This window comes from Merdimonas faecis (assembly GCF_001754075.1).
Taxonomy (GTDB): Bacteria; Bacillota; Clostridia; order Lachnospirales; family Lachnospiraceae; genus Merdimonas; species Merdimonas faecis.
Window position 1 is genome coordinate 1 of sequence record NZ_MIEH01000018.1, and the last position, 230,686, is coordinate 230,686.

The window sequence follows — 230,686 nt, forward strand, 5'->3', positions numbered from 1 at the left end:
AATAAACTTTTCACTTCAGGTTTTTCAGAGAATCTAAAAAAAATGAAAAAAAGTGTTGACATTTGGAGTTTTTTAATAGTATAATAGCAAAGCGGGTTCGAGGTACGGACCCGCAGGAATATGGGGTCTTAGCTCAGCTGGGAGAGCATCTGCCTTACAAGCAGAGGGTCATAGGTTCGAGCCCTATAGGCCCCATATCAAATGTGGCGGGATAGCTCAGTTGGCTAGAGCACACGGTTCATACCCGTGGTGTCGCTGGTTCAAATCCAGTTCCCGCTATTTTTTATGCACAGACTGAGGAAGAGGGAAATGATGAAACGGACGGCAGGTCAGTTAAGACTGCCGTCCGTTTCATTTTACAAAGAAAGATAAATCATGTATAATACAAACAAAATTGACTCAATATGAGAAAAGGATGGAGGAAAATCTATGCTGGATAAAAAGACATTGACTTTTCGGGTGATTGCGGGCCTGGCGCTTTTATATGTAGGCGGGAACCTGATCAGGTCATCACTGGCTGATCAGCCGGAACACTATGTGATCTATGCGCTGGCCGGAGCGGCCTTTGCGCTTCTTGGCGTTGTGTGGGGAGGTCTTGCGATTAAAAAGCTGGCCACCCATGATTATAAAGAAATGATGGATGATGATGCAGAAGAGATGGAACGGGCGCTAGAGGATGCAGAAAAAGAAGAGGAGAAGTAGAGATGCGGATCGGGATGGGATATGACGTTCACCGTTTGGTGGAAGACAGGGATCTGATCCTTGGAGGGGTCAGGATTCCATATGAGAAGGGACTGCTGGGACATTCGGATGCAGACGTGCTCCTTCATGCGATTATGGATGCACTCCTGGGGGCGGCGGCATTAGGCGATATCGGGAAGCATTTCCCGGATACGGATCCGGCGTATAAAGGGGCGTCCAGTCTGAAGCTGCTGGAGCATGTGGGTGATCTGATCGGGCAGGAGCTTTATGTGATCAGTAATATTGATGCCACCATCATCGCACAGAGGCCCAAGATGGCACCGCATATTGAAGAGATGCGGGAAAATGTGGCAAAAGTACTGCACCTGGAGGTTTCCCAGGTGAATATCAAGGCAACGACGGAGGAAGGGCTTGGATTTACCGGAAGCGGGGAAGGAATCTCGGCACAGGCTGTAGCAGCCCTGGAAACAGTGGCGAACTACAGTTATACGGCGGCCTCCACCGAGGCGGGCTGTGCCGGCTGCGGCGGCTGTCCGCGGATGCAGGGAGGCGAAGAGTCATGAACGTCAGAAAATTAGAGACGGAAGAACACGGGATGACCAGGTTCCTCTATGAAGAGGCATTTCCGGAGGACAGCCAGGCTTTCACCGATTATTACTATACAGAAAAGACAAAGAACAATCAGATATATGTGCTGGAGGAAGAGGGAAAGATCTGTTCCATGGCTCATCTGAATCCTTATACCTTATCTGTAAATGGAAGCCGGAAGGAAACCCATTATATTGTGGCAGTGGCTACGAAAAAGGAGTGCCGCGGACGGGGATATATGGGAGCCGTCCTGAGGCGGGCGCTTGAGGATATGTACCGGGAGGGGGAGATATTTACTTTCCTGATGCCGGCGGCAAAGGGAATCTATGAGCCCTATGATTTCCGTACGGTATTTGAACAGACAAGGCCCTATGTAAAGGATCTGGAAGGATGGATACAGGCAGGAGGGAAAGACTGCCAGGAACTATCGGAGTGGGCCAGCGACAACCTTAAGAAGAGCTGCCAGGTCTATGCTGTCCGGGATGAAGACTATTATCTCAGGATGCTGCGGGAATATGAAAGTGACGGCGGGAAGCTCCTTTTAAAGAGAGATGCGCAAGGGAAGATCACGGATTTTGGCATCTGGGTGCCGGAAGAACATCCGGAGCAGGGCAGGATCATGGTGCGGATCCTGGACGTAAGAAGGATGCTGATGTCTCTTGAGCTTTCTGAACTAACAGGTGTGTGCTTTACGGTGACAGATCCCATCATCGAGGAAAATAACCGGTGCCTGACCCTTATGGGGACTGAGTTCTCAGGAGTCATGCTGATGGATGCAAAGCCGGAGAACAGCGAGGGCGTGATAAGCGTCCGGGCGCTTGCCGACCTGGTGTTTGGCGTGAAATCCATAGAAGAATTAAGAAAGGAAGAGGGCGTCAGTATGTCAGACCGGATGGCCGGGGAATTAGAAAAGCTCCTTCCGCTTTCTGAAATCTATCTGAATGAAATGGTATAAGGGATAAAGGATAAAGAGCTCGGAAGGGCTCTTTTCTTTTTGCACTTGTTTTCTGCACTTGTTTTCTTCAGAATATCTTTAGAAATTTGTCCGGATGCTCTTAAGAAATATGGGCTATGCTGTTAGATAGAAAGGAGGAAGGTCTTTACGATATTTGCATAAAATCGTATCATTAAGACAGGAAAGAAAACGAGGGGAGAAAGATACTATGGAAATGAACCATGTGCTGATCGTAGAAGATGACAAGGAAATCCGGGAAGGGATCGAGATATATTTAAAAAGCCAGGGATATGAAGTGTTCCAGGCTGCGGATGGTATCGAGGGCCTGGATGTGATCCGGAAAGAAGAAATCCACCTGGCCATTGTGGATGTTATGATGCCAAGGATGGACGGGATCCAGATGACGATGAAACTGCGGGAAAGCTATGATTTCCCGGTGATATTTTTATCGGCGAAGTCAGAGGAAGTGGATAAGATCCTGGGGCTTAACATGGGGGCGGATGATTATGTGACCAAACCATTTACACCTATGGAACTTCTGGCAAGGGTAAATTCCCAGCTCCGCAGATACCGGCGGTTTATGGAAAAGCTGGATCAGAATACCAAAGAGGAGCATATACATATCGTTGGCGGACTGGAACTCAATGAGGACAGAGTAGAAGTGACGGTGGACGGGGAGCTGGTGAAGGTGACGCCGACAGAATACAAGATCCTGCTGCTTTTGATGACACATCCGGGGCGGGTGTTTTCAGCGGAAGAGATCTATGAATGGGTATGGCATGAGCGGGCCGTCAACACAGATACGATCATGGTGCATGTAAGAAATATCCGGGAGAAGATTGAGATCAATCCCAGAGAACCAAAATATTTGAAGGTGGTGTGGGGAGTTGGATACAAAATTGAAAAACAGGCATAAGCTGGCGGTAGTGCTGATCATACTGACTCTTTTGATGGCAACGGCAAATATAACATCGTACTATGGCCTTTATGAAAACCAGATGAAGGAGGAACAGGAAAATTCAAGGCAGGCAATGCTTCGTTCCGAGGATTTCTTAAGGCAGTTTGTCCAGGCCTCCTGGGTCATTTATCTTGAAGAAGACAGGGACGTTTCGTGGGGGGAAGAAGGAACCGGATATGCGGGCATGAGTCTGGAAGACGTCATCCCCAGCACCCTGCAGGAATATGACGAATTCTATCCTTACCTGGAGTATGTGATGGCAGATGGGGACGGCGACGTTATTTCGCAGAGTGTGGCGCCTACAGGGGAGGATCTGACAGAGGGAGACTTCTCGAATTATGCCATTGCACTGAACTTAAGCTATGACGGAAATGGGGAGGCGGATATCCGGGTCCGGAAAGGGCCGGACCGTGCGGAAATTGCCCGGGAATTCCGGAGGGTCCTGAATGGACTGGAGGCAGGGGATTACTGGGGGGAAATGCCTTCGGAGTATGATATTCCGATGCCTGCGAACAGAGAATTTACCTTTGCGATGACAGAGGGAAACCTCTGGACATATCTGGAAGAGCATTTTTACTATGCAGACGATCTGCTGCCGGGCGACGGACAGACGCATATCTTCGGGCTGAGCTTATTGGTGGCTGCTGCGGCGCTTTTATATCCGCTGGTCAAATCTTTCAACACCGGAGACGAAAAGGTGTTCCGGGCGCCGCTGGAAGTGGTGTGCATTGCAGCTGTCCTGGTCATTACAGCAGTGTGTGTAAATGCAGGATGGATGATCCGCCGAAGTGATGGCGTGGCAGGGCCTTTGGATCTTGCAGTATGGTTTCTGTATTTTGCGGTTGTCTACTGGGCGGCAGGAAACCTGAGGCGGATCTTTGTCCTTGGACCTATACCGTATTTCAAGGAATATTCTCTTTTGGTGTCCCAGAAGTGCGGCATCCGAAAAGGCGTAAAAGAAGCCTGGGAAACCATGGGAAGATGGCGGAAACGGGCGATGGACACCCTGCTGGACCTGAAACTATCTGACGTAAATAACCGGATGATCCTGAAGGTGGTGGGACTTAATTTTGTGATCCTGGCAGTAATTACCTGCTTTTGGTACTATGGCCTGATCCTGCTGGTGATTTATTCCGCAGTATTATTCTACTTCCTGAGAGGGTACTTCCGGGATATCCGTGAGAAATATGACCGCCTCAATATAGCGGCGGCGGCCATCGCAAACGGGGATCTAAAGACCGAGATTCCCGCTGACACGGGGCTTTTTGAACCGGTGGCGGAAAGCCTTCAAAAGATCCAGGAGGGATTCGGAAAAGCGGTGGAGGAAGAGGTGAAAAGCCAGCGGATGAAAACAGAACTTATCACCAACGTGTCTCATGACCTGAAGACTCCGCTGACGGCAATCATTACTTATGTGGATCTTCTAAAAAAGGAAGAGGATCCGGGAAAGCAGAAGGAATACGTGGAGGTGCTGGAGAAGAAGTCCCAGCGGCTGAAAGTCTTGATCGAGGATCTGTTTGAGATCAGCAAGGCGGGCTCTGGAAATGTGAAGCTGGAGCTAATGGATGTGGATGTGGTTAACCTGTTCAAGCAGGTAAAGCTGGAGCTGGAGGACAAGATCAAAAAGGCTGACCTGGATTTCAGATGCAGCTATCCGGAAGAAAAGCTGACCGTCCGTCTGGACAGTCAGAAGACCTATCGGATTTTTGAAAACCTGCTGGTGAACATCGTAAAGTATGCCATGCCTCATACCAGGGTGTTTATTGAGATCCTGCGGGAAGATGACCAGGCGGTGATCCGGATGAAGAATATTTCCGAACAAGAGTTGAACATTCAGGGGCAGGAGCTGACAGAGCGGTTTGTCAGAGGAGATGCCTCCAGAAATACAGAAGGTGCAGGGCTTGGACTTGCCATCGTGAAAAGCTTTGTAGAACTTCAGGGAGGGGAGTTTGGCATAGAAATTGACGGAGATCTGTTTAAAACACAGGTGAGATTCCGGGATTTGTGTTGACAAAACCCAGATTTTCACATATGATATAACCTATACGAAAAAGACGTAGAACGGAAAGAGTAACAGATAACATAGGCTGCCAGAGAGAAACTGTCACCGGCTGAGAGCAGTTTTAAGCGGAAGTGTCTGTGAAGTGCATCCGGGAGTCGATCCGGCGAGCGAAAAGTGCGGCATGAAAGGCCAGACAGAGCATCGGGTAGCCGGGTACGTCAGACGCGCGTTAGGCGTCCGAAAGAGGAGAGGACTTTTCTGCCCTGAGTAACGGGAACTAAGAAAAGGAATCTCTAAAAGAGTGGAACCGCGGATATACTTCGTCTCTTGCATGCAGGAGACGAAGTTTTTTATTCTATAAGAGACCCTATTCTGAAAATCATAAAAGGAGCGTGTGTATGGGAATTATATCTTATGTAAAAGAAGAGATACAGGTAATCCGTGAACGAGACCCGGCGATCAAGTCTAACATGGAGGTGTTTTTATACCCCAGCTTTCAGGCAATCCTGCGTTACCGCGTTGCTCATAAGCTGTATCAGAAAAAACATTATTTTCTGGCAAGATGGGTATCTCAGCGGGCTGCAAGGAAAACAGGGATCGAGATCCATCCGGGTGCGACGATCGGGAAGGGCCTGTTCATCGACCATGGCAGTGGAGTGATCATCGGGGAGACGGCAGAGCTTGGAAATAATGTGACTCTGTACCAGGGCGTTACCCTTGGCGGTACCGGTAAGGAACATGGCAAGCGTCACCCTACCCTGAAGGATAACGTGATGGTAAGCGCCGGAGCCAAGGTGCTGGGCTCATTTACCATCGGAGAAAATTCGAAGATTGGTGCCGGCAGCGTAGTTCTGAAAGAGGTTCCGCCGAACTGTACAGTAGTAGGAGTGCCGGGGCGGATCGTAAAAAGAGAAAATCAGCGGATTCCGCGGATGGATCTGGATCAGGTACATCTGCCGGATCCTATTAGCAGTGATATTCTTAAGCTTCAGAATGATAATCTGTGGATGCGCCGGAAGATCGAAGAGCTGGAGGAGATTATCTGCAAGTTTCATCAGGAAGAGAAAATCGGTTAAAAATAAAGAAGATTCAGGAGGAAAATAAGATGATAGAATTATATAATACTTTATCCAGGAAAAAGGAGGAGTTTGTCCCTATGGAAGAAGGAAAAGTAAGGATGTATGTCTGCGGACCTACCGTCTATAACCTTATCCATATTGGAAATGCGCGCCCTATGATCGTGTTCGACACAGTCCGCCGGTATTTCGAGTATAAAGGCTATGATGTGAATTTTGTTTCCAACTTTACAGACGTGGATGACAAGATTATTAAAAAGGCCATTGAAGAGGGAGTGTCTGCTGACGAGATATCGAAGCGCTATATTGCAGAGTGCAAAAAAGACATGGAAGGCATGAACATCAAGCCGGCCACGAAAAATCCGCTGGCTACGGAGGAGATCTGCGGGATGGTTGATATGATCCAGACACTGATCGACAAGGGTTATGCTTACGAAAAGAACGGCACCGTTTACTATCGTACCCGGAAGTTCGAGGATTACGGCAAATTGTCTCATAAGAATCTGGATGACCTGCGTTCCGGAGAGCGTGCCCTTCTTGTAACCGGAGAGGATGAAAAGGAAGACCCGCTGGACTTCGTGCTCTGGAAGCCGAAAAAAGAAGGAGAGCCTTTCTGGGAGTCGCCCTGGTCCGAGGGCCGTCCGGGATGGCATATCGAGTGCTCCGAGATGTCCAAGAAGTATTTGGGTGAGCAGATCGACATCCATGCAGGCGGCGAGGATCTGGTATTCCCGCACCATGAAAACGAGATCGCTCAGAGTGAAGCGGCCAACGGCAAAGAATTCGCAAAATACTGGATGCACAATGCGTTCCTGAATATTGACAATAAGAAGATGAGCAAGTCCCTCGGAAACTTCCGGACGGTCCGGGAGATCAGCGAGCAGTATGATCTGCAGGTGCTGCGTTTCTTCATGCTCAGCGCTCACTACAGGAGCCCCTTAAACTTCAGCGCGGATCTGATGGAAGCTTCGAAAAACGGACTGGAGCGTATCGTAAATGCAGCGGAAAATCTGAAATTCCGGATGAAGAATGCAAAAGAAGAGGCTATCACAGAGGCAGAACAGGAAGCTTACGCAAAGACAGAGGAATTTGTGGGTAAATTCGAAGCTGCCATGGATGATGATTTCAATACGGCAGACGCGGTGGCAGCCGTCTTTGATCTGGTAAAATATATTAATACCAATACCTCGGAGGAAAGCTCCGCGGAATATCTGAAGAAGCTCCTGGAGCGTCTTACGAAGCTGTGCGACGTGCTGGGGCTGATCGTGGATAAGGAAGAAGAAATGCTTGCCGAGGATATCGAGAAAATGATCGAAGAGAGACAGGCGGCAAGAAAGGCAAAGGATTTTGCGAAGGCAGATGCTATCCGGGACGAACTGCTGGCAAAAGGGATCATTCTGGAAGATACGAGAGAAGGCGTAAAATGGAAAAAAGCGTAGAGTGGCAGTTTGAGGCCGCCATGCAGGAAATCTTTCAGTTGAGAGAGGTGGAGATACAGGAGTATTCCCCTCTTACACTGGCCTATATCGGGGACGGGATCTATGAGCTTCTGATCCGGACACTGGTAGTCAATGAGGGTAATAAGCCGGTACAGAAACTCCATAAAGAGACCAGTGCCCTGGTGCAGGCGTCTGCCCAGTCGAAGATGATGAGGCGTCTCCAGGAGGAACTGACAGAGGAGGAGCATGCGGTATATAAAAGGGGAAGGAATTCAAAGAGCGTGTCCCCGGCCAAAAACCAGTCGGTAACGGATTATCGCAGAGCAACCGGCTTTGAGGCTCTGATGGGATACCTGTATCTGAAAAAGGACTGGGAGCGGATGCTTAAGCTGGTAAAGACCGGGCTTGAGAGCCTGGAAGAGTCGTAAATAGCGGACAGGCGGCAGAATGGAGAAGTTCATGAGAGAAGAAAAGAGAACCAATGAAAATATGATCGAGGGCAGAAATGCCGTACTGGAGGCCTTTCGGTCCGGAAAAACGGTAGATAAGCTCTATGTCCAGGACGGCTGTAAGGACGGCCCGGTACAGACAATCTTAAGAGAAGCAAGGAAACAGGATACCATTGTCCAGTTTGTAGGGAAGGAACGTTTGTCCCAGCTCTCAGAGACAGGAAAGCATCAGGGAGTGATCGCAAGTGTTGCATCCTATGCGTATTCCACGGTGGAAGAAATGCTGGCGCTGGCAAAGGAGCGTGGTGAGGATCCGTTTCTGATCCTTCTGGATAATATTGAAGACCCCCATAATCTGGGAGCTATCATCCGTACGGCAAACCTGGCGGGAGCCCACGGCGTAATCATTCCGAAGCGCAGGGCGGCAGGCCTTACAGCGGTGGTGGCAAAGACGTCGGCGGGAGCGCTTCATTATACCCCGGTGGCGAAGGTGACCAATCTGGTGAAGACCATGGAGGAATTAAAGGAACAGGGACTCTGGTTCGTGTGTGCGGATATGGACGGCGAACGTATGTATGACCTGAATCTGAAGGGCCCTATCGGTCTGGTGATCGGCAGCGAAGGCGAAGGCGTGGGACGCCTGGTCAAGGAAACCTGTGATTTTGTGGCGTCGATCCCCATGAAAGGACAGATCAGTTCCCTGAATGCATCGGTGGCGGCGGGCGTTCTGGCCTATGAGATCGTCAGACAGCGCCTTGGCTAATGCAGGAGACAAAAACGGAAAACAGATGAGGAATCAGTGGGAGGGAGGCATAAGGATGCCAAATTACGGGCAGATGGCGGATGAAGAACTGATCCGCAGATACCGGGAAGGCGACAGGGATGCGCTGGACCATATCATGGAAAAATACAAGGATCAGGTCCGCAAAGAAGCCAATGCCATGTATCTTCTGGGCGGAGAGAATGAAGATCTGATCCAGGAGGGGATGATCGGCCTCTTTAAGGCGGTGCAGGATTATGATGGACAGCAGGGAGCCTCCTTTTTCAGCTTTTCCAGACTGTGTATCAACCGGCAGATGTATTCGGCGATTGCCGCATCCCGGAGAAAGAAACACAGTCCTTTGAATACCTATGTGTCTTTTTATGAAGATCACGAAGAGAGCGCTCCACTGATCGAGACCATGCCCGCCGGACAGGAGTCGAGTCCGGAGGAGCTCTTTGTCAGCCGGGAGTATGCGGAGTTGATCGAGAGCAGGCTGGAAGAGAGTTTAAGTGATCTGGAAAAACGGGTGCTTTATCTCCATCTGAGGGGGACGGACTACAAGACAATAGCAAGACTTCTGGATAAGAGCCCCAAAACGGTGGACAATGCTCTCCAGAGGATCAAGGCCAAGACGGCAAAAATCCTGGAAAGAGAAAAAGAGTAAAAAATGTAAAAAAGGATATTGACAAACAGGTCCTGTGTATTGTATATTACTACTGTTGCATATGACAGATATGCGTGCTGCCGTGGCTCAGTCGGTAGAGCGTCGCCTTGGTAAGGCGGAGGTCGGCGGTTCGATTCCGCTCGGCAGCTTGGACTCCCTTTTCGGGAGTCTTTTTTTCTATCAAAATCCAGAATGGATAAACGCCTTGTTTCAAAAAAATATTTATGATAATATAAGGTACAGTTACGTAGAATGAGGAGGAACAACATGGGAGAAGAAGTGGTTTCCAAGAATTTTATCGAGCAGGAAATAGATAAGGATCTGGCAGAGGGTGTCTACACCGAGGTCTGCACCAGATTCCCGCCGGAGCCGAATGGATATCTGCATATCGGGCATGCAAAATCCATACTGTTGAATTATGGCCTGGCAGAAAAATATAACGGCACGTTCCATCTGCGATTCGATGATACCAATCCGACCAAAGAGGATCTGGAGTTTGTAGAGTCCATCAAGGAAGATGTGAAATGGCTGGGAGCAGACTGGAAGGAGCATCTTTACTTTGCGTCGGATTATTTCGACGTGATGTATGAATGTGCGGTCAAGCTGATCAAAAAGGGAAAGGCTTTCGTCTGTGACCTGACAGCAGAGGAAATGCGCGAATACCGGGGGACTCTGACCGAGCCGGGGAAAAACAGCCCGTACAGAGACCGCTCTGTGGAAGAAAATCTCCGCCTGTTTGAGGAGATGCGGGATGGCAAATACCAGGATGGAGAGAAGGTCTTAAGGGCGAAGATCGATATGGCTTCTCCGAATATCAACATGCGGGATCCGGTCATCTACCGGGTGGCCCATATGAACCATCACAATACCGGGGATAAATGGTGCATCTATCCGATGTATGACTTTGCACACCCCATCGAGGACGCAGTGGAGAAGATCACTCATTCCATCTGTACGCTGGAGTTTGAAGATCACCGTCCGCTGTATGACTGGGTAGTGCGTGAGTGTGAGTTTGATCCGGCGCCGAGACAGATCGAGTTTTCCAAGCTGTATCTGACCAATGTGGTGACCGGAAAGCGCTATATCAAAAAGCTGGTCATGGACGGTATTGTAGATGGTTGGGACGACCCAAGGCTTGTATCCATCGCGGCGCTGCGGCGCAGAGGATTTACGCCGGAGTCTATCAAGATGTTTGTGGAAATGTGCGGCGTGTCCAAGAGCCAGAGCTCCGTGGACTACGCTATGCTGGAATACTGCATCCGCGAGGATCTGAAAATGAAGCGGCCGCGGATGATGGCAGTCTTGGATCCGATCCGTCTGGTGATTGATAATTATCCGGAAGGACAGATCGAGTACCTGGATGTGGATAATAATATGGAAAATCCTGAGCTTGGCATGAGAAAGCTTCCTTTTGGACGGGAACTGTATATTGAGAGAGAGGACTTCATGATCGAGCCTCCGAAGAAGTATTTCCGTCTCTTTCCGGGAAATGAGGTGCGGCTGATGCATGCATATTTTGTGAAATGCGAAAGCTACGAAACGGATGAAAACGGCAATGTGACCACCGTTCATTGTACCTATGATCCGGAGACCAAGTGTGGCACCGGATTTACCGGACGGAAGGTAAAAGGAACCATCCACTGGGTGGAGGCATCCCATGCAAAACAGGCTGAAGTCCGGCTGTATGAAAACCTGATCGATGAGGAAAAGGGCGTATATAATAAAGAAGACGGATCTTTGAACCTGAATCCGAATTCGCTGGAAGTACGTACCTGCTGTTATGTAGAAGACAGCTTTGCAGAGGCGGGGGCACACGACAGCTTCCAGTTTGTGCGGAATGGCTATTTTTGCATCGACTCCAGGGATTCCTCACCGGAGCATCTGGTGTTTAACCGGATCGTATCTTTGAAGAGTTCCTTTAAGCTGCCGAAAAAATAGGAAAGAAGCTTACGATGAATGAATTGACGATCAACCTGAAGACTGATGTAAAAACGCCGCTGTATGAGCAGATTTATGCGTATATCAAGACGGATATCCAGAATGGAAAGATTCCGTATGGGGAGAAGCTCCCGTCTACCAGAGCGCTGTCCAGGCATCTGGAGGTAAGCCGCAGTACGGTAGAGCTTGCCTATGAGCAGCTGTTATCGGAAGGATATGTGGAGTCAGAGCCGTGCCGCGGATACTTTGTGGCGCAGATTGAAGAACTGTATCGGCTGAAGCGCTCCAGAAATCCTGCACAGAGCCCGGAAATGCCCCGGAAGACATACCGCTTTGATTTCACGCCCAATGGCGTGGACTTAAACAGTTTTCCCTACAATGTCTGGAGGAAGCTTTCAAGGGAGACTTTGCTGGACGGACAGACCGAGCTTTTCAGGACCGGAGATTCAAAAGGAGAGTATGGGTTCCGCAATGCAATCTGCAACTATCTTTATCAGGCGAGAGGGGTGGAGTGTACCCCGGATCAGGTGATCATCGGAGCCGGAAATGATTATATGCTGATGCTTCTTAGCTCGGTTCTCGGAAGAAAACATACGCTTGCTTTTGAGGACCCTACTTATATGCAGGCCTATCGGCTTTTTTGCTGTCTCTCCTATGAAACGGTGCCGGTTCCCATGGACAAAAGCGGGATGGAAGTAAAGGCGCTTGCGGATACGGATGCGGACATCGCCTACGTGACGCCCTCCCATCAGTATCCGACAGGGATCGTAATGCCGATCCGGCGCCGTCAGGAACTGCTTCGATGGGCCGACGGGGCAGAGGGGCGCTATATTATCGAAGATGACTATGACAGTGAATTCCGCTATAAAGGCAAACCGATTCCGGCGCTGCAGGGAATGGACGCCCACGGAAAGGTGATCTATTTGGGGACTTTTTCCAAGTCCATTGCACCGGCCATCAGATTAAGCTATATGGTCCTTCCGGAGCCGCTGCTTGCAGCATACGAAAAGAAGAACCGTTTTATCCATTCTACAGTCTCTAAGGTGGATCAGAGAATCGTGCAGAGATTCATCGAAGAGGGATATTATGAACGACATTTGAATAAGACCCGCGCTCTTTACAAAGGCAGGCATGACGCGTTGATCGAGGAGCTGAAGCCTCTCCTTGGAACCTGCAGGATCTCGGGAGAGCATGCGGGGGTACATCTGCTTTTGCACTTTCAGAATAACGAGACGGAAGAAGAACTGATCCGTCTTGCGGAGGAGGAAGGGATCCGGGTTTACGGGATGAAGGATTACCGGATCCGGCAGGAGGCAAAAGGAGAGGCCACGATACTTCTTGGCTATGCAAACCTGACGGAGACGCAGATCAGAGAAGCTGCCCGGCTTCTGATCCGCTGCTGGAAAGAAAAAAAATAAGAAAACAGCTATAAAAAACCTGCTTCACGAGAGAGTGACTCCTGTGAGGCAGGTTCCTTTTTTCTTATGATGCATCTGTGGCGTCCTTGTCTTCTTTGCCTTCTTCGCCGTTATCTGCTGTTTTGGCATCGTCTGCCGTATCAGCTTCGGCGTCGTCTGCACTGTCTGTTTCTTCCGGCTTTGGATTCAGCGGAACATATTCCCGGTCTGAAACAGGCTTCAGATCGCTGTCGAGATCAAAGTCTTCATCTTCGAAATCGTCTGCAAATTCATCGTCCTGATCCGAAGACTGCTTTTTGAAATAATAGACAACACCGGCAACGGCACCGCATACGGCAGCCAGACTTAAGAAACGTTTTACCCACTTGGCCATAGTGATTAACTCCTTTCGTTATTCTGTGCTTTCTATATCATAACACATATTGTATCATTTTTCCGCAAAAAACAAAAGAAAATACCTGTACAAAAGAAAATAGCTGTAAGTTGAGAAGAACCGCAAAGTATGTTACACTGTAGCGTGTATCAGGAGAGCTGGATAAAAAGGAGAGAATTATTATTATGAGCAGTCAGCAGGAACCAAGTACAGCAAAAAAAGGATTATTCCGTATTGTATTCAGCAGAACCGGGATCATTCTCCTGCTTTTGGTGGTGCAGATCGCCATGATGGCAGGGACAGTGTTTTATCTGCATGAATACATTCATTATGTATATGGAGCCACGATAATACTTCAGGTAGTGACGCTGATCTATCTGATCAATGCGGAGGGGAATCCGGCCTTTAAGATGACCTGGATCCTCTGTATCCTGGCCGTGCCTGTTTTTGGCGTTGTATTTTATATTTTTGTAAAAATGCAGGTGGGGACCAGATATATGCAGAACCGCCTGGCCGCGTTAAAGATCGAGACAGATCCGTACATGCAGCAGGATACGGACGTGATCGACGCCATCTGGGCCAGCAAATCAGCCAATGCAAATCTGGCCTACTATCTGTCGAATCAGCTGGGATTCCCCACATACCGCAATACGGATGTGAAGTATTTTCCGCTGGGGGAATATAAGTTTAAAGCAATGATCCAGGAGCTCAGGAAAGCAAAAAAATATATCTTTATGGAATATTTTATTGTGGAAAAAGGCTATATGTGGGGATCGATCCTTCAGATCCTAAGGGAAAAGGTCAAGGAAGGAGTAGAGGTCCGTTTTATGTATGACGGCATGTGCGCCATCTCTATGCTCCCGTACAGGTATCCGGCGCGGCTCCGGAAGTACGGGATCAAATGCAAGATGTCCAACAAGGTACGCCCTTTTCTTTCTACAACCCAGAATAACCGTGACCACCGCAAGATCTGTGTGATTGACGGAAAAGTGGGGTTTGCCGGGGGGATCAACCTGGGAGATGAATATATTAACCGCAAGGTCAGGTTCGGGCACTGGAAGGATACAGCGGTAATGCTCAAAGGAGACGCGGTGCAGAGTCTGACTATGATCTTTCTGCAGATGTGGAATGCGGATGAGCGGAAAGCGGAGAATTATAAGCGGTATCTGACTCCGAAGAGAAAGGAGCTGCGCCGGGAGCTTGGCTATGTGATCCCTTATGCGGACAGCCCTTTTGACAATGAGAACGTGGGAGAAGAGGTTTATTTTCATATTCTGAACCACGCAAAAAAATATGTACATATCATGACGCCATATCTGATCCTGGACAATGAGATGCTTACCACCCTAAAGCGAGCGGCTAAGAGCGGGATAGAGGTGATTATCATCATGCCTCATATCCCGGATAAATGGTATGCTTTTGCAGTTGCAAAGACTTATTACAGAGAGCTGATAGAAGGCGGCGTGCAGATTTATGAATATCAGCCGGGGTTTGTCCATGCAAAGGTGTTTGTTTCAGATGATGATACGGCTACGGTGGGAACGATCAACCTGGATTACCGGAGTTTGTATCTGCATTTTGAGAACGGAGTATTCATCTACAATAATTCGGAGATTGACCGGATTGAGCGGGATTTCCAGCAGACACTGGCGAAATGCCATAAGGTCACTCTGATCGAGGTCCGTAAGCGTACCATGCTTACAAAGATCATCGGGCAGGTATTGCGTTTGTTCGCACCGTTGATGTAGACAGAAAAAGCTTTTTGTAGTATAATGCTAAAGTGGCTTTGCAAGTCAGTTTATTCGCACAGGAGGAATGGATAATGGTAAAAGCGGTAGTAGGCGCTAACTGGGGAGATGAAGGAAAAGGAAAGATCACGGACATGCTGGCCGAGAAGGCGGATATTATCATCCGGTTTCAGGGAGGGGCAAATGCCGGACATACAATTGTCAATGATTACGGGAAATTTGCGCTCCATACACTGCCTTCCGGTGTTTTTTACGGGCATACGACGAACATCATCGGAAATGGTGTGGCGTTGGATATCCCGGTATTGTTCAAAGAGATCCAGTCCATCGTCGACAGAGGCGTGCCGGCGCCGAAAATCCTGGTGTCAGACCGGGCACAGATCGTGATGTCCTATCACAAAAATTTTGATGCATACGAAGAAGAGAGGCTGGGAGGAAAATCCTTTGGATCTACAAAGTCGGGGATTGCGCCGTTTTATTCAGATAAGTATGCAAAGATCGGATTCCAGGTCAGCGAGCTGTTTGATGATGAGTTGTTAAAAGAAAAGGTAGTAAGAGTGGCAGAGCAGAAGAATGTACTTCTTGAACATCTCTATCACAAGCCAGCCATTTCCCCGGAGGATTTATATAAAGAGCTTCAGGAATATAAAGAAATGGTCGCACCTTATGTGTGTGATACAGCATTGTTCCTTCATAATGCCTTGAAGGAAGGAAAAGAGGTGCTGCTGGAAGGCCAGCTTGGAACATTAAAGGATCCGGATCACGGAATTTATCCGATGGTAACGTCTTCATCTACACTGGCGGCTTATGGAGCAATCGGGGCAGGGATTCCGCCTTATGAGATCCAGAAGGTGATCACAGTGTGCAAGGCATATTCCAGTGCCGTGGGGGCAGGAGCTTTCGTCAGCGAGATCTTTGGAGAAGAGGCTGATGAGCTGCGAAAACGCGGCGGTGACGGCGGTGAGTTCGGTGCAACCACGGGGCGTCCAAGAAGAATGGGATGGTTTGACTGCGTGGCATCCAAATATGGCTGCCGGATGCAGGGAACCACTGATGTGGCGTTTACAGTTCTGGACGTGCTGGGATATCTGGATGAGATCCCGGTATGTGTCGGCTATGAGATAGACGGAGAGGTAACGACAGACTTCCCGACAACGCATCTATTGGAAAAGGCAAAACCGGTGCTGAAAAAGCTGCCGGGATGGAAATGTGATATCCGAGGCATCCGGAAATACGAAGAACTTCCGGAAAACTGCAGGAAATATATCGAGTTCGTAGAAAGTGAGATTGGCTATCCGATCACCATGGTTTCCAACGGACCGGGCAGAAATGATATTATTTACCGTTAGAAAATAAAAGGCAGACGCAAAGAAAGCGTCTGCTTTTTTTGTTATATTTCTTAGGCTTTTGTTAAGAAATGTCTTAGGATTATTTTATAATATTGACATAACATGGTCACATCTTATGCATATAATAAAAAGCACGACAATATAATAATAATGTCGGAGCTTAAAAAGGGGAATCAAGTATAAATAAAAAGAAAAGGAGGAATCCATATGTACCAGAAAAAACGGGAGCTGACGGAAAATAATGTTCTGTCGATCGAAGAATATCTGAACAAAAGAAAAGCAAGGAGAGACAAACAGGAAACGGACATGCCGGAAGAACTGATACCGTTTGAGGTCTATCTCTCCTCCTCGTTGTCCTGGTCGTGAGAGAGCAGCCTGTATACCAGCAGAAAACCATAGAGAAGAACCGGGATGAGGATCGTACACCCGATAGAGGCCCGCAGAAGGTCTGCGGCGGCCGGATGGTCCATAAGCGCAAAGACCAGGGTACAAAGATACATTAAGATCAGGACTGACGCGCCAAGCAGCGCCAGTATACGTTTTGCTTTTTTCATTCGAATCATCCTTTACATCTGAATTAGACTTTAGTATATTATATAGAGTACAGAACAAAAATGCAAATAAATACAAAGGAGTATCAAGATATGAGTCGTACGTTATTACAGCAGTGGAGAGATATCGCATATGACGAGACTGCAGACAAAGGAAGACTTCAGAGATTCTGGGGGACATATTTCCAGATCGAGAAGGAGATTTATGAACAGCTTCTTACCAATCCGGACGAGGAAGTAAAAGGCACTGTCAAAGAGCTGGCAGAAAAATATGGACAGGAAGTCCTGACCATGGTGGGATTCCTGGATGGGATCAATGAAAGCCTGAAAGAGGAAAACCCCATTGAGACCATGGATGAGGATACTGTAGTAAGCCTTGCGTTCGACAAGGAAAAGCTGTATAAAAATATGGTGGATGCCAGGGCCGAGTGGCTGTATGAGCTTCCGCAGTGGAAGGAGATCTTTTCCGAAGAGGAATTAAAGAGGCTGTATAAGGAGCAGAGGGAATCCAGGACTGTCCGGAAAGAGAAAAAGGTTGGCCGTAATGACCCGTGTCCCTGCGGCTCCGGGAAAAAGTATAAAAAATGCTGTGGCAAATAGGACTTCTCATCTGTGCAGCTTTCTGTTTCCTTTACTATGCAGTGATCTGCATAAGTCTTCGTAAATGGGATTCTACGTTTGCCAGATTCTGGCCGGCAGCGGGAGCTGCTTTTGTGGTCTGCGGGATTTTGCTCCGGATCACAGAGCTTGATCCGGTGATATACATACTGCTGGCACTGGCAGCAGGAATTTTCCTCTATACAGAGGGAAAGATTCTTTCCTGTATGAATAGCAGGAAGGAGGCAGACTGTGCCTGGCTGATCGTGCTGGGAGCACACGTGGAAGGAGACCGGGTCACGGATTCTCTGAAGCGGAGGCTGGACAGAGCCTTTCGGTATCTGGAGACTCATCCGTATGCCCGGGCAGTGTTGTCCGGCGGACAGGGAGAAGGCGAAGCAGTTAGCGAGGCGGAAGCAATGGCCGGTTACCTGAAGGCGAAGGGCATTGATCCGAAGAGACTGGTTCTGGAGGACCGATCCACGACCACAGAAGAAAACCTAAGATTTTCAAAGGCGCTGATCGGAAGTGTGGAGGAGCCTGTAGGGATCGTTTCCAACAACTTTCATCTGTACCGGGCCTGCCTGCTGGCAGAAAGCCTTGGATACCGCAAAGCCTGTCCTATGGCGGCGGGCTGCCATCCGGTGCTCCTTATCAACTATATGGTCCGGGAGTTTTTTGCAGTGTGGAAGGCGTGGATCAAAAAGAAGTGTTGACAAAGAAAAATCCGGTGTTTATAATGGTAGCATATATGAGAAAGCGTTGAAGAGAAGAGTAAGATGGGAAAAAGATGACAGAGAGAGGAGCCGCCGGCTGAAAGCTCCTTACCTTGGAACCGTCCGAAGACCACCTTGGAGCGGCTGTAAAACAGCACGGTGATTCCGTTATCATCATGAAATGAAGTGGTTCCGGCGTGAAAAAGCCGGTTCAAACAGGGTGGAACCGCGAGCAGACTCGTCCCTTACAGTATGGATTGCTGTAAGGGACTTTTATATTTTCTTCGACAGCCTGTTTCGATAAAGTTTGTTTGAAAGGAAGGCGAAAGAGGATGGGTGAGCAGAAAGCTTATCAGCATAAGGTACAGTACTACGAGACGGATCAGATGGGAATCGTCCATCATTCCAACTACATCCGCTGGTTTGAAGAAGCCAGGACGGACTATATGGAACGGCTTGGTATAGGCTATGAGAAGATGGAGGAGAAGGGGATCCTAAGCCCCGTATTGTCAGTGACCGCAGACTACCTGCGGATGGTGCATTTTGGAGATACAGTCAGTATTGAATGTCAGATCAGGGAATATAACGGGATCAAGCTGACGCTTGTATATGATGTGGTCCTTGATAAGACAGGGATGGTGCACTGCCGGGGCACATCGAAACACTGCTTTATCAACCGGGAAGGAAGACCATTATCCCTGAAACATTCCGCACCGGAGTTCCACGAAATGTTCATGAAGGACATGCAGGAAAGAAAAAAACCGGAAGAGAAGACAAAAAAGGAAGATAAACAGAAAAAAGAATAGAGACCAAAAAAGAAAGGAAGAGAAGACTATGAAAATCACATTGAAAGACGGAACGGTCAAAGAGTATGAAAGCAAGATGTCCGTGCTTGATATTGCAAAGGATATCAGCGAAGGGCTGGCAAGAGCAGCGACTTCTGCCAAGGTAAACGGCGAGATCACGGATCTCCGGACAGAGGTAGGCGAGGACTGTGAACTGGAAATCCTGACCTTTGATTCTGAGGATGGGAAGGGAGCATTCTGGCATACCACTTCTCATATCATGGCTCAGGCTGTCAAACGGCTGTATCCGGAGACAAAGCTGGCTATCGGACCGTCCATCGATCATGGATTCTACTATGACCTGGACCGCGAGACGCCGTTCGTGGCAGAGGATCTGGAAAAGATCGAGGCTGAGATGAAGAAGATCGTAAAAGAGGCACTGCCGATCGAGCGGTTTACGAAAACAAGAGAAGAAGCGGTTCGCTATTTTGAGGAACAGGGCGAATCATATAAAGTAGAGCTGGTAGAGGATCTGCCGGAAGGCGAAGAGATCAGCTTCTACCGCCAGGGAGAGTTTGTGGACTTATGTGCAGGACCGCATCTTATGTCCACAAAAGGCGTTAAGGCCGTCAAGCTGACAAGCCTTGCCGGAGCATACTGGAGAGGAAGCGAAAAGAACAAGATGCTTACCCGTATCTACGGAATTTCTTATCCGAAGAAGTCACAGCTGGACGAGTATCTCCACATGATGGAAGAGGCAAAGAAGAGGGATCACAGAAAGCTGGGAAGAGAACTCGGCATCTTCATGATGTGCGATGAAGGACCGGGATTCCCATTCTTCCTTCCAAAGGGAATGGTTCTGAAAAATACACTGCTTGATTACTGGAGAGAGCTGCATAAGAAAAACGGATATGTGGAGATTTCCACACCGCTGATCTTAAGCCGCCATCTGTGGGAAAATTCCGGTCACTGGGATCATTATAAGGATAATATGTATACGACACAGATCGACGGGGAAGACTTTGCGGTAAAACCGATGAACTGTCCTGGAGGTATGCTGGTCTACAAATCAGAGCCCCGCTCCTATAAGGATCTGCCGCTGCGCGCCGGTGAGCTTGGAATCGTGCACAGACATGAAAAATCCGGAGCGCTCCACGGACTGTTCCGTGTAAGATGCTTCACACAGGATGACGCACACATTTTCATGACACCGGATCAGATCCGGGACGAGATCAAAGGCGTGGCAAGACTGATCGATGAGATCTACAGCCTGTTTGGCTTTAAGTATCATGTAGAGCTTTCCACCCGTCCGGAGGACAGCATGGGAAGCGACGAGGACTGGGAGATGGCGACAGAGGGCTTAAGAGGCGCGCTGGACGATCTGGGTCTGGACTATGTGATCAACGAAGGAGACGGCGCTTTCTATGGACCGAAGATCGACTTCCATCTGGAAGATTCTATCGGAAGAACCTGGCAGTGCGGTACGATCCAGCTGGATATGCAGATGCCGCAGCGCTTTGATCTGGAGTATACGGGAGCGGATGGAGAGAAGCACCGTCCGATCATGATCCACAGAGTGGCCTTTGGTTCTATCGAGCGTTTTATTGGTATCCTGATCGAGCATTTTGCCGGTGCTTTCCCGACCTGGCTTGCACCGGTACAGGTGAAGGTCCTGCCGATCTCCGATAAATATATGGATTACGGAAAAGAAGTGCTGGCAAAGCTGGATGCTGCAGGAATCAGAGCTGAGATCGATACCAGAGCGGAAAAGATCGGCTACAAGATCCGTGAAGCTCAGATGAATAAGATCCCATACATGCTGGTAGTCGGAGCGAAGGAAGAAGAAGCCGGGGCGGTATCTGTCAGAAGCCGTTTCGCAGGAGACGAAGGGCAGAAGAGCCTGGATGTATTCATTCAGGATGTGAAGGAAGAGATCGCGGGCAAGGTACAGCGCGAGGTAGAGAGAGAAGAAGAATAAGCTTCTGATCTGTTTAAAATTTTGAAAAAATGGGCATTATATACCTTGATATTCAAAAAGAACAGGAGGGAATATGATGCCGGAACTGAAATGTACGGTACAGACATGTACGCATAATGTAGATTACTACTGCAGCCTTGACCACATTACGGTGGGAGGAAATTCGGCAAAGCAGGCGGAGGATACCTGCTGTGACAGCTTTGAGAAGCGTAAAAGCAACACCACCAGCAATACGATGGCGGACGCTTCTTCCTTCAGCAGCATCGACTGCAAAGCGCAGAACTGCATGTATAATGAAGGGTGCCAGTGCCATGCCGGAAAGATCAGTGTAGAGGGCGGAGGCGCCTGTCGGTGCCAGGAAACAGCCTGTGCCACGTTCCAGAAAGAGTGTTAATGCAAATGGGGACGGGGGATTTTTGAAAATCCCCCGTCCCCATTTGAGTGTTGACGGTATTTTGCCGGAAGGGTATAATAAATTTAATGCTCTAATGAAAAGAAGGAGAATCGATTATGCCGATCAGAGTACAGAATGATCTTCCGGTCAAGGAAATACTGGAAAAAGAAAATATATTTGTGATGGACGAGCACCGGGCGACGCATCAGGATATCCGGCCCATTAAGATCGGGCTTCTGAACCTGATGCCGTTAAAGGAGGATACGGAACTTCAGATCCTGCGCTCTTTGTCCAACACGCCGCTGCAGGTGGACGTGACGTTTGTGATGGTCTCTTCACACACATCGAAAAATACGCCCACCAGCCATCTGAATAAATTTTACTATAAGTTTAGTGAGATCAGAGAGAGAAAATTTGACGGATTCATTATTACCGGTGCCCCGGTGGAACAGATCCCTTTTGAAGAGGTGGATTACTGGGAAGAGCTTAAGGAGATCATGGAATGGAGCAAGACGCATGTGACATCTACCCTGCATCTTTGCTGGGGAGCCCAGGCCGGTATGTATTATCATTACGGAATAAATAAAGCGCCGCTGGAGGAGAAGGTGTTCGGTGTCTTCTGGCACAAGGTGCTGAACAGGAAGATCCCACTGGTAAGAGGCTTTGACGATGTGTTTCTGGCGCCTCATTCCCGGCATACCGAAACACCGATTGAAAAGGTGCGTGCCGATGACCGTCTGACGATCCTGGCGGAATCAGAAGAAGCGGGGCTTTTCCTTGCCATGGCAGGAGGAGGCCGTCAGATCTTCGTGATGGGGCATCCGGAATATGACCGGGTGACGCTGGATCAGGAATATAAAAGAGACCTCTCCAAAGGCCTTAAGATCCGGATGCCGGAAAATTATTATCCCGAAGACGATCCAAAGATCCGCCCCCTGCTTACCTGGCGGGCCACAGCCAACAACCTTTATACCAACTGGCTGAACTATTACGTGTATCAGGTGACCCCTTACGACCTGTACGGGACGCCGTTTTAAACTAAAGATCAATATCCTCGGCATCAGACATATGGGCCTGGGTATAAATGATAACCACATCCCCTTCGCGAAGGATCATCTTCCCGTTGGGGATCAGTACTTTTTTCTGGCGTTTTACGAGGACCACGATGGAGTGGCGGGAAATGTTAAGATCACGGATCCTTTCACCGATCCAGGGATGACTGCGCTGAAGGACCAGTTCTTTTAATTTGATCCGTTCCTTGGGATCATGGAAGGATTCGGCGCCAAGGATCAGGACATCGCCGGCGCGCAGCATCATATTTCCCCGGGGGACCAGGATCTTATACTCCCGCTGGATGGCGGCGACAATGATCCGGTCCGGGAGATGGAGCTGATGGATAGTGTGGTCTATCCATTCGTCCTGCTCGGAGAGCGGAAGACGGATGAAATGAATATCGCTTTCCTGGCCATATTCGCTGATACGCTTGATCCGGGAATACTGGTCGACGAATCCGGCGGATATAATACCGGTAGGGATAGCGACCATGCCCACACCCAGAAAAGTAATAAAGATGCCAAACATTTTCCCGAGAGTGGTTACAGGATAAATGTCCCCGTATCCTACGGTCAGCAGGGTAGAGGCGGCCCACCAGATTCCGGAAAAGGCATTCTGGAATACTTCGGGCTGTGCTTCGTGTTCCAGGCTGTACATGCAGAGACTGGAGCCGAGCATCAGCATCAGGATGATAAAGACGGAGGACATCAGCTGCTGTTTCTTCCCTGCAATGACTTCTCCGATCACGTTCAGCGAATCATAATAGGAGTTGATCCGGAACAGGCGGAAGATCCGGATGATCCGGAGCATCCGGAATGCAACGGCACCTGAAGGGAAAAATATTGGCAGGTAGTGAGGAAGGAAACATAAAAGGTCTACCACACCGGTAAAGGACAAGACGTATTTCCGGATGGCGAGAGGCTGGGACAGTTGTGGATAGAGATATTTGGCGGTCCAGACTCTTAAGATATAATCGACGAAAAAGAGAGCGACGGTCGCTTCGTCAAGAGTGACCAGGAGCTCTCCATATTTATATTTCAGATCATGAAAGGTATACATGATGCTGGTTGTCAGGTTTAAAAGAATACAAAATGCGTTGAACAGATCATAGGCTCTGCTGGGATAATCGTACTTTGTACCTACCTCGATAATTTCAAACACACGTTTTCTGCGCTTTTCCCACTGCGGACTCATAACTGCTTCCTCCCGAAATCTGTCAAGTCTTTTTCCCATTGTACTATAGCCATGGCAGATTTTCTATTCTTATTGTTTTGGCTCTATTCTTGAATAGACAGAATTTTGAAGAAACAAGATATGCCAGGATATGAATAAAGACTTAGAGAACGTCATAGAATGTATCAGGAAAATTGTTCGTAAAAAAGTACTTGCGTAAATAAGCTATATATGTTAGTATGCACCTGTAGAAAAACAAGATATTGTGCAATATAGATAAAACTCCGAAGAAGGAAAACTTCCGGAGTTTTTTTGTTTTCTATTCAATATGCAGAAAATTCAAAACAAAGCAATAGTTATATAATTAACAATCTTGAAATGTAAAGAAAAATCTTAATATTTTAGTGAAAATGACGAATAACATGTCATTTTTGTAACGAATATTGAAATTTTCAATACATTCATGTAGAATAGAACCTAGGTAAATGGAAGTCAGGAAAACCATGGAAGGAGGTATCGTTTTCCTGCTGAATGTGTAACGAAATTCCAACAAAGATGCATGTGAAGACCAAGGAAAAAAAGAAGAGAAAAAGGGGGAATTGATTTTATGATGGACGCAATTAACAATGTTGTTACGACTGTGAATGGTGTCGTTTGGGGCTGGCCAATGATCATCCTGCTTTTGGGAACACATATTTTCATGACGTTCCGTACAGGATTTATTCAGAGATATTCCATCTCCAGAGGTATCAAGCTTTCTGTTACACGAGATCCTGAGGCGGAAGGAGAAGTTTCCCAGTTCGGTGCACTGACAACGGCTCTGGCGGCTACCATCGGTACCGGTAACATCATCGGTGTAGGTACAGCTATTGCAATGGGCGGACCCGGAGCGGTTCTGTGGATCTGGCTCAGTGGTGTATTTGGAATCGCTACCAAATATTCAGAGTCACTGATCGCTGTAAAATACAGAGTAAAAACAGAAGACGGCCGTATGCAGGGCGGTGCCTTCTATGCACTGGAAAGAGGACTGAACATGAAATGGCTCGGTATGCTGTTTGCGATCCTGGCAGGTCTTGCATCCTTCGGTATCGGATGTGCAACTCAGGTAAACGCGATCGCAACAGTTGCCAATGAGAACTTTAATATTCCGCCGGCAGCAGTTGGAGTTGTAATCGCAGTTCTGACCGCGATCGTTATCTTTGGCGGTATTAAATCTATCGCAAGCGTATGTGAAAAGCTGGTGCCGTTCATGGCAATCTTTTATGTACTGGGATGTATCGTTATCCTGTGCATGAACTATGATTTTATTATCCCGGCGATCGTAACGATCTGCAAGCTGGCCTTCACACCTGGCGCGGCAGCAGGCGGTCTGGTTGGTACCGGTATCCTGATGGCAATGCGTTTCGGTATTGCGAGAGGTCTGTTCTCCAATGAATCTGGTATGGGTTCCGCTCCTATCGCAGCGGCAGCCGCACAGACCAGAAACCCGGTACGTCAGGCACTTGTTTCCTCCACAGGTACTTTCTGGGATACAGTAGTTGTATGTCTGATGACAGGCCTTGTACTCGTAACCACTATTATGAAGAACCCGAATATCAATGCAGATGAAGTATCTGACGGCGGTGTTCTTACTTCTCTGGCATTCGGACAGATTCCGGTACTCGGACCGGTGATCCTGACGCTTGGTATTATCACCTTTGCATATTCCACCATTCTCGGATGGGCATATTACGGAGAGCGTTGTGTGGAATACTTTGCAGGAAGATTTGGAAAGGGTATTCTGATTGGTTACCGCTGTCTGTATATTGCAGTTGCAGTGATCGCACCGGTAATCGCACTGGATCTGGTATGGCTGATCGCGGATACGCTGAATGCATTTATGGCGATACCGAACCTGATAGCAGTCCTGCTGCTTTCCAATGATATTGTGCGTGAGACGAAGAAATACATTAATAATCTGGATATGAAGGACGAGACACCTGTCCCGGTTATTAAGAAATAGGAAGTCGGAAAAGATCATATTTCAAAACTTTGTCTTGACAAATGTACTTTGTTGAATTAAAGTAGTAAGCGTAGATAATCAAAAATTAAAAACCGTTGAGAAAGAAGAGTAGCTTATCCGGAGAAATCAAAGAGAGCGGCAGGCGGTGGGATTGCCGTATGGATCTGATGAGTGAATGGGCTTTTGAGGGCGGCCTGAAATCATAGGAGAGTATGGCTTGTCGGGAACCGAACCCGTTATCAATCAGGAGTGTATGTTAGTACATGAGAAAAGTGGACGATTCGTCAATTTGAGTGGTACCGCGATGATATGTAAATATTACCGCCTCAAACCTGGAGTTTGAGGCGGTTTTTTATTACATAATATCTTGAGGACGCGGACATTCAAAATATTTTCTCTCCTAACAATGTACGGCTGATGGCAGAGTGCAGACCGTACCTAAAAAAGAGAAAAGGAGACAAAATCATGAAAAAGAAATTAGTAGCAGGACTTTTAGTAACGGCAATGGCAACAGTAATGGCAGCAGGGTGCGGCAGTGATTCCGGCTCTTCAGGCGACGGACAGGCAAGCTATACCATTGGTATCGAGCAGTTTGCGGAGCACGGGTCTTTGGATAACTGCCGGGAAGGCTTTCTGAAGGGACTGGAGGCAGAAGGAATCGTAGAGGGCGAGAATCTGACGGTGGATTATCAGAACGCAGCGTCTGATATGGGAACAGCGGGACAGATTTCAGACAGCTTTGTGTCAGACGGTGTAGACATGATCTGTGCGATTGCGACACCGAGCGCTCAGAGTGCATACAATGCGGCAATGGATTCTGATATTCCGGTAGTCTATACAGCGGTTACGGATCCGGTGGAAGCGGAACTGACAGATGAAGATAATATGCCGGTAGGGAACGTGACAGGGACTTCCGACAAGCTGCCGATCGAAGAACAGCTTAAAATGATCCGGGAAATCCTGCCGGATGCAAAGACGCTGGGGATCATGTACACTACCAGCGAGGCCAACTCTATTTCTGCCATTGAAGAATATGAAGAGCTGGCAGGCGACTATGGATTTGAACTGGTGACCACGGGCATCTCTACTACGGCGGATGTGTCTCTGGCCGCGGATGATCTTTTAAGCCAGGTAGACTGTATCACAAATCTGACGGATAATACAGTTGTTGCGTCTCTTCCGACCATCCTGGAAAAAGCAAATGAAAAGAATATTCCGGTGTTTGGAAGTGAGATCGAGCAGGTAAGGATCGGCTGTCTGGCGGCAGAAGGCATTGACTATATCGCACTGGGAGAACAGACAGGCAAGATGGCGGCGCAGATCCTGAAGGGCGAGAAAGAGGCTTCTGAGATGGAATGTGAAGTCATTACTGAGCCGGGATTCTATGTGAATACCAAGGTGGCGGAAAATCTTGGCATCACCGTTCCGGAAGAGTTAGCATCATCTGCTGTAGAAAGCTTTGATGAGATTACGGCAGAATAGAATTTAGGGAGGCATTTTCATGAGCTTTTTCATCACGATACTTGAACAGGGACTGATCTATGGAATCCTGGCGCTGGGCGTGTATATCACATATAAGATCCTGGATTTTCCGGATCTGACCGTAGACGGAAGTTTTCCGCTGGGGGCGGCTGTGACGGCTGCTTTGATCACCCGGGGAGTGAATCCGTATCTTACTCTTCCGGCCGCCTTTCTGATCGGCGTGCTGGCTGGAGTGTGCACGGGTCTGATCCATGTAAAAGGGAAGGTAAGGGACCTGCTATCCGGAATCATTATGATGACGGCGCTGTGGTCCATTAACCTTTATATTGCCGGAACCTCCAATGTTCCGCTTTTTTCCCAGGAGACAATCTTTAAGAATGATTTTATTGAGAGTGTCATTCCGGATGGGATGTCCGGGTATACAACGCTTCTGCTGATTCTGATCCTTACGGTGATCTGTAAGGTAGTGCTGGATCTGTATCTGAAGACAAAATCCGGATTTCTCCTGCGCGCGGTGGGAGACAATCCTGTGCTGGTTACGTCTCTGGCCAAGGATCAGGGAAATGTGAAGATCCTGGGGCTTGCGATCGCTAACGGGCTGGTGTCCCTGGCAGGCTGCGTGTTTGCCCAGGAGGAGAGAGTGTTTGAGATCTCCAGCGGTACCGGAGCCATTGTCATTGGCCTGGCGAGTGTGATCATCGGAACCAGCCTCTTCCGGAAGGTAACCGTGCTGAAGGCAACAACAGCGGTGCTGATCGGATCCATCATCTATAAGGCCTGTGTGGCAGTAGCGCTCAGGAGCTTTGAACCGCAGGCGATGAAGCTGATCACGGCAGTACTGTTCCTGATCATTCTGCTTATCAGTATGGAAAGAAAGAAGAAGGTGAATGGAAATGCTTGAATTAAAGGGAATCCATAAATATTATAATCCCGGTACGGTCAATGAGATGTGTCTGTTCCGGGGATTTGACCTGAAAATCGAACAAGGAGAATTCCTTTCTGTTGTGGGAAGCAACGGTTCGGGCAAAACCTCCATGCTGAATATTATCTGTGGGAGCATCCCGGCGGAATCAGGGCAGATCCTGATGGGAGGAAAGGACATTACGAAGGAGAAAGAATTCCAGAGAAATGCAAGGATCGGCCGGGTATATCAGAATCCGGCTATGGGAACCTGTCCTACAATGACGATCCTGGAAAATATGTCTCTGGCGGACAATAAAGGAAAGATCTACGGCCTGGGAAGAGGAACCAACAAGGCCAGGATCGAGTTTTACAGGGAGCAGCTTAAGCAGCTGAATCTGGGGCTTGAAGATAAGCTGGATGTAAAAGTGGGCGCCCTTTCCGGAGGACAGCGCCAGGCAATGGCGCTTCTGATGTCTACCATGACGCCCATCGAATTCCTGATCCTGGATGAACATACAGCCGCTCTCGATCCGAAGACGGCGGAGCTGATCATGGAGCTGACAGATAAGATCGTAAAGGAAAAGAACCTGACAACGATCATGGTTACCCACAATCTGCGGTATGCGGTGGAATATGGAAACCGCCTGATCATGATGCATGAAGGGAATGTGATCCTGGATAAAAAGGACGAAGAGAAAAAGCAGATCTCGGTAGAGGATATCCTGACACTCTTTAATGAGATCAGTATTGAATGTGGAAATTAGAGGAGAGGCAGATCTATGGCTAAAAGAATCGCACAGTTTGAAAAAGTCAGCTTCGGACAGTTTAAGGAGGGCTTTTTTGATACCTTCGGGCAGACAGAGGAGGAGAAGCTGCAGGAGATATACGAAGAGATCAGACTGCCAAAGCGGGCAACCGCCGGCTCTGCAGGGTATGATTTCTATACACCGGTACCGCTGACGGTCCGTCCTGGTGAGACGGTAAAGATTCCGACTGGGATCCGGGTGAAAATGGACCCGGACTGGGTGCTGAAGTGTTACCCGAGAAGCGGACTTGGTTTTAAATACCGGCTCCAGCTTAATAATACAGTGGGGATCATTGACAGTGATTACTATGGATCTGACAACGAAGGCCACATTTTTGCGAAGCTTACCAATGACAGTAAGGAAGGAAAAGTGGTGGAGCTAAAGGCCGGTGCAGGCTTTATGCAGGGAATTTTCGTAGAGTACGGGATTACGGTAGATGACGATGTGACTGAAGTCCGCAATGGAGGTTTTGGAAGTACGTCAGACAGATAAGTACAGCAAGAGAAATTGAATGAAGAGGGAAAACTCCGGCAGGTATAATTTCCACGTGTCTGGACACCCTATCCGATAGGAGTACAGGGTGAAGGAGGATGGAATGATGTCGGAGAACAAAGCAGAGCAGAGAAAAGTATCTGCTTCCAGGGAAGACAATGCCGCGTATATGAACAAGGTCCTGCCGGTGCAGGAAAGTTTTGACGTGATCCAGAGGGATATGCTGATAGGCGGCAGAATGTCTTCCTTTTATTTTATAGACGGATTTACCAAGGATGAGGTAATGCTAAAGATCATGGACTCCATGATGAAGGTGAAGGAGGAGGAAATGCCTGCCGATGCAGCGCAGTTTACCAGAACCTGTGTGCCCTATGTGGAGGTAGAAGTGCTGGAGGACTATGATGCGGTGCTCCGGGGCGTACTCTCCGGCGTGACCTGCCTGTTTATCGACGGGTATGAGGGCTGTATCGCCATCGACTGCCGGACCTATCCGGCGAGGAGCGTGGATGAGCCGTCTAAGGACAAGTCTCTTCGGGGATCAAGAGACGGATTTGTGGAGACCATTGTATTTAATACGGCACTGATGCGCCGCAGGATCAGGGATCCGCGGCTGGTCATGGAAATGCTGGAGGTGGGAGACAGCTCCCGTACGGACGTGGCTGTATGCTATATGAAAGACAGGGCGGATCAGGAGCTCCTTCATAACGTGATCAGCCGTATCAGGAAGATAAAGGTGGGAGATCTGCGGATGAACCAGCAAAGCCTGGCGGAGTGTCTGTTCCGGCGCAAGTGGTACAATCCTTTCCCGAAGTTTAAATATACAGAGCGGCCGGATACAGCGGCAGCCTGTCTCCTGGAGGGAAAGGTGGTGATCCTGGTGGACAACTCGCCGTCTGCTATGATCCTTCCTACTTCCATTTTTGACATTATTGAGGAGGCGAATGACTACTATTTCCCAACCCTGACTAATGTATATCTTAAATTTGCCAGAGGACTGATCACACTGATGACGGTTTTCCTGACGCCGGTATTCCTGTTGTTTATGCAGAATATACAGTGGCTTCCGGAAAGCTTTGCGTTCGTGGCTGTGAAAGAAAGTGTTCATGTGCCTCTGATCTTTCAGCTCCTGATGCTGGAAATTGCCATTGATGGTCTCCGGCTTGCGGCTATGAGTACTCCCAGCATGCTGAGCACGCCTTTGAGCGTGATCGCGGGTCTTGTGATGGGAGAGTTCTCAGTGCAGTCCGGATGGTTCAATTCCGAGGTGATGCTGTATATGGCTTTTGTGGCTGTGGCGAATTACACTCAGCCGAATTTTGAGCTAGGGTATGCCCTGAAATTTATGCGGCTGGAACTTCTGGTCCTGACTGCGGCCTTTAACTGGATCGGCTTTATCATCGGCTGTGCGATCATTATTTACAGTATTTGTTTTAACAAGACTTTGTCCGGTCGGAATTATCTCAATGTAAAATTGAATTGACAGAAAAAGAATGGTATAATAGGAAGGAAAAATGGATGCAATACGAGGAGGAGAACCATATGGGAGAATATATCATTACCGTAAACAGTACTGTTGATTTGCCGAAGGAGTGGCTGGAGGAAAGAAATGTGCCGGTTATTCCTCTGAAATATACCATTGATGACCAGACCTATGACGACATGAACGGATTGTCTGCAAAGGAATTTTTCCAGAAGCTGAGAGATGGAAAGATGGCGACTACAACTCAGGTGAATCCGGAGCAGGCAAAAGAGGCGTTTGAACCGTTTTTGAAGGAGGGGAAGGATATCCTGCACCTGGGATTCTCTTCCGGATTAAGCGGTACATATAACAGTATGCGGATTGCCGCAGAGGATCTGATGGAAGAGTATCCGGACCGGACGATTATCGTGATCGATACTCTGTGTGCGTGTCTGGGTGAAGCCCTGCTTTTGTACTATGCCCTGAAGAAGAAGGAAGAGGGAATGGATATCCGGGAGCTGGCTGCATGGGTGGAGGAGCATAAGCTTCATATCTGCCATGACGTGACCGTGGACGACTTAAATCATCTGCACAGAGGAGGCAGAGTTTCAAAGGCGACTGCCGTTGTGGGAACGATGGTCAAGATCAAACCTATCATCCACATGGATAATAACGGAAAGCTCCAGGTGGTCGGCAAGGAAAGAGGCCGGAAGAAGTCTTTGAATAAGATTGTAGATATGGCAGCAGAACAGGCAAAGGGCTGGGAGAATGATATTATCATGATTACGCACGGAGACTGCCTGGAGGATGCGGAGTATGTGGCGAAGCTGGTGCGTGAAAAGATGGGAATTGACAATATCCTGATCAATAATATCGGTACGGTAATCGGAAGCCATACCGGCCCTGGCGTGGTGGCAGTGTTCTGTATGGGCAGCGAGCGCTAACAAAGGAGAAAACGGTGAGAAAAGAGTTAAGAATTGATGAAGAAATGAAAAAGCTCTGGCCGGCTACCAGAGTGGGATGCCTGCAGTATAGAGTGAAGGTGGAAAAGAAAAATGAAGAATTGTGGAAGTATCTGAAAAAGGATATTTTCCGGAAAACAAAGGATGAGATCTTTGACTATGGTGTAAACGAAATCCCCAATATTAAAGAGTCCCGGGCGGCGTATAAAGCGTTTGGAAAGGATCCCAGCCGTTACCGCGTGTCTTCAGAAGCGCTGATCCGCCGGATCGGCCAGGGGAAAGGGCTTTATGAGGTCAATACGGTGGTAGATGTAAACAATCTGATCTCCATCGAGTCTGGTTTTTCGGCCGGCTCTTATGACGTGGAAAAGCTTGGCGACAGACTGGTATTCCGCATTGGAAAAAAAGGAGAGACCTATCAGGGAATCGGAAAAGATGAGGTAAATATCGAAGCGCTGCCGGTCCTCTCTGACGAGGAAGGAGCGATAGGCAGTTCTACCAGCGATTCCAGACGGGCAATGATCACGGAAGACGCAAGGGAGGTTCTGACGCTGATCTATTCGTTTTCGGATAACCAGGATCTTGAGAAGGCAATGGAATCGGGCAAAAAGTACCTGGAAGCCTATGCCAAAGCGGAAGATATCCAGGGATGGATTGTGGAATAAAAGAGAAAATATGTAAAAGGATGGGAAATTTTTGGAGATTTTCCATCCTTATTTTTGCTGTTTTTGGGGATAAAAATCTCCGAAAAAGGAGTTGACAATCGGTGGAAAGAAGCATAGTATAATATTGTTAGTTTCCGAACTGTTAGAGATCGAATGAATATGACAGGGGTGATAAAAATATGGGAAAACATGCGGGAAAGTGGATCAATCGCGTATCCCATCAATTGAAAAGGCAGATGCTCTGGCCGGATGAGCCGGGAGATCTAACGATTTTGCAGAAGAGTATTCTGCATTTTATTTTGTTTGAAACTATGCAAAGGGATCTGTATCAGAAAGATCTGGAGAAGGAATTTAAAGTCCGCCGGTCGACGGCCTCGGAAAATCTCCGCCTCCTGGAAAAGAAAGGATATCTTTACCGGGAATGTGCCAAGGAAGATGCCAGGCTGAAAAAGATCATTCCCACAGAAAAGGCAGTGTGCTTAAGAGGACAGCTTCTTAAGTCCATTGAACGGACGGAGGAACGGATCCGGCAAGGGATCCCGGAGGAGGATCTTAAGGTCTTTTTTCGGGTGCTGAAGCAGATTTCCGCTAATTTGAGCTCCTGGGAGGAAGAAAATAAAATGGGAAAGGAAGAGATAGAGCGATGAATCGGAAGTTATTACAGTCTGTAAGAGAATATAAAAAGCAGGCATTTATCGCACCGGTCCTGGTGGCCCTGGAGGTGCTGATGGAAGTGCTGATCCCGCTTCTCATGGCGAATATCATTGACGTAGGGATCATGAACGGCGATATGGGGTATATCGTCAAAATGGGAGTTTTGCTGGTTATTATGGCGATGGTCGCATTGTTCTTCGGAGCTAAGGCAGGGCAGGTAGCCGCGGTGGCGGCTGCCGGATATGCCAAGAATCTGCGGCATGATATTTTTTATAAGATCCAGGATTTTTCTTTTGGAAATATTGACCATTTTTCAACATCCAGTCTGGTGACCAGGCTGACCACGGATATCACAAACGTGCAGATGGCATTTATGTTTTCTATCAGAATGCTGGCCAGAGCGCCGATCATGGTCGTGCTGGCATGGATCATGACCGCTACGATCAATCTGGAGATCGCGTTTCTTTTGCTGGTGACAATCCCGATCCTGGGAGGAGCCCTGATCTTTATCGCAAAGAAAGCGCATCCTCATTTTATTGCGGTATTTGACGAATATGACGTACTGAACAATACCGTACAGGAAAACGTGAATGCGGCGAGAGTGGTAAAGGCCTATGTAAGGGAAGACCATGAAAACGAAAAATTCAACAAAATATCTCTTAAAGTATTTGAGCTTTTTACAAAGGCGGAAAAGATCGTGGCATGGAACGCACCTATTATGCAGTTTGTCATGTATGCGGTGGTCCTGTGCCTGGTGCTGATCGGCGGGGAAAGTATCATTACCGGAGATATGCAGACGGGAGAACTTACCAGTATCATGGTATATGCCATGCAGATCCTGATGTCTCTTATGATCGTTACCTTCGTTTTTGTGCAGATCATGATCGCGGAGGCCTCGTCTGACCGTATCCGCGAAGTGCTGGAAGAGGTGCCGGAGATGGAAGACGAGCCGGGAGCTCTGACTGAGGTGGCGAATGGAGATATTGACTTTGAACACGTAGATTTCAGCTATGCAGGTGAGGGAGGAAATCTTTCGCTGAAAGATGTCAGCCTTCACATTAAAAGCGGACAGATCGTGGGGATCATTGGCGGTACGGGAAGTGCCAAGTCTACACTGGTGCAGCTGATCCCGAGGCTTTATGACGTGGTCGGCGGAAGTGTGAAGGTCGGAGGAGTGGATGTGCGCAGGTACAATCTGGAAGCGCTTCGGGACCAGGTGTCTATGGTGCTGCAGAAGAATGTGCTGTTTACCGGAAGCATCTATGAAAATATCCGCTGGGGAGATGAAAACGCCAGCAATGAAGAGGTGCAGAGAGTCTGCAGACTTGCGCAGGCGGATGGATTTATCCAGGAATTTCCGGCAGGATACAATACGATGATCGTAGAAGGCGGCAACAACGTGTCCGGTGGACAGAAGCAGAGGCTGTGTATTGCCAGGGCACTTCTGAAAAAGCCGAAAATACTGATCCTGGATGACTCAACCAGTGCGGTGGACACCAGAACAGACGCACTGATCCGCCAGGCGTTCCGGGAGGAGATTCCGGATACGACAAAAATCATCATCGCACAGAGAATTTCTTCTGTGGAAGATGCAGATATGATCATTGTTATGGAAAACGGAGAAATCAATGGTATCGGCACTTCGGAGGAGCTGCTGAAGACCAATGCGATCTACCGGGAAGTGTATGAATCACAGCTGAAAGGAGGAGAGGACGATGAGTAATCAGGGAAAACCAAAGGTTACCAGGGGCACGATCGAGACGGCAAAACGGCTGCTTGGATATGTGACTAGTACTTATAAAGTGCAGTTTATCCTTGTGCTGATCTGTATTCTGATTAGTTCGGTTGCCAGTATATCTGTATCCTTATCACTGCGTTTTCTGTTGGATGACTTTATCATCCCTCTGATCGGGAAAAAGAACCCGGACTATTCGGAACTTTATATGGCGCTTACCGTGCTGGCATGTATTTTCATGGCGGGAGTGCTGGCTTCGTTCCTGTATACCCGTCTGATGGTTGTGATCGGCCAGGGTGTTTTGAAGAGAGTCAGAGATGAAATGTTTGAGCATATGCAAAAGCTGCCGATCCGGTATTTTGACCAGAATACCAACGGATCCATCATGAGTTTGTATACTAACGATACGGATACGCTGCGACAGATGATCAATCAGTCGATTCCGCAGGTACTGATGTCTGCATTTACGATCGTGGTTACTTTTATCGCAATGGTGGCATTGAGTCCGATCCTGACGCTCCTTGCGGTGCTGGTGATCGGAGTGATGATCCTGGTGGCGAAATTTATCGGAGGAAACAGCGGAAAATATTTTATCCGGCAGCAGCTGGATCTGGCAAATATTACTGGTTTTGTGGAAGAGCGGATGAACGGACAGAGAGTCGTGAAAGTATTCAACCATGAAAGAAAGTCGGAGCAGGAGTTTGACGTACTTAATGAAAAGCTGTATGAGAGTGCGGCGAATGCCCATACGTTTGCCAGTATCATGGGGCCGGTCATCGGAAACATCGGGAATCTTCAGTTCGTGCTGACGGCAGTGCTGGGAGGGTTCCTGTCCGTCATGGGAATCGGCAATATTACGCTGGGTGTTATGGCGTCCTACCTGCAGTTTACCAAGAGCTTTACGCAGCCTTTCATGCAGGTGGCTCAGCAGTTTAATGCGATTGTTATGGCACTGGCGGGAGCGGAACGGATCTTTGCTCTTATGGACGAAGAGCCGGAGAAAGATGAGGGTTATGTGACGCTTGTGAATGCCAGAAGGGATGAAAACGGGGAAATTGTCGAGTGCAGGGAACGTACCGGCATGTGGGCCTGGAAGCATCCGCACCAGGCAGACGGCACGGTGACATACACAGAGCTGAAGGGCGATGTAAGATTTTATGATATGTCCTTTGGCTATGAGCCGGACCACATGGTCCTTCATGACCTGACATTGTATGCGAAGCCGGGACAGAAGCTGGCCTTTGTAGGTTCTACGGGGGCAGGAAAGACCACCATTACCAACCTGATCAACCGTTTCTATGATGTACAGGACGGAAAGATCCGCTATGACGGTATTAATATCAATAAGATCAAAAAGGCAGATCTGCGCCATTCTCTGGGCATTGTGCTGCAGGATACCCATCTGTTTACCGGAACGATCATGGAAAATATCCGGTACGGCAAGCTGGACGCGACAGACGAAGAAGTCTACAGCGCGGCAAAGCTGGCCCATGCAGATCAGTTCATTAAGATGCTGCCAAATGGCTATGATACCATGCTGACCGGGGACGGAGAGGAGCTTTCCCAGGGACAAAGACAGCTTCTGGCTATAGCAAGGGCTGCTATTGCAGACCCGCCGGTATTGATCCTGGATGAGGCAACATCCAGTATTGACACCAGGACAGAGAGCATTGTCCAGCAGGGAATGGATAACCTGATGAAGGGGCGTACAGTCTTTGTCATCGCCCACAGGCTTTCTACCATCCGGAACAGTGATGCGATCATGGTGCTGGAGCATGGACGGATCATCGAAAGAGGCGATCATGAGGATCTGATCGCACAGAAAGGAACGTATTACCAGCTGTATACCGGAAAACTGGAACTGTCCTAGAGAAGTGAAAGGGGACAGGGGCAAACGCAAATGGGGACGTACACTTTTGCAAAAAGTGTACGTCCCCATTGTACATTTACAGTTTAAACCATCCCATGGCATTTGCCACGGAGCTTACCAGGATCAGGATCAGGAACACGGGTGTGATCCATTTGATCATGACGGTAAACAGTTTCTCGCCGACGAATTTGCCATTGCTTCTTCGAACTTCCTCGGAGATCGTTTTTGGACCGACGAAGAAGCCGACGAAGATGCAGGTGAAGAAAGCTACGATCGGCATCATGACGCTGTTGCTTATGAAATCCATGATATCCAGGATGGTCATGCCTGCCCAGGTAATGAAGGAAAGCGGGCCGAATCCCAGAGAGGACGGAATTCCCATTACAAGAGCCAGGACTGCAACAAAGATGCAGGCGGATCTCCGGCTCCAGTGGAATTTATCCCGGAAAATGGATACAATGGTTTCCATCAGGGAGATGGAAGAAGTCAGCGCCGCAAAAATGACCAGCAGGAAGAAGGCTGCACCTACAGCGTTTCCAAACTGCATGCTGTCAAACACTTTCGGCAGTATGACGAACATCAGGCTTGGACCGCTCTGCAGGATCTTAGGATCTCCGCCGGAAAAGACGAAGACCGCCGGGATAACCATAAGGCCGGCCAGAAAAGCGATCGCGGTATCAAAAATCTCGATCTGCCGGACAGAGCTTTCCAGATTTGTGTCCTTTCGCATATAAGAACCATAAGTTACCATGATACCCATGGCCAGAGACATAGAGTAGAAGAGCTGTCCCATGGCAGCCAGGATTGTTTTGACAGAAACATCCGCCATCTGCGGTTTTACATAATAAGCAAGACCGTCCATAGCGCCATTAAGTGTCAGGCAGTAGACAGAGATGCCGATTGCAAGAAGGACAAGGATCGGCATCATGAATTTGCTGACCTTCTCAATACCCTTCTCTACGCCAAGAAGGACGATGACAGCAGTTACGCCAAGGAAGATCAGAAACCATCCAAGAGGCTCGAATGTGCCGCCGACGAAACCTGTAAAATAGTCGTCTCCGGCTGCGGCAGATGCTCCGCCGGAAAGGAATACGAAAAAGTATTTGATGACCCATCCGCCGATGACAGAATAATAGGGAAAGATAATAATCGGAACAAGTGCGGCCAGGATCCCCAGGAAGCCGAAACGAGAGTCCAGGGATTTAAAGGCGCCGATAGCGCTAAGACCTGTTTTGCGTCCGATGGCAATTTCTGCGATCATCAGAGAAAAGCCGAAGGTGACTGCCAGGATCAGATAAACCAAAAGGAATGTGCCGCCTCCGTACTGCGCCGCCAGATATGGAAAACGCCAGATATTTCCAAGGCCGACGGCAGAACCGGCTGCCGCGAGGACAAAGCCAAGCTTGCCGGAAAAACTGCTTCTGTTATTCATTTGTAAAACCCTCCTCAATGTACTTGTAATACGTTTCTCTTTGTAGTATGATAACAACGCATGTTCTTCTTATTATATAGAAAGAGAGCCCGATGTACAAGAGATAAAATTAACAGAATTTTAGCAAAAAAATCTTATTGACAGAAGGGGAAATGTATGATAAGATAACATACGTATGAAAAAGAAAGTAGAGTATCCACTCTCACCATAGCACAAGCGGGTGACTATTGGTTGATATTGTGTAGAAAAATGTATCTTTTATGATAGCGTTTTTTGTGCTGATATGCAAGTGGATAGTCTCGAACTGTTCACTTATTTTTTTGTGATGGAGGTACAGGACAATTAGCGAGTTAATGATCAACGGGCAGATCCGTGACAAAGAGGTCCGGGTAATTGGAGAAAACGGAGAACAGATAGGGATTATGTCGCCCAGGGAAGCTATGAAGATTGCACAGGAAGCGGAACTGGACTTGGTGAAGATCGCCCCGAAGGCACAGCCTCCGGTATGCAAGATCATCGATTATGGAAAATATAAGTATGAACTTGCAAGAAAAGAAAAAGAGGCGAGAAAGAAACAGAAAACGGTGGAGATCAAAGAAGTGCGCCTTTCACCGAATATCGACACCAATGACCTGAACACCAAGGTCAACAATGCAAAGAAATTTATCAGCAAAGGCAATAAGGTAAAAGTCACACTGCGTTTCCGCGGACGTGAAATGGCCCATGTACAGCAGAGCAGACATATCCTGGACGATTTTGCAAAAATGCTGGAAGACATGGCGGTCGTTGAAAAGGCACCGAAGCTGGAAGGCAGGAACATGAGCATGGTTTTAACTGAAAAACGTTAAAAATACATTTCATTTTAAGGAGGAGCTTATTATGCCAAAAATCAAAACAAATAGAGCAGCTGCAAAGCGCTTCAAAAAGACAGGTACAGGAAAGTTAGTTAGAAATAAAGCTTACAAGAGCCATATCTTAACTAAGAAATCTACCAAGAGAAAAAGAAATCTTAGGAAACCTACAGTTACAGATGCAACAAATGTAAAGAACATGAAAAAGGTATTACCGTATCTGTAAGATATCAGTGAGGATAGAAGGAGGAAAATAAGAGATGGCAAGAATTAAAGGCGGATTAAACGCAAAGAAGAAACATAACAGAACTTTAAAACTGGCAAAAGGATATAGAGGAGCACGCTCCAAACAGTACAGAGTAGCTAAGCAGTCTGTCATGAGAGCACTGGCTTCTTCCTACGCAGGAAGAAAACAGCGCAAGCGTCAGATGCGTCAGCTGTGGATCGCACGTATCAATGCGGCTGCAAGAATGAACGGTCTGTCCTACAGCAAGTTCATGCACGGCCTGAAGCTGGCTAATGTAGACATGAACAGAAAAATGCTGGCTGAGATGGCTGTTAATGATAAAGAAGGCTTTACCGCACTGGCAGAGGCTGCAAAGGCAAAGCTTGCTTAAGTTTAAAAGATAGAGTAAACCAGAGGAACCGGGACAAATATGTTCCGGTTCTTTTTATATGTCAATTGGGGACGGGGGATTTCTGAAAATCCCCCGTCCCCAATTGACATATCTGAACTCACGGCTGGAAAATATGGAGGAGCTCGTGTTGATTTTTCAGTCTCAGCTTTTTAAAGATTGCTGTTTTTTGATTAGCGATCGTTTTTTCTGATGACAGTATCTCCACATCTCTTCCAAGCATCATATCAAAAACAGTCCTTTCGGCGCTGGAAAGCTCCTGAAGAATCAGTTCCTGGATAAAACGTTCCTGAACGGTGGTTCCCGCTGCGGTTTCACGGATGATCTCACAGAGATTCCGGCACTGGCTTTTAAAGATATACCCGGATGCAAAAGACTCCTTACTGGCGGAAATGACGATCGACGGTTCCTCAAAGGATGTCAGAAGAAGTACCTTTGCATTGGTGGAAAGCCGGATTTTTCTGGAAACGCCGATTCCGTCCAGCTGGTTTCCGGAGAGGTTGAGATCGGTCAGCACGATATCCGGATTTAGGGACCGTGCCAGTTCCAGACCGGCCAGAGCTGTTTCTGCGTAGGTGCAGAAGTGGATATCCTCTGTGTGTTCAATGGTATTCCGGATCAGATATACAAAATCAATATCATTCTCAATCAATAAAATACGTATTTTATTACAGATTTTCATCAGATACAGCCTCCCTCTTCCGGATTCTTTTTGCAGGAAAAGAAAGAGTGAAACTGCTCCCGGCATGGGGAGTACTTTTCACTTCTATAGATCCGGCGTGTTTTTCCATGATTTTCATACAGTAAGGAAGCCCCAGACCGAAATTGGTTTCTGTGGCCTTGGTCGTATAATAGGGCTCAAAAATGTGCCGGAGGTGTTCTTTCTCCATACCGATTCCTGTGTCGCAGATCGTGATCAGATATTTTTTCCTTCTGCTGTCGATATAGTCGGTAATATAGATCTCCCCTTTGTTTCCGGAAATGCGAAGAGCGTCTACAGCATTTGCGATTAAATTATGAAAGATTTCATGCAGAAGCAAAGGGTCGCAGTACAGCAGTATTTCCTGGTTCAGGTGACAGGTCAGGGTGTTTCCGTCCAGGACTGAATCGGAAGAGTAAAAGGGATATAGAGAATCGGGGGAGACCCAGGACTCTACAAGTGTGAGCTGCTGGGAGTATTTTTTAACCCTGTCACAGTAGTTCTGGATACCAAGCAAAGAACGTTCCATAATCTCAAACTCCGGAGGAAGATCACCGCTGTCTTTTAAAACATGCTGTTTCAGATTTGAAATACACCAATTCAGCTTTACAGTATAATTCTTTAACATATGTACAGTCAGTTCAGCGTTTCTGTTGACAAATTCATTCCCGGAATCCCAGGTGAAATTTTCAATATTCAGCTTTAGACCCATAAGCCCCTCTTTGCTTGCAATATACAGGTAAAGAATTACGCAGATAAACAGGATCAATACATTTCCCTGCCAAAGCTTGAAGTATCTTGTGAGCATCAGCGGATGGACAATGAAGATTGTAGCCAGCCAATACATCAACGGTGGAAGGATGATAATGGAAACAAGGATCTTTTGCTTTTTAGCAGTATGATCCTGTTCCTTTAGGATAGCGCCAATGAACAGGAACGTAGAGACTGCTCCCAGTATCAGATTGTAGGTGCTTAGAAAATACCAAAAAGAGGGATCTTCTGTCTGATGGATGCGGAATTCCAGCGGGGGAAATCGTAAAGACAGCAGAAGAATGCAAAAGGCAGAACCAATCTGAAATCCGTAATAGACACGGGGGCGATGCTGCGGCAGTCCGGCAAAATTCATGGCAAACACTACGCAGGCGGCCATGGCAAAGTCATACAGCATCCAGGTCATCACAGAATAGATATCATCAGCGGCACGGGCGGAAATCAGATCCTGTGCCTGCAGATATGGAACTATGTTATAGTAAAATAATTCCTTCAGGATACCGAGAGACAGGAGCAGACCTGCGCAGACACACCACAGATTTGTCCGGTTGTTTTTCCCGGAAATATATACCAGAAAGATAAAAAAAGCCAATATTATGATATAGATCAGATTAATCATGTTCCCACCTCATATCCATTATCATTTATTATAGCATGCATCGCTGCCGGATGAATCCCAAAAAGTTTGGGAACGCAAAAACAATAGAATATAATACACTGATATTAAATTTACGAAATCTTTTATACAGCAATGGAAAAAGGAATAGGAGGAAGAAGGTTATGGCAGTAGTTCAATGCCCGAACGGGCATAGTTATGACAACAGCAGGCACGCAAGATGTCCTTACTGTACGGGTAGCCAGACCATCGGCGTAACGGTGCCTTTAGGAGTACAGGAGACAGACGGGACAGGAGGAGGCCCGCAGAATGGGGGAGTGAACGGAGGGTTCCCAAGGACAATGCCCGTGCAGGGGCAGATGCCGGCACCTGGAGGTGTCGGAGTGACGGAACCTTATCAGAATGTGACGAAGGCGCTGGAAATCAACGAAGAAGGCGTATCGGCCGTCGTGGGTTGGCTGGTGTGTATTGAGGGAAAGAAAAAGGGAAAAGATTTCCGGATCCATGGACAGAGGAATTTTCTGGGAAGGGCCGGCTCGAATGATATCTGTATTGATTTTGACGATAGTGTATCGGCAGTGGATAATGTGATCATATCCTACAACGATAAGAACAATAAATTTTACATACAGATCGGAGAGCATCAGAAAAACAACGTGTATCTGAATGACGAAATGCTGCTGGCACCAATGGAGCTAAAGGAAAACGATGTGATAGAAATGGGAGAGACAAAGCTGATGTTCCGCCCATTCTGCAATGACACCTTCCGCTGGGAGTGATGAGAGATGTTCTGGAAAAAGAAGAAAAAGAAAAAAGAACAGCAGGCCGTACAGGCTGCAATCGGAAAGACAGAAGAATTTCCGGAGGAGTCCGGCATTACCGTATCATTTACCGGTATGGGGGCGAAGGTCAGGATCGGCAATGCACAGCATATCGGAGACCGGGGAGGGCAGGAGGATTCCTTTGGTTTTTCTGACCTGAGCAGTCAGGAGATCATAGACAGCAAAGGCATCTGCGCCGTCCTTTCCGACGGCATGGGAGGACTGACCGACGGCAGGAAAGTCAGCGAGTATGTGACCGCAAGGGCCCTTTCCTTTTTTGAGGAATGGGATATAGAGCAGCCGGCCTGGCCGCAGATGGAAACATTCATAAAAGATACAAACCGTGAGATCTGTGAGGCGTACAGCAGGGACGGAAAGCCCGGTGCCGGAGCAACGCTGATATTCCTGGCGGTCCTTAATGACCGGGCGTTCTGGTGTTCTGCCGGAGACAGCAGGCTGTATCTTCTGAGGCGCGGAAAGCTGTACCAGATGAATGAAGACCATGACTACAAAAACCAGCTGCTTGGAAGATATATAGAGAGAGATGGAACGACACTGGAACAGGCATTCGGAGACGCACAGGGATCTGCACTGGCTTCCTACATGGGATGCCCCGGAATGACGACTTATGAGTGCAGTGTCCGGGGATTGCCGCTGCAGAACCGGGACCGCTTTCTCCTGATGTCGGACGGGGTCTATCGGGCTTTGACGGAACAGGAGCTGCTGAAGAGAGAGGGCGAGTCACCGCAGAAGATGTGCGAGCATCTGATCGGAGACGCTGAGGCAAAGCAGATGCCGGGACAGGACAATATGACTCTTCTTGCGGTGGAATACCAGTGGGAGGAGCCCTCTGCACCAGAAACAGAGGAGAGGGAGGAAGAAAAATGAGGAAAAACATAAAAAAATTGTTTGCATTGATAACGGCGCTTTTCCTGGCGGTCGGGACACTTCTGTGGAGCGAAACGGCGAAAGCCGCCTCGCCTACAGAAGCAAAAGACAGTGTTGTATGCATTGGAGTCGGGGATGCCTACGGCAATCTGATCGGCTGGGGGACAGGATTTGCGGTGGGTGAACCAGGAGAGCCGATCCAGTACATTGTGACCAATGCCCATGTGGCAGAGCCCACAGACGAGGACGGAAACTATATTCCCTGTTCGCTGACCGTATATTTTTCGGCGGCGGCTAACCGTTCCATGATGGCAGAGGTCTACTGGTGCGATCAGACGGCGGATCTTGCGATCCTGAAGCTGCCGGAGGAGACGACGGAAAGAGAAGCGCTGGTACTCTGCCCCATGGAGGACGTGGATATGGATGATGAGTTTGCGGCTCTGGGCTATCCGGCGACCTCTATGGCATCGGATTTTGTTAAATTTGACACAACGGATATCTCCATTACCCGGGGCGGGATTTCGAAGCAGGTCCGGGTCAGCGGAAGAGACTGCTATCTTCTGGATATCCAGATCAGCCAGGGCAACTCCGGAGGACCGCTGGTCAATTCCGAAGGAGAAGTAGTAGGAGTGAATACCTTTATGCTGAACGATGAGGCCAGATATGCGGTAGCGATTGATGAGCTGATCCGGGATGTAAGCCAGGATGAAGTACCCTATGTGCTGGCGGGAGAGCAGATCCCTGTCTTGTATTTTGTGATCGGGGGCGCTGCTCTTCTGGTTGTAGTGCTGGTGGTCGTGATCGTGGCGGTCAGGAGCAGCAGGGCAAAGACGGGAGAAGCGAAGGCCGCATCGGTATCCGCAGCCCCACCGACACCGTCGCCTGGTCCATGGCCGGAGACCATTCCGACGCCTCCCGCCGATCCGGTGCAGAAGCAGGCACCTCCGGCGCCGGATGCCCGGTTTGTTATCGTGGCGGGATCAGCCAGCCCCCTGGCAGGGAAGAGTTATCCGGCGGGCAGGGAACAGACCATCGGAAGGGACGGTTCCCGGTGTGACATCGTATTCCCGGTGGAGACCAAAGGTGTGAGCGCAAAACATTGTAAGATATCTCCTGCCGAAGAAGGGATCGTGCTCAGTGATCTGGGATCTACTTATGGGACGTTTCTGGCAAATGGCACAAAAGTGGAGCCGGGACAAAAGAGGCTGCTCCGCTTGGGAGACGCCTTTTATCTAGGCGGAGAAGACAATCGTTTTGAGGTGAGATAGATGGCAGAGATACAGGTTGCAGTATTTACGGATGCCGGAACCAGAGACCATAATGAGGACGCCTGCGGATACGGCGCGCAGGACGGGAGAGCCTGCTTCGTGGTGGCAGACGGCCTGGGTGGCCATGATAAGGGAGAAGTGGCGTCACACGCTGCAGTGGATTACATCATGGAACATTTTCAGGAAATAGAATGTTGTTCAGAAGAAAGCCTTCTTGCGCTTCTTGAAGGGGCGGATCAGGCAGTGCGGGAACGTCAGGAAGAGTGTCCGGATATGCGGACGACAGTGGCGGCCGCATTCGTTGAAAATGGCAGATTCTGGTACTTTCATGCGGGAGATACCCGGTGCTATTATCTGAAGAACGGCTGTATCTATACAAGGAGCAAAGATCACTCGATCCCGCAGATAGAGGTCAGCATGGGAGAAATACGGACAGAGGATATCCGGTTCCATGAAGACCGGAACAAGCTGCTGAAAGTGCTGGGCGATGCGGAGAAGATCAGGATCGGCCGTCTCGACGAACCGGTGGAGATTGAGCCGGGAGATGCCTTTTTACTCTGCTCGGACGGGTTCTGGGAGTATGTCTATGAAACAGAGATGGAGATAGACCTGGTGAAGTCAAGAACGGCAAAGGAATGGATGGAATATATGGTAAAGCGGCTGCTGCTGCGGCCGGCGGTGGAACGGGATAACTATTCGGTTCTGGTATGCTGGCTCTGAAAAGGAGGGAAGAAGGATGAATTATGCTGGATTCGGGAAACGGCTCCTCGCCTATCTGATAGACGGGGTCATCATAGGTCTTGCAGGAGGGATCCTGGCAGTATTTTTCGGATATTATTTTTATCTGATTTTTGGATGGCTTCTGGGAGCATTATATTTTATTTTGATGGAAGGAGGAACCTGGCAGGCAACGCTGGGGAAAAGAGCTATGGGACTAATCGTTACGGACATGAATGGAGATCCGATATCTTATGGAACAGCGACTCTCAGGTATCTTGGGAAGTTTGTCTCTTCTCTGATCTTAGGGATCGGTTATCTGATGGCAGCATTTACGGAGAATCATCAGGCGCTTCATGATAAGATTGCATCCACACTGGTGTTGTGTGCGGCGCCGGCCGGGAATACCAGATACAGCTCTCAGGGAGCAGGCAGTCCTGCACCGCCGTCTATGGCTTCGCCGGGGACCGGCAGGTGTATTGTCGGGATTAGCGGAGAGTTTGCCGGCAGATCGGTGCAGCTGCTGCCGGGGGGAACCATGATCGGCAGGGACAGCGTAGCGTGTCAGATTGCACTGTCGGCATCAGCACCGGGAATATCCAGGCATCACTGCCAGGTGAACTTTAATCCCCAGACCGGAATGTTTATTATTAATGATCTGGGGTCTACCTATGGGACATATCTGATGAACGGCATGCGAATCCCCAGCGGACAGCCGGCGGCCCTGCGCCCGGGAGAACGATTTTATGCAGGAAGTCAGGCGAATGTATTTGAAGTACGTTAGGAGGAAGAACGATGCAGCAGGTAAATGGGAAGAATCTCTGTGAATATTGTTTTTCCGATATGCAGGAGAGTGACCAGTTCTGCTCTTCATGCGGCCTGGGAAAGGAAAATTATTCTGTAGATCCCGGCTCGCTTGCGGTGGGAGAGATCCTGGCGGGAAAATATCTGATCGGAAAAACACTGGGCAGGGGCGGATTTGGGATCACCTATCTTGGGTTCGACATTCCCGGAAACAGGAAGGTGGCCATCAAGGAGTATCTGCCGGACGGCCTGGCGGCGAGACAGCCGGGACAGAATACGCTGACAGTATACAGCGGGGAGAAGGAAAATCTGTTCCAGAAAGGTGCGGAGAAATTCTTTGAAGAAGCAAAAACAGTGTCCCGGTTTAACGGCAATCCCAATATTGTATCCGTCTATGAATTTTTCTACGAGAACAACACTGCTTATTTTGTGATGGAATATCTGGAGGGAATGGATCTTAAGAAATATGTGGCATCCCATGGGGGAAGGATCAGCCAGGAAGAAATGGTTTCCTTGTTCCTGCCGATCGCAGACGCCCTGACAGTGGTGCACAGTGCCGGGATCCTGCACCGAGATATATCACCGGACAATATTTTTGTGATGAAGGATCAGGTAACCAAGCTTCTGGACTTTGGAGCGGCCAGACAGGTGATCGGTGAACAGAGCAAGAGCCTTTCCGTGGTTCTCAAGCAGGGCTTTGCGCCGATTGAACAGTACCAGACCAGGGGGAATTTCGGCCCCTGGTCCGACATCTACTCCCTGTGTGCCAGCATGTACTTTGCCCTGACCGGGCAGGTGCCCATCCCTGCCATGGACCGGATGGATATGGATCAGCTAAAGCCGCCGTCGGCCCTGGGAGCTTACGTATCGCCGCGGCTGGAGCAGGTGATCATGAAAGGCCTTTCTTATCGTATGAATCTGCGGCAGCAGTCGATGATTGAATTTAAAAGTGAATTTCTGGCAGCGCTCCCTCAGACGGCATATGCAGGATCAGACGATAGTCAGCAGACAGGATACAGCCAGCAGACAGGGTATAGCCAGCAGACGGGATATAGCCAGCAGACGGGATACGGCCAGCAGACAGGGTATAGCCAGCAGACGGGATATGGCCAGCAGACAGGGTACGGTCAACAGACAGGATACGGCCAGCCCGCTCCGGATCAGACAGAGGCTTTTGTCCAGAAGAATGCAGGCTATTATCAGAGAGAATTTGCAAAGCTAAGGGACGGGAAACGGGCAGGTTTCCATGTGCCCGCATTCCTTGTCCCGGCATACTGGGCTGTGTACCGGAAACTGTACCGGGAGGGTGCGGTCATCTGGGGAGGGCAGGCGCTTTTAATGCTGGCCGGGGCGTTTCTGATCGCTAATATCGTGAATGCTTCGGCAGTTACAATTGTCTATTCCGTTTATGCCTTTTTGCTGGGAGCCGTGATTGCTGTCATTTCCGGTCTTTTTGCGAACAGGATCTATTACGGTTATTGCCAGAAAGTGATGAAAGAAGCGGAGCAGGCCGGGGAAAACGGCGGCATCATCCTGCAGAAAAAGGGTGGAGTGACCAAGACAGGGCCTTTTGTCGGTATGCTGGCCGGAATGCTGGTGATATCAGGAGTTTGCGGTATGCTGGCCGGAATGCTCATCAGCGACGCACAGGACAGCGGCAGCAGCTCTTCCTATGACTACAGTTATCCGTCTTCCGGAGGGGCTTCCGCACCGAATCCGGCCTATGCCATGGACGATTCCGGCACGACGATGGATCAGGAGGCTCTCACGGAGGAGGAAGCTCTGGCAGCAGTACAGGAATCTTATTTTGACAACGGGGAAGTGGAAACAGAGGCCTTTGAAGAATTGTTCCCGGCCATATATCCGGATGGAGAGTGGGAGACAGATGAGGACGACGAGGGCATCCTGGTGAGCTACAGCGGCACCGGCTACAGCCCGGACTCTTATCAGCAGGAGACCTACCGGTATGTATTCCTGGTGGCGGGAGATTCCGTAGATTTTTTTGAAGTCAGCATCGGGGACAGATCCCTGTATGATGAGGATATCGACGCAGCGCTTGCCTATGCGGATGTCTGCTATGATACGATCCAGGATGGGAAACCCGGGGTTATGGATATCCTGTCCACAGACGACGGGAATCCGTCCACGCTGGATGAGACGGAGTATTTTCTCCAGGCGGCAGGTATCGGATATTCGGTAGAGATGAATGTCAGCGGGGAAAAGGCAAATGTGGTGCTGGAGGATGATACCAGGATGATCTTTTTTGCAAACCGGAGCGACTATCTGGAGGGGGCCGAGGCTTACATCCTGACCATCAAGGATGAAGAGATGAATGTCAGCACTTTCCAGAAATATTTTTACAATACGGAACCTCAGCCAGATTATTCCTATTACGGTATGGACAGTGCAGGAGCCATCAATGCCTCAGATCTGGCGGATATGACTCAGACGGATCTCTATATCATGCGAAACGAAGTGTTCGCGCTGCATGGACGCAAGTTTGACGATCCATTCTTGCGGGCAGTCTTTTCTTTTACAAACTGGTACAGTCCCACATATGAGCCGGAGGAATTTCCGGATGTGTTAAGCTCTGTGGAAAAAGCCAATGTCAGTACGATACAGTCCGTGGAAGAAGAAAAGGGTTACTGGGGAGACTGGGAGTTCTGGTAAAAAGAAGAGAGGAAGAGGTTTAATGAAATATGTGAGCGGCGCAAAAGTATTTGGCTGCTGGACAGTGGAACGCGTTATCCGGGAAGACCGGTGTGTTACAATCTGTGAAATCCGCAGAATGAAGGGACGAAAGCGAGAGAAAAGAGTGATGAAGGTGGTGCATGTTCCCGGATATCTGCTAAAGGATGCAGTCCGGGCAGCGTATCTGCTCACGACACTGAAGGGTCAGACAGGGATCGCGGAATATGAAGCGTATCAGACAGAAAAGCTTGGAGACGAGGGGTATGACCTGCGGATACGGATGAAGAAATATCAATCGTTCCATGAATACCAGAAGGAACATCCCATCCGGAAAGGAGAGGTCTGGCAGATTGCGCTGGAACTTGGAGAAGGGCTTGAAACGGCCCGCCACCGGGGAATCTCTCATGGGATGATCGGACCGGAATACATCCTGGCAGACCAGAAGGGACATTTCTTACTGTCGGATTTTGGCATGGCACCGTTTCTACGAGAAACCACATGGACCGGAGATGCATGGGATGATCCGGCAAAAGACGTTTATGACTTGGGATGTTTTTTGAAGACATTTCTGAATGAGAAAGAGGAAAAGAGTCAGGATGCTTTTGAAAGGGTAATCACGAAAGCTTCTTCGAACAGTCAAGAAGAGAGGTATCCCCATGCGGGGGCCATGCTGTATGATCTGAAGCAGATTCCAAAACGGGATTATCAGGAGGCCTGGAAGCAGACGCAAAGAGGCCGGCAGCGGATGCCGCGCCGGCTGGCAGCAACGGCAGCAGGAGGAGTGGCTGTTCTTCTCATTGGCACATGGGCTGTCTTTCAGTATGTACTTCCGGAGGCTGAGAAGAAAGAAAAGGTAATGGAATTATCATTGGAGGCGGAGCAGCTTCCGGTATACTCCGAGGAAGACATCCGTCCGGCGGCGGAACTTCTGGATCAGGAAGAGACAGAGCTGCTGGCAATGATCGAGGACGGGATCGATCAGTTTAATGAAAATGCGCTGAGAGAGATCAGGACGGAAGATACGGCCAAAACAGCAATGGGAGAGGAATCATACTCTCTTAATACAATCCTGACTATAGACGAAGGAAAACAAATGGTCCGGGAAGAAGACAGTTATTCGGATTTTTCGGCAGATATTGTGTTTTATACTGTGGAAGACGGAAAAGACTATATGTATGATACTTACTACGGATATGATGAGGAACGCAAGGATTACAGAGATCTGGATGAAAGGATCCTGCTGGATGAAACGGCGCCGGATGGGATCCGCTACGGTGCGCTGACGGCAGATCAGAGATTATGTAACGGTATGTTGTCCCGCGAAGACGAAGCAGGCCTTATCGACTGCCAGGTAAAAGAAAGATCAAGAGAGAATGGAGTTGTACATATAGAAATAGAACTTCAGTATCTTTGGCTGGATGAATATACGATAAACAGCGTCCTGGAAACCTATGGGATTAAGGAAGAGGATCTGCAGCTTTATGATCAGGGGAGAGAAATTATAGAAAGATATACAAAGCTGCAGGAACATGACCGAAAACAGGGCAACCGGGTGACATGGCACTATTGGATCGAAGAAGAAGGACATGGACTTGTGCAGAGCCGAAGAGTGGAACGGATGCCGGAGACAGAGGAATTGTACGAATGTCGTACGGAACTTTACCGGATGCAGACTTATATCCGGTCATACAATAATTTTCTGGAGCAGGGAAGCTCAGAACTGGAAGCAAGAAGAGGAACTGATGAAGATATAAAAAATTTTGATGAGAACCAGGAAGCTTATGAAGACAGGATATACAGCACCCGGGTGACAAAGGCGTATCTGACAGGAGATGCATGTGGCGAAATGACAGGATTTCCGGCAGATTACAGAGACATTACCTATCAGGAGGTACAGGAACGGTTAAAACGGGATCTGTATGGAGACAGTCAGTGGGAGTAAATTGTAAAAAAAGTATTGACGTCTGCATATAATAGTGGTAAAGTATCTGTAAATATTTCAAAACCATTGAAGAAGAGTGAGTATTTGTCAGATTCCCCTTACAGAGAGCCGCAGGCGGTGGGATTGCGGCAGAAAGGAATGGCAGAGAATGGACTTCCAAGGGCGAACCAAACGGCATGAGCCAAGTAGGGGAGCCGGAGAGGATTCTCCGTTATCAAAACCGGCGTATGCCAGTACGCACTAAGCGGGTGTATGAAGATGCACCAAGCCGGGTGGCACCGCAGGAGTTGTAATTCGTGCTCTTGTCCCAGCAGATGTAACTGTATGGGATAAGGGCATTTTTTATTGAGTTTCCTTATCTCATGCATATTTCAGAACAGGGGTTGTCAGAAAGAACCCCGGAATGATTCAGGAAAGGAGACCCAAAACTATGAAAGATGCAAGAGACCAGAAGATTCCCTACAAGATTTATCTCTCAGAGAGCGAGATGCCAAAGACCTGGTATAATGTGCGTGCAGATATGAAAAACAAACCGGCGCCGCTTCTGAATCCGGGGACGTTAAAGCCCATGACGGCGGAGGAGCTGTCAGGAGTATTCTGTGAAGAGCTGGTACAGCAGGAGCTGGACAACGACAGCCGTTATATTGATATCCCGCAGGAGATCCAGGATTTCTATAAGATGTACCGCCCGTCTCCGCTGGTGCGGGCCTACTGCCTGGAAGAAAAGCTTCAGACTCCGGCGAAGATTTATTATAAATTCGAGGGCAACAATACCAGCGGGAGCCATAAGCTGAATTCCGCCATCGCCCAGGCCTACTATGCGAAGAAGCAGGGGCTTAAGGGAGTCACCACAGAGACGGGAGCGGGACAGTGGGGGACGGCACTTTCCATGGCCTGCTCTTATCTGGGACTGGACTGTAAGGTCTACATGGTAAAATGTTCCTATGAACAGAAGCCCTTCCGCCGCGAGGTGATGCGGACCTACGGAGCAAGCGTGACGCCGTCACCGTCTATGGAGACGGAGATCGGCAGGAAGATCCTGGCAGAGCATCCGGGCACCACCGGAAGTCTGGGGTGTGCGATTTCCGAAGCCGTGGAGACAGCCACGCAGAACGAAGGATACCGTTATGTGCTGGGAAGTGTGTTAAACCAGGTGCTGCTGCATCAGTCCATCATCGGCATGGAGACGAAGGCGGCGCTTGACCAGTACGGGATCGTGCCGGATATGATCATCGGCTGTGCCGGGGGCGGATCCAACCTGGGCGGACTGATCTCTCCGTTTATGGGAGAAAAGCTGAGAGGAGAGAAGGATTACCAGTTTATCGCCGTAGAACCAGCCTCCTGCCCGAGCATGACCAGAGGCGTCTACGCCTATGATTTCTGTGACACCGGCATGGTGTGCCCGCTGGCGAAGATGTATACTCTGGGAAGCGGTTTCATTCCTTCTGCGAATCATGCCGGAGGACTCAGGTACCATGGCATGAGCTCCATCCTGTCTCAGTTGTATGCAGACGGCTATATGGAGGCCAGGTCAGTGGAGCAGACCGCTGTCTTTCAGGCGGCGGAAGCATTTGCCAGAGTGGAGGGTATTCTGCCGGCGCCGGAGAGCAGCCATGCCATCAAGGTGGCCATAGATGAAGCGATGAAGTGCAAAGAAACCGGGGAAGAGAAAACCATCGTCTTTGGCTTGACCGGCACCGGATATTTCGATATGATGGCTTATGAGAAGTTCCATAATGGAGAAATGACAGATTACATCCCGATGGATGAGGATCTGCAGGCCGGATTTGAAGGGATCCCCAGATTTCCGGGGAATATGGAGTAAAGAATAGGAGAGATGACGGATGAAGATATTGGTGGTAGTGGATATGCAGAATGATTTTATCGACGGCGCCCTTGGGACGAAAGAGGCCGTAGGAATCGTGCCAAAGGTGGCGGAGAAGATCAGAGGCTTTGACGGAAGGGTTCTCTACACCAGAGACACCCATGAGAAAGATTATCTTGAGACCCAGGAAGGGAAAAACCTGCCGGTAGAGCACTGCATCCGGGGAACCAAAGGCTGGGAGCTGGCGCCGGAGATCGAAAAGCTCAGAGTGGAGGAGCCTATTGATAAGCCTTCCTTTGGAAGCACGGCGCTCGGAGCACTTCTGAAGGCGCAGGATGAGGATCTGAAAAAGCAGGGGAAGCCGGGGATAGAATCCATTACGCTGATCGGCCTTTGCACCGATATCTGCGTGATCTCAAACGCCATGATCCTGAAGGCGTATCTTCCGGAGGTGCCTGTGATCGTAGAGGCTGACTGCTGTGCGGGAGTTACGCCGGAAAGCCATAAAAATGCATTGGAAGCTATGAAAGTATGTCAGATTAAGATTGAACATGGTATAATATAAACAGTACAAGATAAATGGCCATCAGGCAATGGAGGGAGAATTATGAAACTGGGAAGCATTCGGCATGAGCTTGCCTTACAATCCGCAAAACAAAAAATTCTGCAGTCAAAACTTTCTCTCTATGCAAAGGAATTGTATTTATATGGAAGTGCGGCCAGAGGGCAGGTCAGATGGGATAGTGACATTGACTTACTTTTAGTACTTGACCCGGCGCAAAAGAACAGTAAAAAAATAAAGAAAGAAATTGTATATCTGAAAGGAACTATTTCGGATGAAGAACTGGACGCCCCGGAGGTGGACTTGAAAATTGTTTTTGGAGATGGATGGAGAACCAGTACGCAGACATATTATAAAAATATTGTGCAGGAGGGAAAAAAAATATGGCAGAAGAGTTAAAAACATATTATGATTTTGCTGATAATAATTATGATTTCCTGATGGCTGCATATAAAAATGGTCTGGTAGGAAATGCGATGGGGGCCATGGCGCAGGAGACATGTGAAAAATATCTGAAGCATTTGATTGACGAGTATGTGATACTAGGAGATTCTGCAGATAATGCTAAGAAAACGGAGATTTTAAGGACACATAACCTGACAAAACTTTCAAAATATATATCATCTCATCTTCCGGAGGTGAATTTGGACCGACCATCATTAAACTTGGTAAATGGGCTGTATTTCACAACAAGATATCCTGGTGATGAAAGTATCATGGTTGAAAAGGATGACTTGGATGAGTATATTGATGCTGTAAAAAAGTGTAAAAATGCTGTAGATGAATTTATTCGGAGCAAAAAGGAATGATGGACAATTGGGGACGGGGGATTTTCAGAAATCCCCCGTCCCTAACTAAAATTATTCCGGATAAATAAGCTGTCTGTCAGAGATGTTTTCCAGCACTTCTTTCAGATATTTCCGGGCAAGATAATTTGCCATGGGACGGTTCATGTCCAGATAGTTTCCGCAGTCCTTTGGAGCGGCACCTGGAACCTCCCCTTCAAAATCTGCGATAAAGGTGAACATTTCAGTCATCAGGGGCACGATATCCCGGGATGTATATTCGCCGGAAAGGATCAGATAGAAACCGGTGCGGCATCCCATGGGACCGAAATAGATCGTTTTGTCCGCCCAGGTTTCGTGATTGCGAAGAAATGTAGCGCCCAGATGTTCGATCGTATGTACCTCGGCAGTATTCATTACCGGCTCGTCATTCGGGCTTGTCATGCGGATGTCAAAGGTGGTAACCGGATTTTGGTTCACATAATCAATGCGGGATACATAGAGTCCGGGGACCAGCCGGATGTGGTCTACTGTAAAGCTCTTTATTTTTTCCATGGTTAAACAACTCCTCTTTTATATATTATTACTATTCACAGCCAACCCTACTCGCATGCGCACTCGTCGCGCTTGCGCACTCCAGTTTCGCCCCTTGCGGGGCTAAGACTGCTTATGTGGATAGTAACTGTTTGTTACCAGTATACCAGCTTTCTTTTGATTTTACTAATGTAAAATGTAAGGAGATGTGGTATACTTACTTCGTGTGTATAGGAGGCAGAAGATGAAGTTATATTTGGTTAGACATGGAATCACAGACTGGAATGCGAGAAAAAAGATACAGGGACAGGTAGATATTCCCCTAAATGAGGAGGGAAAGCGCCTGGCGAGGGAGACGGCAGAGGGGCTTTCGGACGTGCCGTTTGACCTTTGTATTTCAAGCCCTTTATGCAGGGCGAAGGAGACGGCGAGGATTATCCTGCGGAATCGGAAAACACTGATCCTGGAGGACCCCAGGATCATGGAGATGGCCTTTGGAGAGTATGAGGGAAAGTGCTGCTCCAAAGAAGGATGGGATGTGCCGGAGAGCTTTCACCGTTTCTTTGACGATCCGGCAGGATATCAGCCTCCGGAGGGCGGAGAGTCCTTTGAAGATGTGAAAAAGAGAACCGGCGAATTTCTGGAGTCTCTTTATAAAAAGGATGCATATCAGGAACTGGATATTCTGATTACGACCCACGGGGCAGCATTGGCAGGGCTTCTCAATAATATTAAGAACGAGCCTTTGTCCTGTTACTGGGGAAGCGGTGTGCACCGGAACTGTGCGGTGACCGAAGTAGAGGTCATAAACGGAGTACCAAAGATTCTTTCGGAAAATGTAGTATACTATCAGAATGTAAAAGATCCCTGGGCGGAAGACGCTTAGAGGGGAAGATGATCATATAGATAAATGGAGGAAAAAAGATGATTGGCGATAAGAAAGTATTATTCAGCGGTATGCAGGCGACCGGAAACCTGACACTTGGAAATTACCTGGGGGCATTAAAGAACTGGGTTTCTTTAAGTGATGAGTATGAGTGCTTTTACAGTGTGGTGGATATGCACTCAATTACGGTAAGGCAGGATCCGGCGACTTTAAGAAAGCGGGCGAGAGCGCTTCTGACTTTGTATATTGCAGCCGGGCTTGATCCGGAAAAGAACTGCATTTATTATCAGTCCCATGTGTCCGGACATGCAGAGCTGGCATGGATCTTAAACTGCTTTACCTACATGGGTGAGCTGAACCGTATGACCCAGTTTAAGGATAAGGCAGCAAAGCATGCAGATAATATCAACGCCGGACTTTTCACCTATCCGGTACTGATGGCGGCGGATATCCTGCTTTATCAGGCAGACGTGGTGCCGGTAGGGATAGACCAGATGCAGCACCTGGAGCTGACAAGAGACATTGCAGAGCGATTTAATAATATTTACGGGGATGTATTTACAATTCCGGAGGCGTATATCGGAAAGGTGGGCGCAAAGATCATGAGCCTGCAGGATCCGGCGAAAAAGATGTCCAAATCCGATGAGAATCCTAACGCCAGTATCTACCTGATGGATGATCCGGACACGATCATGCGCAAATGCAAGCGTGCAGTGACAGACTCTGAGGCTCAGATCCTGTACCGGGACGAGCAGCCCGGCGTAAAGAACCTGATCAACATTTACAGTGCATGTACCGGAAAAACACCGGAAGAGACCGTGAAAGAGTTTGACGGAAAAGGCTACGGAGACTTTAAGGTGGCAGTGGGAGAGGCTGTATGTGCTGTATTGAAACCGCTGCAGGAGGAAGTGGCGCGTCTGGAAAAGGATAAGGCTTATATCGACGGGATCATCAAAGCAAATGCGGAAAAAGCAGGATATTATGCGAATAAGACGCTGCGCAAGGTTCAGAAAAAGGTTGGATTTCCGGAAAAGATCCGGTAGTCGTGGTACAAAGAGGAAGGGAATATGAAGATACAATCGGCGGGACAGCAGAAGTACCAGGATTTGATCCGAAAACCGGCAGAGCGGGTAAGGACTGCTATGATCGTGTGGATCAGCCTGGCGTGTCTGGCCTTTATCAGCTTTTTTTCTAATGTGTGGGTCGCGTTGATCCTGGCGGCAGCAGCGGCTGTGCTCGCCGCCAGAAATATAGGGGCGCGCAGAGTCCTGGAAGGGGCGCTTGACGGCATAGAGGACCGGGAAGATTTTTTCTGTCAGCTTATGGAAGGTAATACCATGGAATTTCCGGGGTATCCGGTCGTGGTCACCAGAGAATATCTTGTGACCGCATATCAGACCGTTTTGGTTTACCGGCTGGAAGAGGTCAAGAAGACTGGAAGGGAAGAACTGAAAAAGATATTGTTTCCCGGAAAGGTAAAAGTAAACGAAGAAATCCTTAATAAAGTGTCCGCATATATCGGCTGAAGCATATGCCGGCAGATCAGAAATGGTCTGCCGGTTTTTTATTGCCTTTTCCATACTCAAAAGGTATTTTTAGCGATGTTTTAGAAGTATTAGACATGTAAAAATGCATTAAATATAATAATTATGTAAAAAGCCGGTGCCTGCTATCTGCGAAAAATGTGCCGGACTGGCAAAAACTGAGGTGTAAGGAATGAACAAATCTATAAAATCAACGATAAAGCCTGTGGGCGACATCTTCATGACTGTACTGCTTTTATTTTTAATGGGCTATCAGTTCTGGGGCGAGACGGCTCATGAATGGGCCGGGACGCTGATGCTTTTGCTGTTTATCGCCCATCACATACTGAACGCAGGCTGGTATAAAAATATTTTTCGTGGCAGGTATACGCCGATACGGATTATTATGACCGTGATTAATCTTGCCCTGCTGGTTACCATGCTCTGTCTGATGGGCAGCGGGATCATGATGTCCCGCCATGTATTCTCTTTTCTTTCTGTCAGCAGCGGGATGGGAACAGCCAGGCTGGTGCATATGGCGGCGTGCTACTGGGGATTTGTCCTGATGTCCCTGCATCTGGGGCTGCACTGGGGAATGATGATGACAAAAATGAGGCAATCTCTGCCTAGCACCGGTCCATCCAGGATCAGAACTGTCATACTCCGCATAGTGGCTGCGGTCATTGCAGTGCATGGGGCGTATGTATTCATCAGCCGGAATCTCATCACATATATGCTTTTGCAGACACAGTTTGTTTTCCTGGATTTTGGCGAATCTCCGATATCCTTTTATATAGATTATCTGGCAATGGCAGGGCTGTTTGTCTGGATCGTCTATTATCTGACCATGATATTCAGAAGGAAGAAAAAGGAATATAGAAAAGCAGATTAGAAGAGGGAGTGATAGAAACGATGATCAATGAACGACTGGCAGAGATACTTATCGATTCTTTCTGGGAGATACTGATACCGGGACTGACTATGACCATTCCACTGACTATACTGGCGTTTTCACTGGCCATGGTGATAGCAGTTATCACGGCCATGGTACAGTTTGCAGAGATAAAAATACTGAGGAAGGTGGCGCGGTTTTACATATGGGTGATCCGCGGGACCCCTCTTTTGGTTCAGCTGTTTGTTGTTTTTTATGGTCTGCCAAACATAGGCATACTGATCGAACCATTTCCGGCGGCTGTACTTGTCTTTTCCATCAACGAAGGAGCATCCGGATGCAGACGTGAAGATCGCAGCGCTGACGGACGACGCCTCGGAAGTAGCGATCCCGTTCAGAAAAGGGGATGAGACAGCCAGTCTGCGGGAGGCGGTCAACCAGGCCATCAGTGAATTGAGAGAATCCGGTCAGCTCTCTGAATTATCGGAGAAATATTTTGGAACAGATATTTCTCAGGAATAAATGAGAAGCAGAATGAAAAAAGGAGGAGGTTGCAAATGAAGATTGTAATTTTACAGGGAAGTCCGAATAAAAAGGGATCCACCAATATTTTAGTTGAGAATTTCAGCAAAGGAGCGGAAGCGGCAGGGCACAGTGTCATAAGGTTTGATCTTGACGAGATGAATATCCGTCCATGTACCGGATGCGTGACATGCGGATATGAAGGACCCTGTATCCTGCATGATGACAATCAGAAAATAAGAGAGGCCGTCCTGGACGCTGATATGATTGTTTTTGCAACACCGCTTTACTACTATGGTATGTCGGCACAGCTTAAAATTGTGACCGACCGGTTCTGTGCATATAACAGCAGTATTACCAGAAAGCATCTGAAGGCAGCTCTTCTTGCGGTCGCATGGAACAGCGACACCTGGACATTTGATGCGCTGGAAAGTCATTATCGTACACTGGTCAGATATCTGGATCTGCAGGATCAGGGCATGGTACTTGGAAGGGGCTGCGGGACTCCTGCGATGACAAGACACAGCCAGTATCCGGAAATGGCGTATGAGCTTGGAAACCGGCTGTAGAGGCTGTAGTATTAGAAGCAAGTAGAAAGAGGAGAATGAATATGCGGTATGAAAAATTAGGAATGTCGGAGTTGAATGTCTCAAGGATCTGTATGGGCTGTATGGGGTTTGGAGATGCTTCCAATGGACAGCATTCATGGACCATTGACGAGAAACATTCGCGCGAGATTATCCGGCGCGGACTGGAACTTGGAGTTAACTTTTTTGACACGGCCATTGGTTATCAAGATGGTACCAGTGAACAGTATCTTGGACGGGCACTGAAAGATTTTACCAGTCGGGATAAGGTTGTGGTCGCAACAAAATTTTTGCCCCGTACCAACGAGGAGATAGAAGCAGGCATCACCGGTCAGCAGCACATTGAGCGGATGCTGAATAAAAGCCTGGAAAATCTGGGAATGGATTATGTAGACCTATATATTTATCATATGTGGGATCACCGGACTCCGATCTATGATATCCTTGATGGTTTAAACCGGATGGTCAAAGCCGGGAAAGTCCGCTACGTCGGCATCTCAAACTGTTTTGCCTATCAGCTGGCAAAAGCCAATGCTTTGGCAGAAAAAGAAGGATTTGCAAAATTTGTGTCCGTTCAGAGTCATTATAATCTGATCTTCCGGGAGGAAGAGAGGGAAATGGCAAAGCTGTGCGCAGAGGATCATATTGCAATGACACCTTACAGCTCTCTGGCAGGAGGAAGGCTTTCCAAACATCCGGGAGAAACATCCAAGAGACTTGAGGAAGACGATTATGCAAGGCTCAAATATGATGCGACAGCAGGGCAGGACAATGTGATCATTCAGCGGGCAGCCGAACTGGCGGAGCGCCGCGGTGTGAGCATGACCGAGATCTCTCTTGCATGGCTGCTTACAAAGGTGACGGCTCCTGTAGTGGGTGCAACAAAGCTTTCTCATATTGAAGGAGCGGCGAAGGCAGTAGAGTTAGAATTAAGCGAAGATGAAATTCACTATTTGGAAGAGCCGTATATTCCGCACCGTCTGGTTGGCGTGATGGCTCAAAATACAGCTGCATCTTCGGGGGAGTCCCATGTCTGGACGACAGGAAAACAAAAAATCTAAACCAGAAACCATGCAGATATTCTGCAGAAGAAAGGAGACGAGTATGAAGAAAAGAGGAACAGCTTTATTACTAGCCTTGACACTTGGTATTTGTATGGCAGGCTGTGGCGCACAGTCAGAAGAGACAGATGACAGCAGCCAGACCGCACAGACCCAGGATGACACGGATACTGGAAATTCACAGGAAGAAGAGCAGGGCAGCGCAGGCGGACAGGGAAATGTTCTTGTGGCATATTTCTCCTGGGCAGACAATGCCGTTCTCGAAGACGATGTGGATGCCGTGTCTTCGCCAAGCGTGATCCCACCCGGAAATGTTCAGCAGCTTGCAGGCTGGGTACAGGAAGAGACTGGCGGAGATCTGTTCTCTATAAAGGTGACAGATCCCTATCCAAGTGACTGGGATGAATGTCTGGATCGTGCAAATGAAGAAGTTTCGGAAGACACAAGGCCGGAGCTTACAGAAAACGTAGAAAACCTGGATCAGTACGATACGGTCTTTCTGGGCTATCCTAACTGGTGGTACGGCGTCCCCATGGCGCTGCTGTCTTTCCTGGAGAATAATGATCTGTCCGGCAAAGACGTATATCTCTTCTGTTCCCACGGCACGGGAGGACTTGCTGACAGCGTGGACATCATAACAGAAGCGGTGCCGGATGCAGAGATTTCAGATAATATCTTTGACTGCTACGAGGAAGATGCATCGTCCTCCGAGGAAGTGATCCGTGAGTGGGTGCAGGAACTTGGATACAGCGGCGCCCAGAGTGAAGATGCGGTTCAGGGAAATACTCTGAACCTGCAGATAGGCGATACTGTCCTGACGGCTGAGCTTGCCGACAATTCTTCAGTGGATGCACTTCGGGAGATGCTCTCGGCCGGACCTTTAGAAATTGATATGCAGGATTATGGTGATATGGAAAAGGTGGGAAGTCTCGGACAGGATCTGCCTGTCAATGACGAACAGATTACGACCGAGGCCGGAGATCTGATCCTGTATCAGGGAAATTCCTTTGTCATCTATTATGCACCCAATACATGGAATTTTACACGGCTTGGAAAGATCAACGGTGTGAGTGCGGAAGAACTGCAGGATATTCTGGGTGAGGGAGATGTAACAGTCACCTTGTCCCTGGCAGAATAAGGTCTTTGAACAACAGGAAAGACGGGAGAATTAAATAAGTGGCAGGAAACAGACAGGGAGCGAAATTGGTGATTACCGATTTCGCTCCCTGAATTCGTGGCTATTTACTGTAATTTAGCGTAGGTATCATCATCTACCGCTTCCAGCCACTCATTGCTGGTTTCTGTTCCCGGAGCCTCAAAAGCGATGTGAGAGAACCAGCTGTCTGCCTTGGCTCCATGCCAGTGCTTTACTTCCGGTGGAATTACGATGACAGTTCCCGGCTCCAGGCTTACAGGATCTTTTCCTTCTTCCTGATACCAGCCGCTTCCGGCAGTACAGATCAGAATCTGTCCGCCTCCTGTCTTTGCGTGGTGGATATGCCAGTTATTGCGGCATCCCGGCTCGAAGGTGACGTTTGCGAGTGCGATGGATCCTTCCCCCGGTTTTGTCAGCGGATTTAAATAGGAATCACCGATAAAGTACTGGGCAAATGCAGAGTTTTCTTGTCCCATACCAAATACGTTTACTTTGTCAAATGTTTCTTTGTCTTGAATCTTCATAATAAAAACCTCCTGCTAAATTGTTTTTTAAGTTTCTTGATTTTTACGGATATTGTGGCGGAGATAATCCAGGTTACTCAGCTGTTTTTCATGGAAATGAATCTCATCCAGCAGACTTCGCCGCTTTAACTCCAGCATCTTAAGACGCTGACTTTCGCTGCATTCCTGCTCCAGAAGAAGTTTCATGTAAGTTTCAATTTCCGTATTTTCAAATCCGATATCACGCAGTGTCATGATCATGCTAAGGCGTTCCAAATCGGTATCGTCATACTGCCAGGAGCCCATTACTTTTTTGACTGCTCCGCACAATCCCCAGCGCTCATACTCATGAAGTATTTCAAGAGGTATATGATAGCGCTCGCTTGCCTCATCAATTGTCATTTGTTCCCTCCTCTCGGAATAACATTTCGTTCACAATGGAAGAGATACTATATAAAGTATGATCGTTCTTTTGGAACAATTTCATTATAGCTTTCACAAAGACATACGTCTAATGCTTATATTAAATCTTAATAAATGCCCGTACTGCATTTTTGGGGTTCGACAGTCTATGCCCGTGTAGCTTTTTAAGAAACACGCTGTAAGTCCAAACCTGATGGTATCTACAGAAAAACAAATCGGTTCTTCTGCAGACCTCAAAAGTATTTTATAATGACTCATATAAAGGAGAAATATGTATGAGTGGATTGTTGAAGCAATTAGAGAAAAAACGGAGCATAGTATTGATTCTTATGTCCCTGGCCGTTGTGCTGATGCTCTCAGGGTGCAGCGGCACGGAAGAAGAATCCCAGCCCGCCTCTTCCGGTGAAGAGGAGGCGTATACACTGGAAACAAAGGTAGAAGACGTGATCAATGATCCGGCCTTTGGAGATTATGGGAGACTGATCTTTCCGGCGGACCGGACAATAGACGACGATCTCACGCTGCAGGACGTGGGAGAGATCCTGACCTGGTATAACAATGTGAATCCTGAGCGGACAGTAGCCATTGCGAATGAGCTGAGAAAGCAGGCGGCATCCGGAGAACAGATTTTTTATGATATCTATACAGATGAGGAAAAAAGGGAAGATCCGGACAAAGAAAATACAGGTCTTTTTTTCTTCCGGGGAGATCCGGGGGCTAAGACAGCCATTGTAAATGCGGGAGGAGGATTCGTCTATGTGGCGGCTATGCATGACAGCTTCCCGCATGCCATGGAGTTATCAGAAATGGGATATAATGCCTTTGCGCTGATCTACCGGCCGGGAGCCGATACTGCCTGCGAGGATCTGGCAAGAGCCATCGCCTTCCTTCATGAACATGCGGAGGAGCTTCAGATTGATATGGAAGACTATTGATTGAACGGGCGGCCAGCTTCTGGGAAAGTAATATGGGAGAATAGAGAAGAATAGAATATAGGATTTAAAACCCCGGCAGGATGAGAACTTTCCTGCCGGGATTTTTTATGCAGCGCCCTTGACTTTAGTCCGAAGTCGTACTATAATCATGGTACGATTTCGGACTAAGGAGGTTCCAGATGAAAATATTTCAAGAAGAAGTGCTGCAGCAGTTTAATCATTTTTATAAAGAACTGGATGATCTTTATCATGAGATTTCCACTGCGACAGGATTATCAGACAGTGCGTTTGACGTTATGTATGTAGTTGCCACTTTAGGGGATGGGTGTCTGCAGAGAGATATCTGCCGGGAAGCGTTCGTAAGCAAGCAGACGGTAAACTCTTCAGTGCGGAATCTTGAAAAGAAAGGGTTTCTCCTTCTTGAGCAGCATGGGAGAGATAAGCAGATATACCTTACGGACCAGGGAAAAGAATTTTCAGAGCAGAAAATACGTCCTGTGATCCAGATGGAAAACGAAATATTTATGGATCTGGAACCGGAGGAGAGAAAAGAATTTGTCCGTCTTTTCCGAAAATATGTAGATATATTTGAAAGACATGAGAAGATATTGCTGGAGGATCTGAAATGAAACTGGTATTACGCTTTTTAAAGCCATATCGGCGGTTATGCGGACTTACCATACTCGCTATGCTCCTTGACGTGGCGGGAGGGCTGATCGTTCCCCGTCTGACCGCGGATATGATCAACATCGGTATAGAAAGCGGCAGCCTGTCCTTTATCATCCAAAAAGGGCTTGCAATGCTGGCGGCCACTCTTGCGGCAGGCGCAGGAGCGCTGCTGGGAAGCTGGCTGTGTGCGGATCTGTCGGCAAAAATAGGAAAAGATATGAGAAATGCTGTCTATGAGAAGTCGCTTACCTTTTCAGACCATGATTTTGACCAGTTTGGGACAGGCTCCATGATTACCCGTACACTCAATGACATTAATATCATACAGCAGTCAGTGGTCTGGTGTATCCAGATGGTGCTGCCGGTTCCGGCTGTTTGCGTGATGGGGATTGCCATGGCATTTGCGGTGGATCAGGTGATGGGATTTCTGCTGATTGGAGTGACGCTTCTGATCGTTATCCTGGCAGTGATCGTTACCCGGAGAGCATCAGAAATTTTCGGACGCCTGCAAAGGTTGCTGGACCGGATGAACGTAGTGCTGCGGGAGAATCTGACAGGGGTCAGGGTGATCCGTGCTTTCCGGAAGGAAAGAGATGAAGAGGAGAGGATGAGAAAATCCTTTGAGGATTATGCAGAGACGTCGATCAGGGCAAATCTCTTGTTTGCAGGACTGGAAAGTACCGCCTTTTTTGTGATCAATATCTGTATTGTGGCGATCCTGTGGTTTGGAGGAAACCGGATTGGAGCCGGATACATGCAGATCGGTGATATTACTGCACTGACGGAGTATTCGATTCTGATCTTATTCTATATCATCATGGCCCAGATGGTGATCATCCTGCTCCCAAGAGCCAGAGTGTGTATCCGGAGAGTCAGCGAAGTGCTGGAAAAGGAGCCTGGAATCCTGGATGGTCAGGTAAACAGAGGGGAAAAGGAATACGGACTGGCAGAAGGCCTTCATGGAGAAGACGTGGTGGCCGCCAGATTCCTCGATGTGTCGTTCCGCTTTCCGGATGCAGATGAATATGCATTGAAAAATCTTAGTTTTTCCTGTAAGAGAGGGGAGACGACAGCGGTAATAGGAGGAACCGGAAGCGGAAAATCTACTATTGCAAAGCTTTTGCTCCGTTTCCATGATGTGTCGGAGGGTCAGGTGCTGGCAGGCGGGAAGGATGTCAGGGAAATCCCGCAGGAAGAGCTGCGCAGGCATATTGCCTATGTACCTCAGAAGGCATGGCTGTTTTCGGGAACAGTTGCGGAGAATCTGAGGCAGGGAAATGAAAAGGCTACGGAGGAGGAAATGCGGCATATCCTTTCGGTTGCCCAGGCTGATTTTGTAAACGGGCTGCCGATGGGATTGCATGCCCGGGTATCCCAGGGCGGCACCAATTTCTCCGGCGGACAGAGGCAGCGCCTCGCTATCGCCAGGGCTTTGATGAAAAAGGCGGATCTCTATATTTTTGATGACAGTTTTTCAGCGCTGGATTTCAAAACAGACGCTGCGCTCCGCCATGCCCTCAAAACAGAGGTGGCGGATGCTGCCGTACTGATCGTGGCCCAGCGTATTAACACGATCCTGAACGCAGATCAGATCATCGTACTGGATGAGGGGAAGATCGCCGGTATCGGGAAGCACAGCGAATTGATGCAAAGCTGCCTGGTATATCAGGATATTGCAAGATCGCAGATGAAAGGAGAGGCATAGATATGGCTGAGTATGAAAATACCCAGTATACAGACGAGATGGAGTTTGAGGTGCCCAAAAAGTCCAGAGAAACGGTAAAACGTTTGTGGAAGTCTATGGGGAGGCAGCGTATCCGTCTTATGATCGTGGCTGTTTCTGTAGTTTTTTATACAGTGCTTTCTGTGGCGGCCCCGGTTTACAGTGCGAAGATCGTAGACCTTCTCTTTAAGGAGATTAAGGCGGCCATTGAGACAGGAGATATTTTCCGTGTATCCTGGGAGCATGTGGGACGGGAAATCATGATCCTTCTTCTTATCTATACAGTGACAGGGATTCTGTACATGTTTCAGAGCTTTCTCATGGCCAGCTTTGCCGAGCGCCTGAGCCTGGAGCTTCGGACAAAGATCAGCAGGAAACTTTCAAGGCTGCCTCTTTCTTATTATGACGGGCATCAGCCCGGAGAAGTGTTAAGCCGTGCCACCAATGACCTGGATAAAATGGCTGAAGTCATGCAGACAGGGCTTTTGAAGTTATTTACGGCGGTAGGTATGGTAGCCGGATCCCTGATTATGATGTTTTACTTTCATGTGGGACTGACGTTGGTGTTTTTACTTTTTACTGTGCTTGCGATGCTGTCCACCAGCTTTTTCTCTGCAAAGACACTCCACTGTGCTGCAAAGAGGCAGCAGGCGGTAAGCCTGGTGACCCGCAGGGTGGAGGAAGCTTACAGCGGGCGGACTGTGATCAAGGCATTTACCCAGGAAAAAAACAGCCGGAAAGACATGGAGGAGGCTGTAGAAGAGCTGGCCAGGACCTCAAGGAAAGCAGACTTTATGATGAATGTGGTCAACCCTTTTATCCGTATGGTCAACCGTCTGGGGCAGGCGGTGATTGCCGTGTTTGCCGGAAAGCTTTTGCTGGACGGCGTGCTGAGCGTGGGCGTGTTCCAGGCCTTTTTCCAGTACGTGTACCAGGCATCGGAGCCTCTGACAGAGGCGGCATATATGATCAATTCGCTGCAGTCTTCCATAGCGTCCGTGGAGCGGATCTTTCAGCTGCTGGACGAAGAGGAGATCCGGAAGGATCCATCACATCCGGCGGAAGTTCTGAATGCAGAAGGATATGTGGAGTTTTGCCATGTGAAATTTGGGTATACGAAAGAGCATATTCTGATGGATGATATCAGTTTTGCGGTAAAGCCGGGACAGAAGATCGCAGTGGTGGGAAGTACCGGATCCGGAAAGACAACACTGATCAATCTCCTGATGAGGTTCTATGAGGTGAATGGCGGGCAGATTCTGTTAGACGGCAGAGATACTGCAGATATGACCTATGCAGGACTTCGGGGAAATTTCGGAATGGTACTTCAGGATACATGGCTGTTTGACGGGACCATTGCGGAGAATATTGCTTACGGGAGACCTGGGGCGTCAAGAGAGGAGATCATAGTGGCAGCAAAGGCGGCCAGGGCGGATTTCTTCATCCGGACGCTGCCAAAAGGGTATGATACGGTAATCCATGGAGACGCCGAGACGATATCCGCAGGACAGAGACAGCTCCTGACCATAGCACGGGTGATGCTGACAGATCCGGCGGTCCTGATTCTGGACGAGGCTACCTCCAGTGTGGACACGAGAACAGAGATGGAGATTGGAAGGGCAATGAGTGAACTGATGCAGGGGCGGACCAGCTTTGTGATCGCCCATCGTCTTTCTACCATTGTAGATGCGGATCTGATCCTTGTGATGCAAAACGGAAATATCATTGAGAAGGGGAACCATCATACCCTGCTTGACGCCGGAGGTGCATACGCGGAACTTTATAACAGTCAGTTTGCATAAAATGAGGCTCCCACGCAGAGCGGTTATTGTTTTCTCTGCGTGGGGAGCCTTTTTAAATGAAATAAAATGATTAATCCTCGTCTTCGGTCTGTACCGAGTAGGTCTGGCGTTTTCTTGCCATCTCGTCGCTTTCCAGATATTCGTCGTAGGTGGTGATCTTGTCGATCAGCTTTCCGCCGGGCACGATCTCCATGATGCGGTTGGCGGTAGTCTGAACGATCTGGTGGTCACGGGAAGTGAAGAGGATCACGCCCGGGAATTTGATCATACCGTTGTTGAGAGCGGTGATGGATTCCATGTCCAGGTGGTTGGTAGGCTCGTCCAGGATCAGCACATTGGCTCCGGAGATCATCATCTTGGACAGCATACAGCGGACTTTTTCGCCTCCAGACAGAACGCTGACTCTCTTTACGCCGTCGTCGCCGGAGAAGAGCATACGGCCTAAGAAGCCGCGCACATAGGTGACGTCTTTTTCATCGGAATACTGGGTCAGCCATTCTACGATGGTATAGTCGTTCTCGAATTCTGCGCCGTGATCCAGCGGGAAGTAAGCCTGGGAGGTGGTGATTCCCCACTTGTAAGTTCCTTCGTCCGGTTCCATTTCGCCCATCAGGATCTGGAAGAGAGTGGTCTTTGCCAGCTCGTTGCCTCCCACGAAAGCCACCTTATCGTCATGGTTTAAGGTAAAGGAAATGTTATCCAGTACCTTTTCGCCGTCAATGGTCTTGGACAGGCCTTCTACGGTGAGAACCTCATTTCCGATCTCGCGGTTTGGACGGAAGTCAATGTAAGGATACTTCCGGCTGGAGGGCTGGATGTCGTCCAGCTGGATCTTCTCCAGGGCACGCTTTCTGGAAGTCGCCTGTTTGGATTTGGAAGCGTTGGCGCTGAACCGGGAGATAAATTCCTGGAGCTCTTTGATCTTTTCTTCCTTTTTCTTGTTGGCTTCCTTCATCTGACGGATCAGAAGCTGGCTGGACTCATACCAGAAATCATAGTTTCCGGCATAGAGCTTGATCTTGCCGTAGTCGATGTCTGCGATCTGGGTGCAGACTTTATTTAAGAAATAACGGTCGTGGGATACCACGATCACTGTGTTTTCAAAGCCGATAAGGAACTCCTCCAGCCAGGCGATGGCGTCCAGGTCCAGGTGGTTGGTAGGCTCGTCCAGGAGCAGGATGTCCGGATTGCCAAAGAGGGCCTGTGCCAGAAGGACCTTTACCTTTTCCGGTCCGTTTAAGTTTTTCATCATCTCATAGTGAAGTTCGGTGCCGATGCCAAGACCGTTCAGAAGAGAAGCGGCGTCGGATTCAGCTTCCCAGCCGTTCATGGCGGCAAACTCGGCTTCCAGCTCGCTGGCCTTGATGCCGTCCTCATCTGTGAAATCTTCTTTTGCATAGATCTCTTCTTTTTCTTTCATGATCTCATAGAGGCGGGCGTTTCCCATGATGACTGTGTCCAGAACCGGGTAGTCATCGTATTTAAAATGATCCTGCTGCAGGAAGGAAAGCCGTTCTCCAGGAGTGATGATGACCTCTCCCTTGGAAGGCTCCAGCTGTCCGGAAAGGATCTTTAAGAAGGTGGATTTTCCGGCGCCGTTGGCTCCGATCAGGCCGTAGCAGTTGCCTTCGGTAAATTTGATATTCACATCCTCAAACAAAGCTTTTTTTCCGACGCGCAGCGTCACATTGCTTGTACTGATCATAAGATTCATTCTCCTTACTTAAAAAATGTCCGGCGTGTCTGCCGGAGCGCGTATCAGTTGGTTACATACATTGCCTATCTTAGCAAATATATCCGGAAATGGCAAGGATAGAAAGCGCCTGTGTGAAAAAATTTGTCATCCGGGAAAGTTATGGTTTTCCAAACCGGGAATCCGGTATATAATATCCGGTAGAAAGTGGGGTAGAATTTATGCAGAAAGCAACAATGGTACTGGAAGGCGGAGCAACCAGAGGCGTTTTTAGCTCGGGAGCTCTGGATTATCTGATGGAACAAGACTTTTATACGTCCCATGTGGTCGGCGTATCCGCCGGTTCCTGCAACGGTGTGGACTATGTGTCAAAGCAGATCGGCAGGACCAGGGACTGTATGATCCATAAAGAAAAAGAGTATGATTATCATGTGGGATTCAGGAAGTTTGTAAAAGAAAAGAGTATCCTGGATATGGATATGGTGTTTGACAAATATCCGAAAGAAATTTTTCCATTTGATTTTGACACCTATTTCGCTTCGGAAATGGAATGTGAAATTGTCACAACCAATTGTGTGACGGGGAAAGCGGAGTACATGACGGAAAGGAGCGACAGAGACCGGCTGATGAAGCTCTGCCGGGCATCCAGCAGTATGCCGCTGGTCTCGCCGATCGTTAATGTAGACGGCGTGCCGTACCTGGACGGGGGACTGGCGGATTCTATTCCCGTGAAGCGGGCACAGGCGCTTGGAAATGAAAAGATCATCGTGATCCTGACCCGCAATCCGGGCTATCGGAAGAAACCGACATCCAGAGGAGTTAAGAGTCTCTACAAAAGAGCTTACAAAAAGTATCCTAATCTGGTGCGCACAGCAATCAAAAGGAGCATGATCTATAATCAGCAGATGGAACTGGTGGAAAAGCTGGAGGATGAAGGAAAGATTTTTGTGATAAGGCCTTTGATTCCGACGGTGTCAAGGCTGGAGAAAAATTATGATGCTCTGATGCATTTCTATGAACACGGATACCGGCTGATGAAGCGGCAGTATCAGGCGCTCCAGGAGTATATGGAAAAGTAGGAAAAGACGGAAAAAGGAGAATCAGGATGCGTAAACCAAGGATAGCGGTTCCTATCGGGGATCCGGCAGGGATCGGGCCGGAGATCGTGGCAAAGGCGATGTCGTCAAATGAGATTTCCGATGTTGCGGAATGTATCGTGGTGGGAGACAAAAGGATCATGGATCGGGCTGTAAGATTTGCGGAAGTGGAGACGCTTAAGATCCGTTCTGTGACGAATCCGGAAGAGGGGGATTACCGTCCGGGCGTCATGAATCTGATCGATCCTTCCAACCTTGGCCCAAATGAATATGAGATGGGAGCCGTGAACGGAAAGTGCGGGAGAGCCGCCTATGAATACATTGAAAAAAGTGTGAAGCTTGCGCTGGACGGCCGGGTGGATGCGGTGGCAACAACGCCCATCAACAAAGAATCCCTAAAAGCCGGCGGGATCAATTACATCGGCCATACGGAGATTTTCGGCGTGCTGACAGAGACGAAGGATCCGCTGACTATGTTTGAGACAAGAGGGCTTCGGATCTTTTTCCTGACCAGGCATGTATCTTTAAGAGAGATGCTGGAAATGATAAAGAAAGAGCGGATCATAGAATATGTCAAGAGGTGCATGAAGGCTCTAAAGCAGCTGGGCGTAGAGAATGGGACTATGGCGGTGGCGGGGTTAAATCCCCACAGCGGAGAACATGGTCTGTTTGGATGGGAGGAAGAAGAGGAGATCGTTCCTGCCATTGAAGAACTGAAGGCAGAAGGGTATGATGTGGAAGGCCCTGTAGGGGCTGATTCGGTATTCCACCAGGCGGCGGAAGGAAAATACAACAGCGTACTGTCCCTGTATCATGACCAGGGACATATCGCCGCTAAAACGCTGGATTTCCATCGTACTATTGCCGTGACATGCGGGATGCCGATCCTTCGGACCTCTGTGGATCACGGAACCGCTTTTGATATTGCGGGTACCGGGAAGGCCTCAGAGGTTAGCATGATCGAAGCCATAAAAGTAGCGGCCAGGTACGCTTCAAATATTTACTGTCCGTAGGTGATCTCCTGCAGATACAGCCCCTTGGGGTCGCAGGGATCACTGGGATGCTGGATGCCGGAGAAGATATCCTCGATATCTTCTCTTTTTCTTGTGCCAAAGCCGATATCCAGAAGGATGCTGACGATGAATCTTGCCATGTTGTGAAGGAAATCGTCCGCATGGATCAGGATCTGCATCTCTTCAGTGTCTCCATAGATCTGGATATCATAAATCTCCCGCTCGGTATTCTTGCTCTTTTTGGCGGAAGAAAAGTTGCGGAAATCATGCTTCCCAAGGAGCAGAAGCGCTGCCTGCTGCATCAGCTTTTTGTCCGGGATCTGGAAGCAGTGGAAGGTGTATTTCCGGTCAAAGACGCTGGGAACGTCGTCGATGGTCATGCGGTAAATATAGGTCTTGGAAGTGGCATTGAGCTGTGCGTGAAAGCGCTCCGGCATTTCCTCCACCCCGGTGATGGCAATATCCATGGGGAGATAACGGTTCAGGTAATGTTTGATCTCCGCAAGAGGCATGTCACATTCTGTTTTAAAATTTGCCACCTGTGCATAGGCGTGGACGCCTACCTCTGTGCGGCAGCCACAGTTCAATTCGATCAGGTATTCACCTGTCATTTTCTTTAATACTTCAATGATTTTATTTGAAATCGTATTATTGGATTCATTTTTTCCAAGACGGGTCCAGCCCTGGTAGCGGCTGCCGTCGTATTCGATCGTGAGTTTAATATTTCTCATAGCAGACACCCTTTCCTAAAAATCAGTTTTAGTATATCAAATCTTGTGGTATAATGAAAGAGCGTGACGGCAAAACAGAAAAAAATCTTAGAAACGCAGGAAATGGAGCATATTTATGAGTACTACGACAAAAAAGGTATCAGACTCTGCAACAGAGACACTCCATATTGTACGGCCAAACCATCTGAATGCGGCAGGGCGTCTGTTCGGAGGCGTACTGATGCAGTGGATCGACGAGCTGGCGGGGCTTGTGGCAAAGCGCCATTCGCATATGAATGTGACCACGGCTTCGGTGGATAATTTGAGATTTTTAAAAGGAGCTTACCAGAGAGATGTAGTGGTAATCTCCGGGAAGATCACCTATGTGGGAAATACATCCATGGAGGTCCGGGTGGACAGTTATGTAGAAGATCTGGATGGCGTGAGGACGCCGATCAACAGAGCTTATTTTACAATGGTGGCTCTGGATGAGAATGATAAGCCATGTACCGTGCCGCGTCTTACTCTTACCACAGACGAAGAGCGGGAGGAATGGGAGAAGGCGAAGCTTCGCAAAGAGGTGCGCCTGATGAGGAAAGAAGTGGGAATTTAGTCAATCCCCACTTCTTTATTTTTTCAGCATTCCATGCATCATCTTTAGCATCTGATCAATCCGTGCCTGCTCTTCTTCGGATTTTCCCTCTTTGAGTATGGATATGATCATGGTCATTTCATCAGGGGTAAAACGGATCCCTTTTTTATTGGCGCTGGTGATGAGTGCCATCATTACAGGAGCCAGAGCCTTACCGCTTTTCCCTTTTGTCTTACTGGCTGCGCTGCGGATCAGCTCCAGCTTCACCGGATCCATATTCTTCAGCATCGGATGGTCCATCCATTCGTTCATCGTCTTCAAACCCTCCTTTCATAAAATCCTGCATAAAATCTGCGGCATCTGCGTGCTGCATCATTTCCATCATATTCATCATGGCCTCCATTTGTTCTAGATTTTCCCGCTCTTCCGGGCTCATATAGGCTTTCAGTTCGCTGAAGAGTTCCAGAGGGCGGGAAGCGGCAGGGAAGCCGCGGAAATGTTCCATAGTATAGGAAAGCTCCGCAAATTTAATATACACCGCCAGAAAATGCTGGGCGGAAGGCGGAGTGTATGGAAGCAGGAGTTTCAGCGTGTAGAGCCCCGGCGGAGTGATCAGGCTGTCAAAAGGCGTCATGAGCCTGGGAGGCTTTTGTTCCATAGGCACTCCTTTAGATAACGTTGTAAATATATATGAGCAAAGTATAAGAATTATGAAGAACGGGAACATATATTATGGTAGAAATCACTTCAAAAAGGAGGATTGGGAAATGGAACGGCGTCTGATCATTGACGGAAATGAGGTATATGAGATTGATGAAGCCTGCATGATAAAAAAGAAGGTAGAAGTCCGCGAGGAAGAAGACAGAAAAAAACATGAATCCCATCTGAACAGATATCAGCATGGATATCAGCAGGGGAAGAAATAAAAAACGGCGGGATGTATTACCCCGCCGTCAGTCTTAAAATTAGCAGTCACAGCCGCATCCGTTGCCGCCGCCGAAGCCGCCGCAGCAGCACAGGAGAAGGATGATCCACAGGCAGCTGTCGTTTCCGCATCCGTTACCGTTGCCAAAGCCGCCGCAGCAGCACAGAAGAAGGATGATCCACAGACAGCTGTTGTCGCCAAATCCACAGCCGCCTCTTCCCATTGCGGAATCACAGCCGCATCCACAGTTTGTAGCACTTAAATCACTCATGCTTAAATCCTCCGTTTAATGAAGTTTACAGTACATAATATGCGGAAGGATCTGATGTGTGAAATGCGGTGCCTAATATTTTACCAGCCGCTTGACAGAGTGCTGGAAGGAGTACGCTTTCTTCTGAAGCTTCAGCTTGTCAAGGGCGGAGACGCTTTTCTTTACATAGTCATCATACAGCGTCAGCAGATAGGAAATGGTAATGTTACGGTTTTTATACCAGGTAAACAAAAGCCAGTTCATGATATCCGGATGCCAGTACCGTTCCGGAATGTCTGCGCTGCGAAGCGTGAGCACATGCCTGATAGCTTCCATAGAAAGCTGGGTCAGTCTGGCGCTTCTTTGCTTTTCTTTAAAAAGCAGGTCGCTTTCTGTAATGATATCATAGAGGTCGTTGGCTGACTTCCAATAGATTACAAATCCGGCCTGTTCTTCGGCTTCTCCGGCAGACTTTTTCAGGTCATATGTCTGCATAACGGAACGCCGTCCGGTGATCTTACGGTCATATTCTGCTCTTTTTACACGGTCGGACAAAATAGCATATGCTTCCAGGATTTCCTGCATCTGCTGCGTGGTATCAATGCCGTCTTTAAGATTGGCGTCCGGATGAAACCGCTTAGCCAGAGTATTTTTGGCGGCAGTGATCTCCTCCGCGGTAGCTTTGACAGAAACTCCCAGTATGTCATAGTAGTTCTTATCTTCCATTTGATATCTCCCCTTATGATGATCCCCTTAAACATCATAACAATAGTACGACAAATCGGCCTGGAAATCAATAGCTGGTTACAGATGGTTTCTTTTCGGAATATTCTGATAAAAAAAGGAACTTTATAGTATGGACAGGGTGAAAAAGATCATCAATTACTGGTGTAAAGATACAGAGGGAAAGACATGTCTGGGACGCGGCATTACGGCTGCCGTGCTGGACACCGGCATTTCGCCGCACCCGGATCTGAAGGGAAGGATCCGCGGCTTTCAGGATCTGGTGCATCACAGGAGGGATTTATATGACGACAGCGGACATGGAACCCATGTGGCGGGCATCCTGCTGGGAGACGGGAGGATGTCGGGAGGAATCTTAAGCGGGGTCGCTCCGGAGGCAGCGGTGGTGGCGCTGAAGGTACTGGATGAAAAGGGAGATGGGAGCGTGGAGAATATTCTGGCAGGCCTTCGGTGGGTGCGGGAAAACCGGAGACGTTACGGGATCCGGATCGTGAATCTGTCTGTGGGAGCAAAGGCGGATCTGGATGCCGGAAAGGAGCAGGAATTTTTAAGGGGCGTGGAACAGCTGTGGGATGAGGGGCTGGTGGTGATCGTGTCAGCGGGCAACCAGGGACCGGCTAGGGGCACGGTGGCAGTTCCCGGGACCAGCCGTAAGGTCATCACTGTAGGAGCGCTGAAGACGAATGAAAGGATTCAGGATATAAGCGGGCGGGGACCCACGAAAGATTGTGTAGTGAAGCCGGACCTCCTGGCGCCGGGATATCAGATCCTGTCCTGCAGGAATCAGTTTGGCAGAAGAACGGGGTATTATACGGTCAAAAGCGGAACCTCTATGGCAGCGCCGGTGGCGACCGGAGCCGCGGCTTTATATCTGAGCAAATACCCCGGAGCCACGAATGCAGAAGTGAAGCTCAGGATGATGGAGACCTGCCGGAGGATAAAAGAAAGGGACGGAAGCCGGGCGGGAAGAGCCCTGGATGTAGCGCATTTTCTAAATGGCTAAGCCGGAAAGCGGCATGCGTCCAGAAGAAATTATGGCTGTCAAGAAAAAAACCTTGACACCCGTGCTTTTTTTCGGTATGATAGCACAGGTGATAGATGTGAATAAGATTTTAGAGCAGGCGCTGCTTTTCGATTTTTACGGAGAGCTTCTGACAGAGCACCAAAAAGAAATCTACGGACAGTTCATACAGGAGGATCTTTCCTTAGGAGAGATCGCAAAGGAAGCCGGGATCAGCCGGCAGGGCGTTCATGACCTGGTACGGCGCTGCAGCCAGACGCTTGCGGGCTATGAAGAGAAGCTGCATCTGGTGAGCCGATTTATGACTGTGAAGGAAAAGGTGCAGAGAATCAACGAACTGCTGGAAGGATATCAGGAGCAGGATACATCCGGAGTAATGCTGGAGATCCGCAGGATATCCGATGAGATCATAGAGGAGTTATAAGATGGCATTTGACAGTTTGACAGAAAAGCTTCAGAATATATTCAAAAACCTGCGGAGCAAGGGAAGGCTTACCGAGGATGACGTCAAGGAAGCCTTAAAGGAGATCAAGAGAGCCCTTCTGGCGGCTGACGTCAACTTTAAGGTGGTCAAGGATTTTATAGGGAGTGTCCAGGAGCGGGCCATCGGACAGGACGTGATGAACGGACTGAATCCAGGGCAGATGGTGATCAAGATCGTCAACGAAGAACTGGTTCGTCTGATGGGATCTGAGACGACAGAGATCGCACTGCAGCCGGGAAGCGCCATTACGGTGATCATGATGGCAGGTCTTCAGGGAGCAGGTAAGACCACGACCACGGCAAAGCTTGCCGGGAAATACAAGCTGAAGGGCAAAAAGCCGCTGCTGGTAGCCTGTGACGTGTACCGTCCGGCGGCCATCAAACAGCTGCAGGTCAACGGAGAGAAGCAGGGCGTGGAAGTGTTCTCGATGGGAGAGAACAACAAGCCGGCGAATATCGCAAAGGCTTCTCTGGAGCATGCAAAGAAAAATGGAAACAATCTGGTGATCCTGGATACGGCGGGACGTCTCCATATCGATGAGGATATGATGGCAGAGCTCCAGGAGATCAAGGACACGGTAACGGTACACCAGACCATCCTTGTGATCGACGCCATGACCGGACAGGATGCGGTCAATGTGGCCAAGGATTTCAACGATAAGATCGGAATCGACGGTGTGATCGTCACCAAGCTGGACGGCGACACCCGGGGCGGTGCGGCGCTGTCGGTAAAGGCGGTGACCGGAAAGCCTATCTTCTATGTGGGTATGGGTGAGAAGCTGTCAGATCTTGAGCAGTTTTATCCGGACCGGATGGCTTCCAGGATTCTGGGCATGGGTGATGTGCTGACACTTATTGAAAAGGCGGAAGCTCAGATCGATGAAGAAAAAGCAAAGCAGATGACCCAGAAGCTTAAGAAAGCCCAGTTTGACTTTGACGACTTTCTGGAAAGCATGAAGCAGATGCGAAATATGGGCGGCCTGGGGAGCATTATGAGCATGATGCCGGGGCTTGGGGCCATGGGCGGCAGAAAGGTGAAAAGTCCGGATGACGAACAGACGGCCCAGGCTGAAAAGAATCTGGCCAGGATGGAGGCTATGATCTACTCCATGACGCCGGCGGAGAGAAGCAACCCGGATCTTTTGAACCCGTCCAGAAAGCACAGGATCGCCAAAGGAGCCGGTGTGGATATCAGTGAAGTAAACCGGATGGTAAAGCAGTTCGGCGAGATGAGAAAGCTGATGAAGATGGTAGGAAAAAGCGGGAAAAAAGGCAGGTTCCGTCTGCCGTTCTAACGACGGTATAACCGCGCGGGAGCGCGTTATATATAAAATACCAGAGATGAAAAGTGGTATAAAACATATTAAAAATTTTAAGATTATGGAGGTAATGAAACATGGCAGTAAAAATCAGATTAAGAAGAATGGGACAGAAGAAGGCTCCTTTCTATAGAATCATCGTGGCTGATTCCAGATCACCAAGAGATGGAAAGTTCATCGATGAGATCGGAACCTATGATCCGAACTGTGATCCGAGCGCAATCAAGGTAGACGAGGAAGCAGCTAAGAAGTGGCTGGCAAACGGTGCACAGCCGACAGAGACCGTCAGCAAGATCTTTAAGGTGGCAGGTATCGAAAAATAAAGCATGCTTTGGAGGTGCACACGATGAAAGAATTAGTAGAAGTGATTGCAAAAGCGCTGGTCGATGATCCGGACAGCGTGGTGGTGACCGAACGAGAGGAAAGAAAAACGACAGTCCTGGAGGTCCGTGTGGCTGATTCAGATATGGGAAAGGTTATCGGAAAACAGGGACGTATCGCCAAAGCAATCCGCTCAGTCGTGAAAGCGGCCGCTGCGAAGGAAGATAAAAAAGTCATCGTTGACATTTTAGATTAGTAGGATTTATGGAATGGGAAGGCCCATTCGTAAAAGGGCAGACGCGTATCATATGGGTCTGCCTTATTTTTTACGAAATATTCCAGAAGTGCAGATCTGGTACCTTCCATAGAAAGGAAATGGAGAAAAGTATGGAACAGTTATTGCAGGTGGGAGTCATTACCCAGACCCACGGTATCCGCGGGGAGGTCAAGGTGTTTCCCACGACAGATGATCCTGCCCGGTTTGAAAGACTGAGGAAGGTGACGCTTGATACAGGCAGGGAGAGTCTGGAACTGGAGATCGAGAAAGTCCGGTTTTCCAAACAATTTGTCATCGTTAAGTTTAAAGGACTGGATGATATTAACCAGGTGGAACGTTATAAGAGATGTCCGCTTCTGGTCCGGCGGGAAGATGCAGTGCCTCTTGAGGAGGATGAGTATTATATTGCGGATATGATCGGGATTCGGGTAGAGACGGAGGATGGTGAAGCTTTTGGCACCCTGAAGGACGTGATCGAGACGGGAGCCAACGACGTCTATGTCGTAGAGACCAGTTCTCACGGAGAGGTGCTGATCCCTGCAATCAAAGAATGTATCCTTGAAGTGGATATTGAAGCGGGAAGGATGGTCGTCCATCTGCTGGACGGGCTTTTGTAGGAGTGTACAGAATGAATTTTTATATTATGACCTTGTTCCCGGAGATGGTGATGGACGGACTCCACACCAGCATTATCGGGAGAGCGGTAAATAACGGCCTTTTAAGTATTGAGGCTGTAAATATCCGGGATTATGCATTTAATAAGCACAACAGTGTGGACGATTACCCCTACGGGGGCGGAGCCGGGATGCTGATGCAGGCAGAGCCGGTTTATCAATGCTACCGGGCCCTGGAGGAGAGGATCGGCAAAAAGCCCCGGGTGGTTTATCTTTCTCCTCAGGGAAAGACCTTTCACCAGGAAATGGCGGAAGAATTTGCAAAAGAAGAAGAGCTGGTGTTTCTCTGCGGGCATTACGAAGGGATCGACGAGCGGGTGCTGGAGGAGATCGTGACGGATTATGTGTCCATCGGAGATTATGTGCTGACCGGAGGGGAGCTTCCGGCGATGATCATGGTGGACGCCATTTCCCGGCTGGTTCCGGGCGTGCTCCACAACGATGTGTCAGCCGAGTTTGAGAGCTTTCAGGATCATCTGCTGGAATATCCGCAGTATTCCAGGCCTGAGGTCTGGCATGACAAGCGGGTGCCGGAGGTGCTCATGAGCGGGCATCACGCCAACATTGAGAAGTGGCGGCGCGAGCAGTCGGTGATCCGCACGGCAAAGAACCGGCCGGATCTTCTTTTGAAGGCGGAGCTTACGGAGGAAGAGAAGAGGCTGGCGGAAGAGATTAGTGGTTGCAAAGCCGGAGATATGGGATTATAATGATAAAGTAATATGAAAAAAGGGGAGCTGGTGGAAAAGCCGGCTGAGAGGAAGCAATGAATTCCTGCTTCGACCCGAAAACCTGATTTGGATAATGCCAACGTAGGGAATCTATACCGAAGAACCGATGAGACAGAGGTGTGCCTTACGCATCTCTGTTTTCTTTATTATTTTAGAAGAATGCGGGAAGGACGGCTGGATTTTTTGATGGCGATTTTCTGATCGAGAGAAAGGAGCGATGTGTGAGAATGACACAGCAGGGAACAACGAGAAAACTTGCGCTGGCAGGCGTTCTGACAGCCCTGGCGGCTGCGGGCAGCCTGATAAGCTTTCCGGTGGCAGGCAGCCAGTGTGCGCCGGTGCAGCACATGGTCAACATTTTGGCGGCAGTGACTATGGGGCCCGGCTGGGGCGTGGGGATTGCTTTTTGTGCCAGCCTTCTTCGGAATCTTCTGGGGATCGGCAGCCTGATGGCATTCCCGGGCAGTATGATCGGGGCGTTTTGCTGCGGGCTGGTCTATGCGAAGTGGAGAAAGCTTGGCGTATGCTGTCTGGCTGAGGCTCTGGGGACCGGGATCCTGGGAGGGATTGCGGCTTACCCGGTGGCAGAATTTCTGATGGGAGCGGGACCTGCGGGACTCTTTGTGTACGTGGTGCCTTTCCTGATTTCCACAACGGCGGGAAGTATCCTGGCATACCTTTTGATCACTGTGCTGGAAAAGGGCGGAGTCATGAGGCAGCTGCTGGAATCATAAGAGAAAGATCATGTTTTGAAAGATGGAGGTTGAAGATGAGAAATTATACGACACAGATGGATGCGGCGAGAAAGGGGATCCTGACGCCGGAGATGAAGACGGTAGCAAAGAAGGAGAGGATGCCGGAGGAACGGCTGATGAAGCTTGTGGCAGAAGGAAAGGTGGCGATCTGCGCCAACAAAAACCATAAATGCCTGGATCCGGAAGGAATCGGCAGTATGCTGCGCACGAAGGTGAATGTGAATCTGGGAGTTTCCAGAGACTGCAAGGATTATGATATTGAGATGAAGAAGGTCATGAGTGCGGTGGAGCTGGGAGCGGAGGCTATCATGGATCTGTCCAGCCACGGTAATACGCAGCCTTTCCGCCAGAAGTTGACAAACGAGTGCCCGGTGATGATCGGGACTGTCCCGGTGTATGACAGTGTGATCCACTACCAGAGAGACCTGGCAACGTTGACGGCCCAGGATTTTATCGATGTGATCCGTCTTCATGCGGAAGACGGCGTGGATTTTGTAACACTGCACTGCGGGATTACCCGGAAGACCATCGAACAGATCCAGAAGCATAAAAGAAAAATGAACATTGTAAGCCGGGGAGGCAGCCTGGTATTTGCATGGATGAGCATGACAGGCGAGGAGAATCCGTTTTACGAATACTATGATCAGATCCTGGACATCTGCGAGGAGTATGACGTGACCATTTCCCTGGGAGACGCCTGCCGACCAGGATGTCTTGCAGATGCCACCGACGTATGTCAGATCGAGGAGCTGGTGCGCTTAGGAGAATTGACTAAGCGTGCGTGGGATCACAATGTTCAGGTCATGGTAGAGGGGCCGGGACATGTGCCGCTTAATCAGGTGGCGGCCAACATGGAAGTGCAGAAGAGCATCTGCATGGGCGCACCGTTCTATGTTCTGGGGCCTCTGGTGACAGATATCGCGCCGGGCTATGACCACATTACCGGAGCCATCGGCGGCGCCGTAGCAGCCATGAGCGGGGCAGCCTTCCTTTGCTACGTGACACCGGCAGAGCACCTGGCTCTGCCAAACGTAGACGATGTAAAGCAGGGGATCATCGCCTCCAAGATCGCGGCTCACGCGGCAGACATCGCCAAAGGCGTGCCGGGGGCCAGAGAGATTGACGACCGGATGGCTGACGCCAGAAGGAATCTGGACTGGGACGGACAGTTTGCCTGCGCACTGGATCCGGAGACTGCAAAGGCGATCCGTGACAGCAGAAAGCCGGAAGATGACCATAGCGACACCTGCAGCATGTGCGGCAAATTTTGTGCAGTCCGCAGTATGAATAAGGCACTTGCCGGAGAATATATAGACATATTGTAAGGTGGGGACACCCTAAGCGACAGATAGGGACAGGGAGAAATGCGTAAGGGGACGTACACTTTCGCAGAAAGTGTACGTCCCCTTACGAAAAGTACTTGCAATCCTCCCCGGGATATGCTAAACTATAACATGCTGTGAAGAAAAAAGGAGATGGTCCTCTGGTACGATTTGTATTTATGAACATCCGAGTAAATAAGGAGGTCACACAGTATGAACGATATTATTAAGAATATTGAAGCAGCTCAGTTAAAGGAAGCTGCACCGGAGTTTCATGTAGGAGACACCGTAAAGGTATATGGTAAGATCAAGGAAGGAAACCGTGAGAGAATCCAGGTATTCGAGGGTACTGTTCTGAAGAGACAGGGCGGCGGAGCAAGAGAGACTTTCACTGTAAGAAAGAATTCCAACGGAATCGGTGTTGAAAAGACATGGCCGCTGCATTCACCAAACGTAGAAAAGGTTGAGGTAGTCAGAAGAGGTAAAGTAAGAAGAGCAAAACTGAACTACTTAAGAGACCGCGTTGGTAAGAAGGCAAAGGTAAAAGAATTAGTAAAATAGTTGTGAATGAAAAAAGGACAAGTACATAGTGTATGTTGTCCTTTTTCTGATATATGGGGAGAAACGATGAAACAAACAACGAAACGCAGATACCGGCCGAAACGAAGAAAACCCAATAAGGCAGGACGCAGATGGTTTGGTCTTGGAAAAGCTGCAAGAAGAAGACGCGGCGAGGGACAGCTTGGATATGTCAGACCTAAAAAGAAGCTACGTCCCAAGTGGGAATATCTGCCGATCATCGGACGATGGGTTTTTGAAATAGCAATAGTCTGCCTGTTTGCCTATGTGGCTGTCTGGTATTTCGGCCAGAGAGTCAGCACTGTGGGTGATTCCATGAGTCCGATTCTCAGAAACGGGGACGTGGTACTGGTGAACAGGATTGTTTATAATGCCACAACACCGAAGCGGGGAGACATTATTGTGTTCAAACCCAAGGGGAACGAAAACGATCATTATTATATCAAGCGGATCGTCGGCCTGCCGGGCGAGACGATCGAGATCATTGAAAACCGTGTCTATATTGACGGCGAGCGGCTGGAGGAGGATTACGAGACAACTAACATTGATGATGTGGGAGTTGTGGACGGGGAGTTAAAGCTGGCCGGAGACGAGTATTTTGTGCTGGGAGACAACCGTGAAAACAGCGAGGACAGCCGTAATGCGGATGTGGGAAATGTAAAACGGGAATATATTTACGGAAAAGCATGGTTCGTTGTCTCACCCAGCGAGCATTTCGGATTTGTAAATTAAGCCTGTATGGCAAGATACAGTGATTCAGATAGAAGAGGAGAGTAGTATGCATTTTCAGTGGTACCCTGGTCATATGACGAAAGCAAAGCGTATGATGCAGGAAAATATCAAGCTGATCGATCTGGTGATCGAGCTTCTGGACGCAAGGATTCCGCTTGCCAGCCGGAACCCGGATATTGATCAGCTGGCGCAGAACAAGGCCAGGATGATCATTTTAAACAAAGCAGATCTGGCAGAGGATAAATGGAACGCTGCATGGGAGGAATATTTCAGAGAAAAGGGTTACGAGGTGGTCCGGATCAATTCCAGAAACGCAGGAAAGATGAAGAGTGTGCACAGTGTGATCCAGGCGGCCTGTAAGGAAAAAATAGAACGGGACAGAAAAAGAGGCATCCTGAACCGGCCGGTCCGCGCTATGGTAGTGGGAATCCCTAACGTGGGAAAATCCACATTTATCAATTCTCTGGCAGGAAAGGCCTGTGCAAAAACAGGCAATAAGCCGGGTGTCACGAAAGGAAAGCAGTGGATCCGCCTGAATAAGCAGGTGGAGCTTCTGGACACACCGGGAATCCTCTGGCCGAAGTTCGAGGATCAGAGTGTGGGGCAAAAGCTTGCATTTATCGGTTCCATCAAGGATGAGATCGTCAATACAGAGGATCTGGCCGCAGAGCTGATCCGGTTCATGAACAGCGCTTACAAAGGCGTGCTGGAGGAAAAATATCAGATCGAAGGAGCAGAAGATCCATATCAGCTGCTGGAGGGGATCGCCAGGAGCAGGAACTGTCTTCTGAAAGGTCAGGAGCTGGATACAGGAAAAGCTGCCCTTTTGCTCCTGGATGATTTCCGGAATGGGAAGCTGGGGAGACTGACTCTGGAATATCCACCGGAAGTGTGATAGAATCTAAACGTAACAGTCAGAAAGGGGTCTGCATTTTTATGGGACGACACAGAAGAGAACGAGGCATCTTCAGAGAGCTGCTGGGATGGCTTCTTTATATATTGATCATCATTGGGCTGACCTATGTGATCATTACCTATGTGGGGCAGAGGACAAGGGTCAGCGGACAATCAATGGAAACAACATTAAGTGACGGGGACAATCTGATCGTTGACAAGCTGACTTATCATTTTAAAGATCCGGAGAGATTTGACATTATCGTATTCCCTTATAAATATGAGGAAAACACTTACTATATTAAGAGGATCATCGGCATGCCGGGCGAGACGATCCAGATCATCGGCGGCTATGTATATATCAACGGGCAGCAGCTGACCTCGGATATTTACGGGACAGAGGTGATGGCGTCTGCGGGAATCGCCGCGGAACCGATCACGCTGGGGGCAGATGAATATTTTGTGCTGGGGGACAACCGGAACCACAGCACTGACAGCCGGGAGCCCAACGTAGGAGTACTGCACCGGGAGGATCTGCTGGGGAGAGCCTGGATACGGATCTATCCGTTTGACAAGATCGGGGTGATCCAGCATGAATAAACGGGAAGAGGAAAAGCTCCGCAGGCAGGAGGAAAAGCTGGAAAAGGAAAAAGCCCGTATCCAAGCCATGAGTGTATATGAAGAAGAATATGCATCCTGCGCATACATATGCGGGATCGATGAAGTTGGCAGGGGGCCGCTTGCAGGACCAGTGGTCGCGGGAGCGGTGATCCTGCCAAAAGACCATACGATCCTTTATCTGAATGATTCCAAGAAGCTGTCGGAAAAAAAGAGGGAGATGCTGTATGAGGAGATCATGGAACATGCAGTGGCGACCGGAATCGGCATGGTAAGCCCTGCGCGTATTGATGAGATCAACATTCTGCAGGCTACCTATGAGGCCATGCGCATGGCAATCAGTCAGCTGAAGGTAAAGCCGGATGTGCTTTTGAATGATGCGGTAACTATACCCGGGGTAGATATCCCTCAGGTTCCGATCATCAAGGGAGACGCCAAGAGCGTTTCCATTGCGGCGGCGAGTATTATCGCTAAAGTTACCAGAGACCGGCTGATGAAGGAGTATGATCAGGTCATTCCGGGATATGATTTTGCCAGCAACAAGGGGTATGGGACGAAGGCGCATCTTGCGGGTTTAAAGGAACTTGGTCCTTCACCGATCCATCGGATGACCTTTATCAGTAAGTATATTTAGCAGGTGATTATGGAAAAGAACCATCGGAAAACCGGAACCAGATATGAGCGGATTGCCGGTGAATACCTGAAGTCAAAGGGATATGAGATTCTGGAATATAATTACAGATCCCGTACAGGCGAGATCGATATCATCGCAAGAGACGGGGAATATCTGGTCTTCTGTGAGGTGAAATACCGCTCCGGAACAGGCTCCGGGGATCCTGCGGAAGCGGTGGATGAAAGAAAGCAGCAAAAAATCTCCAGGTGTGCGCTCCATTATCTGACTGCAAAAGGCAGAACAGACGCGGCTTGCAGGTTTGATGTAGTGAGCATTGCCGGAACGAAGGTCCGGCTGTACCAGAATGCATTTGATTATATAGGCGGTTAGGAGAAGAAGATGAGTCTTGGATTAAAATACAAAAATGATGAAAAGATAATAGAAGAGAGAATTGTAAACGGAGTGCCTTATCTCGTCTATCCGATGTTGGAGCAGACAGGAGTCGTAAAGCATGGGTTTACGACCAGGCTTGGCGGTGTCAGCAAAGGATACTGTGCTACGATGAATATCAGCACGACCAGAGGAGATGATCCGAGGGATGTGGAGGAAAATAAGCGAAGGCTTGCAGAAGCCATTGGCGTCCGGCCGGAGGATATGACATTTACCCATCAGACCCATACTGTCAATGTGGCGGTGGTCGAAGAAGAGGACAGGGGAAAACGGTTTATGGAAACCGACGGCATGGTGACCAATGTACCGGGGATCTGTCTGGTGACATTCTATGCGGACTGTGTGCCCTTGTATCTGGTGGATCCGGTGCGGAAGGTGATCGGGCTTTCCCATTCCGGCTGGAGGGGCACAGTGAACCGTATGGGCCGTGTCACGCTTGAAAAGATGCATGAGGTATACGGCACAGATCCAGGGGATGTGGTTGCGGCGATCGGGCCGTCCATCTGCCAGGACTGTTATGAGGTCAGTGAAGACGTGATCCTGGAATTCCAGAAGGATTTTCGCAAGGAAGACTGGGATGATCTGTACTACCGCAAGGAAAACGGAAAGTACCAGCTGAACCTGTGGCGGGCAAATGAGATCATTTTCCAGGAGGCGGGAGTAAAGAAGGAGCACATTGCAGTGACAAACGTATGCACCCATTGCAATCCGGAAATTCTGTTTTCACACCGGACTACCGGGGATAAAAGAGGAAACTTAAGTGCGCTGCTTGCGCTAAAATAGACAAATAGGAGGATGCGAATGATATATAAGATGGTACTTGCCGCTGCGGATACGACGTCGGCGGCGGAGGAAGTCGCAGAAGTGACGCAGGATACGGTAGAAGAGGTCAGCCGTATGACGCAGATCCTGCAGGACAATATCCCACAGATTATCAGCTTTGCTTTTCAGGTGGTGCTTGCCCTTGTCTTTTTCTTTATCGGCAGATGTCTGATCAAATGGGTACGTAAGGTTGTCCGGCGTTCTTTTGAACGCTCTAAAGCGGATACAGGAGTGGCTACATTTGTGGATTCCCTTCTGAAATACGGGTTATATTTTCTGCTGATCTTTAGCATTGCAGCCAGATTTGGCGTGGATACCGCATCTGTGGCGGCGCTGGTGGCGTCCAGCGGTGTGACTCTTGGTCTTGCGCTGCAGGGAAGCCTTTCCAATTTTGCCGGAGGCGTGCTGATCCTGCTTTTGAAGCCTTTTGAGGTGGGGGATTATATTGTAGAGGATACAAATATGAAGGAAGGTACGGTAAAGGAGATTCAGATCTTTTATACCAAGCTTTCCACGATCGATAACCAGACGATCGTGATCCCTAACGGAATGTTGACCAATAACAGTCTCACTAATGCTACAGCGAAGGATGAAAGGAGACTGGATCTGAAAATTTCCGTTTCCTATGAAGCAGATCTTCGGGAAGCCAAAAGCCTGATTGAAAAGATCGTAACGGAGGATCCCTGTGTCATGCAGGACAAGGAGATTCTTGTATTCGTGGATGATCTGGCAGAGAGCGCGGTAGTGATCGGCGCCAGAGCCTGGGTCAGAAATGAAGAGTTCTGGCCGACCAAATGGCGGATACTGGAAGAAATTAAGCTGAAGCTGGATGAAAATGGAATCGCAATTCCTTATCCGCAGGTGACGGTACACATGCAGGAGAAAAAGTAAGAGGATGGGAGAAAAGAAATGATGCTTACAATTATTTTAGTAGCGATTGTATTGGTTCTGGTTGTTGGTGCAGTGGTAACAGGTGACTGGGAGAAGATGGACAAGCTGTTTGGCGTCGTACTTCTGGTTATCATTCTTTACTGGTTGTATCAGGCTTTTATGTAAAAGCGGGAAGATCCTGCTTTTTTCAAAAAAGTTCTTGCAATAATCCAGAAATCCGGTATAATAATATTTGTGGCTGTCAGCAGGATGGCTGATATCCATAAATGCTGGAATAGCTCAGTCGGTAGAGCACTTCACTCGTAATGAAGGGGTCGTCGGTTCAAGTCCGATTTCCAGCTCTGATGAAAACCTTTGGAGACACGGCAGGCGTGTTTTCGAAGGTTTTTTTGTTATCTAAGAACCTGAAGATGTAGAATGGCCCGGCGTGTTTGTCACGGAACTGTCATTTTCATATGCTATACTTTTTAAGAAGGAACAGGTGGGAAAAAGGGATGATTGAACTATTTTATGTGGAGGATGATCCACAGATTGCGGATACCGTAAAGGGATATCTGGAGCAGAAAGGGATACGGGTAAGGATATGTTCCACGCTGGAGCAGGCCAGGAAGACACTGGAGACACAGATCCCGTCGCTGGTGCTTCTGGACTGGAATATGCCGGATGGGGCAGGTGATGCGCTCTGCCGGTGGATCCGGAACCGCTGGAAGGAATTGCCGGTTATTTTCCTTACTGTCCGGGGAGATACGCAGGATATCGTGGATGGATTCCAGGCCGGAGCCGATGATTATGTGGTGAAGCCTTTTGAACTGGAGGTGCTGTACTCCAGGATCCAGGCGCTGCTTCGAAGGAGCGGAAATAAGGAAGAGACTTACCTCTCCTGTAATGGGATCGTTATAGACCGGAAACGTCAGGTGGTGACCTGCCATTCGGAGGAGATTGCACTGAGCCCGTCAGAGTATCAGCTGCTCTTATATCTGATGCAGCATAAGGGACGGACAGTGACCAGAGAACAGATTCTGGAACAGGTCTGGGATCTCAATGGCAATTATGTCAATAACAATACGCTGACAGTTACGGTGAAGCGGCTGCGGGATAAGCTTCATCATCCGGCATGTCTGAAAACGGTCAGGAGCGTGGGGTATCGTATGGAGGATCTGATATGAGCGGACGAAAACATATAGCCATCATCTTAGCGGCTGTGGCGACAGCTGCCCTGCTTGCATCTTCTGTCACCGGCTTTTTGCTGTCCCGTCACTACAGCAGGCTCCAGTATGAAATGCTGGATACCATTTCCGGCCAGGTACTTGATCGGGAACCGGAGGCAGAAGAAAGCCTGATGGCTGTGTTGAAGGAATATGCAGACAAGGATACAGACCAGGCAGGGGAAAAGCCGGTTTTACCGGCTTGGGGATACCGTGCATCCGATTTTTCAGGCACCTCTTCCGGAAGAATGGCTGTCTGTGTAGCAGCCGGGCTTTTGCCGGGAATCGGTCTTTGGCTTGGCACCTTCTGGTACCGGAACCGAAAAGAAGCTTTGCGGATCCGGATGCTGGCGGAATATCTGGAGCAGATCCAGGCGGGAAAGGCAGGTCTTCTTCCGGATCGGAGAGAGGATGAATTCTCAAAGCTGGAAGATGAGATCTATAAGACGGTTACCTGCCTATATCAGACAAAAGAAGCGGCAGTCCAGGCGAAAGACTATTTTGCAGAAAACCTTTCTAATATCGCGCATCAGATCAAAACGCCGGTCACGGCAATCTCGCTGTCCCTGCAGACAATGGAGCAGGAAGGTGAAGACGGGCAGACGGAAAGGATAAGAAAGCAGCTTTTCAGACTTTCTCATCTTGAGGAATCTCTGCTCTTGCTGGCCCGCCTCGATGCAGGAACCCTGGCCCTTAAAAAGGAAGAAGTGGATGTGTTTACACTGCTTTCTCTGGCGGCAGATAATCTGGATGAGATGCTGCAAGAATCTGGTACGGCCATTGATATCCCGGAACAGGGAGAGATGGCTGTCACGGCTGATCTGGACTGGACAATGGAGGCGGTCATAAATCTGATGAAGAACTGTCTGGAGTATAATCCGGGCGGCACCATCCACTGCCTTTATGAGCAGAATCCTCTCTATACGCAGATCCAGATCCGGGATGACGGTAAAGGCTTTGCGAAGGAAGATATCCCCCATCTTTTTCAGAGATTTTATCGGGGGAAACATGCAGCAGAGGGAGGCATCGGGATTGGACTTTCTCTGGCTAAGGAGATCATCGAGAGACAGAACGGGACGATACGGGCGGAAAACAGGCCGGAAGGCGGAGCCTGTTTTGAGATTCGTTTTTACAAGAACTAAAAGGCAGGGGAGAAAAAAGGAGGAAACAGGGTATGGAGATTTTAGCATGCAGAGGAGTCCGTAAGATATACGGCGCAGGCGCCGGACAGGTGACAGCCTTAGACGGGATCAGCCTGACTGTAGAGCAGGGCGAGTTTGTGGCGGTTGTAGGGGCGTCTGGTTCCGGGAAATCCACGCTCCTGCACATTTTAGGAGGCGTCGATAGGCCGACAGAAGGAACCGTTACGGTAGATGGGACAGAGCTTTCGCATCTTACGCCCACCCAGGCGGCTATTTTCCGCCGAAGGAAGGTGGGGCTGATATACCAGTTTTATAATCTGATCCCAACGCTGAGTGTGAGGAAAAATATCCTGATGCCTCTTACGCTGGATAAGAAGAAACCAAATCAGGAATATTTTGACAGGATCGTAAACGCTCTTGGACTTTCCGACAAACTGGAGGCACTGCCGGGCCAGCTTTCCGGAGGGCAGCAGCAAAGGGCCGCGATCGCCCGCTCGCTGATCTATCGTCCGGCACTGCTTCTGGCAGATGAACCGACAGGCGACCTGGATCAGAAAAATTCCAAAGAGGTTCTGGATATGCTGAAACTGTCCAACCGCAATCTAAACCAGACGATCCTTCTGATCACTCATGATGAAAGGGCCGCACTGGAAGCAGACCGTATCATCACACTGGAGGATGGACGCATCATCGGAGATGAGAGGCGGAGGTGACGAGTATGTGGAAAGAATATTCATCAGGATATATCAAGAATAATCGTTCGTCAGGAATTACGGTCATTGCCGCCGCGTTCCTGTCGGCTCTTTTGCTGTCTCTGCTCTGCGGTGTGTTTTACAATCTCTGGAAATATGAAGTGGAAAGGATCGAGAGAGAAGAGGGAAGCTGGCAGAGCAGGATCACGGGCGAGTTTGACCCGGAAGAGATCCGGGCAGTTCAAAGCTTTGCAGGTGTAACGAAGGTGGAAGTCCGGGAAGAAGAATCTGGAGAAACTGTGCTGGATCTTTATTTTCAGAATATGAGCCAGGTCCTTGAGGATACGCCAAAAGCCGCCAGGCTGGCAGGTGCGTCTAAGGAGGACGTGACCTATCATCATGCGCTTCTTTCGATGTATCTGGTACGTGATCCGGAGGATCCTGCGCCCAGGCTTGTCTTCCCATTTTTTATCCTGGTGACGCTGCTGGCATCAGTTTCCTTGATCGTGATCATACATAATGCTTTTGCGGTCTCCATGAATGACAGGGTCTATCAGCTTGGCATCCTCTCAAGTGTGGGGGCCGCACCCGGTCAGATACGGGCGTGTCTCATGCAGGAGGCTGCAGTTTTATGTACACTTCCCGTTCTGGCCGGGAGTTTGCTGGGGATTGCGGGCAGTGCGGGAGTCATGGAGATTACCAATGTGATTGCCCGGGACATTCCGGGAAGGCAGCCGGCAGTCTTTGGCTATCATCCGCTGGTCTTTGCAGTGACAGTCCTGATATCCGCAGTCACAATCTGGATCTCAGCATGGATCCCGGCCAGAAAATTAAGTAGGATGACGCCGATGGAAGCATTGAAGCACACCGGGGAAGTTCAGCTAAAACGCAGGAAAAATTCCCGGATCCTTGCCGCTGTTTTTGGGATGGAGGGCGAGCTGGCCGGCAATGCCTTAAAGGCACAGCGAAGATCTTTAAGGACAGCTTCTTTATCTCTGATACTGTCGCTTCTGGCTTTTACGCTGATGCAGTGCTTCTTTACACTTTCAGCTATCAGTACGAGGGAAACCTATTTTGAAAAATATCAGGACGCCTGGGATATCATGGTATCGGTAAAGGATACGAAGGTGGATCGGATCGAAGAAGCAGAAGAAATCCGTTCTCTTCCCGGTGTGGAAAATGCTGTGGTGTATCAGAAAGTGACAGCAAAGACGCTGGTTGCAGAGGAAGAACTCAGTGCAGACATGAAGGCGAACGGCGGCTTTTCCAATGCCTCCAGGGAACAGGCGATACAGACAGAGGAGGGATGGCTGGTCCATGCGCCTCTTGTCATCATGGATGATAACAGTTTCCTGGCTTATTGTGAGCAGATCGGCGTAACGTCAGGACTTGACGGGGCGGTGATCCGAAACCAGATTTCAGATGTGATGGATCCCGATTTCCGGCATGCCCGTTCTCTGCCCTATCTCAAAGAGGAAAACAGCGAAAGAACCGTGAAAAATCCAGAAGAAGAGGGGAAATGGGCTCAGATACCGGTTCTTGCTTATACAGAAGAGGTTCCGGTGCTGCGGGAGGAATATGGAACAGAAGATCCCTATGAACTGGTTTATTTTCTCCCGGCTTCGCTGTGGACAGCCGTTAGAGATCAGATTGGAGTAAACGGGGAGGACAGTATCATCCGCATCCTTGCGAAAGAGCCGGTCACGCGGAAGGCGCTAAATGGCATAGAAAGTGATATCACCCAGCTGCTTGGTGAAAAATATACCATCGAAAGCGAGAACCGTATCCAGGAAAAGGAAACGAACGACAGAGAGATACAGGGAATGATGCTTATTCTGGGTGGCTTTTGTGTTCTGCTTGCTCTGATCGGTATCAGCAGTGTGTTTTCCAATACCTTGGGCTATGTACGTCAGAGAAGACGGGAATTTGCCAGATATCTGTCTGTGGGGATGACGCCGGCTGGGCTTAGGAAGATGTTCTGTATAGAAGCGCTGGTGATTGCAGGACGGCCGGTACTGATTACCCTTCCGGTATCTGCACTCATTGTATGGTATATGCTGCGGATGAGTTATATGGAGGCAGAAACCTTTTTTGATGAAGCGCCGGTACTTCCGGTTGCCGTTTTTATGCTGGCAATCCTGGGCGCTGTAGCGTTTGCCTATTACCTTGGCTGGCGCCGGGTACGGAAGATTGATCTGGCTGAGGCTTTGAGAGATGATACAATGTTTTAACTAATATTTATCTGTACACAATATGATGTCTAAGTTATAATAAAATTAGTCATATGTAATAAAGAAGTGGGCTGTTAAGGTGGAGGTATATGTATGCCGGAAATTGCGTTGTTTTACGGAATAAGGATTACTATGTATTATGATGACCATAACCCGCCACACTTTCACGTGGAGTATAATGGGAAAAAAGCTTTGATCGATATAAACGATGCTTGTGTTTTGCAAGGGGCATTGCCGTCAAGACAACTGAAACTTGTGTTGGCATGGTGTGTGATCCATCAGGATGAACTAATGCAGGACTGGGAACTTGCGAAGGATGGAAAACCATTAAACAAAATCAATCCTTTGGTTTAAATATGAAGGAGGCGCTGTAATGTTAGATTATATTCCGACTGTGGTCCAGGTAATACCGTATGAAGATTATACTGTGGATGTATATTTCGATGATGGGAAAATTGTGTGCTGCCATGCAGAAAAGGATCTGTCACCTGGCATTTTTGATCGGATAAAGGCGTATCACATTTTTATGAATAGATGTATGGTTTTAAATGGTACATTGGCATGGGATGTGGCTGGAGGAAGAAATGTAAACGAGTGCGTTGATATTGATCCATTATATTTACATGAGTTGGAAAAAAGTAAAGAAAGAATAGCATAGAATATTAAATGCATAAACCGCACTTGGGTGTGATATGGTGTGAAGTAATGAAACATGTAAAGTGTTTAGAAAAGGAGTGGATAGTTGATATTCCGCTCTTTTTGTGTAGGAGGAGAGTATCCATGGAAAATCTCTTTTTGTTCCTGCTCTATATTGCTTTTGCATTTATTTTAGGGATTTTATCAGTTGTATTAAAGAAAAAGCATACTCAATTATATAATAAATCTACCCCCATTACATGAAGCTTCGGTGGAAAATGGTGCGGAAAAATTGAGAAAGATTTATAGTATTTAAAAACGGTTTATGGAAGCAGACTCTGCCGGCCATAAACCGTTTTGCTCTATCATTTGAATTGCATTGGAAAGAAGGAGATAAAATCATGAGCGAAATTATACAAAATATTATGGATACTGTGGATAAAAAAGGGATTCAAAGCAACTGTAAGAAAATCCTGAAAAAATGCAGTATGAAATCTGCGAAGGATACAGGTCTGATTACTGAATTGGCAATATGGCTGTATGTTTATGACTATAAAAGAGAAGCTGTTTCGGTATGTGATCTATTTAAAAATGAAAGTTTTGATGGAAATTATACATTATGGGACAATATCGACCATGCCTGGTGTCTGAAAGCCAGAATTCTCAGAGAACAGGGAGATTTGAATGAAAGCAAACAGATCATAGAATTTGTTAATCAATATAGAAAACCTGAACTATATAAAAATGGTGTGGACTGGTTTTTAAATACTTTGGATATTAATATCCAGAGTAATTTGGAAGAAAACTGTAAAGCCGGAGCAAAAAGCTGGAGATTATTAAAATTTGAATTGGCGATTGCATATAGGGAAGCAGGCAAATACCCTGTATCGGATGATGAATTAGAAATGATTATAAAAGAGCTGAAGGAGCTATTATCGAAAGAAAAATAAACTTTACGTGAAAATGGATATATTTTACGATATGATAAAGTCACAAGATTAGAGGGAGGAACTCATCTATGGTTATTATTGATAAAACTGCATGGCAGATTGATGGAGGGATTCCGGAGGATTTAGAGGCGTGTTACGATGAATATTTAAGAGTTATTGCAAAGGATAAATACGGCATTGATTTTAACGGAGAAGAACTTGAGAAAATATATAAAAAATATAGAGAATTTGAAAATTTTATGGCGTGGGCAAAACAAGAATTTGGGTATCTGATCCCACAAGAATATCTGAATTTTTTGGAAAAGGGAGAGTTTGATTCAACGGTAAGAAAATATTATGTTATTGATGAAGAAAATGCGTTAGAAATATCAGAATGGTTTACTCCTGATAATATACCATCAATATATAAAAATTGTTGTGAGGAAAAGATGATTGAGAAATATCACCTGCCTATTCTAGATAGTTGTGGCTGTATAGCTGTGCTGAACTGCGGTTCCGGAGCGGATACATATGGGCAGATTTGTTTAAGGACGCCTACGGGATATTACGACGAGGATCTTCAGGAAAATGTTTATGATGAAATGGAATTTGTTGCGGAGAAATTTACGGATATTATCAGTAATTTAAAGAACGCAGAGCAACTGGAAAAAATGGGGATCTTCTAATTTGTGTATGGATTGATAAAAGGAGTGGGAAAATATGAGATTCGATGCAGTGCCGACAACTGGAGTTAATGAAGTTAAATTTGGAATGAATAGAGAAGAAGTTAGGAGGTTATTGGGATCAGCAACAGAATTTTATAAATTTGATGATGATGTCAACACGACAGATGACTTCGGATTTTGTCATGTATTTTATGATGACAATAATGAATGTGAAGCGATTGAAATTTTTGATGAAGCTGAAGTATATGTAAATGGATTACTCATTTTTCCAACTGACTTTGAGACAGCGAAAAAAGCGATTGGAGATTTTGAGCAAGATGATGAAGGATTAATTAGTATTTCAAAATCAATAGGAATTTATGCTCCCGATGGCGATATGGAGAGTATTTTATTTGCAAAAGAAGACTATTACAATGATGAGACATAATTGGAAGTGATGACTATGAAATTTGAAATGTTTAACGATTTTGTACATTCTGGTAAAGTTGACGAGAATTGCATCCGGAAATACAGCGGGAAAATCCCGCAAGTCTTGATGGATATCTGGCAGGAATATGGATTTGGGTCGTTTTTTGGCGGATATCTCAGGGTTATAAATCCTGATGATTATATGGATATTTTAAAGGACTCTTATTTCAGGGGTGATGTCTCCATTCCTATTTTGGTTACGGCGTTTGGGGATGTTATTACATGGGAGGAAGGCAAATATACAAGAATCGTCAGATATCGTTATAATGATTTTGAACTTATGATTGGCCGATTTGATCTATTTTTTAAATTGCTTGGCGATAAAGGCTTCCTTAGAAGATTTTTTACACTGGAAGATTATGCTCAGGCTGTTGAGAAATATGGGAAACTTGCAGATGATGAATGTTTCGGTTATGTCCCTCTTCTTGCGCTTGGAGGAAAAGAGGATGTGGAGCATCTGCAAAAAGTGAAAACGAAAGAACATATCGCTGTAATCGCTCAGCTGACCAGCGGTGTGTAATGTAGTTACTGTATTTTTGCGTTAAAATTTAAAAATTTGATTGAAAGGGAAAATGCTACGGGTATTTCGTTAACCGAGACCAGCGTAGTATAGTATTAAATGGATCATAAATATGAAAAGAACATTCAAAGTTTTCGCACCAAAATGGATTTATAAATTAGCGCTTACAGGATTTTTGATTTGTGTTTTAATTCCTGGACTGGTTTGTCTGATAGATGACGGCAGTATGGTAGGTACTATTGTATCTGCTGTATTATTCAGTCCGTTTCTCGTTGGTGCATTATGCGGGTATCGGTTCAGGATCATTGTGTGTCAGGATACTATAACAGTAAGACGGGGAATTGGAAAAGGATATAGCTTTCATGTCAATGAAATAACAAAAGTAGTACGCAGGGTTAATAGAAATACTAATTTAGGAACACTGGTCAAAGTAACCATATATACAAAGTCCAGACATGTCTCTGTGGAAACGCTTATGACGGGCTTTGAAAAGATGGAATCTTATATAGCAGAAAATGTTGATCCAAAGAAAATAGTGACAAAAGAAAGGATACAAAATGCAAATTAGCAAACGACACTGTCCGATATGAGTAAGAGGAGAATTTATGAATAAAAATGATTTTTATATGCAGATGAAGAATACTTACTTATATGTATTCGGAACAGGGAACGAGAATGATGTCATGGTCGATTGCACAAGAAAAGTATAACGATAAGCTTTACTTTAGAAAAAATCCTGTTTATAAGGTTGAGAATTCCTTATTAATAAAATGGATGTTAATAGAATCATGCGGTTTTTATTCAGAAACTGATCTTACTCATTACTGTATTGTTACTGAACAGGATGTTGTAGACATAATTTCTATGTGTGAACCAACGTATAGAATTATATCTACTGAAACTCAGTGGGCAACCAAAAGTTTTAACTATTGATCGGAAAGGGGTTTTTATGGGAATTATAGGAATTAAACTTTCAGAGTGTGCGTTCACTGCTTCTATTGCAAAGATAGTAAGAAGGTATAGAGATATTTCGATATCAGAGGTGAAAAGAATTGTTTTGAGTAATGATTATCTTATAAGTTGTGATTATATAGATGCGGTTGGAATAACAAAGATTCTTAATTTGCGGCATGATTTAGAAAGTAAAGGAGTTTCAAGTGTAATATATGAACATGATAGTGTTACGTCAGTTGAGTTTTTACTTAATTCATTAGCTTCTTATGAGGAGACTGCTAAACAGATTGAAACTGATATGAACAATGAAGCATTAGCAGCAGAGAGAAAATGATGGTAACTATTGCACTTTTATAGATTCTTTGACTCAAAGCGAATATCTTCAATCTACAAATGCTAAAGCCGTGAGAGAAGCTCCGAGGAATGAACGTGTTAATAATATGAAAGCGCAAGAGTACAATGTCCAAAGTGTAATCAAGGACATCAATTTGAAGGAATAAAAGGAGACTTTTCAAAATGAATAATATGGGTGAAATGATTTTGGATCATTACCAAAAATATTTAGGAGAATTCATTGGTGCAGAATCATATAGTGACAATGAACATCAAATTCAACTTTTAGGTTTTGACAAGGCAATAGAAAATTGCTTATTGTTTGCAACTATAGGATTATCTAAATATTCAGAAAGTATAAATAATTGTTGTGAAGTGATTATGGCAACGGATAGCGATTATAATCAATGCGCTGAGATCTTTATGAACGCAATTTTTTATGTGGTGTCAAATAAAATGAATTTTGGCAGAGGTGTTTTGATAGATGGTATTGACAATAATTTTGAGGGATTTTCAAAACAACATAATAAGGCAGCGGTATATTTTACAGAATCCTATGTCCTTCCGGAAAATTTTTCGATAATCGAGGGTAAGTGCAAAGTATATATGGGATTTTTAGTTTCTCAAAAAGAAGTAGGTTATGTAAAAAAATATGGATGTGAACAATTTGAAGAACTATTAGAAGAAAAAAATGTGGATGTCATTAATATAGACAGAAAATCCGTTATATAAAAAAGGGGTATTAAATTATCGATTTGCTAAGGCTATATCCAGTGCGCCGCTAAAATAAGTAGGAGACCAGCTATGAAAAGCAATGAAAGAGAGCTTATTATAAATCTTATAAAATTATTTAAAGAAATGTACGATATTATTGTTTCAAATCCTAACAATGATATCAATTATGGAAAGAGAACCATAAAGAATATAGTTCAATACCTTGAAATGGAATTGGCCAATGACACAATAGGATATGAAGAATTAGTTAGTGAGGTGACGGGGCAATATAAAAGTATGTTTCCACCGAGAGGAGGATTGAGTGAGTTTTATATATGGGATAATAGCTATGAGGTAAGATATCGGGCAAACCACGAATATGAACAAATTAAATTGCAAATTGAGGCGATTTTAAGTAAATGTAAGTAGCTTACTTTTTTTGTTCGCCTTAAGCACAGCACTGCACGCTGTGCTTAAGGCGAGTGTCGTTTTGCCTGTAATCCATTGTTGGCATATCAAAATCTTTTCCCGCATAATTTTTCTATTAACTCAATCACCGCATACAGCACCATTGCCATGATGCATAAAAGCACGATGGACATCAGAAGCCAATCCATCTTGAAGACCTGGCTGGAGTAAATGATCAGATACCCAAGGCCGTTTCTGGCCGCCAGGAACTCTCCGATGATCACGCCCACCAGGCAGAGGCCGATGTTGACCTTCATATTGCTGATGATAGCTGGGATGGAGCTTGGCAGGACGACTTTTGAAAGGGCATGGAAGCGGTTTCCGCCCAGGGTATAGACCAGCTTGATCTTTCCGGGATCTACGGTGGTAAAGCTGGTATACAGGTTCAGGATGCTGCCGAAAATAGCCACAGACATGCCGGCCACGATGATGGTCGTCTTCGTGGCGCCAAGCCACACGATCAGAAGCGGAGCCAGGGCGGATTTCGGCAGGCTGTTTAAGACCACCAGGTATGGGTCCAGGATTTCGGAAAGCTTGCTGCTGAACCATAGGGCGACCGACGCCAGGATACTGACAAAAGTCACCAGAAAAAAGCTGGCCAGCGTTTCATATAAGGTGACGCCCATGTGGAGGAAGATGCTGCCGTCTTTGACCATTCCCCAGAAGCAGAGGGCGATCTTTGATGGGCTGCTGAAGATGAATGAGTCGATGATACCCACGTTTGCGGTAAATTCCCAGATGAACAGGAAGCTTAAAAGGATCAGGATTCTGGAAATGCAGACGATACGCTGGTGTTTTTTATGCTGACGGAGATATTGCATTTGTCCGGCAGATAGATTATTCATTTGCATTCAGCTCCTTCCAGATTAATTGAAAATAGGTTTTGAATTCCGGAGCATTTCTCCGGTTTAAAGGAGTGTCCTCATCAAGGTCGAATACCAGAGGTATGGTCTGCAGGATAGACGCAGGACGCTTCGACAGGATGATGACCCGGTCGGCTAATGAGATGGCTTCTGACAGGTCGTGAGTCACAAGTACGGCGGACTTTTTCTCGCGTCTTAAGATCTGGCCGATGTCATCTCCTACGTTCAGACGCGTCTGATAGTCCAGAGCGGAGAAGGGTTCATCCAGCAGAAGAAGGTCTGGTTCCAGGACCAGCGTGCGGATGAGGGCAGCCCGCTGGCGCATGCCGCCGGACAGTTCCGAGGGCCTTGAGTTCTTGAACTGCTTCAGGCCGTAAAAATCCAAAAGTTCATGGGCCCTCTGCCTGGTCTTTGCCGTCATCATGTGCTGGATCTCCAGGCCCAGCACTACATTGTGGTAGATGGTGCGCCACTCAAAGAGCTCGTCGTGCTGCAGCATGTAGCCGACGTTGGTGGTGCTTTCATTCAGGTATTTCCCGTTGATCTTGATCAGTCCTTTTTCCGGGATAAGAAGCCCGGAGATCAGTGACAAAAGCGTGGTTTTCCCGCAGCCGGAGGGGCCGACGACGGCGATAAATTCTCCCTTTTCCACGGCAAAGGAAATGTCCTGAAGGGCCGGTGTTTCCCCGTCCAGTGTATGATAAGAGTAGTGGATATGTTTCAGCTCTAATACTTGTTCCATGAGAACCTCCCCGGATTGACTATATACCATTTTATGCAAATAACAGGAATTCGTGCCGGATTGTACTTGTCAGAACCTGTGGAAACGGGTATAATTCAATAGTAATGTCGCACCCTGCGGCAGGAAACAAAAGCGAATTACATCCGAAGGAGAATGGTTTGGATGAACTATCAAAAAGAGCTGGATAAGCTGCTGGCACAGCTTGAGAAGGAAGAGCGGGTACCGAGTCTTCTGCTCCACAGCTGCTGTGCTCCGTGCAGCAGTTATGTATTGGAGTATCTGGGCCAGTATTTTAATATCACGGTTTTTTATTATAATCCCAATATTTTTCCTGAAAGTGAATATACCAAAAGAATCTTAGAGCAGCAGACCCTGATCGGACAGATGCGGGTAAAATATCCGGTTTCCTTTATTGCCGGAAGTTACGATAAGGACCGTTTCTATGAGATGGCAAAGGGGCTGGAGCATGTGAAAGAAGGCGGAGAACGGTGTCTGAAATGCTATGAATTAAGGCTTCGGGAGTCGGCCTGGATTGCAAAAAGCGGCGGGTTTGACTATTTTACCACCACACTTTCGATAAGTCCGATGAAAAATGCGGCGCGGTTAAATGAGATTGGTCTAAGACTGCAGGAGGAATACGGGGTAAATTATCTTATTTCGGATTTTAAGAAAAAGAACGGTTATAAGCGCTCTATCGAATTGTCAAAGGAGTACGGCTTGTACCGGCAGGACTACTGCGGCTGTGAATTTTCAGTCCGCGGCGGCAAAAACGGATAGAAGAGAACAAAAAGAAAGGGAGAACATCTTTTATGGCACAATTATGGGGCGGACGTTTTACCAAAGAAACAGATCAGTTAGTTTATGACTTTAACGCATCCATCACGTTTGACAGGCGGATGTACGAAGAGGATATCGAGGGAAGCCTTGCACATGTGAAGATGCTTGCCCGTCAGGGAATCCTGACGGAGAAGGAAAAAGAAGAGATCGTCGCAGGACTGAACGGCATCCTTGAGGATGTAAAGGCGGGCAGACTTGAGATTTCAGAGCAGTATGAGGATATCCACAGCTTTGTGGAGGCAACACTGACAGACAGGATCGGAGAACCCGGGAAAAAGCTGCATACAGGAAGGAGCCGCAACGACCAGGTGGCGCTGGATATGAAGCTTTATGTCAGAAAGGAGACGAAGCAGCTTGACGCGCTTCTGAAGGAAATGCTTGAGGCACTGCTTTCCATCATGGAGGAGCATGTGGACACCTATATGCCGGGATTTACTCATTTGCAGAAGGCTCAGCCCATCACCCTGGCCCATCACATGGGAGCGTATTTTGAAATGTTCCGGAGAGATCATGAGAGGCTGGGAGATATTCTGAAACGGATGAACACCTGTCCGTTAGGATCAGGGGCCCTGGCCGGCACTACTTATCCTCTGGACCGGCAGTATACCGCTGAACTTCTGGGCTTTGAGGGCCCGACACTCAACAGCATGGATGGTGTTTCTGACAGGGACTACCTTTTGGAGCTTTTGTCGGCGCTTTCCATTACCATGATGCATTTGAGCCGCTTTTCTGAAGAGGTGATCATCTGGAATTCCAATGAGTACCAGTTTGTAGAAATTGATGACGCCTACAGCACCGGAAGCAGTATTATGCCTCAGAAGAAAAACCCGGATATTGCGGAGCTGGTAAGGGGAAAGACGGGACGTGTCTATGGTGCGCTGCAGGCGCTTCTGGTATCTATGAAAGGAATTCCTCTGGCATATAATAAGGATATGCAGGAGGATAAGGAATGGGCCTTTGACGCGATAGATACAGTGCAGCATTGTCTGGCTCTTTTTACCGGTATGCTAAAGACCATGCGGTTTAAAAAAGACCGGATGGAGAACAGTGCGAAGCACGGATTTACCAATGCTACGGATGCGGCGGATTATCTGGTAAATCACGGAGTAGCCTTCCGGGATGCCCATGGTATTGTGGGAAGACTGGTGCTTCTTTGTATCGAAAAGGGCATTGCGCTGGATGAGCTTCCTCTGGAGGAATATCAGAAAATTTCACCGGCATTTCAGGAAGACATCTATGAGGCTATCAGCCTTGGAACCTGCGTCAACAAGCGGGTGACTACGGGCGCTCCCGGAAGGGACGCTATGCTTAAGACATTAGAGCTGTATCATAAATACATGGAACAATACTAAGGGAGGAGAGATTTTATGGAACAGAAATTGAAAGTAGGAATCCTGGGAGCGACGGGAATGGTAGGACAGCGTTTTATTTCCCTGCTGGAAGATCATCCCTGGTTCGAAGTGGTGACGGTGGCGGCAAGTCCCCGTTCCGCAGGCAAAACTTATGAAGAAGCGGTGGGCGGACGCTGGAAAATGACGACGCCGATGCCGGAAGCCGTTAAGAAACTGATCGTACATAATGTCAATGAAGTAGAAGAGGTGGCATCTACGGTAGACTTTGTATTCAGTGCCGTAGATATGACAAAGGATGAGATCCGAGCCATCGAGGAAGCCTATGCAAAAACAGAGACTCCGGTAATGTCTAATAACAGCGCACACCGCTGGACGCCGGACGTGCCGATGGTGATCCCGGAGATCAACATCGATCATTTTGATGTGATCGAGGATCAGAAGAAGAGACTGGGGACCACACGTGGATTTATCGCGGTGAAACCGAACTGCTCGATCCAGAGTTATGCACCGTGCCTGGCTGCATGGAAGGAATTTGAACCGACAGAGGTGGTGGTAACTACTTATCAGGCAATCTCCGGCGCAGGGAAGACCTTTAAGGACTGGCCGGAGATGGTGGAGAATATCATCCCTTATATCGGCGGCGAAGAAGAAAAGAGTGAGCAGGAGCCTCTTAGAATCCTCGGCAGAGTAGAGGGCGGACAGATCGTGAAAGCCGAGACGCCGAAGATTACCTGCCAGTGCGTGCGCGTACCGGTGCTGAATGGGCATACGGCAGCAGTCTTCATCCGGTTTGCAGGGGAACCGACGAAGGAGCAGCTGATCGAAAAGATGGAAAGTTATCAGGGATTTCCGCAGGAGGCCGGGCTTCCCAGTGCTCCGAAACAGTTCATCCGCTATATGGAAGAGGCTGACCGTCCGCAGGTAAGCCTGGATGTGGACTATGAGAATGGAATGGGCATTTCCATCGGACGTCTCAGAGAAGACAGTATTTATGACTATAAATTCATTGGCCTTTCACACAATACGGTCCGCGGGGCAGCCGGCGGAGCGGTGCTGTGTGCGGAAGCACTGGCTGCAAAGGGCTATATTAAAGCAAAATAAGAAGGAACATAAAAGGGCTGCGTTTTCACAGCCCTTTTACTCACGTATTTGACGGCAGATGAGCAGTAGAAAACCTGCCTGGAGGGAAGCATATGGGAAATGAGAGACTAAACTATACACAGAACCGGGAACTTTCCTGGCTGAAGTTTAACCAGAGAGTCCTTGAAGAAGCACAGGATGAGAGTGTGCCGCTGCTGGAGCGGATGAAATTTGTAGCAATCTTTACCAGCAATCTGGATGAGTTTTTTATGATCCGGGTAGGAAGCCTGTTTGACATGGCTCATACGGATGCAAATGCCAGGGACAGCCGGTCCGGCATGACGCCGAAAGAACAGCTGGAACAGATATTTGCCGCGGTGGCGCCCCTTTATAAGGAGAGGGATAAGACCTATGCGGAGATCAAAAAGCAGCTGCATCCCTACGGAGTCTGTGGACTGGACTTTAAGGAGCTGGAGCAGCAGGAAAAGAAGTATGTGAAAAAGTATTTCAAAGAGCAGATCCTGCCGGTGCTCTCACCACAGATCGTGGATGCAAACCATCCGTTCCCTCATCTTCTGAACAAAGAAATCTATGTAACGGCAAATCTGACGCATAAGGAGAAAGGATCAAAGGCAGTGCATACATTAGGCATTGTCCCGGTGCCGCAGTTTATCTCAGAGGTGCTTTATCTGCCTGGGCATGATATCCGTTATATCCGTATGGAAAAGGTGATCCTGGAGTATCTGAATCTGGTCTTTGACCAGTATGAGGTGTCTGAAGGAAATTATATCTGTGTGACGAGAAATGCAGATATCGCACCGGATGATGAATCGCTGGATGTAACAGAAGATTTTCGGTTTCTGATGAAACAGACGCTCCATAAGCGGCGCCGGATGGCTGTAGTGCGCCTGGAGACAGCGGAAAAGCTGAAGCCGGAGATGGAGAAATATTTCTGCGAGAAGTTCAAGATTTCTCCAGAGCAGATTTTCCGCACTAAGATGCCCATGAAGCTTTCTTATGTGTTCTCCATAAGCGGTGATCTTCCGGATTCCATGAAAAGGTCGCTGATCTATCCGCCTTTTGTGCCGCAGGCGTCTGCCCACGTACAGGAGAGCAGTATGATGAAGCAGATCCGGAAGAAGGATATTCTGCTGTTCTATCCGTATGAGAGCATGAATCCGTTCCTCAGATTGATCAAGGAAGCCTCTACAGATCCGAATGTAATGACGATCAAGATCACCATCTACCGGCTGGCGAAGAAGGCGAGACTGGTGGAATATCTGTGCGCCGCTGCTGAGAATGGAAAGGAAGTCACTGTCCTGATCGAGCTTCGGGCAAGATTTGACGAGCAGAATAATATTGACTGGTCAGAGCGGATGGAGGAGGCAGGATGCCGGGTAATCTATGGAATGGAGGGCTATAAAGTTCATTCCAAGATCTGCCTGATCACATACCGGAACCGGAATGATATCCAGTATATCACGCAGATCGGTACGGGCAATTATAATGAAAAAACGGCGGGCATGTATACAGATCTGTCCCTGATGACGGCAGACCAGGCGATCGGGCGCGATGCCGCGGAATTTTTTAAGAATATGTCTATCGGAAACTTAAGCGGCACCTATGAGCATCTGATCGTATCGCCTACCAGCTTAAAGCAGAATGTTCTCCGTCTGATCGATGAGGAGATTGAAAAAGGAGAAAACGGCAGGATCGTCATGAAGATGAATTCCCTGACGGATGTGGACTTTATTGACAAGATCTCCCAGGCTTCCCGGGCGGGGGTAAAGGTTGATCTGATCGTCCGGGGAATCTGCTGTATCCTGCCGGGAGTTCCCGGATATACAGAGAATATCCGTGTCATGAGTATCGTGGGAAGATACCTGGAGCATCCAAGGATTTTCTGCTTCGGGACGGGAGTAGAGCAGAAAATATACATCGGATCAGCGGATATGATGACCCGGAATACAGAAAAGCGGGTGGAGGTAGCATGCCCGATCCTGGATAAGGATATTAAAAATCAGATCAACCATTATATGAGAGTAATGCTCAGTGATAATGTAAAAGCAAGGGTGCTGCAAAGTGACGGCACCTATAGAAAGAAAAGGGCGGCCCAGACGATGGTGGACTCCCAGGCTACATTTATGGAGGAAGCACTGCAGGCAAAGAAGGAAAGTCCGGAAGAAGGCACTTCCTTCTTTAAGCGCCTGGCAACCCTTTTTCGAGGATAAAGGAGTTTTTGGTTTTATATGGGGAAAGCAGTCTACATTGCCGAAAAGCCCAGTGTGGCGCAGGAATTTGCAAAGGCATTAAAGTTAAAGACCAGAAGACAGGACGGATATCTGGAAGGGGAAGACGCGATCGTTACCTGGTGTGTGGGGCACCTGGTGACGATGAGCTATCCGGAAAGCTACGATCCGAATCTGAAAAGGTGGAGCCTCGGGACTTTGCCTTTTATACCGGATACATTTAAATATGAGGTGATACCGGGAACGGCGAAGCAATTCCGGATCGTGGCGGGAATCCTGAACCGGCCGGATGTGGATACCATTTATGTCTGCACCGACTCGGGACGGGAAGGAGAGTATATATACCGGCTGGTGGAGCAGGAGGCAAAAGTAGAGGGAAAAGTAAGAAAAAGGGTCTGGATCGATTCCCAGACAGAGGAAGAAATCTTAAGGGGTATCCGGGAGGCAAAGGACTTAAAGGAATACGATAATCTGTCGGCGTCTGCTTATCTCAGAGCCAAGGAGGATTATCTGATGGGAATCAATTTTTCCAGGCTTCTTACCTTAAAGTATGGAAACGGGATCGCAAACTATCTGAAAACGAGATACTCCGTGATCTCTGTCGGCCGGGTCATGACCTGTGTGCTGGGAATGGTAGTGCGTAGAGAACGGCAGATCAGGGAATTTGTACAGACACCCTTTTACCGGGTGACGGGGCTTTTCGGGGAGGATGGAGCCGCTTTCGAAGGAGAATGGCGGGCGGTCAAGGGCTCCCGCTGGTTCGAGTCCTTCGATCTGTATAAGGATAATGGATTCAAAGAAAAGGAGAAGGCCGAAGAGCTGATCCGATATCTGAAAGAAACAGATCCTTATATCGGGAAGGTGGCGTCTGTTGAGAAGAAGAAGGAGAAGAAATATGCACCGCTGTTATTTAATCTGGCAGAGCTGCAGAATGAGTGCTCCAGAAGGTTTAAGATCAGTCCAGATGAAACCTTAAGGATCGTACAGGAGCTGTATGAGAAAAAGCTGGTCACCTACCCGAGGACCGATGCCAGGGTATTGTCCAGTGCGGTGGCAAAAGAGATCCATAAGAATTTAAACGGTCTTATGAAGTATGAGGCGGCGGTTCCTTTCCTTCAGGACATCCTGGCCATGGGATCCTATAAGGGGCTGGAAAAGACCCGGTATGTGAATGACAAGCAGATCACGGATCACTATGCCATCGTTCCGACCGGGCAGGGAATGGGATCACTAAAGAGCCTTCCGGGGCTCTCCGCGCAGGTGTATGACGTGATCGTGCATCGGTTCCTTGCCATTTTCTATCCGCCGGCTGTTTATCAGAAGGTGGCGCTTACCGTAAAGATCGGAGAAGAGTCCTTTTTTTCCAGCTTTAAGGTGCTGACGGAGGAAGGATATCTGAAGGTGTCGGGAACGCCGGCAAAGAATGATTCCTCAGAGGAAAATGAAAAAAGTGTTGACGATACATTTTGGGCCGCGATACAATCATTAAGGAAGGGCAGCACCCTTGCGGTACAGTCACTGGACATTAAAGAAGGGAAAACCTCCCCGCCGAAGCGTTACAGCTCCGGATCCCTGATTCTTGCCATGGAGAATGCCGGGCAGCTCATTGAAGATGAGGAGCTCCGCTCCCAGATTAAGGGAAGCGGGATCGGAACCAGTGCTACCAGGGGAGAGATCCTGAAAAAGCTGTTTCATAATAAGTATCTGGCATTAAATAAGAAAACACAGATTGTAACACCTACTTTGCAGGGGGAAATGATCTATGATGTGGTGGATCATTCTATACGGTCTTTGTTAAATCCGGAGCTGACGGCCAGCTGGGAGAAGGGCCTTACTTATGTGGCGGATGGAGAGATCACTTCAGAGGAATATATGAAGAAGCTGGATCAGTTTATCATAAGCCGGACAGAAGGTGTAAAAGGCCTTCATAATGAAGGGCAGCTTCGTGCCTGTTATGACAAGGCGGCAGCATTTTATAAGAAAACGGGACGAGAAGGAAAAATAAGTAAAAGGAGTGCGAAGAAATCATGAAAGCATTAACCATTGAAGCATTGTATACATTGGAAGAGACCATTGCGAAGGATCTGTTTCAGGGAGTGGTATATCCATGGGAGGTCCTGCCGAAGATCCATGATTTTATCCTGGAGCTTGGGAAGCACCTTCCGGAGGATGAATATGAAAAAGTGGGAGAGGACGTGTGGATCGCTAAATCTGCAAAGGTATTTCCTTCCGCTTATATCCATGGACCGGCTATTATCGGAAAAGAAGCCGAGGTACGCCACTGTGCCTTTATCCGGGGCAATGCCATCGTGGGAGAGGGCGCTGTGGTAGGAAATTCTACGGAGCTTAAAAATGTAGTATTATTCAATAAAGTACAGGTGCCCCATTATAATTACGTGGGGGATTCCATCCTGGGATACAAAGCACATATGGGCGCCGGTTCCATCACCTCCAACGTGAAATCTGATAAGAAGCTTGTGGTGGTAAAGACTCCTGAAGGAGGAATTGAGACCGGCATGAAGAAGTTCGGGGCAATGCTGGGAGATGAAGTAGAAGTGGGCTGCGGCACTGTATTAAACCCGGGAAGCGTAGTCGGAAAGCAGAGCAATATCTACCCGCTGTCCAGTGTGCGTGGATTTGTGCCGGCGCACAGCATCTATAAAAAGCAGGGTGAAGTAGTAGAAAAACACGAATAAAACTGCCAGAAGATCAAAGAAGAGAAGGGAGCGATGGAAATGGAAGACAGATTTGTAACATTTCGGATGGAAAAGGCTAAACATATTGCATTGGTAGCACACGACGGAAAAAAGAAAGAAATGGTTGACTGGTGTGACCGTAACAAGGAGATCCTGAAAAGCCATTTCCTCTGCGGAACTGGTACGACTGCCAGGCTGATTTCAGAGAAGACCGGACTGCCTGTAAAAGGTTACAACAGCGGCCCCTTAGGAGGCGACCAGCAGATCGGGGCAAAGATCGTGGAAGGCCAGATTGATTTCATGGTTTTTCTGTGGGATCCGTTGGAGGCGCAGCCTCATGACCCGGATGTAAAAGCTCTTCTCCGGATTGCAGTAGTCTATGACATTCCGGTAGCCAATAATCTGGCAACGGCAGATTTCATGCTCCATTCTGAATATATGTCCGGAACCTACGATAGACGTGTAGAGAATTTCAACAGAACTGTCCAGGAAAGAGTCGAAAAAATGAAGGAATAAAAAACAGAAAGAGACAATCCCAGAGAATTAGGATTTTTTAGTTCTGAATCCTCTGCCGGACTGTCTCTTCCCTTTTATCTTCGTATTTCCCGATGTCCCTCTTTTAGGAGAAAATCAGTTGACACAGGGCATACACCTGTGGTATATTTTTTTTGGAACAAAACTTTAATACTTTAAAGCGCAACGGTTTAAAGCGAGAAAAGAGAAAGAAGAGGGATTAGAATTATGATGATTAAAGTAATACTGCTGGTTATATTTTTTGCGGTGATGGTGGCCGTGGGAATTTATTCCAGAAAACATGCTATGAGTGTGGATGGCTTTGTGCTGGGCGGAAGATCCGTCGGGCCGTGGCTTACGGCGTTTGCGTACGGGACCTCTTATTTCTCTGCAGTAGTGTTTGTGGGATATGCCGGGCAGTTTGGATGGAAGTACGGCCTTGCCAGTACCTGGATTGGCATCGGCAACGCGGTGATCGGAAGTCTGATGGCCTGGGTGGTCTTAGGGAGACGAACCAAGGTCATGACCCAGTATCTGAACTCCAAGACTATGCCGGACTTTTTTGGAAGCCGCTATGGGAGCAAGCCGCTGAAGATCGCGGCGTCTGCAATCGTCTTTGTATTTCTGGTGCCTTATACGGCGTCTATTTATAACGGGCTGTCCAGGCTGTTTGAGATGGCTTTCCACATCCCCTATGCATGGTGCGTGATCGGGATGGCGGTATTTACAGGAATCTATGTGATCCTGGGCGGCTATATGGCCACGGCGATCAATGACTTTATCCAGGGAATCATTATGCTGGTGGGGATTATAGTTGTGATTGCCGCCGTGCTGAATGGTCAGGGAGGTTTTCTGGAAGCGGTGGGAAAGATGGCGGAGATCCCAAGCGATGTGGAGATTACCTTGGGACAGCCTGGAGCCTTCACCTCCTTTTTTGGACCGGACCCCGGAAATCTGCTTGGCGTGGTAATCCTGACCTCTCTTGGAACCTGGGGACTGCCGCAGATGATCGGAAAATTTTATGCGATCAAGGATGAGAAATCCATCAATACCGGGACGGTGATCTCCACGGTATTTGCTATCGTTGTTTCAGGAGGCTGCTACTTCCTGGGAGGCTTTGCCAGGCTCTTTGACGCCCCGGCGATTTATGATGAAGCGGGAGCGGTGGTCTATGACAGCATCATTCCTCATATGCTGTCGGCGCTGCCGGATATCCTGATCGGGATTGTAGTAGTCCTGGTGCTGTCCGCCTCTATGTCAACCCTGGCTTCTTTGGTGCTGACATCCAGTTCTACGCTGACGCTGGACTTCCTGAAGGATAACCTCTTAAAGGAGATGAGTGAAAAGAGGCAGGTCCGCACCATGCAGGCGCTGGTGATATTCTTTATTGCGGTATCTGTATTTATCGCATTGGATCCCCCTACCTTTATTGCACAACTGATGGGGATATCCTGGGGTGCGCTGGCAGGAGCTTTTCTGGCGCCGTTTCTCTACGGGCTGTACTGGAAGGGGACGACCAGAGCAGGTGTGTGGGCAAGCTTCATTGTAGGAGTGGGGATCACAGTAGTCAACATGTTTATGCCATTTATTGAATCCTCGATCAATGCGGGGGCGGCTGCCATGGTGGCAGGACTGATCGTGGTGCCGGTGGTGAGTCTGATCACGCCAAAGCTTTCCAGGGAAAAGACGGATGCCATTTTCTCCTGCTATGAAGAAAAGGTAACGATTACCAAAAAACGTTCACTGGAGCAGAACTAAAGGAATGATAAAAAAGATCAAGGAAAGTGATTAAAAACACCACTTTCCTTTTTCTTTTATATATGTTAGGATATAGAAGTGTTAAAAAAAGACAATAAAATTGATGATTATTACTGGTATGAAATAGAAAGAGAGGGAACTGTTATGGAAAACTATCAGAAGTATGAAAGATCTTATTTTATGCCCCCGGAGGTAACCTATGACTGGGTGAAGAAGGAATATATCGATCGGCCGCCGATCTGGTGCAGCGTGGATCTTAGAGACGGCAACCAGGCGTTGATCGAGCCGATGAGTCTGGAGGAAAAGCTGGAGTATTTCCAGATGCTGGTTGATATTGGGTTTAAAGAGATTGAAGTGGGATTCCCGGCTGCGTCGGAGACAGAGTATCAGTTTATGCGTACCCTGATCGACAAGAATATGATCCCGGACGATGTAACAGTACAGGTGCTGACTCAGGCAAGGGAGCATATTATTAAACGGACATTTGAAGCAGTGAAAGGTGCTCCCCATGCGGTAGTGCATCTTTACAATTCCACATCCGTGGCACAGAGAGAGCAGGTATTTAAAAGAAATAAGGAAGAGATTAAAAAGATCGCTGTGGATGGAGCAGAGCTTCTTCTTAAACTGGCGTCTGAGACAGATGGAAACTTTACATTTCAGTACAGCCCGGAGAGCTTTTCCGGAACAGAAGTAGACTATGCGGTGGAAGTCTGCAATGCAGTGCTGGACGTATGGAAGCCGACAGCCGATAATAAGGCTATCATCAACATTCCTACGACAGTGGAAAACGCTATGCCCCACGTATTTGCCTGTCAGCTGGAATATGTGAACAAACATTTGAAATACAGAGATAACGTAATCCTTTGTCTGCATCCGCACAATGACAGAGGATGCGGCGTGGCTACGGCAGAGCTTGGAATCCTGGCCGGTGCGGAGAGAATCGAGGGAACGCTGTTTGGAAACGGTGAACGTACCGGAAATGTAGACATTGTTACACTGGGAATGAATATGTATTCTCACGGTGTGGATCCGGGACTTGATTTTTCTGATATGAAGCATATCCGGGAGACTTATGAAAGACTGACCAGGATGCAGGTAGATCCCAGACAGCCGTATGCGGGAGATCTGGTATTTACGGCATTTTCCGGTTCCCACCAGGATGCCATCGCAAAAGGCATGGCATGGAGAGAAGAGAAGAACTGCGACAAATGGACGGTTCCCTATCTTCCGATCGATCCTCAGGATGTGGGAAGAAGATATGATTCTGACGTGATCCGTATCAACAGCCAGTCCGGCAAGGGCGGTGTCAATTATATCCTGAGGCAGAGCCACGGCATCAACCTTCCGCAGAAGATGCGGGAAGAGGTAGGATATCTGGTAAAGGATGTGTCGGATAAGGCGCATAAGGAGCTCACCCCTGACTGGGTATATCAGATCTTCTCCGATAATTACATCAACACAAAGCCGGTATTCCACATAGATGAATGTCATTTCAAACAGGTGGACGGAATCACTGCGGATGCCACCATCAATCATGGCGGGGAGAGCCGTACGATCACGGCTATGGGAAATGGACGTCTGGACGCGGTAAGCAATGCGATCAAACAGTATTTCAACATCAGTTATGAACTGACCTTCTATGAGGAACATTCTCTGACCAAGGGTTCATCTTCTAAGGCAGTAGCCTATGTGGGAGTGATCTGCAAAGGAAAAACCTTCTGGGGAGTGGGAATTGACGCGGATATTATCAAGGCTTCCATAGAGGCTTTGACAGTAGCGGTCAACAAGATTGAGGAGATCGGTCATGCGAAGACCTGCACAGATGAACGGATGCTGGAGATCCTGAATTATATCCAGGCAAACTATATTGACGTGACGCTGGATGACCTGGCTGAAAAGTTTTATCTTTCCAAGCCGTATATTTCGAAATACATCAAAGAGAAATCGGGAATGACCTTTGGCGAGCTGGTAAAAAAGATCCGGATGAAAAAGGCCAAGGCGCTTCTGAAAAGCAGCAATATGACGGTGGAAAATATTGCCCTGACAGTAGGATATCAGAATGTAGAGCATTTTAACCGTCTGTTTAAAAAAGCTTATCAAATGACTCCGATGCAGTTTCGGAATCAAAAATAAATAAAAGAAGAGAGGTTTTGAGCAATGATTATTTGTGCAAAGTATCTGATGACTGGTGACGGGGAAACGGTCCTTGAGGGCCAGGCGGTCCTGACAGGCGGGGACGGGAAGATCAAAAAGATTGCGCCGAAGGAAGAACTGGTCCAGGACTTTCCGGAGGAAGAGGTGAAGGATTACGGAGAGGCAACTCTCCTTCCGGGATTATGTGATATGCATGTCCATCTGGCCTACTGGTATTCACAGCCGGACAGTTTTAATTACAATGAGCAGATGATCACGCTTTATGCTTTGCAGCATGCCCAGGCGGCCTTTGAGAGAGGGATCACGTCTGTCCGGGATATGTCTTCCTATCACGGCGTATGCCGGTCGTTGAAGCTGGCGCAGGAAAAGGGATTCATCACGATCCCCAGGATCACGCACACGGACACCGGCATGTGCATGACCGGCGGCCATGCCTGCGATGAAGTGCCGGAAGTGGACGGTCCCTGGGAAGTCAGAAAAGAGATCCGCAAACAGGTGAGAGACGGAGCAGAATGGGTGAAGATCCTGACCACGCACCGCTCCCATATACCGGAGTTCACGCAGGAAGAGCTTAATGCGGCTGTGGATGAGTGCCACAGAAGAGGCATCAAGTGCGGCGTCCATGCAGGAACCAATCCGGGAATCCAGATGTGTATCGACGCAGGATTTGACACGATCGAGCATGCAACGTTTATGACGGTTGATCACGCAAAACAGATGGCGGAAAAAGGCATCGCCTGGACGCCTACCATCATGGCATACACGCTGCTGTACGATATCTGCAAAGAAAACCTGGAGAAAAATGCAGGGAAACCGGTGAATGATCCGGTCATGCAGAAAGAGATGAAGGATTATCAGTATTTTGAGCCGGCATATAAAGCCTACCGGGATCATTTCAAAGAATTTTATGATACAGGGGTGACGGTAATCGCAGGAACAGATATGGTGATGTATCAGTCGCCGCTGCTTCCGCTGCCGAGAGAACTGCAGTACATGGTAGAATACGGTATTACACCGGTGCAGGCAATTCAGACGGCCACCTCGAATCCGGCAAAGGTGCTGGGTGTGGAGAATGAAAGAGGCCTGGTAAAAGAAGGGCTGGATGCAGACCTTCTGGTAGTAGGTGGAGAATTAAGCAAGGACATTACCTGCTTAAACGATGTAAAGCTGGTTACCCTGGGCGGAAAAAGAGTCTTTGAAGATGGGATCCGTTATGTAGGAACCGGAAATATGTTTATGTAGAAAGAATCACTGATATAATATAAAGAAAGGACCCGTATTTTACAGGTCCTTTCTTTATTTGCCAAAAGATCCGGTTTAGATGGCTCTGGTATATTCTTTCAGCCATTCTCTTTCCTCATCAGTCAGATGCGGGCCGATCTTTTCGTATACGTCTTTATGGTAGTTATTCAGCCATTCACGCTCATCTTTGCTCATCTCTTCCGGATCAATGCCGTCCAGGTCGATGGGAGCGAAAGTAATCGTTTCGAAATGCATGAACTGTCCGTATTTATTCTGAACACCTTTTCTTACGATAAATTCATTTTCAATACGGATACCAAATTTGCCGTCTTCATAGATACCAGGCTCATCAGTGATGACCATGCCTTCCTCCAGCTGGTGATGCTCGTTTTTGCTTGGAACGATATACCAGCGGAAGCCTGTAGGCGGCTCATGGACGTTGCCCAGATATCCGACGCCGTGTCCGGTTCCGCACTGGAAGTCAAGATCCAGATCCCAGATCGGTCCTCTTGCCAGGATATCAAGATTATATCCATAGCATCCATAAAGGAATTTAGCGCGGGACAGACGCATCATCGCACGTACAACAGCGGTGAAATATTTTTTCATCTCCTGATCCACAGAGCCAAGGACAAAGGTCCTGGTAATGTCGGTAGATCCCTGGTAGTATCCGCCGCCGGTATCGTTCAGGAAGAAAGCGCCTTCCTTCAGCTGAACGTCGCTTTCCTCGGAAGGAGAGTAGTGCATCATGGCTGCGTGGTCTGCAAACGCACACAGAGGCTCAAAGCTGTCGCGGATATAACCTTCCTGCTCTGCACGCAGAGAGGTCAGCTTATCTACGGAGCTGAGCTCAGTGATTTTTTCCTTGTCATAGCGGGTCTTTACCCAGTACATGAACTTTGTGATCGCAATGCCGTCTTTGATGTGAGCCTCTTTGATGTTTTCCAGTTCGACCGGATTTTTCATGGCTTTCATCAGGATGGTCGGATTAGCCGCTTCTACAATTTTGCATGGAATATTTTTGTAGAGAGCATAGTTCATCTTCATCGGATCAATCATAGCGGTCAGAGAGGTGTCCAGCTTTTTGATATCTTCATAAATATCATTGTACGGATGAATGTGAACATTGTTTTTAGCCAGTTCCGCACGGATCTGATCATCCAGCTTGCGCTCGTCCACATAGAGCTCCATGCTGTCCATAGTCACGATGGAGTAGGAGAGCATCAGCGGGAAGAAATCGATATCATCTCCGCGTACGTTCAGAAGCCAGCAGGTATCGTCCAGGGATGCGATGATATGAACGTCAGCGCCGGACTCTTTCATTTTTTCACGCACACGCTTAAGCTTTGATTCAGTGCTCTCGCCGGAATATTTTTCCTCCAGGAAAAAGGCCGGCTTTTCGGAAAGCGGCGGACGGTCTTCCCAGATCTGATCGATCAGATCTTCAGAGTATTCGATCTTTATGTTCTTTGCAGACAGGACCTCTTCAAATTCCTGCCCCTCGCCCATGGCAAGGACACGGCCATCAAAGCCTACGGTACCGCCTTCCGGCACTGCGTCGGCAAGGAATTCTGTCACGGACGGAGTGTCGCCTACAAACATTTTCATCAGACGGATCCCGCTGCCGGCCATCTCGTTTGTAGCCTGGAAGAAATAGCGGCCATCGGTCCAAAGTCCCGCGTCGTCTCTTGTGATAACGGCGGTTCCGTAGGATCCGGTAAAGCCTGTGATAAACTGTCTGGCCTTAAAGTGTTCCCCGACATATTCACTCTGATGAAAATCAGCGGTGGGTACAACATAGGCGTCGATACCTTTCTCTGCCATTAACTTACGCAGAGCCTCAACTCTTTCTGATACTTTCATTGTGAAAACCTCCTTTGATATGAATAGTTAAAAACAATCAGGGCCTTTGATGCGATGACCAAAAGCCCTGATTCACTATACGTTATTATTTCTCGTCTTTTACAACCAGTTCATCCAGCTTGCCGGACAGTGCCCACAGGATCACACCACAACCGATGATGATCGCTGCAACAATACCGAATGCTGTAACGAAACGGAAGTTTCCAAGCCAGTTGTACAGAGGTCCATATGCAAGACCAGAGAAGAAGATGATCAGAGGCCATACACCAAGCAGAGTTCCCAGAAGTTTCTTCGGAGCGAACTTGTTGATGAAGGAGTTTCCAAGTGGGGAGAAGATCATCTCACCAACTGACATCAGTACAGCAACAACAACGATGATCCAGATACCAACGGCTCTTTCGCCCTCACCGCTCATCAGAGCAGCAACAACCATTGCCACGATACCTAAACCAAGCAGGATGATACCAAGAGCTGTTTTCTTGAACATGCTGATGTCACCCTGAGGTCTCTTCTGCATTTTAGCCCAGATGCCTGCGAATACAGGTCCAAGGACGATACAGCACAGACCGTTCATAGAGTCAAACCAAGCGGTAGGCATCTGGAAGCTTCCGATGTTCCAGTTTGCCCATCCGAGACCACCCTGTTCTACAGGACCGAACTCGTAGTAAACCGGCAGGTATACCAGGTACCATAACAGCCAGAAGATACCAGAGAACAGTGTACAAAGCAGGATAGCTGCAACACGCTTTTTCTCGATGGTTGTAAGAGGAGCGGAATCCTCTTTTGCAGTTTCTTTGTCAAGCTTTTCAGAAACTTTTTCTGTTCTGTTGTCAACCAGGAATGGAAGTTTTCCGGCATCGTTCTCAATGAAACGAAGTCCGAAGATCCACCAGAGTACGTCAACGAACATAGCGATCGCACAAAGCAGGAATGCAAAACGATAGCTTACTGCCAGAGCGATCATGCTGACGAAAGTTGTTCCTAAGAAGGAACCGATGTTTACGAAGGAGTACTGGATTGAGAAAATAGAATCCAGAGTATCCTCATCAGCCTTCGGGAACTGACGTCCGTTGATACCGGAAACAGTTCCTTTGAAGAATCCTGTACCGATAGATACCAGAACGATCATTGCCCACAGCATTGCTTCGGAATGTGCCTGCCATGCACATAAATAACCAAGCCCCATGAGGATCTCTCCCAACGGAACCAGGAGTCTCGGGCTGATCCAGCGGTCAGAGATGAAACCACCGATAACCGGCGTGATGTAAGTGAACGCTACGATGAAAGAGTTCATCAGCGCTCCATCAGCTTTAGTCAGTCCAAGACCTCCGTTCGCCACTTCAGCAACGACGAAGACGGAGATGAGCCATTTAGCGGAGTAGTATGCAAATCTTTCGAATGTGAAAGTCAGAGAGCACACATAGAAACCAAATGGCCATTTCTTCTTTGTGTTTTCCATTTTTTATCCCTCCAATTTAGTATAGTGAAAAAAGAAAACAAGAATTTGAACGCATATATGTATTTTCCCCCCTGCGTATCAAATTCACTTGGATATAATATCACAAAAGAGACTAAAGTACAATCTGATTTTAAGAAAAAGTTAATGATTTTTTTAGAATCTGCTCGGTTTTCTATTGCGGGTTCAGCAAGAAAAATATATAATATAATTGGCAGAAATTTTGGTTCTGTATTTCGTGTTTTCGGAAAAAGCACAGATCCAGATTAAAATATGAAAATGGAGGGCTAAACTATGGGCAATGTGTCAACAGAAAGTGCAGCGGGCAGACGGATAGACGGGCTGCTGGACGCAGGAAGCTTTGTTGAGATCGGCGGCGCCGTTAAGGCGAGAGCTACTGATTTTGGCATGCAGGAAAAAGAAACACCGGCAGATGGCGTGATCACCGGATACGGATTGATCGATGGCAATCTTGTGTATGTATACAGCCAGGATGCTTCTGTATTAAACGGAGCTGTGGGCGAAATGCATGCAAAGAAGATCGTCAGGATCTATGACCTGGCGATGAAGATGGGCGCTCCTGTCATCGGACTTTTGGACAGTGCAGGGTTTCGTCTGCAGGAGGCGTCAGATGCACTGGAAGCATTTGGAACGATCTATCAGAAGCAGTCGCTGGCGTCTGGTGTGATTCCGCAGATCACAGCTGTGTTTGGAGGCTGCGGCGGAGGGCTTGCAGTGATTCCGGGGCTTACGGACTTTACGTTTCTTGAGGCTTCCGGAGGAAAAGTTTTTGTCAATTCTCCCAATGCGATCCCGGGAAACGAGATCTCAAAATGTGATACATCGTCACCGGAGTTCCAGAGTGAATCTACAGGGCTGATTGATGAAACAGGGACAGAAGAGGAAATTCTTGCCCAGATCCGCACATTGATCTGTATGCTCCCATGTAATAATGAAGAAGACGTCTCTTATGAAGAGTGTACGGACGATCTGAACAGACCCTGCGCTCAGATTGAGAGCGGAACAGAAGACACCGCTATCGCTCTTATGGATCTTTCTGACAGCGGAATCTTTTTTGAGACGAAAAGACATTTTGCCAGAGACATGGTGACCGGATTTATCAAGCTTAACGGGATGACCGTAGGCGCTGTGGCGAACCGGTCGAAGGTGTATAACGACCAGGCGGAAGTGGAAGCGGAATTTGACGGATCTTTGTCGGCGGACGGGGCGTCAAAGGCGGCAGCGTTTGTTGAGTTTTGCGATGCCTTCAATATTCCGGTATTGACACTTACTAATGTGTCGGGGTTTGCGGCAAGCAAATATGATGAAATGCATCTGGCAAAAGCAGCGGCAAAGCTGACCTGTGCCTTTGCAAACGCCACGGTTCCGAAGGTAAACGTGATTATGGACAAAGCCTTTGGCACGCCCTATCTGGCGATGAACAGCAAATCCGTGGGTGCGGATATGGTCTATGCATGGCCGCAGGCCCGGATTGGAACAATGGATCCAATGATGGCGGCAAAGATCATGTATGCGGGAGAAGAGCTTGCAGTTATCAGGGAAAGAGCTGCTGAGTACAGTGGTCTTCAGGAAAGTGCAAAATCTTCGGCCGGAAGAGGATATGTGGATACGATCATTGAACCGGCAGATACCAGAAAGTATGTGATCGGAGCGTTTGAGATGCTGTTCACAAAAAGAGAAGAACGCCCGTTAAAAAAGCATGGAACGGTTTAGTGAGGTGAGGCAGAGTGAAAAGGAAGATAAGTATTTTACTCTGTGCAGTCCTGGCCGCGTTTTTGGTTACTGCCTGCAGTTCTGATAATCAGGCGGAATATGATACGGAAACGCTGGAGCAGGCGACAGAGGTTTTGATCGAATATTGTGCCAGTGCAGATGAGGCGACGACCGAACAGTGGAAGTCTCTGACGGACTTTGAACTGGAATATCAGCTGATGCAGTCCGGTCTTCCGTTTACGCCGGAAGGCTTTCTGGGAGCATTGGACGCATGGCCGGCAGCGGTAGAGGAATGTGGAGCTTATATAGGACATGGCGACTTTACCATCACGGCAGAAGGTGATGAGATCAATGTAACAACGACCGGGGAGTTTGAAGACCGGAATGCAGAGATTACCGTAGTGTATGACAGTGATTCAAGACTGGATTCCCTGTCCGTATCCGCAGAGTACGGAGTGGGAGAGATCTTGCAGAAATCCGGACTCAATACAATTCTTGGAATGGGTACCGTTTTTGTCGTGCTGATCTTCATTTCCATCGTGATATCATTGCTGAAGTATATTCCTGTACTGGGAGAAAAGCTTAAGAAAAAGAACCAGACAGGCATCAGTCACGTGGAGGCATCCGGACAGACAGGGGCATCTCCGTCAGCGCCTGCGAAGGAGGCAGAGGCGCCGGAAGATCAGGGAACAGAAGATGATTCGGAGCTGATCGCCGTAATAACGGCGGCAATTGCCGCGGCACAGGCGGAAAGCGGAAGCGAAGGCGGTATGGACGGATTCGTGGTGCGGAGCATCAGACGCAGGCCGTCCAATAAGTGGAAAGCATAAGATCAAGGAGGATTTGACCATGAAAAATTATACCATTACAGTAAACGGAAATGTATATGATGTAACAGTTGAGGAAAAAGGAGCAGGAACATCTCCGGCAGCGCCTGCGCCTGCGCCAAAGGCAGCACCGGCGGCACCTGCGAAAAGGCCGGCACCGGCACCTGCTCCGGCAGCGGCGGGCTCTATTGAGGTTAAGGCAGGAGCGGCCGGAAAGGTATTCAAGATCGAAGCCGGCGTAGGAACAAGTGTTAAGAGAGGAGATGCGGTGGTCATCATCGAGGCGATGAAAATGGAGATCCCGGTGGTTGCACCAGAGGACGGCACGGTGGCAAGTATCAACGTGGCAGTCGGAGATGCGATCGAGTCCGGAGCGGTTCTGGCTACATTAAATTAGGCCGGAGGGACGGACAAATCTGAATCGATTACGACTGGAGGTTAAGAAATGGAATATATCACAACGACGTTAGGAAACCTCGTGCATCAGACCGCTTTCTTCAGTCTTACCTGGGGCAATGTGATCATGATAGCGGTTGCATGTTTTTTCCTCTTTCTGGCAATCCGGCATGGGTTTGAACCGCTGCTTCTGGTACCCATCGCATTTGGAATGCTGCTTGTAAATATTTATCCGGATATCATGCTAAGCCCGGAAGAAGCCTCGAACGGCACGGGCGGGCTTTTGTATTATTTCTATGTGTTAGACGAATGGTCGATCTTTCCGTCTCTGATTTTCCTGGGAGTAGGGGCGATGACGGACTTCGGTCCGCTGATCGCGAATCCCAAAAGCTTCCTTCTGGGAGCGGCGGCTCAGTTCGGTATCTTTGCCGCATATCTGGGCGCCATGGTCCTTGGATTTTCGGACAAGGCGGCGGCCGCTATTTCCATTATCGGAGGAGCTGACGGACCGACGTCTATCTTCCTGGCAGGAAAGCTTTCGCAAACGGCGATCATGGGTCCGATCGCGGTGGCGGCATATTCGTACATGTCTCTTGTACCCATTATCCAGCCGCCGATCATGAAGCTTCTGACTACAGAAAAGGAGCGTAAGATCAAAATGGAGCAGCTCCGTCCGGTTTCAAGGCTGGAGCGTATTCTGTTCCCGATCATTGTAACGGTAGTTGTATGTGTGATCCTGCCGACAACCGCACCTTTGGTTGGTATGCTGATGCTGGGCAACCTGTTCCGGGAATCCGGCGTGGTAAGACAGCTGACAGAGACCGCGTCCAATGCGCTGATGTATATTGTTGTTATCCTGCTTGGAACGTCTGTAGGCGCAACCACCAGCGCAGAAGCATTCCTGAACCTGGATACCTTAAAGATTGTGTTCCTGGGACTGATCGCGTTTATGTTCGGAACGGCTGCAGGAGTTCTGCTCGGAAAAGTGATGTGCGTACTCTCCGGCGGAAAGGTCAATCCGCTGATCGGATCGGCCGGAGTCTCCGCGGTGCCGATGGCGGCCAGGGTTTCCCAGAAGGTAGGGGCGGAAGCAGATCCGACCAACTTCCTTTTGATGCATGCCATGGGGCCTAATGTAGCCGGTGTCATCGGTACGGCCGTAGTAGCCGGAACCTTTATGGCGATTTTTGGCGTTATGTAAATATATGGGTGGAATGTTAAATAAATGGAGGAATAGATAATGGCAGAGATAGAAAAGAAACCAATTAAAATAACGGAAACGATTCTGCGTGACGCACATCAGTCACTGATTGCCACTCGTATGACAACGGAACAGATGCTTCCTATCATCGACAAAATGGATCAGGTGGGATATCATTCTGTAGAGTGCTGGGGAGGAGCTACCTTTGATGCGTCCCTTCGTTTTTTAAAAGAGGATCCGTGGGAGCGGCTCCGGAAATTCAGGGACGGCTTTAAAAATACAAAACTCCAGATGCTGTTCCGCGGACAGAACATCTTGGGATACCGTCCGTATGCTGACGATGTGGTAGAATATTTCGTACAGAAATCCGTGGCCAACGGCATTGACATTATCCGCATTTTTGACTGTCTCAATGATCTTAGAAATCTGCAGACAGCAGTCAACGCGGCAAACAAGGAGAAGGCAGAGGCACAGGTGGCCCTTTCTTATACGCTGGGAGATGCCTATACTTTGGAATACTGGGTAGATGTTGCGAAGAAGATCGAGGATATGGGCGCTTCATCTATATGTATCAAGGACATGGCAGGGCTTCTGCTTCCATATGAAGCTACAGAGCTTGTCGGAGCGCTGAAGGAGGCAGTGGATCTGCCAATACAGCTCCACACACACTATACATCCGGCGTGGCATCCATGACATATCTGAAGGCAGTGGAAGCAGGTGTGGATGTGATTGATACAGCAATGTCTCCGTTCGCCCTTGGAACATCCCAGCCGGCTACGGAGGTTATGGTAGAGACTTTCCGGGGAACACCGTATGACACGGGCTTCGATCAGAAGCTGCTCTCAGAGATTGCGGACTACTTCCGTCCGATTCGTGACCAGGCCCTGGAAAGCGGCCTCTTAAATCCGAAGAACTTAGGCGTCAACATTAAGACCCTTCTTTATCAGGTGCCGGGCGGTATGCTGTCCAACCTGACCTCCCAGCTGGCAGAGCAGGGAGCGGAAGATAAGTTCTATGATGTGCTGGAGGAGGTTCCGAGAGTCCGTAAGGATCTGGGCGAGCCGCCGCTTGTCACACCGTCCTCTCAGATCGTGGGTACACAGGCAGTATTCAATGTTCTGATGGGTGAGCGTTACAAAATGGCTACAAAGGAGACGAAAGATATCCTGAGCGGAAAGTACGGTGCGACAGTAAAACCAGTCAACGAAGAAATCCGTAAGAAAGTCCTTGGAGATGATGCCGAGATCATCACCTGCCGGCCGGCGGATCTGATCCCGGATGAGCTTGATACTCTCAGGAAAGAGTGCGAGCAGTATATCCAGCAGGATGAGGATGTATTATCCTATGCACTGTTCCCGCAGGTAGCTACTGAGTTCTTCAAATACAGGGAGGCTCAGCAGACAAAGATTGATGCCGGAAAAGCGGATACTGAAAATGGAAGCTATCCGGTGTAAGGAGCCGGGGAACGCATTTATAAAAGTTTTATAAAAATGATCCACACAGCCGTGAGACGTCGGGGAGACCGAAGTTTCACGGCTGTGCCGGCTTATAAGATAGAGTCTTGAATATTCGGCCGACAGGCTTTATAATGAAACAGATGTCAAAAAGGAAAAGGTAGTCGTAATATGGGAAGCAAGAACGAATTATTGCAGAAAATCGATCAAGGTTATTCCGGATTCAGCAAAGGGCAGAAGAAGCTGGCTGATTTTATCCGGGAGGAGTATGACAAGGCAGCTTTTCTCACCGCTGCAAGGATGGGAGAAGAGGTGGGGGTCAGCGAATCTACCGTGGTCCGTTTTGCGACGGCCCTGGGATATCATGGCTACCCGGATTTTCAGAAGGCGCTGGGCGAGATGGTGCGGACCAAGCTGAACTCTATCCAGCGTATGGAAGTGACCTATGGAAGAATCAGCCAGGGTGAGATCCTGGAAACGGTGCTGCAGTCAGATATAGAAAAAATCAAGCTGACTATGGCGGCTATTGACCAGAATGCATTTGAGCTGGCCGTGGATACACTTCTGAAGGCGAGAAAAATTTATGTGATCGGCATCAGGAGCTGTGCGCCGCTGGCACATTTCTTAAGCTTTTATCTGAATCTGATCTGTGATGATGTGACGGCTGTCAGTACCAACAGTTCCAGTGAGATTTTTGAGCAGCTGATCAGGATCGGGGAAGAAGATGTGATCATCGGGATCAGTTTCCCCAGATATTCTATGAGGACGCTGAAAGCGCTGGAATTTGCCAGCAACCGGAAGGCAAAGGTAATCACGCTGACAGACAGCGTACATTCGCCGATGAATCTGTATTCTTCCTGCAATCTGATCGCCAGGAGTGATATGGCATCCATCGTCGATTCACTGGTGGCGCCATTGAGTGTAGTCAATGCACTGGTGGTCGCTCTTTGTATGAAGAAGCAGGACGATGTGATCACCCGGCTTGAGACGCTGGAGCAGATCTGGGATGAGTATCAGGTATACAGTAAGGATGAGATGAATCTGGTGGGGGACAAAGTGGAAATGTCCGGATTTCAGAAGGAAGAGGAAAAGCATGAGTAAAGTTTTGATCGCCGGCGGAGGTGCGGCTGGTATGATCGCGGCCTGTGCGGCGGCAGAGTGCGGGCACCAGGTGACAATCTGCGAAAAGAATGACCGCCTGGGAAGAAAATTATTTATTACAGGCAAAGGGCGCTGCAATATTACCAATGCCTGTGATATGGAAGGTCTGTTTGACGCGGTGCTTTCCAATCCGAAATTTTTATACAGCAGTTTTTACGGCTTCTCAAATCAGGATGTGATTGATTTTTTTGAGAGGATCGGCGTCCGGACGAAGATCGAGAGGGGCGGGCGCGTTTTCCCGGTTTCCGACCATTCTTCGGATGTGATACGCGGCCTGGAAAGAGAGCTGAAGAGGCTGGACGTGGAGATCCGTCTGAACTGTGCGGTAAAGCAGATCTTGACGGACCAGGAGAAGGGCTTCCTTGGTTTTCTTTTGGAGGATGGCAGCAGGCTTTGGGGTGATGCGGGTATCCTTGCGACGGGCGGTCTTTCGTACCCATCCACAGGCTCCACAGGAGACGGCCTTAGGTTTGCGGAGAAGCTGGGGCATCAGGTGACAGAATGCCTGCCGGGCCTGGTACCCATGGAATGTAAGGAGTCCTGGATCAAGGAGCTTCAGGGATTATCGCTCCGAAATGTACGGGCGGTGATCCGGGGAGGAAAGAAGATTTTATATGAAGATTTCGGCGAGATGCTGCTTACTCATTACGGGGTGAGCGGGCCGTTAATGCTGACGGCCAGCAGCCATGTGGGCCAGATGCTTAAAAACCAGGAGCTTTTGCTGGAGATCGACCTGAAGCCGGCGCTTTCCGACGAGCAGCTGGACCACAGAATACTCCGGGACTTTGAGGAAAACAGGAACCGTCAATTTAAAAATGCACTGGGGAAACTGTTTCCGGCAAAGCTGATCCCGGTCATGGTGGAGCTTGGAGGGATCGATCCGGAAAAAAGGGTCCACGAAATAACAAAAGAAGAGCGGGCCGGATTCGAACGTCTGATCCGCCGTTTTACACTGACACTTACAGGGCTTCGGGACTACAGGGAAGCGATCATCACCCGGGGCGGAGTAAAGACAAAAGAGATAGATCCCGGTACGATGGAATCGAAGCTGGTGGAAGGGCTTTATTTTGCCGGAGAGATCCTGGATACCGACGCCGTGACAGGCGGATTTAACCTGCAGATTGCCTGGTCTACAGGATGTGCCGCGGGACGGGGAATCCGGGATAAGCGATAAAGAGATGTAAAAGAGAGGATATAAGCATGGAACCAATCTATCATTTTGAATATACAGAAACAGAAAAAACGTTTCAGGATATGTACCTGATGTTTTATCAGAGCCGCAGCGGTTATGGATATAAGCTGACGATATTTTTCATGGGACTTCTGATCCTGTTTATGCAGGTGTCTCCGGATCCGTCGATCGTGACGCCAAAGTATATCATTCAGGTCGCGGTGATCTGGGCGCTCGCATTTTTGCTCGGTTTTCTTGGAAATAAATACATTTATGCCGGGTTCAACCGGAAAAATGCGGTCAAAAGCGGGGCAGAGGCCTATGCGCAGAGGGTTGAAAAGCGGGGCACCGAGCTGCATGTATCGATCGACTGTTATGAGGAGGAGTTTGTGGTTTCCTTTCAGGAGAAGCAGGAGCAGCATACATATCAGGAGATTACCCGGCTGATGGAGACAAGTTCTATGTTCGGAACGGTGGTCGGCGGTGTACGGGGACAGAAGAAAATGGTTTCTTTTCCCAAGGAGGCGCTTAAAGGGGCGGACGTGGATGGATTCCGCAGGTTTATGGCGGCAAAATGTACAAATGTAGCCGGCGGATTTAAGGAATTAAAGGTGTAAGAAAGAGGGAAGACAAGTGGGATATAACGTAGCGATCGATGGCCCGGCAGGAGCCGGAAAAAGTACTATCGCCAGAATGGTGGCGGAAGAAAAAGGGTTTGTTTATGTAGATACCGGCGCTATGTACCGCGGGCTGGCAGTTTATTTTCTGGACCGGGGAATAGGGCCGGAAGAGACAGAGCGCATGGAGAAGGCATGTGAAGCGGCAGATGTGACAATCCGGTATGAGGACGGCGCGCAGCAGGTTTATCTGAACGGGGAAAATATTACCGGAAGGCTCCGCGAAGAGGCTGTCGGGAATATGGCGTCCAGGTGCGCGGCGGTTCCGGCGGTCAGGGAAAAGCTTCTGGAGCTGCAAAGAAGGCTTGCAAAAGAGCAGGACGTGATCATGGATGGAAGAGATATCGGCACCTGTGTACTGCCGGATGCAGATGTGAAGGTGTTTTTGACGGCAAGCGTGAGGACACGGGCAGAGCGCAGATATAAGGAACTGAAAGAAAAGGGCGAAAACGTGAATCTTGCAGAGATTGAGGAAGATATCAGAGAGCGGGATGAGAGGGATTCCACCAGAGAAATTGCTCCGCTTAAAAAGGCGGAGGATGCGGTGCTGGTAGACAGTTCCCGGATGACGATCCAGGAGGTGGTCCGCACGATCGCCGCTTTATGCAGAAAATAAGTATCAGGAGAGGAGCAAAAGAAGGTTTGAAGGTAGAACTGGCAAAGACGGCCGGGTTTTGCTTTGGTGTGAAACGGGCCGTGGATACTGTTTACGAACAGGTAAAGCTCCACCCGGAGGAACCGATCTATACCTACGGACCGATCATTCACAATGAAGAGGTGGTCCGTGATCTGGAGCAGAAAGGTGTGCGGGTAATCTATTCCGAGGAGGAGCTTAAGGAGCTGGAAAGAGGGATTGTGATCATCCGTTCCCACGGCGTGGCAAAGAAAGTATATGACTGTCTGGAGAGACGGGGACTGACCTGTGTGGATGCCACATGTCCTTTTGTTAAGAAGATCCACAGGATCGCGCAGGAAGAGAGCCGGAAAGGCTCTCATGTAGTGATCATCGGCAATAGTGATCATCCGGAGGTCCAGGGAATCCGGGGCTGGGCGGGAGAAAATGTCACCGTGATCCAATCTGCGGAAGATGCGGAAGGATTTTCTCCGGGAGATAAAAACCAGCAGGTCTGCATTGTTTCGCAGACGACATTTAATTACAATAAATTTAAAGATTTGGTTGAAATCATTCGCAAAAAGGGGTATGATATAATTGTTTTAAATACGATCTGTAATGCTACAAAAGAGCGGCAGGAAGAGGCCGCCAGGATTGCAGAAAGGGTGGACGCAATGATCGTTATTGGAGACCGGCGAAGCTCCAATACCCAGAAGCTATTTGAAATCTGCAGGAATGCATGTATGAATACGTACTATATACAGACACTTGACGATTTGGATATGAATCAATTAAGGTCCGTGGAAACAGTAGGTATTACAGCAGGGGCATCCACGCCCAATAAAATAATTGAGGAGGTTCAAAGCCATGTCAGAATTAACTTTTGAACAAATGTTGGAGGAGTCTTTTAAGACAATCAGAAATGGAGAGGTTGTAGATGGTACTGTCATCGATGTAAAACCCGATGAGATCATTTTAAATATAGGCTACAAAGCAGATGGTATTATCACAAGAAATGAGTACACCAATGAACCGAACGCAGATCTGACCACCATGGTTTCCGTAGGAGACACCATGACGGCGAAAGTCTTAAAAGTCAACGACGGCGAGGGTCAGGTTCTGTTGACGTACAAACGCCTGCTTGCTGAGAAAGGAAATGAGAGACTGAAAGAAGCTTATGAAAATCACGAAGTCCTGAAGGCTCCGGTTACCCAGATCTTAGGCGGAGGCTTGAGCGTTGTGATTGATGAAGCAAGGGTATTCATCCCGGCAAGCCTGGTTTCTGACACTTATGAGAAGGATCTGAGCAAGTATCAGGATCAGGAGATTGAATTTGTGATCAGCGAGTTCAATCCAAGAAGAAACCGCGTGATCGGCGACAGAAGGCAGCTTCTGGTTGCTGAGAGGGCAGAAAAGCAAAGAGAGTTGTTTGCCAAACTTCAGGTTGGCGACAGGATTGAAGGAACAGTTAAGAATGTGACGGACTTCGGCGCATTTATCGATCTCGGAGGAGTAGACGGACTGCTTCATATTTCCGAAATGTCCTGGGGACGGATCGAAAATCCGAAGAAGGTATTCAAGGTCGGTGAGAAACTGGAAGTTCTGATCAAAGATATCAATGATACAAAAATCGCACTGTCTCTTAAATTCCCGGAGACAAATCCGTGGGCGGACGCGGCTGAGAAGTATGCGCCGGGAACCGTTATCGAAGGGAAAGTGGCAAGAATGACAGACTTTGGTGCGTTTGTTGAGCTGGCTCCCGGAGTGGACGCACTGCTCCATGTTTCACAGATCTCCAAAGCTCATGTGGACAAACCGTCAGATGTATTGAGCGTGGGACAGGAAATCACCGCGAAGATCGTAGATCTGAACGAAGAAGAGAAAAAAATCAGCCTGAGTATGAAAGCGCTGGAAACAAATACGGAAGAGTCAACAGATGAAGGTAAGGCAGAGGAAGAATAATTCTGGTTTAACTGAACAAAGTTTTCGTATGATTTATGACAGTGAGGAGGATAGAGGCAATGGTGTCTCTATCCTTTTTGTGTGTTAAAAAAGAGACAAGCTGTTCGTGGAAATATACAAAGAAATGATGCGATTTACTGGATAATTCGCCACATTTCTTGTATTATTAAATAGAGTATAAAGGAAGGAAGGAAAAAGGGATGGCATTGTTAACATTTAAAGGTGGAATTCATCCTGACGACGGCAAAGATTTGGCGAAAAATAAAGAGATTGTCGAATTGAAGCCGAAGGGAGATCTGATCTATCCGGTTTCCCAGCACATCGGTGCACCTGCAAAGCCGATCGTGGCGGCAGGGGACCATGTTTTAAAGGGACAGATGATCGCTGAGGCGGGAGGATTTGTCTCCGCGCCGGTCTATGCGTCTGTTTCAGGAACGGTCAAAGCGATAGCGCCTCATCTGAATCCCACAGGGGGAACGGTGAACAGTATCGTCGTGGAAAACGATGGGGAGTATGAAGAAGTAGAATATCCGGAGGTAAAGCCTTTGGAGGAAATGTCCAAGGAGGAGATCCTGGAGACAATCGGAAACGCGGGGATTGTCGGCATGGGCGGAGCGGGCTTCCCGACCAGAGTGAAGCTGTCTCCGAAGGAGCCGGAAAAGATCGACTATGTGATTGCCAACTGCGCAGAGTGTGAACCCTACATTACGGCAGACTACCGGGCTATGCTGGAGATGCCGGAGAAGCTGGTAGGCGGCATGAAGATCGTACTGAAGCTCTTCGACAATGCGAAGGGAATCTTCGGCGTGGAAGATAACAAACCGGATTGTATCGCCAGATTAAAGGAACTGACGAAAGATGAGCCCCGGATGGAGGTACTGGCGCTGAAGACAAAGTATCCGCAGGGCGGTGAGCGTCAGCTGATCTATGCAACTACCGGAAGGGCGATCAATTCAGCTATGCTGCCGGCGGATGCGGGATGCGTGGTGGATAATGTGGCAACCATGATCAGCATTTACCAGGCGGTAGCGGAAGGGAAACCGTCCATGGAGCGTATCGTAACGGTGAGCGGAGATGCGGTTAGTGAACCCGGAAACTTTAAGGTGCCGTTTGGAATCAGCCATGAAGAGCTGGTAGAGGCAGCCGGGGGATTTAAGTCAGAGCCGGAAAAACTGATCTCCGGCGGTCCGATGATGGGATTTGCAATGGTAGCGCTTGATGTGCCGGTGACTAAGACATCTTCTTCCATTCTGGCATTTACCAAAGATGAAGTGTCAAAATTTGAGCCTACGGCATGCATTAACTGCGGACGCTGCGTGGAGGCCTGTCCAAGCAGACTGATCCCGTCCAGGCTGGCGGATTATGCAGAGCATCATGACGAGGAAAAGTTTACTGCTCATGAAGGTCTTGAATGTATGGAGTGCGGCTCCTGCAGCTATGTCTGCCCGGCAAAACGTCAGCTGAAGCAGGCAATCGGATCTATGAGAAAGATTGCACTTGCAAACCGCAAGAAAAAATAAGGAAAGAATGAGAGGAAGAGGTGAACAAGCGTGAGTGAGAACAAATTAAAAGTATCGTCTTCACCACACATCCGTTCCAAAATGACCTCAGGCAATATTATGCTCATGGTGACCATTGCGCTGTTGCCGTCAGCCATTTTTGGGGTGTGGAACTTTGGACTGTCAGCGCTGATCATGCTGATCAGCACAGTTGTGGCGGCGGTCCTCACAGAGTACATATATGAGAAACTGATGCATAAGAAAGTGACAGTCGGAGATTTCAGTGCCGTTGTAACCGGCCTCCTGCTGGGGCTTAATATGCCTCCGACAGCTCCCTGGTGGATGGGCGCACTGGGAAGTGTGTTTGGCATCCTGGTAGTCAAGCAGCTGTTCGGCGGTCTGGGACAGAACTTCATGAACCCGGCGCTGGGAGCAAGATGCTTCCTGCTGCTTTCTTTTACCGGCCCGATGACCAGCTTTATCTATGATGGAGTTACAGGGCCTACGCCTCTTGCATATGTGAAGGAAGGGGCAATGGACCAGATTGATACGATGAATATGCTGATCGGAACGATTCCTGGAACCATCGGAGAGACATCCGTGATCGCCATCATCATCGGTGCGATCTTTCTGATCCTGATGGGAGTGATCGATCTTCGTATCCCGGGAACCTATATTGTGACATTCGTGATTTTTGTAGGAATCTTCGGCCATGTGGCACATCCGGAGATCGGATTCTTTGATCCGCAGTACATTACGGCACATCTCTGCGGCGGCGGACTGATGCTGGGTGCCTGGTTTATGGCAACTGATTATGTAACATCTCCGATCACACCGAAAGGCCAGTACGTTTATGGTATTGTTCTTGGTATCCTGACCGGTTTGTTCCGTATTTTCGGAGGTTCGGCAGAAGGAGTTTCCTATGCGATCATCATCAGTAACCTTCTGGTTCCGCTGATTGAGAAGGTTACTCTTCCAAAACCATTTGGTAAAGGAGGAGAGAAATAATGAACAAGATTATCAAAAATACGTTGATTCTTACGGTGATCACACTCGTTGCAGGACTTTTGCTGGGAGCAGCATATGAAATTACAAAGGAGCCGATCGCTCAGTCAGAAGAAAACGCAAAAAGAGAAGCATGGCAGGCTGTATTTCCGGATGCGGATGCAGATGCGTTCGAGTCAGTTGATGTAGATACGGATATTGCGAATCAGGTTATCAAAGATCTGGGCATTTCCGGAAGCATCGATGAAGTCTGTACCGTGGACGGAGGAGAGACCGGCTATGTGATTACCACTACAGACGGAGAAGGCTATGGCGGAGATATTCAGGTGACCGTGGGCATCACTGCGGACGGTACGGTAAGCGGAGTTTCCTTCCTGTCCATCAGCGAGACGGCCGGCCTTGGTATGAAGGCAACAGAAGCCTCCTTCTATGAACAGTATGTAGGTGTGCAGACAGATCAGTTTTATGTTTCCAAAGACGGCGGCGAAGGAGAGCCTATTGATGCCTTAAGCGGAGCCACCATCACAACCAGAGCAGTCACTGGTGCTGTCAACGCGGCACTTGCTTATTTCCAGAATGCATTTTAGGAGGTGCTTTGATGAATTCATGTGGTGAAAGATTAAAAAATGGTATCATAGATGAAAACCCGATTTTTGTCCTGCTGCTGGGAATGTGTCCGACACTGGCTGTTACCACTTCAGCAATGAACGGTATCGGTATGGGGCTGTCTACGACGGCAGTGCTGGTTATGTCAAACATGCTGATTTCCATGTTGCGTAAGATTATTCCAGATTCTGTCCGGATGCCGGCGTTTATCGTAGTTGTTGCTTCCTTTGTAACGATCGTGGACTTCCTGATGGAAGGATTTACACCGAGTCTTTATGACTCTCTGGGAATCTATATTCCTCTGATCGTTGTAAACTGTATTATCCTGGGCCGTGCGGAAAGCTATGCGTCCAAGAATCCGGTGCTGCCTTCTATCTTTGACGGACTTGGCATGGGACTTGGATTTACGGTGGCTCTGATTGCAATCGGTCTGGTTCGTGAGATCATCGGAGCAGGCCAGGCGTTTGGCTATCAGATCCTGCCGCTGGCAGATGAAGCGGCGGGAACAGGCGGATATGTTCCGGTAACTGTCTTTATTCTGGCTCCTGGAGCGTTCCTGGTACTTGCAGTGCTTGCGGCGATTCAGAACAAAGTAAAGATCAATATGGAAAAGAAGGGCAAAGATGCCTCCAAGATCCAGTCCGGATGCGGCTCAGACTGTGCAACATGCGGCGGATGCGGAGCATCTGCCGGCAAAGGAAAGGAATAGGAGGGGGAAAAGATGGGAGATTTGATTTTAATCGCAGTTGGTTCTGCGCTTGTAAGTAACGTCGTGCTCAGCCAGTTCCTCGGGATCTGTTCCTTCCTCGGTGTTTCGAAAAAGACAGAGACCGCGGTAGGTATGGGCGGAGCCGTTATTTTCGTTATCACACTGGCTTCCCTGGTTGCAAGTCTTTTGTATAAATTCATTCTGCAGCCGTTGGGATTTGACTATCTGAATACGATTGTATTTATCCTGGTTATTGCGGCACTGGTACAGATTGTGGAAATGTTCCTGAAGAAATTTGTGCCATCACTCTATAATGCGCTTGGAGTGTATCTTCCTCTGATCACGACCAACTGTGCAGTGCTGGGTGTTGCACTGAATAACGTACAGGATGAATACAATATCCTGGAGAGTGTGGTCAACGGCTTTGCAACAGGTGTGGGTTATCTGATCGCAATTGTGCTGCTTGCCGGAATCAGAGAGAAGATGGAATACAATGATATTCCGGAATCCTTTAAAGGAATTCCGATCGTGCTGTTGACATCAACGTTGATGGCGATCGCATTCTTCGGATTCTCGGGACTGATATAGGAGGAAGAGAAGTATGAGTATAACAGGTATTATTTTGGCTGCAGTCATTGTAGGCGGTACTGGGTTATTCATCGGTATCTTCCTCGGGCTGGCAGATAAAAAATTTGCAGTAGAAGTAGATGAAAAAGAAGAAGCGGTATTAGGCGTGCTTCCGGGAAATAACTGTGGCGGATGTGGATATCCGGGATGTTCCGGGCTTGCGGCTGCGATCGCTGCAGGTGAAGCGCCGGTGAATGCCTGCCCGGTAGGAGGAGCTCCTGTAGCTGCCAAGATCGGTGAGATCATGGGTGTGGATGCCGGAGAACAGGTGAGAGAGGTTGCCTTTGTCAAATGTGCAGGCACTTGTGAAGTGGCAAAGCAGAGCTATGATTACGAAGGGCTCCATGACTGTATTATGATCAATATGATGCAGAAAAACGGACCAAAGGCCTGTGCTTTCGGTTGTCTGGGAGAAGGGTCCTGTGTGCAGGCCTGTCAGTTTGATGCAATCCATGTTGTAGACGGGGTAGCTGTTGTAGACAAGGAAGCTTGTAAGGCCTGCGGCAAGTGTATTGATGTATGCCCGAGAAAACTGATCGAACTGGTGCCGTACGAGCACAAGCATATGGTACAGTGCAGTTCAAAGGACAAAGGAAAAGACGTGATGCAGGTTTGTTCCGTTGGATGTATCGGATGTAAGATGTGTGATAAGGTGTGCCAGTTTGACGCGGTTAAAGTAGTAGACAATATTGCACATATTGATCCGGAAAAATGTACGGGATGCGGCGCCTGTGCGGAAAAATGTCCGAAGAAGATCATCCTTTAATGGGATTCTTCTATCAAGAACTTTAGAACGGGGGAAATGATATGGATCAGAATTTTGACAATATTCCAGAAAATCAGGAGACACAGCCGGTTCCTGATACCGCGGATGAAAATCAGCAGAAAGGAACGGATCAGCAGTATACAGATCCCAATTCAGGTGCGGGACAGACATACCAGGGAAACTACTATTATGATACAGGCGCAGGACAGACATACCAGCAGCAACAGCAACAGCCGTATCAGCAGCAGTATCAGCCGTACCAGCAGCCTGGATATGATCCGGGGATGGATCAGACTCCTTTAAGTATGGGAGAATGGATCCTGACGATTTTGGTCATGATGATCCCCTGTGTGGGTCTGATCATCTATCTTGTGTGGGCGTTTGGAAAAAATGGAAACGTGAACCGCAGAAATTACTGTCGGGCCTATCTGATTATTTATGCAGTCATTTTGGTGATCAGTATTGCTTTTGTGACCCTGTTTGGCGCGGCGGTGTTTTCAACAGTCAGCTATTATTAAGATAGAACAGAATATCAGAAAAAATAGTAAAGCCAGGAGCCATGCCATTGCTCCTGGCTTTTCGCAAAAGGTAACATCCTGTCCACAGAGGAGGGTTTAAGAAAGTGTCTTTTATTTTTCTCCATGCCAGGATGTTTTGTCTTTTTTATTATAACAGATATTTTATTGTTTGTGCTGAAAATTTTTGGAATAATGGATCTGATTGTCATTAGTGATAAAAACGGCGTCCACATTATTCAGCTGATTGATCAGATTCATGCCCTTTTCATAGCCCAGAAGGAAGCAGGTGGTGCTAAGAGCATCTGCCGTCAGGGAGGAATCTGTGATAATCGTTACACTGTACAGATTATTTTCGCAGGGATAACCGGTAGCCGGATCTAAAATATGATGATAGATTTTGCCGTCCTGCTCAAAGTATCTCTGATAAACTCCGGATGTAACGATAGATTTATCTGAGAGCTTGACAGATGTGATCGGAGTGCCGTTTTCATCAAAAGGCTTCTGGATACCAATGTTATAATCAGAGCCGTCCAGCTTGGAACCCATGGCGATAATGTTGCCGCCAAGATCGATCATTGCATGATCAATGCCTTCTTCCTCCAGATAATCTCTGAGCCGGTCGGCAATATATCCCTTGGCTACAGCGCCTACATCCAGCTTGGCATAAGGATCCAGAAGACGGACGGTGTTGTCCTGGATCATGATATTTTTGTAGTTTACATGGCTTACGGCATCCGCAATGGCGGCGGCATCCGGAATTGACGGAGACTCGGCTTTAAAGTCCCAAAGGGAAGATATGCTTCCGATGGTGATGTCGAAAGCACCGTTTGACATTTCGCTGTAGTAGATGCCTTTTTCGATCAGAGTGATTGTTTCCTCAGAGACTTCTACAGGAGCGCCTCCAGCATTGTTGATTCTTGAAATCTCACTGTCTTCTGCCGTGCGGGAAAACATAGCGTCATATTTTTTGCAGAGCTCTTCGCAGCCCTTCAGTACAGAGTCATCAGCCGCGTCATAGATCCGGACATTGACAACTGTATCGAACAGTGTGTCTGTATAGGTCTGATTCCGCTTGCCCGAAAAGCCGGAGCATCCGGAAAGTATAAGGACAGAGGCGGCCAGAAGAGCGGTTATCCTTCGATATCTCATAATACACCTCGATTTATCAATTTATCATTGCTATTATAGCATGACATATAGTTGATGGCAAAGATTTGTTGTGTTAAAATAGGTGCTAGAGAAAAAAGGGGTATACTATTATGAAGATAAAATTGGAAAAAAGAGATAAGCTGCTGATCGTGATCGTTGTGTGCGTGGCTCTCTGTGCGTTTCTTGCACATCAGATCATCGGCGGAGACGGCGCCGGCAAGGTGACTGTTAAGGTGAACGGAGAGCTGAAGGGAACCTACAGCCTTGCTGAGGACCAGACGATCGAGATCAATGGAGGCACCAATATCCTGCAGATCAAAAATGGGAAAGCAGATATGACAGAGGCAGACTGTCCGGATCAGCTGTGTGTTAACCAAAGGGCGATTTCCAGACAGGGCGAGAGTATTATCTGTCTGCCGCACAAGGTGGTCGTAGAAGTAGAAAGCAGTGAGAGCAGTGAACTGGACGCCGTGACGAATTAGGAGGAAGAAGAGCTTGAGAAGCAGGGTGGCCTATTTTGGCGTATTTACAGCACTGGCATTGATCTTCAGTTATGTCGAGACACTGATCCCGTTTCAGATCGGAATCCCGGGGGTGAAGCTGGGCCTGGCAAATCTGGTCATTGTAGTGGCTCTATATAAATTAAGTCTAAAAGAGACATATCTATTATCGATAGTCCGGGTGTTGTTATCCGGATTCTTATTTGGAAATTATTTCAGTATTATTTACAGTCTGGCAGGAGGGCTTTTGAGCCTGACAGTTATGGCGGCCTTAAAGCGTTTTGGAGGCTTTAGTGTTATGGGAGTCAGCCTGGCGGGTGGCGTGTTTCATAATATAGGGCAGCTTTTGATAGCTATGGCCGTGGTGGAGACCTACAGCGTAATGTATTATCTGCCGGTACTTCTTGTCGCCGGAATGATCACAGGTTTTGTGATCGGTCTGGTCTCAAATGAAATGCTGAAAAGACTGGTAAATATTCAGATGTAGGAGGAAATATGATTTCATATATCAGAGGTACTCTGGCCTTTTTTGAAGAGGACAAGGTGGTCGTGGATGTAGGCGGCGTTGGATACGGCATTTATATGTCAGGACAGGATATGAGCCGTCTTGGACCTGCCGGTACCGAGGTCAGGATCCACACTTATTTAAATGTCAAGGAAGATGCGATGCAGCTGTATGGCTTCCTTACGAGGGATGCGCTTCAGGTTTTTCGGCTGCTGATCAGCGTCAGTGGTATCGGACCGAAAGGAGGACTTGGGATCCTTTCCGCCCTGACGCCGGATGATCTCCGGTTTGCAGTGATGGCAGGCGATGTGAAAGCGATCAGTGCCGCCCCCGGGATCGGGAAAAAGACGGCTGAAAAGCTGATCCTGGAGCTAAAGGACAAGCTTCATCTGGAGGATGCGCTGGAACATGCGGCAGGGGAGACGGAGAGTACCGGAGTGCCGGGACACATGGGAGATGTCCAGAATGATGCGGTGCAGGCTCTGGTGGCGCTCGGCTATGGAAGCACAGAGGCGTTAAAAGCCGTACGGCAGGTGGAATGGAATAATGAGATGGAAGCGGAAGACCTGCTGAAGCAGGCGCTGAAGTATATGACATTTTAGGATGGATATGAGGAACGAAGCATGAGCAGAAGAATTATCACGACAGAGAATCTGGAAGAAGATAAGAAGATAGAGAATCATCTCCGGCCTCAGCTTCTGGAGGATTATATCGGCCAGGAGAAAGCAAAAGAGACTCTGAAGATTTATATTGAGGCGGCAAAGGCCAGAAAGGAAGCGCTGGACCATGTGCTTTTCTATGGTCCGCCGGGGCTTGGCAAGACAACGCTGGCGGGGATCATAGCCAATGAGATGCAGGTGCACATGAAGATCACCTCCGGGCCGGCGATTGAGAAGCCGGGAGAAATGGCGGCAATCTTAAATAATCTCCAGGAGGGCGACGTACTGTTCGTAGATGAGATCCACCGCCTGAACCGCCAGGTAGAAGAAGTACTGTATCCGGCGATGGAGGACTATGCGATTGATATTATGATCGGAAAAGGAGCCAGTGCCCGTTCGATCCGTCTGGATCTGCCGAAATTCACACTGGTAGGAGCAACCACCCGGGCCGGGATGCTGACAGCTCCTCTAAGAGACCGGTTTGGCGTGGTAACCAGAATGGAATATTATACGGTAGAAGAGTTAAAGACTATCATTCTCAGATCTGCCAGGGTACTGGAAGTGGGAATTGATGAAAAAGGGGCGGAAGCCTTAGCGAAGCGCTCCAGAGGCACGCCAAGACTTGCAAACCGTCTTTTGAAGCGGGTACGGGATTTTGCCCAGGTTAAATATGACGGTTATATCACCCGGGAGGTAGCAGATTATGCACTGGATCTTCTGGATGTGGATAAGGAAGGACTGGATCAGACAGACCGGGATCTGCTTATTCTGATGATCGAGAAGTTTGGCGGAGGCCCGGTGGGACTTGATACGCTGGCGGCAGCGCTTGGCGAGGATGCGGGCACGATCGAGGATGTGCTGGAACCCTATCTTCTGAAGAATGGATTTATCCAGAGGACGCCAAGAGGCCGTATTGTTACGGACCAGGCATGGGCACATCTGGGAATTTCCCGGGAAAAAGAAGAAAAATAGTTGGTTTTTATACCGGTTTAGTTTATAATAGGTATCAAGATTATGAAAGTTCGAGGAGGCTTCTCATGGCATCATCAAAAAATTATACAGAAGTACTGATCGGGGGAAAGGTATTTACACTCAGTGGATTTGAGAGCGAAGAGTATCTGCAGAAAGTGTCTACATACCTGAACCACAAAATTGAGGAGTGCAGCAGCAGCGACGGATATCGGAAGCAGAGCTCGGAGACAAGGAGTATCTTACTGGCGCTGAATATTGCAGATGACTATTTTAAGGCAAAGAAGCAGGGCGGCACGCTGGAAAGTGATATTGAGACAAAAGATAAAGAGATGTATGATCTGAAGCATGAACTGATATCTGTTCAGATCAAGCTGGAAAATGCAGAAAAGGCGATGGACAAGTTAAAGGAAGAGAACAAGGAGCTGCAGATGAAGATTGTCCAGCTGGAAACAGAGATAAAGAATAATCGTAAAAAATAGGCTGTCCTTGGACAGCCTTTTTTCAAGAGGAAAGTGATGAAAGAACAGGTAGTAAAAATCTTGGCTCCTGCAGGAAATAAGGACGCGCTTCTTGCGGCAGTGAGGGCGGGGGCCGATGCGGTATATGTGGGCGGAAGCCGGTTTGGTGCAAGGGCCTACGCGGCAAATTTTACAGAGGAAGAGCTGCTTTTTGCTTTAGACTATGTGCATATGAAAGAGCGGAAGCTGTATCTGACAGTGAATACACTGGTGAAACAATCAGAGATTGACAGTGTGTACGATTTCCTCCTGCCGTTTTACAGACAGGGGCTTGACGGGGTGATCGTACAGGATTTTGGTGTGGGGACAGTGATCCGCCAGGCATTTCCGGACATGGAGCTTCACGCCAGCACCCAGATGGCGGTGACAGGAGCAGATGGCGCCGCTTTTCTGCAGGGAAATGGGTATGTGCGGGTTGTCCCTGCGCGGGAGATTTCGCTTCCGGAGATCCGGAAGATCAAAGAAAAAACGGGCCTTTCTGTGGAGTGTTTCGTTCACGGGGCCCTCTGTTACTGTTATTCCGGACAGTGTCTTTTAAGCAGCATGATCGGAGGCAGGAGCGGAAACCGTGGGCAGTGCGCCCAGCCCTGCCGCCTTCCCTACAGCGTAAAAGAGGGCAGACCCTCAGATCTTATGAGTCTGAAGGATCTGTGTACCATCGATCTTTTGCCGGAGCTTCTTGATGCCGGGATTGATTCTTTTAAGATCGAAGGCAGGATGAAGCAGCCGGACTATGTGGCGGGGGCAGTAGAGATTTACAGGAAGTATGCTGATCTTTGCCTTGCCGGAGAAAGACCGTACCAGGTGTCGGAGGAGGACAGAAGAAGGCTCCTTGGCGCATACCAGAGACGGGGCTATACAGAAGGATATTACCGGCAACATAATGGAAAACAGATGATTTCTCTAAAGCGCCCTAAGGCGCGGGAATATGCGGAAGGGACAAAGGATGCGGCCGGGGCGCTTCCGGAAATCAAAGAAAAAATTAATGGGAAGTTAATATTTTCTCCGGAAAAACATGTTAAACTGTTACTGGAAAGCAAAAGATGCAGTCTGGAATATGAAGGCCCCGTACCAGAGCCGGCGAAAAAGCAGCCGTTAGATCCACAGCGGGTAGAAAAGCAGATGCGTAAGACAGGAAATTCAGCTTTCCAGTTTGAACAACTGGATATTCAAATGGAAGGAGCGTTTTTCCTTCCTATGCAGGCGTTAAATGAACTCCGCAGAAAAGGGCTTGAAAAGCTGGAGTGGGAGATCCTGAAAGCGTATCACAGGGAGAGCCCTGGAATGTTGTTACGGAATCCGGAAAAAGTGGAAGAGACACCGGCACCTGAGAGCCGGAGCGCTGTGGAGAGAGAGCCGGTACTGGCTGTCTTGGTGCAGACAGTTCCACAGCTTCAGGCGGCGCTTTCGATTCCCGGGGTAGAGCGTATCTATGTGGACAGTATGACCGGGAACCGTCCGGCTGTCAGAAAAATCATGGAAGACAGCAGGAAAAATCCGGACAGAAGAGCACCGGGTTATTATCTGGCCATGCCTTATATTTTCCGGGAGGAAACGAAAACGAAGTTTGAAAGGGATTATCAGGAAGCACTTCGTGATTATGACGGCGTCCTGATCCGCAACCTGGAGAGCCTAAAGTGGCTTCAGGACCGGGAATATAAAAAGCCGGTCCGTTCCGATTACAATCTATATGCATGCAACAGACGAAGCAGAGACTTTTTAATAGGAGAGGGACTGGAAGCGGTGACAGCTTCGGTGGAACTGAATTTTAAAGAGCTTCGGGAGCTGGGGATCGAAGGGCAGACTCTCATCGCATATGGGTATCAGCCGGTGATGCTGACGGCAAATTGTATAAAGCGGACGACGGGGGGGTGTGAAAAAAGGCCGGGATATCTGTATATCACTGACCGGTACCGGAAAAAATTTGCTGTGAAAGCCTGCTGTGATTATTGTTATAATATTATATATAATTCAGCGCCGCTTTTTCTTGCCGATCAGGCAGAAAAGATCCTGGAACTGAGACCGGGAGAGGTGCGGCTGGACTTTTCAACAGAGAGGCCGGAAGAAGTGATAAAGATGGCCGGCGTTTATCAGAGAGCTTTTCTTAACGGGGAAAGAGTCGGCGTCCCGGAGATGGAATTTACCAGGGGACATACGAAACGGGGAGTAAAGTAGGTGAAATATTGGTCAATATTATAGTTGAAGTATCTAAATATCTGATGATCATACTGATGACGGTCTATACATATCTGTGCTTCAGTATTTTTGGCTTTTCGGATCCGGACCGGAAACAAAGGCTTCTCCGGAAGCAGAATGTATTAATGTTTGCGATTCAGCTGGTGGCATATATGGTGATGTATCTGCAGACGGAGGATATCCGCATGCTGGGATTTTATCTTATGCAGGTAGTACTGTTTGGGGCTACGATCCTTCTGTATACCAACATCTATCCAAAGGTATCGCGTCTGGTAGTCAATAACATGTGTATGCTGCTCTGCATAGGCATGATCATGCTGACGCGTCTTGATTATGAAAATGCGGTCAAGCAGTATGTGATCGCGGCCGGGGCCATCGCACTCAGCCTGGTGGTGCCGGTGATCATTCGGAAGTTTAAGCTTTTATCGGAATGGCGTACTTTTTATGGAGTGGCCGGCCTGTTTTCGCTGGCGATCGTGGTTGTCATCGGCCAGGTATCCTATGGCGCTATGCTGGGATTTTCCATCGGAGGCATCAGCGTGCAGCCCTCCGAGGTGGTAAAGATTATCTTTGTATTTTTTGTGGCCTCCAGCTTTAAGAAATCACTGGAATTCCGCAATATTGTAATCACTACGGCTGTAGCGGCCTTCCATGTACTGATTCTTGTGATTTCCAGGGATCTGGGAGCGGCGCTGATCATTTTCATCGTATATCTGGCCATGCTGTACGTGGCAACCAGGCAGCCGCTTTATGTACTGGCTGGCCTGGGGGCGGGAAGTGTGGCGTCGGTGGCGGCTTATTATCTATTCAGCCATGTCAGGACCCGTGTCATTGTCTGGCGGGATCCGTTTGCGGCTTATGACAACGGCGGGTACCAGGTGGCTCAGTCCCTGTTTGCGATCGGCACCGGAGGCTGGTTTGGAATGGGACTTTTTCAGGGAGAGCCGGATACGATCCCAGTGGCATCGGAGGACTTTATCTTCTCTGCCATTGCGGAAGAGATGGGGATCATTTTTGCACTCTGTCTCATACTGGTCTGCGTCAGTGTCTATATTATGTTTTTGAATATTGCCATGCAGCTGAGAAGCATGTTTTACAAGCTGGTGGCATTGGGGCTTGGAACCTGTTATATCTTCCAGGTATTTCTTACGATCGGCGGAGTGACAAAGTTTATCCCGTCTACCGGCGTGACGCTTCCGCTGGTCAGCTACGGCGGAAGTTCACTTGTCAGTACACTGATTATGTTTGCGATCATTCAGGGACTTTATATTTTAAGAGAGGACGAGGAAGAGACTATTGAAAGAAAGAAGAAGGAAAGGCTACGAGCAAAGAGAAGCGGACAGGAAGCTAAGGCGAGAGCAGGAAATGCGGGCAATGTCCCGGAAAGACCGAAAAGAAGCGGGCAGAAGGGACAAGAGAAAGGCCAAAGAAAAGCGCGAAAGGAACAAAGAATTCGCTAGGGTCACTTATTTTTTCGTGGCTCTGTTTCTAGTGATGATGGGATATATTGTATATTTCCAGGTAGTACAGAGTCGGGATATCATAAGGAGCTCTTATAATGCAAGACAGGATTCTTATGCGGACCGGGTGGTCCGGGGCGATATTGTGGACCGGAACGGGAATGTGCTGGCTCATTCAGAGGTACAGGCGGACGGCAGCGAGGTGCGGGAGTATCCCTACGGCAGTCTTTTTGCGCACGTGGTAGGATACAGCGATCAGGGGAAAGCAGGGCTGGAGTCGGAGATGAATTTTGAGCTTCTGACTTCCAATGCGTTTTTCCTGGAAAAGCTAAGGAATGAGTTCCAGGATCAGAAAAATACGGGGGATACAGTGGTAACCACACTGGATGTGGAACTTCAGCAGGCGGCTTCTGACGCACTGGGCGGCAATAAGGGGGCCGTGGTCGTGATGGAGCCGGATACGGGGAAGATTCTGGCTATGGTGTCGAAACCGGATTTTGATCCGGGAGCTGTCTCTGCGAACTGGGAGGCGCTCAATTCAGATCCGGACAGTGCGCTTTTGAACCGGGCGACTCAGGGACAGTATGCGCCGGGATCTGCGTTTAAGCTGGTGACGGCTTTAGAGTATATGCGGGAAAATCCGTCTTATGACAGTTACAGCTATACCTGTACCGGTGCGATTGAACAGGACGGCACCACGATCCGGTGCTATAACGGACATGTGCATGGCACGGTGAATTTCCGGGACAGTTTGGCTTATTCCTGCAATGCTTCTTTCTGTAATATTGGTCTGTCTCTTGACATCAGCAGTTTCCGGAATACGGCAGAGGATCTTCTCTTCAATTCCAGTCTGCCGTCAGTACTGCCATACAGCAAGAGCAGTTTTGCGCTGGATGAGTCGGGAAGCACCGCAGACCGGATGATGACTGCCATGGGGCAGGGGGAAACCCAGGTAAGCCCTTACCATATGGCGCTGATCACCAGTGCGATTGCTAACGGCGGTGTGCTGATGGAACCATATCTTGTGGATTCCGTTACAAATTATACCGGGACAGAGATTGATAAAAATACGCCGGAAGAATTTCAGACTCTGATGACGTCTCAGGAAGCGGCGGCGCTGAAGGATTATATGACAAGCGTGGTACAGTACGGAACCGCATCCGCTCTTTCCGGCCAGTCCTATACGGCTGCCGGGAAAACCGGAACGGCGGAGTACAGCTCGGATAAGGAAAAAGATCACTCCTGGTTTGTCGGGATGAGCAATGTGGATAATCCGGATCTGGTCATCAGTGTGATTATTGAGAGTGCTGATGGAGCTGCCAGGGCGGTGGATGTGGCAAAGCAGGTGTTTGATTCTTATTATTATTAGAGGAGCGGGAGGATATGCGGTATTACAGATATCTTTATCTTTCAGAAGGACTGAAAAAGAAGAAAGAGCGGATCATTGCAAAGCTGGAAAAAAAGAAGTTTCAGATGGATATCTATCTGATCACACTGTCATATAATGGAAATAACCAGCTGGAGATCTGGAATAGTGTACTGTTTCTTCAGCCTTCTTTTCCGCAGACGGACCATTTTGTGGTGGGAATTACAAAAGGTTATGAAGAAGCGTTGGAATTAGTGGAACAAATCACAAAGGAAGTGTATAATGAGACAAAGGGAGCAGATATCCGTTCCTACATATTAAATAAAGAACAGGAAAAGTAAGATGCTGCATATTCTATTGTTAGTCTTAAAGATTATCGGGATTATAATCGTAGTGATACTGGGGATACTGGTATTGCTGGTATGTATTGTTTTGTTTACGCCTGTCTGTTATCAGGGAGAGGCGGCGTGCGACGGCACGGTCAAAGGCATACGGGCGAAAGCGAAGATTACATGGCTTTTGCACCTGCTTTCGTTTTCTGCAGTCTACGAGGAGCAGGAATTCAGATGGAAGCTTCGTGTGGCGTGGAAACACATGAATCAGGAAAATAGTATAGAAGAGAGGGTGGACACGGATGAAAAAGATAAGAGGGATGAAAAAGATCAGAGAGTTCCAAAAACTCAAGAAGCTTCAAAAGCCAGGAGGGCTGAGGAGCCTCCGAAAAATGAAACTGTCAGGCTGGAAGAAAAGAAAGAAGCAGCTGAAAAGGTGGAGAAAGCTGTGGAAAAGTCTGAAAAAGAGCCTGAAAAAGCTGAAAAACAATCCGAAATACCGGGGAAGATTAAGAAGAGCGTCCAAAGAAGCGAAGAGATTCTGGAAGACAAGCCGTCGATCTTTGAAAAAGTAGCTGACAGGATCCGGAGATTTTATCAGAAGATCAAATATACATTTCAGAGGTTGTGTGGTAAAATAAAGACATTGTCAGAGAAAAAGGACAAGATCCAGAGCTTCCTTACCGACAAGGTGCACAAGGCGGCGTTTCAGAAGGTGAAAAAGGAGGTTCTGCGCCTGTTTGCAAAGCTCCGCCCGAAAAGGTTTTCCGGACGGGTGCATTATGGATTTGAAGATCCCTACCGAACAGGACAGGTTCTGGCGGGGGCAGCTCTTTTCTATCCGTGGACAGGGGAGGCGCTTGCAATAGAGCCGGATTTTGAGAAGCGTGTTCTGGAGGGGGATCTTTACATCAAAGGAAAGATCAGGCTGATCCACATAGTCCTGCTTCTCTTGCGGCTGATCTGGGCTAAGGATGTGCGGACAACTTATCGTCATATCAGAAGTTTTGAATTATAGAGGAGGATTTGAAGATGGCAGACAATAATTTTAAAGGAACAGTGGAGGCCTTGTTTCATGGAATGGATGGTGTGGTCTCTTCCAAAACGGTGGTAGGAGAAGCGATCCATATCAATGATACGATCATTCTTCCTCTGGTGGACGTTTCTTTTGCGGTAGGCGCAGGTGCGTTTAATGCAGAGAAGAAGGAGCGGGGAGCAGGAGGCATTGGAGGCAAGATGACACCCTGTGCGGTTCTGGTGATCCAGAATGGGCACACCAGGCTTGTCAATATTAAAAATCAGGATACGATCACCAAGATCCTGGATATGGTGCCGGATGTGATCGATAAGTTTACCGGAGACAAGGATGAGAAAATGACGGAAGAAGATGTGATGGATATCCTGGATGACGCCGACATATAATGTAAAAAAATGCCGGGGGCATGGAAATGAAGCGTGTCATAGGATTTGCGCTGTTCTGGGTGGCGGTGGGGATTATTCTCGCCCTGGTGCTGCCGAATACATTTGTGGAAGTGTTATGTATTCTACTGTGCGTGCTTGCGGGTTATAACCTGTTTTTTTGCTGAATGAAAAAGAATGTTTCGGTTAATTTAAAAATAGTACTTGCTTTTGCAGGTCATATCTGTTAGAATACTATTGTTGTGAGTCTGGAGAACAGATGATTACGGAGCGTTAGGAGGTGCAGTCATGGCTAAATGTGCTATTTGTGAAAAGGGTGCTCACTTTGGAAACAATGTCAGCCACTCTCATAGAAAAACACCAAAGATGTGGAAATCAAATGTAAAATCAGTTCGTGTAAAGACGGAGAACGGTGGTACAAAGAAGATGTATGTATGTACTTCTTGCCTGAAATCCGGAAAAGTAGAGCGTGCTTAGTTTAACGGAATAAAATCCAGGTTCTTTAAGGGCCTGGATTTTTTTGGCGTGAACGGGCCTCTTTTCAAGGGATCTGTATTGTAAAACCAGGGGAAAAAGAGTATAATAACTTAAATTATGTTTTGTGTGTATAGACATAGAAAACGGAGGTTTGAAATATGAAAGGATGCATGAGTACGGATTTGGGTATCATAACAGTTGACCAGGAAGTGATCGCAAAATATGCGGGAACTGTAGCGGTAGAATGTTTTGGCATCGTCGGGATGGCTGCTGTTAATATGAAGGACGGGCTGGTCCATCTCCTGAAAAAGGAGAGTCTGACAAAGGGAATCCAGGTTGGAATATCAGACGAAAATCATATCACCATTGACTTCCATATCATCGTTGCCTATGGCGTCAGCATTTCGGCAGTGACCGAGAATCTGATCAGCAATGTGAAATACCGGGTAGAAGAATTCTCAGGAATGCCGGTGGATAAGATCAATATCTACATTGAAGGCGTCAGAGTCATCGATTAGTTAAGGAGGAACATAAGAAGTGGCTACGAAAACTATAAATGCAGATATGCTCGCCAGAATGTTTCTGGCAGGCGCTCAGAATATAGAAGCAAAAAAGGAGATCATCAATGAGCTGAATGTTTTCCCGGTGCCGGACGGTGATACGGGGACGAATATGTCTCTGACCATTATGTCGGCCGCAAAAGAGGTAATGGCACTTGACGACCGGAACATGAAGGATCTTGCAAAGGCAATTTCATCCGGTTCCTTAAGGGGTGCCAGGGGAAATTCCGGCGTGATTCTCTCACAGCTTCTTAGGGGATTTACGAAAGCAATCCGGGATGAAGAAGAGATTGATGCGATGACGCTTGCGGCGGCATGCCAGAGAGCAAGAGATACGGCTTATAAAGCGGTTATGAAGCCGAAGGAAGGAACCATTCTTACCGTGGCCAGCGGGATTGCAGCCAGAGCTGCGGAACTGGCAGAGGAGACGGATGATCTGGAGGCCTTTCTTCCGGCAGTGATCGAGCATGCGGAAGAGGTGCTTGCAAAGACACCGGACATGCTCCCGGTTCTGAAAGAGGCCGGAGTAGTGGATTCCGGCGGTCAGGGCCTGATTGAGGTGATCAAAGGAGCTTACGCTGCTTTCCAGGGAAAAGAGATCGACTTAAGTGCTATCACCCCGGGCACGGGAAGTGCAGTGACAAAGATCGGCGCCCAGGAGACAGCAGATATTAAATTTGGATATTGTACAGAGTTTATTATTCTGACAGAGAGGGAATTTACCGAAGAAGAGGAGCGGGACTTTAAGGCTTATCTTTCTTCTATCGGTGATTCTATCGTCTGCGTGGCGGATGAGGATGTGGTAAAGGTCCACGTACACACCAACGATCCGGGACTGGCGATCCAGAGGGCATTGACCTATGGACAGCTGTCAAGGATGAAGATTGACAATATGAGGGAAGAACACCAGGAAAAGCTGATCCGCGATGCAGAGAAGATGGCGGCCAAACAGGCTGCGGAAGAGGCTGAAAAGGAAAAGGCACAAAAGGCGCAGGAGCCGAGAAAGGCTATGGGCTTCATCACGGTATCTATCGGCGAAGGATTGAATGAGATTTTCCGGGAGCTGGGCGCTGATTATATTATTGAAGGCGGGCAGACTATGAATCCAAGCACAGAGGATATGCTGAACGCCATTGATCAGGTCAATGCGAATACCGTGTTTATCCTTCCGAATAATAAAAACATTGTGCTTGCTGCAAACCAGGCAAAAGCGCTGGTCAAGGAAAAGGAGATTGTCGTGATCCCGACCAAGACAGTACCGCAGGGAATTACTGCGATCATCAGCTTCATGCCGGATGCGGATGCGAAAGCGAACGAAGAGGCAATGCTGGAGGGAATCCAGCAGGTGAAGACCGGACAGGTGACATATGCGGTCCGGGATACCCATGTGGATGATAAGGAAATCCATGAAGGAGATATCATGGGAATCGGCGACAAGGGAATTCTTGCGGTTGGAACTGAAGTAGAGGCAACCGCCAAAGAGATGCTGGCAGAGCTGGTGGATGAGGATTCCGAGCTGATCAGCCTGTACTATGGAGAAGAAGTGTCGGAAGAAGAGGCGGAGAAATTCGCTGCGGAGGTGGAAGAGCTTTATCCGGATGTAGATGTGGACTTCCACTTCGGCGGTCAGCCCATTTACTATTATGTGATGGCGGTAGAATAAGCAGTTTCCGAGTCTGGTCTGATGATAGAATAAGAAAGAGGAAAGGGCGGAGGATTCCGCCCTTTTGCTGTAGTTCGAGAAAAAGGATGAGGGCAGGACGAATATGATTGAACAGACAAATATAGCGGAATTAAAGGGAATCGGGGAGAAGACCCAGAGACTGTTTGCGAAGGTCGGCATCGAGACGGTCGGAGATCTGATCCGATATTATCCCAGAGGCTATGACGTATATGAAGAGGCAGTGCCCATCGGAGAGCTGGAGGAAGGAAAGGTCCAGACCGTGACAGGGATGATTTTTGGAAGGGTGCAGGTTTCCGGAAGCCGGAAGCTGCAGGTGACGACGCTGATGCTGAAGGATCTGACCGGGACTTTGAAGGTCATCTGGTTTCGGATGCCGTTTCTCCGGAATACGTTTGCAAAGGGAGGAGCAGTTACCTTAAGGGGACGGGTGGTCAGCAGGAAGCAGGTGCTGACCATGGAGCATCCGGAGATTTTTTACCCCAGTGAAAAATATGAAGAAAAAAAGGACACCCTGCAGCCAGTCTATGGCCTGACCACCGGGCTGACTAATCATATGGTGGCAAAGGCCGTACAGCAGGCGCTTTCGGGCCTGAACCCGTCGAAAGAGACGCTCCCTGAAAATGTACGTCTGAAGTACGGGCTGGCAGAATATAATTTTGCCATGCGGGGGATCCATTTTCCTGAAGATAAGCAGGTGTTTTATCAGGCCAGGGAGCGGCTGGTGTTTGAGGAGTTCCTGGAGTTCATCCTGGCGCTTCGGAAGCTGAGGGATAAAAATGAAAGGTTTGGCAATGACTATGTGATACCGGCCAGCCCGCGGGTGGAGGAATTTATAAAGGAACTGCCCTATGAACTGACCGGGGCGCAGAAGAAGGTCTGGAAGGAGATTTCCGCGGATATGGCGTCAGATACGGTGATGTCCAGGCTGGTTCAGGGAGACGTGGGTTCCGGAAAGACGATCGTGGCGTTTTTAGCGCTCCTGACGGTGGCTTTAAACGGGATGCAGGCGGCTATGATGGCGCCGACGGAGGTGCTGGCAAGACAGCATTATGCTACCATTACCCGGATGCTGGAGGAGCACCAGATCCCGGTAAAGGCAGAACTTCTGACCGGATCTATGACCACCAAAGAGAAACGAAGGGCCTATGACCGGATCGAGTGCGGCTATGCGAAGATCATCGTGGGAACCCATGCGCTGATCCAGGATGCGGTGAACTATGACAATCTGGCGCTGGTGGTGACAGACGAGCAGCATCGGTTCGGGGTGAAGCAGCGGGAGACCTTTGCGAAAAAGGGCGGAGTGCCTCACGTGCTGGTCATGAGTGCGACGCCGATCCCCCGGACTCTTGCCATTATTTTGTATGGGGACCTGGACATTTCCGTGATCGACGAGCTGCCGGCGAACCGTCTGCCTATCAAAAACTGTGTGGTGGATACCGGCTACCATGCCACGGCCTATACATTTATGAAAAAACAGATCGGAGAGGGCAGACAGTGCTATATCATCTGCCCTATGGTGGAAGAAAGCGAGAGCCTGGAAGCCGAGAATGTGCTGGATTATTCTTCCATGCTGCAGGAAGAGATGGGAGAGGGGATCGTGGTGTCCTGTCTGCACGGCAGGATGAAGCAGGCGGAAAAGGACGAGATCATGGAACGGTTTGCCAAAAATGAGATCCAGATTTTGGTGTCTACCACGGTGATCGAGGTGGGGATCGACGTGCCGAATGCCACCGTGATGATGATCGAAAATGCCGAGCGGTTCGGACTTGCCCAGCTTCATCAGCTCCGGGGCCGCGTGGGAAGAGGAAAGCATCAGTCTTATTGTATTTTTATGACTGCTTCCAAAGCAAAAGAGGCCAAGGAGCGGCTGGATATACTGAATCATTCCAACGACGGCTTCAAGATCGCAAGCGAGGATCTGAAGCTTCGGGGACCCGGCGACCTGTTTGGCATCCGCCAGAGCGGACTTATGAACTTCCGCTTAGGCGACGTGTACCAGGATGCAAAGATCCTGCAAAAAGCCAACGAAGCCGCGGATCTTCTGATCCGGGAAAACAGCGACTGGCTGAAAAAAATTCCAGAATATGAATCAACTGCCAGTGTAATAATTTAAATCCTCCATATACTATGGTTGTAACAAAACAGAAAGTTACAAAGTTACGAAAAGGAGGAGTATAGAAATGACAAATCGTTCTTCAAACAGAGCAGCAGTGCCTGAAGCAAAAGGCGCATTAGACAAGTTTAAATATGAGGTGGCAAACGAGCTGGGAGTACCGCTTACTGAAGGATACAACGGCGACCTGACATCCAGACAGAACGGTTCTGTTGGCGGTTATATGGTAAAGAAGATGATCGAGCAGCAGGAAAAGCAGATGGCTGGGAAATAACGTAGAAATGTGACGAAAATGTGAACGGGGACGTACACTTTTGCAAAAAGTGTACGTCCCCGTTCACATTTTCTTGATGAAATAATATACAAATGCTATACTGCAAGTAGTGGCATAGTTTTATGAATTTTTGAAAAAATACAGTTAAAGAGTGAATTTTTATGAAAGAAACTGATAAAAAGATTGGCTTTTTAATTAATCCCGTGGCTGGCCTGGGAGGACGGGCCGGAATGAAGGGGAGTGATGATGCTGCCAGGTGCAGGAAAGCGCTGCTGGCCGGTTATGAAAAGAGTGCTTCTTGCAGGGCGGAGGAATGTTTGAAAGAGCTCAAGGGATTGTCGATGGATGGATGGAGGATCTATGCGCCGGAAGGGTGCATGGGCGCAGACGTGCTTTTTAAGGTCGGGATTCCCTGTGAACCGCTGGAGAATAGCCGCATCGGGAGTCTGGATGAGGAGACGTCCAGAGAGGATACCCTGTATTTTGCCAGAAGGCTTTGCGGGATGGGGATGGATTTGATCCTGTTCTGCGGCGGCGATGGCACGGCTCGTGATATCTGTGAGGCGGCAGGAAGTAATGTTCCGGTGCTGGGAGTGCCGGCAGGTGTGAAGATGTACTCGGCCTGCTTTGCAACGACTCCTTGTAAAGCAGGTGAGATCCTGAAGCGTTTTATCCAGGGAAAGGAGACGTCGTTTTCTCACAGAGAGGTGATGGATCTGGACGAGAACAGTCTGGACGAGCTGGCAGTAAGTCCTACGCTCTATGGGTTTCTGACTGTGCCGGATGATAAGGTGCGGCTGCAGAGAGCTAAGGAAGCCGGAACGTCGGAAGAAGAGGAGGCGGAAGTCCTTGCGGCAGAAATCCGGGCGGAAATGAAGGAAGATACCCTCTATATCCTGGGGCCGGGCAGTACGACCTACCGGGTCAAACAGATGCTTCATGGAACCGGAACCGTACGGGGAGTAGATCTTGCAAAAAATGGAAGGATCCTGCGGGCAGATGCAGATGAAAGAACCATACTTTCCTTTTTAGATAGAGAACAGAAAGCGGAGATTATTGTAACCTGTATCGGCGGGAATGGATTTTTGTTTGGGCGGGGAAACCAGCAGATCAGTCCCCTGGTCCTTAAAAAAGTAGGGAAAAGCCATATCCGGCTGGCGGTGACAAGGGAAAAGCTTTCGGGTCTTGGGACCCGGCCGATGCTGGTAGATACCGGGGATCTGGAAACGGACCGGTACCTTGCAGGGTACTATAAAATCCGTCTGAACGCGAAAGAAGAGATCATTTACCGGGTACAGGCAGGAGCAGATGCGCTTCTGTCCTGATCCTGGCGATGATATACGAGCTTGTCTGTCCCACAGACAAAGACTGACAGAAGAGAAAGGAGCTGAAGAATTGTGGGAAAAGATTTCGTACATCCCTATATGCCAAACAGCGTGCCTGAAATCAAGCAGGAAATGCTGCAGGAATTAGGGGTGGAAAGCATTGAGGACATTTACAAAAGTGTGATCCCAGAGGAACTGCTGTACAAAGAAAGGCTGGATCTTCCGGAACCGATCCTGAGTGAGCATGCATTGAAGAAGCATGTGATGGGGATCCTGGAAAAGAATGTTTCTACAGAGGAATATACCAGTTTTCTGGGTGCAGGCTGCTACAAGCACCAGGTGCCGGCCCTGTGTGATGAGATCAACTCCAGAGGAGAGTTCCTGACAGGCTACTGTGGCGATACGTATTCCGATCATGGGAAAATGCAGGCGATCTTCGAGTATACCAGTATGATGGGAGAGCTTCTGGATGCGGATGTGGTAAGCTATACCAATTATGACGGCGGCCAGGCTGTTTCTTCCTCTCTCCGGATCGCACTGCGTGTGATGAGAAGCAGAAACACTCCCAAAAGCGTACTTCTGGTGCCGTCTACGATGAATCCGGAGATTTTTGCCCAGGCCAGGGAATACTGCCGCAGCGAAGGAAGGATTGATAAGGTGGCCTATGAGCGTGAAACCGGGCTTATGGATCTTAAGGATCTGGAGGAGCGGCTGAAGAGCGGAGATGTAGCTGCTGTTTTTTATGAAAATCCGTCTTACCTTGGATTTTTTGAGACCAGGGGAGAAAAAATTGCCGAGCTGGCCCACAAATATGGTGCGCTTTGCATTGCTCAGCCAGAGGTGGCAGCGCTTGGAGTCATGGAAAGTCCGATGAACCAGGGCGCCGATCTTGTGTGCGGAGATATCCAGCCTCTGGGGATGCATATCCAGTACGGCGGCGGCCAGGCGGGATTTATTGCCTGCCAACAGGATGTGGAGCTGATCCAGGAATTTCCTACATATATGTATGGCATTGCAAAGACAGGGGAGGAAGGGCGTTACGGCTGGGGCCGCGCCATGAATTACCGCTGTTCCCACGGAAGCAGGGAAAATGCCAACGAATATTTCGGTACGGAAACGGGCCTGTGGGGGATCACGGCGGGTGTTTACCTGGCCAGCATGGGACCTGTAGGGATGTACGAGCTGGGGGAGACCATCCTTCAGAATGTAAATTACGCCATCCAGAAGTTGTCGGAGGTTCCTGGAATCCGGGCGAATGTGTTCCGGAACAGTAATTTCCAGGAATTTGTGGTGGATTTTAACGAAACAGGGAAGACCGTAAAAGAGATCAATCAGGCGCTCTTGAAGGAGCAGATCTTCGGAGGAAAAGACCTGAGCCGTGATTTTAAGGAGCTGGGACAGAGCGCCCTTTACTGTGTTTCAGAACTGACCACTGCCGATGAGATCGAGCATCTGGCAGAAGCATTGGATCAGATCATAAGGGGGTGCTAGAGATGGGATATTATAAAACTGACCGGGATTTCCATGAGGCAAGATGGGATGAGCCCATTATAATGGAGCTTGGCAACCCAGGCGAGCGGGGCGTGATGGTTCCCAAAGCGGATAAACGTGTGGTGGAGTCTACGGGAAGCGTAGAAGAGCTGCTTCCGAAAGGGTTAAAAAGAAAGAAACCGCCAAAGCTTCCCGAAATGTCACAGATGCAGGTACTGCGTCATTATATGCGGCTGTCCCAGGAGACAATCGGGACGGATATTAATATCGACATCGGACTTGGGACATGTACGATGAAATATAGTCCTAAGATCCATGAACAGTTTATACGGTCCGACAAATTAAAAGAGCTGCATCCTTATCAGGATGAAAGTACTGTGCAGGGGATTCTGGAAATCATATATCAGCTGGAGCAGTATCTGAAGGCGATCTCCGGAATGTCGAAGGTAAGCCTGCAGCCCTCCGGAGGAACCCAGGCGATCTTTGCAAATGTGGAGACCATCCGGGCCTACCATGAAGCAAGGGGCGAGGGAGAAAAGAGAAATGAGATCATTACGACTATTCTTTCTCATCCCGGAAATCCGGGAGCGGCAGCGACGCTTGGCTATAAAGTGATCACACTGTATCCGGATGAAAACGGGATTCCGGATATTGAAGCCCTGAAGGCCGCAGTGTCGGAACACACGGCGGCGCTGATGATCACAAATCCGGAGGATACAGGGATTTACAATGAAAAGATCCGTCAGTTCGTGGACATCGTCCATGAGGCAGGCGGATTGTGCGTTTACGATCAGGCGAATCTGAACGGACTGTTCGGGATCACACGGGCCAGAGACGCAGGATTTGACATGTGCCATTACAATCTGCATAAATCATTTTCCTCGCCTCATGGGTGCCAGGGACCGGGAGCCGGCGCGCAGTGTGTGTCAGAGGAGCTGGCAAAATATGTGGCGGCGCCCACGGTGGAATTTGACGGGGAGAAATATTATCTGGACGACAATCGCCCTGACAGTATCGGAAAACTGCGGAAATACTACGGTGTTCCGGCAGTACTGGTGCGGGCGTATGCTTACATCCGGAGCCTGGGACCGGACGGGATCAAGCAGATTGCAGAGCTGTCAATATTAAATAACAACTATATGCTGAAAAAGCTGTTGGAGATCGACGGCCTGTCTATGCCGATGGCAGAAGGAAAATACCGTCTGGAGCAGGCAAGGCTGAGCTGGAAGGAGCTGACCGATGAAACAGGCGTTACCACCGACGATATCTGTCGGCGGATCGTAGATTACGGATTTCAGGACTATTTTGCAAGCCATCATCCGCGGATCATTCCGGAGCCATTCACTCCGGAACCGGTAGAAACCTATTCCAAAGATGATATCGACGAGTTTGTGGCGGCTTTCAAGGCGATCGCCGAGGAGGCACGCAACGATCCGGAGCTTGTAAAGACGGCGCCTCATAAAGCAGCATTGGGGAGCCAGATACAGGAAGAATACCTGACCGAATGGGAAAATTTCGCCACTACATGGCGGGCATTTCGGTAAGGGGATGCGAAAAAACGCAAACGGGGACGTACACTTTTGCAAAAAGTGTACGTCCCCGTTTGCGTTTGTCGGTGTCCCCATCTGCGTTTTAGGGTGTCCCCGAGTGCGGTCGGTTTCTGTAGGCCCCCACGACATAGAGGATGGGGAAGATCAGGAAAATTATACATATCATTCCGCTAAGTAAGATCAGGCTAAGAGGGAGCGAAGAGGTAGTTGCTGTTTCAATGAAAAATGAAAGATTTACTATAAAATCGAAAATGAAAACACCAATTCCCCAGTGGAGCGCAAATTTGGCTTTTGTGATATCATTTGCATACTGGTAGGCTCTTTTCCCGGCTGTATAGTGGAAGATAGCAATGGCAAGGGACCAAAAAACAGAAAGCAGATCCATTATCCGCAGATCTGGTTCCCCGGTGTTTAGTAGACTGCCAGCGGCAATTATCAGAAGAGCGAAAATGGAAATCAAATCGCATACAATAGACATAGCACCGATAATCTGATAATAACATCCGGCAATGTGAAGAAGCTTCCGTCCTCCGGGCGCTTTGATGCCGCCTATGGAATAAATGATCTCATCACAGAACTTCCGGGGATTTTCTCCCAGCATGGCCTGGAGAGATGTTCCACGCTGCTGTGCCTCGATTGCCATGCCGGTCAGATCCCTTCGGATCTGTTCAATTTCTATACTCTTAAGGGGAAATGTGCGTACATACTTCATCATTTTGTGAAGTGTTTTCCTGTTTTCTTTGTTCAGGATCTGTTCATCCTGGAAGTTCTGAGCTTCCAGGGTATTTTTGAGGTCTTGGGTATTTGCGGTCATGGATCATCCCTCCAATCGGAAAATTTGGTTTACGGAAGAGGAAATCTTAGTCCAGTTGGCAAGAAATTCTTCCAGATAAGCGGCTCCTTCGGTGGTGAGAGAATAATACTTTCTGCTGGGACCAAGAGGAGAAGGGCGGAACTGCGAGTCGATAATTCCTTTCTTTTCCAGACGCACCAGGAGCGGATAAATGGTTCCCTCCTTGATATCTTCGAACCCGTATTGTTCAAGCTTTTCTACGAGTTCATAACCATAAGTGGTTTCTTCGGAAAGAAATTTTAAAATGCATCCCTCCAGTGTCCCCCGCATTAATTGAGATTTGTCATACATAATATTCACATCCTCTACTATGCGTTGCCTAATAGTTGTTAACTATATTGTACCACATAGTAGATAGATGTCAATAAGCATTTCTGATATTTGGATGAAAAGAATGAGCATATTTGAAAGAGCCGCAGATTACAATAGTAATGATAGACAGGAAGCGGCAAGGAGCTGTGGGATGAAAGTATTTTTGTCAGTTGTGTTATGTGTGATGCTGTGTATACAGCCTGTTTTGGCGCAGGAGGATACGGAAGCAGGGGAGGCGGCAGAAAGTGAAATGCCGGGAAGCGCTGAAGAGCAGGAGGGCGTCAAAACACAGGAAGATGACCGGGTAGAAGAAACCAGTGAGACGCAGGAGAATAGTGAGGGACAGGAGAGCGCCGGCACAGAAGAGCCTTCGGAGCAGGCCGGGCCGCAGATCAGTGCACCGTCAGCGATTCTGATGGAGGCTTCCACAGGACAGGTAATTTATGAAAAGAATCCGGATGAGCAGCGGCCGCCGGCCAGTGTTACCAAGGTTATGACCCTGCTTTTGATCTTTGATGCCATAGAGTCCGGGCAGATCCGTCTGGAAGATATGGTCACCACGTCGGAATACGCAGCGTCCATGGGAGGCTCCCAGGTGTTTCTTGAGCCGGGAGAGGAACAGACGGTGGAGACGATGATCAAATGCATTGTGGTTGCCAGTGCAAATGATGCCTGTGTCGCCATGGCAGAGTATATTGCGGGAAGCGAAGAGGAATTTGTAAAACGGATGAATGAACGGGCCGCGGGGCTTGGCATGGCTAATACGCATTTCGTAAACTGCAACGGGCTGGACACGGACGGACATCTGACGACGGCAAGAGATATTGGACTGATGTCCCGGGAACTGATCACATCCTATCCGCAGATCCGGGATTATGCCATGATATGGATGGAAAATATCACCCATACGACCGAGAAAGGCACTGCAGAATTCGGACTGACAAACACCAACAAGCTGGTGCGGCACTACGAATATACGACGGGCTTAAAAACCGGATCTACCAGTCTGGCAAAATTCTGTATCTCCGCAACTGCCGAAAAAAACGGAATGGAGATGATCGCAGTGATCATGGCGGCCGAGACCAGTAAAGACCGGACAAAGGATACGATCGCACTGCTAAATTACGGATTCGGTAAATGCAGCGTATATCAGGAAGAGGAGGCAGAAAAAACGCCGGACCTTCCCGTCAAAGGAGGCGTAAAAGAAACGGCCCGGACGGCGCAGGAAGAGTTGTTTTCGTATGTAGACACTTCCGGAGCAAATCTTTCATCCATTGAAAGAAAAATCGAAATGAAAAAATCCTTAAAAGCTCCGGTAAAAGAAGGACAGGAGGCCGGAACAGTCCGGTATTATCTGGACGGAAAAGAAATCGGAAGCGTCAGGATTCTGACAACAGAGAAAGTAAAGAAAATGAGCTATCCCGATGCTGTGGAAAACACGGTGGAAAAATTCCTGCCATAACCAATGGGGACGGGGGTTTTCCGAAAAACCCCCGTCCCCATTGAAGGGTGATTTTCAGTTTTCCACAAATTTTCCACAGAGATTATCCACATTCGGGTGACAACCGGCGGGTTTACGCAAAAAGGGACGGGGGATTTCTGAAAATCCCCCGTCCCCAATGGATTAGATGGCGCGTGTGTATTCTTTCAGCCACTCGCGTTCTTCTTCATTTAGATGTGGAGCCACTATCTCGTATACCTTTGCATGGTAAGCGTTGAGCTGCTCTTTATCTTCAGCGCTCAGCATCTCCGGGATAACAGCATCCAGGTCGATGGGTACGTAAGTGATCGGCTCAAAGTAGAGGAACTGTCCGTATTCGTTCTTTTCCCCTTTGCGTACCACCAGCTCATTTTCGGTGCGGACACCGTGGGAACCTTCGATGTAGATACCAGGCTCATCGGTGATGACAAGGCCCGGCATCAGCGGCTGTTTCTCGCGGTCGCGGATAGCGCAGCGGAAACCGCAGGGAGCCTCATGGATGTTCATCAGATACCCTACACCGTGTCCGGTGCCATGGTTAAAGTTTTTACCCCGTTTCCATGCGGGCATTCTTGCCAGCACGTCCAGGTTGTAACCCGTAGTTCCTTCCAGGAACACGGCGCCTGCCAGGTGCATGTTGCACTGGAGAACGGTGGTAAAGTCTTCCTTCATTTCCTGAGTCAGGTTGCCGAAAGCAAAGGTACGGGTGATGTCTGTAGAGCCTTCGATATATCCGCCGCCGGTGTCAGTCAGGAAAAGACCGTCGGTCACAACAGGGATATTGGTCTCCGGAGTAGCGGCATAGTGTACGATAGCTCCGTGCTCGCCGGATCCGCAGATGGGCTCAAAGCTCTGCCACAGATATCCTTCCTGCTCCTTGCGGAACTCGTCCAGTTTTTCCGCTGCGCTGATCTCGGTGATCGGCGGCTCTGTCTTTCCTACATTTTTCTTCAGCCAGTACATAAATCTGGTGACAGCCACGCCGTCTTTTACGTGTGCGCTGATGATGTTCTTAAGTTCCACATCATTTTTTGTTGCTTTCATGACCACCGTGGGGTTCATCTCGTCGATGACCTTTGCGGTTTTCGGCAGATTGTTGTAAAGCGCATAATTCAGGCGTGCGGAATCTACCAGGATGGCAGCATCTCCGGGAAGTGCCTTGACATCCTCATAGATGGCATTGTACGGATGCAGGGAAATCTGATCCTTTGCCAGTTTTTCCTTCATCTCATCGGTCAGCTTGCGCTCGTCGATGTAGAGCCTCATATCATCCATTGTGATGACAGCATAGGACAGAAGCAGCGGGAAGAATTCAATATCATTTCCACGCAGGTTTGTAATCCAGCAGATGTCATCCAGAGCCGCGATCACATGGACATCGGCGCCAGCTTCCTTCATAGCCTCCCGTACTCTTGAAAGCTTGGAAGCAGTGCTCTCTCCGGTATAGGACTCATCCAGAGCAAAAGCAGGATCTTCGGAAAGAGCCGGACGGTCCTCCCAGATCTGGTCGATCAGATCCTCAGAATAGTTGATTTGTCCGTTTTTCCTGGAAACAATCGCTTCATATTCCAGGCCGTCGCCCATGGCGACTACACGTCCGTCAAAGCCAAGCGTGCATCCCTCCGGAAGGGTTTCCTCCAGATATTCCAGTGTGCCGGGCACGCCGGGTTCTCCCATTTTGAACAGCTTTACACCGCTTCCGCTAAGCTGCTGTTCCGCCTGGATAAAGTAACGTCCGTCGGTCCAAAGTCCGGCTTCATCCTTTGTGATGACAGCAGTACCGGCAGAACCGGTAAAACCGGTGATAAATGCTCTTGCCTTGAAATGTTCCCCGACATATTCACTCTGGTGATTATCGTCGGTAGGAACCACGTAGGCATCATAGCCTTTTTCAGCCATCAGGGCACGGAGTGCGCTGATTCTTTCAGGTATGTTCATGGTAAATTCTCCTCCTATATACATTTCATTACCGTAATAGATTTTAACATATCTGTTTACAAATGAACAGAAATAATTATATAATTAATCTGAAGAAAGAGGAGAAAGTCATTGCAGATGATCATCATAATTCTAGGCGTCCTGTGCCTGGTGTTTTTTATTGAAAACGCCCGGGAACTCCGGACATTCAGGATCAGGACCTATCGGATATTTTCCCATAAACTGAAAGGGATACAAAAGAAAAGAATTGTATTTTTAAGTGATCTCCATAACTGCTCTTATGGAAAAAATAACGGGAGGCTTCTGGCGGCAGTCCGCAGATCCCGGCCGGATCTGATCCTGATCGGCGGCGATATGCTGGTGCGGAAAAACGGAACTTCCTACGCAAAGACACTTAAGTTTCTTATCCGTCTTACAGCTATGTGTCCGGTATATTATGCCAACGGCAACCACGAGCAGAAGCTGAAAGAAGAACCGGAGCGTTATGAACAGTCCTATGCGGCATATAAAAAGCATCTGGAGGAGGCAGGGATCATTTTCCTGGAAAATGAGGCTGTGATCTGGAAGACAGGCAGGGCAAGGATCCGGATCAGCGGTCTGGAGATCCCACTTTCGGCATATGAAAAACTGGGAAAAAGAAAGCTAAGTGTCCGGCAGATCGAAGATCGGATCGGAAGATCAGATCCCTCCTATCAGATCCTGCTGGCGCATAATCCTGCATATGTGCAGCAGTATGAAGCCTGGGGGGCAGATCTTGTTTTGTCCGGCCACGTCCATGGCGGTCTGGTTGGCCTTCCATGGATCGGCGGAGTCATTTCCCCGGATTTCCGTCTGTTTCCCGCATATTCCGCAGGTATTTACAGGGATCCGAAAACAGATGTAGTAGTAAGCCGCGGCCTGGGCGTCCACTCTGTGCCCATCCGTTTCATGAACCCGGCGGAGCTGGTGGTGCTTGAACTTAGAGGAGATGATTGACAAACCATCCCGCTAAAACCCTAAGGATAGTGCTTGTGAAACCAGAGGAAATCCTGTATAATAATAAAGTTACGATAACGGACAAGAGTCTGGAAAGAGGAGCGTTATGGGAATTCCGGTAAAGCTGCAGGTGTTTGAAGGTCCGCTGGATCTTCTTTTACATCTCATTGATAAAAACAAGATAGACATTTACGATATTCCGATCGTAGAAATCACCAGCCAGTATATGGACTACATTAAAGCCATGGAAAGTGAAGACTTAAATGTTATGAGCGAATTCCTGGTTATGGCAGCAACCCTTCTGGATATCAAATGCCGGATGCTGCTTCCCAAGGAAGTGGAGGAAGAAGAGGAAGAGGATCCGAGACAGGAACTGGTCGAACAGCTGCTGGAGTATAAGATGTATAAATACATGTCCTATGAGCTGCGTGACCGTCAGGTAGAGGGCGAGCAGGTGCTCTATAAGGAACCAACGATTCCTGAGGAAGTGAAGGACTATGAGGAGCCGGTGGATCTTACAGAGCTGCTGGGAGATCTGACCCTGGCAAAACTGAACCGGATCTTTCAGGATGTGATGAAGCGGCAGGTAGATAAGATCGATCCGGTCCGCAGTAAATTTGGGAAGATTGAAAAGGAAGAAGTAACACTGCCGGAAAAGCTGGATTATGTCAGTGAATATGCAAAAAAGCACCGAAGGTTCAGTTTCCGGGAACTGTTAAAGAAGCAGACGTCAAAGACCCAGCTTGTGGTGACGTTTCTTGCGATTTTGCAGCTGATGAAGGAAGGGACGATCATGATCCGTCAGGAACAGCCTTTTGAGGACATCATGATCGATTCCAATGTAGAAGGACAAGCGTAGGAAAGGTAGTATGGATACAGTGGAAATTAAGAAATTGGAAGGAATCATAGAGGCGGTCCTGTTTGCCATGGGTGACTCGGTGGAGCTTGGACAGATAGCGCTTGCTATTGAGCATGACGAAGAGACCACCCGAAAGATCATACATCAGATGATGGACCGTTACGAAACCGAGGACAGAGGCATCCGCATTATTGAACTGGAGGATGCTTTTCAGATGTGTACCAAAAAGGAAATGTATGAATACCTGATCCGGGTGGCAAAACAGCCGAAGAAATATGTACTGACGGACGTGCTTCTGGAAACACTGTCGATCATAGCCTACAAGCAGCCGGTAACAAAGCTGGAGATTGAGAAGATCAGAGGCGTCAAGTCAGATCATGCGGTGAATAAGCTGGTAGAGTATGATCTGGTCTGTGAGGTGGGGCGCCTGGACGCACCGGGAAAGCCTATTTTATTCGGCACTACAGAGGAGTTCCTGCGAAGGTTCAGCATACAGTCTGCCGATGATCTGCCGACTCTGAATCCGGAGCAGGTGGAAAACTTTAAGGAAGAGGCAGAAGAAGAGATCCAGTTAAAGCTGGATATCTAAACGGGATTTACATACCGGATATCAAAAGAAAGGAATAGCTGTACCACAGGATGCATATAGTGAGATAAGGCAAAGGTTTGTGGTGCTGCTATGAAATGGAAAAAACAGATCATATATATGACAGGGACCATCCTGCTCCTTTTGGGAAATATCCGCCTGCCCGTGCAGGCAGAGGAGGCGCCGGAGGAACCCGAAGATTTATACGCCCGGTCAGCGGTTTTGATGGATGCTGACAGTGGGCGTGTTTTATTTGGAAAAGAAGAACATGTCATACGCCCCATGGCCAGCACCACCAAAATCATGACATGTATCCTGGCGCTGGAAGAGATGGAGAAAGGACAGACGGCCACGGTGTCTCAGAATGCCGCACGCCAGCCCAAGGTGCGGCTGGGAGTGCAGGAAGGAGAAGAATATTACCTGGAGGACCTTCTGTATGCGCTGATGCTGGAATCCTACAATGACAGTGCAGTGGTCATTGCCGAAGAAATCTCCGGGAGCGTGGAGGACTTCGCAGATCAGATGAATGAAAAGGCGGCGGCGCTTGGCTGTACGGATACGCATTTTGTGACTCCAAACGGGCTGGACGGAGAAGACGAAGAAGGGATTCATTCTACTACGGCGAAGGACCTGGCCAGGATCATGCGGTACTGTATCATGGAATCTCCCAAAAGGGAGGCCTTTCTTGAGGTTACCCGGACGAAGGAGTACAGCTTCACAGATGTAGAGGGGAAGCGCAGCTTTTCCTGCAGCAACCATAATGCATTTCTGGATATGATGGATGGGGCCTTAAGCGGGAAGACCGGGTTTACTGCCGATGCCGGCTATTGCTATGTAGGGGCGCTGAGACAGGGGGAGAGGACTTTTATCGTGGCCCTCTTAGCCTGCGGGTGGCCGAACAACAAGAATTATAAATGGACAGATACCAGGAAGCTTATGGAATACGGGCTTAATAATTATGAATACCACAAGATAGAGCCAGAAACTGACGTCCTGGAGATCCCGGTAGAAAAGGGAGTGGATGATAAGGATCCCTATCAAAAAACAACCACTGTCCGGGCAGCGGTAAAAGAGTCAGAGCCGCTGAGTCTTCTGATGCGTGGGGATGAGAAGATAGAGAAAAAGACAGAGCTTCCCAAGACGCTGGCAGCGCCGGTTAAGAAGGGGCAGAAGGTGGGAAAGATGATCTGTCTGATGGAGGGGGAAGAAGTAGGGCGGTTTGAAATATGGGCGCTGGAGGACGTGAGGAGATATGGTTTTGGGACTGCATTTCATAGTGCAGCCAGAAAGTTATTACTATAGAAGAGGTCATTTTGTTCACATTTTTCTTTCCCATCACTCTGTGGCGGTATATAATGAAGAGCAGGATTGAATACATATCGGGAGGATGAAAGGATGAAAAAGCTAAAGAAGCTGGTAGCTATCCAGCCGGTGTCTCTTTTGCCGGAGACAAGAGAGAAGATAAAGGAATACTGTGAGGAAGCGGTATTTTATGATACGGTTCCGGAAAGCGACGCCGAGATTACAGAGCGGATCGGGGATGCGGACGGCATCTTTGTCAGCTATACGCATAAGATCGGGGAAAACGTATTGAAGGACTGCAAGGATGTGCGCTATATCGGCATGTGCTGCAGCCTGTACTCAGAAGCGAGCTCCAATGTGGATCTTGCCTATGCCAGAGCCCGCGGAATTAAGGTGACAGGAATCCGGGATTATGGCGACGCCGGGGTAGCAGAGTATGTGACGGCAAATCTGATCCGCAGACTGGGCGGAGACGATGGATTCCCGCCTCTTTTCGGAGAGATTTCAGAAATTACCGGAGTCAGAGTGGGGATCCTTGGCATGGGAGCAAGCGCGAAAGCGGTGGCAGCAGGACTTGCGGCCTTCCATGCAGATATCCGCTATTACAGCAGGAGCAGAAAGCCGGAACTGGAAGAAGAGAAGGGATATCGCTATCAGGAGCTTCCTGATCTTCTGCGGGAGTGCGACGTGATCTGCAGCTGCTTAAGCAAGAATGTGGTGCTGCTTGGCGAAGAGGAGTTTCAGATCATGGGCCCGGGGAAGGTGTTGTTTAATACCGCCCTTAGTCCCTGTTTCGAGGAGGAGGCAATAAAGAAGTGGCTGGATCAGGAGAACACCTGGTATTTCTGCGATACGCTGATGGGGCTGGGAGACGAATCCCTTCTTAAGAATAACCATGCAGTATGCCTGAAGCGCTCCTCCGGAATGACACGCCAGGCGGTAGAGCGGCTGAACCAGAAGGTTCTTGACAATCTGGGAAACTATTGTATGGAGCAGAAAGCTTTGTAAAGAAAAGGAGAATATCTACGATGTCTATTGAAAAAGTGAAGGAATATTTCCGGCAGTACGGAATGGAAGACCGGGTCTGGGAAAAGGAACACTCCAGCGCAACGGTGGAAGAAGCGGCCGAAGCCCTTGGATGCGAGCCGCAGAGGATCGCAAAGACGCTGTCCTTCCAGGCAGGAGATCGTGTGGTGCTGGTGGTGACGGCAGGCGACCGAAAGATTGATAATAAAAAGTACCGGGAGCAGTTTGGCTGCAAGGCAAAAATGCTCAAATTTGAAGAAGTGGAAGACCTGGTGGGACATGCAGTGGGCGGTGTCTGCCCATTTGCTGTCAAGGAGGGGGTTGAAGTCTATCTGGATGAGTCCCTGAAGCGTTTTGAAACGGTATTCCCGGCAGCTGGCAGCAGCAACAGTATGATCGAGCTTAGCATTGAAGAGCTGGAGCGATACAGCCATAGCCTCCAGTGGGTGGATGTATGTAAAGAAAGTTAGGATTGTACAATCAAACCGCATAATAAGAGAAGAAATCCATCAAAAAGAGCAGTATAATCATCAAAGGGTTAAATGCAGCATCAGAAAACTGCGTAAGGGAAAAAGAAAAGATGGAGGAACGGGCAGTGAAAAAACAGTGGTGGAAAGAAAAGGTTGTCTATCAGATCTATCCAAAAAGCTTTAAGGACAGCAATGGAGACGGCATAGGTGATTTGAAGGGGATTTTGGAAAAGCTCCCATATCTGAAAAATCTCGGAATTGATATGGTATGGCTGTCACCGGTTTACCAGTCGCCTTTTATCGATCAGGGATATGATATTTCTGACTATTACAAGATCTCTGAGGTATTCGGTACCATGGAGGATTTTGACACTTTGCTTGCCGAGGCAAAGAAGCTGGGGATCGGTATAGTGATGGATCTGGTGATTAATCACTGCTCCAGTGAACACGAGTGGTTCCAGAAAGCGCTCAAGGATCCTTATGGAGAATATGCGGGATATTTTTATTTTGAAAAGGGAAAAGACGGGAATCCGCCCAGCAACTACCGGTCTTATTTTGGCGGAAGCGCCTGGGAGAAGGTACCGGGAACGGACCTTTATTATCTCCATATGTTTGCAAAAGAACAGCCGGATCTGAACTGGGAGAACCCAAAAGTAAAAAAAGAGCTGTTCGATATGATCAACTGGTGGCTGGACAAGGGGATTGCCGGATTCCGGATCGATGCGATCATCAACATCAAAAAAGACGTCAATTTCCCAAGCTACGAGCCGGACGGACCGGACGGCATGTGTGCCTGCACGGCCATGGTGGAACGGGTAGACGGTATCGGAGAGCTTCTGGGAGAATTGAAAAGGGAGACATTTGCAAAGAGAGATACATTTACCGTAGGAGAGGTCTTTAATCTGAAAGAGGGAGCTCTGGAGGAGTTTGTAGGAGAGAACGGCTATTTTTCCAGTATGTTTGACTTCGCACCCCATATGCTGACAGAAGGGCAGAATGGATGGTATGATACCAGGGAAGTAACATTTCTGGAGTGGAAAAAGACGATCATTCAGTCTCAGATGGAATGTCAGGGAAAGGCGTTTTTAAGTAATATTATCGAGAATCACGACGAGCCAAGAGGCGCAAGCCGCTATCTGCCAGAATACGCACAGAATCCGGACGGTATAAAGATGCTGGGCTGTGTCAGTGTCCTGCTCAGGGGGATACCCTTTATTTATCAGGGACAGGAAATTGGCATGACCAATTGCCAGATGGACAGTATTGAAGATTACGATGACATTGATACTTATCATCAGTACCGGGAGGCAAGGGAAGCAGGGCTGTCTGACAAAGAAGCGCTGGAGGCTTGTTACAGATTCAGCCGTGATAATGCAAGAACTCCCATGCAGTGGGATGCCGGTGAAAATGCCGGATTTACGAAAGGGACGCCCTGGCTTCGTGTTAATGAAAATTACCGAATGGTCAACGTGGCGGACCAGGAGAAGGATCCGGGATCTGTCCTTCATTTTTACCGGAAGCTGATCGCTCTTCGTAAGTCTGAAGAGTGGAAAAATGTTTTTGTGTATGGAGAGTTTCTTCCGCTTTTTGAAGAAGACGAGAGCCTGTTTGCATATGCAAGAACAGACGGAGAGAAAAAAGCAGTTATACTGGCAAACTTCGGAAAGGAAGAGATGACGGTAAAGTTTTCGGAAAATCTTGGCAAGGTCCTTCTGGCAAATATGTACCGTCCGCAACAGATTAACGCCCGGGAAGTGGTCCTGGAACCCTGTGAAGTGCTGGTATGCCAGGTGTGTGAATAGAAAGGAATGGAACGTATGACAGACAAGGAACTGATGCTGAAAGGAGAACTGTATATTCCCGCAAATGACCCGCAGCTGGCAAAGGACTGTGCCCGCTCCCGGAGGATCACCCGTCTTTTTAATGCAACGACGGAAGCGGATCTGGATACCCGCGAGGAATTGATCCGGGAGCTTTTTGGAGGGACCGGGGAACATTTTTACATTGAACCGCCGTTTCGGTGTGATTATGGCTCCAATATTTATATCGGTGAAAATTTTTATACAAATTTTGACTGCATCATACTGGATGTCTGTGAGGTCCATATCGGAGACAATGTGATGTTCGGCCCCAGAGTCTGTGTTTATACGGCGGGCCATCCCATCGATCCGGGAGTACGCGCAGAGGCTCTGGAGTTTGGAAAGCCGGTAACCATCGGAAATAATGTATGGGTCGGCGGAAATGTAGTCATCAACCCGGGTCTTACCATTGGAGATAACGTGGTGATCGGATCCGGATCCGTGGTGACGCGGGACATTCCGGATGGCGTGGTGGCAGCAGGAAATCCCTGCCGGGTACTCAGAAAAGTCACGGAGGAAGACCGGAAATATTGGGAGGCAGAACGGGAAAAATATGATCAGACCATGAATGGATAGAAAGCTCCGGCAGATGTTTTTGGATAGCATCTGCCGGAGCTTTTGGGCTGATTTCGTGAAATCTATTTACTTTTCAGCGCTGATGGGATATACTATCACATATCAAAAAGTTCAGTAAAAAAGTATACCAGAGGCCTCATCTTTGGCGGTATAAGCCGCCGGATCATTTCTGCCGTTCGGCAAAAGATTTCATGATTATTTATGCTTGACAAGAAATCATAAATATAATAGTATATTAACCAGGAAACGAACGTTTGTTCGCTGTATGAAGGAGAAGTGTGTTATGGCAAGTGAAGATAAGAAGAAGGCATTGGATGCCGCGATCGCAAAATTAGAGAAGGATTTTGGAAAGGGAACCGTGATGAAGCTGGGAGATCCGGCGGCGCAGGTGGCCGTAGAAACGATCCCGACAGGTTCCTTAAGTCTGGATATTGCATTGGGCTTAGGCGGTGTTCCGAGAGGGCGTGTGGTGGAGATCTACGGACCGGAGTCCAGTGGTAAGACGACCGTTGCGCTTCATATGATCGCAGAAGTACAGAAGCAGGGAGGAATTGCCGGGTTTATTGACGCAGAGCATGCGCTGGATCCGGTTTATGCAAAGAATATTGGTGTGGATATCGACGAGCTTTATATTTCCCAGCCGGACAGCGGAGACCAGGCTTTGGAGATCACGGAGACCATGGTGCGGTCCGGAGCGATGGATATCGTAGTCGTGGACTCTGTAGCGGCTCTGGTGCCGAAGCAGGAGATTGAAGGAGACATGGGAGACAGCCATGTGGGTCTGCAGGCGAGACTGATGTCCCAGGCGCTCCGGAAGCTGACACCGGTGATCAGTAAGTCCAACTGTGTGGTTATCTTTATCAATCAGCTCCGTGAGAAGGTTGGCGTGATGTTTGGCAATCCGGAGACCACGACCGGAGGACGGGCGCTGAAGTTCTATGCATCGATCCGTATGGATGTCCGCAGGATCGAGACATTGAAGCAGGGCGGAGAGATGGTTGGAAACCGGACCCGCGTCAAGGTAGTAAAAAATAAGATCGCACCGCCGTTTAAGGAGGCAGAATTTGACATTATGTTCGGAAAAGGAATCTCTAAAGAAGGAGATATCCTGGATCTGGCAGTGGGCCTGAATCTGGTAAACAAGAGCGGAGCCTGGTTTGCTTACAATGGCGAGAAGATCGGACAGGGACGTGAAAATGCCAAGAAGTATCTGGCCGAGCATCCGGAGATCATGGAGACATTAGACCACCAGATCCGCGAGCATTACCATTTCGGCCAGGAGGCAGATGAGAAAGAGGAAAAGAAAGCAGAAAAGAAGCAGGAAGGAAAAGCTGAATGATCATCACAGGGATTGCACCGGTGACAAAAACGAGATATCAGGTTTTCCTGGACGGACAGCCCGCCTTTTGTTTATACAAAGGCGAGCTGTCTCGCTATCACCTGACAGAGGGCGGCAGCCTGGATGAGGAGGTCTATCAGAGGATCTGCCAGGAGACACTTCTTCGCAGGGCGAAGTTGAGAGCGATGCACCTTTTGAACCAGATGGGACGTACGAAGGCCCAGCTTCGGAAAAAGCTGCTTGACGGTGGCTATCCGGAAGAGGTGGTTGATGATGCGATGGCTTACGTAAGCTCGTTTGGCTATGTCAATGACCTGGAGTATGCAAGAAGCTTTATCCTGGGACGGAAGCACCGGAAGAGCCGGAAAGAGATATTTGCCTCGCTTTCAGAGAAAGGAGTTCCGGCAGAGCAGATCGAAGAGGCCATGGCCGAATGTTATGAGACGGAGGATACGGAGCAGGCGATCCGTGAGCTGCTCCGGAAAAAGAAATATGATCCGGAGACGGCGGACTGGAAGGAGACACAGAAGGTGTCGGCCTATCTGGCAAGAAAAGGTTTCCGCTATGAAGATATCCGTCGAGTGATACAAGTTTCTGAGTGGAACGCTTGACATCTTTGTGAAAACAGTATAAAATTTAAGTGTTGTATTTGTACAATGAAAATTAAATAAGGAGGTGCTCCTGTGCCGAGTGGAATGATCATTGCTGTAGCAGTCGTGCTGATCATCGCGGCAGCAGTCATCAGCCATTTTGTAACCGTGTCCAATCTGAAGAAGAACGCTGAATCTAAGATAGGAAATGCGGAGACAAAAGCAAGAGAAATCATTGATGACGCTGTGAAAACCGCAGAGGCCAAGAAAAAGGAGTCTCTCTTGGAGATTAAAGAAGAGTCCATAAAGAATAAAAATGAACTTGAAAAAGAAACCAAGGAACGCAGAGCAGAGCTGCAGCGTTACGAAAAACGAGTGTTATCCAAGGAAGAGGCTTTAGACAAGAAGGCGGACGCGATTGAAAAGCGGGAAGCAGGATTTGCAGCAAAAGAAGAACAGCTGAAACAGCGCGAAGCGAAAGTGGAAGAGCTGAGCAGGCAAAGAGTACAGGAACTAGAAAGAATCTCAGGACTTACCTCCGAACAGGCAAAAGAATATTTGTTAAAAACTGTTGAAGAAGATGTGAAACATGATACCGCCAAGATGATCAAGGAACTGGAGACGCAGGCGAAGGAAGAAGCGGATAAGAAGGCAAAGGAATTTGTCGTTACCGCGATCCAGAGATGTGCGGCTGATCATGTGGCGGAAACTACGATTTCGGTCGTACAGCTTCCAAGCGATGAGATGAAGGGACGAATCATCGGACGTGAAGGACGGAATATCCGTACGCTTGAGACATTGACGGGTGTGGAATTGATCATCGATGACACCCCGGAAGCCGTTGTGCTTTCTGGATTTGACCCGATCAGAAGAGAAGTCGCAAGGATCGCGCTGGAAAAACTGATCGTCGACGGACGGATCCATCCGGCCAGAATCGAAGAAATGGTCGAGAAGGCTCAGAAAGAAGTCGACGTTATGATTCGCGAAGAAGGAGAGGCGGCAGCCCTGGAAGTAGGAGTTCACGGTATCCATCCGGAACTGATCAAGCTTCTGGGACGCATGAAGTTCCGCACCAGCTATGGACAGAATGCGTTAAAACATTCTATCGAAGTGGCTCAGCTTGCAGGACTTCTGGCTGGCGAGATCGGACTGGATGTCAGAGTTGCCAAGCGTGCCGGACTTTTGCATGATATTGGAAAATCCATCGACCATGATGTGGAAGGATCCCACATCCAGATAGGTGTAGATCTTTGCAGAAAATACAAAGAGTCAGCGACTGTGATTAATGCGGTGGAAGCTCATCACGGCGATGTAGAGCCGGAAACTCTGATCGCGTGCGTGGTTCAGGCGGCAGATACGATTTCTGCGGCAAGACCGGGTGCGAGAAGAGAAACATTGGAAACATATACAAACAGGTTAAAACAATTAGAAGATATCACCAACCAGTTCAAGGGTGTTGATAAGTCTTTTGCTATTCAGGCAGGTAGAGAGATTCGAGTTATGGTAGTTCCGGAGCAGGTATCTGATGCGGATATGGTATTGATGGCCAGAGATATTGCAAAACAGATTGAGTATGAATTGGAATATCCTGGACAGATCAAGGTCAATGTTATTCGTGAGTCACGAGTGACGGACTATGCCAAGTAGAAGATAAATGACGGCAGGGTCGGTATGATTACCGGCTCTGTTTTTATTACATAGGAAATTTTGGCGCCTGTACCGACGGGCGTTCATTTGAAAATGCAGGAGGGAGAAAGATGAGTGAAAATGTAAAAAGAACGGGACGCGATCTGGTATACCAGGGAGCGATCCTGAACGTATACAAAGATCATATGGAGTTTGCAAATGGCAATACCGCTGATTGGGATTTTATCCATCATGACGGGGCGGCGGCCGTGGTGCCGGTACTGCCGGATGGGAGGATTCTTATGGTATCCCAGTACCGCAACGCACTGGAACGGATGACACTGGAGATACCGGCCGGCAAGCTGGACGCTCCGGACGAGCCGGGAATTTCCTGTGCGTCCAGGGAACTGGAGGAAGAGACGGGATACCGCTGTGAGCATCTGGAGCATCTTTTGACGCTCCGGACCACGGTAGCCTTTTGCGATGAGAAGATCGAGATTTATCTGGCGAGGGATCTTAAAAAGACAGGGCAGCATCTGGACGAGGATGAATATGTAGATGTGAAGGCATATACGCTGGCGGAATTGAAGGAAAAAATATTTGAAGGAAAGATTCAGGATTCCAAGACCATTGCGGCAATCCTGGCATACGAGGTAAAATGCGGCATATAATGAAGTATCTGACGGACTAAGGAGGGGTTCTTTGAAGATACGGGAAAACAGAATGTATGTCGTGTGGATCTGCATGGCAGGATTTCTGGCGGGGATCCTATATGCCAATGTGCTGGCGGCAGATGAGATTGCCGGGATCGGGATTTTTCAGGAGTATTTTCTTGGACGGTTTTCCGGCGTGGAGATTCTGAGTGCTGATTATATCTGGTATATCGCAAGGATACGGGCAGTTCCGCTTTTTTTGCTGGCGGCTCTTGGTTCCACAAAGCTCCGGAAAGCTTCTGCGGCTGTATTTCTGGCCTGGACAGGCTTTTCCCTGGGGCTTATCATGACGGCGGCAGTGCTGAAGATGGGAGGAAAGGGACTGGTGCTTTGTCTGATTGCCTTGACTCCGCATCTTTTTTTCTATGCGGCCGGCTATCTGATTCTTCTATGGTATCTGTTCCGGTATCCGGAGGTACGGTGGAATCTGTCTAAGACTGTCTGCATGGCGTTTTTGATATTGACAGGTTTTTTGCTGGAGTGCTATGTGAATCCCGTGCTGATGCAAATGTTTGTGGAGACGCTTCAGTGACGCCCGGCGGCGAAAACAGGTCAGCTGTTCTTTTCCGGGAAACGATATCGGATTAGAACCAGGAGACAGCAGGAAAATACACAGAGCTGGCTTGCCAGCATACCCCAGAGATATCCCTGGATCCCGAAGGAGGGGATCAGCAGGAAAATGCTGGCTATCCTGAGGCCAAGGCTTGCAGCATTGATGAGAAAGGTGAGAGTTGTTTTTCCGATACCGTTAATGGTGCTGATCAGAGTGTTGTTGGTGTATAAAAAGGGACACATCCATGCCAGGATCTGTATCAGATTTCCGGCCAGGCTGCTGTGAAAAATATGACTGCCGATCCAGGGACCGGTTATCAAAAGAAAGGCGCAGCAAAAGCATCCCATAGCAATACAGGAAGAAGTGACCTTTATGACCAGGGTGCGGAAAGCTTTTTTATCACGCAGCGTCTGTATCCGGGCGACCTCCGGAAGCAGCATGGTGGAGATGGAGCCAGAGACTGCCGAAGGGAACAGGATGCATGGAAGAGCCATACCGGTCAGAACGCCATAGACGGAAAGAGCCTCTTTTTGGGTCATACCGGCTGTTTTAAGCTGCAGAGGGATAGAGACTGCCTCCGCACTCTGCAGGAGGTTTAGAAGGACCCGGTTCCCGGTAAGCGGGAGTGAAGGGAGCAAAAGCCGGGGAATCTGCCGGCAAAGGGAGAGAAAGGAGAGACGGTTTTTCGGCTCTCCTTTTTTGCCGGAGATCAAAATGTGCAGGCAGTAGAAGGAGGAAGCGAGCTCTCCGGCTGCCAGTCCGACAACGGCAAAGGAGACATCTGCGGTAATGCCTCGTTCTGCGGCTGCAAAATAAATAAGGAACACGCTGCCGATCCGTACGCTCTGTTCGATCAGCTGGGAAACGGCAGGGACGCCGGTTTCCTTTTGACCGAAATAGTAGCCGCAGATACAGCTGTGAATGGCGGCAAAAGGAAAGACATAAGATAAGATGACTAAAAGCCCGGCACAGCGAGGGTCGCGAAGAAATACCACGGCGATCCATCCTGCATAGTTTTGGAGGAATAGTGTTACAATACTGGAAAAAGAAACTGTAATTAAGAGGGCCGTGTACAACAACTGCCGGGCCTCTTTTTTTCGTCCGAGAGCCGTGTCTTTTGCTACCAGGCGGGCCAGTATCAGCTCGATTCCGGCACAGGTAAGAGAAAATCCCAGGGCGTAAACAGGAAAGATCAGCTGATAGAGACCAACGCCCTCCTCTCCAAATGCATGGCTTAAGAAAATGCGGTAGAAAAAGCCCATCATGCGGGTGGCAAGACCTGTCATGGTCAGGATCAGAGTTCCTTTAATCAATGTGTGTGCGCGGGACATAGCAGGACTCCTTAAGGATATTGTTATAAGATATTCAAAAGAGAGGCTTGACAGAACTACCAGTCAATGGTATCCTACAGAAAGATAACCCAGTAAAATAGTAGGAATTAAAAAGAAGGTGAGAAAATGAAGCTTTCTACCAAAGGAAGATACGGCCTGCGGGCCATGATCGATCTCGCCAGATATAGTGAAGATGAGCCGGTATCCATTAGCAGTATCGCCTCCAGACAGGCAATCTCGGAGCGTTATCTCGAACAGCTGGTAGCATTGTTGAAAAAAGCCGGGCTGGTGTCCAGCATCCGGGGAGCACAGGGGGGATATGTGCTGGCGAAAGAAGCTTCTGAAATTTCGGTGGGAGATGTTTTGCGGGCACTGGAAGGAAGTCTTGAACCGGTGAAATGTGCAGCGTTTTATTCGGAAGAAGGCTGTCTGGCCGCCGGAGGATGCGTGACGAAGTATGTCTGGCAGAAGATCAATGACAGTATTAATGATACGGTGGACCATATCATGCTGGACGAGCTGGTGGAGGAAAGTAAAAAGGTAAATCCTGCCGGGGGATGTGAAGAGCCCCAGTGCAGTCAGCCATAAATCAAAATGCGGAGCTGTCCCGGAAGCGGACGGCAGAGAGGAGAATAGGATGAGCAGATTTTTATATTTAGATAATGCAGCAACGACAAAAACGGCACCGGAAGTACTGGAAGCTATGCTTCCATATTTCACGGAGAAATTCGGAAATCCGTCCAGTGTATATCAGTTTGCGGCGGAGAATAAGACGGTGGTGGATGAGATGCGTAAGATCATCGCCGAATCCCTTGGAGCAAAGAGTAAGGAAATCTATTTTACTGCGGGAGGCTCTGAGGCGGATAACTGGGCGCTGAAAGCAACGGCAGAGGCTTATCAGGCAAAGGGAAGGCATATCATCACCACGAAGATCGAGCACCACGCGATTCTCCATACAGCAGAGTATCTGGAGCGGCAGGGCTATGAGGTGACATACCTTGATGTGGACGAGGATGGAAAGGTAGATCTTGAGGAATTAAAGGCTGCGATCCGGCCAGATACGATCCTGATCTCTGTTATGTATGCCAATAACGAGATCGGAACGGTAGAACCTATCCGCGAGATCGGAGAGATCGCCCATGAGCATGGCATCCTGTTCCATACAGATGCGGTGCAGGCTTACGGTCATCTTCCCATCAATGTAGATGAATGTTATATCGATATGCTGAGCGCCAGCGGACATAAGCTGAACGGACCAAAGGGCATCGGATTTCTGTATATCCGTACAGGCGTGAAGATCCGCTCTTTTATCCATGGAGGAGCGCAGGAGCGCAAGCGCCGCGCCGGAACAGAAAACGTGCCGGGAATCGTCGGGATGGGCGCTGCGGTAAAGCGGGCTTTTGACACGATGGAAGAACGGACAGCCAGAGAAAAAGAGGTAAGGGACTATCTTATCCGGAGGGTAGAGAACGAGATCCCGTACTGCCGGCTGAACGGACATCGGACAGACCGTCTGCCAAACAATGCAAATTTCAGTTTCCAGTTCATTGAAGGAGAATCGTTGCTGATCCGTCTGGATATGAAGGGAATCTGTGCATCCAGCGGATCTGCATGTACCTCGGGATCACTGGATCCGTCACATGTGCTTCTGGCCATCGGCCTTCCTCATGAGATCGCTCATGGGTCACTGCGCCTTACGATCAATGAGGAGATTTCAAAAGAAGATGTGGATTATGTAGTAGACAGTTTAAAAGAGATCGTAGAGGGACTTCGGAATATGTCGCCGCTTTACGAGGATTTTGTAAAGAAACAAGAGAAAAACGTATAGAGGAAGAACAGGAGGAATCAGTATGTATTCAGCAAAGGTTATGGACCACTTTGAACATCCAAGAAATGTGGGAGAAATAGAGAATGCCAGCGGCGTTGGAACGGTAGGGAACGCAAAGTGCGGAGATATTATGAGGATTTATCTGGATATTGATGAAAACCAGATCATCCGGGATGTAAAGTTTAAGACCTTCGGCTGCGGGGCGGCAGTAGCTACCAGCAGTATGGCTACGGAGCTGGTGAAGGGAAAATCAGTTAAGGAGGCTATGCAGGTGACGAATAAAGCTGTCATGGAGGCACTTGACGGGCTGCCGCCGGTTAAGGTACACTGTTCTTTGTTGGCGGAAGAAGCCATTCATGCGGCTTTGTGGGATTATGCCGAAAAACATGGTATTAAGATTGAGGGACTGACAAAACCGAAGTCGGATATCCACGAAGACGAGGAAGAAGAGGAAGAAGAATATTAAGACTGAGGATGTATCATGGAACGAAAGAAAGTGGTAGTCGGCATGTCCGGCGGTGTGGATTCTTCGGTGGCGGCCTGGCTTTTGAAGGAGCAGGGGTATGACGTCATCGGGGTGACCATGCAGATCTGGCAGGAAGAAGATGAGCAGGTGCAGGAGGAAAATGGCGGATGCTGCGGCCTAAGCGCTGTGGACGATGCCAGGAGGGTGGCCTCATCCCTGGGAATTCCCTATTATGTCATGAATTTCCGGAAAGAATTTAAGGAACATGTCATAGACTATTTTATCGATGAATATTTACACGGGCGGACGCCCAATCCCTGTATTGCCTGCAACCGGTATGTGAAATGGGAGTCCTTGCTTGAGAGAAGCCGCCGGATCGGAGCGGACTATATTGCGACGGGGCACTATGCCAGGATCGAAAAGCTGCCAAATGGCCGGTTTAGCTTAAGGGTTTCTGAGACGGGGGCCAAGGATCAGACCTATGCGCTGTATAATCTGACTCAGGAGCAGTTAAGCTCCACTTTGATGCCGGTAGGAAGCTATACCAAGGACGAGATCCGGAAGATGGCAAAGGAGCTGGGGCTTCTGGTTGCGGAGAAGCCGGACAGCCAGGACATCTGTTTTGTGCCGGACGGAGATTACGCATCGTTCATTGAAGAGACGACGGATGCGGGAAGCCGTCCTGGGAATTTTGTGCTGTCCGATGGAAGTGTGGTGGGAACGCATAAAGGGATTATTCATTATACAGTGGGACAGCGCAAAGGACTGGGACTTTCCATGGGGCATCCGGTGTTTGTGCTGGAGATCCGGCCGGACACCAACGAGATCGTGGTGGGGACCGGCGAGGAATCACTGACCCGCAAGGTCAGGGCACGCCATATCAATTTTATGTCGGTGGAAGATCTGCCGGAGAAAAAACGGGTCTTTGCAAAGATCCGGTACAACCACAAAGGGGCCTGGTGTACGGCGGAAAAGACCGGAGAGGATGAGATCTTATGTATCTTTGACGAGCCTCAGAGAGCAGTCACTCCGGGGCAGGCGCTGGTACTTTATGACGGAGAATATGTTCTGGGCGGCGGAACGATCGTAAGGGAGGAATAAGAAATGAGAGCAGATGTGCACATGCATACGAATTTTTCCCATGACTCTAAGTCGAGTCCGGAGGAAATGATACAGGGGGCCATCGAAAAAGGGCTGGAGGTGATCTGTTTTACAGATCATTTCGATAAGGACAATATGTCCTGGGGGCTGGAAGATATTTTTGATCCCGAAGCGTACTTTCAGGCTATGATCCCGCTCCGGGAAAAATACCGGGGGCGCATTGATGTCAGGATCGGCGTGGAACTTGGCATGCAGCCGCATCTTGCGGAGTTCTATAATCAGTTTGTACGCCGCTACCCGTTTGATTTCGTGATCGGGTCCCTTCACAGTATTCTGGGAAAGGATGTAGTATACGGAATGCAGCATGACGAAGATTTTCAGAGACGTCCGGACGAGGAGATCTACCGGATCGCACTGGAAGAGATGCTTGAGGATGTAAAAAGCCATGAAGAATTTGACGTGCTGGGGCATCTGGACTATGTGGTACGCTATGGAAAAGAACGGGAGAAGCAGTATTCCTATAAAAAATATGCGGATCTGATCGATGAGATCCTCCGCACAGTGATTGCCAAAGGAAAAGGGATCGAGCTGAACATGGCAGGCTTAAAATACGGGCTGCCCTTTGCCCATCCCCATCCGGATGTACTGAAAAGATATAAAGAGCTGGGAGGCGAAATTATTACTGTAGGTGCGGACGGGCATAAACCGGAACACATCGCCTATGATTATGAAAAGGTATCGGAAATCCTGAAAAGCTGCGGATTCCGGTACTATACAGAATTTTCAGAACGAAAGCCGGTTTTCCTGGAACTTCCATAAAAACTGGAAAAGCACTTGAATTTTTATATCAGATTTAGTACAATAAATCTTGGTTGATGATTCTTTAACAAAAGAAGCGTCAACAGATGACTGCGTAACCAGTTAATAAAACTTTAGGAGGAATTAATCATGGCAGTAAAAGTAGCGATTAATGGATTCGGACGTATCGGACGTCTCGCATTCAGACAGATGTTTGGAGCAGAAGGATATGAAGTAGTTGCAATCAACGACTTGACATCTCCAAAGATGCTCGCACATTTATTAAAATATGATTCATCTCAGGGCAAATATGCACTGGCTGACAAGGTTGAAGCTACTGATGATTCTATTATCGTAGACGGGAAAGAAATCAAGATCTACGCAATGGCAAACGCAGAGGAGCTTCCTTGGGGAGAGATCGGCGTTGACGTTGTTCTGGAGTGTACCGGATTCTACACATCCAAAGAGAAAGCATCTGCTCACATCAAAGCAGGCGCAAGAAAGGTAGTTATTTCTGCACCGGCTGGTAATGACCTGCCAACAATCGTATATAATGTAAACCATGACACACTGAAACCGGAAGATACTGTTATCTCCGCAGCTTCCTGTACAACAAACTGCCTGGCTCCGATGGCAAAGGCTCTGAATGACCTTGCACCGATCAAGACAGGTATCATGTGCACCATCCACGCATACACAGGCGACCAGATGACTCTGGACGGACCGCAGAGAAAAGGTGACTTAAGAAGATCCCGTGCAGCTGCATGCAATATCGTTCCGAACAGCACAGGTGCTGCTAAGGCAATCGGTCTGGTTATTCCGGAACTGAACGGAAAACTGATCGGAGCTGCTCAGCGTGTTCCGACCCCGACAGGCTCTACCACGATCCTGACAGCAGTTGTAGAAGGAAACGTAACTGTAGATCAGATCAACGAGGCTATGAAAGCTGCTTCTAATGAGTCCTTCGGATATAATACAGATGAGATCGTATCCAGCGATATCGTTGGTATGAGATATGGTTCTCTGTTTGATGCAACACAGACCATGGTACTTCCGTTAGACAACGGAACCACAGAGGTTCAGGTTGTTTCCTGGTATGACAATGAAAATTCTTACACAAGCCAGATGGTAAGAACAATCAAATTCTTCTCTGAGTTATCATAAGCAGAGAGATCAGTAAGACTCAAATAAGGGTCCGGTCTTAAGTGGGCCGGGCCCTTTTTCGCAGGGAAATCCCCTGAAAATATACTTTAGGAGGCAAGATTATGCTCAATAAAAAATCTGTAGACGATATTAATGTAAAAGGAAAAAGAGTCCTGGTAAGATGTGACTTTAATGTTCCGCTGATCGACGGAAAGATCACGGATGAAAACCGTCTGGTAGCAGCTCTGCCGACGATCAAGAAGCTGATCGCAGACGGAGGAAAGATCATTCTTTGTTCTCATCTTGGAAAGCCGAAGGGAGAGGCAGTACCTTCTCTGTCTCTGGCACCTGTAGCAGCACGTCTGTCAGAGCTTTTGGGACAGGAAGTGAAATTTGCGGCTGATCCGGAGGTAGTAGGACCGAACGCAAAGGCTGCTGTTGAGGCTATGCAGGACGGCGATGTAATCCTTCTTGAAAATACCCGTTACAGAGCAGAGGAGACAAAAAACGGCGAGGCTTTCAGCAAAGAGCTGGCTTCTCTGTGTGACGTATTTGTAAATGACGCATTTGGAACCGCACACCGTGCACACTGCTCCAATGTGGGTGTGACCCAGTTCGTGGATACCGCGGTAGTCGGATACCTGATGCAGAAAGAGATCGATTTCCTTGGAAATGCTGTCAACAATCCGGAGAGACCGTTCGTTGCCATCCTGGGCGGAGCAAAGGTTTCCAGTAAGATTTCTGTAATTGAAAACCTGCTGGACAAGGTAGATACCCTGATCATCGGCGGCGGAATGTCTTATACATTCAGCAAGGCTCAGGGCGGAAGCGTTGGAAAATCTCTTCTGGAAGAAGATTACTGTGAATACGCACTGAACATGCTGAAAAAGGCAGAAGAAAAAGGCGTTAAGCTGCTGCTTCCGGTTGACACAGTGATCGCTGACGACTTCTCCAACGATGCCAATAAGAAGGTTGTAAAGGCCGGAGAGATTCCGGAAGGCTGGGAAGGACTGGATATCGGACCGGATACCGAGAAGATTTTCTGTGATGCAGTGAAAGACGCAAAGACAGTTGTATGGAACGGACCGATGGGAGCCTTCGAGATGCCGAACTTTGCACATGGTACCGAGGCTGTAGCAAAAGCTCTGGCAGAGACAGAAGCTACGACTATCATCGGCGGAGGAGACTCTGCAGCGGCAGTCAACCAGCTGGGCTACGGCGATAAGATGACTCACATCTCCACTGGAGGAGGCGCTTCTCTGGAATTCCTGGAAGGCAAAGAACTCCCGGGTGTAGCAGCCGCTAACGATAAATAGAGCACTTGGTGAGGTTCTTTCGAACCTAGTGCGAATTTAGTTCTTCGGAACTTGGCGAGGTCTTTTCGAGCCTAGTCTCGAAGAACTACCTTGAATTAGCGTTTACTTAGTTCACCGAAGGAAACTTCGGTGAACATCCCGCCTTGTAGCGGGTAAGATTGAACTTGGCGAGGTCTTTTCGAGCCTAGTCTCGAAGAACTACCTTGAATTAGTGCTTACTTAGTTCACCGAAGGAAACTTCGGTGAACATCCCGCCTTGCAGAGGGTAAGAGTACGGAAATAGAAGATTCATTTGTAAGGAGATAAAGAAATGGCAAGAAAGAAAATTATTGCAGGCAACTGGAAAATGAACAAGACTCCAAGTGAGGCAGTTGCCCTGGTAGAAGAATTAAAACCGCTGGTAGCAAACGAGGAAGTTGACGTGGTATTCTGTGTACCAGCTATCGATATCGTTCCGGTGGTAGAAGCATGTAAAGGAACCAACATCCAGGTTGGTGCTGAAAATATGTACTTTGAAGAGAGCGGTGCTTATACAGGAGAGATTTCCCCGGCTATGCTGGTAGATGCAGGCGTAAAATATGTAGTCCTGGGACACTCCGAGAGAAGAGATTACTTTGGAGAGACCAATGAGGATGTTAATAAGAAAGTCCTGAAAGCATTTGAGCACGGCATTACTCCGATCATGTGCTGCGGCGAAACTCTGGAGCAGAGAGAGCAGGGCGTGACCATGGATTTCATCCGCCAGCAGGTAAAGGTTGGACTCCAGAATGTAACGGCTGACCAGGCAAAGGCTATGGTCATTGCATACGAGCCGATCTGGGCGATCGGAACCGGAAAGACCGCTACCACAGAGCAGGCAGAGGAAGTATGCAAGGGCATCCGTGACTGTGTTGCGGAAGTCTATGACGAGGCGACTGCGGAAGCAATCCGTATTCAGTACGGCGGGTCTGTCAATGCAGGAAATGCAGCAGAATTATTCGCTCAGGCAGATATTGACGGAGGACTGGTAGGCGGAGCCTCCCTGAAGGCAGATTTTGGAAAGATCGTAAATTATAAGTAACAGATACAGATTTTGATAAAAGGAAAGCGAAAAAGCGGTTTATCCATGTATCCATGTGGTATCATGGAAAACCGCTTTTAAAACTTGAAGGAGCGCACATGAAATACCTGGAAATACCGATAGAAGTAAATGGATCTGTAGAAGATGCAAGACTGGAAACGTATATCCTGGACACCCCGGTGGAAAAGATACAGATCAAAAAGCGGCCGATGATCGTGATCTGTCCGGGAGGCGGCTACGAAAAGTTAAGCTACCGGGAAGGAGAACCGGTCGCCATGCAGTTTCTGGCGAAGGGATACCATGCCTGTGTGCTTCGCTACTCCGTAGCGCCGGCAAGATATCCGGTGCCGCTTCTGGAGCTTGGACAGGTCATGCGGATCATTTACAGCCATGCAGAAGAATGGCGGGTGAATACAGATCAGATCATCGTCAGCGGATCATCGGCAGGCGGACATCTGGCAGGCATGCTGGGCGTGTTCTGGAGCAGGCAATGGCTTGCAGATATGCTGGAAACAGAAAGCAAAGTCTTACGTCCGGCAGGGATGCTGCTTTGTTACCCGGTGATCACTTCGGATGAGGCTCAGGGGCATCTGCCAAGTTTCCGAAATCTTCTGGGAGAACAGTTTGAAGAGGATAAGGATAAGCTGTCTCTGGAAAAACAGGTGACGGACGATACACCGCCGGCTTTTCTCTGGCATACGGCGACTGACGGGACGGTGCCTGTGGCAAATTCTATGCGGATGGCAGAAGCGCTGATCGAATGCGGCGTTCCGGCGGAGCTTCACATTTATCCGGAGGGCGTCCACGGGTTAAGCCTTGCAAGTGAGCAGGTGCGCCGGGCAGACGGCTCCGGCGTGGAAGAAGTCTGTCAGTCCTGGATAGACCTTGCTGACATTTGGATTAAACATTTATGCGATATCAAATAATGGAGGAGATGAAAAAATGAGTAAAAGACCTACAGTTCTTATGATCCTTGACGGATATGGACTAAATGAGAATATAAAAGGAAATGCGGTGGCGGAAGGCAAAACGCCGGTCATGGATCAACTGATGAAGGAGTGCCCGTTTGTAAAAGGCAATGCCAGCGGTATGGCAGTCGGACTTCCGGAAGGGCAGATGGGAAATTCGGAAGTCGGACATTTAAACATGGGTGCGGGAAGGATTGTCTACCAGGATCTTACCAAGATCACAAAGGCAATCCAGGACGGTGATTTCTTCGAGAATCCGGCCCTTCTTGCAGCATGCAAAAATGTGAAAGAAAATGATTCCTCGCTGCATTTATTCGGACTTGTGTCTGACGGTGGTGTACACAGCCACATCGAACACATCTATGGGCTTCTGGAACTGGCGAAGAGACAGGGAATCGAAAAGGTATATGTACACTGCTTCCTGGACGGAAGAGATACACCGCCGGCATCCGGAAAAGAATATGTAGAGCAGTTGGAAGCAAAGATGAAGGAGATCGGCGTCGGAAAAGTGGCGACAGTGATGGGACGCTACTATGCTATGGACCGTGATAACCGCTGGGACCGTGTAGAAAAGGCATACCGTGCGCTGGTATATGGCGAAGGCGAGAAAGCAGCAAGCGGACCGGCAGGAATCCAGGCGTCTTACGACAAGGACACTACCGATGAGTTTGTACTTCCAACAGTTGTAGAAGAGAATGGACATCCGACGGCTGTGATCAGAAATCAGGACTCTGTCATTTTCTTCAATTTCCGTCCGGACCGAGCAAGAGAAATTACCCGTGCTTTTTGTGATGATGATTTTGCCGGATTCGAAAGAGGAGAGCGGATCAAAACAACCTATGTATGCTTTACCGAGTATGATGTGACGATCCCCAACAAGCAGATCGCATTTGTAAAAGAGGAGATCACCAATACCTTTGGCGAATATCTGGCTGCTCATGGATTGAAGCAGGCCCGTATCGCAGAGACAGAGAAATACGCACATGTGACCTTCTTCTTTAACGGCGGCGTGGAAGAGCCAAATGAGGGCGAGGACCGGATCCTGGTGAAATCACCGAAGGTAGCCACCTATGACCTGAAGCCGGAAATGAGTGCCTATGAGGTCTGCGATAAGCTGGTAGAGGCGATCGAGTCTGGAAAGTATGATGTGATCATCATCAACTTTGCGAATCCGGATATGGTGGGTCATACCGGTGTAGAGAAGGCAGCGATTCAGGCAATCGAGGCAGTAGATGTATGCGTGGGAAGAGCAGTGGAGGCGATCCGCAAGGTGGACGGCCAGATGTTTATCTGTGCAGATCACGGAAATGCAGAGCAGCTGATCGATGATGAGACGGGCGAGCCGTTTACGGCGCACACCACCAATCCGGTGCCGTTCATCCTGGTTAATGCAGATCCTGCTTACCGCTTAAGAGAGGGCGGATGTCTGGCGGATATTGCGCCGACACTGATTGAGATGATGGGCATGGAGCAGCCAAAGGAAATGACAGGGAAATCATTGCTTATAAAAGGATAAGATGTAGAAACAGAGCTTATGAAGATATTTATTGTGGAAGACGAGCCGGAGATCCGGCTGGAATTAAAAGCTTTGCTGGAAAATGCATTGTATCAGACACAGACAACTGAATCTTTTGAAAGCCTTGTGGACCAGATCCTGGAAGCAGAACCGGATCTGGTCCTGCTTGACTGGAACCTGCCGGGAGAGAATGGAGATTGGGTTCTAAGCAAGGTCCGGGCCCGTTCTTCTGTCCCTGTTATTTTTCTCACCAGCCGGACCGACGCTATGGATGAGCTGTCAGGGATGTTAAAAGGTGCGGATGATTATATTACAAAACCGTTCCAGCCTCCCATTCTTCTTGCCAGGATCGCCGCGGTATTAAAAAGAAGCAGAAAAGATACAGAAGATCAACTGCGGATGACTTATAAAGGGGTAACCCTGGATCTTTCCAGGGTGACTGTCTGCTTTCAGGAAAAAGAGACAGAGCTTTCAAGAAACGAACTGAAGATCCTGTACTGCCTGTTTGTGAAGAAGGGGGAGATTGTTGCACGGCCTGATCTGATTGAAGAGCTGTGGGATCAGCAGGTGTTTATCGATGATAATACGCTGAGTGTCAACATAACGCGCATCCGTGGGAAATTAAAGGAGATCGGCGTAGAGAATTTTATTGAGACCAGACGCGGGATGGGATATAAGATATGACATTTGCAGCATTTTTAAAAGATAAGGTTTTATTCCTGCTCCTGCAGATCATACTGATGGCATTGCTTTTCTTTTTTCTCTCTGTGACCGGATATCCGAAAGCCAATACCGTGCTCATTCTGGTCTGCTGGATCCTGACCGTGGCCATATGGCTGATCCTGAAATACCGGGACAGGAGGCGGTATTTTGGCAGGATGGAGATGATTTTGGACGAGGTAGACCAAAGGTATCTTTTGGGGGAGCTGATGCCGGCGTCCTATCATCTGGAGGATCAGCTTTACCGTGATATGATCAGAAAAGCAAATAAGTCCATGATTGAACGGGTGCGCCGCAGCGAAGACGCCGGGAAGGAATACCGGGAATATATTGAAAGCTGGGTTCATGAGATCAAGACGCCGATCACGGCGGTGGATCTGATGTGTGCGAATCATAAGGATGAGCTGACAGACCGGATCAGGAAAGAAAACCGACGGATAGAAGATTTTGTGGATATGGCTCTTTATTATGCAAGATCTGATGAGGTCTATAAGGATTACATGATCCGTCAGGTGCGGATTTCTGATATCGTGTCAGAGGTTCTTTCCCGGGATAAGCAATATCTGATCGGAAATGGAGTGCATTTGGATGTGGACTGTCAGGATGAGGTGTACACGGATCGGAAATGGATCGGATTCATTCTGCATCAGATCCTGCAAAATGCGGTAAAATACCGGAAAGGCGAGCATCCTTATATCAAGATTTTTAGCGAGAAGAAAGAAGGAGGTGTGCGTCTTACGGTGGAGGATGACGGGATCGGCATCCGGGAGGAGGAACTTTCCCGGATCTTTGAAAAGGGATTTACCGGAAGCAATGGCCGGAAGATTCATGCCTCTACAGGAATGGGGCTATATCTTAGCCAGAAGCTTTGCAGGAAGCTGGGCATCCGGCTGTATGCCAGGTCTCTTCCGGGGGAATGGACAAAATTGATCTTAGAATTTCCAGTCAGCACTTATCTTTCAAAACTGTAAGATAACTGTAAGGCGGGGCGCTACCACAGGCTGAAAGCGTATGATAAAGTATACTCATCCGGAGACGAAAAGTCTCCTGGTGAGTATTTTTTGACATGAGGTGTTTGGACAATGGGACGTGAAATTCGAGTCGAGGATGTGGAAAAATATTACAGGAACGGGCGGCAGGTAACAAAGGCAGTAGACCGTGTAAGCTTTACCGTGGAGCCGGGGGAATTTATGGGAGTTATGGGAGCTTCCGGTTCGGGGAAGACCACGCTTCTTAACCTTCTGGCAACGGTAGACCGGGTGACGGCCGGCCATATTTATTACCAGGATACAGACATTACAGAGCTTACAGAGGATGAACTTTCGGAATTCCGGAAGAAGAATCTGGGATTTATATTTCAGGATTATAATCTCCTGGACACCTTGACACTGGAAGAGAATATTGAGCTTGCTATGTCGCTTCAGGAGAAGAAAAAGGCAGTAATCCGTGATGAGTGCGAAAGGATGATAGGACTTCTGGGGCTTGAAGCTGTAAGACATGCATTTCCTTACCAGGTATCCGGCGGACAGAGACAAAGATGTGCCTGTGCAAGAGCCATGGTGAACCATCCCAGACTCCTTCTGGCCGATGAACCTACAGGGGCGCTGGATTCCAGAGCGGCGCAGATACTGCTTTCTACCTTCACGAAGATGAACCGGGAGATGGGAGCCACCATATTTATGGTGACTCATGATGCATTTTCTGCCAGCTACTGCAGCCGGATCCTGTTTTTGCAGGACGGAAAGATCTTCCATGAGCTTGTGAAAGGAAAAAGAACGAGAAGGGAATTTCTGCAGGAGATTCTGGATGTTTTAAGTCTGACGGGAGGTGAGCTCTCCGATGACTGCTAAGCTTGCATTCCGGAACGTAAAGCGTTCCGCCAGAGATTATCTGGTTTATTTTCTGACCATGACCTTTGTGGCGGCATTGATGTTTGCCTTTAATACGGTGATTTTTTCCGAGAGTGTGGGAAGGATGTTCGAGGTGGCGGGACTGATGGCTGCAATGATCGGTATGGCGACCTTTTTCATCGTACTGATCGTGGCATGGCTCATTAACTACATGGTTCGATTTATTCTGGAAAAGAGGAGCCGGGAATTTGGGATTTATCTTCTGATCGGGATGAAGAAAAAGCAGATTTCAAGACTATATCTAAGGGAAATGCTTCTTCTGGGGACGGTAGCTTTTGGTCTGGGACTCTTGCCCGGCCTTCTTCTGCAGCAGATTCTGCTGGCTGTCCTCTACGGCGTGCTGAAACTGGATCAGCCTCTTAGAATAGAGTGGAGCTGGTGGTGTTTTCTGATGACGTTCCTGTGCTATTTTGGCTGCTATTTTCTGGCTTTATTCCGGTGCAAAAGAAGATTCCGGAAAATGAATATCCGGGACTTGATGGATGAACAGCATCGTGGTGAGGAAATCCGGGAAGGGAAGGTTGGAATCCGTAAACTGCTTCTTCCTGTCTCTATTCTGGTGCTGGCGGCACTGGAAGTGGCGCTTTGTATGGGACTCATCCGGGATGGAGTTTCTATTATGGGATTTCTTGCAGGGCTGGTGGTGTTTATCTACCTGTTTTATGCAGGGGTCTCGGCCTGGGTGGTCAGCTATGTGCGGAAAAAGGGATCCCGGATCTATCGGAGAGGAAATCTGTTCCTTTTGCGTCAGTTTGCATCCAAAGTCCGCACCATGCAGTTTACCATGGGGACTTTGACGGCACTTTTTACAGTGGCGATCCTGGGGTGTACGGTGGCGCTGATGTTCCAGGATTACCAGGATCAGATCCTGCAGAGCAAATTCCCTTTTGATGTACAGGTCTATGGCGCAGATCCTGCGGATGAGTTTGCAGATGAATTTGAGGTTTTAAATAAAGAGACGACGGTAAAAGATTCGTATATTTACCGGATCTATGAAAATGGAACGGATCCTGTCAATGTGTGGCTGTATTCACACCTTCAGGTATTTGGGACAATCTATCAAAAGCCGGATGGGACGGCAGATGTAGAAAAGATCCGGGAGGAGGCGGACGGCAGCTATTGCAGATATGATACCTACATGGGACTTTCCGACTATAACAGACTGCGGCATATGCTGGGCTATCAGGAAGTGTCATTGAAAGACGGAGAATATCTGCTGCATATCAAGGAGCGTGTACTGCGGGAGACAAAGGATTTTACTGATGAGATAAGGATTTTGGGAGAAAAGGGAGTTCTGTCCTGCGCGGGGATACGCACGGAACCCTTTTCGCAGGATGGTCATAATGGCGGAGATTATGTAATCGTGGTACCGGATGCGGAGATTTCTGCCATGACGCCCTATTATTCGGAGCTGGCGGTGGATATTAAAGGGAAGGCACCGGCGGATCTGGAGAGGCAGCTGGATGCGCTGGGAGAAGAGCAGGATTTCGGCGGACACCCTCAGAGAGAGGGGAACAGCTGTTATGGATCCGATACTATTGTAAGCTATGCTGCGGTAAATCTGGTGAGAGACAATCTGATACCGGAGGTGCGCTATCTGTTGCTCTGCATTATTTTTCCGGCTTTTTATATCGGCCTGGTATTCCTGTGCGTAGCGCTTGCAGTGCTTTCCGTGCAGCAGTTAAGTGATGCGGCCAAGTACCGGTTCCGATACCAGGTCTTACATCAGCTGGGAATGGGAAGAAAAGAGACGGATCATCTGATTTTCCGGCAGCTTTTGTGGTACTACCTTTGCCCGGCGGTATTTGCGGCAGCCATCAGCAGTATGATTTGTGCTTTTATCAGCCGAAAGTTCATTTTTTATACGGGAGTACACACACCGCTGTTCCAGTATTTCGGGGGTTCCTGCCTGTTGTTTATCGGGATTTATACCGTTTATTTTCTCATCACGTATATCAGCTTTAAAAGAACAGTCAGAGAGGAGAACAAAAGATGAATAGAGATGTGATTAAATATATTGCTATTATTACGATGACACTGAATCATATTTCCAATATATTTTTAGATCCGGATACGCTCCTGGGAGAGGCACTCCTTGACATCGGCTATTTTACTGCTGTCACTATGTGCTATTTTCTGGTGGAGGGGTATCATTATACCCATTCCAAGAAAAAATACGGACAGCGGCTTCTTGTGTTTGCGCTTATTTCGCAGATTCCGTTTCAGGAGGCGGTGGGAGCGGCAGCCTTTAATATGCTATTCACCTTATTTTTCTGCTTTCTGATCCTCTGTGCCAAGGAGTATATCAGAAGGCCGGCGGAACGGACTGTGGCGATCATCTGTCTTACGGCCTGCACCCTGTTCGGAGACTGGGCGCTTCTTGCGGCAGTCTTTACCCTGCTTTTTGACTGGAGCAGAGGAGATAAGAAAAAGACGGCCTGGGCCTATGGGATCGCTTTTGTGGTCTTTGGAGGCATCAATTTCCTTTCCTACTACATGGCCGGAGATGCCGTGGGTCAGACACTGCTTCGGACACTGGCTGCCGGGGGAGGGATCATCGTCTCCGGTGTGATCATGCTTTGCTTCTACAACGGGAAGAAATCGCCTCGTTCCGGGAAATTCGGCAAGTGGTTCTTCTACGTGTATTACCCGGCTCACCTGGCGGTGCTGGTGCTCTTGCGTGCGGTGATGTAGTAAAAAAGGCGGCAAATGGGGACGTACACTTTTGGCGAAAGTGTACGTCCCCATTTGCGTTTGTCCCTGTCCCCATTTGCATTTTCCCCTGTCCCCATTTATAATAGGATCATGCAGTATAAGAAAGGCAGGATGGGGGAATGTATCAATTTTACTTTTTTGATCTGGACGGCACGATTACGGATTCTTCCCTTGGAATCACGAATTCGGTCCGGTATGCGCTTGCCAAGTATGGCATAGAGGAGCCGGACAGGAAGAAGCTTTACCGCTTCATCGGGCCGCCGCTTGCGGAGTCGTTCCGGGAGTTTTATGGGTTCCCTGAAGAGCAGTGCCAGGAAGCGATCCGGTACTACCGGGAATATTACCAGGAGAAGGGAATCTATGAGAACCGGGTATATGACGGCCTGGAAGAGGTGCTGAAGAAGCTTAAAGAGGCGGGAAAACAGCTGGTGGTGGCAACATCCAAGCCAGAGGTTTTTGCCAGGGAGATCATCAGATATTTTCATCTGGATTCTTATTTTTCTTATGTGGCGGGAATGGAACTGGACGGAGGCCGGGGAACGAAGGCAGAGGTCATTGAATATGCAATATGTTCCTGCGGGGCCGAAGACCGCAGAGAGATCCTGATGATCGGAGACCGGAAGCATGATGTGATCGGTGCGAGACAGGCGGGAATAGACTGCGTGGGTGTGCTTTACGGGTTTGGTTCCGAAGAAGAACTAAAGGAGGCCGGGGCAGCAGGCATTGCAGCTTCCGTGGAAGATATCCTGAAGTATGCCTGAAGAAGAAAATCCATAAATTTGTCTGTGAGAGTATTGACAAACAGGGAAGATATTGATATGATTAAAAAACAGAACGCACTCTGTTTTTAATTTAAAACAAAGAAAGAGGTGCAGTATGAAAAGAGTATATTCATTGTTGGTTGATAACAACCCAGGTGTTTTGAGCCGTATATCCGGGCTTTTCAGCAGACGGGGCTACAGCATCGACAGTATCACGGCAGGAGTAACGGCGGATCCCAGATTTACCAGGATCACCATCGTGGCCAGTGGAGACGAGCTGATCCTTTCGCAGATCGAAAAACAGGTCCGGAAGCTGGAGGATGTGATAGAGATTAAGGTACTGGATCCGGAAGACTCTGTTTACCGGGAGCTTATTATGGTCAAGATCCGCGCGGACCGGGCAGAGAGAGCAGAGATCATCTCAGTGGCGGATATTTTCCGTGCAAAAATCGTAGACGTGGAGAAGGAGTCTCTGATCGTGGAGCTGACAGGAACCCAGTCCAAGCTGGATGCTTTCTTAAACCTGCTGGACGGATATGAGATTCTGGAGCTTGCAAGGACAGGCATCACCGGACTGAACCGAGGCATCAAAAACGTGACGCTGATCGATCAGGAAGGAAATATCAAGAAAATTTAGAGGCGCCGGAAACATGGAACACGGCAGCAATGAAACAGCAATTAAATAGAGACAGAATGACAGGTTCTGCCGCTGTTTAACAATATAATTTATTATATGTAGGAGGAATGATACAAATGGCAGCAAAAATTTACTATCAGGAAGATTGTAACTTATCTTTACTGGAGGGAAAGAAAATTGCGATCATTGGTTATGGAAGCCAGGGACATGCGCATGCCCTGAACTTAAAGGAGTCCGGATGTGACGTGATCGTCGGCCTGTACGAGGGAAGCAAATCCTGGGCAAAGGCAGAGGCACAGGGATTACAGGTTTATACAGCAGCAGAGGCCGCAAAACAGGCGGATATTATCATGATCCTGATCAATGATGAGAAGCAGGCAGCTATGTATAAGAAGGACATCGAGCCGAACCTGGAAGAAGGAAATATGCTGATGTTTGCACACGGTTTCTGTATCCATTTCGGACAGATTGTGCCGCCGGCTAATGTAGACGTAACTATGATTGCTCCGAAGGCTCCGGGTCACACTGTAAGAAGCGAGTATCTTGCAGGAAAAGGTACACCTTGCCTGGTAGCCGTGGAACAGGATTATACAGGAAAAGCCCTTGACAAGGCACTGGCATATGCGCTGGCAATCGGTGGCGCAAGAGCTGGTGTCCTGGAGACCACATTCCGTACAGAGACAGAGACCGACCTCTTTGGCGAGCAGGCAGTTCTCTGCGGCGGTGTATGTGCGTTGATGAAAGCCGGATTCGAGACGCTGGTCGAAGCCGGATATGATCCAAGAAACGCATACTTTGAGTGTATCCACGAGATGAAACTGATCGTAGACCTGATCTACGAATCCGGATTCGGCGGAATGAGATATTCCATCTCTAATACAGCAGAGTACGGCGATTATATCACAGGACCGAAGATCATTACAGAGGAGACAAAGAAGACCATGAAGAAGATCCTGGCGGATATTCAGGATGGAACTTTTGCAAAAGACTTCCTGTTAGAGATGTCTGATGCGGGCGGACGCGCTCACTTCCGTGCTCTGAGAAAGCTTGCAAGCGAGCATCAGATGGAGCAGGTTGGAAAAGAGGTCAGAAGCCTTTACAGCTGGAGCGATTCCGACAAGCTGATCAACAACTAATTGTAGATATGGTATTTGGAACACAATAAATACATAATGAAAGATAAGGCGGTGCCGCGGCAGAGTTGTAAATCTGTTGCGGCATTGTTTTTTGCGTGCTAAAATAGGGATAGAAAGTGTTCGAAAAGAAAAACTGAAAGGAGGGACGGACAGATGAACAGCAGGATTGAAGAAATGGCAGACCTGCGCTCGGCAAAAAATCCCAAGGCCAGGATCAAAATCCTGAAAGGCCATTTTGCTACCAGCAATTCCCATCTGAATACGTATATTGACATGTCCACCGTAAAAACGAGACACAATAATTCCAGAGAGGCTGCGAAAGTGCTGGCAGAAGAATATCTGACCAACACCTATGTCAATACGATCGTGTGTCTGGACGAAACAGAAGTGATCGGAACCTTTCTGGCAGAGCAGCTGGCCGATTCCAGCCAGATGTCCTTAAGCACGGGAAACAATATTTCTGTTATTACTCCGGAGTACCACGCAATGGGGCAGATGCTGTTCCGCGATAATAAGCAGAGGATGATAAAGGATCAGCAGGTGATGATCCTGGCAGCCTCAGTAACCACGGGAAAAACTATCATGCGCGCGATTGAATCAGTGCTGTATTATGGAGGAACGGTGTGCGCCGTCTGTGCGATCTTCAGTGCGGTGACCAAGGTGGCGGGGATGGAGATCAAGACCATCTTTACCAGCAAGGGTCTGCCGGACTACCGGGCATTTGAACCGGCGGACTGTCCGATGTGCCGGGAGGGAAGAAGAGTAGAAGCAATTGTCAACAGCTTCGGATACTCAGAGTTGAAATAAGAGAGCAATAAAAAAACAGCCAGTGACGGATTGGCTGTTTTTTTAATGATATTCATGTCATTTATAATTAAGCGATGCTGTTAACAGCTTTTGCCAGACGAGAAATCTTTCTGGAGCAGGTGTTCTTATGATAAACGCCCTTGCTTCCTGCCTTGTTGATCTCTACAGTTGCAACCTTCAGAGCAGCCTTTGCAGCTTCTGCATCTTTGTTTGCAATAGCTGTCTCAACCTTCTTTACGCAAGTCTTAACTTTAGATTTGATTGCTTTGTTTCTGGCAGCTTTTGTTTCGTTTACTAAGATTCTTTTCTTTGCAGATTTGATGTTAGCCAATTTGTCCACCTCCGATATCGTGTATTTCGATTTGTATCGATTGCCAGTTCGTTAGATCCGGACACGGACGTTCTAACGAAACATACTAGTTTATTTTAGGACAGAGAATGATTTCTGTCAATACATATTTCTCGAATTATTGCAAAAACTAGCAAATAAAATGATGCGGAAATGAGGATGAGAGGCATGATCGAAAAATATAGTATCCGGACAGATCTGGCCCTGGAGCAGAAGGAACGATTTGAAGCGGACAATGTAGAGATTCCCGGGGTAATTTTGGAAGAGGAAAATGATGAGGAGAGAGAAATCCGGATCACAACTGTGAAGATTGAGACAGAAAACGGCGCAAAAATCATGAAAAAGCCGGTTGGGACCTATATCACGATGGAGGCGCCGAATATGGCGGTCCCGGATGAGGATTACCACCAGGAGATTGCAGAAGAGCTGGCCAGATACCTGGGGCGTTTCCTGGAACCCGTTAAAACGGATAAAAAAGAGTATTCGGTACTGGTGGCAGGCCTTGGAAACCGGAAGGTGACGCCGGATGCACTGGGGCCTTACGTGGTGGATAATCTAAATATCTCCAGACATATTGTAAAGGAATACGGCCGGTATGCCATGGGAGAAGATGAGGTGCAGATGGTAAGCGCGGTGGTGCCGGGAGTCATGGGACAGACCGGTATGGAGACGGTGGAGATCATCCGGGGAATCATAGGGGAGACGAAGCCGGATCTTCTGATCGTTATTGATGCGCTGGCGGCCCGCAGCTCCAGGCGGCTGAACCGGACGATCCAGATCAGTGACGCCGGGATCCATCCGGGTTCCGGGGTGGGAAATTACCGAAGCGGCATTACCAAAGAGACTGTGGGAGTGCCGGTGCTGGCAATCGGGGTTCCTACCGTGGTGGATGCGGCTACGATTGTTAATGATACCATGGAAAATCTGATCCGGGCGCTGGAAAGCTCAGAGACATTAAAAGGAGTAGGTGTGGTGCTGCAGGGCTACAATGCGGCGGAAAAGTATGAGCTGGTAAAGGAGCTGATCTCGCCCCATCTTAACGGACTGTTTGTGACACCGAAGGATATTGACGAGACGGTAAAGAGGATCAGCTACACGATCTCGGAGGCTTTGAACACGCTGTTTTCATCCGGACATGCTCATAATCCATCTTAGACATTCATATAGTGTTAAGACATGAAAGAAAAGGAATGGTGGTCGCGTGGCGGGAGAGCATCGGATCAACCGGCTGTTGATCTTAGGTATCGGAAGCGTGTTGGGGATTTATGCCTGTGTGCAGGCGGCAGCGGAGAAGACGGATGGGATAGAAGAAGAGATTCATCGTATACTGCTGGAGGAAGCGGTCAGAGCCAGTGTTCCCGGAATGGTATATGAGCCGGGAGAGCAAAGGACAGCCGGTGCATGGGTGATGCAGCAGGCCATGAGGCTGATCCCCATCAGCGCCTATGCAGAGGGGAAACTGTCAGTGGATACCGAGGTGGAAGATCTGGAAACCTATGAGATGATCCTGGCGCAGCAGGAAAGTGATGAGAACGCGGTGGATGAAAACGGGAATCTGATCGGGGAGGATGACAGCGCTGCTGCCAGCGCCCAGGCTTCGGCTGCGGCTATTGATACTTCTATGGAAAAGCTGTCAAACTATGAATATCTGCTGGGGAATTTCTATACGGTGGACAGCAGTACCATGGCGGATCCGGAACTGATCAATGCCGAAAAGTTATTGGGAAAGGATCTGAAGATCAATGAGAGTACAGAGGGCCCAAAGGTGCTGATCTATCATACTCATTCACAGGAAACCTTTGCAGATTCTGTGCCGGGGGATACCAGCACCTCTATTCTGGGGATCGGGGAATATCTCTCCCAACTTTTAAATGACACCTATGGGATTGAAACGCTGCACCATCAGGGCGTTTATGACCTGATCAACGGAAAGCTGGACCGGAGTATGGCATATCAGCTAGCGGAACCGGAGATTACCAGGATCCTTCAGGAGAATCCCAGCATCGAAGTGGTGATCGACCTGCACCGGGATGGCGTGGCGGAGGGAACTCATCTGGTAACGGAAGTAAACGGGAAACCGACGGCACAGATCATGTTTTTTAATGGATTGAGCCGCAGCAGAGCGAATGGAGAGATCAGTTATCTTGCCAATCCGTATATTGAGGATAATCTGGCATTTTCCCTGCAGATGCAGATCGCGGCTGCCCGGAAATATCCCGGTTTTACCAGACACACTTATCTTCGGGCTTACAGATACAATATGCATCTGGCGCCGAAGACTCTTCTCGTGGAGGCAGGCGCACAGACAAATACGGTGGAGGAGATGAGAAATGCCATGGAGGTGCTGGCAGACACACTAGATTCTGTACTTACCAAATAAAATATGTTTGATTCGCACCACATTTTGTGCTAATATAGGTGCAGTATGGCATAGTATGCCTGCCGGAAGGCATGGAAGGAAAGGGAAGCAAGGAATGGCTAAAAAAAATACATATGATGCAGAAAGTATTTCTATATTAGAGGGATTGGAAGCGGTCCGGAAACGTCCGGGAATGTATATCGGAAGCGTATCTACCAAAGGGCTAAACCATCTGATTTATGAGATGGTGGATAATTCAGTGGACGAGCATCTGGCCGGGTTCTGCAGCGAGATCTATGTGATACTGGAGAAGGATGGCTCCGCGACGGTTTCCGATAACGGGCGAGGCGTGCCGGTGGATCTGCATGCGACAGGCGTATCGGCGGCGCGGGTAGTATATACAACACTGCACGCCGGGGGAAAATTTGATGATTCTGTTTATAAGACCAGCGGGGGTCTCCACGGCGTGGGATCTTCGGTGGTCAATGCATTATCCGCCTATATGGATGTGGAGATCAGCCGGGACGGGTGCATTTATCATGACAGATACGAGAGAGGCAAGCCGGTGATCGAACTGGAGGACGGACTTTTGCCGGTGATCGGGAAAACCAGAAAGACCGGTACCAAGGTAAATTTCCTGCCGGACGATACGATTTTTGAAAAGACCAGGTTCCGGGCGGAGGAGGTCAAGAGCAGGATGCATGAGACCGCTTATCTGAATCCGACCCTGACCATTATATTTGAAGACCGAAGGGGCGAACAGACAGAACATATCGAATATCACGAGCCGGATGGAATCCTGGGATTTATCCGGGAGCTGAACGAGAAGAAAGAGCTGATCCATGAGCCGGTATACTTCAAAGGCGAGGCTGATGGGATCGAGGTGGAGGCTGCGTTCCAGTATGTCAATGAATTTCATGAGAATGTGCTGGGCTTCTGCAATAACATTTATAACGCAGAAGGCGGTACGCACCTTACCGGATTTAAGACTACATTTACTACGGTGATCAATCAGTATGCCAGGGAGCTGGGAATCCTAAAGGAAAAGGATGCTAATTTTACGGGAGCGGATATCCGGAACGGGATGACGGCTATCGTGTCCATCAAGCATCCGGATCCGAGATTTGAGGGACAGACGAAGACAAAGCTGGACAACCCGGATGCATCGAAGGCGACCAGCAAGGTGACCAATGACGAGATCATCCGGTATTTTGACCGGAACATTGAAACCTTGAAAAAGGTGATCGGCTGTGCGGAAAAGGCGGCCAAGATCCGGAAGACAGAAGAGAGGGCAAAGACCAACCTTCTGACTAAACAGAAATATTCCTTTGACAGTAACGGAAAGCTGGCGAACTGTGAAAGCCGGGATCCGAAGAAATGCGAGATCTTCATCGTGGAGGGAGATTCCGCCGGCGGTTCTGCCAAGACCGCAAGAGACCGGATGTATCAGGCAATCCTGCCGATCCGCGGAAAGATCCTGAATGTAGAGAAGGCCAGCATCGATAAGGTCCTGGCCAATGCAGAGATCAAGACCATGATCAACGCCTTTGGCTGCGGTTTTTCCGAAGGGTATGGAAATGATTTTGATATCACAAAGCTTCGTTATGACAAGATCATCATCATGGCGGATGCGGACGTGGACGGCGCCCATATATCTACCCTGCTTTTGACTTTGTTTTACAGGTTTATGCCGGAACTGATCTACGAAGGGCATGTCTACATCGCCATGCCGCCGCTTTATAAAGCGATGCCGAAAAAGGGCGAGGAAGAGTACCTGTATGACGATAAGGCGTTGGAGCGGTACCGGAAGACCCACGACGGCTCCTTCACCCTGCAGCGGTACAAGGGACTTGGGGAGATGGACGCCGAGCAGCTCTGGGAGACAACCTTAAATCCTGAGACCCGTATCCTGAAACTGGTAGAGATCGAAGACGCCCGGATGGCCTCCAGCGTCACCGAGATGCTGATGGGCACAGAAGTGCCGCCCCGCCGGACATTCATCTACGAGAATGCCACCGAGGCGGAGCTGGATGTGTAAATAGGGACAGGGGGAAATGCAAAAAGGGACACCCTGATTTGCGGTTGGGGACGTAGACCAACGCAAAAGGGGTACGTCCCCAAAGGAGAATGTTATGCAAGATTCACAGATTATCAGAACTGAATATTCCGATGTGATGAAGAAGTCTTACATCGATTATGCTATGAGTGTGATCATTGCCCGGGCGCTGCCGGATGTGCGGGACGGGCTGAAGCCGGTGCAGCGGAGGACACTGTACGATATGCATGAGCTTGGAATCCGGTATGACAGGCCTTACCGGAAGTGTGCGCGTATCGTGGGGGACACTATGGGTAAATACCATCCCCACGGGGACAGTTCTATCTATGAAGCGCTGGTGGTGATGGCACAGGATTTTAAGAAGGGTATGACGCTGGTGGACGGGCACGGTAATTTTGGTTCCATTGAAGGCGACGGTGCAGCGGCCATGCGTTATACGGAAGCCAGACTTGAGAAACTGACTCAGGAAGTGTTTTTAAGCGACCTGGATAAGGATATCGTGGATTTCGTGCCGAACTTTGACGAGACGGAAAAAGAGCCGTCGGTGCTGCCGGTGCGTATTCCTAACCTGCTGGTCAACGGTGCGGAAGGAATCGCGGTCGGCATGGCTACCAGCATCCCTACCCACAACCTGGGCGAGGTGATCGATGCGGTAAAGGCCTACATGAAGAATGACGAGATCAGCACCAAACAGCTGATGCGGTATGTCAAGGGGCCGGACTTCCCCACAGGCGGCATCGTGATCAATAAAGACGAGCTGCCGGACATTTATGAATCCGGCACCGGAAAGATCAAGCTGCGCGGCAAGGTAGAGATTGAAGAGATGAAGGGCGGCCGGAAACGGCTGGTGATCACGGAAATCCCCTATACCATGATCGGGGCCGGGATCGGAAAGTTCTTAAATGATGTGATCGGCCTGGTGGAATCCAAGAAGACCAGCGATATCACAGACGTGTCCAACCAGTCTTCCAAAGAGGGCATTCGCATCGTGATCGAGCTGAAAAAAGGCGCCGATGTGGAAAACCTGACCAATATGCTCTACAAGAAGACACGGCTTGAGGACACCTTTGGCGTCAATATGCTCGCAGTGGCGAACGGCCGGCCGGAGACCATGGGCTTAAAGCAGATCATCGAGCACCATGTGGACTTCCAGTTCGAGCTTGCCACAAGAAAATATAAAACACTTCTGAAAAAGGAGCAGGACAAAAAGGAAATCCAGGAAGGCCTGATCAAGGCCTGCGACGTGATCGACCTGATCATCGAGATCCTGCGGGGCAGCCAGTCTGTAAAGGATGCGAAGGAATGTCTCACCAAAGGCGTGACAGAAAATATCAAGTTTAAATCCGGCATCTCCCGGAAGATGGCAGCCATGCTCCGGTTCACCGAGCGCCAGGCAACAGCCATCCTGGAAATGCGGCTGTACCGCCTGATCGGCCTGGAGATCGAGGCTCTGGTTAAGGAGCATGAAGAAACGCTGAAAAATATTGCCCGTTATGAGGATATTTTAAATAATTATGATTCCATGGCAGAGGTCATCATCCAGGATCTGGACAAGATCAAGGAGGAATTCGGACGGAAACGCCGGACTGTGATTGAAAACGGAGAAGAGGCAGTCTACGAAGAAAAGAAGATCGAAGAGCAGGATGTGATCTTCCTGATGGACCGCTTCGGATACGCCAGAACGATTGACGTCAGCACCTATGAGCGGAACAAAGAGGCAGCGGATTCCGAAAATAGGATTATCATCTCCTGCAAAAACACCGGGAAGATCTGCCTTTTTACCAACACCGGGAAGATGCACCAGATCAAGGTGCTGGATCTGCCCTTTGGAAAATTCCGGGATAAGGGCGTCCCGGTGGACAATGTCAGCAATTTTGACAGCACGAAGGAAGAGGCCGTGTATCTTTGCGACGCAGAGCAGATGCGTTATGCGAAGCTTCTTTTTGCTACGAAGCAGGGGATGGTCAAGAAGGTGGATGGCGCAGAATTTCAGGTTGCCAAGCGTACCATCGCAGCTACCAAGCTGCAGGAAGACGACCAGGTGGTAAGCGTTCAGGTGATCACAGATAATCAGAATGTGGTGCTGCAGACCAGGGAAGGCTATTTCTTAAGATTTATGGCAGAGGAAGTGTCAGAGAAGAAGAAAGGAGCTATCGGTGTGCGGGGCATCCGTTTGAAGAAAAAGGATGAACTGGAGCATGTATACCTGTTTGAGGAAGGAACAGAAGCCAAGGCAAAATACGGAGAAAAGGAAGTGACGCTGAACCGTCTGAAGATGGCGAAGCGTGACGGGAACGGAACCAAGACAAGGGGCTAAGGACGAGAGGATAGATGTGGAATGATTCAGGAGATCGCACCAAAACATTATGACAATGCATACCATCCCAGACCGCCAAGGGAGCAGGATCACATGCTCTTTTATGACGGCGGCAGGATCCTGGTAAAAAAGGAAGACGGCATCAGATATCCCACCTTCGCAGAAAGCGGTGCAGGGGAAAGTATTTATCTTTTCACCATTGATGAGGAAGGGTTTTACCTGGGCGACAGGTCGCTGGCAGAAGGACTGCTGGAAAAGGGATATGTCTTTGAAAATATCAGCATCCTGCGCCGGGGCGGCGCAAAATATCTTAGATTTGCGGGAGTCACCGGATGGCAGCTCTATAACTGGTACGAGAGCCGGAAGTTCTGTGGAAGGTGCAGCGCACTCATGGTGCAGGATGAAAAAGAGCGGATGATGCGCTGCCCTGAGTGCGGACTGATGGAATTCCCCAAGATCTGTCCGGCGGTGATCATCGGTGTGACAGACGGAGGCCGGATTCTGATGAGCAAGTACGCCGGACGGGAGTACAAAGCATATGCACTGCTTGCCGGATTTGCGGAGATTGGTGAGCCTATCGAGGATACAGTGCGAAGAGAGGTCATGGAGGAAGTAGGCTTACAGGTCAAAAATATTACATATTATAAAAGTCAGCCCTGGTCCTTTTCCGACACACTGCTCCTTGGCTTTTTCTGCGAGCTGGACGGTGAGGACAAGATCCGCCTGGATGAGCAGGAGCTTGCGCTGGCGGAGTGGGTGGAACGGAAGGATATTACCGTGGAGCCGGATGACTTAAGTCTGACCAATGAAATGATGCTGGCGTTTAAGAATGGAGACCGGGTATGAAAAAACAAACAGTGCTCCTCGTTTTTACCCTCTTATGGATGGCAGTGATCTTTGGTTTCTCAGCAAAACCGGCGGAGGAATCTGCGGATATGAGCCTGTCGGTGGGGAGATGGATCGGGCAGGCCTTTGTGCCGGCCTATGATGGCTGGGACGAAAGAAAGCAGGAGGCATTTGCAGAGAAGATCGACCACCCTGTGAGGAAATGTGCTCATGCCAGCGAATATGCGGTGCTGGGCATGCTCCTTGCGCCGCTTTTTCTGACATGGGGGACAGATAAAAATCAGAACCCGGCACAGGGAAAACGTATTCTGGCGGCAGCGGGGACGGGAATCCTCTATGCTGCCAGCGACGAATTTCATCAGCTTTTTGTGCCGGGCAGAAGCGGACAGATTACCGACGTGCTGATCGACAGCGGAGGACTGCTGGCCGGGATCCTTCTCGTGGTTCTGATCAAAAGCTTCTACATAAAACAAAGCCGCCGTTCCTGACGAATGTATTGTCCGTCGGCGGGATCCGTGCTACAATAACCATGACAAAAACAGGAAACGTATTTAGAAAAGCTGCTGGGAGGAGAACATGAGAAATCAGGATTGGGAACGGTTCGGGGAGGATATCCGAAGGACCGTACAGGATGCAGTAAATTCCGGAGATTTCCGCCGTCTGAACCAGACGGTGAGCGAGACTCTGGGAAGAGCCGCAGATGAGATCGATCAGGCTGTGGGACGCGCCGCCGGATACTGGCAGCAAAGGAAGCGGCCAATGCCTGAGCCACTGTATCGGAAAACAAAAGGGGTAAGCCTGAAAGGGGGCTTCTTTACAGCGGCCGGAGTCCTGATTGGTTTTGGAGGATTCCTGCTGGCAGTGTTCTGGGGGATCCGGACCGGTCTTGCTCCACTGACGGTTGCCTCTCTTGTGCTGATGTGCGGAGGATGGCTTCTTTTTGGACTGAGCAGAAAGCTTATGAAACGGATCCGGCATTTCCGGGAATATAATAAGATCATTGGAGAACGGGAGTACTGCAATGTAGAAGAACTGGCGGAAGGAACAGGACTTCCGGAGAAAAAGGTGAAAAAGGATCTTTTGTGGATGCTTGGCAAAGGCTGGTACCTGCAGGGGCAGATGAGTAAAGACGGAGCCTGCCTGATCACCAGTAGGAGAATGTACGAGCAGTACCGGAGGCTGGAAGAAGAACGCCGGATGCGGGAGGAAGAGGCGGCAGAGGACAGAAACAGAGAGAAAGCTGCCCGCGCACAGGAAGAAGAAAAGCGACAGAGCCTTTCGCCGGAGGTGCAGAAGGTACTGGAGGAAGGCGATGCTTATGTAAAAAAAATCCGAGCCTGCAACGATGCGATCCCCGGAGTAGAGATATCAGAAAAGATTGCCAGGCTGGAGCTTCTGACGGACCGCATCTTTGACCGGGTAGAGCAGAATCCGGGATCTGTATCGGATATCCGGAAGCTGATGGAATACTATCTTCCTACGGCGATCAAGCTATTGGAAGCCTATGAAGAGCTGGACGCCCAGCCGGTGGCAGGAGAAAATATTCTTTCATCAAAGGCTGAGATCGAGGCGACGCTGGATACGCTGAATGTGGCGTTTGAAAAAATACTGGACAGTCTGTTCCAGGATACGGCCTGGGATGTGTCCTCAGATATCTCTGTACTGAACACAGTCCTTGCACAGGAAGGGCTGAAAGAAAAGGGAGGAAAGTGATATGGCAATGGGAACGGCAAATGAATTTGAAGAACTGGCAATGGCTCCGGAGTTTCCCGACCCCGGACAGGCGCTTTCAGAAGATGAGCGGGCGGCAGTAGAGGAGCGTGCCCGTCAGATCGATCTGACAGATTCCTCGATGATCTTACAGTACGGAGCCGGAACGCAAAAGAAAATGGCGGATTTTTCCCAGAGCGCACTGGAAAATGTAAAGACCAAGGATCTGGGGGAAATCGGAGAACTGCTGTCAGATGTGGTAAAGGAGCTGAAGGATTTTGATGTAGATGAGGAAGAAAAAGGTTTCTTTGGCATATTCAAAAAAGCCTCCAACCGGGTCCAGACATTGAAAAACCGCTATTCTAAGGCTGAAACGCATATCAGTCAGATTGCCAGCACCCTGGAGGCTCACCAGCGTATGCTGCTGAAAGACGTGGCAATCCTGGATAAAATGTATGAGCTGAACCTGTCCTACTTTCGGGATCTAACCATCTATATCCTGGCGGGGAAAAAGAAACTGGGAGAAATGCGGGATGGGAAATTAAAAGAACTGATCGAGAAGGCGCATGCCAGCGGTCTTCCCGAAGACGCGCAGGCGGCAAAGGATCTGGAATCTCTCTGTATCCGGTTTGAGAAAAAAATCCATGACCTGGAGCTTACCAGGACCATTGCCATCCAGACGGCGCCCCAGATCCGCCTGGTACAGAGTAACGATACCCTGATGGCGGAAAAAATACAGTCCACGATCGTTAATACCATTCCCTTATGGAAGAGCCAGATGCTGCTGGCCCTGGGCGTGGAACACTCCGCACAGGCCGCGGCAGCCCAGAGGGAAGTGACAGACATGACCAATGAGCTGTTAAAGAAAAATGCGCAGAAGCTGAAAATGGCTACGATCGAGACTGCCCGCGAGACGGAAAGGGGAATCGTGGACATGGAGACTCTGAAGGCTACCAATGAGTCTTTGATTTCTGCGCTGGACGAGGTGCTGAAGATTCAGAAAGAGGGAAGAGCAAAACGGGCGGAGGCTGAGACGGAAATGGCGAAGCTTGAGCAGGAGCTTAAAACAAAATTGCTGGAGATCCAGGGATAATTTTGAAAAATGCCTTGATTTTGGCACATTTTGGTGCTATACTGCATATAGTTGCATAGTAATCGGCAGAAGAGTGAACGAAAAGTTCACTCTTCTTTGTTGATAAGGAGGAATTTTACATTGTCAAAAAGAGAAATTTACGAAGCAAAGACAGAAGCATTTCTGCAGCCGATCGTGGATGAGTATGGATTTGAACTGGTGGATGTCGAGTATGTAAAAGAAGGCGGCACCTGGTATTTAAGATCCTATATCGACAAACCGGGCGGGATCACGGTGGATGACTGTGAGATGGTAAGCCGGAGGCTTTCCGATATCCTGGACCGGGAGGATTACATCGACGAGGCCTATATCATGGAGGTAAGCTCTCCCGGCCTTGGACGTCCGCTGAAGAAGGAGAAAGACTTTAAGCGGAGCCTGGGCGAGGAAGTGGAGATCCGAACCTACCGGATGGTGGATAAAAAGAAGGAGTTTACGGGAATCTTAAAGTCTTATGACGAAAAGACCGTGACCATAGAGCTGGATGATACAACAGAGAAGACATTTGAAAAGGGCGACATTGCATTGATCCGCCTTGCATTTGATTTTTAAGGGAGATAGGAGGAGACCATCATGAACACAGAATTACTGGAAGCACTGAATATTTTAGAAAAAGAAAAGGATATCAGCAAGGAGACTATTCTGGACGCAATTGAGAATTCACTGCTGAACGCCTGTAAGAATCATTTCGGAAAGGCGGACAACATTAAGCTGATCATGGACCGGGAGACCTGCGATTATCAGCTTCTGGCAGAAAAGACAGTTGTAGAGGAGCCAGAAGATGAGCTGGAAGAGATCAGTCTGGAAAAGGCAAAAGAGATCGACAGCAAATATGAGCTGGGAGATGTGGTGCAGATTCCGATCGAATCCAAATCTTTTGGACGTATTGCCACACAGAATGCAAAGAACCTGATCCTGCAGAAAATCAGAGAAGAAGAGCGCAAGGTAGTGTATGATCAGTATTTTGAGAAAGAAAAAGACATCGTAACCGGCATCGTGCAGCGTTATGTCGGTAAAAATATCAGTATCAACCTCGGGAAAGCCGATGCTATGCTGACAGAAAATGAACAGGTGAAGGGTGAAGTATTCAAGCCTACGGAGAGGATCAAACTGTATGTAGTGGAAGTGAAGAATACAACCAAGGGGCCGAAGATCCTGGTGTCCAGGACGCATCCGGAACTGGTAAAGAGACTGTTCGAGGCAGAGGTTACGGAAGTGAAGGACGGTATCGTGGAGATCAAAAGTATTGCCAGAGAGGCCGGAAGCCGTACAAAGATCGCGGTGTGGTCCAATGACCCGGATGTGGATCCGGTAGGCGCATGTGTGGGAATGAACGGAGCCAGAGTCAATGCGATCGTCAGCGAGCTTCGTGGAGAGAAGATCGATATTGTCAACTGGAGTGACAACCCTGCTATTCTGATAGAAAACGCACTTAGTCCCGCTAAGGTTATTTCTGTCATGGCAGATCCGGATGAGAAGACGGCAAGTGTAATCGTGCCGGATTACCAGCTTTCCCTTGCTATCGGAAAAGAAGGACAGAATGCAAGGCTGGCGGCGAGACTGACCGGGTACAAGATCGATATCAAGAGCGAGACACAGGCGATCGAATCCGGAGAGCTGCCAGAGAACTATATGGAGTTGAGTGAAGGTGTGTACGAAGAAGAGTACGAAGAGCCTTACGATGATCTGGAGTATGAAGAAACAGATGGCTATGAGGAGTCAGACGATTACGAAGAGCCGTCTGAAGAGATAGAGACGGAAGGATGCGAAGATGAGTAAAAAGATACCTGTTCGCCGCTGTGTAGGCTGTCAGGAAATGAAAGGCAAAAAAGAAATGATCCGTGTGATCCGGACTCCGGAAGGAGATTTTCTCCTGGACGCCACCGGGAAAAAGAACGGACGGGGCGCATATCTTTGCCCCAGCAGGGAATGTCTTGATAAAGCAAGGAAAAATAAAGGGCTGGAGCGTTCTTTTAAACAGGCGATTCCGAAAGAGGTGTATGAGGCACTGGAAAAGGAGATGGAGGATATTGACGGGAAATAAAGTGTTGTCGCTAATAGGCCTGGCCACGAAGGCGGGGAAAACCGCGAGCGGAGAGTTCCTGACGGAGCGGGAAGTGAAGTCAGGAAAAGCCGCACTTGTGATCGTGGCAGGGGATGCGTCCGAGAATACAAAAAAGAAATTTCGGAATATGTGTGATTATTATAAAGTACCAATCTATTTTTATGAAGATAAAGATACCTTGGGGCATGCAATGGGAAAACAGTTCCGCGCATCTCTTGCAGTATTGGATGAGGGATTTGCAAAAGGAATCAGGAAACATTTGGACACGGAAGATAGCTAAAGTTGCATAGAGGAGGTAGATAGTATGGCAAAAGTGAAAATATATGAGCTTGCTAAGGAGCTGGGGGTGGAAAGCAAAGAAGTCATCGAGTTCCTTGGCAAAAAGAATATCGAAGTCAAGAGCCACAGCAGCGCCATTGAAGAGAATGAGGCACAGCTTGTGAAGCAGGAATTCTCAAAAAGTGAAGCGGCAAAAGAGGCGCCCAAGAAGAAAAATATCGTACATGTATTCCGTCCGCAGAACACCCAGAACGGCGGAAAACAGGGTAGAAGACAGGGAGGACGTCCGCAGGCCGGAGCCCGTCCGGCCATGCAGGGAAAACCGATGCAGGTCAATAACGGCCGTCCGGCAAAGAAGGCAGCGGCCCGTCCGACAGAAACCGCACCTGCAGAAGTAAAGAAAGAAGAATCAGTAAAGCAGGCAGCGCCGGTAAAACAGCCGGCACCGGCAAAGCAGCCAGCATCTGAAAAGGCAGAAAAGCCGGTACGGGAGCAGCGTCCGGCAGAGAAGCGCCCGGAGAGAAGCCAGGATGTGAAGCAGGAGCGCAGCGACCGCGGTGACAGAAACGGCGGAAGAAACGAGAGAAATGACCGTGGTGACAGAAGCGGCGGAAGAAATGAGAGAAATGACCGTGGCGACAGAAACGGCGGACAGTCAAGAGACGGCAGGAATGACCGCCGTCAGGGACGGGGCGCAGACCGTGACAGAGACGGAAGAGGCGAGAGATCCGACCGTCACCAGGGACGCAGGAATGGCGACCGTCAGGACAGACGGGGAGGCGCATCCTCTATCCCGGCGCCGTCCATGGAAGGTCAGAAACCGCAAAGATCCAAGGGCAAAGGAAAAGACGACTATAAAAAGAAAGATTACCGCAGAGATGACGACGATGACAGAATGAACAAGGGCAAGAAGAAAAACGAGCCTAAGCAGCAGATGCAGAAGCCTCAGCAGAAGGAGCAGAAGGTGGAAGAAGTAAAATCCATCGTGATTCCGGAGGTCCTGACCATCAAGGAGCTGGCAGATAAGATGAAGGTCGTTCCGTCTGTGATCGTAAAGAAGCTGTTTATGCAGGGCAAAGTGGCTACTGTGAACCAGGAGATCGATTACGAGACCGCAGAAGAGATTGCACTGGAATTTGATGTTCTGTGTGAGAAGGAAGAAGTAGTAGACGTGATCGAGGAACTCTTAAAGGAGGACGAAGAAGACGAAAGCAAGATGAAGAAGCGTCCGCCGGTAGTCTGTGTCATGGGTCACGTAGACCACGGAAAAACCTCTCTTCTGGATGCAATCCGTCACACCAATGTGATCGACAGAGAGGCCGGAGGAATCACACAGCATATCGGCGCCTATGTGGTAGAGGTGAACGGGGAGAAGATTACCTTCCTGGATACACCGGGACACGAGGCGTTTACGGCTATGCGTATGCGTGGTGCAAGCTCTACAGATATTGCGATTCTGGTTGTTGCTGCCGATGACGGTGTGATGCCGCAGACGGTAGAAGCGATCAACCATGCGAAAGCAGCCGGAGTCGAGATCGTAGTGGCTGTCAACAAGATCGATAAGCCGAGTGCGAATATCGACCGTGTAAAACAGGAACTGGCAGAGTATGAACTGATTCCGGAAGACTGGGGCGGAAGCACCATCTTCGTTCCGGTGTCTGCTAAGACCGGAGAGGGCCTGGAGGATCTGATGGAAATGATCGTCCTGACCGCGGAAGTTATGGAACTGAAAGCCAATCCGAACCGCCGTGCCCGTGGACTGGTGCTGGAGGCAGAGCTTGATAAGGGCCGTGGATCTGTAGCGACAGTTCTGGTACAGAAAGGAACCCTGCGGGTGGGAGACGCTATCGCAGCCGGAAGCGCTCACGGAAAAGTCCGCGCCATGATGGACGACAAGGGCCGTCGTGTAAAAGAGGCAGGTCCGTCCATGCCGGTAGAGATCTTAGGACTGAACGACGTGCCGAATGCAGGCGAAGTCTTTGTCTGCTGCCCGAATGATAAAGAAGCCAGACATTTTGCAGAGACCTTCATTTCTCAGGGCAAGGTCAAACTGCTGGAAGAGACTAAGAGTAAACTTTCCCTGGATGACCTGTTTACACAGATCCAGGAAGGAAACTTAAAAGAACTGGGCATCGTAGTAAAAGCCGATGTTCAGGGATCTGTAGAAGCGTTGAAGCAGAGCCTTCTGAAGCTGTCCAATGATGAAGTTGTGGTGAAGATCATCCATGGAGGAGTCGGTGCCATCAACGAATCTGACGTAAGCCTTGCATCTGCATCCAATGCGATTATCATCGGATTTAATGTACGTCCGGATGCTACCGCAAAAGAGACAGCGGACCGTGAAGGCGTGGACATCCGCCTGTACCGTGTCATCTACAATGCGATCGAGGATGTGGAAGCTGCCATGAAGGGTATGCTGGATCCGGTATTTGAAGAGAAGGTACTGGGACACGCGGAAGTCCGTCAGCTGTTCAAGGCTTCCGGAGTGGGAACCATTGCCGGATCCTATGTGCTGGACGGAACCTTTGAACGGGACTGCCAGGCAAGGATCTTAAGAGACGGCGTGGTAGTATACGAGGGCAGTCTTGCTTCCTTAAAGAGATTCAAGGATGATGTAAAAGAAGTAAGATCAGGCTATGAGTGTGGTTTTGTATTCAATAATTTCAATGATGTGAAAGAAGGAGACCAGGTAGAAGCATTCAAGATGGTAGAGATCCCAAGATAGGGATTTCCTGCCGTCTGTATGAAAGAGGGATGGATCATGAGAAAAAGAAGTATTAAGAACACCCGGGTGAACACGGAAGTACAGCGGGAACTGAGCAGCATCATACGAAGCGGCATCAAGGATCCCCGCGTGGCGCCCTGGACCTCGGTGGTAGCGGCGGAGGTTGCGCCGGACCTTAAGACCTGTAAGGCATACATCAGTGTGCTCGGGGATGAGGAGGAGCAGAAGAATACGATCGAAGGGCTAAGAAGCGCAGAAGGGTTCATCCGCAGAGAACTGGCCAGAACTCTGAATATGCGTAATACCCCGGAGATTCATTTTGTTCTGGATCAGTCCATCGAGTATGGCGTCAACATGTCAAAGAAGATTGAAGAAGTGACGAAGGGTATGACGACAGCAGAAGGTGAGAATGATGTTGAAGAAGATAATTAAAGATGCCGCCTCGATCGCGATCGGCGGACATATCAGGCCGGACGGGGACTGTGTAGGTTCCTGTCTGGGCCTGTATCAGTATCTGACGGAAAACGAGACGGAAAAACAGGTGGATGTGTATCTGGAGGAGATCCCGGATGCCTACGCCGCCTATGTCCCGGATGGAGTGGTGCGCCATCAGATCCCGGAGGGAAAGGTCTATGATCTTTTCATCTGCCTGGACTGCGGTGATGAAGAAAGACTTGGCTTTTCTAAGGCACTGTATGAGCAGGCCATTCATACATGCTGCATCGACCATCATGTCAGCAATGAAGAATTTGCAGAGTATAATCATATTGTCCCGGATGCCAGCTCCACATCAGAGCTGGTGTACGACCTTCTGGAATACGAAAAGATTTCCAAAAAGACAGCGGAGCTTCTCTATCTGGGGATCGTCCATGACACCGGCGTGTTCCAGTATTCCTGTGCGGGGCCGTCTACATTCCGTGCGGCGGCAAAGCTTCTGGAAAAGGGCGTGGATGCGCCAAAACTGATCCAGGACACATATTATGAAAAGAGCTATGCGCAGAACCAGATCCTGGGCCGGGCGCTTTTGGAGAGCATCGTCTTTATGGATGGAAAGTGCATTGCCTCCTATATTACCAAAAAGACCATGGATTTTTATGGAGTGAAGCCAAAGGATCTGGACGGTATCGTAAGCCAGATGCGTGTCACGAAAGGCGTGGAGGTAGCAATCTTCATGTATGAGACAGACGCTTCTGTCTATAAGGTCAGCTTAAGATCCAAGGAAAAGGTGGATGTAAGCCGGATCGCAGCCTACTTTGGCGGCGGCGGCCACGCAAAGGCAGCCGGTTTTTCCATGGCGGGAACGCCTCATGACGTTCTGAACAATCTGGCAGGGCAGATGGAAGCACAGCTTTTGGAAGAAGAGGCAGAAGAAGCGTGATGGTACATGGAATCCTGAATGTATATAAAGAAAAAGGGTATACTTCCCACGATGTGGTGGCGAAGCTAAGAGGAATCATCGGCCAGAAAAAGATCGGCCATACCGGAACTCTGGATCCGGATGCCGAAGGGGTGCTTCCTGTATGCCTGGGAAAGGCGACAAGGCTGTGTGATCTTCTGACGGAGAAGGAAAAAACCTATGAGGCCGTACTTCTCCTTGGCAGGACCACGGACACCCAGGATACCACCGGGGAAACCCTGGCTGTCTCGGACACGGAGCATCTTACGGAAGAAGAGGTGCGCCGGGCGGTCCTTTCTTTTCAGGGGACTTATCCCCAGGTGCCGCCCATGTATTCGGCACTCAAAGTAAACGGGAAAAAGCTTTATGAGCTGGCACGGGAAGGGAAGACCGTTGAACGAAAGCCCCGCATGGTCACCATCTACGGAATCGAGATCCTCTCGGCTGATCTTCCGAGAGTCCGGATGGAAGTGAAGTGCTCCAAGGGAACCTACATCCGCACCCTGTGCCAGGACATCGGGGAAAGCTTGGGATGCGGGGGATGTATGGAGGAGCTTTTGCGGACCCGGTCGGGAATGTTTGAGATCGGCGAGAGTATGAAGCTTTCCGAGATCAGCAGAAGAAAGGAAGAGGGCACGCTGAATGAAAAGATCCTGAAGGTGGATCAGGTTTTCCGGAATCTTCCGGCGGTGTCTGTAAAAAGCGAGTGGGAAAAGCTGGCCAGAAACGGCGGTAAGCTGCCAGATCAGGCTGTGGAATGGATGATTCCCGGCGGATCAGAGCTTTCGGACAGACAGGGGCAGGTAAGGCTTTATGATATGTCCGGACAGTTTATTGCTCTGTATGCATGGGAAGATATGGGAAAAAGTCTCGGGATTGTTAAGATGTTTTTCCCGGAAAAAGAAAGTTAGAGGATAAAGAGGGTATCATATGCAGTATATCAAAGGGCTGTCGCAATATGAAAGTGACAGAGAATCAGCAGTGACTTTCGGGAAATTTGACGGTCTCCATAAGGGGCATCAGAAATTAGTCTCGAAGGTCCGGGAATTAAGCAAAGAAAATAACGTCAACAGTATTGTCTGCGCGTTTGATATGCATCCTTTGTGGGAACGGATCTCGGCTGTTCCGCAGATTATCATGGACAAGCGGGAACGTGAACTTCACCTTGCCGGGCAGGTGGATTTTCTGGTGGATTGCCCGTTTACAACAAAGTTCAGCCAGATGAGCGCAGAAGCGTTTATTGAAGAAATTATCTGCGGACTGTTCCATGCAAGGTTTGTGGTTGTGGGAACTGATTTCCGGTTTGGATATGAAAAAAGAGGCGATGTCCATATGCTGGCGGATTATGCAAAGAGGTATGGATACCAGCTTTTTGTGATAGAAAAGGAACGGTATCAAGACCGCATCATCAGCAGTACCTACATTAAGGAGGTACTGCGGGAAGGCGATGTGGAAAAAGCGAAAGAAATGCTGGGCTATCCCTATGGAGTAGATGGTGTGGTAGAGCACGGGAAACGGCTGGGGCGTACCCTTGGGTTCCCGACGGTAAACCTTCACTGGCCGGCAGACAAGATCGTTCCGCCCAATGGAGTCTATTTCAGCGATGTCCGGATTGGAGGGGATCGGTACCATGCGATTTCCAATGTAGGAGTAAAGCCTACCGTATCAGACGGGGAAAGACTTTTGGTAGAGAGCTTTCTGTTTGGCTATCAGGGAGATGCGTATGGAAAGGAGATCCTTGTGGAGTTTTTGAAATACCGGCGTCCGGAGAGAAAATTTGAAAGTGTGGATGAATTAAAGAGGGCTGTCAGCCAGGATCTGGATGCAGGACGCAGGTTTTTTAGAGCCTGAGAGGAAATTATCTTTACATTGGGAGAACCCTGTGTTATACTAACCGAGTGTGAAAGCCGATATCCGGTGACAGGATCACTCCGACCGTCACTTAATATCCGGCGTTTTTAAGAGAATAAAGGAGGAAAAGAACATGATCACAAAGGAACAGAAAGAACAGATTATCAGAGATTATGGAAGAACTGAAGGAGATACAGGTTCACCGGAGGTTCAGATTGCGATCCTGACAGCTAGAATCAACGATCTGACAGATCATTTCAAGGCAAATCCAAAGGATCATCACTCCAGAAGAGGTCTTTTGAAGATGGTAGGACAGAGAAGAGGTCTTCTTGCTTACCTGAGAAAGAAAGATATCGAGAGATATCGTGCTCTGATCGAGAAACTTGGTCTGAGAAAATAAGGACAAAAAAACAAAAAGCTGCCGTGTCTGTAATAGAATACGGCAGCTTTTATCAATTTTGTAGTGGAACATTTTTATACAATATGCTATAATATTTAAGATTGCGGGCAGCCGTGTAAGAACCGAGACCACTGAAAAGGACATTTGAGAAACTGCGGATTTTCTCCGGTGTTTTTTTCAGTAGTTTCGGTGCGTGGACGGCCCGCAGGAAATATTTGTTAAAAGGAGAACATTATGTACAAAAAGTATGAGATGGAGCTGGCCGGAAGGACTCTGCGCGTAGATGTGGACAGAGTAGCAAAGCAGGCCAATGGAGCAGTGCTGATGCACTATGGCGACACGACAGTTCTGTGTACGGCTACAGCATCCGAAAAGCCAAGAGAAGGGATTGACTTTTTTCCTTTAAGTGTAGAATACAATGAGCGTATGTACGCAGTAGGAAAGATCCCGGGAGGATTTAACAAGCGTGAGGGTAAGGCGTCCGAGAATGCCATCCTGACCTGCCGCGTGATCGACCGTCCTATGCGTCCGCTATTCCCGAAGGATTACCGCAATGACGTGACGCTGGAAAATCTGGTGCTCTCCGTTGATCAGGACTGCTCACCGGAGCTGACTGCGATGCTGGGCGCGGCTATTGCAACCAGTATTTCTGATATTCCGTTTGACGGACCGATCTCAGCTACACAGGTAGGTCTGGTAGACGGAGAATTCGTGTTTAACCCGACAGAAGCACAGAAGACCGTTTCTGACCTGTCACTTACTGTGGCATCTACCAAAGAAAAGGTGATCATGATCGAGGCGGGCGCCAATGAGGTGCCGGAGCAGCAGATGATCGACGCTATCTTTGCGGCTCATGAGCTGAACCAGAAGGTGATCGCTTTCATCGAGACGATCGTGGCAGAATGTGGCAAGCCAAAGCATGCTTATGAAAGCTTTGCGGTTCCGGAAGAATTGTTTGCGGCTATCCGTGAGATCGTTCCGCCGGCTGAGATGGAAGAAGCGGTATTTACGGATGACAAGCAGACCAGAGAAGAAAATATCCGTCAGATCACAGATAAATTAGAGGAAGCATTTGCTGAGAACGAAGAGTGGCTCTCCGTGCTTGGCGAGGCAGTTTATCAGTACCAGAAGAAGACAGTGCGCAAGATGATCTTAAAGGATCACAAGCGTCCGGATGGACGTGCCATCGATGAGATCCGTCCGCTGGCGGCTGAAGTAGATCTGATCCCGAGAGTTCATGGCTCTGCCATGTTTACCCGCGGACAGACACAGATCTGCAATATCACTACTCTGGCGCCGCTTTCTGATGCACAGAGACTGGACGGACTGGATGAGACCGAGACGTCCAAGAGATATATGCACCACTATAACTTCCCGTCCTATTCTGTAGGCGAGACCAGACCTTCCAGAGGTCCGGGACGCCGTGAGATCGGACACGGAGCGCTGGCAGAGCGTGCGCTGATTCCGGTACTGCCGGATGAGGCTACATTCCCTTACGCGATCCGTACCGTATCTGAGACCTTCGAGTCCAACGGCTCTACCTCACAGGCCAGCGTGTGTGCTTCCTCCATGTCACTGATGGCGGCCGGTGTGCCGATCAAGAGCGCAGTGGCTGGTATTTCCGCCGGACTGGTGACCGGAGAGACAGATGATGATTATCTGGTGCTTACCGATATCCAGGGACTGGAAGACTTCTTTGGAGATATGGACTTTAAGGTTGCCGGAACCCACAAGGGAATCACGGCTATCCAGATGGATATCAAGATCCACGGACTGACCAGACCGATCATCGAGGAAGCTATCGCAGCAACCAAAAAAGCAAGAACCTACATTATAGATGAAGTAATGAATAAAGCCATCGCTGAGCCGAGACCGGAGGTGGGTGAGTATGCACCGAAGATCATCCAGATGCAGATCGATCCACAGAAGATCGGTGACGTGGTAGGACAGAGAGGAAAGACCATCAACGCTATCATCGAGCAGACCGGCGTGAAGATCGATATCGAAGACGACGGATCCGTATCCATCTGCGGCACTGATGCAGACGGCATGGAGCAGGCAAGAAAGCTGATCCACATTATCGTTACCGATTTCGAGGCCGGACAGGTGTTGGAAGGAAAGGTCATCAGCATCAAAGAATTCGGCGCATTCCTGGAATTTGCTCCGGGTAAAGAAGGAATGGTACACATCTCCAAGCTTTCCAAAGAAAGAGTAGGGCGTGTAGAAGATGTGCTGACACTGGGAGACGTGGTCAAAGTCGTTTGCCTTGGCAAAGACAAAATGGGAAGATTCTCCTTCAGCATGAAGGACGTAGCAGAATAAAGCCCAAAAGGGACAGGGTATTTTCCAATTAGGGACACCCGATATTGCGATTGGGGACGTACACTTTTTGCAAAAGTGTACGTCCCCAATTTGTTTGCATATTTTTCCTGCCTCTTCATATACATGGAGATAAAGAGGTGGACAAAGATATGCGGGAAGATCAGATTTTACATGTGCTGCCGCGCGGTGTGCGTGGTCTGCTGACAGGAAAGAGGCTTAAATATGAGTATCTGCAGGAGATAAGGCTTCGAACTGGGAAACCGCTTCTGTTGATTTATCAGGGGCGTGAGATGATGCTGCACAATCAGCGGGACCGCCCGTATCTGGTGACGGAGGCGGATATGCGGGAGACGCTGGAATATATCAGCAATTACTCTCTTTATGCCTATGAGCAGGAAATGAAGCAGGGATTTATTACAATTGAAGGAGGACACAGAGTAGGAATGGCGGGACAGGTGATCCTGGAAGATGGACATGTGAAAAATCTGAAATATGTATCTTCCGTTAATGTGAGAATGTCTCATGAGGTGCAGGGGTGTGCGGACCGGATCTTTCCTTATCTTGTGCAGGAAAAGGAAATCTGCCATACACTTCTGGTATCACCTCCGAGATGTGGGAAAACAACGCTTCTCCGGGATCTGATCCGTCAGATTTCAGATGGAAATGCCTGGATTTCCGGAAGGACGGTGGGGGTCGTGGACGAGCGTTCCGAGCTTGGTGGCTGCTGGCGCGGCGTGGCGCAGAATCATCTGGGGAAGCGTACCGATATTCTGGATGGCTGCCCCAAAGCCGAAGGGATGATGATGCTGATCCGGTCCATGGGGCCGGAGGTGATAGCGGCAGATGAGATCGGCAGCCCGGAGGATGTACATGCCATGGAATATGCCATGCACTGCGGATGCAGGATTCTGGCGACGGTCCATGCCGGATCCATGGAGGAACTGAGGCGAAAGCCACTGCTGCAGCAGCTGGTCCGAAAGGGCAGCTTTGAGCGGTATGTACTGCTGGGAAACCAAAAACGAGTTGGCCAGGTACAGGGCATATATGATGAGAGGGGGAGCCTTTTGTACCGGGAGGAATTGCCCGGCGAACAGGCATGTTAAAGCTGGCAGGCAGTCTCCTGATCATCGGGGCTACTACGCTATGGGGTATGGCAGCGGCGGAACGGCTGCGGGAGCAATATGAGCAGATGCGCCTGTTACAGTCTCTTTTATATGCGCTGCGCAGTGAGATCCTGTATGCCAGATCTTATCTGGAGGAAGCTTTTGCGAAAATCGGCGAGTCGGCTCCAGAGCCTTACCGGGGATGGCTCCTTGGAATGTCAGAGATAATGCGCCAAAAGTCAGGCGTTCCTTTCTGCCAGATCTGGAGCGGAGGAATACAAGAGTCTCTTCGGGAATCCGGGCTTGAACAAGAAGAGAAGGATAAACTGTCTGAGATAGGAAAAAGACTCGGCAATGCGGACATGGAAGCGCAGATCCGGTCTTTGGATCTGTATCTGGAGGAACTAAAGAAATCAATGGAAGAGAAGAGGGAGGGGATGAAGACCAGGATCCGGCTGTGCCACTGCCTTGGCGTCATGAGCGGGATATTCCTCACCATCTTGCTGGTATAAATATTTTGCTGATGGAAATAGAAAATCAGCGGACAAGAGGAGGCATCCATGGATATCAGTCTGTTATTTAAAATAGCGGCGGTAGGCATCCTGGTATCGATCCTGAGCCAGGTGCTGAAGCACAGCGGGAGAGAGGAGCAGGCATTTTTGACCAGCCTGGCAGGGCTTTTGCTGGTTCTGTTCTGGATTGTGCCGTACATCTATGATCTGTTTGAGTCGATCCGGCGGCTGTTTTCACTGTAAAAGTGACAGAAAGGAAGGGGAAGGCATATGGATATGATGCAGATCGGAATCCTGGGAGTGGCAGGAGTCCTGCTGGCGGTTCAGTTCAAAAGCGGAAAATCCGAATATGGGATCTATCTTAGCGTGGCATTGAGTCTTTTCATTTTTCTGGCAGTCATCGGGCAGCTTTCGGTCATGGTGGACGCACTTTCGGTGATCGGAGAGTATATAAGGATGGACACGGCCTATATCAGTACGCTGATCAAAATGATCGGGATTACATATGTGGCGGAATTCTCCTCCGGGATCTGTAAGGATGCGGGATACCAGACCATAGCGGTGCAGATTGAAATATTCGGGAAGCTTATGATCCTGGTACTCAGTATGCCGATTCTTACAGCCCTACTTGACACAATCCGGGAATTTTTGTCATGAAAAGAAAAATGTGGAAAAAGGTAGGAAGAGCCCTGGCCGGACTATTGGGGCTGCTGGTATCTCTGTCCGTTTGTGTCTGGGGGCTTTGGACTCCGCTTCCCGTCCTGGCCGGAGATGCGGGGAAGGAAACGGGACAGACAGAGGAGACAAAAGAGGAAGAAATTCAGGGGGCAGATGAAAGAGAGATACAGGAAGAAATCCTCTCCCGGTTTGACTTTGATGAAATTGACGCATCGTTAAAGGAATTATTTCCGGAAGAACGCCTGGAGTTCCGGAGTGTGCTGGAGGACGTGCTTTCCGGAGACCTTACTCTGACGGCGGAGCTGTTCAATCAGCTGATAGCTGATCAGTTTACCTATGCGGTCCGCACCGGAAAGGATCAGCTGGTCCACATGCTGATGATTGCGTTGATCGCAGCAGTATTCAGCAACTTTTCCAAGGTTTTCCAGAGCAGGCAGCTATCGGAGATTAGTTTTTATGCGCTGTATCTTCTTATGATCGCACTGGCGCTGAATACCTTCTCGGCGGTGACAAAATGGGTCGAGAGCGGGATAGAGGCGCTGACATCTTTTATGGGTGTGTTCTGTCCTTTGTATTTTGCGGCAGTGGCAGTGGCAAAAGGCAGTGTGACGGCTGTGGCTTTTTATCAGCTGGTACTGTTTCTCATCTATCTGGTGGAGCTTTTGATCAGCAGTATCCTTCTGCCGGCAATCCATATTTATATGCTGGTCCGTGTGCTGAATGACCTGTCCCTGGAAGGGTATCTGACAAAGTTTGCGGAGCTGATCGAGCTATGCGTATCCTGGAGTCTGAAAACCCTGCTGGCATGCGTGGTGGGGATCAATGTGATACAGGGGATGATCAGTCCTGCTATCGACTCTGTCAAAAGAAGCATCCTGACCCGGGGTGCGGAGGCGATCCCCGGAGTAGGCGACGCGCTGGGCGGCATGGCGGAAGTAGCTGTGGGAACGGCGGTATTGGTAAAAAACGGGATTGGCATGACCGGTGCGCTGATCTGTGTATCGCTGTGTCTGGTGCCCCTGATCCAGGTGGCCTGTGTGGCACTTTTATATAAACTGGCGGCGGCAGTGATCCAGCCGGTGTCTGATCCCAGGATCACAGGCTGTGTGGAGACAGTGGGAGAAGGCGTAAGGCTTCTTATGCGGGTCGTCTTTACAACGGGGGTGCTGTTCCTTCTGACAGTAGCAGTAGTCTCCGCGGTTACAAGCAGCACATAGGGAGGAAGAGATGCTGGAGTATATTTATGAGTGGATTGGAAACATTGCATTTTATATGATCATGGTGACCGCGGTGCTCCATCTGCTGCCAAACTCAGACTACCAGAAATATATCCGTTTTTTTACAGGGCTGGTTCTGGTGATTCTTCTTGCAACCCCAATCCTGAAGATATTCGGTATGGAAAAGGACCTGGTGAATCTCTATGACAGCAGTGCATATCAGGAGCAGATGAAAAAGATCGAGGAATCCTCGGAATTTCTTAACAATATCGCTCCTATCGAAGAAACAGCCGGAGAGCCGCAGGATACGGAAGGGGATAGTGAAAAATCAGGACAGATCCAAGTGGAGGAGATAGAGATTGGGCAATAAAAAGACGGGAGACTTTTTCGCAAAGTTTTCCATTAAAAACATCCGGAATCTAAAAAAAGATCAGCTTCTGATTCTGCTGCTTCTTGGAATCCTGCTGGTGGTGATCGCCATTCCCGTAGGAGGGGAGGACGAAGAGGCAGGAAGCGGAGCGGGCAGCGGGGTCCTGGAGAGCGGTTCTGGAGAAGGAGCCGCAGAAGGGACGGCAGGGAGCCAGGCGGAGTATGTGAAATATATGGAAGAAAAGCTTGCGGATACGCTGTCCCAGATCGAAGGAGCCGGAGAGGTAACGGTCATGATCACCCTGGAGTCGTCGGCGGAACGCATAGTGGAAAAAGATGAAACCTATGAAGGAGAAACGGTAACGGAATCAGACAGTCAGGGGGGCAGCAGAGATACGGACCAGTCCAGCCGGGAGGAGACCACCGTTTACGCCCAGGGAGACGGGCAGGACGGGACGCCCTATATCAGCAAAGAGTTAAGTCCGAAGATCGGGGGCGTGGTGGTGATCGCACCGGGCGGGGACAAAGCCCAGGTAAAACAGAATATAACCGAGGCGGTTGAGGCATTATTTGGAGTGGAATCGCATAAGATTAGGATAATGAAGAAGCATCAAACATGACAGGGCAAAGAGCAGGAGGGTGAACAGTGAAAAAGATATTCAAGAAAAATCAGATCATCATTGCGGCGCTGGCGGTCATGATCGCGGCAGCAGGCTACCTGAACTATTCCGGACGGATCTTTCCGGCCGGGAATGATACGGAAGAAGCCAATGCAGATCTTTCAAACCAGGAACTTTTAGATATCTCAGAGGAGGATGTGACAGCGTCCACGGAGGATATTGAAAGCCAGGACAGTGAGGTCCAGGAAGACGGAAGCGTGGAAGGGACGCCAGGGGAGGCGGTGCTGACCAGTGGAGAGGCAAGCAGTGTGGTTGCGGAGGCAAAGGTGACCAGGGAGCAGGTGCGGGCCCAGAATAAAGAATCATTGATGGAGATCATTGACAATGAAAACCTAAGCGATGAACAGAAACAGGATGCAGTGAACCAGATGGTGGCGATGACTGATTATGCAGAGAAGGAAGCGGCTGCTGAGACCCTGCTTGCATCCAAGGGATTTACAGATGCAGTGGTAAGCATGACAGCGGATTCTGCAGACGTGGTGGTAGGCGCTTCAGAATTAAGCGAGGCCAACCTGGCTCAGATTGAGGATATCGTGACCAGAAAGACAGGAGTGGCGGCGCAGAATGTGGTCATTACTCCGGTAGGAGCCGAGGCAGAATAAAAAATATATTTGTGGATTCAGATTATGTATGATATACTGACTAATAGCGCATTGATGCGGATATCATATATTAGGAGTGTTATCATATATGTCAGAGATCTCAAAGGAAGTAAAACAGCAGATCGCCAAGAGGAGAACATTTGCGATCATCTCCCATCCGGATGCAGGAAAGACGACCCTGACCGAGAAATTTCTGCTGTATGGCGGAGCCATCAACCAGGCCGGAAGCGTCAAGGGAAAGGCGACAGCCAGACATGCGGTATCAGACTGGATGGAAATCGAAAAAGAGAGAGGAATCTCCGTGACTTCTTCGGTCTTACAGTTCAATTATGACGGATATTGTATCAATATCCTGGATACGCCCGGCCATCAGGACTTTTCTGAGGATACCTACCGGACGCTGATGGCCGCGGATTCCGCGGTGATGGTCATCGACGCGTCCAAGGGCGTGGAGGCGCAGACAAGAAAGCTGTTCAAGGTATGTACCATGCGCCATATCCCGATCTTTACCTTTATCAATAAGATGGACCGGGAGGCCATGGATACCTTTGAACTGCTGGATGATATTGAACAGGAGCTGGGAATTGCCACCTGTCCCATCAACTGGCCCATCGGCTCCGGAAAGGAATTCAGAGGCGTTTATGACCGGGAAGAAAAGATGGTGGAAATCTTTTCCGGAACTCAAAAGGGGACGACACAGGGAGAGGTAAAAAAGGTGGCTCTTAATGACCCGGAGATTTCCTGGCTGATCTCAGACTCCCAGAAACTTCAGCTGGAAGAAGAGATCGAGCTTCAGGACGGAGCGGGAGCCGTCTTTGACCAGGAGCTGGTCAGCAAAGGAGAACTGTCTCCGGTATTTTTTGGTTCCGCGCTTACCAACTTCGGCGTGGAGACCTTTTTGCAGCATTTCTTAAAGATGACCACATCCCCGCTTCCAAGGATGTCGGACGCCGGCCCCATCGACCCGATGGAGGAGCCGGATTTTTCTGCGTTCGTCTTTAAGATCCAGGCAAATATGAACAAGGCGCACCGGGACCGGATCGCATTTATGCGGATCTGCTCCGGAGAGTTTGAAGCCGGCATGGACGTGTGGCATATGCAGGGCGGTAAAAAAGTCCGTTTGTCCCAGCCGCAGCAGCTGATGGCAAGCGAGCGCAAGATGATTGACAAGGCCTATGGCGGAGATATCATCGGTGTGTTTGATCCGGGAATCTTTTCCATCGGCGATACACTGACCACTTCTGCCAGACGGTTTGCCTATGAAGGCATCCCTACTTTTGCGCCGGAGCACTTTGCCAGGGTGCGGCAGGTAGATACCATGAAGCGTAAACAGTTCATCAAGGGGATCAATCAGATTGCCCAGGAAGGCGCCATCCAGATATTCCAGGAGTTTAATACGGGAATGGAGGAGATCATCGTAGGCGTAGTGGGCGTGCTGCAGTTTGATGTTCTGAAATACCGGCTGGAAAACGAATATAACGTGGAGATCCGGATGGACAGCCTTCCCTATGAATACATCCGCTGGATCGAAAGCAGCGGCACTGAGGTGGACAAGATCAACGGCACCTCAGACATGAAGAAGGTAAAGGATTTAAAGGGACGTCCGCTCTTATTGTTCGTCAATGAGTGGAGCATCCGCATGACCGTGGAGCGCAACGACAATCTGGTGCTGTCAGAGTTCGGACGCTAAAGCGGGCCGTGAGAACAATAATTCCTACTAGGCAAATCCTGATTAATTTGTTATAATGAATAGAAGTGTAAGACCAGACAGGAGGTTTCCAAGATGAGTAAAGATGAAAGAAACACATATACGATCCAGGCAGATGAAAGCCTTGGTGAAGTCAAGATCGCGGACGAAGTCGTCGCAATGATCGCAGGTCTTGCGGCAATGGAAGTAGAAGGCGTGGCGTCTATGGCGGGAAACGCTACCAGAGAGCTGATCAGCAAGCTTGGGATGAAGTCTCTTTCCAAGGGCGTGAAGGTGGACGTGCTGGAAGGCGTGGTAACAGTATCCCTGTCACTGAACCTGAAATATGGATACAGTATCAAAGAGATCACTACCAAGGTACAGGAAAAGGTAAAGGCAGCCATTGAAAATATGACCGGGCTTGAGGTGGCGGATGTGAATATCCGTGTGGCCGGCGTGGAAGTTCCGGAGGAAGACTAAGTGAAAAGATCAGAATTACGTGAGCATATCTTTAAGATCCTGTTCGGGATAGAATTCCGTGACGGCGCCGAGTTTTCTGAACAGATCGGGACCTATACAGAAGAGATGGAAGGCGCAGGTCCGCAGGAGCTTGAGTATGTGAAGACAAAGACAGAAAAGATCAAAGAGAAGATCCCTGAGATTGACGAACTGCTCAATTCCCATACCACGGGATGGAAAACCAGCCGTATGAATAAGGTGGATCTTACGATCTTAAGACTGGCGGTCTACGAGATGAAATGGGACGAGACAGTGCCGGTGGGCGTAGCCATCAATGAGGCAGTAGAGCTTGCAAAGAAATACAGCAGTGAAGAGGGTCCAGCATTTGTCAACGGCGTGCTTGCAAAGCTTGCAGATTGATCAGGAGTAAGCGATGACAAAAAATGTATATACGGTAAAGCAGGTAAATGCTTACATTAAGAATATGTTCACCCAGGACTTCATGCTGTCCAGGATCTATGTTAAGGGTGAGGTTTCAAATTGCAAGTATCATACATCAGGACATATATATTTTTCATTAAAGGATGAGTCCGGAACCATTGCCTGCGTCATGTTTGCAGGGCAGAGGGGCGGGCTCTCTTTTCGTATGAGTGAAGGCCAGCAGGTGGTGGTGTTTGGATCTGTCAATGTATACGAGCGGAGCGGATCCTATCAGCTTTATGCCAGAGAAATACGGCTGGACGGGGAAGGTCGTCTCTATGAACGATTCCAGGCGCTGAGAAGAGAATTGGAAGAGATGGGGATGTTTGCCCCGGAATATAAAAAAGAGATCCCGGCTTATGCCGGGCGTGTGGGAGTCGTGACGGCTCCTACCGGGGCGGCGGTACGTGATATCATGAATATCTCCGCCAGACGGAATCCTTATGTACAGCTGATCCTTTATCCTGCCAGGGTGCAGGGAGAGGGCGCTGCGGAAAGTGTGGCCCGGGGAATTCACATGCTGGAGCGCCAGGGCGTGGATGTGATCATTGTCGGAAGAGGCGGCGGATCTATAGAGGATCTCTGGGCTTTTAACGAGGAAATCGTTGCAAGGGCCATCTTTGACTGTACAGTGCCGGTGATTTCTGCGGTGGGACACGAAACGGATACGACGATTGCAGATTACGTGGCGGATCTTCGGGCTCCCACGCCTTCCGCGGCGGCGGAGCTTGCGGTGTATGATTTTTTGCAGGTCCAGTCCCGGATGCAGGAGACAGACTTAAAACTGAAAAGGCTGCTGGGCCAGAAAATCCAGCTTGCCCGGATGCAGCTTCGCCAGTATGTGACGAGGCTTAAAGTGCTGCACCCCAGATATCAGCTGCAGGAGCGCCAGCAGCTTCTGGTAGAATATGAGGAACGTCTGAAGAGGTGTATGGAGGGGAAAATACAAAAGGAAAGGCATCGCCTTGCCCTGTACATTGAAAAAATGAAGGGCCTGTCACCGCTTAAGAAGCTGAATCTGGGATATGCGTATGTGGAGGATGAGAAAGGAAACAGTGTCAGAAGTGTGCAGCAAGTACGCAAAGGCAGTGCCCTTTCCGTACATGTGACGGACGGAGTGATTTACACATCGGTGACTGGTCTTAAGGAGGAAGAGCATGGAGAAGAATGAGAAAAAGGAATCGTTGGAAGAGATGTTTGCCGTGCTGGAGAAAACAGTGAACCAGATGGAAACAGAAGAACTGTCATTAGAGGATTCCTTTGCCCTGTATCATAAAGGAATGGATCTGTTAAAGAAGTGCAGCAGCACCATCGATCAGGTGGAGAAAAAAATGCTGGTGCTGGATGAAGAAGGAGAAACCCATGAATTCGAAATGTGATTTTAGCAAACAGATGGAACAGAAAGTGCAGGCGGTGGAAGCTGTTCTGCAGGAATATCTTCCGAAACAGAAGGGATATCAGAGCGTGATCATGGAGGCAATGTGCTATAGTCTTCTGGCGGGAGGAAAGAGGCTCCGTCCGCTTTTGATGAGTGAGACTGCCCGGCTGTTTGGAGAGCACTCTCCGGCACTTAAGCCTTTTATGGCAGCCATCGAAATGATCCATACGTATTCACTGGTGCACGATGATCTGCCTGCTATGGATAATGATGAATACCGCAGGGGCAGAAAGACCACCCATGTGGTTTATGGAGAAAATATGGGAATCCTGGCGGGGGACGCTCTTCTTAATTATGCATTCGAGACAGCGTTCCGTGCGTTTGTTATGGATCCGGAGGAAAGCCTGACCATCGGAAGAGCGCTGACTGTCCTGGGAGAAAAGGCCGGAATCTACGGAATGATCGGAGGACAGGTCATTGATGTGAAGGAGACAGGACACGAGGTATCAAAGGAAATTCTTGATACGATTTATGAGTTGAAGACAGCGGCACTGATAGAGGCGTCAATGATGATCGGAGCGATCCTTGGCGGCGCATCGGAGGAAGAAGTGCGGATGGTGGAACAGATCGCAAGGAATGTGGGCGTTGCATTTCAGATCCAGGATGATATCCTGGATGTGACCAGCACCAGTGAAGTGCTGGGAAAACCGGTACACAGCGATGAAAAAAATGAAAAGACCACCTATGTAACGCTGATGGGTATAGAGGAGGCAGGAAGGGCTGTAGAAGAACTTTCAGAAGAAGCGATAAGCCTGCTTCATCAGCTGCCGGAAGAAAATCACTTTCTGGAGCAGCTGCTGTGCCAGCTGATCCACAGAGACAGATAGAGGGGGCTTTCTGGATGGTATTGGAAAAGATACAAAAGGAAAATGATATAAAAAAACTGTCTGAAGAGGAACTTAAACTTTTGCCCGGGGAAATCCGGGAATTTCTGCTGGAAAAGATCAGCAGGAACGGGGGACATCTGGCCTCCAATCTGGGCGTTGTAGAACTTACCATCGCCATGCATCTGATGTTTGATCTTCCAAAGGATAAACTGATCTGGGATGTAGGACATCAGTCTTATACCCATAAGATCCTGACCGGGAGGCGGGAAGGCTTTGACGATCTGAGAAAATACGGAGGTATGAGCGGATTTCCAAAGCGGAAGGAAAGTGAGTGCGACGCCTTTGATACGGGACACAGCTCTACATCGATCTCGGCCGGGCTTGGGTATGTACATGCCAGGGATTTAAAAGGAGAGGATTATCATGTAGTGTCTGTGATCGGCGACGGATCTCTTACCGGAGGGATGGCATATGAGGCGCTGAACAATGCGGCTTCTTTGAAGACGAATTTTATCATCGTGCTCAATGATAATCATATGTCCATTTCAGAAAACGTGGGAGGCATGTCTCAGTATCTGGCAAGGCTAAGGACTGCGGATATCTACACGGGCCTGAAGAAAGGCGTGACCAATGCGCTTCAGACAGTGCCGGTGGTGGGAGACCGTATGATCGAACAGATCCGGAAGACCAAAAACAGCATCAAGCAGCTGGTGGTGCCGGGGATGTTGTTTGAAGATATGGGGATCACATATCTGGGACCGCTTCCCGGACATAATATTCCCCTTTTGTGCCGGGCTTTCCGGGAGGCGAAGAAAATGGAGGGGCCGGTGCTTCTCCATGTAATGACCAAGAAAGGCAAAGGCTATGCGCCGGCAGAAGAGCAGCCGGATAAATTTCACGGCGTAGGGCCGTTCGAGGTGCGGACCGGAGAGGTTAATGAGCCAAAGAAAAAGGATACGTATACAGATGTATTCGGGAAGGTGCTGTGCGACGCGGCATCAGAGAATAAGAAGATTACGGCTATTACCGCGGCAATGGCGGACGGTACGGGGCTGAAGCGCTTTGCGCATATGTTTCCGGACCGGTTTTTTGACGTGGGGATTGCGGAAGGCCATGGCGTTACATTTGCGGCAGGACTTGCAGCCGGCGGAATGAAGCCGGTATTTGCGGTTTATTCCTCCTTTCTGCAGAGAGGCTATGACCAGATCATCCATGATGTGGCGCTGCAGAATCTGCCGGTGGTGCTGGCGGTAGACCGGGCCGGGCTGGTCGGAAGCGACGGAGAAACCCATCAGGGGATCTTTGATCTGTCCTATCTTGGCAGCACACCCAATATGACGGTGATGGCGCCGAAGCATAAATGGGAGCTGGCCGATATGCTGCGGTTTGCTCTTTCTTATGACGGCCCCATTGCCCTTCGGTATCCAAGAGGAACCGCCTATGACGGATTCGAAGAATACCGGGCGCCGATTGTCTACGGAAAGAGCGAGATGATCGTCCGTGAAAAAGATATTGCGCTTCTGCCGGCAGGGCATATGTTCGAAGAGGCGGTAAAGATCCGGGAACTGTTAAAGGAACGGGGATATTCCTGTACGCTTGTCAACGCCAGGTTTGTAAAACCTATTGATGAAGACATGATCCGGGAACTTTCAAAAGATCATGACTGGATCGTGACTCTGGAGGAAAATGTACAGACAGGAGGTTTCGGAGAACGGGTACAGGCGTTTGCCTGTCGGGAAAATCTGCCTGTCCGTGTACTTGTCAGCGCACTTCCGGATGAATATGTCGAGCATGGAAATGTGGATATCCTGCGGAAGGAGACCGGAACCAGCGCAGAATGTGTGGCGGCAAAGATTGAAAAGGCTGTCTGTCAGAAATAGGAGATAACATGAAAGAACGATTGGATGTATTACTGGTAAAGAGAAATCTGGCTGCCTCCAGAGAAAAGGCGAAGGCTGTTATCATGGCTGGAAATGTCTTTGTAGACGGGCAGAGAGAGGATAAAGCAGGAACTGCATTTCCGGAGGACGTCTCCATTGAAGTACGGGGACATACGCTTCCTTATGTCAGCAGAGGAGGCCTCAAACTGGAGAAGGCGCTGAAAAACTTTGACCTGAGTGTGGAGGGGAAGGTCTGCACAGATGTGGGATCTTCCACGGGAGGGTTCACCGACTGCATGCTCCAGAACGGGGCGAAGAAAGTGTATGCCATTGATGTGGGAAGGGGACAGCTGGACTGGAAGCTGCGGAATGATCCCAGGGTCGTTTGTATGGAAAAGACAAATATCCGCTATGTGACTCCGGAGGATCTGGGAGAGCCGATAGATTTTTCTTCCATTGACGTCTCTTTTATATCACTGACAAAGGTGCTGCTGCCAATCCGGAACTATCTGACGGAGGACGGCGAGATTGCAGCGCTTATCAAACCTCAGTTTGAGGCGGGGAGAGAGAAAGTCGGAAAAAAGGGAGTTGTCCGTGAAAAGAGTACACATCTGGAAGTGATCACCAAGGTGATCGACTACGCCCTGCAAATCGGCTTTTCAGTCCGGGATCTGGAATTTTCTCCGATCAGGGGGCCGGAAGGAAACATTGAATATCTGGTGCATCTTTGTAAAACAGAGACACCCGGGACACAGATTGACGAGACACGCAGAAAAGAGATCGTAGATCTGGCATTTGATACATTAGCGAAAAAATAGAGGAATCAGAAATTATGGATCGTTTTTTGATTGTGACCAATGACGGAAAGGATACTGATCACAGTGTGACGGCAAAGGTGAAAAGCCTCCTTACAGAGGCGGGGAAAACCTGTATCCTCTGTCAGAAGGATGAGAAGAAAAATATTATCCGGGAATCGATTCCGGAGGATCTGGACTGTGCTGTGGTCATCGGCGGTGACGGAAGCCTGATCGAAGTGGCGAGACTGCTCTGGAAACGGGATGTGCCGGTTCTGGGAATCAATATGGGAACTGTCGGGTATCTCACAGAGGTGGAGGTATCCCATATTGACCAGGCTATACGGCAGATTGCGGCAGGAGATTATGAGGTGGAGGACCGGATGATGCTGGAAGGCTCTTTCGAGGGCCAGAAAGAGGACGTGGCGCTCAACGACATCGTGGTATGCCGGAAGGGAGAACTTCGGGTGATCCATTTCCGCCTTTATGTCAACGGCGCTCTTCTGAATTCTTATGAAGCGGACGGTATCATCATTTCCACACCTACCGGATCCACTGCGTATAATCTTTCGGCAGGCGGACCTATCGTGGAGCCGACCGCATCGCTGATCGTGATCACCCCGATCTGCTCCCATGCGCTGAATACCAGCAGTATCGTTCTCTCGCCGGAGGACGAGATCGTGGTAGAGATCGGCAGGGGACGCGACAATGCAGAGCAAGAGGTGATCGTAAGCTTTGACGGTGCGGATACCAGAGTCTTAAGGACCGGAGAACGGGTAGAGATCCGGCGTGCAAAGGCATCTACAAAATTTATAAAACTAAGCAAGGTTAGTTTTCTGGAGACGCTTCGGAGAAAAATGAAGGGAAATTAGGAGAATGAAGGTAAACAGACACGCAAAGATCATAGAGCTGATCAACAAATATCATATCGAGACCCAGGAGGAGCTGGCGGACTATCTGACAAAGGAAGGCTTTAAAGTGACTCAGGCCACGGTTTCCCGTGATATCCGGGATCTGAAGCTTACCAAGATCCCTTCGGAAAACGGGAAACAGCGCTATGCGCTGCATCAGGGAACAGAGAGCAGCATGAGCGAGAAATATATCCGGGTGCTGAAGGATGGATATGTGTCCATGGATATGGCGCAGAACATCCTGGTGATCAAGACCGTGGCCGGAATGGCTATGGCAGTTGCGGCGGCCCTGGATGCCATGAAGTGGAATGAAGTTGTGGGATGCATTGCCGGGGATGACACGATCATGTGTGCCATCCGAAGTGTGGACGACACGGTCAAGGTGATGGATAAGATCAGCAAGATTGTCTTATAGGAGGCAGAATGTTACAGAATCTACATGTAAAAAATCTGGCACTGATTGACGAGATCGAGGTGGAGTTCCAGGACGGGCTTAATATCCTGACCGGTGAGACCGGTGCGGGTAAGTCCATTATACTGGGGTCTGTGAATCTGGCGCTGGGTGCCCGGTATCACAAGGATATCTTAAGACCCGGCGCAGAGTATGGGTTTGTGGAGATCACCTTCTGCCTGGAAAATGAGGAACAGATCCGGAAATTAAAAGAACTGGATATTTATCCGGAAGAAGGGATCGTCACCTTGTCAAGGCGGATGATGGCCGGCAGGAGCGTAAGCAGGATCAACGGAGAGACGGTGCCTATTTCACTTCTGAAGGAAGCAGCGGCCATTCTGATCGATATTCACGGCCAGCATGAACACCAGTCTCTTCTGTACAGGAAAAATCATCTGGGGATTACGGATGCCTATGCCAGAGAATCCATTGAGAAGGAAAAGGAAGAAACGCAAAGCCTGTTCCATGCGTATAAAGCTTTAAAAAAAGAACTGGAGGATTCCCAGACTGACGAGGCCCAGAGGGCCAAAGAACTGGATTTTCTGAAATTTGAAGTGCAGGAGATCAGGGATGCACAGTTAAGACCCGGGGAAGATGAAGAACTGGAAGGGCTGTACCGGAGGATGTCAAACGCCAAAAGAATCGCGGACGGCATCTGGGAGGCCTATGGTTATACCAGCACAGGCAATGAAAATGCAAGCGAACTTTTAAGCCGGGCGATCCGAGCTCTTTCTGAGACAGCGGAATACGATGAGACTGCTTCCGGACTCTACGGACAGCTTTCCGAAATTGACAGCCTGCTCAATGATTTTAACCGGGAACTGGCAGAATATGGAAAGACCTGTGAGTTTTCTGAGGAAGAGCTTTATGAGACAGAGAACCGGCTCAATGAGATCAACCATCTGAAGACCAAATATGGGAATGAGATCGAGAGTATTCTGGAATACTGCAAAAAGCAGGAGGAAAGAATCGCGCTGCTGGAGGCCTATGACCAGTATGTGGAAGACTTAAGCCTGCGATGCAGAAAAGCGGAAGAAGAGCTGAAGAAGGCTTCATTGAAGCTCTCAAAGATCAGGAAAAAGCAGGCGGGGCTTCTGGAAACCGAGATCGAGGAAGGGCTTAAGGAACTGAACTTTGAAAAGGTCAGCTTTGTCATCCACTTTGAAGAAACTGCCGATTACACGGCGGAGGGAATCGATGAAGTAGAGTTCCGGATTTCCATGAATGAAGGACAGCCTCTTCGCCCTCTTTCAGAAGTGGCCTCCGGCGGAGAGCTTTCCAGGATCATGCTTGCCATTAAGACGGTCATGGCAAAGAAGGATGATATCGAAACACTGATCTTTGACGAGATCGACGTGGGGATCAGCGGAAGGACTGCGCAAAAGGTATCGGAAAAGATGGCGCTGATCGGAAACGTTCATCAGGTGATCTGCATTACTCATCTGGCCCAGATCGCGGCCATGGCAGACCATCATTACCGGATTGAGAAACGGACAGAGAATGGGGATACCCGCACCGCTATCAGCCTTCTTGACGAGAAAGAGTCGCAGGAAGAGCTGGCAAGGATCCTGGGCGGCGCCGAGATTACAGATACCGTGAAAAAGAGCGCGGCAGAAATGCGCTCGCTGGCCAGAGAAAAGAAAAAGAGTCTGCGCGGGACCGAGTAAAAACAGAAAAATGTCACATAATAAGATAGATGTCAAAGCTGGCATCTATCTTTTTTATGTGAGGGAAGATGAATGAGAAAATACTGGTATCGAAGAATTCTGATCATGATCGCGACCTTTACGGTAGCTGTGGGCGGAAGCTACTATCTGATCCGGGACTTTAAGGAGCAGATGAAGCAGGAGGTGAGCGCGGATACAGCCGGGACTCAGATGGTGATCCCCGGAGGGATGCCGATCGGGATATATCTGGAAACGGAAGGTGTGATGGTGCTGGGAACGGAAGCCATCGACGGAATTGACGGCATGCCGCATGAACCGGCAGAAAATCTTGTAACTCCCGGAGATTATATTATTGCCATGGACGGGGAAGAGATCCGGGATAAATCCCGGCTTGTAGAGGCGGTAGAGAATCTGGAGGACGAGGAGGTGATCCTTACGGTCCTGCGTTCCGGAGAGGCTGTGGACCTTAAAATGCGGGCAGTTCTCTGCGAAGATCATCACTATAAGCTTGGGATATGGGTCAGGGACAATGCCCAGGGCCTTGGGACGATCACCTTTTTAAATGCGGGCAGCCAGTTTGGGGCACTGGGACACGGGATCCATGACGTAGATACCAATACTCTGCTTGAAACATCCGGAGGAACCGTTTATGAGACCAGCATCAAGGATGTCCAGAAAGGAACCAGCGGGAGCCCCGGCGGCATGGAAGGCATTATCATATATAATAATTATAATGTGCTGGGGAGCATTACGAAGAATACAGAGACGGGAATCTATGGAAAGATTGACCGGATTGACGCGCTTTTTGGTGACCAGACACCGATGGAGACAGCGAAAAAGGAAGAGATTGAGGAGGGACCTGCTGTGATCCGGTGTGCGGTAGAAGGGGAAGTGAAAGAATATGAGATTCGTATTACAAAAGTTGACATGGGGGCAAAAGAGGTCAACAAAGGGATCATCCTGGAGGTGACGGATCAGGAATTGCTGGAGGCGGCAGGAGGAATCGTCCAGGGAATGAGCGGAAGCCCTATTATCCAGAATGGGAAACTTGTCGGGGCAGTGACCCATGTATTTGTCCAGGACTCATCCAAAGGGTATGGGATTTTCATCGAAAACATGCTGGAAAATGTCGAATCCTCATAAAAGTGTCGAGAATTGTTTCGGTTTTCCGACAGCAATTTCTTGCCTTGGCTCTTGTCAGATTATATAATTTATCTCGACGGTTTTTATGTAGGGAGAAGGAGGCATGAGGCAAAATGAGTGAAATAAACGTGGCAATCGCCGACGACAACGAACGAATTCTGGACCTGCTTGGCGAAATCGTGGAGAGCGATCACGAGCTGCGTCTGGTGGGCAGGGCGAATAATGGAGAAGATGCGTACCGGATGATCCGCGAAAAACAGCCGGACGTGGTCCTGCTGGATCTGATTATGCCGAAGATGGATGGCTTAAGCGTTATGGAGACGGTGAACCGGGATCAGGAGCTTAAAAAGCATCCCGGATTCATCGTGATCTCTGCGGTTGGCCAGGAGAGAATTACGGAAGATGCCTTCAAAAAAGGAGCAAATTACTATATTTTAAAGCCTTTTCAGAATGATATGATCGTAAGCAGGATCAAGCTGGCCGGACAACCGCGGGGCCAGGGAGGAGCGGATGTATGCAGTGCGTCCGCATCACCGGCGCAGGCACCGAAGATCAGCCTGGAGACCAGGGTGACGGACATGATCCATGAGATCGGGATTCCGGCGCATATCAAAGGCTATCACTATCTGAGAGACGCGATTATGATGGCAGTGGAGGATATGGATGTACTGAATGCGATCACAAAGGTTTTGTATCCCACAGTGGCAA

At 48.7% G+C, this 230,686-nt stretch carries 241 protein-coding genes, 4 tRNA genes, 1 riboswitch and 3 other annotated features (1 of these 249 cut by a window edge); of the genes, 220 read left to right on the forward strand and 25 right to left on the reverse strand.

Annotation, left to right across the window (positions count from 1 at the left end; genetic code table 11):
• Positions 1-122: 122 nt before the first annotated feature.
• The 15 genes from BKD12_RS08635 to pdxR all read left to right on the forward strand — a co-directional run bounded on the left by BKD12_RS08635 (position 123) and on the right by pdxR (position 12,952).
• Positions 123-195 (forward strand) — tRNA-Val (locus tag BKD12_RS08635).
• A gap of 10 nt (positions 196-205) precedes the next feature.
• Positions 206-279, forward strand: a tRNA-Met gene (locus BKD12_RS08640).
• Between the two features lie 150 nt (positions 280-429).
• Entirely contained in the window at positions 430-702 is a 273-nt protein-coding gene (locus BKD12_RS08645) for a hypothetical protein (RefSeq protein ID WP_070088928.1), read from the forward strand.
• A 2-nt stretch (positions 703-704) separates the two neighbouring features.
• The gene (ispF, locus tag BKD12_RS08650) at positions 705-1,265 is read left to right on the forward strand and encodes a 2-C-methyl-D-erythritol 2,4-cyclodiphosphate synthase (protein WP_070088929.1); all 561 of its coding nucleotides are present in this window, start codon (positions 705-707) and stop codon (positions 1,263-1,265) included.
• On the forward strand, positions 1,262-2,245 hold the full coding sequence (locus BKD12_RS08655) for a GNAT family N-acetyltransferase (protein WP_070088930.1): 984 nt from the start codon (positions 1,262-1,264) through the stop codon (positions 2,243-2,245). Before ispF ends, BKD12_RS08655 begins: the two co-directional genes overlap by 4 nt.
• 208 nt (positions 2,246-2,453) lie before the next feature.
• On the forward strand, positions 2,454-3,161 hold the full coding sequence (locus BKD12_RS08660) for a response regulator transcription factor (protein ID WP_070088931.1): 708 nt from the start codon (positions 2,454-2,456) through the stop codon (positions 3,159-3,161).
• A complete protein-coding gene (locus tag BKD12_RS08665) occupies positions 3,133-5,214 on the forward strand; it encodes a sensor histidine kinase (RefSeq protein WP_070088932.1) in 2,082 nt (693 codons plus the stop codon). Before BKD12_RS08660 ends, BKD12_RS08665 begins: the two co-directional genes overlap by 29 nt.
• A 37-nt stretch (positions 5,215-5,251) precedes the next feature.
• Positions 5,252-5,536: a binding site (T-box leader), on the forward strand.
• 67 nt (positions 5,537-5,603) lie between these two features.
• Positions 5,604-6,281 (forward strand): serine O-acetyltransferase EpsC, encoded by a 678-nt coding sequence (gene epsC, locus BKD12_RS08670; protein WP_070088933.1) that lies wholly within the window; start codon positions 5,604-5,606, stop codon positions 6,279-6,281.
• A gap of 32 nt (positions 6,282-6,313) precedes the next feature.
• Positions 6,314-7,720, forward strand: a complete 1,407-nt coding sequence (cysS, locus tag BKD12_RS08675; RefSeq protein ID WP_070089463.1) for a cysteine--tRNA ligase — start codon at positions 6,314-6,316, stop codon at positions 7,718-7,720.
• Positions 7,705-8,148: a Mini-ribonuclease 3 gene (locus BKD12_RS08680; protein ID WP_070088934.1), complete on the forward strand. Its 444-nt coding sequence runs from the start codon at positions 7,705-7,707 to the stop codon at positions 8,146-8,148. Before cysS ends, BKD12_RS08680 begins: the two co-directional genes overlap by 16 nt.
• Before the next feature lie 31 nt (positions 8,149-8,179).
• Positions 8,180-8,932, forward strand: coding sequence for a 23S rRNA (guanosine(2251)-2'-O)-methyltransferase RlmB (rlmB, locus tag BKD12_RS08685; protein ID WP_070088935.1), 753 nt, complete (start codon positions 8,180-8,182; stop codon positions 8,930-8,932).
• A gap of 55 nt (positions 8,933-8,987) precedes the next feature.
• Positions 8,988-9,596, forward strand: coding sequence for a sigma-70 family RNA polymerase sigma factor (locus BKD12_RS08690; protein WP_070088936.1), 609 nt, complete (start codon positions 8,988-8,990; stop codon positions 9,594-9,596).
• Positions 9,597-9,672: 76 nt separating this feature from the next.
• A tRNA-Thr gene (locus BKD12_RS08695) sits at positions 9,673-9,745 on the forward strand.
• Positions 9,746-9,863: 118 nt separating this feature from the next.
• Complete coding sequence (locus BKD12_RS08700; protein ID WP_070088937.1) at positions 9,864-11,534, forward strand: glutamine--tRNA ligase/YqeY domain fusion protein; 1,671 nt, start codon at positions 9,864-9,866, stop codon at positions 11,532-11,534.
• Positions 11,535-11,548: 14 nt separating this feature from the next.
• Complete coding sequence (pdxR, locus tag BKD12_RS08705) at positions 11,549-12,952, forward strand: MocR-like pyridoxine biosynthesis transcription factor PdxR (RefSeq protein WP_070088938.1); 1,404 nt, start codon at positions 11,549-11,551, stop codon at positions 12,950-12,952.
• Between the two features lie 64 nt (positions 12,953-13,016).
• On the opposite strand, the gene BKD12_RS08710 is transcribed toward pdxR, so the two are convergent.
• Complete coding sequence (locus tag BKD12_RS08710) at positions 13,017-13,325, reverse strand: hypothetical protein (protein ID WP_070088939.1); 309 nt, start codon at positions 13,323-13,325, stop codon at positions 13,017-13,019.
• A gap of 185 nt (positions 13,326-13,510) precedes the next feature.
• Here BKD12_RS08710 and cls point away from each other — a divergent pair, with 185 nt between their 5' ends.
• The 3 genes from cls to BKD12_RS16935 all read left to right on the forward strand — a co-directional run bounded on the left by cls (position 13,511) and on the right by BKD12_RS16935 (position 16,788).
• The gene (cls, locus tag BKD12_RS08715; protein WP_070088940.1) at positions 13,511-15,073 is read left to right on the forward strand and encodes a cardiolipin synthase; all 1,563 of its coding nucleotides are present in this window, start codon (positions 13,511-13,513) and stop codon (positions 15,071-15,073) included.
• A gap of 74 nt (positions 15,074-15,147) precedes the next feature.
• A complete protein-coding gene (locus BKD12_RS08720) occupies positions 15,148-16,422 on the forward strand; it encodes an adenylosuccinate synthase (RefSeq protein ID WP_070088941.1) in 1,275 nt (424 codons plus the stop codon).
• Between the two features lie 207 nt (positions 16,423-16,629).
• A complete protein-coding gene (locus BKD12_RS16935; RefSeq protein ID WP_176730949.1) occupies positions 16,630-16,788 on the forward strand; it encodes a hypothetical protein in 159 nt (52 codons plus the stop codon).
• On the opposite strand, the gene BKD12_RS08725 is transcribed toward BKD12_RS16935, so the two are convergent.
• Complete coding sequence (locus BKD12_RS08725) at positions 16,758-16,976, reverse strand: hypothetical protein (RefSeq protein WP_070088942.1); 219 nt, start codon at positions 16,974-16,976, stop codon at positions 16,758-16,760. The two genes, BKD12_RS16935 and BKD12_RS08725, sit on opposite strands and share 31 nt — an antisense overlap.
• A 90-nt stretch (positions 16,977-17,066) precedes the next feature.
• Here BKD12_RS08725 and BKD12_RS08730 point away from each other — a divergent pair, with 90 nt between their 5' ends.
• The 6 genes from BKD12_RS08730 to metA all read left to right on the forward strand — a co-directional run bounded on the left by BKD12_RS08730 (position 17,067) and on the right by metA (position 22,480).
• Complete coding sequence (locus BKD12_RS08730) at positions 17,067-17,573, forward strand: SEC-C metal-binding domain-containing protein (RefSeq protein WP_070088943.1); 507 nt, start codon at positions 17,067-17,069, stop codon at positions 17,571-17,573.
• On the forward strand, positions 17,558-18,286 hold the full coding sequence (locus BKD12_RS08735; protein ID WP_070088944.1) for a YdcF family protein: 729 nt from the start codon (positions 17,558-17,560) through the stop codon (positions 18,284-18,286). The genes BKD12_RS08730 and BKD12_RS08735 overlap by 16 nt, the downstream gene beginning before the upstream one ends.
• 37 nt (positions 18,287-18,323) lie before the next feature.
• Positions 18,324-18,535 (forward strand) — a binding site (T-box leader).
• 83 nt (positions 18,536-18,618) lie between these two features.
• Entirely contained in the window at positions 18,619-19,092 is a 474-nt protein-coding gene (locus tag BKD12_RS08740) for an acyl-CoA thioesterase (RefSeq protein ID WP_070088945.1), read from the forward strand.
• 28 nt (positions 19,093-19,120) lie between these two features.
• Positions 19,121-21,049, forward strand: a complete 1,929-nt coding sequence (gene thrS / locus BKD12_RS08745) for a threonine--tRNA ligase (RefSeq protein ID WP_070088946.1) — start codon at positions 19,121-19,123, stop codon at positions 21,047-21,049.
• A gap of 76 nt (positions 21,050-21,125) precedes the next feature.
• Positions 21,126-21,443 carry a DUF1540 domain-containing protein gene (locus tag BKD12_RS08750; RefSeq protein ID WP_070088947.1) on the forward strand — a complete coding sequence of 106 codons (318 nt, stop codon included), beginning with the start codon at positions 21,126-21,128 and terminating at the stop codon, positions 21,441-21,443.
• Positions 21,444-21,559: 116 nt separating this feature from the next.
• A complete protein-coding gene (metA, locus tag BKD12_RS08755; RefSeq protein ID WP_070088948.1) occupies positions 21,560-22,480 on the forward strand; it encodes a homoserine O-acetyltransferase MetA in 921 nt (306 codons plus the stop codon).
• Position 22,481: 1 nt separating this feature from the next.
• Here metA and BKD12_RS08760 read toward each other — a convergent pair whose 3' ends face one another.
• Positions 22,482-23,690, reverse strand: a complete 1,209-nt coding sequence (locus BKD12_RS08760; RefSeq protein WP_070088949.1) for an ion transporter — start codon at positions 23,688-23,690, stop codon at positions 22,482-22,484.
• Between the two features lie 586 nt (positions 23,691-24,276).
• Here BKD12_RS08760 and BKD12_RS08765 point away from each other — a divergent pair.
• From BKD12_RS08765 to BKD12_RS08815, 11 genes are all read left to right on the forward strand, one after another.
• A complete protein-coding gene (locus tag BKD12_RS08765) occupies positions 24,277-25,671 on the forward strand; it encodes an alanine/glycine:cation symporter family protein (protein WP_070088950.1) in 1,395 nt (464 codons plus the stop codon).
• 86 nt (positions 25,672-25,757) lie between these two features.
• Positions 25,758-26,003, forward strand: a binding site (T-box leader).
• Between the two features lie 133 nt (positions 26,004-26,136).
• Positions 26,137-27,153 (forward strand): ABC transporter substrate-binding protein, encoded by a 1,017-nt coding sequence (locus tag BKD12_RS08770; protein WP_070088951.1) that lies wholly within the window; start codon positions 26,137-26,139, stop codon positions 27,151-27,153.
• Positions 27,154-27,172: 19 nt separating this feature from the next.
• Entirely contained in the window at positions 27,173-28,054 is an 882-nt protein-coding gene (locus tag BKD12_RS08775) for an ABC transporter permease (RefSeq protein WP_070088952.1), read from the forward strand.
• Complete coding sequence (locus BKD12_RS08780; RefSeq protein ID WP_070089464.1) at positions 28,047-28,820, forward strand: ABC transporter ATP-binding protein; 774 nt, start codon at positions 28,047-28,049, stop codon at positions 28,818-28,820. Before BKD12_RS08775 ends, BKD12_RS08780 begins: the two co-directional genes overlap by 8 nt.
• A 15-nt stretch (positions 28,821-28,835) precedes the next feature.
• Positions 28,836-29,354 carry a dCTP deaminase/dUTPase family protein gene (locus tag BKD12_RS08785; protein WP_070088953.1) on the forward strand — a complete coding sequence of 173 codons (519 nt, stop codon included), beginning with the start codon at positions 28,836-28,838 and terminating at the stop codon, positions 29,352-29,354.
• Between the two features lie 106 nt (positions 29,355-29,460).
• Positions 29,461-30,834, forward strand: a complete 1,374-nt coding sequence (locus tag BKD12_RS08790; RefSeq protein WP_070088954.1) for a spore germination protein — start codon at positions 29,461-29,463, stop codon at positions 30,832-30,834.
• Positions 30,835-30,893: 59 nt separating this feature from the next.
• Positions 30,894-31,757: a DegV family protein gene (locus tag BKD12_RS08795; RefSeq protein ID WP_070088955.1), complete on the forward strand. Its 864-nt coding sequence runs from the start codon at positions 30,894-30,896 to the stop codon at positions 31,755-31,757.
• A gap of 14 nt (positions 31,758-31,771) precedes the next feature.
• Positions 31,772-32,440, forward strand: a complete 669-nt coding sequence (locus tag BKD12_RS08800) for a B3/B4 domain-containing protein (protein WP_242872747.1) — start codon at positions 31,772-31,774, stop codon at positions 32,438-32,440.
• Between the two features lie 179 nt (positions 32,441-32,619).
• Positions 32,620-33,087, forward strand: a complete 468-nt coding sequence (locus BKD12_RS08805) for a MarR family winged helix-turn-helix transcriptional regulator (protein WP_070088956.1) — start codon at positions 32,620-32,622, stop codon at positions 33,085-33,087.
• On the forward strand, positions 33,084-34,817 hold the full coding sequence (locus BKD12_RS08810) for an ABC transporter ATP-binding protein (protein WP_070088957.1): 1,734 nt from the start codon (positions 33,084-33,086) through the stop codon (positions 34,815-34,817). Before BKD12_RS08805 ends, BKD12_RS08810 begins: the two co-directional genes overlap by 4 nt.
• Positions 34,810-36,699, forward strand: a complete 1,890-nt coding sequence (locus BKD12_RS08815; protein ID WP_070088958.1) for an ABC transporter ATP-binding protein — start codon at positions 34,810-34,812, stop codon at positions 36,697-36,699. Before BKD12_RS08810 ends, BKD12_RS08815 begins: the two co-directional genes overlap by 8 nt.
• 76 nt (positions 36,700-36,775) lie before the next feature.
• Here the strand turns inward: BKD12_RS08815 and BKD12_RS08820 are convergent, their stop codons facing one another.
• Complete coding sequence (locus BKD12_RS08820) at positions 36,776-38,131, reverse strand: sodium-dependent transporter (RefSeq protein ID WP_070088959.1); 1,356 nt, start codon at positions 38,129-38,131, stop codon at positions 36,776-36,778.
• A gap of 353 nt (positions 38,132-38,484) precedes the next feature.
• Between BKD12_RS08820 and infC the strand changes: the two genes are divergently transcribed.
• From infC to rplT, 3 genes are read left to right on the forward strand one after another with little or no spacing between them, the layout of a single operon-like run.
• On the forward strand, positions 38,485-38,979 hold the full coding sequence (gene infC / locus BKD12_RS08825; protein ID WP_070088960.1) for a translation initiation factor IF-3: 495 nt from the start codon (positions 38,485-38,487) through the stop codon (positions 38,977-38,979).
• A gap of 31 nt (positions 38,980-39,010) precedes the next feature.
• Complete coding sequence (rpmI, locus tag BKD12_RS08830; protein ID WP_006441630.1) at positions 39,011-39,208, forward strand: 50S ribosomal protein L35; 198 nt, start codon at positions 39,011-39,013, stop codon at positions 39,206-39,208.
• A gap of 34 nt (positions 39,209-39,242) precedes the next feature.
• Positions 39,243-39,599, forward strand: coding sequence for a 50S ribosomal protein L20 (gene rplT / locus BKD12_RS08835; protein ID WP_070088961.1), 357 nt, complete (start codon positions 39,243-39,245; stop codon positions 39,597-39,599).
• 118 nt (positions 39,600-39,717) lie between these two features.
• On the opposite strand, the gene BKD12_RS08840 is transcribed toward rplT, so the two are convergent.
• On the reverse strand, positions 39,718-40,299 hold the full coding sequence (locus tag BKD12_RS08840) for a response regulator transcription factor (RefSeq protein ID WP_070088962.1): 582 nt from the start codon (positions 40,297-40,299) through the stop codon (positions 39,718-39,720).
• Positions 40,286-41,707, reverse strand: coding sequence for a sensor histidine kinase (locus BKD12_RS08845; RefSeq protein ID WP_070088963.1), 1,422 nt, complete (start codon positions 41,705-41,707; stop codon positions 40,286-40,288). Before BKD12_RS08845 ends, BKD12_RS08840 begins: the two co-directional genes overlap by 14 nt.
• A gap of 161 nt (positions 41,708-41,868) precedes the next feature.
• Here BKD12_RS08845 and BKD12_RS08850 point away from each other — a divergent pair, with 161 nt between their 5' ends.
• From BKD12_RS08850 to BKD12_RS08900, 11 genes are all read left to right on the forward strand, one after another.
• Positions 41,869-42,483, forward strand: coding sequence for an FHA domain-containing protein (locus BKD12_RS08850; protein WP_070088964.1), 615 nt, complete (start codon positions 41,869-41,871; stop codon positions 42,481-42,483).
• Between the two features lie 6 nt (positions 42,484-42,489).
• Entirely contained in the window at positions 42,490-43,413 is a 924-nt protein-coding gene (locus tag BKD12_RS08855; protein WP_070088965.1) for a PP2C family protein-serine/threonine phosphatase, read from the forward strand.
• Positions 43,410-44,681, forward strand: a complete 1,272-nt coding sequence (locus BKD12_RS08860; RefSeq protein WP_070088966.1) for a trypsin-like peptidase domain-containing protein — start codon at positions 43,410-43,412, stop codon at positions 44,679-44,681. The genes BKD12_RS08855 and BKD12_RS08860 overlap by 4 nt, the downstream gene beginning before the upstream one ends.
• Complete coding sequence (locus BKD12_RS08865) at positions 44,682-45,401, forward strand: PP2C family protein-serine/threonine phosphatase (protein WP_070088967.1); 720 nt, start codon at positions 44,682-44,684, stop codon at positions 45,399-45,401.
• Positions 45,402-45,417: 16 nt separating this feature from the next.
• A complete protein-coding gene (locus BKD12_RS16940) occupies positions 45,418-46,182 on the forward strand; it encodes an RDD family protein (RefSeq protein ID WP_070088968.1) in 765 nt (254 codons plus the stop codon).
• Between the two features lie 11 nt (positions 46,183-46,193).
• On the forward strand, positions 46,194-48,872 hold the full coding sequence (locus BKD12_RS08875; RefSeq protein WP_070088969.1) for a protein kinase domain-containing protein: 2,679 nt from the start codon (positions 46,194-46,196) through the stop codon (positions 48,870-48,872).
• 22 nt (positions 48,873-48,894) lie between these two features.
• Positions 48,895-50,835 carry a serine/threonine-protein kinase gene (locus BKD12_RS08880; protein WP_070088970.1) on the forward strand — a complete coding sequence of 647 codons (1,941 nt, stop codon included), beginning with the start codon at positions 48,895-48,897 and terminating at the stop codon, positions 50,833-50,835.
• Positions 50,836-51,265: 430 nt separating this feature from the next.
• Positions 51,266-52,660, forward strand: a complete 1,395-nt coding sequence (locus BKD12_RS08885; RefSeq protein ID WP_070088971.1) for a TrpB-like pyridoxal phosphate-dependent enzyme — start codon at positions 51,266-51,268, stop codon at positions 52,658-52,660.
• 19 nt (positions 52,661-52,679) lie between these two features.
• Complete coding sequence (locus tag BKD12_RS08890; protein WP_070088972.1) at positions 52,680-53,225, forward strand: cysteine hydrolase family protein; 546 nt, start codon at positions 52,680-52,682, stop codon at positions 53,223-53,225.
• Between the two features lie 42 nt (positions 53,226-53,267).
• Positions 53,268-53,621 (forward strand): nucleotidyltransferase family protein, encoded by a 354-nt coding sequence (locus BKD12_RS08895; protein ID WP_070088973.1) that lies wholly within the window; start codon positions 53,268-53,270, stop codon positions 53,619-53,621.
• Entirely contained in the window at positions 53,606-54,031 is a 426-nt protein-coding gene (locus BKD12_RS08900) for a HEPN domain-containing protein (RefSeq protein WP_070088974.1), read from the forward strand. Before BKD12_RS08895 ends, BKD12_RS08900 begins: the two co-directional genes overlap by 16 nt.
• Before the next feature lie 51 nt (positions 54,032-54,082).
• Here BKD12_RS08900 and BKD12_RS08905 read toward each other — a convergent pair whose 3' ends face one another.
• Positions 54,083-54,562 (reverse strand): S-ribosylhomocysteine lyase, encoded by a 480-nt coding sequence (locus BKD12_RS08905; protein ID WP_070088975.1) that lies wholly within the window; start codon positions 54,560-54,562, stop codon positions 54,083-54,085.
• A gap of 223 nt (positions 54,563-54,785) precedes the next feature.
• Between BKD12_RS08905 and BKD12_RS08910 the strand changes: the two genes are divergently transcribed.
• The 9 genes from BKD12_RS08910 (at position 54,786) to BKD12_RS17260 (ending at position 61,150) form a co-directional block, all read left to right on the forward strand.
• Complete coding sequence (locus BKD12_RS08910) at positions 54,786-55,427, forward strand: histidine phosphatase family protein (RefSeq protein ID WP_070088976.1); 642 nt, start codon at positions 54,786-54,788, stop codon at positions 55,425-55,427.
• Positions 55,428-55,465: 38 nt separating this feature from the next.
• Positions 55,466-56,470: a tryptophan--tRNA ligase gene (gene trpS / locus BKD12_RS08915; RefSeq protein ID WP_070088977.1), complete on the forward strand. Its 1,005-nt coding sequence runs from the start codon at positions 55,466-55,468 to the stop codon at positions 56,468-56,470.
• A 24-nt stretch (positions 56,471-56,494) separates the two neighbouring features.
• Complete coding sequence (locus BKD12_RS08920; RefSeq protein WP_070088978.1) at positions 56,495-56,953, forward strand: hypothetical protein; 459 nt, start codon at positions 56,495-56,497, stop codon at positions 56,951-56,953.
• A gap of 190 nt (positions 56,954-57,143) precedes the next feature.
• Positions 57,144-57,842 (forward strand): DUF4405 domain-containing protein, encoded by a 699-nt coding sequence (locus BKD12_RS08925; RefSeq protein ID WP_070088979.1) that lies wholly within the window; start codon positions 57,144-57,146, stop codon positions 57,840-57,842.
• 20 nt (positions 57,843-57,862) lie between these two features.
• Entirely contained in the window at positions 57,863-58,252 is a 390-nt protein-coding gene (locus tag BKD12_RS08930) for an ABC transporter permease subunit (protein WP_070088980.1), read from the forward strand.
• A complete protein-coding gene (locus BKD12_RS17565) occupies positions 58,188-58,364 on the forward strand; it encodes a transporter substrate-binding domain-containing protein (RefSeq protein ID WP_242872748.1) in 177 nt (58 codons plus the stop codon). Before BKD12_RS08930 ends, BKD12_RS17565 begins: the two co-directional genes overlap by 65 nt.
• 35 nt (positions 58,365-58,399) lie before the next feature.
• Positions 58,400-58,933, forward strand: coding sequence for a flavodoxin family protein (locus BKD12_RS08935; RefSeq protein WP_070088981.1), 534 nt, complete (start codon positions 58,400-58,402; stop codon positions 58,931-58,933).
• Positions 58,934-58,974: 41 nt separating this feature from the next.
• Positions 58,975-60,012 (forward strand): aldo/keto reductase, encoded by a 1,038-nt coding sequence (locus tag BKD12_RS08940; RefSeq protein WP_070088982.1) that lies wholly within the window; start codon positions 58,975-58,977, stop codon positions 60,010-60,012.
• Between the two features lie 43 nt (positions 60,013-60,055).
• Positions 60,056-61,150 carry a cyclophilin-like fold protein gene (locus BKD12_RS17260; protein WP_070088983.1) on the forward strand — a complete coding sequence of 365 codons (1,095 nt, stop codon included), beginning with the start codon at positions 60,056-60,058 and terminating at the stop codon, positions 61,148-61,150.
• 104 nt (positions 61,151-61,254) lie between these two features.
• Here the strand turns inward: BKD12_RS17260 and BKD12_RS08950 are convergent, their stop codons facing one another.
• Together BKD12_RS08950 and BKD12_RS08955 are read right to left on the reverse strand one after the other, a co-directional pair.
• Positions 61,255-61,692: a cupin domain-containing protein gene (locus BKD12_RS08950; RefSeq protein WP_070088984.1), complete on the reverse strand. Its 438-nt coding sequence runs from the start codon at positions 61,690-61,692 to the stop codon at positions 61,255-61,257.
• Between the two features lie 27 nt (positions 61,693-61,719).
• Complete coding sequence (locus BKD12_RS08955; protein ID WP_070088985.1) at positions 61,720-62,073, reverse strand: MerR family transcriptional regulator; 354 nt, start codon at positions 62,071-62,073, stop codon at positions 61,720-61,722.
• 296 nt (positions 62,074-62,369) lie between these two features.
• Between BKD12_RS08955 and BKD12_RS17265 the strand changes: the two genes are divergently transcribed.
• The 4 genes from BKD12_RS17265 (at position 62,370) to BKD12_RS08975 (ending at position 67,223) form a co-directional block, all read left to right on the forward strand.
• On the forward strand, positions 62,370-63,029 hold the full coding sequence (locus BKD12_RS17265) for a hypothetical protein (RefSeq protein ID WP_070088986.1): 660 nt from the start codon (positions 62,370-62,372) through the stop codon (positions 63,027-63,029).
• Between the two features lie 179 nt (positions 63,030-63,208).
• Positions 63,209-63,658 carry a MarR family winged helix-turn-helix transcriptional regulator gene (locus BKD12_RS08965; RefSeq protein WP_070088987.1) on the forward strand — a complete coding sequence of 150 codons (450 nt, stop codon included), beginning with the start codon at positions 63,209-63,211 and terminating at the stop codon, positions 63,656-63,658.
• Complete coding sequence (locus tag BKD12_RS08970) at positions 63,655-65,403, forward strand: ABC transporter ATP-binding protein (RefSeq protein WP_070088988.1); 1,749 nt, start codon at positions 63,655-63,657, stop codon at positions 65,401-65,403. Before BKD12_RS08965 ends, BKD12_RS08970 begins: the two co-directional genes overlap by 4 nt.
• Before the next feature lie 2 nt (positions 65,404-65,405).
• Positions 65,406-67,223, forward strand: coding sequence for an ABC transporter ATP-binding protein (locus BKD12_RS08975; RefSeq protein ID WP_070088989.1), 1,818 nt, complete (start codon positions 65,406-65,408; stop codon positions 67,221-67,223).
• 70 nt (positions 67,224-67,293) lie between these two features.
• Here BKD12_RS08975 and BKD12_RS08980 read toward each other — a convergent pair whose 3' ends face one another.
• Positions 67,294-68,928, reverse strand: coding sequence for an ABC-F family ATP-binding cassette domain-containing protein (locus tag BKD12_RS08980; protein WP_070088990.1), 1,635 nt, complete (start codon positions 68,926-68,928; stop codon positions 67,294-67,296).
• A gap of 209 nt (positions 68,929-69,137) precedes the next feature.
• Here BKD12_RS08980 and BKD12_RS08985 point away from each other — a divergent pair, with 209 nt between their 5' ends.
• A complete protein-coding gene (locus BKD12_RS08985) occupies positions 69,138-69,995 on the forward strand; it encodes a patatin-like phospholipase family protein (RefSeq protein ID WP_070088991.1) in 858 nt (285 codons plus the stop codon).
• Between the two features lie 26 nt (positions 69,996-70,021).
• A complete protein-coding gene (gene pdxA / locus BKD12_RS08990; protein ID WP_070088992.1) occupies positions 70,022-71,026 on the forward strand; it encodes a 4-hydroxythreonine-4-phosphate dehydrogenase PdxA in 1,005 nt (334 codons plus the stop codon).
• Here the strand turns inward: pdxA and truA are convergent.
• On the reverse strand, positions 71,014-71,757 hold the full coding sequence (truA, locus tag BKD12_RS08995) for a tRNA pseudouridine(38-40) synthase TruA (RefSeq protein WP_070088993.1): 744 nt from the start codon (positions 71,755-71,757) through the stop codon (positions 71,014-71,016). The two genes, pdxA and truA, sit on opposite strands and share 13 nt — an antisense overlap.
• A gap of 115 nt (positions 71,758-71,872) precedes the next feature.
• Here truA and BKD12_RS09000 point away from each other — a divergent pair, with 115 nt between their 5' ends.
• Entirely contained in the window at positions 71,873-72,349 is a 477-nt protein-coding gene (locus BKD12_RS09000) for an acyl-CoA thioesterase (protein WP_070088994.1), read from the forward strand.
• Between the two features lie 15 nt (positions 72,350-72,364).
• On the opposite strand, the gene BKD12_RS09005 is transcribed toward BKD12_RS09000, so the two are convergent.
• Entirely contained in the window at positions 72,365-72,640 is a 276-nt protein-coding gene (locus tag BKD12_RS09005) for a hypothetical protein (RefSeq protein ID WP_070088995.1), read from the reverse strand.
• Entirely contained in the window at positions 72,561-72,986 is a 426-nt protein-coding gene (locus tag BKD12_RS09010) for a hypothetical protein (RefSeq protein WP_070088996.1), read from the reverse strand. The genes BKD12_RS09005 and BKD12_RS09010 overlap by 80 nt, the downstream gene beginning before the upstream one ends.
• A 109-nt stretch (positions 72,987-73,095) precedes the next feature.
• Between BKD12_RS09010 and BKD12_RS16945 the strand changes: the two genes are divergently transcribed.
• On the forward strand, positions 73,096-73,254 hold the full coding sequence (locus tag BKD12_RS16945; RefSeq protein WP_176730950.1) for a hypothetical protein: 159 nt from the start codon (positions 73,096-73,098) through the stop codon (positions 73,252-73,254).
• A gap of 39 nt (positions 73,255-73,293) precedes the next feature.
• Here BKD12_RS16945 and BKD12_RS09015 read toward each other — a convergent pair whose 3' ends face one another.
• Complete coding sequence (locus BKD12_RS09015) at positions 73,294-73,524, reverse strand: chorion class high-cysteine HCB protein 13 (RefSeq protein WP_070088997.1); 231 nt, start codon at positions 73,522-73,524, stop codon at positions 73,294-73,296.
• 72 nt (positions 73,525-73,596) lie between these two features.
• Positions 73,597-74,229, reverse strand: a complete 633-nt coding sequence (locus tag BKD12_RS09020) for a J domain-containing protein (RefSeq protein WP_070088998.1) — start codon at positions 74,227-74,229, stop codon at positions 73,597-73,599.
• A 130-nt stretch (positions 74,230-74,359) separates the two neighbouring features.
• On the opposite strand from BKD12_RS09020, the gene BKD12_RS09025 reads away from it, so the two are divergent.
• The 33 genes from BKD12_RS09025 (at position 74,360) to BKD12_RS09180 (ending at position 97,685) form a co-directional block, all read left to right on the forward strand.
• Positions 74,360-75,250 carry a S8 family peptidase gene (locus tag BKD12_RS09025; RefSeq protein ID WP_070088999.1) on the forward strand — a complete coding sequence of 297 codons (891 nt, stop codon included), beginning with the start codon at positions 74,360-74,362 and terminating at the stop codon, positions 75,248-75,250.
• Between the two features lie 76 nt (positions 75,251-75,326).
• A complete protein-coding gene (gene ylxM, locus BKD12_RS09030) occupies positions 75,327-75,692 on the forward strand; it encodes a YlxM family DNA-binding protein (protein ID WP_070089466.1) in 366 nt (121 codons plus the stop codon).
• Between the two features lies 1 nt (position 75,693).
• The gene (gene ffh, locus BKD12_RS09035; RefSeq protein WP_070089000.1) at positions 75,694-77,046 is read left to right on the forward strand and encodes a signal recognition particle protein; all 1,353 of its coding nucleotides are present in this window, start codon (positions 75,694-75,696) and stop codon (positions 77,044-77,046) included.
• A gap of 101 nt (positions 77,047-77,147) precedes the next feature.
• Positions 77,148-77,393 (forward strand): 30S ribosomal protein S16, encoded by a 246-nt coding sequence (rpsP, locus tag BKD12_RS09040; RefSeq protein ID WP_070089001.1) that lies wholly within the window; start codon positions 77,148-77,150, stop codon positions 77,391-77,393.
• A gap of 23 nt (positions 77,394-77,416) precedes the next feature.
• Positions 77,417-77,647 (forward strand): KH domain-containing protein, encoded by a 231-nt coding sequence (locus BKD12_RS09045; RefSeq protein ID WP_070089002.1) that lies wholly within the window; start codon positions 77,417-77,419, stop codon positions 77,645-77,647.
• Positions 77,648-77,778: 131 nt separating this feature from the next.
• Entirely contained in the window at positions 77,779-78,285 is a 507-nt protein-coding gene (gene rimM / locus BKD12_RS09050; RefSeq protein ID WP_070089003.1) for a ribosome maturation factor RimM, read from the forward strand.
• A gap of 11 nt (positions 78,286-78,296) precedes the next feature.
• Positions 78,297-79,049: a tRNA (guanosine(37)-N1)-methyltransferase TrmD gene (gene trmD / locus BKD12_RS09055; protein ID WP_070089004.1), complete on the forward strand. Its 753-nt coding sequence runs from the start codon at positions 78,297-78,299 to the stop codon at positions 79,047-79,049.
• 10 nt (positions 79,050-79,059) lie between these two features.
• A riboswitch (TPP riboswitch) is annotated at positions 79,060-79,175 on the forward strand.
• A 122-nt stretch (positions 79,176-79,297) separates the two neighbouring features.
• A complete protein-coding gene (gene thiW, locus BKD12_RS09060) occupies positions 79,298-79,804 on the forward strand; it encodes an energy coupling factor transporter S component ThiW (RefSeq protein WP_070089005.1) in 507 nt (168 codons plus the stop codon).
• Positions 79,805-79,839: 35 nt separating this feature from the next.
• The gene (gene thiC / locus BKD12_RS09065) at positions 79,840-81,150 is read left to right on the forward strand and encodes a phosphomethylpyrimidine synthase ThiC (protein ID WP_070089006.1); all 1,311 of its coding nucleotides are present in this window, start codon (positions 79,840-79,842) and stop codon (positions 81,148-81,150) included.
• 210 nt (positions 81,151-81,360) lie between these two features.
• Positions 81,361-81,708, forward strand: coding sequence for a 50S ribosomal protein L19 (rplS, locus tag BKD12_RS09070; RefSeq protein ID WP_070089007.1), 348 nt, complete (start codon positions 81,361-81,363; stop codon positions 81,706-81,708).
• Positions 81,709-81,774: 66 nt separating this feature from the next.
• On the forward strand, positions 81,775-82,458 hold the full coding sequence (gene lepB, locus BKD12_RS09075; protein WP_083262918.1) for a signal peptidase I: 684 nt from the start codon (positions 81,775-81,777) through the stop codon (positions 82,456-82,458).
• 46 nt (positions 82,459-82,504) lie between these two features.
• Positions 82,505-83,353 (forward strand): ribosome biogenesis GTPase YlqF, encoded by an 849-nt coding sequence (gene ylqF, locus BKD12_RS09080; RefSeq protein WP_070089009.1) that lies wholly within the window; start codon positions 82,505-82,507, stop codon positions 83,351-83,353.
• A gap of 41 nt (positions 83,354-83,394) precedes the next feature.
• The gene (gene lepB, locus BKD12_RS09085) at positions 83,395-83,952 is read left to right on the forward strand and encodes a signal peptidase I (protein ID WP_070089010.1); all 558 of its coding nucleotides are present in this window, start codon (positions 83,395-83,397) and stop codon (positions 83,950-83,952) included.
• Entirely contained in the window at positions 83,945-84,604 is a 660-nt protein-coding gene (locus BKD12_RS09090; protein ID WP_070089011.1) for a ribonuclease HII, read from the forward strand. The genes lepB (BKD12_RS09085) and BKD12_RS09090 overlap by 8 nt, the downstream gene beginning before the upstream one ends.
• A 9-nt stretch (positions 84,605-84,613) precedes the next feature.
• Positions 84,614-84,973, forward strand: coding sequence for a YraN family protein (locus BKD12_RS09095; RefSeq protein ID WP_070089012.1), 360 nt, complete (start codon positions 84,614-84,616; stop codon positions 84,971-84,973).
• Between the two features lie 9 nt (positions 84,974-84,982).
• Positions 84,983-85,816, forward strand: coding sequence for a peptidoglycan editing factor PgeF (gene pgeF / locus BKD12_RS09100; protein ID WP_070089013.1), 834 nt, complete (start codon positions 84,983-84,985; stop codon positions 85,814-85,816).
• An 18-nt stretch (positions 85,817-85,834) separates the two neighbouring features.
• Complete coding sequence (locus tag BKD12_RS09105) at positions 85,835-86,746, forward strand: mechanosensitive ion channel family protein (RefSeq protein ID WP_242872749.1); 912 nt, start codon at positions 85,835-85,837, stop codon at positions 86,744-86,746.
• 18 nt (positions 86,747-86,764) lie between these two features.
• Positions 86,765-86,911 carry a hypothetical protein gene (locus BKD12_RS16950; RefSeq protein ID WP_176730951.1) on the forward strand — a complete coding sequence of 49 codons (147 nt, stop codon included), beginning with the start codon at positions 86,765-86,767 and terminating at the stop codon, positions 86,909-86,911.
• 103 nt (positions 86,912-87,014) lie between these two features.
• A tRNA-Thr gene (locus BKD12_RS09110) sits at positions 87,015-87,087 on the forward strand.
• Between the two features lie 153 nt (positions 87,088-87,240).
• Positions 87,241-87,912 (forward strand): response regulator transcription factor, encoded by a 672-nt coding sequence (locus tag BKD12_RS09115; protein WP_070089014.1) that lies wholly within the window; start codon positions 87,241-87,243, stop codon positions 87,910-87,912.
• A complete protein-coding gene (locus BKD12_RS09120) occupies positions 87,909-89,093 on the forward strand; it encodes a sensor histidine kinase (protein ID WP_070089015.1) in 1,185 nt (394 codons plus the stop codon). The genes BKD12_RS09115 and BKD12_RS09120 overlap by 4 nt, the downstream gene beginning before the upstream one ends.
• Before the next feature lie 32 nt (positions 89,094-89,125).
• On the forward strand, positions 89,126-89,806 hold the full coding sequence (locus tag BKD12_RS09125) for an ABC transporter ATP-binding protein (protein ID WP_070089016.1): 681 nt from the start codon (positions 89,126-89,128) through the stop codon (positions 89,804-89,806).
• 5 nt (positions 89,807-89,811) lie between these two features.
• The gene (locus BKD12_RS09130; protein WP_070089017.1) at positions 89,812-92,016 is read left to right on the forward strand and encodes an ABC transporter permease; all 2,205 of its coding nucleotides are present in this window, start codon (positions 89,812-89,814) and stop codon (positions 92,014-92,016) included.
• Between the two features lie 93 nt (positions 92,017-92,109).
• Positions 92,110-92,370, forward strand: coding sequence for a DUF4160 domain-containing protein (locus BKD12_RS09135; RefSeq protein WP_070089018.1), 261 nt, complete (start codon positions 92,110-92,112; stop codon positions 92,368-92,370).
• A 19-nt stretch (positions 92,371-92,389) separates the two neighbouring features.
• A complete protein-coding gene (locus BKD12_RS09140; RefSeq protein WP_070089019.1) occupies positions 92,390-92,674 on the forward strand; it encodes a DUF2442 domain-containing protein in 285 nt (94 codons plus the stop codon).
• Positions 92,675-93,053: 379 nt separating this feature from the next.
• The gene (locus BKD12_RS09145; RefSeq protein WP_070089020.1) at positions 93,054-93,602 is read left to right on the forward strand and encodes a DUF6707 family protein; all 549 of its coding nucleotides are present in this window, start codon (positions 93,054-93,056) and stop codon (positions 93,600-93,602) included.
• 68 nt (positions 93,603-93,670) lie between these two features.
• Positions 93,671-94,267, forward strand: a complete 597-nt coding sequence (locus BKD12_RS09150) for a hypothetical protein (RefSeq protein WP_070089021.1) — start codon at positions 93,671-93,673, stop codon at positions 94,265-94,267.
• Between the two features lie 34 nt (positions 94,268-94,301).
• Positions 94,302-94,694 carry a hypothetical protein gene (locus BKD12_RS09155; protein WP_070089022.1) on the forward strand — a complete coding sequence of 131 codons (393 nt, stop codon included), beginning with the start codon at positions 94,302-94,304 and terminating at the stop codon, positions 94,692-94,694.
• A gap of 15 nt (positions 94,695-94,709) precedes the next feature.
• Positions 94,710-95,255: a T6SS immunity protein Tdi1 domain-containing protein gene (locus BKD12_RS09160; RefSeq protein ID WP_070089023.1), complete on the forward strand. Its 546-nt coding sequence runs from the start codon at positions 94,710-94,712 to the stop codon at positions 95,253-95,255.
• A gap of 112 nt (positions 95,256-95,367) precedes the next feature.
• Complete coding sequence (locus BKD12_RS09165; RefSeq protein WP_070089024.1) at positions 95,368-95,823, forward strand: hypothetical protein; 456 nt, start codon at positions 95,368-95,370, stop codon at positions 95,821-95,823.
• Between the two features lie 381 nt (positions 95,824-96,204).
• Positions 96,205-96,543 (forward strand): hypothetical protein, encoded by a 339-nt coding sequence (locus BKD12_RS09170; RefSeq protein WP_070089468.1) that lies wholly within the window; start codon positions 96,205-96,207, stop codon positions 96,541-96,543.
• 182 nt (positions 96,544-96,725) lie between these two features.
• Positions 96,726-97,274: a suppressor of fused domain protein gene (locus BKD12_RS09175; protein ID WP_070089025.1), complete on the forward strand. Its 549-nt coding sequence runs from the start codon at positions 96,726-96,728 to the stop codon at positions 97,272-97,274.
• 72 nt (positions 97,275-97,346) lie between these two features.
• Positions 97,347-97,685, forward strand: a complete 339-nt coding sequence (locus BKD12_RS09180) for a hypothetical protein (protein WP_070089026.1) — start codon at positions 97,347-97,349, stop codon at positions 97,683-97,685.
• A gap of 86 nt (positions 97,686-97,771) precedes the next feature.
• On the opposite strand, the gene BKD12_RS09185 is transcribed toward BKD12_RS09180, so the two are convergent.
• Positions 97,772-98,569 (reverse strand): ABC transporter permease, encoded by a 798-nt coding sequence (locus tag BKD12_RS09185; protein WP_070089027.1) that lies wholly within the window; start codon positions 98,567-98,569, stop codon positions 97,772-97,774.
• The gene (locus tag BKD12_RS09190; RefSeq protein WP_070089028.1) at positions 98,562-99,329 is read right to left on the reverse strand and encodes an ABC transporter ATP-binding protein; all 768 of its coding nucleotides are present in this window, start codon (positions 99,327-99,329) and stop codon (positions 98,562-98,564) included. Before BKD12_RS09190 ends, BKD12_RS09185 begins: the two co-directional genes overlap by 8 nt.
• 162 nt (positions 99,330-99,491) lie before the next feature.
• Between BKD12_RS09190 and BKD12_RS09195 the strand changes: the two genes are divergently transcribed.
• The 10 genes from BKD12_RS09195 to BKD12_RS09240 all read left to right on the forward strand — a co-directional run bounded on the left by BKD12_RS09195 (position 99,492) and on the right by BKD12_RS09240 (position 113,210).
• Positions 99,492-100,106: an epoxyqueuosine reductase QueH gene (locus BKD12_RS09195; protein ID WP_070089029.1), complete on the forward strand. Its 615-nt coding sequence runs from the start codon at positions 99,492-99,494 to the stop codon at positions 100,104-100,106.
• A 32-nt stretch (positions 100,107-100,138) separates the two neighbouring features.
• Positions 100,139-101,518 carry an argininosuccinate lyase gene (argH, locus tag BKD12_RS09200; protein ID WP_070089030.1) on the forward strand — a complete coding sequence of 460 codons (1,380 nt, stop codon included), beginning with the start codon at positions 100,139-100,141 and terminating at the stop codon, positions 101,516-101,518.
• Positions 101,519-101,533: 15 nt separating this feature from the next.
• The gene (asd, locus tag BKD12_RS09205; protein ID WP_070089031.1) at positions 101,534-102,619 is read left to right on the forward strand and encodes an aspartate-semialdehyde dehydrogenase; all 1,086 of its coding nucleotides are present in this window, start codon (positions 101,534-101,536) and stop codon (positions 102,617-102,619) included.
• Between the two features lie 92 nt (positions 102,620-102,711).
• On the forward strand, positions 102,712-104,829 hold the full coding sequence (ppk1, locus tag BKD12_RS09210; protein WP_070089032.1) for a polyphosphate kinase 1: 2,118 nt from the start codon (positions 102,712-102,714) through the stop codon (positions 104,827-104,829).
• Positions 104,830-104,847: 18 nt separating this feature from the next.
• Positions 104,848-106,878 (forward strand): DNA topoisomerase, encoded by a 2,031-nt coding sequence (locus tag BKD12_RS09215; RefSeq protein ID WP_070089033.1) that lies wholly within the window; start codon positions 104,848-104,850, stop codon positions 106,876-106,878.
• Positions 106,875-107,543: an LbetaH domain-containing protein gene (locus tag BKD12_RS09220; RefSeq protein WP_070089034.1), complete on the forward strand. Its 669-nt coding sequence runs from the start codon at positions 106,875-106,877 to the stop codon at positions 107,541-107,543. Before BKD12_RS09215 ends, BKD12_RS09220 begins: the two co-directional genes overlap by 4 nt.
• A 39-nt stretch (positions 107,544-107,582) precedes the next feature.
• Positions 107,583-108,059: a methylglyoxal synthase gene (locus tag BKD12_RS09225; RefSeq protein ID WP_070089469.1), complete on the forward strand. Its 477-nt coding sequence runs from the start codon at positions 107,583-107,585 to the stop codon at positions 108,057-108,059.
• A 225-nt stretch (positions 108,060-108,284) separates the two neighbouring features.
• The gene (locus tag BKD12_RS09230; RefSeq protein ID WP_070089035.1) at positions 108,285-109,814 is read left to right on the forward strand and encodes a sodium/proline symporter; all 1,530 of its coding nucleotides are present in this window, start codon (positions 108,285-108,287) and stop codon (positions 109,812-109,814) included.
• Positions 109,815-109,958: 144 nt separating this feature from the next.
• Positions 109,959-111,947: a 2-isopropylmalate synthase gene (locus tag BKD12_RS09235; RefSeq protein ID WP_070089470.1), complete on the forward strand. Its 1,989-nt coding sequence runs from the start codon at positions 109,959-109,961 to the stop codon at positions 111,945-111,947.
• A 24-nt stretch (positions 111,948-111,971) separates the two neighbouring features.
• On the forward strand, positions 111,972-113,210 hold the full coding sequence (locus BKD12_RS09240; RefSeq protein ID WP_070089036.1) for a metal-dependent hydrolase family protein: 1,239 nt from the start codon (positions 111,972-111,974) through the stop codon (positions 113,208-113,210).
• A gap of 75 nt (positions 113,211-113,285) precedes the next feature.
• Here BKD12_RS09240 and BKD12_RS09245 read toward each other — a convergent pair whose 3' ends face one another.
• Positions 113,286-115,073 carry an aminopeptidase P family N-terminal domain-containing protein gene (locus BKD12_RS09245; RefSeq protein WP_070089037.1) on the reverse strand — a complete coding sequence of 596 codons (1,788 nt, stop codon included), beginning with the start codon at positions 115,071-115,073 and terminating at the stop codon, positions 113,286-113,288.
• Positions 115,074-115,158: 85 nt separating this feature from the next.
• A complete protein-coding gene (locus BKD12_RS09250) occupies positions 115,159-116,532 on the reverse strand; it encodes a peptide MFS transporter (RefSeq protein WP_070089038.1) in 1,374 nt (457 codons plus the stop codon).
• Between the two features lie 291 nt (positions 116,533-116,823).
• On the opposite strand from BKD12_RS09250, the gene BKD12_RS09255 reads away from it, so the two are divergent.
• From BKD12_RS09255 to BKD12_RS09340, 18 genes are all read left to right on the forward strand, one after another.
• The gene (locus BKD12_RS09255) at positions 116,824-118,263 is read left to right on the forward strand and encodes an acyl-CoA carboxylase subunit beta (RefSeq protein ID WP_070089039.1); all 1,440 of its coding nucleotides are present in this window, start codon (positions 116,824-116,826) and stop codon (positions 118,261-118,263) included.
• A 14-nt stretch (positions 118,264-118,277) separates the two neighbouring features.
• Complete coding sequence (locus tag BKD12_RS09260; RefSeq protein ID WP_070089040.1) at positions 118,278-119,093, forward strand: OadG family transporter subunit; 816 nt, start codon at positions 118,278-118,280, stop codon at positions 119,091-119,093.
• Between the two features lie 19 nt (positions 119,094-119,112).
• On the forward strand, positions 119,113-119,487 hold the full coding sequence (locus tag BKD12_RS09265) for a biotin/lipoyl-containing protein (RefSeq protein ID WP_070089041.1): 375 nt from the start codon (positions 119,113-119,115) through the stop codon (positions 119,485-119,487).
• A 48-nt stretch (positions 119,488-119,535) separates the two neighbouring features.
• Positions 119,536-120,687, forward strand: a complete 1,152-nt coding sequence (locus BKD12_RS09270; protein WP_070089042.1) for a sodium ion-translocating decarboxylase subunit beta — start codon at positions 119,536-119,538, stop codon at positions 120,685-120,687.
• A gap of 39 nt (positions 120,688-120,726) precedes the next feature.
• A complete protein-coding gene (locus BKD12_RS09275; protein ID WP_070089043.1) occupies positions 120,727-122,142 on the forward strand; it encodes an oxaloacetate decarboxylase subunit alpha in 1,416 nt (471 codons plus the stop codon).
• A 171-nt stretch (positions 122,143-122,313) separates the two neighbouring features.
• Positions 122,314-123,243, forward strand: a complete 930-nt coding sequence (locus tag BKD12_RS09280) for a MurR/RpiR family transcriptional regulator (RefSeq protein WP_070089044.1) — start codon at positions 122,314-122,316, stop codon at positions 123,241-123,243.
• On the forward strand, positions 123,236-124,477 hold the full coding sequence (locus BKD12_RS09285) for a BaiN/RdsA family NAD(P)/FAD-dependent oxidoreductase (protein ID WP_070089045.1): 1,242 nt from the start codon (positions 123,236-123,238) through the stop codon (positions 124,475-124,477). Before BKD12_RS09280 ends, BKD12_RS09285 begins: the two co-directional genes overlap by 8 nt.
• A 26-nt stretch (positions 124,478-124,503) precedes the next feature.
• Positions 124,504-125,091, forward strand: coding sequence for a hypothetical protein (locus tag BKD12_RS09290; RefSeq protein WP_070089046.1), 588 nt, complete (start codon positions 124,504-124,506; stop codon positions 125,089-125,091).
• A gap of 16 nt (positions 125,092-125,107) precedes the next feature.
• Positions 125,108-125,767 carry a (d)CMP kinase gene (gene cmk / locus BKD12_RS09295; RefSeq protein WP_070089047.1) on the forward strand — a complete coding sequence of 220 codons (660 nt, stop codon included), beginning with the start codon at positions 125,108-125,110 and terminating at the stop codon, positions 125,765-125,767.
• A 26-nt stretch (positions 125,768-125,793) separates the two neighbouring features.
• Entirely contained in the window at positions 125,794-126,651 is an 858-nt protein-coding gene (ispH, locus tag BKD12_RS09300) for a 4-hydroxy-3-methylbut-2-enyl diphosphate reductase (RefSeq protein WP_070089471.1), read from the forward strand.
• A complete protein-coding gene (rpsA, locus tag BKD12_RS09305) occupies positions 126,632-127,726 on the forward strand; it encodes a 30S ribosomal protein S1 (RefSeq protein ID WP_070089048.1) in 1,095 nt (364 codons plus the stop codon). Before ispH ends, rpsA begins: the two co-directional genes overlap by 20 nt.
• 200 nt (positions 127,727-127,926) lie before the next feature.
• On the forward strand, positions 127,927-129,246 hold the full coding sequence (gene rsxC / locus BKD12_RS09310) for an electron transport complex subunit RsxC (protein WP_070089049.1): 1,320 nt from the start codon (positions 127,927-127,929) through the stop codon (positions 129,244-129,246).
• A 30-nt stretch (positions 129,247-129,276) separates the two neighbouring features.
• Entirely contained in the window at positions 129,277-130,233 is a 957-nt protein-coding gene (locus BKD12_RS09315; RefSeq protein ID WP_083262920.1) for an RnfABCDGE type electron transport complex subunit D, read from the forward strand.
• The gene (locus tag BKD12_RS09320; RefSeq protein ID WP_070089050.1) at positions 130,233-130,817 is read left to right on the forward strand and encodes an RnfABCDGE type electron transport complex subunit G; all 585 of its coding nucleotides are present in this window, start codon (positions 130,233-130,235) and stop codon (positions 130,815-130,817) included. The genes BKD12_RS09315 and BKD12_RS09320 overlap by 1 nt, the downstream gene beginning before the upstream one ends.
• 11 nt (positions 130,818-130,828) lie before the next feature.
• A complete protein-coding gene (gene rsxE / locus BKD12_RS09325; protein ID WP_070089051.1) occupies positions 130,829-131,545 on the forward strand; it encodes an electron transport complex subunit RsxE in 717 nt (238 codons plus the stop codon).
• Between the two features lie 12 nt (positions 131,546-131,557).
• A complete protein-coding gene (locus BKD12_RS09330; RefSeq protein WP_070089052.1) occupies positions 131,558-132,133 on the forward strand; it encodes an electron transport complex protein RnfA in 576 nt (191 codons plus the stop codon).
• Between the two features lie 13 nt (positions 132,134-132,146).
• Positions 132,147-132,938: an RnfABCDGE type electron transport complex subunit B gene (locus tag BKD12_RS09335; RefSeq protein WP_070089053.1), complete on the forward strand. Its 792-nt coding sequence runs from the start codon at positions 132,147-132,149 to the stop codon at positions 132,936-132,938.
• A 41-nt stretch (positions 132,939-132,979) separates the two neighbouring features.
• Positions 132,980-133,456, forward strand: coding sequence for a hypothetical protein (locus BKD12_RS09340; RefSeq protein WP_070089054.1), 477 nt, complete (start codon positions 132,980-132,982; stop codon positions 133,454-133,456).
• A 162-nt stretch (positions 133,457-133,618) separates the two neighbouring features.
• Here the strand turns inward: BKD12_RS09340 and BKD12_RS09345 are convergent, their stop codons facing one another.
• Complete coding sequence (locus tag BKD12_RS09345; RefSeq protein ID WP_070089055.1) at positions 133,619-134,605, reverse strand: FAD:protein FMN transferase; 987 nt, start codon at positions 134,603-134,605, stop codon at positions 133,619-133,621.
• Between the two features lie 110 nt (positions 134,606-134,715).
• Here BKD12_RS09345 and BKD12_RS09350 point away from each other — a divergent pair, with 110 nt between their 5' ends.
• From BKD12_RS09350 to gcvPB, 20 genes are all read left to right on the forward strand, one after another.
• Complete coding sequence (locus BKD12_RS09350) at positions 134,716-135,087, forward strand: NusG domain II-containing protein (RefSeq protein WP_070089056.1); 372 nt, start codon at positions 134,716-134,718, stop codon at positions 135,085-135,087.
• 13 nt (positions 135,088-135,100) lie between these two features.
• Entirely contained in the window at positions 135,101-135,592 is a 492-nt protein-coding gene (locus BKD12_RS09355; protein WP_070089057.1) for a Gx transporter family protein, read from the forward strand.
• 8 nt (positions 135,593-135,600) lie between these two features.
• Positions 135,601-136,212, forward strand: a complete 612-nt coding sequence (gene ruvA, locus BKD12_RS09360; protein ID WP_070089058.1) for a Holliday junction branch migration protein RuvA — start codon at positions 135,601-135,603, stop codon at positions 136,210-136,212.
• 21 nt (positions 136,213-136,233) lie between these two features.
• Positions 136,234-137,241 (forward strand): Holliday junction branch migration DNA helicase RuvB, encoded by a 1,008-nt coding sequence (gene ruvB, locus BKD12_RS09365; protein WP_070089059.1) that lies wholly within the window; start codon positions 136,234-136,236, stop codon positions 137,239-137,241.
• Positions 137,242-137,306: 65 nt separating this feature from the next.
• Complete coding sequence (gene zapA / locus BKD12_RS09370; protein ID WP_070089060.1) at positions 137,307-137,720, forward strand: cell division protein ZapA; 414 nt, start codon at positions 137,307-137,309, stop codon at positions 137,718-137,720.
• Between the two features lie 36 nt (positions 137,721-137,756).
• Positions 137,757-139,934, forward strand: coding sequence for a peptidase U32 family protein (locus BKD12_RS09375; protein WP_070089061.1), 2,178 nt, complete (start codon positions 137,757-137,759; stop codon positions 139,932-139,934).
• An 8-nt stretch (positions 139,935-139,942) separates the two neighbouring features.
• Positions 139,943-141,415: an FtsW/RodA/SpoVE family cell cycle protein gene (locus tag BKD12_RS09380; protein WP_070089062.1), complete on the forward strand. Its 1,473-nt coding sequence runs from the start codon at positions 139,943-139,945 to the stop codon at positions 141,413-141,415.
• 37 nt (positions 141,416-141,452) lie between these two features.
• The gene (locus BKD12_RS09385) at positions 141,453-142,784 is read left to right on the forward strand and encodes a peptidoglycan D,D-transpeptidase FtsI family protein (protein ID WP_070089473.1); all 1,332 of its coding nucleotides are present in this window, start codon (positions 141,453-141,455) and stop codon (positions 142,782-142,784) included.
• Between the two features lie 14 nt (positions 142,785-142,798).
• Positions 142,799-143,122, forward strand: coding sequence for a hypothetical protein (locus BKD12_RS09390; protein WP_070089063.1), 324 nt, complete (start codon positions 142,799-142,801; stop codon positions 143,120-143,122).
• A 1-nt stretch (position 143,123) separates the two neighbouring features.
• A complete protein-coding gene (locus BKD12_RS09395) occupies positions 143,124-144,131 on the forward strand; it encodes a DUF2953 domain-containing protein (RefSeq protein WP_070089064.1) in 1,008 nt (335 codons plus the stop codon).
• A gap of 14 nt (positions 144,132-144,145) precedes the next feature.
• Positions 144,146-144,535 (forward strand): GerW family sporulation protein, encoded by a 390-nt coding sequence (locus BKD12_RS09400; RefSeq protein ID WP_070089065.1) that lies wholly within the window; start codon positions 144,146-144,148, stop codon positions 144,533-144,535.
• A 26-nt stretch (positions 144,536-144,561) separates the two neighbouring features.
• Positions 144,562-144,699, forward strand: a complete 138-nt coding sequence (locus BKD12_RS16955) for a hypothetical protein (RefSeq protein ID WP_176730952.1) — start codon at positions 144,562-144,564, stop codon at positions 144,697-144,699.
• Positions 144,700-144,820: 121 nt separating this feature from the next.
• Entirely contained in the window at positions 144,821-145,009 is a 189-nt protein-coding gene (gene rpmB, locus BKD12_RS09405; RefSeq protein WP_070089066.1) for a 50S ribosomal protein L28, read from the forward strand.
• A 158-nt stretch (positions 145,010-145,167) separates the two neighbouring features.
• Positions 145,168-145,527, forward strand: a complete 360-nt coding sequence (locus BKD12_RS09410; protein ID WP_070089067.1) for an Asp23/Gls24 family envelope stress response protein — start codon at positions 145,168-145,170, stop codon at positions 145,525-145,527.
• A gap of 19 nt (positions 145,528-145,546) precedes the next feature.
• Positions 145,547-147,232: a DAK2 domain-containing protein gene (locus BKD12_RS09415; RefSeq protein ID WP_070089068.1), complete on the forward strand. Its 1,686-nt coding sequence runs from the start codon at positions 145,547-145,549 to the stop codon at positions 147,230-147,232.
• Between the two features lie 103 nt (positions 147,233-147,335).
• The gene (recG, locus tag BKD12_RS09420; protein ID WP_070089069.1) at positions 147,336-149,366 is read left to right on the forward strand and encodes an ATP-dependent DNA helicase RecG; all 2,031 of its coding nucleotides are present in this window, start codon (positions 147,336-147,338) and stop codon (positions 149,364-149,366) included.
• A 67-nt stretch (positions 149,367-149,433) separates the two neighbouring features.
• On the forward strand, positions 149,434-149,640 hold the full coding sequence (locus BKD12_RS09425; protein ID WP_070089070.1) for an alpha/beta-type small acid-soluble spore protein: 207 nt from the start codon (positions 149,434-149,436) through the stop codon (positions 149,638-149,640).
• A 161-nt stretch (positions 149,641-149,801) separates the two neighbouring features.
• Positions 149,802-150,965, forward strand: coding sequence for an ATP-NAD kinase family protein (locus tag BKD12_RS09430; RefSeq protein WP_070089071.1), 1,164 nt, complete (start codon positions 149,802-149,804; stop codon positions 150,963-150,965).
• Positions 150,966-151,037: 72 nt separating this feature from the next.
• Positions 151,038-152,456 (forward strand): aminomethyl-transferring glycine dehydrogenase subunit GcvPA, encoded by a 1,419-nt coding sequence (gene gcvPA, locus BKD12_RS09435; protein ID WP_242872750.1) that lies wholly within the window; start codon positions 151,038-151,040, stop codon positions 152,454-152,456.
• A 2-nt stretch (positions 152,457-152,458) separates the two neighbouring features.
• The gene (gene gcvPB, locus BKD12_RS09440; RefSeq protein ID WP_070089072.1) at positions 152,459-154,000 is read left to right on the forward strand and encodes an aminomethyl-transferring glycine dehydrogenase subunit GcvPB; all 1,542 of its coding nucleotides are present in this window, start codon (positions 152,459-152,461) and stop codon (positions 153,998-154,000) included.
• Between the two features lie 88 nt (positions 154,001-154,088).
• Here the strand turns inward: gcvPB and BKD12_RS09445 are convergent, their stop codons facing one another.
• Both BKD12_RS09445 and BKD12_RS09450 read right to left on the reverse strand, forming a co-directional pair.
• Positions 154,089-154,820, reverse strand: coding sequence for a DUF1129 domain-containing protein (locus BKD12_RS09445; protein WP_070089073.1), 732 nt, complete (start codon positions 154,818-154,820; stop codon positions 154,089-154,091).
• Between the two features lie 3 nt (positions 154,821-154,823).
• Positions 154,824-155,150 carry a PadR family transcriptional regulator gene (locus BKD12_RS09450; RefSeq protein ID WP_070089074.1) on the reverse strand — a complete coding sequence of 109 codons (327 nt, stop codon included), beginning with the start codon at positions 155,148-155,150 and terminating at the stop codon, positions 154,824-154,826.
• A gap of 172 nt (positions 155,151-155,322) precedes the next feature.
• Between BKD12_RS09450 and BKD12_RS09455 the strand changes: the two genes are divergently transcribed.
• Positions 155,323-156,633, forward strand: a complete 1,311-nt coding sequence (locus tag BKD12_RS09455; RefSeq protein WP_070089075.1) for a D-alanyl-D-alanine carboxypeptidase family protein — start codon at positions 155,323-155,325, stop codon at positions 156,631-156,633.
• Positions 156,634-156,795: 162 nt separating this feature from the next.
• On the opposite strand, the gene BKD12_RS09460 is transcribed toward BKD12_RS09455, so the two are convergent.
• Positions 156,796-158,589 carry an aminopeptidase P family protein gene (locus BKD12_RS09460; protein WP_070089076.1) on the reverse strand — a complete coding sequence of 598 codons (1,794 nt, stop codon included), beginning with the start codon at positions 158,587-158,589 and terminating at the stop codon, positions 156,796-156,798.
• Positions 158,590-158,706: 117 nt separating this feature from the next.
• Between BKD12_RS09460 and BKD12_RS09465 the strand changes: the two genes are divergently transcribed.
• The 13 genes from BKD12_RS09465 to BKD12_RS09525 all read left to right on the forward strand — a co-directional run bounded on the left by BKD12_RS09465 (position 158,707) and on the right by BKD12_RS09525 (position 171,042).
• The gene (locus tag BKD12_RS09465; RefSeq protein WP_070089475.1) at positions 158,707-159,564 is read left to right on the forward strand and encodes a metallophosphoesterase; all 858 of its coding nucleotides are present in this window, start codon (positions 158,707-158,709) and stop codon (positions 159,562-159,564) included.
• A gap of 106 nt (positions 159,565-159,670) precedes the next feature.
• Positions 159,671-160,423, forward strand: a complete 753-nt coding sequence (locus BKD12_RS09470; RefSeq protein ID WP_070089077.1) for a segregation and condensation protein A — start codon at positions 159,671-159,673, stop codon at positions 160,421-160,423.
• 10 nt (positions 160,424-160,433) lie between these two features.
• On the forward strand, positions 160,434-161,012 hold the full coding sequence (scpB, locus tag BKD12_RS09475; protein ID WP_176730953.1) for an SMC-Scp complex subunit ScpB: 579 nt from the start codon (positions 160,434-160,436) through the stop codon (positions 161,010-161,012).
• A 90-nt stretch (positions 161,013-161,102) separates the two neighbouring features.
• Positions 161,103-162,311, forward strand: coding sequence for a D-alanyl-D-alanine carboxypeptidase family protein (locus BKD12_RS09480; protein WP_070089078.1), 1,209 nt, complete (start codon positions 161,103-161,105; stop codon positions 162,309-162,311).
• 93 nt (positions 162,312-162,404) lie between these two features.
• Entirely contained in the window at positions 162,405-163,319 is a 915-nt protein-coding gene (locus BKD12_RS09485) for an NAD(P)-dependent oxidoreductase (protein WP_070089079.1), read from the forward strand.
• Positions 163,320-163,339: 20 nt separating this feature from the next.
• A complete protein-coding gene (locus BKD12_RS09490) occupies positions 163,340-163,807 on the forward strand; it encodes a YbaK/EbsC family protein (RefSeq protein WP_070089080.1) in 468 nt (155 codons plus the stop codon).
• Positions 163,808-163,932: 125 nt separating this feature from the next.
• Positions 163,933-165,609, forward strand: a complete 1,677-nt coding sequence (locus BKD12_RS09495; RefSeq protein ID WP_070089477.1) for an alpha-glucosidase — start codon at positions 163,933-163,935, stop codon at positions 165,607-165,609.
• 15 nt (positions 165,610-165,624) lie between these two features.
• Complete coding sequence (locus BKD12_RS09500; RefSeq protein ID WP_408606959.1) at positions 165,625-166,242, forward strand: sugar O-acetyltransferase; 618 nt, start codon at positions 165,625-165,627, stop codon at positions 166,240-166,242.
• A 283-nt stretch (positions 166,243-166,525) separates the two neighbouring features.
• Positions 166,526-167,581 (forward strand): recombinase RecA, encoded by a 1,056-nt coding sequence (gene recA, locus BKD12_RS09505; RefSeq protein WP_070089082.1) that lies wholly within the window; start codon positions 166,526-166,528, stop codon positions 167,579-167,581.
• Entirely contained in the window at positions 167,578-168,192 is a 615-nt protein-coding gene (locus BKD12_RS09510; RefSeq protein WP_070089083.1) for a regulatory protein RecX, read from the forward strand. Before recA ends, BKD12_RS09510 begins: the two co-directional genes overlap by 4 nt.
• Before the next feature lie 72 nt (positions 168,193-168,264).
• Positions 168,265-169,818 carry a ribonuclease Y gene (gene rny, locus BKD12_RS09515; RefSeq protein WP_070089084.1) on the forward strand — a complete coding sequence of 518 codons (1,554 nt, stop codon included), beginning with the start codon at positions 168,265-168,267 and terminating at the stop codon, positions 169,816-169,818.
• A 110-nt stretch (positions 169,819-169,928) separates the two neighbouring features.
• Positions 169,929-170,468 (forward strand): NUDIX domain-containing protein, encoded by a 540-nt coding sequence (locus tag BKD12_RS09520; protein WP_070089085.1) that lies wholly within the window; start codon positions 169,929-169,931, stop codon positions 170,466-170,468.
• 31 nt (positions 170,469-170,499) lie between these two features.
• Complete coding sequence (locus tag BKD12_RS09525; RefSeq protein ID WP_242872751.1) at positions 170,500-171,042, forward strand: stage II sporulation protein M; 543 nt, start codon at positions 170,500-170,502, stop codon at positions 171,040-171,042.
• Between the two features lie 20 nt (positions 171,043-171,062).
• Here BKD12_RS09525 and BKD12_RS09530 read toward each other — a convergent pair whose 3' ends face one another.
• Entirely contained in the window at positions 171,063-172,394 is a 1,332-nt protein-coding gene (locus tag BKD12_RS09530) for a polysaccharide biosynthesis protein (RefSeq protein WP_070089086.1), read from the reverse strand.
• Positions 172,395-172,520: 126 nt separating this feature from the next.
• Between BKD12_RS09530 and BKD12_RS09535 the strand changes: the two genes are divergently transcribed.
• From BKD12_RS09535 to BKD12_RS09625, 19 genes are all read left to right on the forward strand, one after another.
• Positions 172,521-172,982: an RrF2 family transcriptional regulator gene (locus BKD12_RS09535; protein ID WP_070089087.1), complete on the forward strand. Its 462-nt coding sequence runs from the start codon at positions 172,521-172,523 to the stop codon at positions 172,980-172,982.
• A gap of 49 nt (positions 172,983-173,031) precedes the next feature.
• Positions 173,032-174,222, forward strand: a complete 1,191-nt coding sequence (gene nifS, locus BKD12_RS09540) for a cysteine desulfurase NifS (protein WP_070089088.1) — start codon at positions 173,032-173,034, stop codon at positions 174,220-174,222.
• A 22-nt stretch (positions 174,223-174,244) separates the two neighbouring features.
• Positions 174,245-174,688 carry a Fe-S cluster assembly scaffold protein NifU gene (nifU, locus tag BKD12_RS09545; protein ID WP_070089089.1) on the forward strand — a complete coding sequence of 148 codons (444 nt, stop codon included), beginning with the start codon at positions 174,245-174,247 and terminating at the stop codon, positions 174,686-174,688.
• 15 nt (positions 174,689-174,703) lie between these two features.
• Complete coding sequence (mnmA, locus tag BKD12_RS09550) at positions 174,704-175,789, forward strand: tRNA 2-thiouridine(34) synthase MnmA (RefSeq protein WP_070089090.1); 1,086 nt, start codon at positions 174,704-174,706, stop codon at positions 175,787-175,789.
• 3 nt (positions 175,790-175,792) lie between these two features.
• Entirely contained in the window at positions 175,793-176,608 is an 816-nt protein-coding gene (locus tag BKD12_RS09555) for a histidinol-phosphatase HisJ family protein (RefSeq protein WP_070089091.1), read from the forward strand.
• 129 nt (positions 176,609-176,737) lie between these two features.
• Positions 176,738-177,751: a type I glyceraldehyde-3-phosphate dehydrogenase gene (gene gap, locus BKD12_RS09560; protein ID WP_070089092.1), complete on the forward strand. Its 1,014-nt coding sequence runs from the start codon at positions 176,738-176,740 to the stop codon at positions 177,749-177,751.
• A 101-nt stretch (positions 177,752-177,852) separates the two neighbouring features.
• Positions 177,853-179,046 carry a phosphoglycerate kinase gene (locus tag BKD12_RS09565; RefSeq protein WP_070089093.1) on the forward strand — a complete coding sequence of 398 codons (1,194 nt, stop codon included), beginning with the start codon at positions 177,853-177,855 and terminating at the stop codon, positions 179,044-179,046.
• 310 nt (positions 179,047-179,356) lie between these two features.
• Entirely contained in the window at positions 179,357-180,106 is a 750-nt protein-coding gene (gene tpiA, locus BKD12_RS09570) for a triose-phosphate isomerase (RefSeq protein WP_070089094.1), read from the forward strand.
• 98 nt (positions 180,107-180,204) lie between these two features.
• Entirely contained in the window at positions 180,205-181,032 is an 828-nt protein-coding gene (locus BKD12_RS09575; protein WP_070089479.1) for an alpha/beta hydrolase, read from the forward strand.
• A gap of 16 nt (positions 181,033-181,048) precedes the next feature.
• Positions 181,049-182,590, forward strand: coding sequence for a 2,3-bisphosphoglycerate-independent phosphoglycerate mutase (gene gpmI / locus BKD12_RS09580; RefSeq protein ID WP_070089095.1), 1,542 nt, complete (start codon positions 181,049-181,051; stop codon positions 182,588-182,590).
• 18 nt (positions 182,591-182,608) lie between these two features.
• Entirely contained in the window at positions 182,609-183,274 is a 666-nt protein-coding gene (locus tag BKD12_RS09585; protein ID WP_070089096.1) for a response regulator transcription factor, read from the forward strand.
• The gene (locus BKD12_RS09590) at positions 183,271-184,281 is read left to right on the forward strand and encodes a sensor histidine kinase (protein WP_070089097.1); all 1,011 of its coding nucleotides are present in this window, start codon (positions 183,271-183,273) and stop codon (positions 184,279-184,281) included. The genes BKD12_RS09585 and BKD12_RS09590 overlap by 4 nt, the downstream gene beginning before the upstream one ends.
• A 111-nt stretch (positions 184,282-184,392) precedes the next feature.
• Positions 184,393-185,160, forward strand: a complete 768-nt coding sequence (locus BKD12_RS09595; RefSeq protein ID WP_070089098.1) for an ABC transporter ATP-binding protein — start codon at positions 184,393-184,395, stop codon at positions 185,158-185,160.
• On the forward strand, positions 185,150-187,216 hold the full coding sequence (locus tag BKD12_RS09600) for an FtsX-like permease family protein (protein ID WP_070089099.1): 2,067 nt from the start codon (positions 185,150-185,152) through the stop codon (positions 187,214-187,216). Before BKD12_RS09595 ends, BKD12_RS09600 begins: the two co-directional genes overlap by 11 nt.
• Positions 187,213-187,914, forward strand: coding sequence for a TraX family protein (locus tag BKD12_RS09605; protein ID WP_070089100.1), 702 nt, complete (start codon positions 187,213-187,215; stop codon positions 187,912-187,914). Before BKD12_RS09600 ends, BKD12_RS09605 begins: the two co-directional genes overlap by 4 nt.
• Positions 187,915-188,054: 140 nt before the next feature.
• Positions 188,055-188,696 carry an HAD family hydrolase gene (locus tag BKD12_RS09610; RefSeq protein ID WP_070089101.1) on the forward strand — a complete coding sequence of 214 codons (642 nt, stop codon included), beginning with the start codon at positions 188,055-188,057 and terminating at the stop codon, positions 188,694-188,696.
• 115 nt (positions 188,697-188,811) lie between these two features.
• Positions 188,812-189,333, forward strand: coding sequence for an acetolactate synthase small subunit (gene ilvN, locus BKD12_RS09615; RefSeq protein WP_070089102.1), 522 nt, complete (start codon positions 188,812-188,814; stop codon positions 189,331-189,333).
• 116 nt (positions 189,334-189,449) lie between these two features.
• On the forward strand, positions 189,450-190,469 hold the full coding sequence (gene ilvC / locus BKD12_RS09620) for a ketol-acid reductoisomerase (RefSeq protein WP_070089103.1): 1,020 nt from the start codon (positions 189,450-189,452) through the stop codon (positions 190,467-190,469).
• A 153-nt stretch (positions 190,470-190,622) separates the two neighbouring features.
• Entirely contained in the window at positions 190,623-191,276 is a 654-nt protein-coding gene (locus BKD12_RS09625) for a phosphoribosyltransferase (RefSeq protein WP_070089104.1), read from the forward strand.
• Positions 191,277-191,343: 67 nt separating this feature from the next.
• Here BKD12_RS09625 and rpsT read toward each other — a convergent pair whose 3' ends face one another.
• Positions 191,344-191,607 (reverse strand): 30S ribosomal protein S20, encoded by a 264-nt coding sequence (gene rpsT, locus BKD12_RS09630; protein WP_070089105.1) that lies wholly within the window; start codon positions 191,605-191,607, stop codon positions 191,344-191,346.
• Between the two features lie 186 nt (positions 191,608-191,793).
• On the opposite strand from rpsT, the gene gpr reads away from it, so the two are divergent.
• The 40 genes from gpr to spo0A form a co-directional block, all read left to right on the forward strand.
• Positions 191,794-192,780: a GPR endopeptidase gene (gene gpr, locus BKD12_RS09635; RefSeq protein WP_070089106.1), complete on the forward strand. Its 987-nt coding sequence runs from the start codon at positions 191,794-191,796 to the stop codon at positions 192,778-192,780.
• Positions 192,781-192,826: 46 nt separating this feature from the next.
• Positions 192,827-194,005 carry a stage II sporulation protein P gene (locus tag BKD12_RS09640; protein WP_242872752.1) on the forward strand — a complete coding sequence of 393 codons (1,179 nt, stop codon included), beginning with the start codon at positions 192,827-192,829 and terminating at the stop codon, positions 194,003-194,005.
• A 94-nt stretch (positions 194,006-194,099) separates the two neighbouring features.
• Positions 194,100-196,022: a DNA gyrase/topoisomerase IV subunit B gene (locus BKD12_RS09645; RefSeq protein WP_070089107.1), complete on the forward strand. Its 1,923-nt coding sequence runs from the start codon at positions 194,100-194,102 to the stop codon at positions 196,020-196,022.
• 94 nt (positions 196,023-196,116) lie between these two features.
• Positions 196,117-198,357 carry a DNA gyrase/topoisomerase IV subunit A gene (locus BKD12_RS09650; RefSeq protein WP_070089108.1) on the forward strand — a complete coding sequence of 747 codons (2,241 nt, stop codon included), beginning with the start codon at positions 196,117-196,119 and terminating at the stop codon, positions 198,355-198,357.
• A gap of 21 nt (positions 198,358-198,378) precedes the next feature.
• Positions 198,379-199,203, forward strand: a complete 825-nt coding sequence (gene nudC / locus BKD12_RS09655) for an NAD(+) diphosphatase (protein WP_070089109.1) — start codon at positions 198,379-198,381, stop codon at positions 199,201-199,203.
• The gene (locus tag BKD12_RS09660) at positions 199,200-199,691 is read left to right on the forward strand and encodes a VanZ family protein (RefSeq protein ID WP_070089110.1); all 492 of its coding nucleotides are present in this window, start codon (positions 199,200-199,202) and stop codon (positions 199,689-199,691) included. The genes nudC and BKD12_RS09660 overlap by 4 nt, the downstream gene beginning before the upstream one ends.
• A gap of 88 nt (positions 199,692-199,779) precedes the next feature.
• Positions 199,780-200,916, forward strand: a complete 1,137-nt coding sequence (locus BKD12_RS09665) for a 5-bromo-4-chloroindolyl phosphate hydrolysis family protein (protein WP_070089111.1) — start codon at positions 199,780-199,782, stop codon at positions 200,914-200,916.
• Positions 200,917-200,956: 40 nt separating this feature from the next.
• The gene (locus BKD12_RS09670) at positions 200,957-202,006 is read left to right on the forward strand and encodes a toxic anion resistance protein (protein ID WP_242872760.1); all 1,050 of its coding nucleotides are present in this window, start codon (positions 200,957-200,959) and stop codon (positions 202,004-202,006) included.
• A gap of 120 nt (positions 202,007-202,126) precedes the next feature.
• Positions 202,127-202,594 (forward strand): ribosome maturation factor RimP, encoded by a 468-nt coding sequence (locus BKD12_RS09675; protein WP_070089112.1) that lies wholly within the window; start codon positions 202,127-202,129, stop codon positions 202,592-202,594.
• A 21-nt stretch (positions 202,595-202,615) separates the two neighbouring features.
• Positions 202,616-203,821 (forward strand): transcription termination factor NusA, encoded by a 1,206-nt coding sequence (nusA, locus tag BKD12_RS09680; protein WP_070089113.1) that lies wholly within the window; start codon positions 202,616-202,618, stop codon positions 203,819-203,821.
• The gene (rnpM, locus tag BKD12_RS09685) at positions 203,814-204,086 is read left to right on the forward strand and encodes an RNase P modulator RnpM (RefSeq protein WP_070089114.1); all 273 of its coding nucleotides are present in this window, start codon (positions 203,814-203,816) and stop codon (positions 204,084-204,086) included. The genes nusA and rnpM overlap by 8 nt, the downstream gene beginning before the upstream one ends.
• The gene (locus BKD12_RS09690) at positions 204,073-204,387 is read left to right on the forward strand and encodes a L7Ae/L30e/S12e/Gadd45 family ribosomal protein (RefSeq protein WP_094078750.1); all 315 of its coding nucleotides are present in this window, start codon (positions 204,073-204,075) and stop codon (positions 204,385-204,387) included. Before rnpM ends, BKD12_RS09690 begins: the two co-directional genes overlap by 14 nt.
• A 24-nt stretch (positions 204,388-204,411) precedes the next feature.
• On the forward strand, positions 204,412-207,111 hold the full coding sequence (gene infB, locus BKD12_RS09695; RefSeq protein WP_083262922.1) for a translation initiation factor IF-2: 2,700 nt from the start codon (positions 204,412-204,414) through the stop codon (positions 207,109-207,111).
• Between the two features lie 36 nt (positions 207,112-207,147).
• Positions 207,148-207,543 carry a 30S ribosome-binding factor RbfA gene (rbfA, locus tag BKD12_RS09700; protein WP_070089116.1) on the forward strand — a complete coding sequence of 132 codons (396 nt, stop codon included), beginning with the start codon at positions 207,148-207,150 and terminating at the stop codon, positions 207,541-207,543.
• Entirely contained in the window at positions 207,524-208,489 is a 966-nt protein-coding gene (locus tag BKD12_RS09705) for a DHH family phosphoesterase (protein WP_070089117.1), read from the forward strand. Before rbfA ends, BKD12_RS09705 begins: the two co-directional genes overlap by 20 nt.
• On the forward strand, positions 208,489-209,418 hold the full coding sequence (gene truB, locus BKD12_RS09710) for a tRNA pseudouridine(55) synthase TruB (protein WP_070089118.1): 930 nt from the start codon (positions 208,489-208,491) through the stop codon (positions 209,416-209,418). The genes BKD12_RS09705 and truB overlap by 1 nt, the downstream gene beginning before the upstream one ends.
• Before the next feature lie 19 nt (positions 209,419-209,437).
• Complete coding sequence (locus BKD12_RS09715; protein ID WP_070089119.1) at positions 209,438-210,358, forward strand: bifunctional riboflavin kinase/FAD synthetase; 921 nt, start codon at positions 209,438-209,440, stop codon at positions 210,356-210,358.
• Positions 210,359-210,491: 133 nt separating this feature from the next.
• Positions 210,492-210,758 (forward strand): 30S ribosomal protein S15, encoded by a 267-nt coding sequence (gene rpsO / locus BKD12_RS09720; RefSeq protein WP_070089120.1) that lies wholly within the window; start codon positions 210,492-210,494, stop codon positions 210,756-210,758.
• Positions 210,759-210,992: 234 nt separating this feature from the next.
• The gene (locus tag BKD12_RS09725) at positions 210,993-213,080 is read left to right on the forward strand and encodes a polyribonucleotide nucleotidyltransferase (RefSeq protein WP_070089121.1); all 2,088 of its coding nucleotides are present in this window, start codon (positions 210,993-210,995) and stop codon (positions 213,078-213,080) included.
• Positions 213,081-213,229: 149 nt separating this feature from the next.
• Complete coding sequence (spoIIIAA, locus tag BKD12_RS09730) at positions 213,230-214,183, forward strand: stage III sporulation protein AA (RefSeq protein WP_070089122.1); 954 nt, start codon at positions 213,230-213,232, stop codon at positions 214,181-214,183.
• Positions 214,177-214,695, forward strand: coding sequence for a stage III sporulation protein AB (locus BKD12_RS09735; RefSeq protein ID WP_070089123.1), 519 nt, complete (start codon positions 214,177-214,179; stop codon positions 214,693-214,695). The genes spoIIIAA and BKD12_RS09735 overlap by 7 nt, the downstream gene beginning before the upstream one ends.
• A 48-nt stretch (positions 214,696-214,743) precedes the next feature.
• Positions 214,744-214,938 (forward strand): stage III sporulation protein AC, encoded by a 195-nt coding sequence (gene spoIIIAC / locus BKD12_RS09740; protein ID WP_070089124.1) that lies wholly within the window; start codon positions 214,744-214,746, stop codon positions 214,936-214,938.
• A 27-nt stretch (positions 214,939-214,965) separates the two neighbouring features.
• Entirely contained in the window at positions 214,966-215,352 is a 387-nt protein-coding gene (gene spoIIIAD / locus BKD12_RS09745) for a stage III sporulation protein AD (protein WP_070089125.1), read from the forward strand.
• On the forward strand, positions 215,349-216,590 hold the full coding sequence (locus BKD12_RS09750; protein WP_070089126.1) for a stage III sporulation protein AE: 1,242 nt from the start codon (positions 215,349-215,351) through the stop codon (positions 216,588-216,590). The genes spoIIIAD and BKD12_RS09750 overlap by 4 nt, the downstream gene beginning before the upstream one ends.
• 10 nt (positions 216,591-216,600) lie before the next feature.
• Positions 216,601-216,960, forward strand: coding sequence for a stage III sporulation protein AF (locus BKD12_RS09755; RefSeq protein ID WP_070089127.1), 360 nt, complete (start codon positions 216,601-216,603; stop codon positions 216,958-216,960).
• A complete protein-coding gene (locus tag BKD12_RS09760) occupies positions 216,950-217,579 on the forward strand; it encodes a SpoIIIAG-related protein (RefSeq protein ID WP_242872753.1) in 630 nt (209 codons plus the stop codon). The genes BKD12_RS09755 and BKD12_RS09760 overlap by 11 nt, the downstream gene beginning before the upstream one ends.
• Before the next feature lie 26 nt (positions 217,580-217,605).
• Complete coding sequence (locus tag BKD12_RS09765; protein WP_070089128.1) at positions 217,606-218,241, forward strand: SpoIIIAH-like family protein; 636 nt, start codon at positions 217,606-217,608, stop codon at positions 218,239-218,241.
• 88 nt (positions 218,242-218,329) lie between these two features.
• Positions 218,330-219,931, forward strand: coding sequence for a peptide chain release factor 3 (locus BKD12_RS09770; RefSeq protein ID WP_070089129.1), 1,602 nt, complete (start codon positions 218,330-218,332; stop codon positions 219,929-219,931).
• Positions 219,932-220,024: 93 nt separating this feature from the next.
• Entirely contained in the window at positions 220,025-220,408 is a 384-nt protein-coding gene (locus BKD12_RS09775) for an Asp23/Gls24 family envelope stress response protein (RefSeq protein ID WP_070089130.1), read from the forward strand.
• Positions 220,409-220,807, forward strand: a complete 399-nt coding sequence (nusB, locus tag BKD12_RS09780; protein ID WP_070089131.1) for a transcription antitermination factor NusB — start codon at positions 220,409-220,411, stop codon at positions 220,805-220,807.
• A 13-nt stretch (positions 220,808-220,820) separates the two neighbouring features.
• Entirely contained in the window at positions 220,821-222,038 is a 1,218-nt protein-coding gene (xseA, locus tag BKD12_RS09785; protein ID WP_070089132.1) for an exodeoxyribonuclease VII large subunit, read from the forward strand.
• Entirely contained in the window at positions 222,025-222,246 is a 222-nt protein-coding gene (gene xseB / locus BKD12_RS09790) for an exodeoxyribonuclease VII small subunit (RefSeq protein ID WP_070089133.1), read from the forward strand. The genes xseA and xseB overlap by 14 nt, the downstream gene beginning before the upstream one ends.
• On the forward strand, positions 222,230-223,132 hold the full coding sequence (locus BKD12_RS09795) for a polyprenyl synthetase family protein (RefSeq protein ID WP_070089134.1): 903 nt from the start codon (positions 222,230-222,232) through the stop codon (positions 223,130-223,132). Before xseB ends, BKD12_RS09795 begins: the two co-directional genes overlap by 17 nt.
• A 14-nt stretch (positions 223,133-223,146) precedes the next feature.
• The gene (gene dxs, locus BKD12_RS09800; protein ID WP_070089135.1) at positions 223,147-225,012 is read left to right on the forward strand and encodes a 1-deoxy-D-xylulose-5-phosphate synthase; all 1,866 of its coding nucleotides are present in this window, start codon (positions 223,147-223,149) and stop codon (positions 225,010-225,012) included.
• 8 nt (positions 225,013-225,020) lie between these two features.
• Positions 225,021-225,830, forward strand: coding sequence for a TlyA family RNA methyltransferase (locus BKD12_RS09805; protein WP_070089136.1), 810 nt, complete (start codon positions 225,021-225,023; stop codon positions 225,828-225,830).
• 14 nt (positions 225,831-225,844) lie between these two features.
• Positions 225,845-226,678 carry an NAD(+)/NADH kinase gene (locus BKD12_RS09810; RefSeq protein ID WP_070089137.1) on the forward strand — a complete coding sequence of 278 codons (834 nt, stop codon included), beginning with the start codon at positions 225,845-225,847 and terminating at the stop codon, positions 226,676-226,678.
• A gap of 4 nt (positions 226,679-226,682) precedes the next feature.
• Positions 226,683-227,132, forward strand: a complete 450-nt coding sequence (gene argR / locus BKD12_RS09815; protein WP_070089138.1) for an arginine repressor — start codon at positions 226,683-226,685, stop codon at positions 227,130-227,132.
• A gap of 8 nt (positions 227,133-227,140) precedes the next feature.
• A complete protein-coding gene (gene recN, locus BKD12_RS09820) occupies positions 227,141-228,835 on the forward strand; it encodes a DNA repair protein RecN (RefSeq protein ID WP_070089139.1) in 1,695 nt (564 codons plus the stop codon).
• Between the two features lie 72 nt (positions 228,836-228,907).
• On the forward strand, positions 228,908-229,978 hold the full coding sequence (spoIVB, locus tag BKD12_RS09825; protein ID WP_070089140.1) for a SpoIVB peptidase: 1,071 nt from the start codon (positions 228,908-228,910) through the stop codon (positions 229,976-229,978).
• A gap of 113 nt (positions 229,979-230,091) precedes the next feature.
• A protein-coding gene (gene spo0A, locus BKD12_RS09830) for a sporulation transcription factor Spo0A (RefSeq protein WP_070089141.1) crosses the window boundary here: on the forward strand, positions 230,092-230,686 show its 5' portion. The gene runs 194 nt beyond the window's last position; 595 of the gene's 789 nt are visible here — the first part of the coding sequence; it begins with the start codon at positions 230,092-230,094; its stop codon lies off the right edge, out of view.

Bases quoted from the DNA above. Each gene is read 5' to 3' on its own strand.
- BKD12_RS09285 (WP_070089045.1), top strand. From the start codon at position 123,236: ATGAGTAAAGTTTTGATCGCCGGCGGAGGTGCGGCTGGTATGATCGCG.
- BKD12_RS09105 (WP_242872749.1), top strand. From the start codon at position 85,835: ATGATATATAAGATGGTACTTGCCGCTGCGGATACGACGTCGGCGGCG.
- xseA (WP_070089132.1), top strand. From the start codon at position 220,821: ATGACAAAAAATGTATATACGGTAAAGCAGGTAAATGCTTACATTAAG.
- BKD12_RS08750 (WP_070088947.1), top strand. From the start codon at position 21,126: ATGCCGGAACTGAAATGTACGGTACAGACATGTACGCATAATGTAGAT.
- ilvN (WP_070089102.1), top strand. From the start codon at position 188,812: ATGAAAAGAGTATATTCATTGTTGGTTGATAACAACCCAGGTGTTTTG.
- BKD12_RS08645 (WP_070088928.1), top strand. From the start codon at position 430: ATGCTGGATAAAAAGACATTGACTTTTCGGGTGATTGCGGGCCTGGCG.
- BKD12_RS09465 (WP_070089475.1), top strand. From the start codon at position 158,707: ATGATCATCATAATTCTAGGCGTCCTGTGCCTGGTGTTTTTTATTGAA.
- BKD12_RS09140 (WP_070089019.1), top strand. From the start codon at position 92,390: ATGTTAGATTATATTCCGACTGTGGTCCAGGTAATACCGTATGAAGAT.
- BKD12_RS09530 (WP_070089086.1), bottom strand. From the start codon at position 172,394: ATGTCCCGCGCACACACATTGATTAAAGGAACTCTGATCCTGACCATG.
- lepB (WP_083262918.1), top strand. From the start codon at position 81,775: ATGAAACAAACAACGAAACGCAGATACCGGCCGAAACGAAGAAAACCC.
- BKD12_RS09430 (WP_070089071.1), top strand. From the start codon at position 149,802: ATGAAAGAAACTGATAAAAAGATTGGCTTTTTAATTAATCCCGTGGCT.
- BKD12_RS09520 (WP_070089085.1), top strand. From the start codon at position 169,929: ATGAGTGAAAATGTAAAAAGAACGGGACGCGATCTGGTATACCAGGGA.
- BKD12_RS08730 (WP_070088943.1), top strand. From the start codon at position 17,067: ATGAGTCGTACGTTATTACAGCAGTGGAGAGATATCGCATATGACGAG.
- BKD12_RS09220 (WP_070089034.1), top strand. From the start codon at position 106,875: ATGAAAGCATTAACCATTGAAGCATTGTATACATTGGAAGAGACCATT.
- BKD12_RS09195 (WP_070089029.1), top strand. From the start codon at position 99,492: ATGAACTATCAAAAAGAGCTGGATAAGCTGCTGGCACAGCTTGAGAAG.
- BKD12_RS08770 (WP_070088951.1), top strand. From the start codon at position 26,137: ATGAAAAAGAAATTAGTAGCAGGACTTTTAGTAACGGCAATGGCAACA.
- BKD12_RS09735 (WP_070089123.1), top strand. From the start codon at position 214,177: ATGTTAAAGCTGGCAGGCAGTCTCCTGATCATCGGGGCTACTACGCTA.
- BKD12_RS08905 (WP_070088975.1), bottom strand. From the start codon at position 54,562: ATGGAAAAAATAAAGAGCTTTACAGTAGACCACATCCGGCTGGTCCCC.
- ispF (WP_070088929.1), top strand. From the start codon at position 705: ATGCGGATCGGGATGGGATATGACGTTCACCGTTTGGTGGAAGACAGG.
- BKD12_RS08910 (WP_070088976.1), top strand. From the start codon at position 54,786: ATGAAGTTATATTTGGTTAGACATGGAATCACAGACTGGAATGCGAGA.
- spoIIIAD (WP_070089125.1), top strand. From the start codon at position 214,966: ATGGATATGATGCAGATCGGAATCCTGGGAGTGGCAGGAGTCCTGCTG.
- BKD12_RS08860 (WP_070088966.1), top strand. From the start codon at position 43,410: ATGAGGAAAAACATAAAAAAATTGTTTGCATTGATAACGGCGCTTTTC.
- ilvC (WP_070089103.1), top strand. From the start codon at position 189,450: ATGGCAGCAAAAATTTACTATCAGGAAGATTGTAACTTATCTTTACTG.
- thiC (WP_070089006.1), top strand. From the start codon at position 79,840: ATGAGAAATTATACGACACAGATGGATGCGGCGAGAAAGGGGATCCTG.
- BKD12_RS09455 (WP_070089075.1), top strand. From the start codon at position 155,323: ATGAAAGTATTTTTGTCAGTTGTGTTATGTGTGATGCTGTGTATACAG.
- BKD12_RS08900 (WP_070088974.1), top strand. From the start codon at position 53,606: ATGGCAGAAGAGTTAAAAACATATTATGATTTTGCTGATAATAATTAT.
- BKD12_RS09410 (WP_070089067.1), top strand. From the start codon at position 145,168: ATGAAAGGATGCATGAGTACGGATTTGGGTATCATAACAGTTGACCAG.
- scpB (WP_176730953.1), top strand. From the start codon at position 160,434: ATGGATACAGTGGAAATTAAGAAATTGGAAGGAATCATAGAGGCGGTC.
- BKD12_RS09425 (WP_070089070.1), top strand. From the start codon at position 149,434: ATGACAAATCGTTCTTCAAACAGAGCAGCAGTGCCTGAAGCAAAAGGC.
- BKD12_RS08655 (WP_070088930.1), top strand. From the start codon at position 1,262: ATGAACGTCAGAAAATTAGAGACGGAAGAACACGGGATGACCAGGTTC.
- BKD12_RS09130 (WP_070089017.1), top strand. From the start codon at position 89,812: ATGTGGAAAGAATATTCATCAGGATATATCAAGAATAATCGTTCGTCA.
- pdxA (WP_070088992.1), top strand. From the start codon at position 70,022: ATGCGTAAACCAAGGATAGCGGTTCCTATCGGGGATCCGGCAGGGATC.
- BKD12_RS09240 (WP_070089036.1), top strand. From the start codon at position 111,972: ATGATTATTTGTGCAAAGTATCTGATGACTGGTGACGGGGAAACGGTC.
- BKD12_RS09555 (WP_070089091.1), top strand. From the start codon at position 175,793: ATGAGAGCAGATGTGCACATGCATACGAATTTTTCCCATGACTCTAAG.
- BKD12_RS08805 (WP_070088956.1), top strand. From the start codon at position 32,620: ATGGGAAAACATGCGGGAAAGTGGATCAATCGCGTATCCCATCAATTG.
- BKD12_RS09335 (WP_070089053.1), top strand. From the start codon at position 132,147: ATGAGTATAACAGGTATTATTTTGGCTGCAGTCATTGTAGGCGGTACT.
- BKD12_RS08840 (WP_070088962.1), bottom strand. From the start codon at position 40,299: ATGAAAATCTGTAATAAAATACGTATTTTATTGATTGAGAATGATATT.
- BKD12_RS09095 (WP_070089012.1), top strand. From the start codon at position 84,614: ATGGAAAAGAACCATCGGAAAACCGGAACCAGATATGAGCGGATTGCC.
- BKD12_RS08950 (WP_070088984.1), bottom strand. From the start codon at position 61,692: ATGAAGATTCAAGACAAAGAAACATTTGACAAAGTAAACGTATTTGGT.
- BKD12_RS08865 (WP_070088967.1), top strand. From the start codon at position 44,682: ATGGCAGAGATACAGGTTGCAGTATTTACGGATGCCGGAACCAGAGAC.
- BKD12_RS09270 (WP_070089042.1), top strand. From the start codon at position 119,536: ATGGAATATATCACAACGACGTTAGGAAACCTCGTGCATCAGACCGCT.
- nifU (WP_070089089.1), top strand. From the start codon at position 174,245: ATGTATTCAGCAAAGGTTATGGACCACTTTGAACATCCAAGAAATGTG.
- BKD12_RS09385 (WP_070089473.1), top strand. From the start codon at position 141,453: ATGGGATATATTGTATATTTCCAGGTAGTACAGAGTCGGGATATCATA.
- BKD12_RS09610 (WP_070089101.1), top strand. From the start codon at position 188,055: ATGTATCAATTTTACTTTTTTGATCTGGACGGCACGATTACGGATTCT.
- argH (WP_070089030.1), top strand. From the start codon at position 100,139: ATGGCACAATTATGGGGCGGACGTTTTACCAAAGAAACAGATCAGTTA.
- BKD12_RS09225 (WP_070089469.1), top strand. From the start codon at position 107,583: ATGGAAGACAGATTTGTAACATTTCGGATGGAAAAGGCTAAACATATT.
- BKD12_RS08820 (WP_070088959.1), bottom strand. From the start codon at position 38,131: ATGAATAACAGAAGCAGTTTTTCCGGCAAGCTTGGCTTTGTCCTCGCG.
- BKD12_RS09350 (WP_070089056.1), top strand. From the start codon at position 134,716: ATGAAGATAAAATTGGAAAAAAGAGATAAGCTGCTGATCGTGATCGTT.
- BKD12_RS09155 (WP_070089022.1), top strand. From the start codon at position 94,302: ATGAGATTCGATGCAGTGCCGACAACTGGAGTTAATGAAGTTAAATTT.
- BKD12_RS09145 (WP_070089020.1), top strand. From the start codon at position 93,054: ATGAGCGAAATTATACAAAATATTATGGATACTGTGGATAAAAAAGGG.
- BKD12_RS09115 (WP_070089014.1), top strand. From the start codon at position 87,241: ATGATTGAACTATTTTATGTGGAGGATGATCCACAGATTGCGGATACC.
- BKD12_RS09715 (WP_070089119.1), top strand. From the start codon at position 209,438: ATGCAGTATATCAAAGGGCTGTCGCAATATGAAAGTGACAGAGAATCA.
- rplS (WP_070089007.1), top strand. From the start codon at position 81,361: ATGAACGATATTATTAAGAATATTGAAGCAGCTCAGTTAAAGGAAGCT.
- BKD12_RS08935 (WP_070088981.1), top strand. From the start codon at position 58,400: ATGAAGATTGTAATTTTACAGGGAAGTCCGAATAAAAAGGGATCCACC.
- rsxC (WP_070089049.1), top strand. From the start codon at position 127,927: ATGGCATTGTTAACATTTAAAGGTGGAATTCATCCTGACGACGGCAAA.
- BKD12_RS09160 (WP_070089023.1), top strand. From the start codon at position 94,710: ATGAAATTTGAAATGTTTAACGATTTTGTACATTCTGGTAAAGTTGAC.
- BKD12_RS08765 (WP_070088950.1), top strand. From the start codon at position 24,277: ATGATGGACGCAATTAACAATGTTGTTACGACTGTGAATGGTGTCGTT.
- BKD12_RS08660 (WP_070088931.1), top strand. From the start codon at position 2,454: ATGGAAATGAACCATGTGCTGATCGTAGAAGATGACAAGGAAATCCGG.
- BKD12_RS09535 (WP_070089087.1), top strand. From the start codon at position 172,521: ATGAAGCTTTCTACCAAAGGAAGATACGGCCTGCGGGCCATGATCGAT.
- BKD12_RS09470 (WP_070089077.1), top strand. From the start codon at position 159,671: ATGGGAATTCCGGTAAAGCTGCAGGTGTTTGAAGGTCCGCTGGATCTT.
- BKD12_RS09390 (WP_070089063.1), top strand. From the start codon at position 142,799: ATGCGGTATTACAGATATCTTTATCTTTCAGAAGGACTGAAAAAGAAG.
- BKD12_RS08850 (WP_070088964.1), top strand. From the start codon at position 41,869: ATGGCAGTAGTTCAATGCCCGAACGGGCATAGTTATGACAACAGCAGG.
- spoIIIAA (WP_070089122.1), top strand. From the start codon at position 213,230: ATGCGGGAAGATCAGATTTTACATGTGCTGCCGCGCGGTGTGCGTGGT.
- BKD12_RS09090 (WP_070089011.1), top strand. From the start codon at position 83,945: ATGAATAAACGGGAAGAGGAAAAGCTCCGCAGGCAGGAGGAAAAGCTG.
- rnpM (WP_070089114.1), top strand. From the start codon at position 203,814: ATGAGTAAAAAGATACCTGTTCGCCGCTGTGTAGGCTGTCAGGAAATG.
- pdxR (WP_070088938.1), top strand. From the start codon at position 11,549: ATGAATGAATTGACGATCAACCTGAAGACTGATGTAAAAACGCCGCTG.
- thrS (WP_070088946.1), top strand. From the start codon at position 19,121: ATGAAAATCACATTGAAAGACGGAACGGTCAAAGAGTATGAAAGCAAG.
- BKD12_RS09660 (WP_070089110.1), top strand. From the start codon at position 199,200: ATGAAAAAACAAACAGTGCTCCTCGTTTTTACCCTCTTATGGATGGCA.
- zapA (WP_070089060.1), top strand. From the start codon at position 137,307: ATGGCATCATCAAAAAATTATACAGAAGTACTGATCGGGGGAAAGGTA.
- rlmB (WP_070088935.1), top strand. From the start codon at position 8,180: ATGAGAGAAGAAAAGAGAACCAATGAAAATATGATCGAGGGCAGAAAT.
- cls (WP_070088940.1), top strand. From the start codon at position 13,511: ATGAGCAGTCAGCAGGAACCAAGTACAGCAAAAAAAGGATTATTCCGT.
- BKD12_RS08890 (WP_070088972.1), top strand. From the start codon at position 52,680: ATGAAGATATTGGTGGTAGTGGATATGCAGAATGATTTTATCGACGGC.
- BKD12_RS09125 (WP_070089016.1), top strand. From the start codon at position 89,126: ATGGAGATTTTAGCATGCAGAGGAGTCCGTAAGATATACGGCGCAGGC.
- BKD12_RS08810 (WP_070088957.1), top strand. From the start codon at position 33,084: ATGAATCGGAAGTTATTACAGTCTGTAAGAGAATATAAAAAGCAGGCA.
- rpmI (WP_006441630.1), top strand. From the start codon at position 39,011: ATGCCAAAAATCAAAACAAATAGAGCAGCTGCAAAGCGCTTCAAAAAG.
- BKD12_RS09480 (WP_070089078.1), top strand. From the start codon at position 161,103: ATGAAATGGAAAAAACAGATCATATATATGACAGGGACCATCCTGCTC.
- BKD12_RS09510 (WP_070089083.1), top strand. From the start codon at position 167,578: ATGATCATCACAGGGATTGCACCGGTGACAAAAACGAGATATCAGGTT.
- gap (WP_070089092.1), top strand. From the start codon at position 176,738: ATGGCAGTAAAAGTAGCGATTAATGGATTCGGACGTATCGGACGTCTC.
- BKD12_RS08785 (WP_070088953.1), top strand. From the start codon at position 28,836: ATGGCTAAAAGAATCGCACAGTTTGAAAAAGTCAGCTTCGGACAGTTT.
- BKD12_RS16940 (WP_070088968.1), top strand. From the start codon at position 45,418: ATGAATTATGCTGGATTCGGGAAACGGCTCCTCGCCTATCTGATAGAC.
- BKD12_RS08940 (WP_070088982.1), top strand. From the start codon at position 58,975: ATGCGGTATGAAAAATTAGGAATGTCGGAGTTGAATGTCTCAAGGATC.
- BKD12_RS09235 (WP_070089470.1), top strand. From the start codon at position 109,959: ATGGAAAACTATCAGAAGTATGAAAGATCTTATTTTATGCCCCCGGAG.
- thiW (WP_070089005.1), top strand. From the start codon at position 79,298: ATGACACAGCAGGGAACAACGAGAAAACTTGCGCTGGCAGGCGTTCTG.
- BKD12_RS09605 (WP_070089100.1), top strand. From the start codon at position 187,213: ATGAATAGAGATGTGATTAAATATATTGCTATTATTACGATGACACTG.
- BKD12_RS16955 (WP_176730952.1), top strand. From the start codon at position 144,562: ATGAAGCGTGTCATAGGATTTGCGCTGTTCTGGGTGGCGGTGGGGATT.
- BKD12_RS08710 (WP_070088939.1), bottom strand. From the start codon at position 13,325: ATGGCCAAGTGGGTAAAACGTTTCTTAAGTCTGGCTGCCGTATGCGGT.
- rsxE (WP_070089051.1), top strand. From the start codon at position 130,829: ATGAATTCATGTGGTGAAAGATTAAAAAATGGTATCATAGATGAAAAC.
- spoIVB (WP_070089140.1), top strand. From the start codon at position 228,908: ATGAGAAAATACTGGTATCGAAGAATTCTGATCATGATCGCGACCTTT.
- BKD12_RS09330 (WP_070089052.1), top strand. From the start codon at position 131,558: ATGGGAGATTTGATTTTAATCGCAGTTGGTTCTGCGCTTGTAAGTAAC.
- BKD12_RS08895 (WP_070088973.1), top strand. From the start codon at position 53,268: ATGAAACTGGGAAGCATTCGGCATGAGCTTGCCTTACAATCCGCAAAA.
- BKD12_RS08845 (WP_070088963.1), bottom strand. From the start codon at position 41,707: ATGATTAATCTGATCTATATCATAATATTGGCTTTTTTTATCTTTCTG.
- BKD12_RS09345 (WP_070089055.1), bottom strand. From the start codon at position 134,605: ATGAGATATCGAAGGATAACCGCTCTTCTGGCCGCCTCTGTCCTTATA.
- BKD12_RS09400 (WP_070089065.1), top strand. From the start codon at position 144,146: ATGGCAGACAATAATTTTAAAGGAACAGTGGAGGCCTTGTTTCATGGA.
- BKD12_RS09485 (WP_070089079.1), top strand. From the start codon at position 162,405: ATGAAAAAGCTAAAGAAGCTGGTAGCTATCCAGCCGGTGTCTCTTTTG.
- BKD12_RS08720 (WP_070088941.1), top strand. From the start codon at position 15,148: ATGGTAAAAGCGGTAGTAGGCGCTAACTGGGGAGATGAAGGAAAAGGA.
- BKD12_RS09590 (WP_070089097.1), top strand. From the start codon at position 183,271: ATGACATTTGCAGCATTTTTAAAAGATAAGGTTTTATTCCTGCTCCTG.
- BKD12_RS08760 (WP_070088949.1), bottom strand. From the start codon at position 23,690: ATGAGTCCGCAGTGGGAAAAGCGCAGAAAACGTGTGTTTGAAATTATC.
- BKD12_RS09750 (WP_070089126.1), top strand. From the start codon at position 215,349: ATGAAAAGAAAAATGTGGAAAAAGGTAGGAAGAGCCCTGGCCGGACTA.
- dxs (WP_070089135.1), top strand. From the start codon at position 223,147: ATGGTATTGGAAAAGATACAAAAGGAAAATGATATAAAAAAACTGTCT.
- metA (WP_070088948.1), top strand. From the start codon at position 21,560: ATGCCGATCAGAGTACAGAATGATCTTCCGGTCAAGGAAATACTGGAA.
- BKD12_RS09005 (WP_070088995.1), bottom strand. From the start codon at position 72,640: ATGAACGAATGGATGGACCATCCGATGCTGAAGAATATGGATCCGGTG.
- BKD12_RS09795 (WP_070089134.1), top strand. From the start codon at position 222,230: ATGAATTCGAAATGTGATTTTAGCAAACAGATGGAACAGAAAGTGCAG.
- rpsO (WP_070089120.1), top strand. From the start codon at position 210,492: ATGATCACAAAGGAACAGAAAGAACAGATTATCAGAGATTATGGAAGA.
- BKD12_RS09000 (WP_070088994.1), top strand. From the start codon at position 71,873: ATGAGTACTACGACAAAAAAGGTATCAGACTCTGCAACAGAGACACTC.
- BKD12_RS09320 (WP_070089050.1), top strand. From the start codon at position 130,233: ATGAACAAGATTATCAAAAATACGTTGATTCTTACGGTGATCACACTC.
- gcvPB (WP_070089072.1), top strand. From the start codon at position 152,459: ATGGGATATTATAAAACTGACCGGGATTTCCATGAGGCAAGATGGGAT.
- BKD12_RS08690 (WP_070088936.1), top strand. From the start codon at position 8,988: ATGCCAAATTACGGGCAGATGGCGGATGAAGAACTGATCCGCAGATAC.
- argR (WP_070089138.1), top strand. From the start codon at position 226,683: ATGAAGGTAAACAGACACGCAAAGATCATAGAGCTGATCAACAAATAT.
- mnmA (WP_070089090.1), top strand. From the start codon at position 174,704: ATGGAACGAAAGAAAGTGGTAGTCGGCATGTCCGGCGGTGTGGATTCT.
- asd (WP_070089031.1), top strand. From the start codon at position 101,534: ATGGAACAGAAATTGAAAGTAGGAATCCTGGGAGCGACGGGAATGGTA.
- BKD12_RS09180 (WP_070089026.1), top strand. From the start codon at position 97,347: ATGAAAAGCAATGAAAGAGAGCTTATTATAAATCTTATAAAATTATTT.
- BKD12_RS08790 (WP_070088954.1), top strand. From the start codon at position 29,461: ATGTCGGAGAACAAAGCAGAGCAGAGAAAAGTATCTGCTTCCAGGGAA.
- BKD12_RS09185 (WP_070089027.1), bottom strand. From the start codon at position 98,569: ATGAATAATCTATCTGCCGGACAAATGCAATATCTCCGTCAGCATAAA.
- BKD12_RS08965 (WP_070088987.1), top strand. From the start codon at position 63,209: ATGAAAATATTTCAAGAAGAAGTGCTGCAGCAGTTTAATCATTTTTAT.
- recG (WP_070089069.1), top strand. From the start codon at position 147,336: ATGATTGAACAGACAAATATAGCGGAATTAAAGGGAATCGGGGAGAAG.
- BKD12_RS09150 (WP_070089021.1), top strand. From the start codon at position 93,671: ATGGTTATTATTGATAAAACTGCATGGCAGATTGATGGAGGGATTCCG.
- rpsP (WP_070089001.1), top strand. From the start codon at position 77,148: ATGGCAGTAAAAATCAGATTAAGAAGAATGGGACAGAAGAAGGCTCCT.
- BKD12_RS08735 (WP_070088944.1), top strand. From the start codon at position 17,558: ATGCTGTGGCAAATAGGACTTCTCATCTGTGCAGCTTTCTGTTTCCTT.
- BKD12_RS09275 (WP_070089043.1), top strand. From the start codon at position 120,727: ATGGCAGAGATAGAAAAGAAACCAATTAAAATAACGGAAACGATTCTG.
- ffh (WP_070089000.1), top strand. From the start codon at position 75,694: ATGGCATTTGACAGTTTGACAGAAAAGCTTCAGAATATATTCAAAAAC.
- BKD12_RS09375 (WP_070089061.1), top strand. From the start codon at position 137,757: ATGAAAGAACAGGTAGTAAAAATCTTGGCTCCTGCAGGAAATAAGGAC.
- BKD12_RS09165 (WP_070089024.1), top strand. From the start codon at position 95,368: ATGAAAAGAACATTCAAAGTTTTCGCACCAAAATGGATTTATAAATTA.
- BKD12_RS09670 (WP_242872760.1), top strand. From the start codon at position 200,957: ATGGCTCCGGAGTTTCCCGACCCCGGACAGGCGCTTTCAGAAGATGAG.
- BKD12_RS09015 (WP_070088997.1), bottom strand. From the start codon at position 73,524: ATGAGTGATTTAAGTGCTACAAACTGTGGATGCGGCTGTGATTCCGCA.
- spoIIIAC (WP_070089124.1), top strand. From the start codon at position 214,744: ATGGATATCAGTCTGTTATTTAAAATAGCGGCGGTAGGCATCCTGGTA.
- BKD12_RS08925 (WP_070088979.1), top strand. From the start codon at position 57,144: ATGAACAAATCTATAAAATCAACGATAAAGCCTGTGGGCGACATCTTC.
- BKD12_RS08930 (WP_070088980.1), top strand. From the start codon at position 57,863: ATGATCAATGAACGACTGGCAGAGATACTTATCGATTCTTTCTGGGAG.
- epsC (WP_070088933.1), top strand. From the start codon at position 5,604: ATGGGAATTATATCTTATGTAAAAGAAGAGATACAGGTAATCCGTGAA.
- BKD12_RS09705 (WP_070089117.1), top strand. From the start codon at position 207,524: ATGTTGAAGAAGATAATTAAAGATGCCGCCTCGATCGCGATCGGCGGA.
- rbfA (WP_070089116.1), top strand. From the start codon at position 207,148: ATGAGAAAAAGAAGTATTAAGAACACCCGGGTGAACACGGAAGTACAG.
- BKD12_RS09280 (WP_070089044.1), top strand. From the start codon at position 122,314: ATGGGAAGCAAGAACGAATTATTGCAGAAAATCGATCAAGGTTATTCC.
- BKD12_RS09595 (WP_070089098.1), top strand. From the start codon at position 184,393: ATGGGACGTGAAATTCGAGTCGAGGATGTGGAAAAATATTACAGGAAC.
- BKD12_RS09460 (WP_070089076.1), bottom strand. From the start codon at position 158,589: ATGAACATACCTGAAAGAATCAGCGCACTCCGTGCCCTGATGGCTGAA.
- nifS (WP_070089088.1), top strand. From the start codon at position 173,032: ATGAGCAGATTTTTATATTTAGATAATGCAGCAACGACAAAAACGGCA.
- BKD12_RS08980 (WP_070088990.1), bottom strand. From the start codon at position 68,928: ATGATCAGTACAAGCAATGTGACGCTGCGCGTCGGAAAAAAAGCTTTG.
- ruvB (WP_070089059.1), top strand. From the start codon at position 136,234: ATGAGCAGAAGAATTATCACGACAGAGAATCTGGAAGAAGATAAGAAG.
- BKD12_RS09500 (WP_408606959.1), top strand. From the start codon at position 165,625: ATGACAGACAAGGAACTGATGCTGAAAGGAGAACTGTATATTCCCGCA.
- BKD12_RS08700 (WP_070088937.1), top strand. From the start codon at position 9,864: ATGGGAGAAGAAGTGGTTTCCAAGAATTTTATCGAGCAGGAAATAGAT.
- gpr (WP_070089106.1), top strand. From the start codon at position 191,794: ATGATCGAAAAATATAGTATCCGGACAGATCTGGCCCTGGAGCAGAAG.
- BKD12_RS09250 (WP_070089038.1), bottom strand. From the start codon at position 116,532: ATGGAAAACACAAAGAAGAAATGGCCATTTGGTTTCTATGTGTGCTCT.
- BKD12_RS09585 (WP_070089096.1), top strand. From the start codon at position 182,609: ATGAAGATATTTATTGTGGAAGACGAGCCGGAGATCCGGCTGGAATTA.
- pgeF (WP_070089013.1), top strand. From the start codon at position 84,983: ATGAGTCTTGGATTAAAATACAAAAATGATGAAAAGATAATAGAAGAG.
- ruvA (WP_070089058.1), top strand. From the start codon at position 135,601: ATGATTTCATATATCAGAGGTACTCTGGCCTTTTTTGAAGAGGACAAG.
- BKD12_RS09025 (WP_070088999.1), top strand. From the start codon at position 74,360: ATGGACAGGGTGAAAAAGATCATCAATTACTGGTGTAAAGATACAGAG.
- BKD12_RS08985 (WP_070088991.1), top strand. From the start codon at position 69,138: ATGCAGAAAGCAACAATGGTACTGGAAGGCGGAGCAACCAGAGGCGTT.
- BKD12_RS09490 (WP_070089080.1), top strand. From the start codon at position 163,340: ATGTCTATTGAAAAAGTGAAGGAATATTTCCGGCAGTACGGAATGGAA.
- BKD12_RS09600 (WP_070089099.1), top strand. From the start codon at position 185,150: ATGACTGCTAAGCTTGCATTCCGGAACGTAAAGCGTTCCGCCAGAGAT.
- BKD12_RS09340 (WP_070089054.1), top strand. From the start codon at position 132,980: ATGGATCAGAATTTTGACAATATTCCAGAAAATCAGGAGACACAGCCG.
- xseB (WP_070089133.1), top strand. From the start codon at position 222,025: ATGGAGAAGAATGAGAAAAAGGAATCGTTGGAAGAGATGTTTGCCGTG.
- BKD12_RS09450 (WP_070089074.1), bottom strand. From the start codon at position 155,150: ATGTATGACAAATCTCAATTAATGCGGGGGACACTGGAGGGATGCATT.
- BKD12_RS09230 (WP_070089035.1), top strand. From the start codon at position 108,285: ATGATGATTAAAGTAATACTGCTGGTTATATTTTTTGCGGTGATGGTG.
- BKD12_RS09135 (WP_070089018.1), top strand. From the start codon at position 92,110: ATGCCGGAAATTGCGTTGTTTTACGGAATAAGGATTACTATGTATTAT.
- BKD12_RS16950 (WP_176730951.1), top strand. From the start codon at position 86,765: ATGATGCTTACAATTATTTTAGTAGCGATTGTATTGGTTCTGGTTGTT.
- BKD12_RS17265 (WP_070088986.1), top strand. From the start codon at position 62,370: ATGAGTGGATTGTTGAAGCAATTAGAGAAAAAACGGAGCATAGTATTG.
- rpsA (WP_070089048.1), top strand. From the start codon at position 126,632: ATGTCAGAATTAACTTTTGAACAAATGTTGGAGGAGTCTTTTAAGACA.
- BKD12_RS09775 (WP_070089130.1), top strand. From the start codon at position 220,025: ATGAGTAAAGATGAAAGAAACACATATACGATCCAGGCAGATGAAAGC.
- BKD12_RS09020 (WP_070088998.1), bottom strand. From the start codon at position 74,229: ATGGAAGATAAGAACTACTATGACATACTGGGAGTTTCTGTCAAAGCT.
- rplT (WP_070088961.1), top strand. From the start codon at position 39,243: ATGGCAAGAATTAAAGGCGGATTAAACGCAAAGAAGAAACATAACAGA.
- BKD12_RS09810 (WP_070089137.1), top strand. From the start codon at position 225,845: ATGGATCGTTTTTTGATTGTGACCAATGACGGAAAGGATACTGATCAC.
- BKD12_RS17260 (WP_070088983.1), top strand. From the start codon at position 60,056: ATGAAGAAAAGAGGAACAGCTTTATTACTAGCCTTGACACTTGGTATT.
- BKD12_RS08795 (WP_070088955.1), top strand. From the start codon at position 30,894: ATGGGAGAATATATCATTACCGTAAACAGTACTGTTGATTTGCCGAAG.
- BKD12_RS08880 (WP_070088970.1), top strand. From the start codon at position 48,895: ATGAAATATGTGAGCGGCGCAAAAGTATTTGGCTGCTGGACAGTGGAA.
- BKD12_RS08725 (WP_070088942.1), bottom strand. From the start codon at position 16,976: ATGAAAAAAGCAAAACGTATACTGGCGCTGCTTGGCGCGTCAGTCCTG.
- BKD12_RS09805 (WP_070089136.1), top strand. From the start codon at position 225,021: ATGAAAGAACGATTGGATGTATTACTGGTAAAGAGAAATCTGGCTGCC.
- rpmB (WP_070089066.1), top strand. From the start codon at position 144,821: ATGGCTAAATGTGCTATTTGTGAAAAGGGTGCTCACTTTGGAAACAAT.
- BKD12_RS09290 (WP_070089046.1), top strand. From the start codon at position 124,504: ATGGAACCAATCTATCATTTTGAATATACAGAAACAGAAAAAACGTTT.
- ylqF (WP_070089009.1), top strand. From the start codon at position 82,505: ATGCATTTTCAGTGGTACCCTGGTCATATGACGAAAGCAAAGCGTATG.
- truA (WP_070088993.1), bottom strand. From the start codon at position 71,757: ATGAGAAATATTAAACTCACGATCGAATACGACGGCAGCCGCTACCAG.
- BKD12_RS09010 (WP_070088996.1), bottom strand. From the start codon at position 72,986: ATGGAACAAAAGCCTCCCAGGCTCATGACGCCTTTTGACAGCCTGATC.
- BKD12_RS16945 (WP_176730950.1), top strand. From the start codon at position 73,096: ATGGAACGGCGTCTGATCATTGACGGAAATGAGGTATATGAGATTGAT.
- BKD12_RS09265 (WP_070089041.1), top strand. From the start codon at position 119,113: ATGAAAAATTATACCATTACAGTAAACGGAAATGTATATGATGTAACA.
- BKD12_RS09215 (WP_070089033.1), top strand. From the start codon at position 104,848: ATGGGGAAAGCAGTCTACATTGCCGAAAAGCCCAGTGTGGCGCAGGAA.
- recN (WP_070089139.1), top strand. From the start codon at position 227,141: ATGTTACAGAATCTACATGTAAAAAATCTGGCACTGATTGACGAGATC.
- BKD12_RS08875 (WP_070088969.1), top strand. From the start codon at position 46,194: ATGCAGCAGGTAAATGGGAAGAATCTCTGTGAATATTGTTTTTCCGAT.
- BKD12_RS09625 (WP_070089104.1), top strand. From the start codon at position 190,623: ATGAACAGCAGGATTGAAGAAATGGCAGACCTGCGCTCGGCAAAAAAT.
- BKD12_RS09190 (WP_070089028.1), bottom strand. From the start codon at position 99,329: ATGGAACAAGTATTAGAGCTGAAACATATCCACTACTCTTATCATACA.
- BKD12_RS09725 (WP_070089121.1), top strand. From the start codon at position 210,993: ATGTACAAAAAGTATGAGATGGAGCTGGCCGGAAGGACTCTGCGCGTA.
- BKD12_RS09575 (WP_070089479.1), top strand. From the start codon at position 180,205: ATGAAATACCTGGAAATACCGATAGAAGTAAATGGATCTGTAGAAGAT.
- BKD12_RS08680 (WP_070088934.1), top strand. From the start codon at position 7,705: ATGGAAAAAAGCGTAGAGTGGCAGTTTGAGGCCGCCATGCAGGAAATC.
- gpmI (WP_070089095.1), top strand. From the start codon at position 181,049: ATGAGTAAAAGACCTACAGTTCTTATGATCCTTGACGGATATGGACTA.
- BKD12_RS09445 (WP_070089073.1), bottom strand. From the start codon at position 154,820: ATGACCGCAAATACCCAAGACCTCAAAAATACCCTGGAAGCTCAGAAC.
- recA (WP_070089082.1), top strand. From the start codon at position 166,526: ATGGCAAGTGAAGATAAGAAGAAGGCATTGGATGCCGCGATCGCAAAA.
- tpiA (WP_070089094.1), top strand. From the start codon at position 179,357: ATGGCAAGAAAGAAAATTATTGCAGGCAACTGGAAAATGAACAAGACT.
- BKD12_RS08975 (WP_070088989.1), top strand. From the start codon at position 65,406: ATGGCTGAGTATGAAAATACCCAGTATACAGACGAGATGGAGTTTGAG.
- BKD12_RS09650 (WP_070089108.1), top strand. From the start codon at position 196,117: ATGCAAGATTCACAGATTATCAGAACTGAATATTCCGATGTGATGAAG.
- BKD12_RS09665 (WP_070089111.1), top strand. From the start codon at position 199,780: ATGAGAAATCAGGATTGGGAACGGTTCGGGGAGGATATCCGAAGGACC.
- BKD12_RS09565 (WP_070089093.1), top strand. From the start codon at position 177,853: ATGCTCAATAAAAAATCTGTAGACGATATTAATGTAAAAGGAAAAAGA.
- BKD12_RS08955 (WP_070088985.1), bottom strand. From the start codon at position 62,073: ATGACAATTGATGAGGCAAGCGAGCGCTATCATATACCTCTTGAAATA.
- BKD12_RS09170 (WP_070089468.1), top strand. From the start codon at position 96,205: ATGGGAATTATAGGAATTAAACTTTCAGAGTGTGCGTTCACTGCTTCT.
- rimM (WP_070089003.1), top strand. From the start codon at position 77,779: ATGGAACAGTTATTGCAGGTGGGAGTCATTACCCAGACCCACGGTATC.
- infB (WP_083262922.1), top strand. From the start codon at position 204,412: ATGGCAAAAGTGAAAATATATGAGCTTGCTAAGGAGCTGGGGGTGGAA.
- BKD12_RS08855 (WP_070088965.1), top strand. From the start codon at position 42,490: ATGTTCTGGAAAAAGAAGAAAAAGAAAAAAGAACAGCAGGCCGTACAG.
- BKD12_RS08920 (WP_070088978.1), top strand. From the start codon at position 56,495: ATGAAGATACAATCGGCGGGACAGCAGAAGTACCAGGATTTGATCCGA.
- BKD12_RS09045 (WP_070089002.1), top strand. From the start codon at position 77,417: ATGAAAGAATTAGTAGAAGTGATTGCAAAAGCGCTGGTCGATGATCCG.
- BKD12_RS09645 (WP_070089107.1), top strand. From the start codon at position 194,100: ATGGCTAAAAAAAATACATATGATGCAGAAAGTATTTCTATATTAGAG.
- BKD12_RS09120 (WP_070089015.1), top strand. From the start codon at position 87,909: ATGAGCGGACGAAAACATATAGCCATCATCTTAGCGGCTGTGGCGACA.
- BKD12_RS16935 (WP_176730949.1), top strand. From the start codon at position 16,630: ATGTACCAGAAAAAACGGGAGCTGACGGAAAATAATGTTCTGTCGATC.
- BKD12_RS09245 (WP_070089037.1), bottom strand. From the start codon at position 115,073: ATGAAAGTATCAGAAAGAGTTGAGGCTCTGCGTAAGTTAATGGCAGAG.
- BKD12_RS08970 (WP_070088988.1), top strand. From the start codon at position 63,655: ATGAAACTGGTATTACGCTTTTTAAAGCCATATCGGCGGTTATGCGGA.
- BKD12_RS09755 (WP_070089127.1), top strand. From the start codon at position 216,601: ATGCTGGAGTATATTTATGAGTGGATTGGAAACATTGCATTTTATATG.
- infC (WP_070088960.1), top strand. From the start codon at position 38,485: ATGATCAACGGGCAGATCCGTGACAAAGAGGTCCGGGTAATTGGAGAA.
- BKD12_RS08885 (WP_070088971.1), top strand. From the start codon at position 51,266: ATGAAAGATGCAAGAGACCAGAAGATTCCCTACAAGATTTATCTCTCA.
- BKD12_RS08780 (WP_070089464.1), top strand. From the start codon at position 28,047: ATGCTTGAATTAAAGGGAATCCATAAATATTATAATCCCGGTACGGTC.
- ylxM (WP_070089466.1), top strand. From the start codon at position 75,327: ATGATAGCACAGGTGATAGATGTGAATAAGATTTTAGAGCAGGCGCTG.
- truB (WP_070089118.1), top strand. From the start codon at position 208,489: ATGGTACATGGAATCCTGAATGTATATAAAGAAAAAGGGTATACTTCC.
- BKD12_RS09395 (WP_070089064.1), top strand. From the start codon at position 143,124: ATGCTGCATATTCTATTGTTAGTCTTAAAGATTATCGGGATTATAATC.
- BKD12_RS08775 (WP_070088952.1), top strand. From the start codon at position 27,173: ATGAGCTTTTTCATCACGATACTTGAACAGGGACTGATCTATGGAATC.
- BKD12_RS09255 (WP_070089039.1), top strand. From the start codon at position 116,824: ATGGGCAATGTGTCAACAGAAAGTGCAGCGGGCAGACGGATAGACGGG.
- ppk1 (WP_070089032.1), top strand. From the start codon at position 102,712: ATGGGAAATGAGAGACTAAACTATACACAGAACCGGGAACTTTCCTGG.
- trmD (WP_070089004.1), top strand. From the start codon at position 78,297: ATGAATTTTTATATTATGACCTTGTTCCCGGAGATGGTGATGGACGGA.
- BKD12_RS08740 (WP_070088945.1), top strand. From the start codon at position 18,619: ATGGGTGAGCAGAAAGCTTATCAGCATAAGGTACAGTACTACGAGACG.
- BKD12_RS08815 (WP_070088958.1), top strand. From the start codon at position 34,810: ATGAGTAATCAGGGAAAACCAAAGGTTACCAGGGGCACGATCGAGACG.
- trpS (WP_070088977.1), top strand. From the start codon at position 55,466: ATGATTGGCGATAAGAAAGTATTATTCAGCGGTATGCAGGCGACCGGA.
- BKD12_RS09175 (WP_070089025.1), top strand. From the start codon at position 96,726: ATGAATAATATGGGTGAAATGATTTTGGATCATTACCAAAAATATTTA.
- nudC (WP_070089109.1), top strand. From the start codon at position 198,379: ATGATTCAGGAGATCGCACCAAAACATTATGACAATGCATACCATCCC.
- lepB (WP_070089010.1), top strand. From the start codon at position 83,395: ATGGGACGACACAGAAGAGAACGAGGCATCTTCAGAGAGCTGCTGGGA.
- nusA (WP_070089113.1), top strand. From the start codon at position 202,616: ATGAACACAGAATTACTGGAAGCACTGAATATTTTAGAAAAAGAAAAG.
- BKD12_RS09770 (WP_070089129.1), top strand. From the start codon at position 218,330: ATGTCAGAGATCTCAAAGGAAGTAAAACAGCAGATCGCCAAGAGGAGA.